We start from the raw sequence: 230,686 nt of genomic DNA on the forward strand, positions 1-230,686 counted from the left end.
CGGCCCACGGCGTGTCCAGCCCGGCGAGCACGTCGGACCGGCACAGCGCCAGCGCGCTGTCGAGCGCCCGGAGCGCGGGCCCGTCGTCCAGCCCCCGCGCCCGCGCCACCAGGCGCCGGAAGCGGTGCAGGTCGACGTCGTCGGGGTCGGCGTCGAGCACGTAGCCGCCGTCGCGGTGGGAGAGCGCCGCGGTGGTGCCGAGCACCTTGCGCAACCGGGACAGGTAGGTCCGCAGCACGCCCCCGGCCCGCAGGGGCGGCCGACCGCCCCACACCCGCTCGACCAGCCGGTCGGGCGGTACGGGCCGGTTCACGTCGACCAGCAGCGCGGCCAGCACGCCGCGCTGCCGCGCGTGCCCCAGGTCCAGGCGCGTGCCGTCCACCCACGCCCCGACACCGCCGAACAAGCGGAACTCCACCCCCATGACACCCCCTCATACCGCACTTGAGCAGCGGGTTCAACGGCGATTAGGCGCCACCTGGACACCCGGCCCGCACCGTTGCCCCCGAACCACCGCGACGAAGGGGGAGCACGTGCACCACACCACCGCCAGGATGATCGTCGACCAGCACCGGCGGGACGCCGAGCGCGCCGCCGAGCAGCACCGCCTGGCACGCCTGGTGCCCCGGCGGGGAAGGCGCCCGCCGTGGGCGGGCCGGCTGCCGTGACCCGCGCCGGCCGACAGGGGTCAGTTCCGGCTGCGGCGGTCGAGCGACGACCGCCGCAGTTCCTCCGTTTCCGCGGGGACGACCGGGCGGTGCTCCATCTCCCGCACCTCGCCGGGCTCCTGGCTCAGGTACCACAGGTCCTCGCGCTCGAAGAACCACTCCGCGTGCAGCAGGCCGTCGTCGCCGCCCCAGGTGCGCGCGAACCGCTTCACCGTGGTGTGCCGGAGACCGAGGAACATCGGCTTCAGGCACTCCCAGTACAGGAACCGACCGTCCTCGGGGCCGCGGTCGAGGTGCTCCAGCACCTCCACGAACTCCGCGGCCCTCGCCTCGTCGACGTCCACCCGCGTGCCCGCGCCCTCCAGGACGCAGTTCTCCCCGTACGACGGCTCGCGCCAGTAGGTCACGAACGACTTCTCGGTGGTGCAACCGTGCTCGTCAGCCGTCACGCGCGCGACGCGCAACGGTTCGCCGGTGTCGTCGAGGAACGCGAAGTGCCTGCTCTCGACCCCTGCCGGGTGCGGCGTCCAGGAGGTGAGCAGGTGGTCGAGCGCCTCCCCGGTGACGGCCCTGCCGTGGCGGGCCCCGTAACCGGCGCGGACCCATTCGCGGTTCTCGTCGTAGCGCTCGCAGAAGTGGCTGCCGTACTGGTCGACGTCGTCGACCCACTCCCGGAGGAGGAGGTAAGGGTCGTCGAGGTCGGGACGCACGTGGTTCACCACGGCGAAGTGGCGGACCCGGACGTCGCCGAACACGCGCCGCGCCTGGACGTCCTTGAACCGTTCGACGTCCTCCTTGGTGATGCTGACGAGCCTGCCCTCGACCGGGCACCGCCGCCAGGCGAGGTCGCGGGTGAACGACAGCACCTCCCGCTCACCGGCCAGGTTCTCCTGCACCACGGTGAGCGGGTCGTCGAACGGGTGCTCCTCGGTCTCGACCGCGAAGTAGAGGTAGGGGTCGCCGTAGCCCTCGATGGCCAGCGCGCGCCGCTCGGTGTTGCGCGGGTCGTGCTCCTCGTCCAGGGGCGGCGGTGGGCCGATGCCCACCACCAGGCGCTCCGCCTCGGCCTCGGAGATCCGCGCGCTCAGGAACCACTCGCGGTACCTCGGGTCGGCGCGCACCCAGCCCTGTCCGACGTCGAAGACCTCCTCGCGGTCGCCGTCGACCCGCATGACCGCCGACGGGGCGTCGAGCGGCTGCCGGGAATAGCGGAGCAGAGCGATGTGGTGCGTCATGCGATCCCCCAGACCGTGCGGCCTCCCCAGACCGCGCGGTCGATGTTACCGACGACCGCGGCTCACCGGGAGCTCGTCGTGACGCTGCTCGTGCGGAGGAGGTCGCGCACGGCGTCGGGGGTGAGCGGGGGACCGAAGTAGGGGCCCTGCGCCGCGGTGATGCCCAGGCGGGTCAGTTCGCGGGCCTCGGCCTCGGTGCGGACGTCCTGGGCGTACAGGTCGCCGTCGAGGTTGCGCACCGCCCAGGACAGCATGCCGACCACGGCGGAGCGGACGAGCGGTTCGGCGGTGTCGTCCAGGCCGCGGACCACCGTGCCGTCCAGCTCGTGACCGCTGATGGGCACGCCGGTGTCGCCGAAGGCGTCGAACCGGCCGCCTCCCCGCTGCTCGCGCAGCACCGACACGCCCGAGGAGGCCAGGATGTCCAGTTCCTCGACCTGGTCGGGGGTCAGGGACACCAGCACGTCGTCCTCGACGACCAGGCGCAACCGGTCGGCGGGCAGGTCGGCGTCGGCGAGGTGGCGGCGCACGACCGCGACCAGCTCGGGTTCGCGGCACTGGTGGGCGGTGAGGTGCACCACCACCGGGGGCGTGCGGTCGCCGAACTCCGCCCGCCACCGGCCCGCGTGCGCGCAGGCGTCGGCCAGGACCTTGCGGCCCAGGCGGACGGCGTTGCCGGTGGGCTCGGCGAGGTCCGGGGGGACGTCGGTCGGACCGTGCCCGGGCCGGTCCCAGCGCAGGGACGCCTCCAGGGCGACCACGTGCCGGTCCACCAGCGAGTGCAGCGGGGTGAAGCGGGTGTCGATCTCGCCGTCCTCCAGGGCGCCGGCGACCGACGAGGCCAGGGTGAGGCGCCGGCGTTCGAGGACGTCGCGCTGCGGGTCGTGCAGCGTCCAGCGGGCGCGGCCGTCCTCCCGGCTCCAGCGGGCCGCCACCTCGGCGGTGCGCATCAGGTCCGCGGCGGTGCGACCGCGGGTGCGCTGGACGCTGATGCCTGCGCTGACCGTCACGCCCACGCCCACGCCGTCGAGGTAGAGCGGTTCGGCGAGCGCCACCTCCACCTCCTCGACGAGCTCGATCAGCGCCAGGGCGTTCACCGGGTTCTCGACCACGACGGTGAACTCGTCGTGACCGGTGCGGGCGACGCGGCCGTGCGGTGCGCAGACCCGGGACAGGCGGGCGGCCAGGGACTTCAGCAGGCGGTCGCCCGCGTCGTGGCCGAGCGCCTCGTTGACCACGTGGAAACCGTCGACGTCGAGGTGCGCCAGGCCGACCACGTCGGGGCAGCGGTCCAGCCACCGCAGGAACTGGGCGCGGTTGGGCAGGCCGGTGACGACGTCGTTGAGGCTCTGCCGGATCAGGGCCGTGCGCAGCGCCGCGGTCTCCTCGGTGTCGACGACCACCACGGTCCGCAGGCCGGCGGACAGCGGCGCCACGTCGAGCACCGCCGTGGTGCTGTCGCCGTCCGGCCGCAGCACGCGGGCGTCGGTGTGCAGGTGGTCCGCGCGCAGGTCGGTGTCGGTGGCGAACAGCAAATCCAGGCGGGTGCCGGTCAGGGCGCCCGCCGGCCGGCCGGTCAGCTCGCGCAGCGCCGCGTTCGCCTCCAGCACGACGCCCTCGGCGTCGACGACGGCGAACCCCAGGGGCGAGCGGTCGAAGTGGGCCCGCACGGCACGTGCCACCGCCGGGTCGCCGGTCGGGGCGCGGTCGGGTGCGCCGGGGAGCCGGGTGTTGTCGCGCACGGTCCTCGTTCCGGTCGTGCCGATGATCGCTGGGACGAAACTAGGACCGCTGCCGGGCGCACGCACGACGGGTGAGGGGCCGCGCCGGTCGAGTGACGACAAATCACTCGACCGGCCCAATCGCGGAGTTTCCGATCAGGACGGTGCCCGGCGCGTCCTCACCGCCGTTCCGCCGGCAGCCGGTAGACCCGCGCGGCCGTGCCGCCGAACACCTCGCCGCGCTCGGCGGCGGTCAGCTTCCCGGTCAGCTCCTCGGCCGCCGCGACGACCTCCCGGTAGGAGCCCGCGAGCAGGCAGACCGGCCAGTCGGAGCCGAACAGCACCCGCGACGGGCCGAACGCGTCCAGCACCACGTCGGCGTACGGGCGCAGGTCCGCCGCGCTCCACCCGGTCCGGTCGGCCTCGGTGACCATGCCCGACAACTTGCAGGTGACGTTCGGCTCGGCGGCCAGCGCGCGGAGGTGGGACGCCCACGGTTCGAGGTCGCCGGAGGCGATCGGGGGCTTCGACAGGTGGTCCAGGACGAACGTCGCCCCGGGCAGCGCGCGCACGGTCTCGATCGCCGCGGGCAGCTGGTGGACGAGGGTGAGCAGGTCGTAGGCCAGCCCCGCCTCCGCGACCGCGCGCAGCCCGCGCCGGACGTCGGGCCGGGCCAGCCACCGGGGGTCCGGCTCGCCCTGCACCAGGTGCCGCACGCCGACGAGCAGCTCGCCGCCGGGGCCCGCGCGCAGTGCGGCGAGCACGTCACCGACGCCCGGGTCGGTGAGGTCGACCCAGCCGACGACGCCCGCCACCAGCCCCCGGCCCTCGTCGGCCGCCAGCGACAGGAAGTCCGCGGTCTCCTCGACCTCCGGGACGACCTGGACGAGGACCGTCCGGTCGATCCCCGACGCCGAGGCGGCGGGCGACAGGTCGTCGAGGGTGAAGTCGCGGCGGATCGGGGCGAGGTCCGCGCCGTTCAGCCAGTCGTGCCCGCGCGGGCTCGGCCCCGGGCGGGCCCGCCCGCCCGGCGGGAGCCGCCAGAGGTGGTGGTGCGCGTCGATCCGGATCGTGTCGGTCGGTGGCATCGGACCCCCGTGCGGCGCAGGTGTGCGGCGGCAGGCTAGCAAGGAACGGACGCCGGAAGCGTTGCTTTAGCGGTGTTTTAGCGCCTAGCGTCGGTCGCGGTCGACGCGGGTCGAACCCCGCCGCCGAGCCCTCCGCCCCGCCCGCGGCCCGCCCGCGTGCGACCGCCGCCGCCCGTCCCCGCCCTCCCACATCGACGTAGGAGTGACGATGCAGTCTTCGCCTGCCCCCTCAACGGGTGCCGTGAAGCGTTGGTGGCGCTCGTCGGGGGCGGTGCGCGCGCGTGCCGCGGTGGCGCTCGCCCTGCTGCCCGCGGCGTTGACGACGTGGCCCGCGCCGGTGACCGCGTCGGCGGCCGGCACGGGACCGTGCGACATCTACGCCGCCGGCGGCACGCCCTGCGTGGCCGCGCACAGCACGACGCGAGCGCTCTACGGCTCGTACGGCGGGAACCTCTACCAGGTCAGGCGTTCGTCGGACAACGCGACGAGGGACGTCGGCGTGCTGACCGCGGGCGGTACCGCCGACGCGGCGGCCCAGGACTCGTTCTGCGCCGGCACCACCTGCGTCGTCACCGTGGTCCGCGACCAGTCCGGCCGGGGCAACGACCTGTGGTACCAGGGGTCGTCGGTGGTCCCCGGGTCGCCCCAGAGCAGGCCCGCGCTCGCGACGTCCGAGTCGCTGGCGGTCGGCGGTGGCAAGGCGTACTCGCTCTACATCAACCCCGGCAACAGCTACTGGCGCGACGGCCACCTGACGGGCGTCCCGACCGGGGCCGCGCCGGAAGGCATGTACATGGTCACCAGCGGCAAGCACGTCAACAACGGGTGCTGCTTCGACTACGGCAACAGCGAGACGACCAGGAAGGCCGACGCGGCCGGGGCGATGGACGCCATCAACTTCAGCACGCAGTGCTGGTTCGGCGGGTGCTCCGGCACCGGCCCCTGGGTCCAGGCGGACCTCGAATGGGGCCTCTTCCCCGGCGGCAGCCAGTCGTGGAACCCGAACCAGCGCGCCTTCACCGGCGACTTCGTCACGGCGGTGCTGAAGAACAACGGGACCACGCGGTTCGCGCTCAAGGGCGGCGACGCGCAGGCCGGCGACCTGACCACGCTGTGGGACGGGCCGTTGCCCACCGGGTACAGCCCGATGAGGAAGCAGGGCGCGATCATCCTGGGCAGCGGCGGCGACTGCTGCAAACCCGACGGCGGCGCGAACCTCAGCGCGGGGACCTTCTACGAGGGGGCCGTGGTCGCGGGCTACCCGTCCGACGCGACCGAGCAGGCCGTGCAGGCCAACGTCGTCGCGGCCGGGTACACCACCGGGGGCGGCACCGCGCCGGGTGGCCCGGTGCGCGCGGTGGGCGCGGGCAAGTGCCTCGACGTGCCGAACGTGACGTCGGGGGCGCAAGCCCGCACCTGGGACTGCCGGGGCGGCACGGGCCAGACCTGGACCCGGACGTCCGCGGGCGAGCTGGCCGTGGGCGCGGGCTCCGGCCGGCTGTGCCTCGACGCCTACGGCCAGGGGACGAGCGCGGGCACGAGGACGGTCCTCTGGTCGTGCAACGGCCAGGCCAACCAGCGCTGGAACGCCAACGCCGACGGCACGGTCACCGGCGCGCAGTCCGGTCTGTGCCTGGACGTGTCCGGGGCGTCCACGGCCAACGGGGCGCAGGTGCAGCTGTGGACCTGCAACGGCGGCGCCAACCAGCGGTGGGCCTTCGGCTGAGCCCGCACCGGGGGTGATCCCGCCCGAGGTGACCCGGCCCGCCCGGCGAGCGGAACCCACCTCGCGGAACCCACCTCGCGGAACCCACCTCGCCGAACCCTTCTCCGGCGCGCACACCCGACCGGAACCGAGCGCAAGGGAGAACAAGGTGGAACCAGCCAGTACCGTCGCGAGGTCGTTGGTGGCGGTCGCGGTGTTCGCGTCCGCCCTGCTGCTGCCGGCCGCGGGGGACGGCCCCCGGGCCTCGGCCGCCGTCCAGGCGACGTACTACGTCGCCCCCGACGGCGACGACGCCGCACCCGGGACGATCACGGCCCCGTTCCGGACCGTGCAGCGCGCGCGGGACGTCGTCCGCACGGTGAACGGGAACATGTCCGGCGACATCACCGTGCACCTCCGCGGCGGCGAGTACCGGGTGAGCGGCACCGTGGGGTTCACGCCGGCCGACTCGGGCACGAACGGGTACCGGGTCGTCTACGCCGCGTACCAGGACGAGGTACCGGTGCTGAGCGCCGGCGTGCGGGTGACCGGGTGGACGCAGCACAGCGGCAACGTCTGGAAGGCCCCGCTCGACCGCGGCACCAAGCTGCGGGCGCTCTACGTCAACGACAAGCGCGCCTTCATGGCCGCCAAGACGATCACCTCGCAGGGGTGCTACGGCACGTACACCGTCACCGCCGGGCAGGCGCCCTGGGCGCGGGAGTCGGGCTCGCAGTGCGACGGCGCCAAGTACGGCCTGGCCGACCTGCCCGCCATCTCCCGCAACCCGGACGACGTCGAGATCGAGACGGCGACCACCTGGACGACGGCCGTCGCGGGGGTCCGCCAGGTCACCACGAGCGGTGACGGCGCCAACCGGGTGGCGCTGTTCCACCAGCCGGGCGCGGCCATCGCCCAGGGCGCGTTCAACGGCAACCACCAGGTCGGCGGGAGCCACAAGTTCATGAACGCCTACGAGTTCCTCGACTCGCCGGGCGAGTTCTACTTCGACAGGGCGGGCAGGACGCTCTACTACCACAAGGCCGACTCCGAGGACATGGCGACGGCGGTGGTCCACGCGCCGAACAACGTGCCCACCGTGCTCCGGGTCGCCGGCACCTCCACCACCGACCACGTCCGGAACATCACCTTCTCCGGCCTCACGGTGCAGCACTCCGACTGGAACCTGTTCACCGTGGCCGGTTCCGCGTTCAAGCAGGCCCAGCAGGGCAACCTCGGCAACTCCCTGTACGTCAAGGGCAACTTCCACGTCTACCACTACCGCAACGTCGACGTCGCGCCGGGCGCCGTCCAGGTCGAGAACGCCGACGGCGTCCACCTGCTGCGCAACCGGGTCCAGCACACCGGCGCCGACGGGATCACCCTGGTCAACGACGTGCAGGACGCACAGGTCATCGGCAACCGCACCAACGACGTCGCCGGGTCCGCCATCAGCATCGGCCACCCCCAGCACGTCTACATCGGCGACCACACGGCGACCAACGGCGAGAAGTACCCGGCCCGGGTCGAAGGGCTGCCCAGGAACATCCGGGTCGAGAACAACCACCTGTACGACAGCGCCGTGCTGTTCAACGGGCACAGCCCCGTTTCGGCGTACTTCGCCGACGGGCTCTCGGTGCGGCACAACCGGATCGAGAAGGCGCCGTGGTCGGGCATCACGCTCGGCTGGGGCTGGTGGAACTTCGACGGGTCGGCGGGCTCGATCGCGCCCGACCGGCCGACCACCACGGCGCGGAACAACACCGTCAGCCACAACCACGTCATCGACACGGTGCAGCGCCTCGGCGACACGGCGCCCATCTACACGCTGGGCAGCCAGCCGGGGACCACGATCACCGACAACTACCTGCAGGGCGTCCCCGCCGGCCACAGGTACGGGCTCCACCCCGACGAGGGCTCGGCCCACATCGGCTTCCGCGACAACGTCCTGAGCGTGGACAAGGACGTCACGTGGCTGATCAACTCCGACGACTTCGGGCGCAAGCACGACCTGAGCATCACGCAGACCTACGGGCCCATCAACAAGGTCTCCCAGAAGACCCTGCCGAACAGCACCATCCAGGACATCCTGGTCTACCCCGACTACGTGTGGCCGGCACCCGCCCACGGCATCGCGGTGGACTCCGGCCCGGAGGCCGCGTACCGGGACGTCCTCCCGAGGGCGACGCTCGCCCACCCGGACCACGTCCTGCCGGCCGGCACGTTCGTCGGTGCCGGGAGCGCGTCGATCCCCGTCCGGGGCGCCGGCGACGCGACCAGGTCGATCTGGCTGGCACCCGCCGGCACCACCGCCTTCGCCGTCGGCCCGACGATGACCAGGGCGGGCGGCACCGCGACGGCCGTCGACGTGCCGACCGCGTCCGGCGACTACCGGCTCTACGTCGTGGACGCGCAGGGGAACCGGTCACCCGAGTCCAAGTCGGTCGTCCGGCGACAGGGCGGCGGCCGGCAGGGCGTCGCGATCGTCGGCGTTCAGTCCGGCCGGTGCGTCGACGTCCCCGGCACGACCGCGACCAACGGCACCCAGGCCCAGCTGTGGGACTGCCACGGCGGCGCCAACCAGCGCTTCACGCACACCTCGGGCAGGCAGTTGCAGCTGTCCGGGACCAAGTGCCTGGACGCGAGCAACCAGGGCACCGCCAACGGCACCGCGGTGGTGGTCTGGGACTGCAACGGGCAGGCGAACCAGCAGTGGGACGTCAACGCCGACGGCACCGTCAGGGGGGTGCAGTCCGGGCTGTGCCTGGACGCCAACGGCGCCGGCACCGCGAACGGGACCAGGATCATCCTGTGGTCCTGCGGCGGCGGGGCCAACCAGCGGTGGAGCCTGCGCGGCTGAACCGGCACGCCGGGACCGGCCCCGCGGTCGCGGTCGGCGACCGCGGGGCCGGTCCCGGCGGCACGTGCGCGGTCCGTCAGGTGGGGGCGTGCGACTTCTCCAGGACGCGCATGAACGCGCGCGACCAGAGGGGCAGGTCGGGCCAGCCGCGGCAGGAGACCATCGCCCCGTCGACGACGTCGGGCGCGTCCACGAACGTCGCGCCGGCCTGCTCCACGTCGAACCTCAGGGGCGGGAAGGCGGCGGTGGTGCGGCCCCGCAGGAGCCCGAGCGCGGCGGGCACCTGCGGTCCGTGGCAGATCGTGCCCACGGGCAGGTCGCGGTCGAAGAAGTGGCGGACGACCCGGGCCACGTCGGGGTCCGTCCGGATGTACTCCGGCGCCCGCCCGCCCGGGATCACCAGCGCGTCGTACTCCGCGGGGTCGACGTCGCGGAACGCCAGGTCCACCGGCAGCAGGTGGCCCGGCTTCTCCGTGTAGGCGTCGCACCCCGGCTCGAAGTCGTGCACCACCAGCTTGACCGCGCGCGTGGTGGGAGCGGTCACGACCGCGTCGTGACCCCCTTCGCGCAGGCGGAACACGGGGTACATCGAGTCGAGCTCCTCGGCGGCGTCGGCCGTCAGGACCAGTACCCGGGCCATGCTCGCTCCTCATCCCCGCTCGACGCGCCGCCGCGCCCTTCGGGGTGTGCGACCGGCGACCACCACATCGGACGGTACGGGGTCGCCGGTCGCCCGCACAATCGGCCGGGCGGGTCCGACCGCACCGGTCACCCGCCCGCAGAACCGAACCGGTTCGAATCGGTGAACCGACACCCTTCCGGGTCGTTGCCGGGACTTCGGCGACCGGGGGAGCCGTATCATCGGGACCCCGTCGAACCGGTTGAACGGAGTGCGCATGAACATCGGGGAGATCGCCAAGCGGGCGGGAGTGTCGCGCAGCACGGTGTCCTACGCGCTCAGCGGGAAGCGGCCGGTGTCGACGGCCACCGCGCGGCGGATCAACGACGTCATCGCCGAGCTGGGCTACCGGCCCAACGCCAGCGCGCGGGCGCTCGCCGAGGGGCGGACGCGGACGCTGGGCCTGGTGATCCCCCCGGCCGGCCGGCGGCTGACCGACGTGCAGCTCGACTTCGTGGCCGGCGTGGTCGAGGCCGCCGCCACCCAGGACCTCGACGTGCTGCTCTCGCCCAGCGGCGGGGACCACGACCGGTCCTTCGAACGGGTGGTCACCGGTCGGCGGGTCGACGGCGTCATCCTGATGGAGATCCTGCTGGACGACCCGCGGGTGGAGCGGCTGGAGCGGGCCGCCCTGCCCTTCGTCTCGATCGGCCACGTCGAGCGCCCGGGCGCGTCGTGGTGGGTGGACGTGGACTACGCGGCGCTGGTCCGGCGCTGCGTGCACCACCTGGCCGACCTCGGCCACCGGGACCTGGTGCTGATCAACCGGTCCGACGAGCTGGTGGCGTCCGGCTACGGCCCCGCCCTGCGCGCGTCGGCAGGGTTCGCCGAGGCCGCCGAGCAGCGGGGACTGGCCGCCCACGGCGTGTGCTGCGCCGACGAGCCCGCGGCGGGCCTGGCGTGCTTCGAGGAGATCCGCGCCCGCTGGCCGGAGGTCACCGCCGCGGTGACGATCAACGAGGCGGCGCTGCCCGGCCTGCAACGGGCGCTGCACCGCCACGGGCTGGACGTGCCGGGGGCCTTCTCCGTCACGGGCGTCATCGCCAACCGCCTGGCGGAGGACTTCCACCCGCCGCTGACCGCGGCCGACGTGCCGGCCGGCGAGATGGCCCGGTTGGCGGTGGAACTGCTGGTCGAGCGGATCGCCGACCCGGACGCCACACCCCGGCACGCGCTGCTGGAGCCGGTGATCTCCCTGCGGTCCAGCACGGGCGCGCGCCTGCGGTAGCGGCTTCGCGCACGGCCTCACCGCCACGGGTCCGGGGAGGCTCGGCGGCGGCGCACGGCGTCCGCGGCCAGCAGCAGGTAGGCGGAGGCGGTCCAGGTGTAGGCGCGGTCCCGGAGCCCGTCGCCCGTGCGGGCGTCGAAGTTCTCCGCGAAGCCGGACTTCTCGCAGACCTCGCGGAAGGCCCGGCTGACGTCGTCCGCCAGGTCGGGGAAACCGGCACGGCGCAGCCCGTCGTCGACGAGGACGGTGGTCGGCGCCCAGGCCGGACCGCGCCAGTAGCCGTCGGGCTCGTAGCGCGCGGAGGCGGGCAGCTCGGTCGCGAGCCCCGATCGGGTGAGGTGGCGTTCCAGGAGCGCGGTGAGCCGTTGCGCGTGGCCGGGGGGCAGGTGCTCGCCGAGCACGATCGGCATCAGGTCCAGGAGGCTGTCGGAGCGGTGCCGCTCGCCGGTGGCGGCGTCGAGCGAGGTGAAGCGGTGGCCGTCCCACAGCCGGTCGAACAGCGCCGCGCGGATCTCCTCGGCGAGGGCGGCCCACCCGTCCGCCTCGTGCCGGCGGCCGAGCTCGACCGCCAGCCCGGCGAGCTGGTGCAGTTGCAGCACGAGGAAGGCGGCCAGGTCCCCGGTCTCGACCAGGCGTGCGGCGTCGAACGTGGTCGCGTTGTCCCAGCCGCTGTCGTTGCCGTGCTGATAGTGGGGCAGGACGTGGCCGGGCACCCGGCGGTGGTCGAGCCAGAACCGGGTCCAGGCCGACAGCCCCGCGTAGGCGTCGGTGAGCTGGTCGTGGTCCAGCGGCGCGGGCAGGGCGCGGCGCAGCCGGGCGAAGGCCCACCCGTGGACGGGGGGTTTGACGAAGTTGTGCAGGACCTCCGAGTGGGTGACCGAGTCCGGCAACGCCCCGCTGTCGTCCTGGTGGTCGAACGGGAGCAGGAACTGGTGCCACGCCAGGGCGGGCTCGCCGGGCGCCAGCGCGAGGGCGTTGAAGCAGTGGTCCCAACTCCACACCTTGTCCATCCAGTGCTTGGACATCAGCACCGCCGGACGACCGACGAACCCGGCCGGGCGGACGGTGGCCGACCACAGCACGTAGGCGGCGGCCTCGGCGGCCGGGGTGGTGTCGTCGCGCCACGGCGCGACGGCGTCGAGGAACGACCGGAACCCGTCCTCCCGGGCGCGGACGACGGCCCGGAAGTCCTGTCCCGACCGGTACGGGGTGCGGGACGTGCGGTAGGTCTCGACGGCGACCTCCCAGCGCCCGTCCGCGCCGGGGCCGATGACCACGCCGCGCTCGTGGGCACCCAGGGCCTGGTCGCCGACGGCGAGGACCGTCCCGGCGAGGGCGGTGACGCGGTAGCGCATCCCGGTCTCGTACGAGGTGAACACGTGTCCCCCCGACACCGGGTCCCGGTACAGGTAGGTGCCGCTGAACGGGGTCAGGACCCCGTGGGCGGCGCCGAGCCGCAGCTCCAGGCCCGACCCGGTCACGCGGAGGGTGTCCGGGTCCTCGAACGCCAGGTCGATCCCGCCCCGACCGGCGCTCCAGGACAGCACCGCGGGCGTGGCGGTGACCTCGGTGTCGGCGCGCCGCCCGTCGACCAGCGGCGTGAACGCGAGCACGGCGTGCATCCCGTTGTGGTGGGAGACGAGGTGCAGGTCGGGCGCGGTGCGCCTCTCGGCCACGACCGGGGAGACGTCCAGCCAGGACCCGGCGCAGCTGAACGGGATCTCGCCGACCGGGATCTCGCCGACCGGGATCTCGCCGACCGGGATCTCGCCGACCGGGATCTCGCCGACCGGGATCTCGCCGACCGGGATCTCGCCGACCGGGACTTCGCTGCTCGGGATCGCGCTGCTCGGGAACGGCGGTGGCATCGACACGGTGGTCCTTCCGGCGGTGCGTCGGGATCTCAGTCCTTGACCGCGCCCGCGGTGACGCCCTCGGCGACGTAGCGCTGGGCGAGGACGAGGAGGACCGCCGCGGGGATCGAGGCCACGACCGCGGTGGCCATGATGGCGTTCCACTCCTGGTTGTTGTTGCCGATGTACTTGTAGATGCCCAGGGTCACCGGCTGGTGCGCGCCGCCGGCGTCCAGGGTGGAGGCGAACACGAAGTCCGACCACGCCCACAGGAACGCGAAGAGCCCGGCGGTGACCAGGCCGTTGCGGCTGACCGGCAGGACGATCGACCAGAACACCCGCGGCGTGCCCGCGCCGTCGACGCGGGCGGCCTGCGTCAGCTCCTCGGGGATGCCGGACATGAACGCGGTCAGGACGAGCACGGCGAACGGCACGGCGATGGTCGAGTCGGCGATGACGAGCCCCCACGCCTGGTTGACGATGCCGAGCTGGACGTAGGTCCCGTACAATCCGAGGGCCATGACGACGCCGGGGATCATCTGCGCGACCACCAGGGCGAGTTCGAGCGCTCCCCGCCCGCGCAGCCGGAGCGTGGCCAGCGCGAACGCGGCGGGCGCGGCGACCGCCAGGGTGAGCGCGGCGGTGCCGAGGCCGATCGCCAGGCTGGTGCCCAGGTAGGGCAGCTGGTCGGCGAGGAAGCGGCGGTAGCCCTCGAACGTGGGGTGCAGCGGCAGGAGGTCCGGCGGGTCCCGGCGCATCCGCTCGGCGGGCGTGAGCGAGACGTTGACCATCCAGTAGACCGGGAACAGCATCAGCGCGGTGAGGACCACGCCGACCGCGGTCTTCCACAGGCGGGTCCGCCTCATCGGTCCTCCCGGCGGTCGCGTGCGCGGAGGTGCGCGACGGCGGCGACGAGGGTCAGCAGGATCAGCACGGTGCCCACCGCCGCGCCCTGGCCGAACCTCGGCAGCGGACTGCCGAACCCGAGCTGGTAGGACCAGGTGGCCAGCGTGGTGGAGGAGCCGCTGGGACCGCCCTTCGTCATGATCCACACGACGTCGAACGCCTTGAGCGTGTAGACCAGCCCGAGCAGGAGCGTGATCGACGAGACCGGGCGCAGCAGCGGGAAGGTGACGTGCCGGAACCGCTGCCGGCCGGTGGCGCCGTCGAGCGCCGCGGCCTCGTGGACCTCTTTCGGTATCGCCTGCAAGCCGCTGTAGAGGATCGCCAGGTTGAACGGGACGCCGATCCAGGTGTTGGCGACGGTCACCGAGACCAGCGACCAGCCCGGCGAGGTCAGCCAGCCGACCTGGCCGAACCCCAGCGCCTCGACCAGCGCGTTGACCACGCCCGCCTCGCTGTTGAGCATCCACGCCCAGGTCGACGCGGACACGATCAGCGGCAGCAACCACGGCACCAGGAACAAGGCGCGCAACGTCGCCGACAGCGGGAAGTGCCGGTGGAAGAACACCGCCAGGGCGAGCCCGATCCCGTACTGGAGGGCCAGCGACGCGGCCGTGAACAGCACCGTGGTGACCAGCGCCCGCCCGAACGCGGGGTTCGCCAGCACCTCCCCGTAGTTCGCCGTGCCGGCGAACGCCGCCCCGCCCCGGACGAACGACCGGACGGTGTAGGACCGCAGGCTCAGGTCCACGTTGCGCAGCAGCGGGTAGGCGTAGAACAGCGCGAGGTACAGCACGAGCGGGGTGAGGAACGCCCACGCGGTCAGCTGCTCCGGGCGGCGGGGCGGTCGAGCGGGGGGCGCGCCGCCCGGCGGGTCCTGCGCCGCGTCCCGGGCGCCGGGCGGTTCGGGGGCGCGCACGGCGTCAGCCCACCGCCGACTGCGCCCGGGACAGGGCGTCGCGCACGGGCAGCGAGCCGGTCAGCCCCGCCTGCACGGCGTTCCACAGCGGTTCGGAGATGCGGGGGTACTTCGTGCCGAGGCCGTCGGCGGTGCGGCCCCGGGCGGCCTTCACGGCCCGCACCCAGGAGGAGAAGCCGGGCTCGGCGGCCACCTGCTCGGCCTGCACGTCCGGGCGCGCCGAGACGTAGGACAGGGCGGTGTCGACGGCGAGGGCGTTCTCCCCGCTGGTCAGGCAGTCCACGACGGTGCGGGCGGTCGCGTCGCGGGAGCTGTCGGCCTGCACGGGGACGGTCACGAACTCGCCGCCGGTCGGGGCGGGCGCGGTGCCCCCGGTCCGCCCCGGGATGGGCAGCACGCCGATGTCCAGCCCCGACCCGGCGACCCCCGACAGCTGCCAGGTGCCGTTCTCGGCGAAGGCGTACTCCCCGGTCTCGAACTCCTGCCAGCTCGCGGTCTGGGTGTTGCCGACCACCGTGGTGGGCGCGTAGCCCTTGTCGAGCCAGCCCTTCCACAGGTCGAGCGCGGCCGCGGCGTCGGCCGAGGACAGGTCGGTCAGCTCCGCCCCGGCGCCCCAGAACCAGGGCAGGAACTGGAACGTGCCCTCCTCGGTGCCCACCGCCGAGAAGGTGATGCCCTTCTTGCCGGACCGCACGACCTCGTCCAGCGCCGCGGTCAGCGACGCCCAGTCGCGGATCGACGCCACGTCCACGCCCGCCCCGGCCAGGACCGCCTCGTTGTAGTACAGCGCCAAGGTGTTGGCGCCGATCGGGACGCCGTAGGTCCGGCCGTTCAGCTGCCCGGCGGCCACCAGGTTCGGTTCGACGCCGGAGATGTCCGCGCCCAGCTCCTCCGCGGTCCTCAGCACCCCGCCCTCGGCGAGCGTGGACACCACGGGGTTGTCCACGACGAGCACCGTCGGCGGGACGTCCTGCTGCGCGGCCAGCAGCACCTTGGTGGTCAGGTCCGTGGTGTCGTGACCGGTGCGCTCGATCGTGACGCCAGACGCCGCGCCGCAGGACGCGACGGCCTTGGCCCAGGCCGAGTCGGGCCCCTGCTGCGGGTAGGGGTCCCAGAGGGTGAACGGCGCGGACGCGCCGGGGGTGGAGGCGTCCGGCGAGGAGCACGCGGTCACCGAGGCGACCACGGTCAGGGCCAGCACACCGGCTGCGAAGGGGGAGCGGCTCACTGTGCTTCTCCTGGTGATCGGGTTCCGGCCTCCGCCGGTCCGCACTGTCGAACCGGTTCGAGCAGCACCTAGTGTGCAGGGTGGAACCGGCGATGTCCACCGCTCGTCGGAGGCGACCGCAAGGGTGGTCCGGTATGCCCCAGAAGGTCGTGTACAGCGGGAGTCGAATCAATTCGACGGGCGGTATCGTTGCTTCCGCCGGGGCTCGGAGCCTACGCTCACTGGTGAGCGAACCGGTTCGACTCACCGTCCGACTGCGGTCGGGCTCGGCACGGTCCAACGGCGAACCGCCCCCGGCGCACCACGCCGGGCCTGCCCCGGTCGCCGCCCCTTCCCCGCACGAGGAGCCAGGCGTGAGCACCACGACCAGGAGGCGGCGCGTCCGCTCCCGAGGGATCATCCCGTTCCTCACCGCCGCGGTGTCCGTCGCCGCGTCCGTCGTCGTCCCGGGCCCACCGGCGCAGGCGGGGGACGAGTCCTTAACCGTCGACTTCGCCGTGACGGGCGGCGCGCCGACCCACCGGGCGTCGGGCTGGATCTACGGCATGACGGAGAACGCGTCCGCACCCGCGGACGACTTCTTCCGCGACGTGCGGTTCCGGTACATGCGCGCCGGCGGCGCCCAGCTCGACGCCCCGGGCGGCTGGGTGTCGGGCAAGTACGAGCGCCGGTGGAACGCGACCCGCGCCCAGTTGCTGCGCACCCGGTCGCTGGGCGGCGAGTTCGTCCTGCTGCCGCACGACCTGTGGGGCGCGGACGGCTACCCGATCTCCCGGTTCCCCGGCGACAACGGCGACTGGACCGACTACGACAACTTCCTCACCCGCCTGATCGACGACGTGCGGGCGACGGGCGCGCCGGTGCAGTGGGACACCTGGAACGAGCCCAACATCCCGCTGTTCTGGAACCGACCGCAGTCGCAGTACTTCGAACTCGTGCGGCGCACGCACCAGCGCGTCCGGGCCGCGTTGCCGACGCACCTGATCGTCGGCCCGAGCTGCGCGTGCGTCCCGTCGACGTCGGGGTGGTGGACCCAGTACCTCGACTTCGCGCGGGCCAACGGCGTCGTCCCCGACATCATCAGCTGGCACTCGCTGCCGGGCGACCCGGTGGCGAACGCGGCGACGGCCGATGCCACCCTGGGCGCACGCGGCATCCCGCACCCGCGCCCCTACCAGATCAACGAGTACGGGTCCCAGTCGGAGCAGAACCCCGGTGACGGCTCCTGGTACATCGCACGGCTGGAACGGGCCGGCGTGGACGGGTTGCGCGCGAACTGGGCGGGCGGTGGCAACCTGCACAACGACCTCGGCAACCTGCTCGTCCGCGACTCGGCCGGTCGGCACCAGCCCAAGGGCGAGTGGTGGGTCTACCGCTTCTACGGCTCGCAGACCGGGCGGATCGCCGCGGTCACGCCCAGCGCGTCCTACGACGGGTTCGCGACGAAGGCGCCGGGCGAGGCCAAGGTGCTGGTCGGCGGTGGCCGCACGACGGGGAACATCGCGGTCCGGTTGCTGGGCCTCGACACCACCGAGGGCGTCGTGCGCGACAACCGGGTGCGGGTGCTCGCCGAGCGCGTCCCGCACAACGGCGGCGGCGCGGTCCAAGGCCCCGTCACCGTCCTGGACTCGGTCGTGGCCCTGTCCGGCAACGCCACCACCGTGACCCTGCCGCACACCAACGCGGACGACGCGTTCACCATCACCGTCCTGCCGCCCTCGGACACCGGTGGCGCCTTCCGGTCCACCGCGGTCGCGCAGCACTCGCGGCAGTGCCTGACCAACCCCGGCCGCAGCACCGCCGACGGCACCCGCCAGCAGCAGTCGCCGTGCGGCTCCGGTGACGAGCAGCGGTGGGACTTCCGCCCGGTGGCGGGGCTCGCCGGCACCTACGCGGTCGTCAACCAGCAGTCGGGCAAGTGCCTGGACGTCAACGGCGCGTCCACCGCGGAGGGTGCCGCGGTCATCCAGTGGTCCTGCAACGGCGGCGTCAACCAGCAGTTCGCCCTGCGGAGGGTCTCCTACGCCGGCAACGACCCCGACGACCACCAGCTCGTGGCCCGGCACAGCGGGAAGTGCGTCGACGTCAGCGCCGTCTCCACCGTGCCGGGCGCCCCGGTCCACCAGTGGACGTGCAACCCGACCGGTCAGGGCAGCCCGCTCAACCAGACCTGGCGCCTCCCCGGGCACGGCGACCGGTGAGCACCTCCGCCGCTCGACCCGACCCGTCGGTGCGGCGGTCCGCTCACTCCTGCGCCCTGCCCCCGGTGACGCGGGACAGCGCCAGCGCGACGAGGATGATCGCGCCGTTGAGCGCGCCGGTCCACTGCGCGGGGACGCCACCGAGGGTCAGCACGTTCTGGATCACGAAGAGGAGCAGCACGCCGGTGAAGGCGCCGAACACGGTGCCCTTGCCGCCGTTGAGACTGACGCCGCCGATGACGGCCGCGGCGAACACGGTGAAGATGTAGCCGTTGCCCTGGCCTGAGGCGACCGAGGCCAGCCGCCCGGACAGCAGGAGGCCGCTGAGGGCGGCGAGCAGGCCGGCGGTGACGAGGACGACCCACAGCACCCGGTCGGTGCGGATGCCGGCGGCCCTGGCGGCGTCGACGTTGCCGCCGATCGCGTACAGGGAGCGGCCGAAGCCGGTGAAGCCGAGGACCACGACGCCGAGGGCGAACAGGACCAGGCACACCCACACCGAGGCGGGCACGCCGAGCCACTGCGCCGTGCCGAGGTAGAGCATCGACCCGGGGAGCCGGAAGAACGTCTGACCGCCCGAGATGCCGGTGAGGACGCCGCGCAGCACGATCAGCATGCCGAGCGTCACGATGAACCCGTTGAGCCCGAACCGGATGACGAACAGCGCGTTGACGACGCCGACCAGCACGCCGACCGCCAGCGTGATGGGCACCGACCAGCCGCCCGGCACCAGGCCCAGCCCGTGCCCCGCGCCGACCGGCACCGTGAGCCAGGCGGCGACCCCCGGCGCGAGGCCGACGGTGGACTCCAGGGAGAGGTCCATCTTCTTGACGATCAGGACCAGCGCCTGGGCCAGGACGAGGACGGCGATCTCGGACATGGTCTGGAGGATGTTGACGAGGTTGTCGGCCCGCAGGAACACCGGGCTGACCAGGTGGCCGACGATCGCGATCACGACGATCGCGGGGACGAGCGCCAGGTCGCGCAGCCGGGCGAGGGCGATCCGCCGCCCACCCCCGGTCGTGGTCCCACCCACGGTGGTCTCGCGCACCGGGGTCTCACGCACCGAGGTCCACCCCCTCCACCGCGGCCACGAGCTGGTGGTCGTGCCAGCCGCGGGCGAACTCGGCGACCACCCCGCCCCGGAACACCACCAGGACCCGGTCGCACAGGCGCAGGTCGTCGAGTTCGTCGGAGGCGACGAGCACCCCGGTGCCGGACGCGGCGACCTCCTCGACCTTGCCGAGGAGGAACTCCTTCGACCGCACGTCGACGCCGGCGGTCGGGTTGATCAGCACCAGCACCGCGGCGTCGTTGGCCAGCGCGCGGGCCATGACGACCTTCTGCTGGTTGCCGCCGGAGAGACCGCTGACCGGCAGCCGGGGGCCCGGCGCCTTGATGGCCAGCCTCCCGATCACGGACCTGGCGAGGGCGTCGCGGCGGCGACCGTCGATGAACCCCGCGCGGCCGAGCCGTTCCGGGACGGTCAGGGTCACGTTGTCCGCGATGGACATCCCCGGCACGAGGCCCTGGTGGTGCCGGTCCCGCGGCACGAACCCGACCCCGGCCGCCAGGGCGGCGGGCACGCTGCCCGGCCGGGGCCGCGAGCCCGCGATCTCCACGGTGCCGCGCGCGGCGGCCCGCAGCCCGACGACGGTCTCCGCGATCTCGACGCGGCCGCTGCCCGCCGCGCCGGCGAGACCGACGACCTCCCCGGCCCGGACGCGGAACGACACGTCGTGGTAGGCACCGGGCAGCGACGCGCCGTCCACCCTGAGCACGTCGGCGGCCCCCGGCGGCGGGCTGCGGCGCACACCGCCGGCCCGCGCGCCGACCTCGCCGGTCATGGCGGCGACCAGGTCGGCGCGCGGCAGCTCGTCGACCGCGGCGGTCAGGACGTGCCGGGCGTCGCGGAACACCGTCACCACGTCGCAGATCTCGTAGACCTCCCGGAGGTGGTGGCTGATGAACAGGAAGGTGACGCCCTGCCGCTGGAGCTCGCCGATCCGGGCGAACAGCCGGGCGATGGCGGCGGCGTCGAGCTGGGCGGTCGGTTCGTCCAGGACGATGAACCGCGCCCCGAACGACAGGGCACGGGCGATCTCCACGAACTGCCGCTGCTCGACGTCCAGCTCCCCGGCGGGGGCGCGCACGTCCACGTCGACCGACCAGGTGTCCAGCAGCTCCCTCGCCCCGCGGCGCACCGCCCGCCAGCTGATCAGCCCGCCGGGGCCGCGGTCGTGCCGGTTGAGGAACAGGTTCTCGGCGACCGACAGCTCCGGGATGACCGTGGACTTCTGGTAGACGCACGCCACCCGCCGCCGCCAGGCGTGGCGGTCGGCGAGCCGGGGCGCGGGCTCGCCGCCGAACCGCACCTCGCCCTCGTCCGGGGCCTGGAGCCCGGTGAGGATCGACACCAGGGTCGACTTGCCCGCGCCGTTGCGCCCGACGAGGGCGTGCGTCCGCCCCTCCTCGACGCTGATGGCGGCCCCGTGCAGGGCCACCGTGGAGCCGAACCGCTTCGTCAACCCCGTCGCCTCGGCGACGGGCGCAGTCGTGGCCATCGTCGTGCCGCCCTCCCGATCAGCCGCGCGCGTTGCCCCACAGGGACCCGTCGTCGCTCCTGAGGCTGGGAACGCCGTCGTAGGTGCCGCCGTCGGCGGTCACCAGGGGAGCGGGGAGCTGGTCCTCCAGGAGGCCGTCGCGGACCTGGATGATCGTGCTGTCGTGGTCGGTCCTGCCGGGGGTGAGCACCTCGCCGTCGATCGCGGCCTTGAGGTAGTGCAGGGCGTACTTGGCGTAGAGGTCGGCCGGTTGGGAGACGGTGGCGTCGATCCGGCCCTCGGCGATGCTCATCAGCTCCTCGGGGATGCCGTCGTTGGAGACCACGTGCACGTGCCGGGGGTCCTCCGGCCCCACCAGCAGGCCCTTCTGCCTGAGCACCTGGAGGGTGCCGGCGAGCGCGAAGCTCGACTGCATGTAGACGCCCTTGACGTCGGGGTGGGCGGTGAGGTCGGTCTGGAGCTTCTGCGCGGCGACCGCGCCGTCCCAGTTCGTGGCCTCCCCGAGCACGGTGATGCCCGGGTAGTGGGTCTCCATGCAGTCGTTGAACGCCTCGGTGCGGTCGCGCCCGTTGATCGAGGCGAGGTCGCCCTGGAGCATGACGACCTTGCCCCGGCCCCCCAGCTTGGCGCCGAGGAACCGGCAGCTCTTCTCGCCGTACGCGCGGTTGTCCGCCCGGACCACCACGTACGCGCTGCCGCTGTCGGGCCGGGTGTCCACGGTGACCACCGGGATGCCCTTCGCCGCCAGCTGCTCCAGCGCGGGTGCGATGGCGGCGGTGTCCTGCGGGGCCATCGCGACGCCCTCGACGCCCTGGCTGATGAACGCCTGGGCGTTGGCGGTGAGCTTGGCGACGTCGTTCTGGGAGTTGGTCGTCGTGAGCCGGAGACCCAGTTCCTCCGCGAACCCGGGGCTGTACTCGATGTAGGAGTTCCAGAAGTCGGTGTCCGACCGGGGGTAGTCGACACCGACCACCGGCGCGCCCGGGGTCCCCGACCCCGGACCCGGGGCGCCGCAGGCGCCGAGCGCGGTGGTGAGGGCGGCGACGGCGGCGAGGCGGGCGCGGGTCCTGGTCTGCACGGCGGGTCTCCTAGCGCGCGGTGTCGTGCGGTGAGCCGGCGGCCGTGCCGCCCTGGAGCTGCGACCAGCGCTGGTTCGGGCCGGTGTGGCAGTTCCAGGCGATCACCGCGGAGCCGTTGGCGGTGGCGGCGCCGTTGACGTCGAGGCACAGCCCGCTCTGGGCGTTGCGGACCGTGCCGCCGGCGTCGAGGTCCCACTGCTGGTTCGCGCCGCCGGAGCAGTCCCAGATCCGCACCCGCGTGCCGGCGGCGGCGTTGCCCGGCACGTCCAGGCACTTGCCGAGCACCTGGAGCGCCCTGCCGTTGCGGGTGAACTGCTGGTTGGCGCCGTTGCCGCAGTCCCAGACGATCACCTGGGTGCCGTTGGCGGGGTTCGCGCCGCTGACGTCCAGGCACCGGCCGGAGGCCTCGCCGCGCAGCCGGAACGTGGTCGGGGTCGGCGGCTGCTCGCCGGTGAAGAACTTCCACACCTCGGTCTTGACCCAGCTCCGGGCACCGCTCTCGCAGCCCGCGCACCCGTCCACCGGGCCCTGCTGGTGACCGCCGTCGAACGGGGCCCAGACCACCGGGTACCCGGTCCGGCACCCCGCGTAGGCGGTGGTGGTGTGGGTGGCGCTGCCCGCCGCCGGTTCCGGCGGGTTCTGCGCCGCGCAGCCGTTGTTCCGGACGAACCGGTCCCGCAGCGCGCGTCCCGACCCGATGTTGTCCGAGATGCCGTGGATGCCCATGTAGGCGATCGGCTGCGTGCCGCCGGCGCACCCGCTCAGCTCGCGGGGGGCGCCGATGACCGCCACCGCCCGGAACACCGCCGCCCGGGCGCACGCGAGCGCGTAGCTCATGGCGCCGCCGTAGCTGAAGCCGAGGGCGAAGCGCTGCGCGGTGTCGACGCAGAGGTCGTCCTCGATGCGCCTGATCATGTCGTCGGTGAAGGTGACGTCCTCACCGCCGGAGTTGGCCCAGCCGTTGCCGATGCCCTGGGGCGCGACGAAGATCGCGGTGTTGTTCGCCAGCCGGCGGAGCCCGTAGTGGGCGTAGACGTCGCCGTCGCTCCCGCCCGAGGCGACGTCGTTCATCGTGCCGCCCCACCAGTGGAACCCGAAGACCAACCGGTGCGGGCGGGTGTTGTCGTAGTCGTCGGGCACGCTCAGGATGAAGCTGCGGCTCTTGCCACCGCTCTGGATCGTGTGCGTGCCGCTGCGCAGGGTCGGCGCCTTGCCGCAGCCCGCGGTCGCGGCGGCGGTGGTGACGGCCGCGGTGGTGACGGCCGCGGTGGTGGGGGTGGTGTCGGGCGTCGCCGGCGCGGGTGCCGCGGTCGCGACGCCGGTACCGGCCAGGAACACCGCGGCGGCGGCCATCAGCGTTCCGAGCCGGTGTGGACGGTTGTTCTCGAACACGGGTCTTCTCCCGTTCTGCGTGGTGTGGTCCGGGGGAGGTCCGGCGGTCACCCGGTGCCCTCGGGGGCCGTGTCGGCCGGGATCGTGCCGGACCCCGGGGCGGAGGGCAGGTACACGTGCACGTGCCCCTTGCCCGCGTCGACGTTGATCACGTCCAGCTGGAGCGCGGCGACCGACCAGGTCCGCAGCGCCAACGTGCGCTGCGCGCCGGCCAGCGCCAGCAGCTCGCCGGCCAGCGGCTGGGGGGCACCGGCGGCGGCGGCGAAACCGTCGACCGCGGCGGCGAGCTGTTCGACGGCGGTCCGCAGCCCGGTGCGGGCCACGTTCACGCCGTTGCCCGCGGACGGCGTCTCCTCGTACCGCCGCACCTCCGCGGCCACCACGTCGCGCCAGCCGCGCACGTCCTCGGCGGTGGGCGCGACCGGCGACGCCCCGCCCGGCGGGGGAGCGGCCCCCGCCATCGCCGCCAGCACCGGTGCCAGGCGGTCCCGGCCGCCCTTGGCCAGCTCGGTCACCGCGCCGACCTGCTCGACGTCGCGCTGCGCCTCGGCCTGTTCCAGCTCGGCGATCCGGCGCTGCGTCGGGTCCGGTCCCGACATCCACGAGCCGGACGCGAAGGCGACGGCGAACCCGAGCGCGAACGCGGTGACCAGGGCGGTGGCCGAGATCCACGGCGACCGCGGGCCGGCGGGCCGGCGCGGTGGCTGCCCGGGCCGTGCCCGCCCCACCGTCGTGGTCCTGCCCATGACGTCTCTCCTTGCCGTGCGGTGAGGGTGGACCGGTTGGTGGGGCCGCGGCTCCGGCGCGGGCCGGAGCCGCGGCCCCTCCCGCTCAGGGCAGCGTCCACCGCTGGTTGGTGCCGCCGTTGCAGGTCCAGGTGATGAGCTGCGTCCCGTCGGCGGAGCTGCCGCCGTTGGCGTCCAGGCACTTGGTGCCGTTGCGGAGCGTGCCGTCCGACTGCGCCGACCAGTTCTGGGCCGCCGAGCCGTTGCAGCTCCACAGCTGCACCAGCGCGCCGTCCGCGGTGCTGCCGCCGTTGACGGTGAGGCACTTGCCCAGGGCCTGGAGCGTCTGCCCGGCGCGCGTCCACCGCTGGTTGGCGCCGTCGTTGCAGGTCCACAGCTGGACCTTGGTGCCGTCGGCGGTGCCGGCGGCGTTGACGTCGACGCACTTGCCGCCGACGCCGACGACCCGGCCCGTCCCGCCGCCGGTGCCCGGCGTGCCGACCCCCGGCCCGACGAACGTCATCGAGTCGACGTCGTAGGTGGTGCCCGTGCCGGTCTTGAACACCAGGAACAGCTCCGTGGTGCCGCCGGGGTTGGTGACGTTCACCGCGGGCGTGCTCGCGTAGTTGTCCCAGCCGCCGGTGCTCGGGACCGGGACCGTCGCGACCAGCGCCCCCGTCGGCGAACCGGCCCGGAGCTCGATCGACCCGCCACCGCCCGGTGAGGACAGCCGCACGGACACCTGGTTGACGCCGGTGAGGTTGTACGGGGTGAACGAGACCCAGTCGTTGTTGCCGATGTCGCCGACCCGGCCGCCCGACTCCGCGCCGGACTGCGCCACGACCCGCACGCCGGAGGAGCCGGTGAAGTACTCGACCTGCTTGCGCTTGGGTTGCAGCAGCACCTTCCGGCTGCCCTCCAGCGCGGGCACGCCGGTCGCGCCGTTGTCGGTGTACCTGCTCGCCGCCACCCAGAACGAGTTCAGCTCGGCGTGCGCGCTGTCGGTCTCGGCCTTGAACGTGCCCGTGCAGCCGGGGATCGGGGCGAGGTCGTGCCCGTGCTGGTCGTGGCCCAGCGCGGGGGTGGTGGTCACCCTGGCGCAGTCGGCGGTGCCGTCCTCGGGGTCGGTGGCCGTGACGGTGTACGGGATCGTGTCGCCCCAGCCGAACACACCGCCGTCGGGGACGCTCAGGTTGACCGTGGGCGCGGTGTTGCCCGAGGTCACGATCACGTTCGTCACGCCGGACTTCCCGCCCGCGTCGGTGACGGTGAGCTTGGCGTTGAACTGCCCCCTGGCCGTGTAGGTGTGCGCGGGGTTGGCCTCGGTGGACGTGCCGCCGTCGCCGAACTCCCACCGGTAGGTCACCGGGCCGCCCTCGGGGTCACCGGAGCCGGCGCTGGAGAACCGCACCGCCAGGGGGGAGGAACCGGAGGTGGGCGTCGCCGTCGCGGTCGCGACCGGACTGCGGTCGCCGCTCTTGTAGTCGATGCGGTAGAGCCCGGAGTCGGGGTTGTCCCGACCGTAGCCGGAGCCCCATTCGAGCAGGTACATCGCCCCGTCCGGGCCGAACTTCATGTCCAGCGGCGACTTGAAGGGCAGGTTCGGCAGGAAGTCGTTGATCTTCAACAGCTTCCCGTCCTGACCGACCCGGAACTCCCACATCCGGTTGCGCGACCACTCGCCGAAGAACGGCGTCTGGTCGAAGTAGGCCGGGAACTTGGTGGGGGAGGGGTTGTTCGCGTCGTACCGGTAGACCGGGAACGCGCCGGGCGCCTCGCCGCCCGACGGGCTGCCCATCTCCGGGAACTTGTTGCCGTTCGCGCCGTTGCCGTACCAGACGTCGGCCTTGCGCGCGGCGGGCAGCTCGGTGAGCCCGGTGTTGTTGGGCGAGTTGTTCACCGGCCGGTCGCAGTTGAACTTGGCGCCCGACTGGCCGGTGGCGAAGTTGTAGTCGTTGAACGGGATGTTGTCGCCGATGCAGTACGGCCAGCCGTAGAAGCCGGGCGAGGTGATGACGTTCCACTCCACGGTCCCGCCGGGGCCGCGGTTCGCGTTGTCGTTGGCCGCGTCGGGGCCGTAGTCGGCCGCGTAGACCACGCCCGTCGTCGGGTGCACCGAGAACCGGAACGGGTTGCGGAAGCCCATCGCGTAGATCTCGGGCTTCGTCCTGGCCGTGCCGGGAGCGAACATGTTGCCCGCCGGGACGGTGTAGGTCCCGTTCGCCTCCGGGTGGATGCGCAGGATCTTGCCGCGCAGGTCGTTGGTGTTGGCCGAGGTGCCCTGCACGTCGTTGTTCGCCCAGCCCGGCCGCTCGTCGATCGGCGCGTAACCGTCGGAGCGGTGCGGCTGGACGTCGTCGCCGGTGCCGATGTAGAGGTTGCCGCTCGGGCCGAACGCGAGGTACCCGCCGGTGTGACCCGGTTCCGGGGCCTGGCGCGACGACGGGACCTTGAGCACCACCCGCTCGCTGGACAGGTCCAGCGCGTCGCCGTTCACGGTGAACCGGGAGACCCGCGCGATGTCCTCGCCGCCGCCGGCGGGCGAGTACATCAGGTAGACCCACCTGGTGGTGGCGAAGTTGGGATCGAGGGCGAGCCCGGTCAGGCCGTCCTCGCCGCCGGTGTAGACGCTGAGGGTCGCCGCGGTGACCGTGGTGCGGGTGTCCGGCTTGAAGACCTTCACCCGGCCGCCGTACTCCGCGTAGAACACGCGGCCGTCCCCGGCGACGTCGAGCGCCGCCGGTCCCACCGTGTTGTCGTCCAGCGTCACCTTCTCGAAGCTGCTCCACGCGGTGGGGCCGCAGTCGGCCTGGACCTTGCCGCCCGCCGACTCCACCCCGCCCTTGACGTGCTCGCGGAACAGGGGCTCGGAGTAGCTGGACGCCTGGTGCCCCATGGCGGTGGCCCACAGCCGGCCGCCCTCGAAGTTGCGGCACCACGAGATCGGGTGGTCGTACCCCATCCGGCTCGTGCCGGGGTCGTAGGTCGTCTCGTCGGCGGTGACCAGCACGTGCGCGTTGCCGCGGACCGAGCGGGTGAAGTTGTACCACTCCTCGGTGCGCGTCCACCGGTCCGGCAGCGCGGTGCCGGACGGGTGCTTGCGGTCGGCGACCTTGGCGGTGCCGGACACGGTGGCCGAGTGCTGCGTCATGGTGGCGCCGAGGACCTGGTCCCACCACGGGAACTGCTGCTCGACGTTCATGTCCGTCGCGTTGTGGATCGCGACGAAGCCCCCGCCGCCGCGCATGTACCTCTGCGCGGCGGAGCGCTGCGCGTCGTTGTCCCACACCATGCCGGAGGTCTGGAGCATGACGACCACGTCGTACGTGGCGAGGGCGGCGTCGTTGAACACCGACGAGTCCTCGCTCCTGGTCAGCTCCCACTCGTTCTGGGCGGCCAACTGCTCGAACATCGTGATCCCGGCCGGGATCGAGTCGTGCCGGTAGGCCCCGGCGGCGGTCTTGCTGAACAGCAGGACGTGGAACCCCTCGGGGTGCGCGGGAGCGGGCGTCGAGGTCAGCCCGATCATCAGCAGCGCGCACCCCAGGATCGAGAACAGGCGCGTGGATCTGTGTCGCATGGCCACTCCTCTGGGGCACTGGGAAGCGACTGGTCGCATGGCGCGGCGGCGGGGGTGCGGGAGGTCGGTGCCCGGCGGGGTCGCCGGTCGGCCCCGGCGGGCGTCAAGCCCGGCGGGTGTCAGGTGTGGCGGGTGTCAGGCGTGGGGCGCGCGGGACCCGTCGCCGACCCGGGCGGGGGTTCGGCGGCACGGCCGCGGGCACCGGGGAACTGCCCGGCACCGGGGGATCAGCCGAAGAGGCGGCGCTGGATCTCGCTGCGGTAGTCCTGGAGCGTGTTGTCCAGGTGGAGGGCGGCGGCCTGCGCGGCGGCCTCGGGGTCGCCGTCGCGGATCGCGTGGTAGATCGCGATGTGCTCCTCGACCGCCTCCGCCGCGTGACCGCCGACGGTGCCGTGCAGGCCGATGGTGCTCGACTGGTGCTGCAGGCGGCGGGCCTCGCGCACCGCGGCGACGAGGAACTGGTTGTGCGACGCGGCGGCGACCGCGAGGTGGAAGTCCTCGTCGCCCCGGTCGAACAGCGCGGCCTGGTCGGTCAGGTGGCCCTGCCGGCACGTCTCGGCGGCCTCGCCGATGGCGCGCAGCTCCGCCGGGGTCGCGTGGATCGCGGCCAGCCTGCTGGCCGCGGTCTCCTGGACCCGGCGGAACTCGAAGAGCATGTAGACGTGGTCGAGGTTGGTCGGCAGGAAGAAGCCGCCCCAGCGGGAGGAGCCGAGCATGCCCTCGTCGTCGGCCACGTAGAGACCGCGCCCCTTGTGCGCCCGCACCCGCCCGATCGCGGAGAGGATCTTGACCGCTTCCCGGACCACGGTCCGGCTGGTGCCCATCCGCGCGGCCAGCTCGTTCTCGGTCGGCATCCGGTCGCCGGGCCGCAGCTCCAGCTCGGCGATGAGCTGGAGGATCTGCTCGGCCACCAGCTCGTAACCGGGGCGGTACGGCTCGCTCGACCGAGTGGCGCCCTGCTGCCCGGCCGGCGCGCCGGTCGCGGCCCCCGGGACAAGTGCGCCATCCGTCAACGCCGCTCCTTCGTGACGGGTCACCCGAAGAGTGTGGCGGCTCGACACCGCCCGACCAGCTTACATCCTCTCGTGACTCGTCGTAGTCGTGGCGGGACGTGCGGGCGTGGCCGGGCATGGTCACCTCCTCTGCGCGCTACCTGCTGGTCACGGGGGCGTTTCGCCGCGGCGGCGTCGTCGCGCGGTCACCGCGTTCCGGGAAAGGGCAGTGGTCCCCGCCGGTGAATCGGGAGCGGTGATTCGACGCGCGGTGCGCGGCGGGCCGGGGGTGTTCGTCGCACGGGAAGTCCCATCGTCATCGTTGACGGACGGGCTGGTGGGTCGCCGGCCCCTCGTGGAGGCGGGGCGCCCACAGCTCAACCGAAGCCTTCGGGCAAGGTAGCCATCGTTCGACGCGTCCGTCAATCGTCGCCGGCACTTTTCTGTGAGCGATAACAACATCCGGCCGTGTGACCTCGTGGAATCGCCCCAGGTCGAGTACGGAAGCCGTTGGATCAGCGCTCATTCGGCCATTCGGTGCTCAAGTTAGCGCTAACAATTTTAGCAGCGTTGAGCGTTGACTCGTGGTGTTGCCGCTGGCTACGGTGCCGAGGGGCCCGGTTGTGCCGGCCCCCGTGGTGCACGGTCCGGTCACGCCCGTCGACGATGACGAGGGAGACTTCCCAGTGCGGCGAAAACATCGACGTGCTCACGTCCGCCGTTCACCCGGCTTTTAGCACTTTTCCCATTCTCCCCGGTTCTTCACCGGGTCGAACCACGGCACCGCGTCGCGCCCGGCGGAATTCGGCCGCGACCACTTCGCCGCGCCTTGTCGGCACGACCGCCGCGCGACCGTGCCCAACCCGCCAGACGACATCAAGGGGTGTGAGCCAGCCATGAGACACCGAGTCAGGGCGGCGTCGGCCGCCGTCCTCCTCGTGGCCGCCGGCGTGGTGGCGACGGTGGTCGGCTCGTCGGCGCCGGCCGCCGCGCACGCGGTCAACCCGGCCGACTTCCAGCAGGTCGAACTGGCCCGGGGGGTCGCCGAGGTGGGCGAGCCGATGACGCTCGCCGTGCTGCCGGACCGCTCCGTGCTGCACACCTCCCGCAACGGGACGCTGCGCCGCACCACGGCCGACGGCGTCACCGCCGTGGTCGGCACGGTGCCGGTCTACACGCACGACGAGGAAGGGCTCCAGGGCGTCGGGGTGGACCCCGGTTTCGCCTCCAACCGGCACGTCTACCTGTTCTACGCGCCGCCGCTGTCCACCCCCGCCGGTGACGCGCCGGCCACCGGGACGGACTTCTCGGCGTGGAAGGGGGTCAACCGGCTGTCCCGATTCACCCTCAACGCCGACTTCACGCTGAACACCTCCAGCCAGGTGACCGTGCTGGACGTGCCGACCGACCGGGGCATGTGCTGCCACGTCGGCGGTGACATCGACTTCGACGCGGCGGGCAACCTGTACCTGTCCACCGGCGACGACTCGAACCCGTTCGACTCGGCCGGCTACACGCCCATCGACGAGCGGACCAACCGCAACCCCGCCTACGACGCCCAGCGCAGCGCCGGCAACACCAACGACCTGCGCGGCAAGGTGCTCCGGATCAAGGTGAACGCCAACGGGTCGTACTCGATCCCGGCCGGCAACCTCTTCGCACAGGGCACCGCCAACACCCGCCCGGAGATCTACGCGATGGGCCTGCGCAACCCGTTCCGCTTCAACGTGGACAAGCCCACCGGCGCCATCCACCTCGGCGAGTACGGGCCGGACGCGGGCACGAGCACCTCCGCGCGCGGACCGGCCGGCCTGGTGGAGTTCAACCGGATCACCTCGGCGGGCAACTTCGGCTGGCCCTACTGCGTCGGCTCGAACACCACCGCCGAGGCGTACGTGGACTACACCTTCCCCTCCGGGCCGTCCGGGAACCGGTTCAACTGCGCCGCCCCGGTCAACAACTCCCCGCGCAACACCGGGCTGGGCACCCTGCCGGCCGCCCGCGCGGCGTGGATCAAGTACGACAACTGCTCGGTCGCCGCGTTCGGCTGCGGCTCGGAGTCCCCGATGAGCGCGCCGGTGTACCGGTACGACGCGGCGAACCCGTCGTCGGTCAAGTTCCCGGCCTCGCTGGACGGGCACGTGTTCGCCACCGAGTTCGGCCGCCGCTGGATCAAGACCATCGACGTCAACGCCGACGGGTCCGCCGGGCAGATCAGCGAATTCCCGTGGCGCGGCACGCAGGTCATGGACGCGACCTTCGGCCCGGACGGCGCCCTGTACGTGCTGGACTACGGCACCGGCTGGGGCAGCGGCGACGCCAGCTCCGCGCTCTACCGCATCGAGTACAACCCGGCGGGCAACCGCGCGCCGACCGCGCGGGCCGCCGCCGACCGCACGTCCGGCGGCGCGCCGCTGACCGTGAACTTCTCCTCGGCCGGCTCCTCGGACCCCGAGGGCGGCGCGCTGTCCTACTCGTGGGACTTCGGCGACGGCACCCGGTCCACCGCGGCCAACCCCGCCCACACCTACACCGCCAACGGCCAGTACGCGGTGACGCTCACGGTGACCGACCCCGGCGGTCGCTCCGGGGCCGCCACGGTGTCGATCTCGGTGGGCAACACGGCGCCGACGGTCCGGCTCGACACACCGGCCAACGGCACCCTGTTCAGCTTCGGCGACAGCGTCCCGTTCACGGTCACGGCCTCGGACCCGGAGGACGGCACGATCGACTGCGCCAGGGTGAAGGTCAGCTACGTGCTCGGCCACGACAGCCACGGGCACCCGATCACCTCGCGGACCGGCTGCTCCGGCACGTTGCAGATCCCGGTGGACGGCGAGCACGACACGGCGGCGAACCTGTTCGCGGTGTTCGACGCCGAGTACACCGACTCCGGTGCGAACGGCCAGCCGCCGGTGACCACCCACACGCAGCACGTGCTCCAGCTGCGGCACCGCCAGGCCGAGCACTACTCGACCCAGTCCGGCACCGGCCTCTACGACAAGGCGGCGGCCGAGGGCGGGCGCACGGTGGGCGACATCCAGAACGGGGACTGGATCGCGTTCGAGCCGTACGCGCTCGGCGGGACGACCAGGTTCGCCGCCCGGGTGTCGTCCGCCGGGGCGGGCGGCACGATCTCCGTGCGCACCGGGTCGCCCACCGGAGCGGTGCTGGGCACGGTGACCGTGCCGGTGACCGGCGGTTGGGAGACCTTCACCGAGGTGTCCACCGCGCTGTCCGGCGTGCCCACGGGGACGGTCGTGCTGTACCTGACGTTCGCGGGCGGCACGGGCACCTTGTTCGACGTGGACGCCTACACGTTCGGCGCGTCGTCGGGCACCCGGACCGGGCCGGTCACGGGCTCCTCGGGCAAGTGCGCGGACGTCAACGCGGGCAGCACGGCGGACGGCGCGAAGGTGCAGCTGTGGACGTGCAACGGCGGCGCGAACCAGCGCTGGACGGTGAACGGGACGACGTTGCGCGCGCTGGACAAGTGCCTGGACGCGGCCGGCACGGCCGACGGCAGCCTGGTGCGGTTGTGGACCTGCAACGGCGGCGCGGCGCAGAACTGGGCGGCCGGTGCGAACGGCTCGCTGGTGAACCAGCAGTCGGGCCGGTGCCTGGACGCCAACGGCGGCGGGTCGGCGGACGGCACCCAGTTGATCGTCTGGAGCTGCCACGGCGGCGCCAACCAGCGGTGGACCCTGCCGTGACGGACGCCGACCCGAGCACCCGGAGCCAGGGCACCCGGAGCCTGACCGACCCGACCCACGCTCGACGAACCGGCGAGGACAGCCGATGACGAGACACCCGATGACGAGACGCCCGCTGGCCCGGCGCGCGCTCGGCGTGGCCGCCGCGGCCCTGACCGTCGCCGCGCTCAGCTCCACCCCGCCGGCCGCCGCGGCCGACGCGCCGTACGACGTGCTGGTCTTCTCCAAGACCGCGGGCTTCCGCCACGACTCGATCCCGGCCGGCACCCAGCTGGTCCGGGAACTGGGCGCGGCCAACAGCTTCACGGTGACCGCCACCGAGGACTCGGCCCAGTTCACCACCGCCAACCTGGCGCGGTACGAGGCCGTGGTGTTCCTCAACACCACCGGCGACGTGCTCAACGCCACCCAGCAGACCGCGTTCGAGTCCTACGTCCGGGGCGGCGGCGGGTACGTCGGCATCCACTCGGCGTCCGACACGGAGTACGACTGGCCGTTCTACGGCGAGCTGGTCGGCACCTACTTCACCTCGCACCCCGCGGTGCAGCAGGCGACGATCCGGGTGGAGAACCGGGCGCACGCGGCCACCGCGCACCTCGCACCGGCGTGGACCCGCACCGACGAGTGGTACAACTTCCGCGGCAGCGTCCGGTCCACGGCCCGCGTGCTGGCCACCCTGGACGAGTCGACCTACAGCGGCGGCTCGATGGGGGCCGACCACCCGCACACCTGGTGCAAGGCGGTCCAGGGCGGGCGCTCCTTCTACACCGGCAGCGGTCACAGCCAGTCCAGCTACGCCGAGCCCGGGTTCCGCGCGATGGTCCTCGGGGGCATCCGGTACGCGGCCAACCGGACCAGGGCCGACTGCCGACCGGAGAACGGCTACACCCCGCTCTACAACGGTTCCACCGCCGGCTGGTCGCAGGCCGGGCCGGGCGGCTTCACCAACGCCGACAACACGCTGACCTCGTTCGGCGGCCTGGGGATGCTCTGGAACAGCGCGCGCGAGTACCGCTCGTACTCGCTCAAGCTGGACTGGCGGGTGTCCGGCGACGACAACTCCGGCGTCGTCATCGGCTTCCCGCCCGGCACCGACCCGAACTCCGCGCTGGCCAACGGCCACGAGGTGCAGATCGACGCCTCCGACGCCGAGGACCGGACCACCGGCGCGGTCTACGGGTTCAAGGCCGCCGACCAGGCCGCGCGCGACGCCGCGCTCAACCCGCCCGGCGAGTGGAACACCTTCGAGCTGCTGGTCGAGGGCGAGCGCCTCCAGGTGTTCCTCAACGGCGTGCGGGTCAACGACTTCACCAACACCGACCCGGCGCGGTCCCTGGCCTCCGGGCACATCGGCCTCCAGAACCACGGCCCCGACGACGAGGCGTCGTTCCGCAACGTCCGGATCAGGGAGCTGGGCGGGACGACCCCGCGCACCGGGCCGATCACGGGCTCCTCGGGCAAGTGCGCGGACGTCAACGGCGGCAGCACGGCGGACGGCGCGAGGGTGCAGCTGTGGACGTGCAACGGCGGCGCGAACCAGCGCTGGACGGTGAACGGGTCCACGTTGCGCGCGCTGGACAAGTGCCTGGACGCGGCGGGCAGCGCCAACGGCGCGGTCGTGCGCCTGTGGACCTGCAACGGCGGCGCGGCCCAGAACTGGGCGGCCGGCGCGAACGGTTCGCTGGTGAACCAGCAGTCGGGCCGGTGCCTGGACGCCAACGGCGGCGGGTCGGCGGACGGCACCCAGTTGATCGTCTGGAGCTGCCACGGCGGCACCAACCAGCGGTGGACCCTGCCCTGAACCGGGGCCCCGAACCGGAGGAGCGCACGATGACAACCACAGGTGGGGCGTCCGCCTCCCCGACGACCCGCCGGCGGCGACCGCTGCCGGCCACCCTGACGGCGGTGGTCCTCGCGGCCGGCGCGCTCACCGCGGTCGGCGCGACCCCGGCGTCGGCCGCGACGATCGACACGAGCGCGTGGTACGTCCTGGTCAACCGCACCAGCGGCAAGGCGCTGGACCTGTCCGGCTCGGTGACCACCGACGGCGCGCGGATCACGCAGTGGACGCGCCACGACGCGGCCAACCAGCAGTGGCAGTTCGCGGACTCCGGGAGCGGCTACTACCGGATCAGGTCGAAGCACTCCGGCAAGGTCCTGGACGTGCCCGGCTCGTCGACCGCCGACGGCGCCGCGATCCAGCAGTGGACCGACCACGGGGGCACCAACCAGCAGTTCCGGCCGGTCGACTCGGACGGCGGCCACGTGCGGCTGGTCGCGCGGCACAGCGGCAAGGCGGTGGAGGTCCAGGGGGCCTCCACCGCGGACAACGCGAACGTCGTCCAGTACGCCGACACCGGCGGCGGCAACCAGCAGTGGCAGCTGGTCAAGGTGACCGGCGGCGGCGACCCCGGCGGCAGCGGCTGCGGCAAGGCGCCGACGTTGCGCAGCGGCACGCACACGATCCAGAGCGGCGGCAAGAGCCGCAGCTTCGTCCTGCGCGTGCCCGACGGGTACGACAACACCCGCCCGTACCGGTTGGTCTTCGGGTTCCACTGGCGGGGCGGCACCATGAACGACGTCTCCTCCGGCGGCACGAGCGGGACCTCGTGGTCCTACTACGGGATGCAGGAGCAGTCGAACAACAGCGCGATCCTGGTCGCGCCGCAGGGGCTCGGCAACGGCTGGGCCAACTCCGGCGGCGAGGACGTCACCTTCACCGATGACATGATCAGGCGGATCGAGGCGGACCTCTGCGTCGACCCGAAGCTGCGCTTCGCGATGGGCTTCAGCTACGGCGGCGGCATGAGCTACGCGCTCGCGTGCGCCCGGGCGACGGTGTTCCGGGCGGTGGTCGTCTACGCCGGGGCCCAGCTGAGCGGGTGCAGCGGCGGCAGCCAGCCGATCGCGTACTTCGGCCTGCACGGCCTCACGGACAACGTCCTCAACATCTCCGCGGGCCGGCAGCTGCGGGACAGGTTCGTCGCCAACAACGGCTGCGCGCCGCAGAGCCCGCGCGAACCGGCGCAGGGCAGCATGAGCCACGTCACCACGACGTACTCGTGCCGGGCGGGCTACCCCGTCCAGTGGGCCGCGTTCGACAACGGCCACATGCCCGGCCCGGTCGACGGCACCTACGCCGAGAGCGGCGTCCGGACCTGGACCAAGGGCGAGGCGTGGAGGTTCATCTCCCAGTTCTGACCGCGTTCCGACCGGGGTGGGCCGGGTGCCCACCGGAGGCGAAGGGGAGCTGCGCGTGGACGTGCGGCTGGAGGGCATCACCAAGAGCTTCCTCGGCGTGCCCGTGCTGCGCGGCGTGGACCTCGACCTGCGGGCGGGCGAGGTCCACGCGCTGGTCGGGGAGAACGGCGCCGGCAAGTCGACGCTGCTGAAGGTCCTGGCCGGCGTCCACCGACCGGACTCCGGGCGGATCGTGCTGGGGGAGGAGGAGGTCTCGTTCGCCACCCCGCGCGACGCGCACGCGGCGGGCATCTCGATCATCCACCAGGAGTTCGCGCTCCTCGAACACCGCTCGGTCGCCGAGAACGTGTTCCTGGGCCGTGAACCGGTGCGGCGCGGCCGGGTCGACCACCGGGCGATGGAGCGGGAGACGCGGCGGCTGCTGGACGTGCTGGACGCGGGGGCCGTCGACCCGGCGGCCCCCGTCGCCCGGCTCCCCGTCGCGCAGCGGCAGGTGGTGGAGATCGTCAAGGCGCTGTCCGCCGACGCCCGGGTGCTCGCCATGGACGAACCCACCGCCGCGCTGGCCGGCCACGAGGTCGGCCTGCTGCACCGGCTGGTGCGGCGGCTGTGCGACCGGGGCATGGCGGTCCTGTACGTGACCCACCGGATGCGCGAGGTGTTCGACCTCGGCCGGCGGGTCACGGTGCTCAAGGACGGCGCGTTCGTGGCGACCTCGGCCACCGCCGACACCACCTCCGACCAGCTCGTGCGGCTGATGGTCGGCCGCCCGCTCGACGCCCTGTACCCGGCGCGCGGCACCGGGACGGGTGAGGTGCGGCTGGCGCTGCGCGCGGCGGGCAACGACCGGGTGCGGGACCTGACCTTCGAGGTCCGCGCCGGGGAGGTCGTCGGCCTGGCCGGGTTGCAGGGGTCCGGCAGGTCCGCGACGGCGCGGGCGATCTGCGGCGTGGAGCCGTTCACCACGGGCTCGGTGGAGGTGGACGGCGTGCCGGTCCGCGTCGACCGGCCGCGCACCGCCGTCCGCGCCGGCATCGGCTACGTCACCGAGGACCGCAAGGGCGAGGGGCTGGCGCTGCGGCAGTCGGTGCGGGACAACCTCCTGCTCGTGCGGCGGGCCGCGCTCAGCGGGGCGGCGGCCCGCCGGTCGGCCGACGTCGCCCGGCTGCTGGAGGCGGTCGCCGTCACCGCGCGCGGCCCCCACCAGGAGGTGCGCTACCTGTCGGGCGGCAACCAGCAGAAGGTCGTGCTCGGCAAGTGGCTCGCGGTCGAGCCGCGGGTGCTGGTCGTGGACGAGCCGACGCGCGGTGTCGACGTGGGCGCGAAGCAGGCCGTCCACCGGCTGCTGCGCGACCTCGCGAGCAGCGGGATGGCCATCCTGATGATCTCGTCGGAGCTGCCCGAGCTGCTCGGCGCGGGCGACCGGGTCCTGGTGATGCACGAGGGCGCCGTGGCGGGCGAACTGCCCGCGGGCGCGTCGGAGGAGGCCGTGATGAGGCTCGCCACCGGGCTCGGGGCCGGTGGGGCGGCGTGAGCGCGGTACCGGGACGCGGCCCGACCGCGCGCGCCGCGCGACCGGGGAGGTCCGCCCTGAACCCCACCGCGGCGGTGTACGCCGCGCTGGCCGCGCTGCTCGTGGTCGGCAGCGTGCTCGTGGCCCTCGACGGCGGCGTCCTGCTCGACCACGGCGGCGTCCTCAACACCCTCACCCGCGCCACCGCCCTGGGCCTGGTCGCGGTCGGGCAGGCGGTGGTCGTCGTGACCGGCTCGCTCGACCTCTCGGTCGCCCACGTGGTCGGGCTGTGCTCGCTGGTGGCCGCCGAGACCATGGCGGGCAGCGGCGCGATGGTCGTGCCCGGCGTGCTGCTCGCGCTGGCCGTCGCGGCCGTCGTCGGCCTCGTCAACGGGCTCGTGATCACGGTCCTCGGGGCCAACGCGTTCATCGCCACCCTCGGCGTCGCCCTGGTGCTGCGCGGGTACCTGGAGCACAACTACACCGGGCCGGCGGGCAGCGTGCCGCGCTCGTTCCAGCACCTCGGCCACGGCCGGGTCGGGCCGGTCCCGGTGGCGGCGCTGCTGGTGCTGCTCGTCGCGGCGGGCGCGTGGTGGTACCTGAGGCGGACCCGCGGCGGCTACCACTCGTACGCGGTCGGCGGTGACGTCGACACCGCCCGGCTGTCCGGTGTCCGCACCGGGCGGACGATCGTCACCGCGCACGTGCTGTGCTCGCTCGCGGCGGGCCTCGCCGGTGTGTTCCTCGCCGCCAGGCTCGGGTCGGGCGCGCCGTACGTCGGCACCGACGCGGGCTACGACCTGGAGTCCATCGCGGCCGTCGTGCTCGGCGGCACCGCCCTGGCCGGCGGTCGCGGCGGGGTCGTCGGCGCGATCGGCGGCGTGCTCGTCCTGGCGACGCTCGACACCGTGTTCGACGACCTCGGCGTCGACCCGTTCTTCAAGGACGTGGTGCGGGGCGTCGTGCTCATCGCCGCCGTGGCGCTGTACGCCCGCCGCCGGCTGCCCGGGAGGTCGGTGTGACGCGGCGCCCCCGCCTCGCCGAGGGGACCGCCCCGGTGTTCGTCGTGCTCGTCGTCCTGCTGGTGGCGCTGGCCTTCGCCGGTCCCGCGCACACCGGGCCGGCCGGCTACCTGGCGCTGCTCAAGAGCGCCGCGCCGCTGGTGGTCCTGGCGATCGGCCAGTACTTCGTGGTCGTGTCCGGCGGCTACGACCTGTCCGTGGGGTCGCTGGTCACCGCGGGGGTCGTGGTCGCCGCGCGGCTGGGCGCGGGGGACGACGCGACCACGCCCTGGCTGGTCCCGCTGCTGCTCGTCCTCGGCCTCCTCGTCGGCCTGCTCAACGGGCTGATCACCACGAAGCTGCTGGTGCCGTCGTTCATCGTGACGCTCGGGATGCTGCTGGTGCTCGACGGCGCGGTGTTCCTGTGGACCGGTGGCGCGCCGCGCGGCGCGCTGGCGCCGTCGTTCCGGGTCTTCGGCCGGGGCGGGTTCGACCTGCCGCTCCTGGGACGGGTCCCGTGGTCGGTGGTCGTGCTGCTGGTGGTGGCGGTCGCCGCCGCGCTGTTCATGCGCGGCGGCACCGGGCGCACCCTGGTCGCCGTGGGGGACAACGCCGCGGCCGTCCGCCTGGCGGGTGGCCGCGTCGACCGGCTGCGGCTGCTGGCGTTCGCGCTGTCGGGCCTGCTCGCCGCCGTCGCCGCCGTGCTGCTCGCCGGGTTCGCCGGGGTGTCCGCCCAGGCCGGCGAGGGCCTGGAGTTCCGGGCCATCACCGCGGTCGTGCTCGGCGGCGTCGTGCTCGGCGGCGGCCGGGGCTCGGTGGTCGCCGCCTGCGCCGGGGCGCTCTCGCTGGAAGCCCTGTTCACGCTGCTGAACCTGCTCGGCGTCTCGGGCGCGCTCGAATCCGCCGTGCAGGGCCTGATCATCATCGCGGCGGTCGCCTACGCCGCGCGCGGCGCGGACGTGCGCCGCGCGCTCCTGCCCCGCCGAGCACCCCGGCCCCGCCGGGCCGAACCGGTCGACCCTTGAACGCCGTCGAAGGACCAAGGAGCACCACCATGCGCAGGAAGTGGTTCGCCACCGCCCTCGTGGCGACCCTCGCCACCGCCGGCTGTTCGAGCGACCTCCCGGCCGGGGACCCGGGCGCCACCGCCGCCACCGGTCGGGGCGCGGTCGAGTCGGAGTTCTTCGACCGGGCCGAGTACGAGCGACAACTCGGGTTCCGCACCGCCGAGCCGGTCGCCTTCCCGGACCAGGTCGGCGAACCCGGGCCTTGGGAGACGATGCTCGACCCGGAGATGGTCGACACCGCCCGGTACGCCAAGCCCGGTGGCGGCCACCACCTGTGCTTCTCCAACGCCTCGGTCGACAACCCCTGGCGGCAGGTCGGCCTCACGACCATGCGGGAGGAGGTGAAGCTGCACCCGGAGATCGCGGAGTTCACCGTGCTCGACGCGGAGGCCAAGGACGACAAGCAGGTCAGCGACATCCAGTCGTTCGCCTCCCAGGGGTGCGACGCGCTGGTCGTGTCGCCGAACACCACCGCCACGCTGACGCCCGCCGTCGAGGCCGCGTGCCGGACCGGTGTGCCGGTGATCGTGTTCGACCGGGGCGTCGACTCCGACTGCCCGGTCACCTTCATCCACCCGATCGGCGGGTTCGCGTTCGGCGCCGACGGCGCCGAGTTCCTGGCGGAGGAGGTGGCGCCGGGCGGCAAGGTCCTGGCGCTGCGCATCCTGCCCGGCGTGGACGTGCTGGAGCAGCGCTGGGCCGCGGCGAGCGAGATCTTCGCCGGCAGCGACCTGGACGTCGTCGGCGTCGAGTTCACCGACGGCGACGCGGCCAGGACCAAGACCATCGTCGACGACCACCTCCGGCGCGAGGGCCGGATCGACGGCGTGTGGATGGACTCGGGCGCGACCGCCGTCGCCGCGGTCGAGGCGTTCCAGGACGCGGGCGCGCCGATCCCGCCGTTCGTCGGCGAGGACCAGCAGGACTTCCTGCGGACGTGGGTCGCCGAGGGGATGACCGCGGTCGCGCCCACCTACCCCACGTTCCAGTGGCGCACGCCGGTCATCGCAGCGCTGCGGGTCCTGGCGGGCAAGCCGGTGCCCGCCGAGTGGGTGCTGCCCCAGCCGAAGGTGACCGGGGACGACGTCCGGGACTTCGTCGACCAGGACGTGCCACCGCTGCACTACGCCCTGTGCGGCTGCGAGTCGATGCCGGGCTACCCCGGTCCCTGGAAGTAGGGCCGTGGACGAGCTGATCACCTGCCGCACCTCGTCCGCCGGGACGCGGTGGGACATCGGCGTCAGCACCTGGGTCTGGGCGTCGCCGCTCACCGACGAGGTGCTGGCGCGGCTCGCGCCGCGCATCCGCGAGTGGGGTTTCGACGTGGTGGAGCTGCCGGTGGAGCACCCCGGCGACTGGGACCCGCACCGGGCGGCGGCACTGCTGGCGGAGCTGGACCTGGGGGCCTCGGTGTGCCTCGTCATGCCGCCCGGCCGGGACCTGGTCGAATCCACCACCGTCGCCGGGACCCAGGACTACCTGCGGCACGTCGTGGACGTCGCGGCGATCGTGGGCAGCGGCGCGGTGGCCGGTCCGGCGTACAGCTCCGTGGGGCGCACGTGGCGGATCGGGAACCGGCCGGCGGTCTACGCGCAGCTGCGCGAGAACCTCGCCCCCGTGGTCGAGCACGCGGCGTCGAAGGGCGTCCGCGTCGCGGTGGAACCGCTGAACCGCTACGAGACCAGCCTGCTCAACACGGTCGAGCAGGCGTTGGAGGCGCTGGACGGGCTGCCCGACGAGGGGTGCGGGCTGGCGCTGGACACCTACCACATGAACATCGAGGAGTCCGCGCCCGCCGAGGCCGTCCGGGCCGCGGGCGCGCGGATCGCGCACGTCCAGGTGTGCGCCAACGACCGCGGCACGCCGGGGCGGGACCACCAGGACTGGCCCGCGCTGCTGGAGGCGCTGGACGACGCCGGCTACCGGGGTCCGCTGTGCATCGAGTCGTTCACCCCGGACAACGCCGCGATCGCCACGGCCGCCTCCGTCTGGAGGCCGCTCGCCCACTCGCCCGACGCGCTCGCCGCGGACGGGCTGGCGTTCCTGCGCGGCGCGACGGCGCCGTTCGCGGGATGACCGCGGTCAGGGCGGCGGTGCCACCGAACCGCGTTCGCGCACGGGCATGGGGAGGTAGCGGGTGCGGCTCCCGTCCGGGCGGGCCGCGCCGCGCTGCTCGACCTCGGCGAGGAGGAGCTCGACGGCCACCGCGCCGAGGTCGTGGTGCGGCAGGGCGACCGTGGTGAGGCCGGGGCGGAGCCACGAGGCGATCGGGTGGTCGCCGAAGGAGACGACGGAGACGTCGCCGGGCACGGTGAGGCCGGCGTCCTGGAGCGCCTGGTACGCGCCGAGCGCGAGCCGGTCGTCGAGGCAGATCAACGCGCGGGGGCGCTCCTCGCCCAGCAGCGCGCGCGTCGCGTCGAAGCCGTGCTCCGGCAGCCACCACCGGCAGGGGCGCCCGCTGACCGCCTCGACGCCCACCTCGCCCAGCGCCCGGCGGACACCGGTGAGCCGGGCGACCGCCGCGGTCCGCCCCGGGCCGGCGTCGTCCTCCGCGAGGTCGGCGCCGATGACGTGGATGCCTTCGCGGTGGCCCGCGTCGAGGAGCAGGCGCGCGGCGGCCCGGCCGCCCCGGACCTCGTCGGGCAGGACGGAGGGCAGCGGCAGCGGTTCGCGGGGGAGCACGTTGAGCAGGACGGCGGGACCGGCGGCGAGCCCGGCCGGGACGGTGATCTCCCTGGTGTGCACCGCGGCCAGGACGATGCCGTCGACGCAGTGGTCCCGCATGGTCTCGATCAGGGCGCGTTCGAGCCCGGCGTTGCCCTCGGTCTCGCCGAACAGCAGCGTCACGCCGCGCCGGCGGGCGGCGGCGAGCGCGCCCCCGATCATGTCGCCGGCGAGCCGCGAGCTGGCGACCGAGTCGGACACGAAGGCGATGGTCCGCGCGCCCGCCACCCGTCGTCCCGCCGAGACGCGGGTGCGGCGGTACTCCATCTCCGCCGCCGCCTCGCGGACCCGCCGCTGCATCTCCTCGGAGATCCGCAGGTCCCGGCCCCGGCCCGACAGCACCAGGGACACGGTGGTCTGCGAGACACCGACCACCCTGGCCACATCGGCCAACGTGACCCGTCGTGCGCCCAACGTGGACCTCCTGCTCCCCGGGGCGGGTCGGCGGACCCGGCTGCTGGTGGGTGGAGCGCGACCGAGTCGACCTCGCGGATTGGTACGACTCATCAGGCAGCGATCTCCGCTACTCATGACAGTCCCTGGGTTCCCCGGGAGTCAAGAGAACAAGCGTGCTTCTTCGATGATTCTCTTGCCCGGCAGGCGATCCGGCTCTGTCCACTCGAAGAAAGTTGTCGAACGCAGTCGAATGAGTCGTACTCATCGTTCCCTGTCGTGGTCCACATCAGTATGGTGTGGTTCAGCCGCGGGCGGTGGGTGCGGCGACGATGCGGCAGAGCGGCCGCGCGACGGAAGTGAGCAGCGATGAGGCAACGCGCACTGAGGTCGGCCGTCCTGGTCCTGGGTGTGGTGCTGAGCGCCGGCTGCGGCAGCGCCGCGGCGCCGGACCCCCGGACCGGCGGTTCGGGCGACCGGCTCGTGGTCTGGGACTGGAAGTCCGGGGACGCCGACGTCGCCGAGTACGTCGAGGCGGCGAGGACCGACTTCGCGAAGCGCCACCCGGACGTCGAGGTCGAGTTCGTGGCGCAGCCGTTCGACCAGTACTACACGCTGCTCGGGGCGGCGGTCCAGGCCGGCCGGGGACCCGACGTGGTCCTCTTCAACGGCGGCGGTCAGCTCCGCGACCGGGCCGACTCGCTCGTCCCGCTGGACGAGCACGTCGCCGACGACCGGTCGCGGCTGGCCGGCTGGGAGGCGTTCACGCGGGACGGCAAGACCTACGCGTCGCCGGTGACGTTGCAGGGCCACCCCCTCTACTACGACAAGGCGCTGTACGAGCGGGCCGGCCTGGACCGGGACGCCCCCGCCCGGACGTGGGACGAGTTCGTCGAGGACTGCGGCACCATCACCGACCGGACGGGCGCCACGTGCTTCGGCGTGGGCAACAAGGAGGGCATCGGCATCCAGTTCTTCCTGTCCGCCACGGGATCGGCGGTCCTCGCGCCCGCCGAGTACGACGCCTGGGTCGCGGGGGAGCGGGACTGGACCTCGCCCGGCGTGAAGCGGCTCTTCGAGCTGTGGCGGCAGGTCGACGACTCCGGGCTGAACAACGACGGCGTCAACTCCACCGCCACGTTCAACGACGCGTTCGCCCTCTTCCAGTCGGGCAAGGCCGCGCACGTGATCGGCCTGATGTCGGACACCGGGCACTGGAAGGACTTCGCCGAGTTCCTCGACCCCGACGACATCGGCGTCATGGCGGCCCCGCTGGTGAACCCCGGCGCGACGCCGAACCTGCCCTACGACGGCGGCATCGGTTACGGGGTCGCGAAGTGGACCCGGGACCCGGCCGTGGCCGCGGACCTGGTGCGGTCGCTGACGTCGCCCGCCGCGCTGGGCGCGTTCCACGCGGGCGCGGGCGCGATCGTCTCCGACACCACCGTCGACGTCTCCGCCGGCGGACCGGCCGCCACCGCCATCGCCGCGGCGATCAAGACCGGGAAACCGGCCCTGCACGTCGCCCTGTCCAGCAAGACCCTCGACCTGATGGGCCGCCTCTCGCAGCAGCTGCTCAGCGGCTCGACCACCGTCGACGAGGCGGTGGAGCAGCTGGCCGCCTCCGACGCGGCGGGCTGACCCGTGCACCTCCGGAGCGAGCGCCTCGCCCCGTTCGTCCTGGTGGCACCGACCGTCCTGGTCGTCGTCGCGCTGCGCCTGTGGCCGCTGGCCCTCGGGGTCAACTTCTCCTTCACCGGCGACGGCGACCGCAACGGCACGCCGGTCGGCCTGGACAACTACGCGACCCTGTTCGGCGACCCGCTGTTCCGCACCGCGCTGGGCAACGTCGGGCTGCTCGTGCTGCTGCTCCCGGTGGCGGTGGCGATCCCGGGGCTGCTCGCCACGTTCATCTACCTCAAGGTGCCGGGGCACCGGGTCTACCGGGGCGTCTACTTCTTCCCGGCCGTGCTGTCCCCGGTGGTCGTGGGCGCGATCTTCACCCTGCTGCTCGGCTTCGACGGGCCGGTCAACCGGCTCCTCGGGGTGGTCGGCCTCGGGCCGGTGGACTGGCTCGGCGACCCGGACGTCGCGATCTTCGCCGTCGTCGGGGTGCACGTGTGGGCGACGTTCGGCATGGCCCTGGTCGTCTTCCTGGCCGGGTTCGCCGCGCTCGACCCCTCGCTGGTGGACGCGGCCCGGGTGGACGGCGCGTCCCTCGCCCGGACCATCCGGCACGTGATCGTCCCCGGCCTGACCCGCACGATCCAGTTCGTCTTCGTGACCACCATGATCGGCATGCTGACCTCGATGTTCGGCCTGCTGTTCGTGATGACCGGCGGCGGCCCGGAGGGGTCCACCTACCTGCCCGAGTACTACATCTGGGTCCAGCAGGGGCGGTTCGACCAGCCCGCGCTCGCCTCGGCGGCGTCCACGGCGCTGTTCGTGATCATGCTCCTGGTGGGGCTGGCCCAGATCGGCGTCCTGCGGCGCGCGGGCCGGGAGGGCTGATGGCCGGCCGCGGGGTGGGCAGGTGGCTCGTCGCGGTCCCGATGGCCGGGCTCGCGCTGGCGACGGTGTACCCGTTGGTGTTCACCGCCAACGTCGCGGTGAAGACGCGCCGCGAGTACGTCCTCGACCGGTTCTCCCCGGCGTCCGCGCCGCGGTGGGACAACATCACCACGGCGTGGACGAGCGTCGGCACCTCCCGGTACTTCCTGAACTCCGCGGTCGTGGTCACCTGCTCGGTGGCGCTGCTGCTGCTGTTCGGGTCGATGGCCGGGTTCGCGCTCGCCCGGCTGCGGTTCCGCGGCTCGTCGGCGATCCACCTGGGCTGCCTCGCCGCGCTGTTCATCCCCTTCCAGGTGATCATGGTCCCGCTCACCCGGGTCCTGGCCGACACCGGCCTCGTCGACACCTACCCGGGGCTCGTCCTCGCGTACGTGGCGCAGTTCCTCCCGTTCACCGTGTTCCTGATGACGAGCTACTACTCGGCGGTGCCCGCGGAGATCCTGGACGCGGCCCGGGTCGACGGCAGCTCGGTGCTCGGCGCCTACTGGCGGATCATGCTGCCGGTGGGCGTCCCGGCGCTCATCCCGGCCGGTGTCCTCAACGCCCTGTTCTGCTGGAACGACGTCCTCATCTCCCTGGTCGTGATGCCGTCGGCGGAGCACCGCACGCTCATGGTCGGGGTCACCTCGCTGCGCGGCCAGTACTCGGACGACATCCCCGTCTTCGCCTCCGGCGTGCTGATCGCGGCGGTACCCGTCCTCGTCGTCTACCTGCTCCTGCAACGCCGGATCGCCGACGGCGTCACCGCCGGGGCCACGAAGGGCTGACATGCGCATCACCGGTTACCGGGCCCTCACGACCGTCCAGGACTGGGGACGGCCGGTCGGCGACGCCAACGGCGTCTACGCCGACGGCGTCGTCCGGGTGCCGATCGTCGTCGTGGAGACCGACGTCGGCGTCAGCGGCGTCGGGCTCGGGTCGCACGTGGAGATCGAGGCGGTCTTCGCCGCCGTCGAGGGCGAGGACCCCCGGGGCGTCACCTCCCTCTACGACCGGATGCTGCGCCGGGTGTTCAAGGCGGGCCACGCGGGCGCGGTGTTCGGCACCATCGGCGCGGTCGACACCGCGCTGTGGGACATCAAGGCGCAGGTCGCCGGGGAACCGCTGTGGCGGCTGCTCGGCGGGCGCGACCGCCGCGTCCCGGCCTACGCCTCGGGCCTGGACATCGGGCTGGGCGACGACGAGCTCGTGGCGGCGTACGAGACCTACGCCGACCGCGGGCTCCGGGTCGCGAAGATCAAGGGCGGCCTGGACGTCGAGCGGGACCGCGACCGCCTCATCCTGGTCCGCGACGTGCTCACCGCCGCCGGCCGCGGGGCGCGACCGGGGCTGATGCTCGACGTCAACGAGGCCCTGAACCGCAAGCAGGCGGTCCGCCACGTCGGCGAGCTGGAGCGGACGCTCGACCTGATCTGGGTCGAGGAACCCGTCCGGCGGTGGGACGTCGAGGGGCACGCGGTCGTCGGCCGGGGCGTCCGGGCGTCGGTCGCCAGCGGGGAGAACCTCACCGGGCTGGAGCAGTACCGCCCGCTGATCGCGGCGGGAGCGGTCGACGTCGTGCAGGCGGGGGCGGGCTGGGGCGTCACCCACTTCCTGCGGGTCTCGGCCCTCGCCCACGCCCACGACCTGCCGGTGAGCCCCATCGGCACCACCCCGGTCGGGCTGCTGCACGCCGCGACGTCGGTGCCCAACCACCTGGTCAGCGAGTTGCAGGACCTGCGGCCCCCGGTGGGCCTCTCGGTGGACCTGCACGTCGAGGACGGCGCGTTCGTGCTGGGCGACAGCCCGGGGCTGGGCATCCGCGTCGACGAGGAGGCGGTCGCCGCGTCCCGCCGCCTGCTCACCGGACCCGTGTCCGAGGGGCCGCACACCCGGCCGGAACGCGCCGGTCACCGCCTGCTCGCGGTCCCGCCCGACGTCGGCGTCCCGACCCGTGTCGCGGCCCCGCCCGGTGTCGCGGTCCCGCCCGGTGTCGCGGTCCACCCCGGCGTCGCGGTCCCGCCCGACCACCTGAACCCGCTGCCGTCCTGACCCGCCTGTCCCGACCCGCCCGACTCGCCCCCCGACTGACCCGCCCGGCCGCCGCACACCACCCCAACGCCAGGAGGTCCCCTTGTCCACGTCCTCGTCCCCCGCGGTGCGGAGGTCGGCGTCGGCCGGTGCCGCCGCCGCGGTGCTGGCGGCGGTGGTGGTGACCCTCGCCCCTCCCGCGCACGGCGCCACCACGACCCTCCACGCGTCCCCGTCCGGCACCGGCACCGCGTGCTCCGCCACCCAGCCGTGCTCGCTGCCCGCCGCCCAGGCCGCGGTGCGCTCGCAGGCCGGCGCCATGTCCGGTGACGTCGTCGTGCAGCTCGCCGACGGCGTGTACCGGCTGTCCGAGCCGCTGCGGCTGACCGCGGCCGACTCCGGCACCAACGGCTACCGCGTGCTGTGGCAGGCGGCCCCGTCCGCGCGCCCCGTCATCAGCGGCGCCCGGGCCGTCACCGGCTGGTCGCTCGTCGACGCCGGCCGCAACACCTGGCGGGCGACCGTCCCCACCGGCACCGACACCCGGCAGCTGTACGTCGACGGCGCGATCGCCACGCGGGCCCGCACGCAGGTGAACCGGGCCGACTTCACCTTCACCGCCACCGGCATGAGGTTCTCCAGCACCGCGTTGGGCTACCTGAACACCCTGGCGAACCAGAACCGGGTCGAGGTGGAGAGCGTCAACTCGTTCACCGACCGGTACTCACCCGTGCAGAGCATCAGCGGCAACTTCCTCACGATGCAGCAACCCGCGTGGAACAACAACACCTTCGGGTACGACACGCTCTCCGCCCCGCACCGGGCCGGTCCCCTCTACCTGGCCAACGCCCAGGAGTTCCTGGACTCGCCGGGGGAGTGGTACCTCAACCCCGCGACGGGCGCGCTGTCCTACATCCCCCTGGCCGGGCAGAGCATGGGCACCGCGGCCGTGGAGCTGCCGGTGCTCCAGTCCCTGGTGGACGTCGGGGGCACCTACGACGCCCCGGCGCACCACATCTCGTTCAGCGGCATCACGTTCACCGGCACCAGCTGGCTCGGCCCCAGCAGCAACCAGGGGTACGCCGACCAGCAGACCGGCGCGTACATGACGGGCAACTGGAACTGGCCCGCCGACCGGATCACCTCGTGCCAGAACGGCTGCGCCCAGTTCGAGGCCGCGCGACCGCACTGGAACCAGGTGCCCGCCGCCGTGCAGGTGTCCGCCGCCCACGACATCACGTTCAGCGACTCCCGGTTCGTCAACCTGGGGCAGACCGCCATCGGCATCGGCAACGACGCCAACGCCCACGCCAGCGGCGTCGGGCTGGGCGCGAGCAACGTCACCGTGACCCGGTCCGAGATCGCCCGCAGCTCGGCCGGCGGCGTCGTGGTCGGCGGCGTGCGCGCCGACGCGCACCACCCGGCGGACCAGCGGATGGTCAACCGGAACATCACCGTGAGCCACAACCGCATCCACGACCTCGGCGTGGACTACCGCGGCAACGTGTCGGTCCTGAACACCTACGTCAGCACCGCCACCGTGGCCCACAACGAGGTCTACAACATGCCCTACTCCGGCATGTCGATCGGCTACGGCTGGGGCGCCAACGACGCGGGCGGCAGCAACCACTACGCCAACCGCGGCCTCTACAACTACCAGCCGCGCTACACGACGCCCACCACGGCGTCGAACAACCGGCTCCTCAACAACTACGTGCACGACGTCATGCAGCAGATGAACGACGGCGGGTGCATCTACACGCTCGCCTGGAACCCGGGCGCGACGATCAGCGGGAACCACTGCCGGCGGACCAACGGCTACTTCGGCGTCTACTTCGACGAGGGCTCCCGCCACTACTCGGTGACCGGCAACGTGTTCGCCTCCACCGGCACCTGGGCCACCGCCAACTACTGGGGCGGCGAGAACATGGGCAACTGGACCGTCACCGGCAACTGGTCGAACAACAACAGCACCAACGTCACCAACGGCGACCGCGGCAACGTCGTCAACGGCAACACCGCGGTCAGCGGGGACAACTGGCCGTCCGGCGCGCAGGCGGTGATCGCCAACGCCGGTCCCGCCGGCGGCACCGGCGGCCCGCAGAACGCCATGCTCGTGGGGACGCAGTCGGGCCGGTGCGCGGAGATCGCCAACGGGAGCACCGCCAACGGCACCCAGGCCCGGCTCTGGGACTGCCAGGGCGGCACCCACCAGCGGTGGACCCACACCGCCGGCAAGCAGCTCGTGGTGTACGGGAACAAGTGCCTGGACGCCAACGGCCAGGGCACGGCGAACGGCACCGCGGCCATCACCTGGGACTGCCACGGCGGCGTGAACCAGCAGTGGAACGTCAACGCCGACGGCACGATCACCGGCGTGCAGTCCGGGCTGTGCCTGGACGCCAGCGGCAACGGCACCGCCAACGGCACGCCGCTCCACCTCTGGTCCTGCCACGGCGGCGCGAACCAGAAGTGGACCGTGCGCGGCTGAACCGCGACGCGGGGACCGGCCAGGCCGGTCCCCGCGCCACGACCGGCCGCGGGGTGCCGGGGAGCTGGGGTGCCGGGGACGAGGGCTCAGCCGAGGAGCGCCTTGCCGTCCTCGGCGCGGACCAGGGCGATCAGCGCGCGCAGGCCCGCCTCCGTGCGGTCGATCTCCTCGTCGGTGATGTGGATGGACGGTTCGAAGCGCAGGGTGCTGGTGGCGCTGGCGGTGGGGAACACGCGCATGTTGTGCTCGCGCAGGAGGTAGCCGGAGAACATGTAGCCGATCAGGCCGCCCTTGGCCTGCTCGGCGAGGATGTCGGACTCCGACCCGGACAGGTCGTGGAACTCCAGGCCCGTCATCAGCCCCTTGCCGCGCACCTCCTTGACGACGTCGCCGAACTCGTCGCGCAGCGAGCGCAGCATGGCGAGCAGCTTCTCGCCCCGCTCGGCCGCCCGCCGGTACGCCGCGCCGCCGTCGGCCTCCAGCATCTCCACCACGCGCAGCGCGATGAAGGTGGAGAAGCTGTCCTTGGCGTACGTGGAGGTGTGCACCAGCTCGAAGTCGCTGCGGTAGCGCGACGACCGGATCAGCGTGACCGCCGCCTTCGCGACACCGCCGCCCAGGCTCTTGGCCAGGGTGATGTAGTCGCCGCGCAGCCCCAGGTGCGAGGCGGCGAAGAACGCGCCGGAGCGGCCCGTGCCGCTCTGCACCTCGTCCACGACGACCGGGATGTCGGCGGCGTCGAGCAGCTCGCGCACGCGGGCGAGCGCGTCGGCGTCCAGGACGCGGATGCCCGCCTCGCCCTGGATGGGCTCCGTGACGAACGCGCTGATCACCGGCAGCGGGCGCTCGACGACCCGGATGACGTCGCCGTCGACGGCGAGGTCGAGCAGGGTCCGGCTCTCGGCGGCGATCACCTCCGCGATGACGTCGGGCCGGTCGAGCGGCACGAACCGGCACTGCGCGGCCATGGCGCTGAACGGCGTGCGGTAGCTGTGGTTGTGGGTGAGCTGGATGCTGCCCGCGAGCTTGCCGTGGAAGGAGCCCACGGGCGCCAGGTAGACCGGTGACGCGGCGGCGCGCTCGGCGTTGGCGGCGCGCAGGGCGGTGACGAGCCCGTCGAGGTCCGACGCCGCCAGGGGGGACGCGGCCACGGTCGCGCCGGACGCCGCCGCCGCGGTGGCGGCCTCGATGTGGGCCTCGACCTCGGCCAGCGCCTCGGCGATCTTGGCCACGCGGTCCATCTCGGCGTGCTTGATGGCGACCTCGTTGGCCTCCGCCCCGCTGTTGGCGAAGATCACCGCGTAGTTCTCGTCGGTGTCGAACTCGCGGTGCAGGATGGTGTTCAGCCGCCACGCGAGGTCGTTCGCGTAGGGGTGGCGGGAGAACTGCGCGTGGATCGGGGTGTCGCCGTCCAGCAGCGATTTCGCGTACTCGATGATCTCCGGGTTGTTGTGCCCGAGAATGGTCGACCCGTAGCCGCCGACCAGGTCGAGCACCTCGATCTCGGTGCCGTCGGCGTCGCGGTAGTACAAGGAGTCCTTCTTCGACCTGGTGTATTCGACACCGAGCCCCAGGGAGGCCAACCAGGCGAACATGTACGGCTCGGCCAGCTCGGGCTTGTCGACCACTGGGTTCATCTTCTTCGTCCCCTGTCCACGTGAGGTTCTCGGGGAGGACCGTAGCCAACGCCCGGTGAATGCCCGCCTTGATCTGGTCTAGCCCTGGTAATGACCTTCGGGGTGATCGACGGGGAGGATTCTTGCCGGAAATTTACCGGGTGGTTGCGGGATGGTGTGCGCAAAATCCGGTAACCGGCCGATCAATCGTGCCCTTACCGGCGGGAGACCAAAAGTGGGCCGCCGGCCGTCGTGCCGTGGTTAGGGTCGGCGAGGTTTGGGTTGGAAAAACCCGTCCGGTTTCCGGCAAGCGGAGGGCAGCCGATTTCCATGACGACTGGTCAGCATTTCAACGGCACTCAAGAAGAGGACGCGATCGCGGTCGTCGGGATGTCCTGCCTGGTACCAGGGGCACGTGACGTCGCCGAGTTCTGGGAGCTGCTGCGGTCCGGGCGCGACGCGCTGACCGACATGCCCGCGCACCGCTGGGAACAGATCTCCGCCGACGCGGGCGACCCGGTGCGCCGGGGCGGCTTCCTGGACTCGGTAGCCGATTTCGACGCCGCCTTCTTCGGCATCTCGCCCCGTGAGGCGCGGGTCATGGACCCGCAGCAGCGCCTGCTGCTGGAGCTGGCCTGGTCCGCGCTGGAGGACGCCGGGATCGTCGCCGCCGACCTGGAGGGCAGCCCGACCTCGGTCTACGTCGGCACCGCGCGCGAGGACTACGCGGCCCTGGTCTACCGCCAGGGCTCGTCCGCGATCACCCAGCACACCAACGCGGGCGTGCACCGCGGCGTCATCGCCAACCGCATCTCCTACGCCCTCGGCCTGCGCGGCGCGAGCCTCACCGTCGACACCAGCCAGTCGTCGTCGCTGGTCGCGGTGCACCTGGCCTGCGAGTCCCTGCGCTCGGGCGACTCCGCGCTGGCGCTGGCCGCCGGCGTGAACCTCAACATCCTGGCCGAGACCGTGCTCGGCGCCGAGCGGTTCGGCGGGCTGTCCCCGGACGGCCGCTGCCACACCTTCGACGCCAGGGCCAACGGCTACGCGCGCGGCGAGGGTGCCGCCGTGGTCGTGCTCAAGCCGCTGCGCGCGGCCCTCGCCGACGGCGACCGGGTGCACGGCGTGCTGCTGGGCAGCGCGGTGAACAACGACGGCGCGACCTCCGGCCTGACGGTGCCGAGCGCGCTCGCGCAGGAACAGGTGGTGCGGACGGCGCACCAGAGGGCGGGCGTGTCGCCCGACGACGTGCAGTACGTCGAGCTGCACGGGACCGGTACCCCGGTGGGCGACCCGATCGAGGCCGCGGCGCTGGGTGCGTCGATCGGCACGCTCAAGCGGTCCGGCGACCCGCTGGTCGTCGGCTCGGTGAAGACCAACATCGGTCACCTGGAGGCCGCGGCGGGCATCACCGGCCTGGTGAAGACCGTGCTGGCGATCGGCAACCGGGAGCTGCCCGCGAGCCTCAACCACGAGACGCCGAACCCGGCCATCCCGTTCGACGAGCTGAACATCTCCGTCGTCACCAGCCGCTCGCCCTGGCCGCACCCGGACCGCAGGCTCGTCGCGGGGGTCAGCTCCTTCGGCATGGGTGGCACCAACTGCCACGTCGTCGTCGCGGAGGCCCCCACCGCACAGCCCGACGAGACCGCCCGGCCCGACGAGACCGCCCGGCCCGACAGGACCGCACAGGCCGGTGAAGCGACACCGCTGCCGGTGGTCGTCTCCGGCCGCGACCCGCAGGCGCTCCGCGCGCAGGCCGAACGGCTCCTCGCCGCCGCCGAGGCGGGCGACGCCGACGTCGCGTCCCTCGGCTGGTCCTCCCTGACCACGCGCACCCGGTTCCCGCACCGCGCCGCCGTCGTCGCCGCGGACCGCGAGGAGCTGGTCGCCGGCCTGCGCGCGCTCGCGGCGGGCACCCCCGCCGCCGGGCTCGTCACCGGCGTCGCGTCGGCGGGCGCGCTCGCCGCCGTGTTCACCGGCCAGGGCTCCCAGCGGGTCGGCATGGGCCTGGAGCTGCACGCCGCCTCACCGGTCTACGCGCGGTCTTTCGACGAGGTCGTGGCGCACCTCGACCCGCACCTGGACCGCCCGCTGCGCGAGGTGGTCGAGAGCGGCGAGGACCTCGACCAGACCGGCTACACCCAGCCCGCGCTGTTCGCGGTCGAGGTGGCCCTGTTCCGGCTGTTCGAGTCGTGGGGCCTGCGCCCGGACTTCGTGGCGGGCCACTCGGTCGGCGAGATCGCCGCCGCGCACGTCGCGGGCGTGCTGTCCCTGCCCGACGCCGCCGCGCTCGTCACCGCGCGCGGACGCCTCATGCAGGCGCTGCCCGAGGGCGGCGCGATGGTGGCCGTGGGCGCGACGGAGCGGCAGGTCGCCGAGCACCTGTCCGACACCGTCGCGGTCGCCGCCGTCAACGGACCCGAGGCGGTCGTGCTCTCCGGTGACGAGGACGCCGTGCTCCAGGCCGCCGCGCGGCTGCGGCAGGCCGGGCACAAGACCAAGCGGCTCCCGGTGAGCCACGCCTTCCACTCCCACCGCATGGACGCGATGCTGGACGCCTTCCGCGAGGTCGTGTCCGGCCTGGAGTTCCACCCGCCCCGGATCGCGGTGGTCTCCGCGGTGACCGGCCGGGTCGCCCCCGCCGAGCTGCTGGTGTCCCCGGAGTACTGGGTGGAGCAGGTCCGCGCGACCGTCCGCTTCGCCGACGCTGCCCGCGCCCTGGAGGCGGCGGGCGTGCGCACGGTCGTCGAGTTCGGCCCGGACGGCGTGTGCTCGGCCCTGGTCGCCGACAGCGTCGTGGACCGGTCGGCGGTGCGGGCGGAGTCGGTGCTGCGCAAGGACCGGCCCGAGGCGCGCACCGCGATGGCCGCCGTGTCCCGGCTGGTCGTGTCCGGGGTCGAGCTGGACTGGGGCCCGGTGTTCGCGGGCACGGGCGCGCGCCGGGTCGACCTGCCCACCTACGCCTTCCAGCGCGAGCACCACTGGGTCACCGACGGCCCGGCCGGCGGCGCGCCCGACGACGCACCCGCCGCGCCGCGCCGCGAACCCGCCGCACGCCCGGTCACCACCCCCGCCGCCGGCGGGGCGCCCCGCGCCGCGGACCTGGTGACCGCGCACGTCGCCGCCGTCCTGGGCCTGGCCCCCGGCAAGGCGGTCGAGGTCGACCTGCCGTTCCGCGACCTGGGCTTCAGCTCGCTGATGGTCACCGAGCTCAGCGACGCCCTCGCGGAGGCCACCGGGCTGGGCCTGCCGTCGAGCACCCTGTTCGACCACCCCACGCCGGCCGCGCTGGCCGCCCACCTCGACACCCTGCTCGGCGGCGGGGACGCCGAGGCCGACGAGTACGCCGCCGCCGGGTCGGACGACGAGCCGATCGCGATCGTCGGCATGGCGTGCCGCTACCCCGGCGGGGTCGCCTCGCCCGAGGACCTGTGGGGGCTGGTCGCCGCCAACGGCGACGCCGTCTCCGGGTTCCCCACCGACCGGGGCTGGCCCGAGGACCTGGTCGACCCCGACCCCGCCGCGTCCGGCAAGAGCTCCGTGCGCGAGGGCGGTTTCCTGCACGACGCGGGCCGCTTCGACGCCGGGTTCTTCGGCATCTCCCCGCGCGAGGCGCAGGCGATGGACCCGCAGCAGCGGCTGCTGCTGGAGACCGCGTGGGAGGCGCTGGAGCGGGCCGGCCTCGTCCCCCGCGACCTGCGCGGCTCCCGCACCGGGGTCTTCATCGGCGCCACGACGTTCGACTACGGCCCCCGGATGCACGACGCGCCCGCGAGCGTGGAGGGGCACCTGCTGACCGGCGGCACGGCCAGCGTCATGTCCGGCCGCATCGCCTACCAGCTCGGCCTGCTCGGCCCCGCCATCACGGTGGACACCGCCTGCTCGTCGTCCCTGGTGGCGCTGCACCTGGCCGTGCAGTCGCTGCGCCGGGGCGAGACGTCGCTCGCGATCGCGGGCGGCGTGGCGGTGATGTCGACCCCGGGCATGTTCCTGGAGTTCTCCCGCCAGCAGGGCCTCGCCCCCGACGGCCGCTGCAAGTCCTTCGCCGCCGCCGCGGACGGCACCGCGTGGGCCGAGGGCGTGGGCCTGCTCGTGGTCGAGCGGCTGTCCGACGCCCGCCGCAACGGGCACCAGGTGCTCGCCGTGGTGCGCGGCTCGGCGGTCAACTCGGACGGCGCGTCCAACGGCCTGACCGCGCCGAGCGGCCTGGCGCAGCGGCGGGTGATCCGCCAGGCCCTCGCCGACGCCGGGCTGACCGGCGCCGACGTCGACGTGGTCGAGGCGCACGGCACCGGCACCAGCCTGGGCGACCCGATCGAGGCGGCGGCGCTGCTGGCGACCTACGGCGCCGACCGGGGCGACCGCGAGCCGGTGCTGCTCGGGTCGCTCAAGTCCAACATCGGCCACGCCCAGGCGGCGGCCGGCGTCGGCGGGGTGATCAAGCTGGTGCAGGCGATGCGCCACGGCGTCGTCCCGGCCACCCTGCACGTCGACGAGCCGACCCCGCACGTGGACTGGTCGTCGGGCGCGGTCTCGGTGGTCACCGAGAACCGCGCCTGGCCGGAGACCGGGGGACCGCGCCGCGCGGCGGTGTCGTCCTTCGGGATCAGCGGCACCAACGCCCACGCCATCATCGAGGTGGAGCCGGCGGAGGTCCGGCCGGGCGGTGGTGACGCGGCGCGCGCGCCGTGGGTGCTGTCCGCGCCGACCGCGGAGGCGCTGAGCGCCCAGGCCGCGCGGCTGCGCGAGTTCGCGCTCGCCCACCCGGACGCGCACCCGGCCGACATCGGCCTCGCGCTGGCCACCACCCGCACCCCCTTCGCCCACCGCGCGGTGGTGCTCGGCTCGACCGGGCAGGAGCGGCTCGACGGACTGGCCGCCCTCGCGGGCGGGGAGCCCGCACCCACCGTGGTGCGCGGCACGGCGGTGCCCGGCAAGACCCTGCTGATGTTCACCGGCCAGGGCGCCCAGCGGGTCGGCATGGGCCTGGAGCTGCACGCCGCGTTCCCGGTGTTCGCCGAGGCGTTCGACGAGGTCGTGGCGCACCTCGACCCGCACCTGGACCGCCCGCTGCGCGAGGTGATCGGGAGCGGCGAGGACCTCGACCAGACCGGCTGCACCCAGCCCGCGCTGTTCGCGGTCGAGGTGGCGCTGTACCGCCTGGCCGCCCACCACGGCGTGGTGCCGGACCTGGTGGCCGGGCACTCGATCGGCGAGCTGGCCGCCGCGCACGTGGCCGGCGTCCTCTCCGTCGAGGACGCCGCGACGCTGGTCGCCGCCCGGGGCAGGCTGATGCAGGCCGCGCGGTCGGACGGCGCGATGATCGCGATCGAGGCCGAGCCCGACGCCGTCGCCGCCTCGATCGCCGAGCACGCCGGGCTGGTCGACGTCGCCGCGGTGAACGGCCCGCGGGCGGTGGTGATCGCGGGTGACGCGGAGGTCGCCCACCGCGTCGCCCGGGAGTGGAAGGACAAGGGCCACCGGGTGCGCGCGCTGCGGGTCAGCCACGCGTTCCACTCGCCGCACATGGACGGCATCCTCGACGAGTTCCGCGCGGTCGCCGGGGGCGTGGCGTTCCGCGCCCCCGCCATCCCGCTCATCTCCACCGTCACCGGCGAGGTCGTGGCCCCGGAGCGCATCACGACCGCCGACTACTGGGTCGACCAGATCCGCTCGGCGGTGCGGTTCCACGACGCCGTGCTGACGGCGACCGGCCTGGGCGCGACGGTGCTCGTCGAGATCGGCCCCGACGCGGTGCTGACCGCGCTGGCGCGGGAGACCGTCGAGGCCGCCGACGCCACCGCGACCGCCGTGCCGCTGGCGCGCGCGGACAAGCCGGAGGTCGACACCTTCGTCGCCGGGCTGGCGGGCGTGCACGCGGCCGGCCCCGAGCTCGACCTCACGCCGTTCTTCCCGGACGCCGTCCCGGTCGACCTGCCGACGTACGCGTTCCAGCGCGAGCACTTCTGGCTGACCGCGGGCACGCGCCCCGACGCGCGCGGCCTCGGCCTCGACCCGGCCGGGCACCCGCTGCTCGGCGGCGTGGTCGAGGTGGCCGACGACGGGAGCGTCGTGCTGACCGGCGTGCTGTCGACCAGGACGCACCCGTGGCTGGCCGACCACGTCGTCGAGGGCGTGGTCCTGCTGCCCGCGACCGCGTTCCTGGAGCTGGCGTTCGCCGCCGGCGAGCGCACCGGCGCCGGGCGGGTCGAGGAGCTGACGCTGCGGGCCCCGCTGCCCCTGCCCGAGGGCGAGGCGGTGCGGGTCCAGGTCAGGGTGGCCGCCGCGGACGACGCCGGCTCCCGCCGGTTCACCGTCCACTCGCGACCGGGCGGCGACGACCCGACCGCCGCGTGGACCGAGCACACCGCGGGCCTGCTGGGGCCCGCCGGGGACGACCCCGCCGCGACGGGGGGCGCGTGGCCGCCCGCGGGCGCGGTGGCCGAGCCGGTCGAGGACGCCTACCCGGCGCTGGCCGCCCTCGGCTACGACTACGGCCCGGTGTTCCAGGGGGTGCGGTCGCTGTGGCGGTCGGGGCCGGACGTCCTGGCCGAGGTCGCGCTGTCGGACGCCGACCACGACGACCGGTTCGGGCTGCACCCCGCGCTGTTCGACGCGGCGCTGCACCCGCTGCTGCCCGACGCGGCGCGGGACCGCGACGAGATCCGGCTGCCGTTCGCCTGGGAGGGCGTCACCCTGCACACCGCCGGCGCCACCGCGGCCCGGGTGCGGGTCTCGCCGGTCGGCCCGGACGCCGTCCGGCTGGAGCTGACCGACGCCACCGGCGCGCCGGTGGTCACCGTCGAGTCGCTGACCCTGCGCGGGGTCTCCCGCGCCGTGATCGGCAAGGCGGGCAGGGGCACCTCGCTGTTCGGCGTCACCTGGCCCGCGATCGCGACGCCCGGCACCGCGACGCCCGGCACCGCGACGCCGACCCGGACCGACCTGGCCGCCACGCTGGCCGACACCGCGCTCGCCGACGTCGTCGTCGCCGAGCTGACCGGCGGCGGCGACTCCCCGGCCGCCGCCCACGAGGCCACCGCCTCGGCGCTGGCGCTGGTGCGGGACTGGCTGGCCGACCAGCGGTTCGCCGACGCCACGCTGGTGCTGGTGACCCGCGGCGCGGTCGCCGCCCTGCCCGGCGACCGGGTCGACGACCTGGCGCACGCGCCGGTGTGGGGCCTGGTCCGCTCCGCGCAGTCGGAGCACCCCGGCCGCCTGGTGCTGGTCGACTCCGACGGCTCCGAAGGACCGGACGGCGCCCTCGTCCTCGCGGCGGCGGTGAGCGGGGAACCGCAGGTCGCCCTCCGCGCGGGCCGGCTGCACGCCGCCCGCCTGGCCAGGACCGCGGGCACCCCGACCGACCGGTCGATCGACCGCGACGGCACCGTCCTGATCACCGGCGGCACCGGCGGGCTGGGCGCCCTGGTGGCCCGGCACCTGGTCGCCGAGCACGGCGTGCGGAACCTGCTGCTGGTCAGCAGGCGCGGCGAGGACAGCCCCGGCTGCTCCGCGCTGGTCGACGACCTGACCGCGCGGGGCGCGCGGGTCCGGGTCGCCGCCGCCGACGCCGCCGACCGGGACGCGCTCGCCACCGCCCTGGCCCTGGTCCCGGCCGAGCACCCGCTGACCGCCGTCGTGCACACCGCGGGCGTCCTGGACGACGCGACGATCACGGCGCTGACCGACGAGCAGGTCACCACCGTGCTGCGGCCCAAGGTCGACGGCGCGTGGAACCTGCACGCCCTGACCGCCGACGACGACCTGGCCGCGTTCGTCCTGTTCTCGTCGGTCTCCGGCATCACCGGCACGGCCGGGCAGGGCAACTACGCCGCCGCGAACACCTACCTCGACGCGCTGGCCGCGCACCGGGCCGCCGCCGGGCTGGCCGCGACCTCGCTGGCCTGGGGCCTGTGGGGCGCGGACGCGGAGGGCATGGGCGCGACCCTGTCCGACGCGGACGTGCAGCGCTGGACCCGTTCCGGCGTGGTCCCGCTGACCCGGGCGCAGGGCCTGGCGATGTTCGACGAGGCGCTCGGCCTGGCCGACCCCCTGGTTGTGCCCGCCGTGCTGGACCTGGCGGGCGGCGGTGAGCGCCCGCGCCTGTGGCACGGCCTCGTCCGGCCCCGGCGGGTGGAGCGCCGGGCGGTCCAGGACGACTGGGCCGCGCGGATCGCCGCGCTGCCCGAGGCCGAGCGGGCGCCGGCCGTGCTGGACCTGGTGCGCGGCACGGCGGCGCTGGCGCTGGGCCACGCCTCCGGCGCGGCCGTCGAGCCGGGCCGGGCGTTCAAGGACCAGGGCTTCGACTCGCTGACCGTCGTCGAGCTGCGCAACCAGCTCGGCACCGCGACGGGCATGAGGCTGCCGTCCACCATCGTGTTCGACCACCCGAGCCCGGAGGCGCTGACCGCGTACCTGCTCGCCCAGCTGGCCGGCACCGGCGCGACCGGCGCCGCGGTCCGCGCCACCGTCGCCGACGACGACCCGATCGCGATCATCGGCATGGCGTGCCACTACCCCGGCGGGGTCCGCTCGCCGGAGGACCTGTGGCGGCTCGTCGCCGAGGGCACCGACGCCATCAGCGGGTTCCCGACCAACCGCGGCTGGGACCTCGAACGGCTCTACGACCCGGACCCGGAGGCGATCGGCAGCTCCTACATCAGGGAGGGCGGCTTCCTGCACGAGGCCGACCTGTTCGACCGGGACTTCTTCGGCATCTCCCCGCGCGAGGCCACCGCGACCGACCCGCAGCAGCGGTTGCTGCTGGAGACGGCGTGGAACGCCTTCGAGAACGCCGCGATCGACCCGGCGACCCTGCGCGGCAGCAACACCGGCGTGTTCGTCGGCGCGATGTACGACGACTACGCCGCGCACCTGTCGTCCGTGCCGCCCGAGTTCGAGGGCTTCCTGCTGGTGGGCAACACCTCCAGCGTGATCTCCGGCCGCCTGGCCTACACCTACGGGCTCGAAGGCCCCGCGGTCACCGTCGACACGGCGTGCTCGTCGTCGCTGGTGGCCCTGCACCTGGCCGGGCAGGCGCTGCGGTCGGGCGAGTCCGACCTGGTGCTCGCGGGCGGGGTGACGGTGATGGCCGGCCCCGGCTCGTTCGTCGAGTTCAGCCGGCAGCGCGGGCTGTCCCCCTCCGGCCGGTGCAAGTCGTTCTCCGCCGAGGCGGACGGCACGGTGTGGAGCGAGGGCGTCGGCCTGCTGCTCCTGGAGCGGCTGTCCGACGCGCAGCGCAACGGGCACAAGGTGCTGGCGGTGCTGCGCGGTTCGGCGATCAACCAGGACGGCGCGTCCAACGGGCTCACCGCCCCCAACGGGCCGTCGCAGGAGCGCGTGATCCGGCAGGCGCTGGCGAACGCGGACCTGGGTCCGGCCGACGTCGACGTCGTCGAGGCGCACGGCACCGGCACCCCGCTGGGCGACCCGATCGAGGCGCAGGCGCTGCTGGCCACCTACGGCGCCGCGCACGACGCGGACCGCCCGCTGTGGCTGGGCTCGCTCAAGTCCAACATCGGCCACTCCCAGGCGGCGGCCGGCGTCGGCGGCGTCATCAAGGTGGTCGAGGCGATGCGGCACGGCACCCTGCCGCGCACGCTGCACGCCGGCACGCCGTCCCCGCACGTGGACTGGTCGACGGGCGCGCTGGCGCTGCTGACCGAGCCCCGGGCGTGGGACAGCGGGGACCGGCCGCGCCGCGCGGGCGTGTCGTCGTTCGGCATCAGCGGCACCAACGCGCACGTGATCATCGAGCAGGCGCCGCCGGCCCCGGCCGACGCCGGAACGCCGGCCCCCGCGCCCGCGGTCGAGCCGCCGGTGGTGCCGTGGCTGCTCTCCGGCAGCTCCGTCGCGGGCCTGCGCGCCCACGCGGCCCGCATCGGCGAGCTGCTGGCCGAGGGCGACGTGGACCGGCTCGACGTCGCCCTGTCCCTGGCCACCACCCGGTCCGCCCTCGCCCACCGGGGCGTGGTCGTGGCCGCCGACCGCGACGAGCTGCTGCGCGGCCTGTCCGAGCTGGCCGCCGACGGCCCCAACGCGGTGCGCGGGCTCCGCGCCGACGGCCTGACCGCGTTCATGTTCACCGGCGGCGGCGCGCAGCGCGTCGGCATGGCCGCGCAGCTCTGCGCGACGTACCCGGTGTTCCGGGACGCCTTCCACGAGGTGGCCGACGAGCTGGACAAGGGCCTGCCCCGGCCGCTGCGGGAGGTCATCGGGACCGGCGACGAGCTGGACCGGATCGACTACACGCTCGCCGCGCTGTTCACCGTGGGGGTCGCGCTGTTCCGCCAGCTCGCGGCGTGGGGCGTGCACCCGGACTTCGTCGTCGGCCACTCCACGGGCGAGCTGATCGCCGCGCACGTCGCCGGGGTGCTGTCCCTGCCGGACGCGGCCACGCTGGTCACCGCGCGCGGCCGGCTCATGCGCGGCCTGCCCGAGGGCGGCGCCATGATCGCGATCCAGGCCACCGAGGAGGAGGTCGCCGGGACGCTGCCGGAGTCCGGCAGGGCGGTCATCGCCACCATCAACAGCCCGCAGTCGGTCGTCGTCTCCGGTGACGCCGACGCCGCCGAGGCCGTCGCCGCGCTCTGGAAGGAGCGCGGGCGCAGCACCAAGCGGCTGGCCATCAGCCACGCGTCGCACTCGCCCCGGATGGACCCGATGCTCGACGAGTTCCGGGCCGTCGCCGAGGGGCTGACCTTCCACCGCCCGAACACCCGGGTCGTGTCGACGGTGACCGGCGAGGTCGAGACCGGCGACCGGTGGACCACCCCCGACTACTGGGTGGACCAGGTGCGCCTGCCCGTGCGGTTCCTGGACTCCGTGCGCACGCTGGAGGCCAGGGGCGTCACCACGATGCTGGAGCTGGGCCCGGACGGGGTGCTGTCGGCGATGGCCGCCGCCGGGGTGGAGCACGCGGTGGCGCTCCCGGCCATGCGCAACGGCCACGACGAGCCGCGCACCCTGGTCGGGGCGCTCGGCCTGCTGCACACCAGGGGCGTGCGGGTGGACTGGGCGGCGTTCTTCGCCGGGACCGGCGCGCGGGTCGTCGACCTGCCCACGTACCCGTTCCAGCGCGAGCGCTACTGGCTGGAGAGCGCCGGCGTGCCGGCGACGTCCGGCCCGAGGCCGGGCGACCACCCGCTGCTGGGCGGGGCCGTCCCGCTGGCCGACACCGACGAGGTGCTGTTCGCCGGCGAGGTCTCGCAGGCGGCGCACCCGTGGCTGGCCGGGCACACCGTGTCCGACGCCGTGGTGCTGCCCGCGTCCGCGCTGGTGGAGGCCGCCGCCTGGGCCGGTCGCGCGGTCGGCTGCCCGGTCGTGGTGGAGCTGGCGGTGCCGGCCGAGCTGGCGGTGCCCGAGTCGGGCTCCGCGGCGGTGCAGGTCCGCGTCGGCGGCGCGGACGAGGACGGCACGCGCACGGTGTCCGTGCACGCCAGGACCGCCGACGACGAGTGGGTGGCGGTGGCCGCCGGCCTGCTCGCCGCCGACACCGCGGCGGACCCGGGACGGCCCGTCGACACCGCCGCCGCGGTGGAGGTGCGGCTCGCCGACGAGCACACCCGGCAGGCGGGCGCGTTCGGCCTGCACCCGACCCTGCTGCACGAGGCCCTAGCGCTCGCGGGCGTCACCCGGGACCACCTGGCCTCGGCGTGGCGCGGGGTGCGGCTGCACGCCACCGGCGCCGCCGCGGTGCGGGCGCTGGTCACCCCGACCGGGGAGGACGGCGCGTCGGTGGTGCTGACCGACGCCGACGGCGGCCTGGTCGCCACCGTCGACTCGGTCACCTGGCGCGCCCGGACGCCCGCCGACCTGGTCGGCGGCCCCGGTCCGGTCCGGTCGCTGCACCGCCTGGGGTGGACCGCGCTGCCGCTGACCCCCGGCGCGCCGCCGGTCACCTGGGCCGCCGTCGGCGGCACCCGGACCGACCTGCCGGTGTTCGACGACGTCACCGCCGTCGCCGGGTCCGGCCTGGCCGCCGAGGTGCTGCTGCTCGGCGCCGGGGCGGGGACCGGCGGCGACGCCGCGGCGCGGACGCACGAGGCCGCGTCGGGGGTGCTGGCGGAGCTGCGCGCGTGGCTGACCGACCAGCGGCTCGCCGAGACCCGCCTGGTGGTGCTCACCCGGGGCGCCGTGGTCGCCGCCGACGCGGACACCTGCGACCCGGCCGCCGCCGCGCTGTGGGGCCTGGTCCGCTCGGCGCAGCTGGAGAACCGGGACCGGGTCGTCCTGGTGGACACCGACACCGACACCCCCGACCTCGCCCTGCTGGCCGCGCTGCTCGACACCGACGAGCCCGCCGCCGCCCTGCGCGGCGGCGAGCTCCTGGTGCCGAGGCTCGGCCGGGTCGGCGGTGACGCGCCGGACGACGGCCGGGACGCCTGGCCCACCACGGGCACGGTCCTGGTCACCGGCGGCACCGGGGCGCTGGGCGCGGAGGTGGCGCGCCACCTGGTGACCGGGCACGGCGTGCGGCGGCTGCTGCTGGTGAGCCGGTCCGGCCCGGACGCCGCGGCCGCCGAACCGCTGCGCCGCGAGCTGGCCGGGCACGGCGCGACCGCGGAGGTCGTCGCGTGCGACGTCGCCGACCGCGACGCGCTGGCCGCCCTGCTGGCCGACATCCCGGCCGAGCACCCGCTGACCGCCGTGGTGCACGCGGCCGGGGTGCTGGACAGCAACCTGGTGACCGCGCTGGAGCCCGCGCAGCTGGAGCGCGTGCTGCGGTCCAAGGTGGACGGCGCGTGGCACCTGCACGAGCTGACCGAGGGCGTGGAGCTGTCCGCGTTCGTGCTCTTTTCCTCGCTCCTCGGCGTGTTCGGCGGCGCGGGGCAGGCGAACTACGCCGCGGCCAACGCGTTCCTGGACGGCCTGGCCCGGCACCGGGCGTCCCGCGGCCTGCCGGCGACCGCGCTGGGCTGGGGCCTGTGGGAGGTCGACGGCGGCATCGGCGCCGGGGTGACCGACGCCGACCTGGCCCGCTTCCGCCGCGACGGGTTCGTCCCGGTCGGGGTGGCGCACGGGCTGGCCGTGCTCGACGCCGCGCTCGGCCTGCCCGACGCCGCGCTGACCGCGACCCCGTTCGACCTGGACGTGCTGCGCTCCGGCGGCGACGTGGCCCCGCTGCTGCGCGGCCTCGTCCCGCCCGCCGCGCAGGCCCGGCGGGCCGGGGGCGACGGGGTGCCCCTGTCCGAGCTGTTGGCCGGGCTGCCCGCCGAGAAGCACCGGGCGGCCGTCCTGGGGCTCGTCGGCGGCCAGGTGGCGGCGGTGCTCGGCCTCCGCGACGCGGGCGCCGTCGACCCCGACCGGCCGTTCCAGGAACTGGGCTTCGACTCGCTGACCGCCGTCGAGCTGCGCAACCGGCTCAGCGCGGCGGTGGGGGAGCGGCTGCCCGCCACCATCGTGTTCGACCACCCGACGCCCGCCGCGCTCACCGCGTACCTGCTCGACGTGATCGCCCCGGACAGCGCCGCACCGCTCACGTCCCCGGTGCTCGCGGAGCTGGACAGGCTGGAGGACGCGCTGTTCTCCGCGGACGGGGACGACGGGAGCGGGGACGACGGGAGCGGGGACACGATCACCGTGCGCCTCCAGACGATCCTCTCCCGCTGGATGGAGTCGCGGAACGGCCCCGGGACCACCGCCACCGCACCGGACGCCTCCATCGAGGACGCGTCCACCGCGGAGCTGCTGGCGTTCATCGACAACCAACTCGGCCGAGCCGACAGCTGAGAAGTCCTGACGAAAGGCTGGGGAAAGACCATGGCGGATGAGAAGAAGCTCGCCGAGTACCTGAAATGGGTGACGGCGGACCTCCAGAAGGCGCGGCACCGCATCACCGAGCTGGAGTCCGGGCGGCAGGAGCCGGTGGCGATCGTGGGCATGGCCTGCCGCTACCCCGGCGGGGTCGCGTCGGCCGACGACCTGTGGCGGCTCGTGCTCGACGGCGAGGACGCGGTCTCCGACTTCCCGACCGACCGGGGCTGGGACCTGGACCGGCTGTTCGACGAGGACCCGGAGACCCCCGGCACGACCTACGCCCGCCAGGCCGGGTTCCTCGACGGCGCCACCGAGTTCGACGCGGAGTTCTTCGGGATCTCCCCGCGCGAGGCGGTGTCGATGGACCCGCAGCAGCGGGTGGTGCTGGAGGCCGCGTGGGAGACCTTCGAGGCGGCGGGCATCGACCCGACCGGCCTCAAGGGCGACGACGTCGGCGTGTTCGTCGGCGCGGTCGAGCAGACCTACCTCGGCCTGCGCGGACCGGCCGAGCTGGAGGGCTACCTGATCACCGGGAAGCTCACCAGCGTGGTGTCCGGCCGGGTCGCGTACTCGTTCGGCTTCGAGGGACCCGCGGTCACCGTCGACACCGCGTGCTCGTCGTCGCTGGTCGCGCTGCACATCGCCGCGCAGTCCGTGCGCTCCGGCGAGTCGACCCTGGCCCTGGCGGGCGGCGTGACGATCGGCGCGACCCCCGGCGGGTTCGTGGACTTCTCCCGCCAGCGCGGCCTCGCCGCCGACGGCCGGTGCAAGTCGTTCGCCGCGGCGGCCGACGGCACCAGCTGGTCCGAGGGCGTCGGCCTGGTCCTGCTGGAGCGGCTGTCCGACGCGCAGCGCAACGGGCACCAGGTGCTGGCGGTGCTGCGCGGTTCGGCGATCAACCAGGACGGCGCGTCCAACGGGCTCACCGCCCCCAACGGGCCGTCGCAGGAGCGGGTCATCCGCAGGGCGCTGGCCGAGGCCCGGCTGAGCGCCGCCGACGTCGACGCGGTCGAGGCGCACGGCACCGGCACCAGGCTGGGCGACCCGATCGAGGCGCAGGCGCTGCTGGCCACCTACGGCGCCGCGCACGACGCGGACCGGCCGCTGTGGCTGGGCTCGCTCAAGTCCAACATCGGCCACGCGGTCGCCGCGTCCGGCATCGGCGGCGTCATCAAGATGGTGCAGGCGGTCCGGCACGGGGTGCTGCCCAGGACCATCCACGTCGACGAGCCCACCCCGCTGGTCGACTGGTCCCGCGGCGGTGTCGAGCTGCTCACCGAGCAGCGGCCGTGGCCGGAGACGGGCAGGCCGCGCCGGGCGGGCGTGTCGTCCTTCGGGGTCAGCGGCACCAACGCGCACGTGATCATCGAGCAGGCGCCGGACGTCGTCGCGGAGACCGGGCCGGAGACGCCGCTGCCGGTGGTGCCGTGGCCGCTGTCGGCGAAGACCCCGCGCGCGACCAGGGCCCAGGCGCAGCGGCTGCTGTCGTTCGTCGAGCGGAACCCGGCGCTGTCGGCCGAGCGGGTCGCGCGGTCGCTGGCCACCACCCGCGCCGCGCTGGACCACCGCGCGGTCGTGGTCGGCACCGACCGCGAGGGCCTGCTGACCGGGCTGCGCGCGCTGGCCAGGGACGAGGAGACCGTCCCGGTGGTGGCCGTGCGGCGGGGCGGCCTCGGGCTGCTGTTCACCGGCCAGGGGTCGCAGCGCGTCGGCATGGGTCTGGAGCTGCGCGCGGCGTTCCCGGCGTTCGCCGAGGCGTTCGACGCGGTGTGCGCCGCCGTCGACCCGCACCTGGAGCACCCGCTGCGGCAGGTGATCGCCGAGGGCGACCGGCTCGGCGAGACCCGCTACGCCCAACCGGCGCTGTTCGCCTTCGAGGTGGCCACCGCGCGGCTGGTGACCTCGTGGGGGCTGCGACCGGACGTGCTGGTCGGCCACTCCATCGGCGAGCTGGCCGCCGCGCACCTGGCCGGCGTGCTGTCGCTGGACGACGCCGCCGCCGTGGTCACCGCGCGGGGCAGGCTGATGCAGGCGCTGCCGGCCGGCGGGGTCATGGTCGCGCTGCGGGCCACCCCGGCCGAGGTCGCGCCGCTGCTGGAGGGCTACGAGAGCCGCGTCGGCATCGCCGCGGTCAACGGGCCGTCGGCGGTGGTCGTCTCCGGCGACGAGGACGTGGTCACCGGGATCGCTGCCACCGTGGCCTCCTGGGGCCGCTCGACCAAGCGGCTCGCCGTCAGCCACGCCTTCCACTCGCCCCTGATGGAGCCGATGCTCGCCGAGTTCGGCGAGGTCGTGCGCGCGGTCGCCTTCGCCGAGCCGACCACCCCGATCATCTCCACGGTCACCGGCGAGGTGGCGGACGCGGACGTGCTGCGCTCGCCCGAGTACTGGATCGACCAGGTGCGCCGGCCGGTGCGCTTCCTCGACGCCGTGCGCCGCCTCGCCGAGCAGGGCGTCACGGCGACGCTGGAGGTCGGCCCCGGGGCCGCGCTGACCGCGCTGGTCGGCGACGGCCTCGACGGCGCGGCCGGCGTCACGGCGGTCGCGAGCACCCGCACCGGCAGCTACGAGCCGCTGGAGCTGCTCGACGGCGTGAGCCGGCTGTGGACGGCGGGGGTCGCGGTCGACTGGGACGCCTACCTGGCGCCGTCCGGCGCGGTGGCGGGCCCGCTGCCCAGCTACGCCTTCCAGCGCCAGCGCTACTGGCTGGAGCCCGCCGCGATGCGCGGCGACGACCCGACCGGGCCGGTGTCGGACCACCCGCTGCTGCTGGCCCCCGTCGAGGTCGCCGGCCGGGACGAGGTGCTGCTCCCCGGCGCGCTGTCGACGTCCGCCGCGCCGTGGCTCGGGGAGCACCGCCTGTTCGGCGTCCGGCTCGTCCCGTCCTCGGTGCTGCTGGAGATGGCGGTGCGGGCCGGGGACGAGGTCGGCTGCCCGCACGTCGACGAGCTGGTGGTGCGCGAGCAGGTGGTGCTGCCGGAGCGGGCCGGGCTGCGCGTGCAGCTCACCGTGGACGCCCCGGACGGCGAGGGCAGGCGGCGGATCGGCGTGCACACCGGCGCGGACGAGGACCGTCCCGTGTGGACGTTGGCGGCGACCGGGGTGCTCAGCCCCCGCTGGAACGCCGCGGAGGACCTGGGCGAGTGGCCGCCGACCGGCGCCGAGCCGCTGGACGTCGACCTGCTGCTCCAGCACCGGGCCGACGCCGGGTTCGCCCTCGGCCCCACCTTCTCCGGCCTGACCGCCGCGTGGCGGCGCGACGGCGAGGTGTTCGCGGAGGTGCGGCTGCCCGCCGACGCCGAGGCGGACGGGTTCAGCGTGCACCCCGCGCTGCTCGACGCCGCGCTGCACCCCGCCGCGCTGCTCACCGGGCACCCCGGCGTCGTCGCGGAGTGGCGCGGGGTGACCGTGCACGCCGTGGGCGCCACCGCCGCCAGGGTGCGGCTCACCCCCGGCGAGGACGGCGCGGTCTCGGTGCTGCTGGCCGACGCGTCGGGCGCCCCGCTGGCCCGCGCGGCGGGCGTGGTCACCCGGCCCGCGAGCGAGGACGAGGTCGGCGCCGCGCTGGCCCGCCCCGGCGACGCGCTGTTCCGGGTGGCCTGGACCCCCGTCATCCCGGCCGGGCTGCCCGGCCCGGCGGGGCTGGCCGTGCTGGAGACCGGCGGCGGCAGCCTGCCGTGGCCGCTGCGGTTCGCCGGTCTCGACGAGGCGCTGTCCGCCGCCGGGACGTTCACCGGCCTGGTCGCGCCGATGATGTCCACCGAGGACGACGCGGCGGGCACGGTCGCCGACCGGGCCCAGGCCGCCGTCCTGCGGGCGCTGGAGCTGGTGCGCGCCTGGAACGACGACGAGCGCTCCGCCGACGTCCCGCTGGTCCTGCTGACCCGGCGCGCGATCGACGCCGACGACACCCCGCTCGACCTGGCCGCGGCCCCGGTGTGGGGCCTGCTGCGCTCCGCCCAGTCCGAGATGCCCGGCCGGTTCCGGCTGGTCGACGTCGACGACGACCCGGCGTCGCTGTCGGCGCTGCCCGCCGCGATCGCCACGGGCGAGGCGCAACTGGCCGTGCGCGCGGGTTCGGTGGTCGCGCCCAGGCTCGCCCGGCTCGCACCGGGCCGCGCGGCGTCCCCGTGGCGACCGGGCGGCACCGTCCTGGTCACCGGCGGCACCGGCGCGCTCGGCGCGCTGTTCGCGAGGCACCTCGTGCGCGCCCACGGCGTCACCGACCTGCTCCTGGTCAGCCGCAGCGGACCGGCCGCGCCGGGCGCGGGGGAGCTGGCCGACGAGCTGGCCGCGCTCGGCGCGCGGGTGACGATCACCGCGTGCGACACCGCCGACCGGGAGGCGCTCGCCTCGGTGCTGGCCTCCGTCCCCGCCGCGCACCCGCTCACCGGCGTCGTGCACACGGCGGGCGTCCTGGACGACGGCATGATCGACTCCCTGGACGCCGACCACGTCGCGAGGGTGCTGCGGCCCAAGGTGCACGCCGCGTGGAACCTGCACGAGCTGACCCGGGACGCGGACCTGTCGGCGTTCGTGCTGTTCTCCTCCGTCGCCGGGGTCATCGGCGGTTCCGGCCAGGGCGCCTACGCCGCGGCGAACACCTTCCTCGACGCGCTGGCCGCGCACCGGGCGGGCGCCGGGCTCGCGGCGACCTCGCTGGTGTGGGGCCTGTGGTCGCACGCGGGCGGCATGGGCGGCAACCTCGGCGAGGCCGACCTCAAGCGCATCGCCCGCACCGGGCTGCTGCCCATCACCCCCGAGGACGGCCCCGGCCTGTTCGACGCCGCGCTGCGGGCCGGCCGCCCGGCCCCGGTGGTGACGCCGCTGGACGTGCGCGCGCTGGCCGCCCGGCCCACCGCCGTGCCGCTGCTGTTCACCGCCCTGGCCAGGGTCACGTCCCGCCGCGCCACGCGGGGCGCGGCCGAGGTCGAGTCGCTGGAACGGCGGCTGGCCGGGCAGTCCGAGCAGCGGCAGCGGGAGATCGTGGGCGAACTGGTCCGCGCCGAGGTCGCCTCGGTCCTGGGCCACGCCGACGCCTCCGCGATCCGCGACGACCAGCCGTTCGCCGAACTCGGCTTCGACTCGCTGATCTCGGTGGAGCTGCGCAACCGGCTGACCGCGCACGTCGGCGTGCGGCTGTCCGCCTCGCTGGTGTTCGAGCACCCGACGCCCGCCGCGCTGGCCGACTTCCTCCGCACCACGGCGCGCGCCGCGGTCACCGGCGAGGGCGACGCCGCCGCGGGCGTGGACTTCCCGGGCGAGGTGGTGCTCGCCGACGACGTGGTCGCCGCCGACACCGTGGTCACCGTCGCCACCGACCCCCGGGAGGTCCTGCTGACCGGGGCCAGCGGGTTCCTCGGGGCGTTCCTGCTGCGCGACCTCGTCCGCGGCACCGACGCGGTCGTGCACTGCCTGGTGCGCGGCGCCGACCAGGCCGACGCGGAGCGCAGGCTGCGGGAGAACCTGGAGTGGTACGAGGTGGCGGGCGAGGTCGACCCGGCCAGGGTCGTCGTCCACGTCGGCGACCTCACCTCCCCCCGGCTCGGCCTGGGCGAGGAGGTGTTCGACGACCTCGCCCGCCGGGTCGACGTCGTCTTCCACGCCGGGGCGACGGTGAGCTGGCTCCGCCCGTACACCGACCTGAAGGCGTCCAACGTGACCGGCACCGTCGAGGTGCTGCGGCTGGCCGCGCGCCACCGCACGGTCCCGGTGCACTACGTGTCGACCACGGGCGTGTTCGCCGCGTCGGAGGACAACGAGCCGGTGGGCACCACCGCCCCGACCGGTCCCGCGCACCTGCTGTGGAACGGCTACCTGCAGAGCAAGTGGGTGGCGGAGGGCGTGCTCGACATCGCCCGCTCGCGCGGCATCCCGGTGTCGGTCTACCGGGTCGACGTGGTGTGCGGCGACCGCGACAGCGGCGCGTGCCAGACCAAGGACTTCGTCTGGCTCAGCCTCAAGGGCCTGCTCCAGGCCGGTGTGGTCCCGGACCGGCTGACCGGCCGGGTGCACCTGGTCCCGGTGGACTACGTCAGCGGCGCCATCACCGCGCTGGCCACCCGCGACACCTCCGTGAACGGCACCTTCCACCTGTTCAACGAGCAGTCGCAGTCGTTCGGCAACCTCGTCGACCACCTGCGGGCCTTCGGCTACGACCTGCCGGAGACCGACTGGGACAGCTGGCGCTCGACCATCGCCGCCGACCGGGAGAACGCGGTCACCCCGCTCTTCGACTCGTTCGAGGGGCTCAACTCGGTGGGCGCGGGGCCGACCTACCCGCCGATGGACGTCTCGGACACGGAGAAGGCGTTGGCGGGCAGCGGGATCACGTGCCCGCCCATCGACCGGGCGCTGTTCGGCAGGTACGTGGACTTCTTCGTCCGCAGCGGTTACTTCCCCGCCCCCACCGGCCCGGCGTCCGCCGGCTGAAAAAGGCGGGAACCGAACTCTCGACGTGGTGTCAACCGGGTAATCGCCGCCGTCGCACGCGAGGGCCGGCGGCGATTACCTGACTGCGGCCGACCTGTGTTCCACGGGCGGTAGCGTTCACCTCGGCGTTGCCCGACACCGCGCCGAGCACATCCGGTCACCGATAACCCGAGTATTGGAGTGGATTCACCATGGCCTCCGAAAAACACGTCCTGGCCACCGACATCGACACGCACCAGGAAATGTTCAACGTGGCGTTCAACGCGGGCGACGTGGAGGCCGTCAACGCCTTGTACTTCGACGACGCCGTGGGTCTGTGGGAGCCCGGCGTGCCGGTCGCCGGCCAGGCGCGCCGGGACTACGTCGCCAACTTCATCAAGACCCGCAACGCGACCGTCGAGGCGACCGTGCTCCAGCAGCTGGTCAACGGCGACACCGCCATGGTGGTGGTCGAGTGGGAGATGGACACCACCAGGGACGGCAAGCCGGAGAAGCTCAGCGGCCTCGCGGTCGACGTGCTCAAGCGCGGCGAGGACGGCGGCTGGCGGTACCTGATCGACAACGCCTACGCGGGCAACGGCCCCTGGCCGTCGGAGAGCTCCTGGCCCGTGCCCCCGAAGCCCTGACGGAGCGCGGGCGCCGACCACCGCGTCAGCGGGTCGGCGCCCGCTCTGCGGCCCTGCGGGCGCGGGCGCCGATGCCGAGCGCGTGCCGGTAGTCGGTGGGCGTGACGCCGACGTGGGTGGTGAAGTGCCTGCGCAGGTTCGCCGCGGTGCCCAGGCCGCTGGCCTCGCTGACCCGCTCGATGGGCAGGTCGGTGGTCTCCAGCAGGCTCTGCGCGCGGGAGAGGCGCTGGTTGAGCAGCCACTTCAGCGGGGTGAGCCCGGTGGTCGCCTGGAACCTGCGGAAGAACGTGCGGTTGCTCATGCCCGCCCGCTTGGCCATCGCGTCGACGGTGAGCGGCTGGTCGAGGTTGCCGGAGGCCCAGTCCATCGCCATCGCCAGGGTGTCGTCGTCGTCCTCGGGCACGGACAGGTCGACGAACTGCGCCTGCCCGCCGGGGCGGTGGCCGGCCACGACCATCCGGCGGGCCAGCTGGCCCGCCACGTACGCGCCCAGGTCGCGGCGGACCAGGTGCAGGCACAGGTCCAGGCCCGCGGTCATGCCGGCGCTGGTGAGGACGTCGCCGTCGTCGACGTAGATCACGGTGTCCTCGACCTGGACCTCCGGGTAGCGCTTGGCCAGGTCGGAGGTGTGCATCCAGTGCGTGGTGGCCCTGCGGCCGTCGAGCAGCCCCGCCTCGGCGAGGGCGAACGCGCCGGTGCACAGCGACACCACGCGCGCGCCCGCGCGGGCCGCCTCGCGCAACGCCTCCAGCAGTTCCGGCGGCAGCGGGGCGCGGCCGTGCAGCACGTCGTCCGGGACCGAGGGGACGAGGACGGTGTCGGCGACGACCAGGTCGTCGAGCCCGTGCTCGGTGCGCAACGAGAAACCGCGGGGCGCGGGCTGGTCCGCCGTCACCGCGCAGAGCTTCAGGTCGTACCAGGGATCGGCCAGGTCGTGCTGCGGGTCCCCGAAGACCGCGTTCGCGATCGCGGTCTCGTACACCTCGCAGACCTGCATGTCGGTGCTGTTGACCACGGCCATCGCGACCACACCCGGACCCATGATCGCGAGTGTACGGCAGGAATCGTTCGAAGATGGTCAGTCCCGCCGCTGGTCAGGCCCTCTGGACTGATGAAAGCGTTGGAGTACGTCAAACACCGCGCCGCGTCGCCTGAACCGACGCGGACCGAACAGGAGTGAATGTGATGTCCAACCCCAATGCCGCCCAAGCGCCGGTCACCGTCGTCGGTCTGGGCCTGATGGGTCAGGCATTGGCCGCCGCGTTCCTCAAGAACGGGCACCCGACCACCGTGTGGAACCGCTCGGCCAACAAGGCCGAGGAACTGGTCTCCAACGGCGCCGTGCTGGCCCCCTCGCTGAAGGACGCCGTCGAGGCGAGCCCGCTGGTCGTCATCTGCGTCTCGGACTACGACGCCGTGCACCAGCTGCTCGACCCGCTGGAGGACTCGCTGGAGGGCCGCACGCTGGTCAACATGACCAGTGCCAGCTCGCAGCAGGCCCGCGACACGTCGAAGTGGGCGGTGGACCGCAAGGTCGGCGCCTACGTCGACAGCGCGATCATGGCCATCCCGCCGGCGATCGGCACCGACGAGGCCATCATGCTGTACTCCGGCCCGAAGCCGGCGTTCGACGAGCACGAGGAGACCCTCAAGGCGATCGCCCCCGCGGCGACCCTGTACCTCGACGAGGACCCGGGTGTCGCCAGCCTCTACGACGTCTCGCTGCTCGGCGTCATGTGGAGCGTCGAGAACAGCTTCCTCCACGGCGCCGCGCTGCTGGGCACCGCCGGCGTGAAGGCCACCGCCTTCCTGCCGCTGGCCAAGTCGCTCGCCGTCATGACGCTCGGCTTCCTCGACGCCTACGCCCAGCAGATCGACGACGGCGAGTACCCGGCCGACGACGCCACCATCACCACGCACATCCTGGCGATGGAGCACCTGGTCGACGAGAGCAAGGCGCTGGGCGTCAACACCGACCTGCCCCAGCTCATCAAGGTGTTCGGCCAGCGCGCGATGGACGCCGGCCACGCGGACAACAGCTACGCCGCGATGATCGAGCAGTTCCGCAAGCCCTCGGCCTGATCCCCCCTCGCGGCGCGCCCGGTCCCGGGCGCGCCGCGGGAGCACGTCCCGCCTCCGCAGGGGGCGGCGCCCCACCCGGCGGTTCACCGGAAACGCCATTTCCCGCGCGATACGGGAAATGGTCGGTGAACCGCTATTCGGCGTTGGTCGAAAAAGTGTCGCGGGCGCTGCCCGGGAACGTCGCGCGCAACGTGCCGGTAGTCGTCGGCCGCCTGCCGTCAATCGAATAACCGAATCTTTCATCGGATATCCGAAGTGCAGTTCAATGCGTGTAACGGTTAGATTACGGCCAAGTCGGGCCGGTCGTTGATTGCGCTCTGTCCGCTACTGTTGGCCGCAATCACTCGAATGCAGGACGGCGTCACCCGAGGCCGCTCCAGGTGAGTCACCGAGGGTGACGACACCCGCCGACGATGGACGCCGAAGCAGAACGCGCGCCCATCGCGGTTCGGCGTCGGCGCACGGCTCGACAATCGGCGACACCGTGGTCGCACTACGCCCTGTATCCGGTCGATTACACCAACTATGGCACACGCGGCATCGCCGAGTCCACAGCCGGCGGCCGACCATGCGCTCATTTCCGGTACCAGTTCTCGGAAGGAAACGAGGAACAGTGACGAACGAGGTGGAGCCCGGTCAAGCCGAGCACCGGGACCTGTCGCGGCGCGGTCTGATCAAGGCCGGTGTCGCGGGTGGTCTCGCGATCACCGGTGTGGCCGCGGCGGGTGCGGCGACCACCGCCGTCGCCGTCGCCGACGACCAGGACAAGGGGCCGAGGCAGAACTACGACGTGATCATCGTCGGCGCCGGGCTGGCCGGGGTCACCGCCGCGCGCGAGCTGCGCGCCAAGGGCAAGCGCGTCCTGCTGCTCGAAGCGCGCAACCGGGTCGGCGGCCGCACCTGGACCGACACCTGGCAGGGCCACCAGATCGAGCGCGGCGGCACCTGGGTCGACCGGTTGCAGCCCCACATCTGGCGCGAGCTCAACCGCTACCAGCTGCCGATCATGGCCGACTCCGGCGTGGACCGGGCGTACATGCCCACCATCGGCGGGTTCGGCGAGTACGACCCGACCGTGGCCTTCGTCCGGCAGGAGCAGCTGTTCAACTCCTTCTTCGAGGGGTCGACCACGATCTTCCCGGCGCCCTACGAGCCGCTCAAGCGGGCCGACCTGGTCGCCCAGTACGACGGGCTCTCGCTGCGCGACCGGCTCGACCAGCTGGCCTTCGCGCCGGAGGACGAGATCCTGGTGACCAGCTGGACCTCGCTGTACGGCGGGTCCAGCAAGCGCGGCGCGCTGACCCACATCCAGCAGTGGTGGGCGCTGGCCGGCGGCACGTTCGAGGGCTTCCACGGCGTCAACACCTACCGCCCGGCGCTGGGCACGGTGTCGCTGCTGAACGCCATGCTCGCCGAGTCCAAGCCGGTCCTCAAGCTCAACTCGCCGGTCAAGTCGATCACGCAGACCGCCCGGGAAGCCCGGGTCACCACGCGCGCGGGCGAGGTCTACACCGCGCCGGAGGTGATCCTGGCCGTGCCGGTGAACGTCTGGCGCACGATCTCCTTCAGCCCGGCACTCCCCGCCGCCCACCGCGAGGCGTCGAAGGCGGGCATCGGCGTGCCGCACGAGAAGAAGCTGTGGATCGACCTGTCCAACCCCTCCGACCGGTTCGTGGCGGAGGCGCCGGAGGGCCTGGGCTACCCGATCTGCTTCATGGGCCGGTTCAACGAGGGCCAGCCGGTGGTCGCGTTCAGCGTCGACAGCACCTTCGACGTCACCGACGCGGGCGCCGTGGAGCGGGCCGTGCAGAGGGTGATCCCCGAGGCCACGATGCGCGGCTACACCGCGACCGACTGGCACGTGGACGAGTTCGCCCTGGGCGTCGGCGCGTACCGCCAGCCGAACCAGCTCATCAGGCTGCACAAGAAGATCCAGCAGCCGCACGGCCGGATCAAGTTCGCGGGCGGCGACATCGCCGACGGCTGGAGCGGCTACATGGACGGCGCGATCGAGTCCGGCCTCAAGGTCGCGGGCTCGCCGACCCTGTCCGGCCCGGCCGCCGCGGCGGCCAGCGCCGAGGAGCGGATCTTCGTGCCGAAGGTGAAGCGGGGGGTGTACCGCGGCCTCGGCGGGAGGTGACCTCCGCGCGCCCTGAGGCCACCCGCTCTCCGGGGGGTCTCAGGGCGGTCTACGCGGGGTCTGCGGGACAGCGGTGACCGGAATACGCGGTCACCGCTGTTCACCATTTCACCTCGACAATCTCAACAAAGGAAAACGCGTGCCCGGACAAGGCATTCCGGAGCTAGGCTCCTGGCCATGAGCGCGTCCATCGGCAGCACCACCATGGAACCAGTCGAGTCGCTGTTCTCGTGGTTCCGCGAAATGCTTGATTCACGGCCGGTCACCCACGGCGGCGACCACGGGGTGGAGGTGTTCGGTTATGCGGACATCACCAGGATCCTCGCGGACACCAAGACGTTCTCCTCGGAGACGGCGCGGCTCTTCAACGCGCCGCACGTGGAACTCGACCGATTCGACGAGGGCAACCTGGTCACCACGGACCCGCCCCGGCACCGCAAACTGCGCACCGTCATCAGCCAGGTCTTCACCCCCCGCGCCGTCGCGAACCTCTCCGAGCGCATCGAACTGATCACCGCCCGCCTGCTGGACCAGGTCGCCGACCGGGACTCGTTCGACCTCGTCGACGCGCTCGCCTTCCCGCTGCCGATCACGGTGATCGCCGACGTGCTCGGCCTGCCCATCGAGGACGAGCCGCTGTTCCGCGTGTGGGGCGACGCGATCGGCGCGCTCGACGCCGCCACCGTCCCCCCGGACCTGCTCGACAGCGAGGTGGGGCCCGCGCTCCACGAGATGGGCGAGTACTTCCTGCGGCACGTGCGCGACCGCCGGGAGAACCCGCGCGACGACGTCATGAGCAGGCTGGCGAACGCCACCATCGACGGCGAGCCGCTGACCGACGGCGAGATGATCGGCGTCACCGGCCTGACCATGTTCGCCGGGCACGCCACCACGATGTCGTTGATCTGCACCGCGGTCATCCTCCTCGACCAGAACCCCGGGGCGCTGGCCGAGATCCGCGCGAACCGGGACCTGGTGCCCGGCGCGCTGGAGGAGGTGCTGCGCATGTACCCGCCGTTCCCGCGCCTGGTGCGGGTCACCACCACTGACACCGAGATCGGCGGGCACCCGGTCGCCGCGGGCCAGCTCGTGACGCCGTGGATCGGCGCCGCCAACCGCGACGCCGTCAAGTTCCCCGACCCCGACCGCTTCGACATCCACCGCAACACCGGTGGGCACCTGGTGTTCGGCCAGGGCATCCACTTCTGCCTCGGCGCGCCGCTGGCGCGGCTGGAGGGCAGGATCGCGCTGAACATGCTGCTGGACCGCTACTCGAAGATCAGCGTCGACCCCGCCCTCGGCGTGGAGTGGGAGAACCCCCACCAGATCATCTGCCCCCGCCGGCTGCCGGTGCGGGCATCTCGGTGATCTCGCAGTACACCACGCGGGCGGCGGTGGCCTGATCACAGGCGCCGGCGCCCGCGTGCCGCTCCCGGCGCAGGAACGCCGAGCCGGACGCCAGGACCCGCCTCACGTGCCTGCGCCGCGCGTCCGAGTCGTCGCCCACGTCGGCGAGCATGCTCCCGGCCGGACCCCTGACGCCGCTGTCCCTCGTGGACCGCAGGAACTCCAGCAGCCGGTCGATCGCGTTGTCCGAGATGGGTTCCAGGTTCATCACCAGCGCGTGCCGCAGCCGTGAACCCCACACCGGGCGGCGCTTGACCAGCTCCGGCCGCGCGGTGACGACCACCAGCACCGGCAGGCCCGCGAGCGACCTCGGCAGGTCCTCGACGAAGTCGACCAGGTGGTCGTCCGCGACGTGCAGGTCCTCGACGACCACGACGACGGGGCCGCACAGGGCGATCCGGCCGAGGAGGTACCGCCACGCGCGCAGCACCTCGGCGACCGGCACGTCCGGGGTGTCCCGCGCCGGGTCGACCAGACCGGTGAGGCAGGTCAACAACCTGCGCCGCTCGTCCTCCGACTGGACGAGCCGCTCCACCGCGCCGGCCAGCTCGGCCCGCACCGACTCGGCGGGGCCGTCCGGGTCCACGCCGCAGTACGAGCACAGCAGGTCGTTGAGCACGTCGGTGACGGTGTCCTCGACGAACCTCCGCGCGCGGCCGACCAGCACCCGCACCGGTTCGGCGGCGGCGGCGACCCTGCGCTCGAACTCCAGGGCGAACCGGGTCTTGCCGACGCCGGGGTCGCCGAGGACGGTCACCAGGTGCGGCGCCCCGAGGTGCCGGGTGCGGTGCAGGAGCCCGCGCAGCACCTCCAGGTCGTGCTCCCGGTCGACCACCGGCATGTCGTGCAGCGCCACGTACTCCTGCCGGAGCCCGCCGACCTGCCAGCCGAAGGACGAGTCGGCCCTGAAGTAGGTGACGGCGCACTCGGTGGCGCGCCTGGTGTTCTCGCACACCCGGATCTCGCCGACCGGGGTCTGCGAGAGCAGCCCGTGGCACTCGTCGAGCAGGACGCCGCTCACCGACGGCGCGCTGTCGTTGTCGGGGTGGTAGCGCACCAGCGCCTCGCCGGTGGCCACCGCGACGTGGACGGCGATGGGCGGCTCGTCGCAGGCGGCGTCCGGGAAACCGAGGCGGTCGCGGATGGTCAGCGCGGCGAGGACGGCGCGCTCGGCGTCGTCCTCGGCGGTGTCGGGCACGCCGAACAACGCCAACCAGATCGACCCGATGGAGGCCGCGACGGTGCCGCCCAGCGACTCCACCTCGGTGCGGATCGCGACCGCGGCCGTCTCCAGCGCCGTGTTGCCCATGCCCTGGCAGCGCACGATGAGCGTGCTGACGTCCTTGCGCTCGGCCACCATGCTGCGCAGCACGTGCACGGTGGGCGCCGGGACGAGCCCGGTGTCCTCGTGCCGGTCCGGTTCCGGCCCCGGGACGGGTCTTCGCGCCGGCGCCGGCGGCGCGGGGCGGACGTCGGCGGGCCTCGGCTGCTCGTCGGCCGGGTCGCGGGGGAGACCGGTCATCCTCTGCTTGATCTGCTGCTGCATCCCGACCGGGATCAGCCCCGGGTCGTGGGTGAGGATCGCCTGCTGCAGCGAGCGCAGCGCCGGGCTCGGCTCCAGGCCGACCTTCTCCACCAGGGTGGTGCGCACGGTGTAGTAGGCGTTGAGGGCGTCGGTCTGCCTGCCGCTGCGGTACAGCGCCAGCATCAGCTGCCCGCACAGGCGCTCGCGCAGCGGCTCGGTGGCGACCGTGCGCTGGAGCTCCGACAGGACCTGCTGGTGGTGCCCCCTGGCGAGCTCGACCTCGAAGTAGTCCTCCAGGGCGTCGAGCCTGGCGTTCTGCACCGGGGTCAGCTCGGGCCAGTGGATGCCGGACTCGACCAGGTCGGCCAGCGCGGGTCCGCGCCACAGCTCCAACGCCTGCCGCAGCAGCAGGGACGCCGCCGCCAGGTCGCCCTCGGCGAACCTGGCGCGCCCCGCCTCGACCTTGTGGTGGAAGTCCTGCACGTCGGTCTGCTCGGGCTCGACGCGCAGCATGTAGCCGGGCGGCTGGCTGAGCAGCACGGCGGAGCCGCCGCCGTTGGCCGACAGCGCCCGGCGCAGCCGCCAGACCGAGTTCTGCACGATCTTCCTGGCCGACAGCGGGACCTTGTCCTTGGGCCAGAGCGAGTCCACCAGCTGGCTGCTGGCCACGACGCGGTTCCGGTTGAGCAGCAGGAGCCCGAGGGTGGCCCGCTGTCGGGTGCCGCCGAGGTCGACCAACTCGTCGCCGTGCACGACCTCTAAAGGGCCCAGCATCTTGAAGTAGGTCACTTTCTCTTTCCCCCAGAGATTCCGTCGCGTCCCACGGGGACGGCGTCGAGCCCGCCCCCACCGCAGCGTCTTGTCACCTGTACGTGAGCGTCGCACATCTACGGTGCGAACGCAGCAGCCCAAGCCGTCCCGCGTACGGCCCGAAGGTGTGAACGGCCCCGGAAACTTGACCCCCTGGTGGCGGTTGAAAACCGACCCCCGTCTTGCTTTTTATCGGGTTGTCTCGGCAATCGGGCGATTGCCGAGACGGCCGGCGTGTGGTGCGGGCGAATGTGAACGGCACTCCTGATCCTTCGGAATGCCCAAGTCCCGAAGGTGGGAAGGGTCACGGAACCCCCCCGGGGCCGGTCCGGGAACCGGTCGGCGGCCGTGGGCGCCGGGCTCGACGGCCTGGTCAGTGGTCTGGTCGGGCGACGGCGCAGGGGCGGGAGCGGGTGCGCCCGGTCGCGGGGGAGCCGTACGCCCGGAAGGGCCGGCGGTCGAGGGCGACCGACCGCCGGCCCCCTTTCCGCGAGGCGTCCGCTCACGCGGGTCGAGCGGTTCTGTCGGAGGACGACCAATCGTGCGATCGGCCGCGAAGAGGGGCGCGGACCCCGTGCGGCGCGTCGGTATGTGGCCGCAGTCACAATGGGGTCGTGCCCTCGTCCCGCGCATCACCCGCAACGGGCGGCGGGGCGGGTATTACTCGATTGAACGCCTTCTTCGCCACATGCGCCTAAAGGCGTCCGGGTGGTCCCGGGAAGGGTGCGGGAGTGCCTCGGGAAGGGTGCGGGAGTGCGCCGGGAAGGGTGCGGGAGTGCGCCGGGAAGGGTGCGGGAAAAGGGCCGTGCCCGTCCGCGGTGAACACGGCACCTCGCGTCCGGTCGTCCCCGGCCCCGTTCGCGGGACCCCGCGAACGGGGCCGGCCGAACGGGGTCAGCCGACCTTCGCGCCGTAGACGCGGTCGACCTTGAGCGTGATCAGGACCCGGCGCTCGGCGACCATGACCGCCCGGTACTCGTCCCAGTTCGGGTGGTCGCCCGCGGCGGCGCGGTAGTAGTCGACCAGCGCCTGGACCTCGGGGCCGTTCGGGTCGGTCCCCGGACCGGTCACGGTCACGGTGCCCTCCGCGGTCGCCCACGACCAGCCGTCGGGGCTGGTGACCTCCAGCGCGGCGCGCGGGTCCCGGCGCAGGTTCGCGACCTTGGCCGTCCCGGCGCTCGTCGACACGTGGACGACGCCCGCGTCCCGGTCGTAGAAGGGCATCACGGGGGACAGCTGGGGGAGCCCGTCCTGCTTGATCGTCGCGAGGACGCCGAGACGGCTCCCCGCGAGCAGGTCGCGTGGGTTGAAGGACGAAGCAGTCATGGGGGGATTATGGCGGTTCGCGCCCGTCTTCCGGTTCCCGGGGTGGCGCCCGCCACGTCAGTCCACAGTGGACGCGAAAAGCCCCTCGGCACGTCCCCGGGTGATCACCCCGGCACGGGCGCCGAGTGCACGCGGAGCGCGTGGTGGAGGTCGTACCGGACCGACGGGCCGATCAGCAGCGACCGGCCGAGGAGCTCCTCCACCCGGATCAGGCGCTTGCGCAGGCCGTGCGCGGAGATGCCCAGCTCGGTGGCGGCGGGGGCCGTCCGCAGGTCGTGCCGGAACCAGGTCCGCACGGTGGTCAGCAGCGTCCGCCGGTCGGCCGCCAGCAGCGGGGACAACCGGTCCTCGGCCCACTGCCGGACCTCCGGGCGGTCGAACAGCGCGTCGAACCCGACCACCTCGTCCGCCGCGCCGGGATGGGGCCGCTCGTCGAGCAGCTGCACCGCCAGGTGCAGCTCCGCCTGGACCGCGAACCCGGTGAGGTCGCGGTCCAGCTCGGCGCCGATGCGGTGCAGGCGCGAGGACAGCGTGTTGCGGTGGACCTTCAGCTGCGACGCCGCCCGGGGCCCGAACTCCAGCCACGACAGCAGCGTCGCCAGCAGCTCGAAGGCGTCGGGGTCCCGGGGGCGGGAGGGCCGGTACGCCAGCAGCGGTGCCAGCGTGCCCGCCGCCCAGGCGTGCCCGGCGCGGCCCAGCAGCTCGCCCAGCTCGCCCCGGGCCGAGAACCGGGCGTACCGCTCGGGCCGGTGGCGGGCCACCGACAACGCGTGGAACGCCTGCTTGTACCCGACCGGGACGTCCCGCAGCGCCACCGGCAGCCCGACGCCCACCCGCGTTCCGGGCACCGCCTCGACCAGCTCCCGGACCAGGCGGTCCGGCGGTGCGTCCGGGGGTTCCCCACCCGCGCCGTCGGACCCGGCCGGTGCGATCACGATGACGTGCCCGCTGTGGACCGGGCACGGCACGACCCAGGCGGTCCCGCCGAACGCGTCCCGGCACCGCGGGGAGAGCCGGACGCGCGAGTCCGGGGCGTTCGCGACGACGTAGACCCGCGCGAGGTCGGGCAGCGGCGGGCGGAGGACCGCCGCGGTCCGGCGGGCACCGGACACGTCCCCGACCATGAGCAGGTGCAGCACCGCTTCGCGCACCGCCGCGTCGGCGGCGTCGAGGCGCTCGGCGCGCTGCTCGGCGACCGCCGCGCGCCAGCACAGCCGCAGCGGGTTCACCGCGGCGGCGAGGAAGCGCCGGTGCTCCGCGCTCAGCGGACCCCGGCGCGCGACGACGAGCACCGGCCGCGCGGGCGGAGGACCCATCGGCAGCACCGCCACGTCGTGCCCGCCCGCGTGCACCGAGGCGGCGTCGACGTGCCCGGCGCGCACCCGGGCGACCTCCTCGGCGACGACGTGGAGCAGCCGCCCGGCGTCCGGGGGGACCGCGGCCTGCTCCCCGCCCGGCCCCGCGAGCACGACCTCCGCGGCCAACCGGCGGGCGAGCAGCTCCAGCACGCGCCGCACGCCGTCCGGACCGGTCGCCTCCCGGCACAACAGCCGCAGGTCGTCGGCGTGGTGGCTCGTGTTCTTCCGCGCGGGCAGGCTCGGCACTCCGGGCAGCTCCCTGTAGGTGGTCCCGTCCGCCCCGGACGGGGGTGGCACGGGCGGCCGGCGCAGCGGTGGGTGACCGAACGCCGGGCGCACTGTGCAGATCAATACTGGGGCGGCCCGGCCCGGCGGTCTAGCGTTCCCGGTGACCGCGACCGACCGGGGGAGGTCGGTCCGGGTGCCCGGCAGCGGGGAGCCGCGGGGGAACGGCGCTCCGCGGGGCACGGCGGTGGGGCGCCTCGGGCACCGTGGGGAGTGCCCGGGGCGTCCCACGCCCGTCCCACGCCCGCCCCGCCGCGCACAGCGGGCGTATCGCGGGCGTATCCGGAACCGCATACGCCACCGCAACGGCTCCCCGGCTCCACTGGGGGCATGAACCGGAGCGCGTCCCCGTCAGCACCGCCCCGCCGCGCGCGCCGGACCGCGCTCGTCGTCCTGGCGGTCCTCGGCCTGGCCGGCGTGGTGTTCGCCCTGCGGAAGCCGCTCGCGATGTCCGCCCCGGCGTGCGCGGCCGGGCGGTGGCGCGGCTGCCTCGACACGGAGAACGGCGTGGTGCTCGTGACGCTGGTCGGGCTGCCGCTCGCCGTGCTGGTGGCTTGGGTGCCGACCCTGGTGCGCCGCAGGCGCGCGGGCGGCGACACGGCGGCGTGGCGGACGTCGCTGGCCGAGGTCGGCCTGGTCTACGGGACGGTGCCGTTCGTCTGGTTGACCATGATGCCGGGCGAGGGGGCCGGCGCCGTCCCCGGCCGGGTGAGCCTGGTCCCGCTGCGCGACCTGGTCACGATGGGGCCGCTCGGGATCGTCGGCAACCTGCTGGTGTTCGCGGCGCTCGGGTTCTTCGCCCCCGTGCGGTTCGCGGCACTGGCCTCCCCGCTCCGGGTCCTGGCGCTCGGGGCGGGCTGCTCGGTCCTGGTCGAGGTCGCGCAGTACGCGCTGGAGCTGGACCGGGTCTCGTCCGTGGACGACGTGCTGGTCAACGCCACCGGCGCCGCCCTGGCCGCCCTGGCGTCGCGCCGCTGGTGGCGCACCCCGGCGGAGGTGCCGGCGGACCGTGCCCGATCGGCGGTGCGGCGATCGGGGAGCGGGGGCTGACAGCCGGCGCGTCGTGGCGGGAGGCCGGCCGGCACGTGGGGTGCCGCTGTGCGGCCGACCGGGACCGCCCGCGTCGCCGCCGGGAAGAAGAACGGCTTCCGCGTGGCCGACACCGAGCCGGCTAGGTGGGACCGGAAGGGCACCGCGCCGCAGACCTGTCCCGCGCCCCGCTGCCCGGACCCCGCGGCTGACCACCGGACCACGCCGTCACCCGGGGCTACCATGACCCGCCCCCTGCCGCCCCGGGAAGGTGAACCGATGACCGCGCTCGACCGCCGAGCCCTGATCGCCCTCGTCGAGCGGTTCCAGCGCGGGGAGGTCGCCGAGGAGGAGGACGACGTGGCCGTGGCGGCGTTGGTCGCGGCCACGGGGAACCCGCACGTGCTCCAGCTCATCTTCTACCCCGAGGACGACGACGTGACCGCCGGGCAGATCGTCGAGCAGGCGCTCGCGTACCGGCCGATCGCGCTGTAGCGCCGTCGCCGCGCGGTCCGGGGGCCGGCCCGGCGCGCGGTCCTTTCGGGCAGACTTCGCCTTCCTGTCGTGATCGACAGCTCCCGCGCCGGTGAACGCCAGCAGAGTGGTCGGGACCGCCGCCGTCACCCTGCCGGGAAGGACCCGATGACACGACACCGATCACGGCTCGCCCCGCTGTTCGCCGTCGCCGCGCTCGTGGCGACCGCTCCGGCGATGACGACCCCGGACGACCGGGCCCACCTCTACCAGGTGCGCGCCCCGCTCGGCACCGAGCAGGCCCTGTTCGCCGGCGGCTTCGACGTCGTGGAGCACCGCGAGGGCGACGACCTCTTCGTGCTGGGCGACTCGACCACCGGCGCCGCGCTCCGCCGGGCCGGGTTCCCCGCCACCGCCGACCGGGTGCTGCCCGAGCCCGAGCGGTTCGCGGCCACCGCCGACACGTTCCACGGCGGGTACCGCACCGTCGACGCCCACCACCGGCACCTGGACCAGGTCGCCCGCGAGCACCCCGACCTCGCCACCGTCGTCGACTACGGCGACTCCTGGCTGAAGACCCGGGGCCGCGGCGGGCACGACCTGCGCGCCGTCTGCGTCACCCGCAGGCAACCCGGCGACTGCGCCCTCTCCCCGGACGCGCCCAAACCCCGCTTCTTCGTCTTGGGCCAGCTCCACTCCCGCGAGCTGACCACCGGCGAGATCGCCTGGCGCTGGATCGACCACCTCGTCGGCAGCACCGACCCGGAGGTCGCCCGCCTGCTGGACACCACCGAGTTCTGGGTCGTGCCCGTCGCCAACCCCGACGGCGTGGACAACGTCGCGCGGGGCGCCGGTTCCCCGGTCCCGCACCGCAAGAACGGCAACGACACCGACCACCAGGGCGTCACCTGCGGCACGGCGTCCCACGACCACCACGGGGTGGACCTCAACCGCAACACCGGCGCCAACTGGGGCCTCCAGAACGCCTCCGAGCGGCAGTGCGACCAGGACTACCGGGGCACCGGGCCCGACTCGGAACCGGAGACCCGGGCGCTGCAAGCGCTGTGGCGCTCCCTGTACCGCGACCGCCGCGCCGCCGACCCCGCCCAGCCCGCGCCCACCGACACCGCGGGCCTGGTGCTGTCCCTGCACAGCTACGGCAACTACGTGCTGTTCCCGTGGAGCGGCGGCCCGGTCGCCCGGCGCACCGGCAACGACGCGGCGCTGCGGGACCTCGCCCAGGAGCTGGCCGGGCTGGCGGGCCCCGACTGGCGGTACGGGCAGTCCGGCCAGGTGCTCTACTCCGCGTCGGGCACCACCGACGACTGGGTCTACGACGACCTCGGCGTCGCCTCCTTCGTGTGGGAGGTGGGCTCGCCACCCGAGCAGGCGTGCGGCGGGTTCTTCCCCGCCCACTCGTGCCAGGACGGGTTCTTCTGGCCGAAAACGCTGCCCATGCTGCTGCACGCGGCACGCCACGCCGCGGCCCCCTACGCGCCGGTGCCCGAACCGCCGACCCCGTGCGCCGCGCGGGTCGACGACACCGACGTCCCGGCGATCACCCGCACGCCGCCGGTGGTCGTGGCCATGACCGTCACCGGCTGCGCCGGCGGCGCCCGGTCCGCCTCCCGCGTCGAGGTGCGGTTCAAGAACCTGAAGAACTCCGTCATCACCCTGGACCTGGTCGCCCCGGACGGCACGGCCTACCGCCTCCAGCACCAGGTCGTGAGCACCCTGCCGGACCCCGGCGGCGCCTTCACCGTCGACCTGTCCCGCGAGACCCGCGACGGCACCTGGCAGCTGCGGGTGCACAACGTGGTCTGGGCGGGCACGGGCGACCTCGACCGGTGGAGCCTGGAGCTGTAGCCGGACCGGGGATCGTCGCCCGCGGCGATCCCCGGTCCCGTGAGCGGGCGCGGGTCAGAGCAGTTCGACGGTCACCGGGACGGCGTTGCCGAGGGTGTGGCCCACCGGGGAGGACCTGAGCACCTTCGCGTGCAGCGCTTCGACGTCCTCGCGCGGGGCGGTGGTGTCGATCCGGACCGAGGCGGTGATGGTGTCGAACCCCGCGTGCCCCTCGGCGAGACCGAGGAACACCCGCAGGTCGATGGTGCCCCTGAGGTCGACGGTCAGGCCGTCGACCTCGATCCCGGCGACGCTCGCGTTGGCCGCGTAGCCGACGGCGAGGCAGTTGCCCAGCGCGCTCAGGAGCTGTTCGACGGGGTTCGGCGCGGTGTCCGTGCCACCCAGCGCGGGCGGCTCGTCCGACGGCGTGGGGTCGAACCCGCGCACCCGCGCCTCCGACCGGAACCCGCCTTTCCACGCCACGCGCGCGGCCCACGTGGTCGCCGCCGCGGTCGCATCCGCCCGGATCGCCTCGACGAGGTTCCCGATCGACTCGACGTCGACCTCGTTCAGGGGGTGCTGCACTTCGGCGGTCATCGTTCGCCTCCCGGCTCGGCCGACACCAACGCCGGTCAGGATGCCGCGCGCGGGGGCCGCGCCGCGCCCCGTGCCGCACAGTGGGAAGCCCTGACAGCGGCGGCGGGTTCTGCTACCGGTCGCGCGCCGGTGCCGGGGCCCGGTCGTCAGTCGGCGAACGGCGCCGCGAGCACCACGTCCTCGACGGTGGGCACCGCGAAGCCCGGGAGGTGGCGGCGGCCCACCTCGGCGAAGGGGTGCATGAAGTACGCCGCGGGCTTGCGGCGGCAGTGGTCGAGGATCGTGTCGACGGTGTCGCGCTTGAACCCCGTGCGCGGGTGGGCGGCGAGCACCTCGGCCACGTCGTCGGGGTCCAGCGACTCCAGCCCGCTCCCGCCGACGTCCACCCCGGCGCCGGCGGCCACCGCGGCGATCTCCGGGCGCTTGCGCGCCGCGATGGAGTGGTTGGTGTGCAGCGCGATCGCGTCCCAGACCACCTCGGCGCGGTCGTCGGGCATCCCCCGCTCCCGCAGGAAGCGGCGGGCGGCGTCGGCGCCGTCCAGTTCGAAGCGCTCCGCCGGGCTCGTGAAGCGCTCGACGAGGCCGATGTCGTGCAGCACGCTGCCGATGAACAGCAGTTCGCGGTCGTAGCGCACGCCGGCGCGGTCCAGCAGCAGGGCACCGAAGTGGTAGGAACGCATGACGTGGTTGAACAGGGTCTCGGAGGACTCGTCGCGCGCGAACCGCATCGCCTGGAGGGCCAGGAGCGTGTCCGGTAGCCGGAGCCCGGTGAGGTGGTGGTCCGTGCCGTCCTCGGTGGAGGTGTTGTCCATGACTCGATGCTAGGGACGCCGCGCCGGCCGCAGGAGTGGCTGGATCGCCACATGTCAACGGGTTCGCGCCACCGCTTTCCCGGCCCCACGGCGCAGTATCGCTATTTCACGCGGCATTACAAGCGACCCGAAGGTCGTGGCTGCGGAGGGTCGGCGGGGCGGGGGAGGTCGTCCGCCGACCCCGGCGAAGGTCGCCCGCGGCGAAAGCGACGGCACGCCCCCGATCGCCCCGGTGCCGCCGGAACCTGGTCGCCGCAGGTCGGCGGTCCGGTGAATCGGTGCGGAACACCCGTCACCCCGCCGGTCCGCCGGTGACGACCGGCACGTCGTGGGCGGTGCGCGAGCCGGCACCGACGAGCGGTGACGTTCACCGTTGACCGGCGCGCGTGCTGACCGGACATTGCGTCCGAATGGCGGATATTCGGTGTCCCGACCTCGGGTAATCATTGTTGCTGGCCGCAGGACCTATCGCTTGGAATTGACTCTTCCGTGCGGTCGAACTCGCGTCGATTGAGTCGGGAACATGTCGTCGACAGACTAATCTGAGCAAGGTGGAGCCGGTGGTGCGTGATCGGGGAGCGCTCGTCGAGGAAATATCATCATGGCTTCGGTTGTCCGCAGAAGAACTCGACGCCAAGATCGTCGGGGAGGAAGCTCTCCGGGTCTCCGTCGAGGTGGATGCGCTCAACGCGGCCGCCGCAGCGGGCGACCAGGGAGCTTTTCGCCTCCAGCAGTTGCTGCTGGCGCGCATCTACGACCTCGTCATGAAGATTCCCGACCAGCCGACCGCCGAGGGGTCGCTGGTGATCAACGGAATCCTCACCGCGCTGGAACGCGCGACCATCGCCGCGGAGGATTCCGCGGTCGACTGGGCGGTTGTCGACGCGGCGCCGACCACGCCGGCGGAGTACCTGTCCTGGCTCAAGCGGAGTGCGCGCGGGCACCGGGTGTTCAAGCACCCCTACTACATGAATTTCATCCGCCGGCACGCCACGGCGGAGCACTTGCGCAAATACGTCATCCAGGAATCCGTGGTCGACGGGCGGTTCGACGACCTGCTCGCGCTCATGCAGGTGGGCACCGCGGGCCCGGCGAAGATGGAGATCGCCAACAACTTCTGGGACGAGATGGGCAACGGCAAGCCCGCCGAGGTCCACACCACCCTGTTCAACCAGCTCTACGAGGTCTTCGACATCAGCCAGCAGGAGCTGGAGGACTCGCTCACCGCGACCGCGCTGCTGTCGGGCAACCTCGCCGTGCTGCTGTGCCGCTACCGCCGGTTCTACCCCGAGGCCGTCGGCTTCCTGGGCATGACCGAGTGGCTGGTGCCGGACCGCTTCGTGCAGGTCGTCGGGGCGTGGGAGAGGCTCGGGCTGCCCGAGGTGGGCATCGTCTACCACCGCCTGCACATCACCGTCGACTCGCAGCACGCGGCGGGCTGGTTCCACAACATCGTCCTCCCGTCCGCCGACTCGGCCTACATGCGGCGCGGCATCGCCCGCGGCACCCTCTGGCGGCTGAACTCCTCGGCCCGCTACCTCGACGAGCGGCTCGACGAGGTCTCCGAGCTGATCACCGCGGACAGCTGACCCCGGCACACACCGCAGATCCGGTGGACCGGCCACCCGTCGTCGAGCACGGAAGGACCTGAGAATGCCCTTGAACGACAAGCGGTTCGCGATCGTGGACCTGCCCGAGGTCCCGCAGGAGATCCTGGACAGCTACGACCGCTGCCCCGTCGACGAGTACATGGGCAACGGCACCCGCTTCAAGCGGTTCAGCCAGTACCGGCTGCACCACGACGAGGTGGAGGGGTGGCGGTTCCAGCTGCTGGAGCACCGCGACTACACGACGTTCACCAAGTTCAACCCGGTCGCGGGCGGCATCAAGCGCAAGTACCTGCCGATCGAGGTCGACTTCACCCCGCTGATCCGCGCGGGCATGGACGGCTTCGAGCTCGACAAGAGCGAGGACTGGCAGATCAACGTCCACCAGAACCGCACCCGCGCCGAGGGCGGGCGGGTGGGGCCGCTGACCCCCGAGGGCGTGCACCACGACGGCCACGAGTTCGTCATGATCGCCGTCCTGCGGCGCAACAACGTCGGCGGCGGCACGACCCGGCTGTGGGAGCCGGGCGCGGACGCCCCGTTCTGGGACGGCACGCTGGAGCCCGGCCAGGCCGTCCTGCTCGACGACCGCGCGCTCCAGCACGACGTCACCGACGTCACCTCCGCCGACGGCGGTCCCGGCCACCGCGACATCGTCATCGTGGCGTTCTCGCGGTGGAAGGAGAAGTGGTACGGCGACGACCACGACCAGGCCGCCCTCACCACGGACGCGATGTAGCCCTCCGGTGGCCGATTTCGTCAAGTACCAGGCGCTGGGCAACGACTACCTGTTGATCGACCCCGCCGAGACCGACCTGCCGGTCGCGCCCGCCGCCGTGAGGCTGCTGTGCGACCGGCGGTTCGGCGTCGGGGCGGACGGGGTGCTGCGCCTGCCGGACGGACCCGTCCGCGCCGACCGGCCCGTCGCGCTGCACGCGGTGAACGCCGACGGCAGCGCGTGCGCGCGCAGCGCCAACGGCGTCCGGATGGTGGGCCTGCACCTGGCGCGGCGGCACCCCGGCGCGGACCGGTTCGTCGTGCTCACGCCCGCCGGCGAGTCCGTCGTGGACGTCCGCGACGAGGCGGCCGGGCTCGTCGAGGTCGACCTCGGCCCCGCCCGCGTCGACGCCCCGGGGCACCTGACCGCGGCGGGCGAGCGGTTCGACGTCAGCGTCGTGGACAACGGCAACCCGCACGCGGTGCTGTTCCTCGACGAGGTGGACGCCGGGGTCGCCCACGCCTTCGGCGAGGCCGTCGCCGGGCACGAGCGCTTCCCCGACCGGACCAACGTCCAGTTCACGACGGTGCCGGGGCCGGACGTGCTGCGGATCGAGGTCTACGAGCGCGGCGCGGGCTACACCCCGGCCTCCGGGGCGAGCGCGTGCGCCGCCGCGTCCGCCGCGCACGCGCGCGGGCTGACCGGCCGCCGGGTGCGGGTGGAGATGGCGGGCGGCGTGGTCGAGGTCGCCATCGGCGACGACGGCGCGGTGCGGCTGTGCGGAGAGGTCGAGCAGGTGTGCGCGGGTGACGTGTCGCCCGCCCTGAGGCGCAGGCTGGAGGGGGTCGCGTGACCGCGGCGCTGTACCCGATGAGGCAGTGGGCGTTCGAGGACACCCCCGGCCGCTACGAGATCGACCTGGGCAACAGCTACGTCCCGGTGCGCGACCTCTCGGACCTCGCCGTGCCCTCGTCCCTGGCCCTGGGCTACGGCTCCGACACCGGCACGCCGAGGCTGCGCGAGGCCGTCGCGGCGCGCTACGGCGAGGCCGCCGACCCGGACCGCGTGCTGGTCACCCACGGCGCCGCGGAGGCGCTGTACCTGCTGTTCACCACCCTGCTCCGGCCGGGCGACCGGGTGGTGACGTTCCTGCCGGGGTGGCTGCCGTCGGTGGACGTACCCGTGCACCGGGGGTGCCGGGTGGAGACCGTGGCCCGCACCGACGACATGGGTGTCGACCTCGACGCGGTGCGCGCCGCCGCCGGTCCGGACCTGCGGCTGGTCTACCTGGACTCGCCGGGCAACCCGGGCGGCCGGGTGGCGACCGACGAGCAGGTCACCGCCCTGGCCGACCTGCTGGCGGAGACCGACGGCTACCTCGTGCTCGACGAGGAGTACCGCATCCACCTGGCGGGCTCGGCGTCCACCCGGCACCCGCGCGTGGTGTCGGTGTCCGGGCTGGCCAAGGTCTACGGGCTGCCGGGCCTGCGGATCGGGTGGCTGCACGGCCCGGCCGACGTGGTGGCCGGGTGCGCCCGGCACAAGCACTACACCTCCATCGCCAACTCCGTGCTGTGCGAGGAGCTGGCGGCCGGGGTGCTGGACCGGCACGAGGAGTTCGCGGCGGCCTACGACGCCGCCGTCGCGCCGGGCCTGGAGGTGGTGGCCGAGTGGGCCGCCCGGCACACCGACCTCGTCCGCGTGGTCCTGCCGGAGGGCACGCCGTTCGCCTGGGCGTCGCCCACCTCCGGCGAGCCGTCGCTGGCGCTGTGCCGGCGCGCCCTCGACGCCGGGGTGCTGCTGATGCCGGGGGAGACCCTCGGCAGCGATCGCGGGTTCCGCCTGGGCTTCGCCCGCGACCCGGCCACCGTCGCCGAGGGCCTGCGCCGGATCACCCCGCTGCTTCGCCCTTGACCGCGCCGCCGGCGGTCGTCGTGCCCACCGGGGGCGCTTCCCCGACCACCGGGGGCACCTCGGCCACCGGCGGCGGCTCGGCCACCGGCTCCCGCTTGGGCGGCCGGGTCAGCAGCACGCCGCTGATGATGAGCAGCGCGCCGAGGACCGTGTTCCAGTGCAGCGCCTCGCTGAGGAACAGCACGCCGATCAGCGCCGCCCACATCGGCGTCAGGAACGCCACCGTGGACGCCACGGTCGAGCCGACCGCGCGGATCACCGTCAGGTTCCACATGTAGGCGATGCCGGTGCCGATCGCGCCCAGCACGACCATCGCGATCATCGGCCCCGCGCCCGGCCAGCCCGGCAGGCTCGGCGAGCCCGAGGCGAACGGGGCCACCAGCGCCAGTTCCAGCGCGGCCAGGCCGATCTGGATCGCGGTCAGCGTCAGCGCCGGCGAGTCCACGTCGGACAGGTACTTGCGGGTGTAGGTGTAGCCCAGGCCGTAGGAGGCCACCGCGAGCAGGCAGGCGATGCTGCCCGCGAGCATCGAGGCGTCCACGCCGTCCCACACGCCGAGCACGACGAGCGCGCCGGTGAACCCGGTGACCAGACCCGCCAGCCGGCGCGGGGTCGGCTTCTCCGACGGCAGCATGACCAGCACCCACAGCAGGGTGAACAGCGGGATCATCGCGTTCCACACGCCCGCCTGGAGCGAGCTGATGTTCTGCTCCCCGAGGGCGAACAGGGCGAACGGCAGCGCGTTGAGCACGGTGCCCACCACCAGCGCGTGGCCCCAGACCTTCGCGCTGCGCGGCACGGCGAGCCTGCGCCCGAGCACCAGCAGCCACAGCACGGCCGCGCCGAAGAAGCAGCGCCAGAACGCCACCCAGGCGGGTTCGATGCCCGCCTCCACACCGATCTTGATCAGGGCGAAGCCCGACCCCCAGATCAGCGAGCAGGCCAGGAAGTACGGCAGCCACTTGGGGGGCTGCGCGCGCGGAGCGGTCGTCATGGGACGTCCTCGGGGAGCGGGGGGACGGGGAACGGTGGGGATCAGGCGGCGGCCGCGACGGCTGCTTCGGCGAACGCGGTCACGACCGGGTGCGGTGCGGCGGAGTCGGCGGTCAGCTCGGGCTGGAACGCCGTGGCGAGGAAGAAGCGGTGCCCCGGCAGCTCGGCGACGCGGGCCACGCCGTCGTCGTCGTGGCCGGTGAGCCGCAGCCCGCCGGCCTCCAGCAGGGGCGCGTAGGCCGGGGCCAGCTCGTGGCCGCTGTGGTGGCGCTCGGTGGTGGTGCCCGCGCCGAGGACCCGTTCGGCCAGCGACCCGGGGCGCAGCCGGATGCGGCGCTCGTGCCCCGCCAGCGGCCTGGCGGAGGGCACGATCAGGTGGTCGCGGGCGTCCGGCGCGTTCTCCGCGTGCGCGGCGCCGACCAGCCCGCACACCGACCGCGCGTACTCCAGCAGGGTGTGCGGGAAGCCACCGCAGGTCGCCAGGAACGGCAGGTCGCGCTCGCGCGCGGTGCGCACGGCGGCCAGCGCGCCGTCCTCGCTGAGGTAGGGGCTGCCGGGCACCAGCCACACGCCGTCGAAGGCGGCCAGCCCGGACACGTCGGTGGTGGGGGTCCAGTAGGCGTCGACGGCGATCCCGGCACGTCGCCACAGCGCGTCGAACAGGGTCGCGTAGCGGCCGTGCGCGCGCACGGCGGCGGAGCGCTCGCCCACCAGCGCCACCCGCGCGATCCACGGCCCGTCGTCCACGCCGCCATCATCGGCGCGAGGTCGAGTGCAGGTCAATCGATCATTGGCCATGTCCACATCAGCTACGCTTATCGACCGTGGACACCCGGCTGCTGCGGACGTTCTGCACGATCGCCCGGCTGAGGTCGTTCTCCGCCGCCGCGCGGGAGCTGGGCTACACGCAGTCCGCGGTCTCGCAGCACGTCGTGGCCCTGGAGTCGGACCTGGGGACGGCCCTGCTGCACCGCCGCCCGGTCGTCCTCACCGAAGCGGGCGAACGGCTGCTGGAGCACGCCGCCCCGATCCTGATGCGCCTGGACGCCGCGCGCGCCGACGTGGTCCGCGTGGCCGCCCAGCCGACGTCGCGGCTGGAGGTCGGCATCGCCCCCGCCGCGTCCGCCGTCGCGCCCGCCGTGGCCCGCCACGCGCGCCGCGCGGGCGTGCGCGACCTGACCCTGCGCGTCCTCCCGCCCGTCGCGGTGGCCGAGGCGGTCGCCGTGGGCGACCTGGACGTGGGCGTCGTCGCGGCGCCGGCCGTGCGGGCCGACCCGCTGCGCCTGCCCGCCGTCAGCTCCCTGAGCGCCACGCCGTCGACCGAGTCCCCGGCCCTGGTCGCGGTGGCCCGGGACCACCCGATCGCGGGTCGGGCGGGCGTCTCCCTGCCCGAGCTGGCCGACGCGCGCTGGATCGACGCGCCCGAGGCCCTGGGGAGCCTGGACGACCTGTGCGCCACCACCGGCCTCCCGCCGCTGCGCACCGCCGTCCGCTGCCTGGGCGCGGACCTCGACGTGCTGCGCCGGCTGCTCGCGGCCGGCGAGGGACTGGCCCTGCTGCCCGCCGAGGCGATCACGCCGGACCTGGTGGGCGTGCCGCTGACCGGGCTCGACCTGGTCTACCGGTCCGAGGTGCTGCACCGGCGCGAGGAGGACGGCGTCGTCGCCGCGCTGGTCGCCGCCCTGACGGCCTGAACCCCGTCCGGGAGGTCCCCGGCCCCGGTGGTCACCGGCGGGCGCGACGCGCCGACGACCGGGACACGTCCAGGTGATTCGACCGGCGCGGCGGTTGTCGGGAACCGCGCTGGGCAGCCCTGGACCACGGGAGTGGGAGGTGCTCGGTGACGTCGTTCCTGCGCGGTGCCGCGCTGCTGGCCGTGCTGGTCGCCACGGCCCCGCTGACGGCCCTGGTGTGCGGGGTGGCGCACCTGCTGACGCCGCGCCGGCCGTGCCGGGACCGCACGACGGTGCTCATCACCACCACGCACATGACCAAGAGCCTCCTGCTGGCCAGGAAGTTCCACGAGGCGGGCCACCGCGTGGTGACCGCGTCGGTCCCCCGGCACCGCTGGGGCCCGCTGCGGTTCTCCCGGGCCTCCTGCGCGTTCCACCTGGTCGCCGACCCCGGCGCGGACCCCGCCGGCTACGTCCGCGACCTCGTCGCGGTGATCCGGGCCGAGGGCGTGGACACGGTCGTGCCGGTCATCGACGAACCGGGCCTCGCGCAGCCCACCTCCGACGCCGTGCCGGTGCTGGCCGGGCACTGCGCGGTGCTGGCCAACGACCCCCGCACGCACCGCCTGCTCAACGACAAGGCGGGGTTCGCCGAACTCGTGCGGGCCGCGGGGCTGCCGTGCCTGGAGACGCGGCGGATCACCGACGTGCGGCAGGTGCGCGACGCCGTGCTCGCGGGGCGCGAGTACGTGCTCAAGCCGCCGGAGTGGACGTCGATGGCGGCCGACCACCGCGTGGTCGTGGTGTCCGACCGGGCGGCCCCGCCGGACGGGCTGCCGATCGGGCCGGACCGGCCGTGGGTGCTGCAGCGGCGCGCCACCGGCCGCGAGTACTGCGCGCACACGACGTGCCGCGCGGGCCGGGTCACCGCCTACACCTGCTCCGAGTCCTCGCCGCTCCAGCTGAACTACCGCCACGTCGAGGTGCCCGCGATCTGGCGGTGGGTGCGCGACTTCGCGGCGGCGCACCGGCTGGACGGCCAGGTGTCGTTCGACTTCATCGTCGACGAGGACGGCGTGCCCCGCCCCATCGAGTGCAACCCGCGACCCCACTCGGCGCTGGTGGCCTTCCACGACAGCCCGGACCTGGCGGCGGCCTACCTCGACCCCGACCACGAGGGCGTCACCCGCCCCCGGCCCGGCGCGCGGCCGGTGCACTGGCTGGGCGCGGAGCTGGGCCGGCTGGGGGAGGTGCTGCGGCACCGGCGGCTCGGGCCGTGGCTGCGCGACCTCGTGGGCGGCAAGGACGCGGTGTTCGACTGGCGCGACCCCCTGCCGTTCCTGGTGCTGCACCACGTGCAGCTGCCCCTGCTGGTGCTGCGCGCGCTGGCCGCGCGCAAGCGCTGGGAGCGCGTCAACTGGGCCACCGGGAAGCTCGTGTGACACCGAGAGGACATTCGATGACGGACTCGTGGGACGCCGACAAGTACGCCACCTCCGCCCACTACGACGGGTCGGGGCACATCCGGTGCGACCCCGGGGGGCGCTCGTTCACCGTCGACGCGACCTTCGACCTGCGCAGCGAGGTGCGGCTGGTGGACGGCGTGTTCGACGCCGCGACGCCCGACCTGGCCGAGGTGTACCGACCCGCGGGGCGGTGCGTCGCCGTCGTGGACGCCACCGTCGACCGCCTGCACGGCGACGCGCTGCGGGCGTACTTCGCCGCGCACGACATCCCCCTGGCGACGATGGTGTGCCGGGCGCTGGAGGAGGACAAGACCCTCGACACCGTGTGCCGCATCGCGGCGTTCCTGGGCACCGACGGGCACGACGTCGCGCGCGGCGAACCGGTGCTGGTCATCGGCGGCGGCGTGCTCACCGACACGGCCGGCCTGGCGTGCGCCCTGCTCAACCGGCGCACCCCGTACGTCATGGTCGGCACGAGCATCGTCTCGGCGGTCGACGCCGGACCGTCCCCGCGCACGTGCGTCAACGGCACCCTGATGAAGAACGCCCTGGGCGCCTACCACCCGCCGGTGCTCACCCTGGTGGACCGGTCCCTGTTCCGCACCCTGGCGCCCGAGCACCTGCGGCACGGCGTGGCCGAGATCGTGAAGATGGCCGCCGTGGACGACGAGGCGCTGTTCGAGCTGCTCCGGGAGCACGGCCGCGCCCTGCTCGACACCCGGTTCGCCGCCACCGGCGACGACCCGGAGCTCGCGGCCGTCGCCGACGAGGTCCTGTTCCGCTCCCTGCACGCGTACATGCGGCACGAGGGGACGAACATGTTCGAGACGCGGCAGGACCGCCCGCACGCCTTCGGCCACACGTGGAGCGCGAAGTTCGAGCCGGTCGCGGGGCTGCTGCACGGCCACGCCGTCGCGGTGGAGATGGCGTTCACCGCGACGCTGGCCACCCTGGTGGGCTGGCTGGACGAGGACGCCCGCGACGCGCTGCTGGCGGTGTGCCGCGACCTCGGCCTGGCCGTGCACCACCCGGTGATCGAGGACCTGGAGCTGATGAGGTTCGCGCAGGAGACGATGCGGCGCAAGCGCGGCGGCTCCGCGCTGTGGGCGGTGGCCCCGCGCGGCGGCCTGGGCAAGTGCGACTACCTGGCCGAGGTCGAGGACGGGCTGCTGGTCGAGGCGGTGGACCGGCACCGGGCGCGCTGCGAACGGTTCCCCGACGGCGGCGCCGGGCGGGGCATGTACCTGAGCGACGCGAGGTGGGCGTGATGCGACCGGTGACCCCGCTGTCGATCCTGGCCCGCGAACTGGACCTGCTGGACCCGCTCGACCGCGACCGCTCGTCCGCGCGCCTGGACCGCGCACGGGCGCTGGCCTCGGGGCTGGACGACTACCTGTCGGCGATGACCACACCCGAGTCCGACCGCCTCGCGGCGCTGAACCGGCGGACCACCGGGCACGCGTGGACCGACCACGGCGGCCCGGTGGCGACCCTGGAACCGGAGATGCTGTCCGGCCACGTCGAGGGGCAGCTGCTGAGGCTCCTGGTCGCGGTGACCGGCGCCCGCCGGGTGCTGGAGATCGGCACGTTCACCGGCTACTCGGCGCTGGCGATGGCCGAAGCGCTGCCGCCCGGCGGCCGGGTGGTCACCTGCGAGGCCGACCCGCGCGCGGCGGCCGTCGCCCGCGAGGCGTTCGCCGGGTGCGACCGCGTGGTGCTGGCGGAGGGGCCCGCCCTGGCGACGCTGGACCGGCTCGCCGACGCGGGCGAGGCGTTCGACTTCGCCTTCGTCGACGCGGACAAGACCCAGTACTGGGACTACCTCGACGTGGCCCACCGCCGCGGGCTGCTCGTCCCCGGGGCCCTGGTGGTGGTGGACAACACCCTGTACCAGGGCGAGACCTACCTCGACCCGGCGCACCGGTCGCCGCAGGGCGCGGCCATCGCCGAGTTCAACGCGCGGGTGGCCGCGCACCCGGCGTTCGAGCAGGTGCTGCTGCCGCTGCGCGACGGCGTGACGCTCATCCGCGTGCTGCCCTGACCGGGGGCGGCGGTCCGCGGCCCCCGGTCGGTGGCCCCGGCGGACCTGGTGGTGCCGCCGGGACCACCGGCCGGGAGCCGGTGGTGGTTCGCTACGGGGTGGTCAGGTCGAACTTGCGGACGGTCACCGCGCCGCCCAGGGACTGGGTGGCGAAGTTGAAGATGCCGAAGCGGTAGCCCATGAAGAACTGCCAGGCGTTGTTCAGCGTGAACGCCGGGCCGAGCGGGGTGAAGGTGACGCCGTCGGTGCTGTAGGAGAACCTGGCGACGCGGGTGGAGCCGGGTTGGATGTCGGCGTTGACGCGCAACCAGATCCGGCCGCCGCTCACGGCCGCGCTCGCGGCCTCGGTGCCGGTGCTGGTGGTGCGCCAACTGCTGTCCATGGTCAGGCCGTTGGTCATGACCACGCGGGTCTGGCCGCCGTCGCGCCGGACGCCGATCCAGGCCGAGGACTGGCGCAGCATCGCCAGACCGGTGCGGTCGCCGTCGCGCATGGTGCTGTAGTCCAGTTCCACCGTGGCGGTGGAGGTCGGTCCCTGGATGCGGTGGGTGAGGGTGTTGCGGGCCGCGTACAGGTCGTTGGTGACGGTGGCCGTCTGCAACCTCAGCCCGTTGTCCACCGAGTAGCGGGACGTGTCGGGGTCGTGGTTCCACTCCCACTGCGGGCCGAGCGCGGTGCCGGTGAAGGTGTCGGTCCCGGTCAGGGGTTTGACCGGGCGGGTCGGCAGCGGCGAGGGGTAGTTCACGCCCCACCTGCCGTTGACCGTCTGGAGGGTCGGCCACCCGTCCGCGGTCCAGGTGATCGGGGCGAGGGCCGGCACGCGCCCGCCGGGGTAGGCGTCGACGAACGACATGTAGTACCAGGACCCGGTCTGCGTCTGGACCAGGCCGCCCTGGTGGGGCACGCCGCCGCCGGGGATCGGCCCGGGCAGGTCGAGCAGCACCTGCCGCACGGTGTACGGGCCGAACGGCCCGTTGTCCGACTTGAGCACGTACTGGCCGTTCGCCGGTCGGGTCAGCCAGATGTAGTAGCTGCCGTTGCGCTTGTAGAAGCGCGCGCCCTCCAGCGTCCCGATGTTCGACGGGGTCTGGAACACCTGCTGCGCGCGGACCTGGCTGCGCCCGTCCGCGGACAGCTGGGCGACGCTGATGGTGCCGTTGCCGTAGGCGACGTACATGGTGTCGTTGTCGTCGACGAGCATGCCCGCGTCGTAGTAGCAGTTGTCGATCTGGGCGTGCCGGTTCCACGGGCCCTCGACGCTGCTCGCGGTGTAGACGTAGGTGTCGTTGAAGTCGATGCAGCCGGCCCAGTAGTAGGTCCGGTTGCTCGGCCGGTACTGGAGCGTCGACGCCCAGATGCCGTTGACGTAGGCCCGCTGCCCGTTGGTCAGGTCGTACTTCGACCCGAAGTCCAGGGACGGCACCGAGTGCCCGGCGAACTCCCAGTTGACCAGGTCGTAGGAGCGCAGGATCGGCGCGCCGGGGGAGTAGTGCATCGTCGACGCGGTCATGTAGTACGCGTCCCCGACCCGGATGACCTCGACGTCGGCGAAGTCCTGCCACACCACCGGGTTGGTGAGCTGACCGGGTGGCTGCTGGGTGGTGGTCGTGGTGGTGGTCGGGCCGCCGCCGCCGATGCGGACGAGCTGCCACTGCTGGTTGGCGCCGCCCCAGTCGCTGTACTGGACGATGTTGGCGCCGTCGGCGGTGGAGGCGCCCTGGACTTCGACGGCCTTGTTGCTGTTGCGGTTGATGAGGCGGACGTGGCCGTTGTCGGAGTCGGCGAGGCGGAACTGCTGGTTGGTGCCGTTGCCGTCGGCCCACTGGACGATGTTGCCGCCGTCTGCGGTGGAGAAGTTGTGGACGTCGAGGACCTTGCCGGAGTGGCGTGACTTGAGGCGGTAGTAGCCGCCGCCGGAGTCGACGAACTGCCACTGCTGCTGGTTGCCGTCGTTGCGGGTCCACTGGGTGATGCGGGCGCCGTCGTTGGTGGCGAGGTTGTAGACGTCGAGCGCCTTGCCGCTGGTGCGGTTGACCAGCACGTACCACGCGGTCGTGTCCACCGTGGCGGCCGATGCCGTCCTCGTCGTGCCGAGCGCCACCGTGATGCCTCCCAGGAGGACGACGAGCGCGGCGGCGGCTCCCGCCCACCGGCGTCGTCCGGGCCGGGGCCCGCGCGCGGCTGACCGCCGCGCCGGTGGCGGGGGTTGGCTTGTCCCGTACATGGTTCGCACGCTTTCGTCGGGGGTCGGGGAGTGGGCGCGCGTCAGCCGACGCGGAGGAGCTGCCACTGCTGGTTGGCGCCGCCCCAGTCGCTGTACTGGACGATGTTGCCGCCGTCGGCGGTCGCCGCGCCCTGGACCTCGACCGCCTTGCCGCTGTTGCGGTTGACCAGGCGGACGTACCCGCCGGCGTCGACCGCGCGGAACTGCTGGTTGGTGCCGTTGCCGTCGGCCCACTGCACGATCGACGCGCCGTCGGCGGTGGAGAAGTTGTGGACGTCGAGCACCTTGCCCGAGTGCCGCGACTTCACCCGGTAGTAGCCGCCGCCGGAGTCGACGAACTGCCACTGCTGCTGGTTGCCGTCGTTGCGGGTCCACTGGGTGATGCGCGCGCCGTCGTTGGTGGCGAGGTTGTAGACGTCGAGCGCCTTGCCGCTGTTGCGGTTCACCAGCACGTACCAGGCCGTCGGGTCGATGATCCCGGGCTGCGGCGAGCCGCCGTTGAGGGCGTCGAGGACGGCGGTGTAGGCGGCCTTCTTGTTGCCCGCACCGTCGAACAGCAGCGGGTTCTGGCCGGTGCGCCACGAGTCGGTGTCGCGGATGCCCCAGACGGTGATGCCGGTGCAGCGGGCGACGGCCAGGCACGCGCGGGTGACCGTGCCGAACGCGGCGGCCTGGTTGGCCCCGGAGATGTCCAGCTCGGTGATCTGCACGTCGACGCCGAGGTCGGCGAAGCGCTGGATGTTGGCCTGGTAGTCCGAGGGGGCCGAGTTGGTCAGGTGCGACTGGAGGCCGACGCAGTCGATGGGCACGCCGCGCGCCTTGAAGTCGCGGACCATGTTGTAGATGCCGGTGGACTTCGCGTTGATGCCGTCGGTGTTGTAGTCGTTGTAGCAGAGCTTCGCGCCGGGGTCGGCGGCGCGGGCGGTGCGGAAGGCGACCTCGATCCAGTCGTTGCCGGTGCGCTGGAGGTTGGAGTCGCGCCGGCCGCCGCTGCCGCCGTCGGCGAACGCCTCGTTCACCACGTCCCAGGAGTGGATCTTGCCCCGGTAGTAGGTGGCGACCCGGTTGATGTGGTTGACCAGCGCGGAGCGCAGCGCCGAGCCCTCCATGCGCTGCATCCAGCCGGGCTGCTGCGCGTGCCACGCCAGGGTGTGCCCGCGCACCTTCATGCCGCGGCTGAGGGCGTGGTTGACGATCCGGTCGCCGTTGGTGAACGTGAACTGGCCCTGGTTGGGCTCGGTCGCGTCCATCTTCATCTCGTTCTCGGCGGTGACGCTGGAGAACTCCCGGTTCAGGATCGTGGCGTAGGTCGAGTCGCCGAGCCTGCCCGCCGCCACGGCGGTGCCGAAGTACCGGCCCTTCTCCGCCGCCGCCGCGCCCAGCGTCGTGCCCGCCAGGGCCTGACCGCCGAACGCCACCGTCATCGTGGTGGCGACGAGTCCCGCGACGAGCAGCAACGCCGTTGTTCTCGGCCGGCGCGTGGTCGCCGGCCGAATGACCGCTCGTGTCGAATGGTTCATCACGTGTCCTCACGGATCAGAACACCGCGGGTCTCGTTCCCGCGGTGGCAGGGGAATCGGTGGACACCCGCACCCGGCCGACCGGGATGAAGCATATTTGTGAACGCTAACAACAGTGGTGTTGAATCCCTCGGGTCGAAATGGAGGGGTGGTGGGTGCGGCGGTCGTCACCGCGTGCGGGGTCGTGCCCATCAGACTGTGGACGACGGCGGGCGGCCGGTCAAGGCGTAATGAAAAATTTTCGTGCAGGTGGGAGGTGGTGCGGGTGCCTGCCGTCCCGGGACGGTCGCGGGACGGGCCGGCGGCACCCGCGGGTGGCGTGGTCAGGTCGAACGCCATTCGACGGTGAATTCGACCGGCCAGCTAAAGTGAGCGCAAACATATTTAGCTTTGACCGTGTTGCCGGCCCTTCGTTACATTGGCGTGACGATCACGACGGCCGCACCCCGGGCCCGCCGCCGCCCTCGTCGGCCGCTGTCGTGGGCACCACCCGCACCGGTTCGCGACCGATCCGCGCCGGCGGCCCGTTCACCTCGCGCGAAAGGGGCAACGATGCCCGTCCGACCCCGCAGAGCCCTCCACCTCGTGGTCGCCGCGCTGGCGGTGCTCGCGACCGCCACCGCCGCACCCGCCACCACCGCGCCCGCCGCCCAGGCCGCTCCCGGCAGCCCGGCGCTGACCCCGCCGATGGGGTGGAACAGCTGGAACAGCTTCGGCTGCGGGATCACCGAGGCGCAGGTGCGGCAGGCCGCGGACGCCATGGTGTCCTCCGGGATGAGGGACGCCGGCTACCAGTACGTGGTGGTGGACGACTGCTGGTTCGACCCGCAGCGCGACTCGGCGGGCAACCTGCGCAACCACCCGACGAAGTTCCCCAGCGGGATGAAGGCGCTCGGCGACTACATCCACTCGAAGGGGCTGAAGTTCGGCATCTACCAGGCGCCCAACGAGAAGACGTGCGCCCAGGGCACGGGCGCGCACCCCGGTTCGACCGGCAGCAAGGGCCACGAGGCGCAGGACGCGCGGTCGTTCGCCTCGTGGGGCGTGGACTACCTCAAGTACGACTGGTGCTCGGGCGCCGGCACGCGGGACGAGCAGGTGGCGCGGTTCTCGATCATGCGCGACGCCCTGCGGGCGACCGGCCGCCCGATCGTGTACAGCATCAACCCCAACAGCTTCCACGCCATCACCGGCGACAAGTACGACTGGGGCGAGGTCGCCGACCTGTGGCGGACCACGGAGGACCTGCTCGACATCTGGCAGAACGGCAACACCAACAGCTACCCGATGGGCGTGGGCAACGTCCTGGACGTCACCGCCCCGCTGGCCGCGCAGACCGGCCCCGGCAACTGGAACGACCCCGACATGCTGGTCGTCGGCCGCCCCGGGTTGAGCCTGACCGAGTCGCGCGCGCACTTCGCGCTGTGGGCGCTGATGGCCGCGCCGCTGATGGCGGGCAACGACATCCGCACCATGTCGGCCGACGTGAGCGCCGTCCTGCGCAACCCGCGGCTGATCGCGGTGAACCAGGACCAGCTCGGCGCGGGCGGGCGGCGCGTGCGCGACGACGGCAACACCGAGGTCTTCGCCAAGGCGCTGTCCGACGGCTCGGTCGCGGTGGGCCTGGTCAACCGGGGCGGCGCCACCGCCACCGTCACCACCACGGCCGCGCAGGTCGGCCTGAGCGGCGGCTCGTTCACCCTCACGGACCTGTGGACCGGCGGCACGTCGAGCAGCGCGGGTCAGGTCTCGGCGAGCGTGCCGGCGCACGGCGTCGCCGCGTTCCGGGTCTCCGGCGGCACGCCGACCGCCGCCACGACCGCCCGCCTGCGCGGCACCGGCTCGGGCCGCTGCCTGGACGTGGACAACGCCTCCACCGCCGCCGGCTCGACCGTGCTGATCTGGGACTGCCACACCGCCGCCAACCAGCTGTGGACCACCTGGGCGGGCGGCGAGGTCCGCGTGTTCGGCGACAAGTGCCTCGACGCGTACAACCAGGGCACCGCCAACGGCACCCGCGTCATCACCTGGACCTGCAACGGCCAGGACAACCAGAAGTGGACCGCCGGTTCCGACGGCTCCCTCCGCAACACCCGCTCCGGCCTCTGCCTCGACGTCAACCAGGCGGCCACGGCCAACGGCTCCCCGCTGGTGCTGTGGACGTGCAACGGGCAGGCCAACCAGAAGTGGACGCGCGCGTGACCGTGCCCCACCGCCGGCACACCGCGCCGAACGACGGCCAGACCCCGGGAGAACCCATGCGACCGCACCTCCGACGACTCGCCGCGTGCGCCGCGGCACTGGTCACCGCCGCGCTGCTGCCCGCCGCGCTGCCCGCGGGCCCGGCCGCCGCCGAGTCCAACGGCGGCGTGCGGGTGATGCCGCTGGGCGACTCGATCACCGAGGGCACGCAGGTGCCCGGCGGCTACCGGATCGGGCTGTGGCAGCGGCTCGCGGCCGGCGGTTACCGGGTGGACTTCGTCGGGTCCCAGTTCAACGGCCCCGCCTCGCTCTGGGACCACGACCACCAGGGCCACCCGGGCTGGCGCATCGACCAGGTCGACGCGAACGTCGCGACCTGGCTGCGCAACACCACCCCGCGCACGGTGCTGCTGCACATCGGCACCAACGACATCCTCCAGAACCGGGACGTCGCCAACGCGCCCGCCCGACTGTCCGCGCTCGTCGACCGCATCACCGCGACCGCGCCGAACGCGGACGTCCTCGTCGCGACGATCATCCCGCTGGCCAACGCCGGGCAGGCGGCCGCCGCCCGCACCTTCAACGCCGCGCTGCCCGGCATCGTGCAGGCCAAGGTGAACGCGGGCAAGCGCGTGCGCCTGGTGGACATGCACTCCGCGCTGACGACGGCCGACCTGATCGACGGCGTGCACCCCACCGCCACCGGCTACGACAAGATGGCCGCGACCTGGTACGCCGCCCTGCGCGCCGTCCCGGGGAGCATCGGCGACCCCGTCACCGCGCAGGGCAGGCAGGTCGTGGGTGCGGCCTCGGGCCGCTGCCTCGACCTGCCGGGCTCGTCGACCGCCAACGGCACGCAGCTCCAGCTGTGGGACTGCCACACCCAGCCCAACCAGGTGTGGACGCACGACGCCGGGAAGCAACTGGTCGTCCAGGGCACCAAGTGCCTCGACGCCGAGGGCGGCGGCACGTCCCCGGGCACCCGGGTGATCACCTGGGACTGCCACGGCGGCGCCAACCAGCAGTGGAACGCCAACGCCAACGGCACCATCACCAACGCCCGGTCCGGCCTGTGCCTGGACCCGTACAACCTCGGCACCGCCAACGGGACCAAGCTCGTCCTGTGGACCTGCACGGGGCAGGACAACCAGAGGTGGACCCTCCGCGTCCCGGCCTGACCGGGGGACGCCGGGGCCGGACCGCGGGCGCGGTCCGGCCCCGACGTTGACCGGTGAAACGGGGTGTGGCTACATTGACGTGCTGATCACCGCTGATCAGCCTCGGTGCCGGACTCCCGGTGCCGGGGTCACCGTCCGTCGCGGTGGCGTCCCCGGACCGCGGTCGGGGGGCTCCCCGGGCGGCGAGGACCGGCGGTGCGTTCCTCGCTGTTCGGCCTCCGGTGAGCGGGCACGGCGGCGGACACGGGGGCGGTAGTGGTGAACAGGACGTCCGGAGCGCCCGCGATGGCCGACGTCGCGCAACTGGCCGGGGTCTCGCACCAGACGGTGTCGCGGGTGCTCAACGGCTTCCCGTACGTCCAGGAGCAGACGCGCCTGCGGGTCCAGGCGGCGATCGAGGAACTGGGCTACCGGCCGAACCGGGTGGCGCGCGCGCTGGTAACGGGCCGCTCGCAGCTGATCGGCGTGGTGGCCCAGAACACCGTCCTGTGCGGGCCCGCCTCGCTGCTGGCGGCGTTCGAGCAGGTGGCGGCGGAAGCCGGGTTCGCGGTGACCACGCACCGGGCGGACGTGCTGGACCGCCGGTCGATCACCAGCGCCCTGGAGTGGCACCGCGACCGGCAGGTGGCGGGCATCGTCGTCATCGCGCCGACCACCTGGGCGCGCGACGCGGTCGACACCGTCCCGCCCGAGGTGCCCCTGGTGATGGTCGACGGCGACTCGCAGCGCTCCACCCCGACGGTGACCGTCGACCAGGTGGCGGGCGCGTTCGCGGCGACCAACCACCTGCTGGAGGCGGGCCACCGCACGGTGTGGCACGTGTCCGGCCCGCCGGACTGGTTCGACAGCGCGGGCCGGATCGAGGGCTGGCGGTCGGCGCTGGAGGCGGCCGGCCTGGAGGTGCCGCCGGTCGTGCCCGCCGACTGGAGCGCCGCGTCGGGGTACCGGGCGGGGCAGATGCTGGCCCGGATGCCCGAGGTCACCGCGGTCTTCGCGGCGAACGACCACCTGGCGCTGGGCATCCTGCGCGCCATGAGCGAGCGCGGCAGGCGGGTGCCGGACGACGTGAGCGTCGTGGGCTTCGACGACGTGCCCGAGGCCGCGTACTTCACCCCGCCGCTGACCACGGTCAGGCCGGACTTCGACGCCGTCGCCCGCGACGCCCTGGAGATGCTGGTGGCGCAGGTCGAGGGGAGGCCGGTCGGCGAGGTCCGGCGAACCTCGGGCCCGACGCTCGTGCCGCGCGACAGCGTCCGCCCGCCCAGGGGCGCGGTGGCGGTCGCCGCGGCGGGGCGCTGACCACCGCACCGCCCGGCACCCCGGCGGCGACCGGTACTTTGGCCGCATGGCAACCGTTTCCGCGCTGACGACGTACCCGGTCAAGGGGTGTGCCGGGGTCGTCGTGGAGAGCACCGAGGTCACCTGGACCGGGTTGGTCCACGACCGGCTCTTCGCCCCGGTCAAGCCGGACGGGGGGATCATCTGGCAGGGCGAGGCCCCGCTGCTGGCCGCCGTCCGGGTCCGGGTGCTGCACGACGGCGCGAAGCTGGAGCTGAGCGCGCCCGGCGCCGGCGAGCTGGTGCTGGACGTGGTGACGGACGGCGAGGTCCGGCCGGTGGACGTGGAGAAGTGGCCCGGCGCCGGGGTCGACCAGGGCGACGACGCGGCGGAGTGGCTGTCCGGGGCGATCGGCGAGCAGGCCCGGCTGGTGCGCGAACCGGACCGGGCGAGCCGGGCCCGGAACGGGGTCGACCCGACCGCGCTGCTGGTCCTCTCGCCCTCCTCGCTGGACGGCCTGAACGAGCGGATCGCGCGGCGCGGCGCGGTCCCCGTCCCGATGGACCGGTTCCGGCCCAACGTCGTGGTCAGCGGCTGGTCCGAGCCGCACACCGAGGACCGGGTGGGTCGGATGGCGGTCGGCGGCACCGAGATCGGCTTCGGCGAGCCGGCCATCCGCTGCGCGGTCACCCTCGTCGACCAGTCGACGGGCGCGCGCGTCGGCCCCGAGCCGTTGCGCACCCTGGCCGACTACCGCCGCGAACCCGACGGCGTCAGCTTCGGCATGAAGGCGGTCGTGCTCACCCCCGGCCGCATCGCCGTCGGCGACGAGGTCACCGTCACCGAGTGGCGGTGACCCCCACGCTGCGGCCCGCCCGGCGCGGTACGGGGTCCGGGGTGTGCCCGGAGACCAGGTGACCGTGCTGGTGCCGGCGGCCCCGCCGGGTCACTTGTCGCGCGCGTAGACCTTCTGCACCTCGCCCTTCAGGTTCGCCTGGAGGTACGCGCCGCCGTAGCCGTCGATCAGGTACACCCTCATCGACGGGGTCTTGTCGATGAGGTCGGTGTCCACGATCACGTACCGGATGGTGGGCTGCGGGACGCCGAGTTCCTTGTTCGCCCGCTCGAACAGCGCGGGCATCGCGTCCCAGTTCACCTCGTTCAGGTCGAGCACGCCGCGGTCGGCGTCCACGCCGTCCGGGCCCTGCCGGGTGGCCTCGCCGTCCTCGTACTCGAAGTTGTCGAAGCCGTGCGCGACCGCCGCGGTCGGGGCGACCGCCGTCGCGCGGTCCGGCCACAGGGTCAGCTCGGACACCGTGGTGCCGCCCATGGTCCCGGTGAGCGCGCCGACCGCCGTGCGCGCGCCGGCGGGGGTGAGCAGGTCGTCCGTCGCCGCGACGGCCGCCGTGGTGGTCGGCGCGGCGGGCAGGCCGACGTTCAGCCGGTTGCTGGTCGGCGTCCCCGACGGGCTCGCGGTGGAGTCCGAGCCCTTCAGGTGGACCACGAGCAGCGTGGTCGCGACGACCAGCGCCACGCCGACCAGCGAGAGCACCACGACACCCGCCCGCCCGCGCCGCCCGCCCGTCGCGGGGAGCGGGGTCGGGTGGGACCGCGGGTGGCCGGGTGGGTGCGGCCCGCCGACCTGCGCCGGCGTCGGGCCGGACGGCCAGTGGGGGTACGGCGCCTGCGCCTGAGGACCGCTCGGCGGCCCCGGGACGGCGAACCCCGGCGGGGTGGGGGGACCGGGGAAGGGGGCCGGGTCGCGCTCGGCGACGGCGAACATCCGGTCCAGCACCTCCCCGGTGGGCCGGTCGGCCGGGTCGTTGCGGAGGGCTGCGGTGAGGGCGGGCGCGAGGGCGCCCGCGCGCCGCGGCGGCGGGACCGGCTCGGTCATCACCGCGGCGAGGGTCGCCATCGTGCTCGCCCGGCGCATCGGGTGGTGCCCCTCGACGGCCACGTACAGCAGCATCGCGAGCGACCAGAGGTCCGACGCGGTGTGCGTCTCGTCGCCGCGCAGCCGCTCCGGGGCGATGTACTCCGGGGACCCGATGACGTCACCGGTCGCGGTGAGCTGGGTCGAGCCCTGGAGGGCGGCGATGCCGAAGTCGGTGAGCACGGCGCTGCCGTCCGTCCGCAGCAGCACGTTGCCCGGCTTGACGTCGCGGTGCATCACGCCCGCGGAGTGGGCCGAGCGCAGCGCCGCCAGCACGTCCCGCCCGACCCGCGCGGCCTCGCCCGGCGTGAGCACGCCGCCGTCCAGCCGCGCGTCCAACGACGTGCCGCGGACCAGTTCCATGACGATCCACGGGTACGGCGAGTCGGTCGACTCGATGATCTGGTAGATCGACACGACGTTCGGGTGCTGCAACCGGGCCAGCGCGCGCGACTCGCGCAGCACGCGCTCCCGCAGCTGGGCCGCCACCGCGGGGTTGCCCTCGACCTGGTCGGCGTCGGCCGGGCGGACCTCCTTGATGGCCACCTCGCGGTGCAGCCCCAGGTCGAGGGCGCGCCAGACCGTCCCCATCCCGCCGCTGCCCAGCCTCTCCAGCAGCTCGAACCGGCCGTCGAGGATTCGCCCGGTGTGCTCTCGCTCAGACACCGCGTCACGCTAGCAACCGGCCACCGGGGGCCGGGGAACCGGCGGTGCCCCGGGCCGGCCGGGCACGCCGGGAGGGACGTCCCGGGCAGCACCCGGAACGCCCCTCCCGCCCCCTTAGTTCGCGCAGATCACGTACACCTGGAGCCGCCAGTTGCCGGCGACCGCCCCGTTCTCCGCGGCTCCCGCGCTGCCCGCCGTGGTGAACAGGTTCGCCATCGTGGTCAACGCGATCCTGCCGTCGACCGCGGTGCCGGGGTTCTCACCCAGCGCCTGCGCGCCCACGCCCTGCGCCGCCGTCCCCGCCGGGCAGGTCTGGCTGAGCCCCTTGGACGAGGTCGAGGTGAACGTCGTCTGCGCCTGCACGACCTGCATGGTGGGCGCCGGGTTGGCGCAGACGCCGAACGACTCCAGCCGCCAGGTCGGCGCGGTGCCGGTCTGGGCGGTGGCCCGGGTGGTGCTGCCCCTCGGGGCGAGGGAGGTGCCCGGGATGACGTCGTGGACGAGCACGTCGGCCGTGCCGCCGGTGACCCGGAAGCCGGTGCCGTACAGCCCCAGGCCGTTCGGGCACGAGGCGTGCGCCTCCTTGGGCGACACCGCGTTCGAGGCGGTCGCCGTGACGACGACCTGGAGGTTCGTGGTGAACGACGCGCAGCTCGCCCACGCCGACGCGTTCCAGTTCCCGGCGAAGGCGGTCACCTCGGTCGCCGTCACCCTGGCCCGGAACGGCGGTGCGCCCTCGGGCACGACCGCGGTCAGCGCCACGTTGCCGCTCCCCCCGTTGGTGCCCCCGCCCGCGCCGTAGAGGAACGTGCCGGTCGGGCAGTCGACGGTGACGGTCTTGGTCGCCGTGGAGTTCGACGCCGAGTTCGCCGACACCGCCGTGACCGGCACGCTCGCGTGCGCCGGCGCCACCGACAGCACGACGGCCTGCGCGGCCACCAGCCCGGCCACCAGGGCGACTCCCCGCAGCAGTCTGCTCGGGCGCATGTCGTACCTCCTGTTCGATCGGGACCCGCCTGTGCCGGTCCGCGGTGAGGACTGTGCCGCCGACCGGCCCCGGACGGCCGGAACCCGGACGGCGAAGTGAGACGACGGCTGGTCGGCGCAGCGTGCGGCGGTAGGTTGGGCCCCGTGTCCGGGCCGTCCGGGGATCGGCCCGCCCGGCCGAACGGGGAGGCGCGCGGGGGATGACCGATGCCGGGCGCACGGCGATCACCCGGCTCGTCGGCGGGTTGAAGCGGTTGCGCCGCGAGGCCGGCGAGCCCTCGCTCAACCGGCTGGCGGCGCTGACCGCCGGGCTGCCGCACCCGCTGCCCCGCTCCACGATCAGCGACAAGCTCAACGCCCGGTCGTTGCCGGAGTGGGAGTTCGTCGCCGCGTTCGTGACGGCCTGCGCCGCGCACGCCGAGCGCTCCGGCGCGCCGCTGCCGCCGGACGCGGTCGACCTGGACCGGTGGGCCGCCCGGCACCTGGCGATGCTGCGCGCGGTCGACGGGGCGCGGGCGGCGGGGCGGCTGGTGGCGTCCGCGCGGGCCGACGTCGACCGGCACCCCGCCGTCGTGCCGAGGCAGCTGCCCGCGCCGCCGCGCCACTTCGCCGGGCGGGAGGCCGAGCTGGCGGCGCTGGACCGGCTCGCGGACGAGGCCGCCGACACCGCCGCGGTGTGCGCGATCGGCGGGACGGCGGGCATCGGCAAGACCGCGCTCGCCGTGCACTGGGCCCGGCTGGCGGCGGACCGGTTCCCGGACGGGCACCTCTACGTCAACCTGCGCGGCTACGGCCCGGGCGCGCCCCTGTCACCGGCCGAGGCGGTGCGCGGTTTCCTGGACGCCCTCGCGGTGCCGCCGCCGGAGGTCCCGACGACCCCCGACGGGCAGACCGGCCTGTACCGCAGCCTGCTCGCCGGCAAGCGGGTGCTGGTGCTGCTGGACAACGCGCGCGACGCCGAGCAGGTCCGGCCGCTGCTGCCCGGCTCGCCCGGCTGCCTGGCCCTGGTGACCAGCCGCGACCGGCTGGCCGGCCTGATCGCGGTGGAGGACGCCCACCCGCTGCGCCTGGACCCGTTGACCCCGCCCGAGGCGCGCACCGTCCTCGCGGACCGCGTCGGCGCGCACCGCGTCCTGGCCGAGCCGGCCGCGGCGGACCGGATCGCCACCGCCTGCGCCGGGCTGCCCTTGGTGCTCGCCGTGGTCGCCGCGCGGGCCGCGACCCACCCGGACTTCCCGCTGGCCGCGCTGGCCGACGAACTGGCCGGGGCGCGGGGCCTCGACGCGTTCGCCGGCGGTGACCGGGCGGTCGACGTGCGGACGGTGTTCTCCTGGTCCTACCGCGGTCTCCCGCCCGCCGCCGCCCGGCTGTTCCGGCTGCTGGCCCTGCACCCCGGACCGGACGTCGGCACCGCCGCCGCGGCGAGCCTGGCCGGGGTGGACGTCCGCGAGGCGCGCCGGCTGCTGCGGGACCTGGCCGACGCGCACCTGCTGAACGAGCACCTGCCCGGCCGGTTCACCCGCCACGACCTGCTCCGCGCCTACGCCGGGGAGCTGACCGGGGAGGAGGACCGCGCCGAGGACCGGCGGGCCGCCGTGCACCGGGTGCTCGACCACTACCTGCGCACCGCGGACCGGGCCGCCCACCTGCTCGACCCGCACCGGGTGCCGGCCGAACCGCCCGCACCGGCGGTCGGCGCGGCCCCCGAGGAGCCCGCCGACACCGCGCGGGCGCTGGCCTGGTTCACCGCCGAGCACCGGGTGCTGCTGGCCGTCACCGCCCAGCGGGACCCCGGTTTCGACGCGCACGTGCACGGGTTGGCCCGGACGCTGTCGACCTACCTTTACCGCGCCGGGTACTGGCACGACTGGGTGTTCGCGGAGCAGGCCGCGCTGCGGGCCGCCCGGCGCGCCGGTGACCTCGCGGGCCAGGCCGCCGCCCACCGCGGCCTGGCCCGCGCCCACCTGAGGCTGGACCGCGAGCAGGCGGCGCTGGCCCAGCTGCGGCTGGCGCTGGAGCGGTACGCGGACCTGGACGACCGGGTCGGCGCGGCGCACACCCAGCTCAACCTCGCGGAGGTCCACGACCGGTTCGGCCGGTACCCGTTGGTGCTGCGGCACGCCGGGCTCGCCCTGGAGGGCTACCGGGCCGCCGGGCACCCGGCCGGGCAGGCCAAGGCCCTCAACAGCATCGGCTGGAGCCTCAGCCGCCTGGGACGGCACCGGGAGGCGGTCGAGCACTGCCGCGGGGCCCTGGACATCCAGCTGGGCCTGGGCGACCGGGACGGCGCGGCCGACACGCTGGACAGCCTCGGCCACGCCCACCACCGGCTGCGCGACCACGACCGGGCCCGCGACTGCTACCGGCGGGCGGCGGAGGTGTTCCGGGAGACCGGCAACCGCCCGGAGGAGGGGATCACGCTCGACCACCTCGGTGACGTGGAGGCGGACGCCGGCGACCTCGACGCGGCCCGGGACGCCTGGCACCGCGCGGCGCGGCTGCTCGACCGGGTCGACCCGGCCGGGCGGGTGGACGCCGTCCGCGCCAAGCTGGACCGGCTGGACCGGGAGTCGGCCACCGGCCGGCGCGACTGACCTCCCGGGGATCGTCGGCCCGGCGGGTCGACGCAGCGGGTCACCAGTGCCTCGGCGGTGGCCTGCGACGTCGTGCCCCGCTACGGCACCGCTCGTCCTGCCACCGCCCGGGACGAGCGGGATTCGGGCTCTCGGCCGGTGTCGGTCCGGAGGGGGTGTGGGCCCACCCGGTTACAGTCGGCGCAGGGCGTGATGGGCACTGCCGCGCAGCGCCCCTGCGGTTGGAGGTGGCGCCTCGGTGAGCGGGTGGCGGTTCGCGGTGAGCACGCTCGGGGCTCCCGGTGTGCCGGTGCGGGACACGGCGCGGGTGGCGGTCGGGCACGGGTGCCACGGGCTGGAGGTCCGCGCGCACCCGGACGAGGAGGTCCACCCGGGGATGCCGCCCGCGCGTGCGGCGGAGGTGCGCGGGCAGGTCGCCGACGCCGGCCTGGAGATCGCCTGCCTCGCCGGGTACCCGCGGGTGTGCCGGCCGGGGCCGGACGGACCGGTGGTGGACGAGCTGCGCGCGTTGGTGGAGCTGGCCGTCCTGGTGGGTGCCCCCTCGGTCCGGGTGTTCCCGGGCGGCGGCAACGGCGGTGGCGGTGACGGGCGGGCGGTGGAGCGGATCGCCGCGGTGCTGCCCGACCTGCGCGCCGCCGGGGTGCGGTTGCTGGTGGAGACGCACGACTCGCACGCGACGGGCGAGGCGGCGGTGCGGCTGGTGGAGCCGTTCGGCGAGCCGGAGCGGGTTTCCGTGCTGTGGGACGCGGTGCACCCGTGGCGGGCGGGCGAGCCGCCGGCCCGCACCTCCGGCGCACTGGGGGAGTACCTGGGGTACTTCCAGGTGAAGGACGTGGCCGCCGACTCGCCGACCCCGGTGCCGCCGGGTGAGGGCGCGGTGCCGCTGGAGGAGTGCGGGCGGCTGCTGGCCGGCTGGTCGGGCTGGGTGTCGCTGGAGTGGGAACGCGCCTGGTACCCCGACCTCGCCCCGCTGCCGGTGCCGCTGCGCGCCGCCGCCGACTGGTACGACCGGTGGCGGCCGGGGCCGCTCGGGTCCTCCGGCGAGCGGCGACGACCGCCCACCGGCCCGCCGGGTCAGCCCGCCTGCCGTTCCCCGAGGTCCTCGGGCACCAGGTAGTCGTACGTGCCGGTGCGCTGCAACAGGCGGTCCAGCCAGGCCGGTCTGTTGTCCAGGACCAGCGCCGTCGCGGCCCCCTCGGCGGTCCGGCGCGCGTCGAGCAGCACGCTCAGCCCGAACGAGTCGCAGAACGTCAGCGCCGCGCAGTCCACGTGCAGGCGCGCCGGGCGGTGGCCGGCGAGCAGGTCGGCCACCGCGTCGCGCAGCAGGTCGCCGTTGTCGTAGGTGAGATCACCCGACGCCACCACGCGGGCGGTCGTGCCGTCGACGAGCGCGGTGGTGCAGATCAGGTGCTGCGGTGCGGCCACGAGCCCGCCTCCTCGTTCACTTCCGAGATCATCCGGTGCTGACTACCCGGTCCGCACCCCTCGCCAATCCCGCAATGGTGCGGTGCACCACAGCCGGATGTCGCCCGGTCGTGGCCCGACACCGCCGCGGCCGCCCGCCGCGGCGGGGGACGAGCAGGACATCTTAACCGGTGGGACGGGGTGGTCGGGTGGACGAACGATCACCGCTCACCGGCCGCGCGGGTTCCCCCCTTCCGGTGAGACCTGCGTGCCGCGCCTCCGGTCGCCCCGCCGCGACCCGCCGGGCTCGCTACCCTGGTCGGCTCGACGCGGCGACCGTCGCGCGTGTCGCGGGGGGTCGCGGGGGAGCCATGACGCGCAACGACCGAACGGTCAACCGGATCAGCGGGGTCGTGCACGGCCCGGTCGTGCAGGCCGGGCACGTCACGCTCCACGCCCCCGAACCGGACGTGCTCACCCGGGCGGCCGACCGGTTGGCGCTGGCCGTCGGGGTGCAGTGGCGGCGCGAGGAGGAGCAGCGGCGGCTGCACGACCCGTTCCCGCTGCCGGTCCACTGGAACACCGCGCCCGAGGGCACCGCCGACTGCTGGGAGAACGTCCTCGGGCTCCCGCCCGGCGAGGTGGCCGAACCGCTCGTCCTGTCCGACCGGCTGGGCGGGATCGCGGACGCCCACGGGGCCACCGCGTCGCGGCGGCTCGTGGTGCTGGGCGGTGCCGGGTCGGGGAAGACCGTGCTCGCGCTGCGGTTCGTGCTCGACCTGCTCGCGCGGCGCGGGCCCGACGACCCGGTGCCGGTGGTCTTCAGCCTCGGCTCGTGGAACCCCACCGGCACGCCGCTGCGCGAGTGGCTCGTCGCCCGGCTCGTCCGCGACCACCCCGGCCTGGCCGTGCGCGGACCCGACCGGCGCACCCTCGCCGCCGGCCTCGTCGACACCGACCGCGTGCTGCCCGTGCTGGACGGGTTCGACGAGATCTCCTACGGCCTGCACCGCGCCGCGCTGGAAGCGCTCAACGGCACCTCGCTGCCGCTGCTGCTGACCAGCCGCCCCGAGGAGTACGCCGACGCGGTGGCCGCGACGGACGTCCTGACCGCCGCCGCCTGCGTCGTGCTGGCGGACCTGACGCCCGACGACCTGGCGGCGTACCTGCGGCGCGCCACCGCGACCGGCGCGTGGGAGCCCGTCCTGGCCGAGGTGCGGCGCGATCCCGGCTCGGACCTGGCGTCGGTGCTGACCACCCCGCTGATGGTCACCCTGGCCCGTGCCGCCTACAGCGACGCCCCGGACCGCGACCCGGCCGAACTCCTCGACCGCGACCGCTTCCCCGACGAGGAGGCGATCGAGGAGCACCTGCTCGACGGCTTCGTCCCCTCGGTCTACCGGGCCCCGACCCGGTGGACCCCGGACCAGGCGCGGCACCGCCTCCACCACCTCGCCCGGCAGTGCGGCGACACCCGCGACCTGGCCTGGTGGCGGATCGGCACGGCCATGGGCCGACCCGCCAGGGCGCTCGTGGTCGGGACCGCCTGCGGCGTGGGCGTGGCGCTGCTGAACGCGGTGCTGAACCTCCTCGGCTACCTCGCGCTGTCGGGCTCCGGCGTCCCGCTGCCGATCGGCCCGGCCCTGGCGGAGGCGCTGGTCAACGGCCTGGTGGTCGGCACCGGCGTCGGGATCGCCCACCTGGTCCTGGTCCGGGACGAGGGCGTGCGGCCGACGCACACGCGGATGCGGCTCGCCCGGCCGCGCGACGCGGGGGGCGGGCTGACGCGGTCGGGGACCGGGCTGCGGCTCCTGGTCGGCACCGCGGTCGGCGGCGCGTTCGGGATCGCCGGCGGTGTGGTGCTGAACCTGCTGAGGCACGTCATCTCGGGCGCGTGGACCGGCCTGGGCACCGACGTGGTCAACACGGTCGTGCTGGGGCTCGTGTTCGCCGTCGCCACGGGCTTGGCGCTCGTCGCCGTCACGGTGTTCGAGGCCCCGCTGGAGATCGCGTCGGCGGCCGGCCCCACCGACCTGCGCAACGCCGGCCGCGCGAACGTCCTCGGCAGGTCCCTGCTGTTCGGGGTCGTCTACGGCGTCGCGATCACCGCCGGGGCCTGGTCCCTCGTCCGGCTCCCCGACGGCGCGTCCGAACCGCTGTTCTTCGGCCCGGTGGCCGTCCTGCGGATGGTGCTGCTGAGCGGGCTGAGCTGCGGCCTCTGCTACTGCCTGGCCCTGACCGCGTGGGGGCAGTGGGTGCTGTTCGCGCGGACCTGCCTGCCCCTGGCCGGTCGCCTGCCGCGCTCGCTGCCCGCGTTCCTCGACGACGCCACCCGCCGGGGCGTGCTGCGCCAGGCCGGGGCGGTGCACCAGTTCCGCCACGCCCGCCTCCAGGACCGGCTGCTCCGCACCGCGCCGTGACCCCCGGGTCGTGCGACACCCGCCGTCACGCGATCGCGCCGGAGCGCAACGGCGTCCTCCTGGTGGGAGTGGTCGACAGGGCGGTACCGCGGTTCGATAATTTTCCCCGGTTCCGAGTCGGGGGAGGTGGGGAAGTGGGCGCCGAGCTGGATCGCCGGTCGTTCCTCGTGGTGGCCGGGTTGCTGGGGCTGACCGCGTGCGGGTCGAACACCGGGCGCGGGGGTTCCGCCGAGGGGACGTTGCGGCACTGGTACCACGCCTACGGCGAGGACGGCGTGCAGGACGCGGTCCGCCGGTACGCGGCCGAGTACCCGGACGCGCGGGTCGAGGTGCAGTGGAACCCCGGCGACTACGACTCCAAGATCGTCACCGCGTTGCAGAACAGCGCGGTGCCCGACGTGTTCGAGGCGCAGGTCAAGGTCGACTGGGTGCGGCAGCAGCAGGTCGTGCCCCTCGACGACCTGCTGGGCGACGCCCGGGGCGACTTCGTGCAGTCGCTGCTGGAGTCGCAGACGGTCGACGGGAAGCTCTACGGCATCCCCCAGGCCATCGACACCCAGGTCCTGTACTACCGGCCCAGCCTGCTGGCGCGGGCGGGCGTCACCCCGCCGAGGACCGTCGACGAACTGGTGGACGCCGCCGGCCGGCTCACCACCGGCGGCGTGCGCGGCCTGTTCGCCGGCAACGACGGCGGCGTCGGCGTGCTCACCGGGCCGCTGCTGTGGTCGGCCGGTCTCGACTTCCTCTCCGAGGACGGCAAGGCGCCCGGCTTCGACGACCCGCGCGCCGCCGCCGTCTTCGGCAAGCTCCGCGCGCTGCACGAGGGCGGCGGCCTGCTGCTCGGCGCGCCGACCGACTGGGCCGACCCCGGCGCGTTCGTCGACGGGCTCGCCGCCATGCAGTGGACCGGCCTGTGGAACCTGCCGAAGATCACCGAGGCGCACGGCGACGACGTCGGCGTGCTGCCGTTCCCGCGCCTGGACGCCGACGGCGCGGAGTCGGTGCCGGTGGGCGCGTTCAGCGCGATGGTGAACGCGCGCAGCGCCGACGTGGACGCGGCCAAGGCGTACGTCAAGTGGCTGTGGGTCGAGCAGACCGCCCACCAGACCGAGTTCGCCACCGCGTTCGGCGCGCACCTGCCCGCCCGGGAGAGCCTGGCCGCCCAGGCCGAGCCGCTGCGCGACGGGCCGGGCCGGGACGTCGTCGGGTTCGTCACCGACAGCGGCCGCATCGCGAGCCCCGCCCGCTGGTCGGCGCGCGCCAACACCGCGCTGTCGGACGCGGTGTCCCGGATCGCGCGCGAGGGCGCCGACCCGGCCGGCGAGCTGCGCGCGGCGCTCGACGTGGCGCGCGACGAGATCGCCCGGCAGGACCGGTGAGCGGTCGGCGCACCGGGCTCGCGTTCTGGCTGTTCGTCGGCCCGTTCGCGCTGGGGCTGCTGGTCTTCACGCTCGTGCCGATCGGGTGGAGCACCTACCTCAGCTTCTTCGACGCGCGCAACACGGTGGCGCCGACCCGGTTCGTCGGGTTCGACAACTACGCGGACGTCCTCACCGACCGGGCGTTCCTCGACAGCATCGGCACGTTCACCGCGTTCGCCGCGTTCGTCATCCCCACCACGGTGGCGGCGGCGCTCGTCCTCGCCCTGCTCGTCAACCAGGTCCGCGTCGCGCGGGCGTTCTTCCGGTCGGTGTTCTTCCTGCCCTTCGCCTGCTCCTACGTCGTCGCCTCGCTGGTGTGGAAGACGTCGCTGTTCTCCGGCGTGGACAGCGGCGTGGCGAACACCGTCCTCGGCTGGTTCGGCGGCGAGCCGCAGGCGTGGATCGGCACGGTCGACCCGCCGCTGTACTGGGTCGTCCTCGTCACCGCCCGGCTGTGGCTCCAGCTCGGCTTCTACGTGATCCTGTTCATCGCCGCGCTCCAGCGCATCCCGACCCACCTGTACGAGGCGGCGTGGACCGACGGCGCCTCACCCCGGTGGCAGACCTTCCGGCACGTCACGCTGCCCGGCCTGCGCGGCGCGCTGGCCGCCGTGCTCACCCTGAACCTGATCAACGCCTACCAGGCGTTCGACGAGTTCTACAACATCCTCGGCGACTCCCGCGGCTACCCGCCGTTCGCGCGTCCGCCGCTGGTCTACCTCTACTACACCTCGCTCGGCTCCGGCGGGCAGGACCTCGGGCGGGGGAGCGCGGGCGCGGTCGTCCTCGCCCTGGTGATCGCGCTCGCGACCCTGCTGTCCGGCCGGGTGCTGAGGAGGGCAGCCTGATGCGCCCCGTCGGGCACCACCGCACCCCGGCCGGGCGCGTGGGCACCGCCGCCCGGGGGCTGGCGCTCGTGGTCGCGTCGGTGCTGTTCCTGCTGCCGTTCGCCGTGCTGCTCCGCGAGGGCCTGTTCCACGGCGGGGTGGCCACCGGCTGGTCCACCGCCGAGGCGGTGTTCTCCGACGACGAGGTGCCGTTCGCGCGCAGCCTGCTCAACTCGACGGTGGTGGCCGTGCTCCAGACCGCCGGTCAGGTGCTGCTGTGCTCGCTCGCGGGCTACGGGCTGGCGCGCGTCCCGTACCGGCACGCGCCCGCCGTGCTGCGCGTGGTCGTGGCGACGCTGATGGTGCCGACCGCGGTCACGTTCGTGCCGGGCTTCGTGGTGGTGTCGAGCCTCGGGTGGCTGTCCGACCTGCGCGGGCTGGTGGTGCCCGGCCTGTTCAGCGCCCTGAACGTCTTCCTGTTCCGCCAGTACTTCCTGGACTTCCCGGCGGCGCTGGAGGAGGCCGGGCGACTGGACGGCCTGTCCCGGTGGGGCGTGTTCCGGCGCGTGGTCGTCCCGAACTCGACGGGGTTCCTCGCCGCCATCGCGGTCATCGACTTCATCGGCAGCTGGAACCAGTTCCTGTGGCCGCTGGTCATCGCCCAGGACTCGTCCACCTGGACCGTGCAGGTCGCCCTGTCCAGCCTGCTCACCGCCCAGAACCCGAAGATCACCCTGCTGTTCGCGGCGGCGGCGGTGTCCGTCCTGCCGATCGTGCTGGTGTTCGTCCTGCTGCAGCGCTACCTGGTCCGGGGCGTCACCGAGACCGGCCTCAACGGGTGATCCCCGGGGTGCCGGTGGGGCGCGCCCGGCCTCCCCCCGGGTGGTCGGGCGCGCCCCGGTCAGCGGGCCCCGGTCGAGGGACCCCGGTCAAGGGACCCCGGTCAGGGGATCTCGGTCAGCGGGTCGTCGCGGCGCGCGGGTCGTGCAGCGAGGTCATGGCCTCCAGCAGGCTGGCGTGGACGTACTCCAGCTCCGGTGTGGCCGCCGTCGTCCAGTCCTCGTCCCCGCCCTCGTCGACCACGTCGCCCGAGCCCCACGGCGCGGCTTCCGGGCGGTGCTGCCAGACCCACCACAGGTTGCCGAACGGGTCGAGGAAGCGGGCGAGGGTGTCGCCGAAGAACCCGGTCGGCCGGGTGACCAGGCGTGCGCCGCGCTCGGTGGCGCGCCGCACGGTCTCCTCCGCGTCGTCGACGTAGAGCAGGGTGAACGCGGGCGTGTGCGGCCAGTCGGGCTTGCGGTCGACGATGTTGATCACCGAGTCGCCGACCCGCAGTTCGGCGTGCAGGACGAGCCCGTCGCCGTCGAGCGTGCGGGCCTCGGGCACCTCGGTCGCGCCCAGCACCTCGGTGCAGAACCGGACCAGGCCCGGCGCGTCGTCGGTGATGACGAACGGGCTCAGCGTGTTCGACCCGGCGGGTCGGAGCGGACCGGAGCGGTCCGGGGCGGTTGCCATCCTGGTGTCCTCTCGTGTCGGGAGGCCCACCCTGCCGCCCATCGCGGTCAACCGCGGTCCGCGATCGGCTCCGGCGGCACCTGCGCCGCACACGACGGGACGACGGCCACTGACCCCGCCGGCCGTTCCGCGCCAAGCTGGGGGGGTGAGACCCGAGGAGGAACCATGAGCACCGCCCCGATCGTCGTCGGCATCGACGGGAGCCCTGTCAGCGAGCACGCCCTGAGGTGGGCGGCCGACGAGGCCCTCCAGCGCGGCGCGCCGCTGCACGTCGTGCACGCCTACGCCTACGAGCCGCTGGCCGACTGGACCATGGTGGCCGAGCAGGAGGCCCGCGCCCGGTCGGAGGCCCTGGTCGAGGCGGCGGTGCGCGTGGCCGCCGAGGGCCGGTCGGAGTTCCCCGAGGTCGTGCGGCACTGCGTGCGCGGGCCGGCCGCCGCGGCGCTGGAGGCGCTGTCCCTCGGCGCGGCGATGCTGGTCGTCGCCGCCCACGGCGGCAGCCGGTTCCGCCAGGCGCTGCTCGGCAGCACCACCGCGCACTGCGTCCGGCACGCCACCGTGCCCGTCGTGGTGCTGCCCGCCGCGACCGGGGGTCCGGGGGCGACGCGGTGAAGGACCGGTCACCGGTCGTCCCGCGCCCACCGGGCGTCAGCCGAGCCGGCCGACCACCTTGGCGGCCAGCTCGACGAACCGGGCGCGCTCCTGCTCGGTCAGGCCCCGGGTCGAGGTGTCCTCCAGCTGCGTCCAGACGTCCCTGACGCGCTCCTCCAGGGCGCGGCCCCGTGCGGTCAGGGAGACCACCTTGACCCTGGCGTCCGCCTCGTCGGCGGCACGGGTCACCAGGCCCGCGTTCTCCAGCCGCCGCACCGACTTGGCGATCGTCGAGTGGTCCAGCTTCAGCGCCTCGACCAGCTGCTTCTGCGACCGGCCGCCCTTGTCCCACAGCTGCATCAGGATCAGCTCCTGGCCGGGGAACAGGCCGAGGTCGGCCAGCAGCGCGCTCGCGAGGCCGCGGTGCTGCCGCGCCAGCGCGAAGATCGAGAAGCTCACCGGGTACTGGCGCGCGAGGAGGTCCGGTTCGCCCGCGCGCGCCGGGGTGGACGCCGTCATACCGCGACGGTACGCGTTCCCGCGCGTCGGCCCTCATCCCCTTCCCCATCGGGTGCCGCGGGGGGAGAGCTGCGCCACGACAACTTGTGTGGCCGACCACCTAATGCTTTTATGTGGTCAGCCACATAAATCGACGCGCAGGAGGAACCCCATGTCCGCCGTGTTCCTGGCCCGACCCGAGCAGCAGCAGAAGCTGGAGTGGATCGGCGGCAGCACGTTCTCCGTCCTGCTCGACAGCGAGGCGACCGCGGGGCAGCTCACCCTCGGCCGGTTCGACGTGGCGCGCGGCGACGCGCCGCCCTTCCACGTGCACACCCGCGAGGACGAGGTCTTCATGCTCATCGCGGGCACCGCCCTGGTGTGGTCGGGCGAGGAGGAGGCCAGGGAGTTGGAGGAGGGCGGCGCCGTCTTCCTCCCGCGCGGCGTCCCGCACGGCTACCGGATCACCTCGGAGCGCGCTGACCTGCTGCTGATCACCACGCCCGGCGGCATCGAGGGCATGTTCCGGCACGCGGGCCGCGACCTGTCCACCCCGCGCCCGGACGACTTCGAGATCCCCGGGGCGCTGCTCTTGGAGGCCGCCGAGAAGTACGGCAACGTGGTCCTGGGACCGCCGCGCTGACCGGGTCGGCGCCCCGGTTCACCCGCCCGCGTCCCGGTTCACCCGCCCGCGTCCCGGTTCACCCGCCCGCCCCCGGTTCACCCGCCCGCCCCCGGTTCACCCGGCCGTGCGCCGGGCGGCCGTCGTGATGGCGTCGGCCACGAACGCCAGGGTCCTGGTGATGCTGTACGGGTCGCGGTCGAGGTCGTCCAGCACCCCGCGCACCCTGGTGAACGACCGGTCGCCCCAGGCCGCGGCGTCCAGGGCGGCCTGCAGCACCGGGCACACCCGCTCCGCCGCCGCGGCCATCCGGTCGGCGAGGGTGATGTGCCCGGCGTCCGGCACGGCCGCGCCGTCGGCGCGGGCCCACTCCGACGAGGCGAGCAGCACCGTGATCGCGTCCTCGCGGGTGTCGACCAGGGCGGCCAGGTCCACCCCGCCCGCCGGGGTGCGCGCCAGGCCCGGGTAGGACAGGTGCAGGTGCCCCAGCAGCAGCGCCACCAGGTCGACCAGCCCATCGGGCCCGTGCGCGTCCCCCACGGCGCGCACCCGCTCCTCGTCGTCCCGGCCGCCTTCGTGGAGCGCCGCGACGAAGTCGGCCGCCGCCCTGTCCATCGCCGCCCAGTAAACGTCGGTGCCGCGCACCGGTGCCGTCATGATCGCTCCTGCTCTCGGTGGAGATCGTCCGGGACGATCGAGTGCCCCGGGAACCTCGGGGGTCAAACCACCCGGCCGCGACGAGGAGCGTCGACACGGCACGGGTCACCCGGACGAGTGGTGGCGGAACGGCCGCCGCGGACGGCGTCAGGAGCGCCGGGCCACCCCGGCGGCGAAGGGGATGCCGGCGGGCTCGGCGCTCTCCGGCGGCGCGCTCGGGTGGTGCCACAGGCCCTTGGCGCGCAGCAGGGGCAGCACGCCCTCCCCGAACCAGTACGCCTCCTCCAGGTGCGGGTGGCCGGACAGCACGAACTCGTCGATGCCGAGCGCGTGGTACTCCTCGATCCGCTCGGCGACCTCGACGTGGCTGCCCACCAGCGCCGTGCCCGCCCCGCCGCGCACCAGGCCGACGCCCGCCCACAGGTTGGGGGACACCTCCAGGCCGTCGGTGCGCCCGCCGTGCAGGTCACGCATCCGCTGCTGGCCGACGGACGCGCTGCGCGCCAGGCCGTCCTGGACGGAGGCGATGACGTCCGGGTCGAGGGCGGCCAGCAGGCGCTCCGCCTCCGCCCACGCCTGCCGCGCCGTGTCGCGGCTGATCACGTGCAACCGGATGCCGAACCTCAGGGGCCGGGTGGCGGCGGCCCGCACCCGGGCGATCTTCTCGGCCACCTGGGCGGGCGGTTCGCCCCACGTCAGGTACACGTCGACCTGGCGGGCGGCGACGTCGATCGCGGCGGGGGAGGAGCCGCCGAAGTACACGTCGGGCACCGGGTCGGGCACCCGGGACAGGGCGGCGTCCACGACCCGCACGTGCTTGCCGTCCAGGGTGACCCGCTCGCCGCGCCACAGCGCCCGGGTCACCGTCAGGAACTCGTCGGTGCGCTCGTAGCGCTCGTCCTTGCCGAGGTGGTCGCCGTACGCGCGCTGCTCGTGGTCCTCGCCGCCGGTCACCACGTTGAGCAGCAGCCTGCCCCCGGAGTGCCGCTGGAACGTGGCCGCCATCTGCGCGGCCAGCGTGGGGGAGACCAGGCCGGGCCGGAACGCCACCAGGAACTTGAGGCGCTCCGACTCGCGCGCCACCATCGCCGTGGTCAGCCAGGCGTCCTCGCACCACGCCCCGGTGGGGGTGAGCGCGCCCTCGAAGCCCAGCTGCTCGGCCGCGCGGGCGATCTGGGCCAGGTAGGCGATGGTGGCCGGGCGGTCGCCGCCCGCCGCGGTGATGTCCGTGCCGTGGCCGCCGCCGACGAGGTAGCGGCTGTCCCCGTACGTCGGCAGGAACCAGTGGAACGTCAGGGTCATGACGACCTCTCGGGGTCAGGAGACGGGCGCGAGCGGGCGGGCGCGCACGGCGGACGAGAACGTATCCACGATCGGGTGAAGCTGGTCCGCGGCGTCCGCGTGCAGCCGGACCTCGCCGGGCAGCGCCTCGACGTGCCGGTCGAGCACGAACCAGCCGGGCACCACGTGGTGGGCGCCGAGCGCGGACAGCACCGGGCGCAGCGCGTAGTCGATCGCCAGCACGTGCGCGGTGGAACCGCCGGTGACGACCGGCAGCACGACCTTCCCGGCCAGCGCGAACTGCGGCAGCAGGTCCAGCAGGAGCTTGAGCAGCCCGCTGTAGGCGGCCTTGAACACCGGTGACGCCACGACCACCCCGTCCGCCTCGGCGATCGCCGTCACCACGGCGGCGATGGCGGGGTCGGTGGGGTCGCCGAGCTGGAGCGGTCGCGCGGGCAGGTCGCGCACCCGGACGGAGGTGACGGCGTGGCCGTCGGCGGTCAACCGGGCGGCGACGTGGTCGGCCAGCGCCGCGGTGCGCGAGGTGGCGGACGGGCTGCCGGAGAGGACGAGGATCGAGGGCATGACGGGCCTCCGGTTCAGATCAGGCCGTGCCGGGGCGGCGGCGTCCCGGTCAACGTGTGCCGGCCGATGTGCTGGACCTTCCAGCGCACCGGGTCGTGCAGGGTGTGGGTGCGGGCGTTGCGCCAGTGGCGGTGCAGGTTGAGCGGGTCCAGCGCGGACCGGGTGCCCGCCACCTCGAACAGGGCGCTGGTCACCTCGACGGCCGACCGGTCGGCGAACGCCTTCGCCACGGCCACCGCGACGGACGCGGCGGCGACCCGCTCCTCCCGCGACGGGTCCGCGGGGTCCGTCCCGGCGAGGTGCGCCGCCGCGTCGTCCACCGCCCGCCCGGCCTCGGCCAGCAGCGCCTCCGCCGCGCGCACGGAGATCTCCAGCTCGCCGAACCGCTGCGCGGTCAGCACGTCCTCGTCGGCCCGGTCGACGCCGCTCTCGAACCACGGCCGGCTCTTCGTGCGGACGAAGTCCACCGCCTCGGTCAGCGCGCCGCGCGCGATGCCCGCGTCGATGGCGGCGTGCAGGACCTGCGCCTGCGCGCCGTACAGCTGGGGGCCGGTGAACGTCAGGTGGTGCGGCACGACCCGGTCGGCGGGCACCCGCACGCCGTCGAGCCGCACCGACCCGCTGGCCGTGGTGCGCTGGCCCATGCCGTCCCAGTCGTCGACGACGGTCAGTCCCGGCGCGTCGGCCGGCACGTACGCGACCACGGCCCGGTCCTCCGCGTCCTTCGCCAGCACCGGTACCCAGTGCGCGAACAACGCGCCCGTCGCGTAGTGCTTGAGCCCGTCGAGCACGAACCCGCCGTCGGGGTGGGGCAGCAGCCGCGTGCGGTGGTCCTGCACGTGCTTGGTGCCGGCCTCGGACTGGGCGTTGCCGAACCGCTTGCCCGCCAGCACCTCGGTGAAGAAGAACGCGCGCTGCGCGGGCGTGCCCTGGTGCCGCAGCGCGTTGACGTACACGACGTGGCTCTGCGGGATCTGCGCGATGTTCGGGTCGGCGGTCGCGAGCCGCCGGAACACCTCGGTGACGACGGCGGTGCCGACGTCCGCGCCGCCGTGCTCGCGCGGCACGGTGATGCCGAGCAGGCCGCTCGCCGACAGCTCGGCCAGCTCCCCGGCGGGCAGCAGCCGCCGGGCGTCGCGTTCCGCGGCCCCCTCGGCGAACCGGGCGGCCAGCCGGTCGGCGACCTCCAGGGCCTCGGCCCCGTCACCGATGACGGCCGCGCGGGGTGCCTCGACCAGTCCGGTCACGGCGTCCTCCAGTGTGGTGACGGGGGCCGGGCCCCGGGATCGGTCAGGTGTACCAGGTGGGCTCGGGCACTTCCCCGAGCAGCGCGTACCGCCCGACCTCGACCCGCTTGTACGCCACCGGGTCGTGCAGGCTGTGCGTGCGGATGTTGCGCCAGAAGATGTCCAGGCCGACCGAGTTCGCGCTCGCCCGCGCGCCGGTCACCTCGAACACCCTCGTGCCGATCTCCAACCCGGCGTCGACGGCGCGCAGCTTGGCCGCCGCGACGAGCACCGCGGCCTCGCCGCGCTCCTCCGGCGACACGGTGTCGGCGTGGGCGTTGATCCGCTCGATCGCCGCCGCCGCGCGCTCGGCCAGGGCCTCGGCGGCCCACAGCTTGGACTGGAGGTCGCCGTAGGCGTCGAGGACGTAGAACTCCTCGGCGGCGGACTCCTTGTTGTCCCCGCCGTAGGGCCACGGCCGGGTCTTCTCCCGGGTGTAGGCGGTCGCGGTGCTCAGCGCGCCGCGGGCGATGCCGAGGTAGAAGTTGGTGAACACCAACTGGATCAGCGGCACGTTGAGCGTGTTGTAGACCCGCGGCCGGAACTCCTTGTCCACGTACCCCGCGGCGTCCGACCAGGGGACGCGCACACCCCGGATCTCGACGCTGCCGCTCTCGGTGAGCCGCTGGCCGAGGTTGTCCCAGTCGTCGTTGAAGACGATCCCCTCCTGCGCGGACGGCACGATCGCGAAGACGTGCTTGTCCGTCCCGGCGAGGACGCCCTCCAGCACGGTGACGTCGGAGACCTTGCCGCCGGTGGAGAACGACTTGCGGCCGGTGAACACCAGCTCGTCGCCGTCCTCGGTGATGGTGAGGTCGTTGTCCCTCGGGTTGACCGCGCCGCCGTAGAACCAGCGCTCGCGCGTCGCCCGCTCCTCCACGGCCGCGACCTGCTCGGGCGTGCCGACCAGCCGCGCGGCCCACGCCCACAGGTAGTGGTAGCCGATGAGCTGGCCGATGGAGCCGTCGCCGCTCGCCACCTCGCGGATCACCCGGTAGGCGGTGGTCCAGCCCTGCCCGCCGCCGCCGTGCTCGACCGGGCCGAGCAGCGTCACCAGCCCGGCGGCCTTGAGCAGGGCGACCTCCGCGTGCGGGGTCTTGCCCGCGCGGTCGCGCTCGACGGCGTCGGACGCCAGGACCGCGGCGACCTCGGCCGCGCGGGCGACCCACTCCTCGGAGGTGGTCGGGGTCGGCTTCCCGGCCCAGTCGGTGCTGTTCTCGGTGTCGGTCATCGTTCCACTCCCACGGGTTCCGGGGTGCCGGCGCCGGTGGCCAGGTCGGCCTCCAGCTCGCGCACGATCGGCAGGACGCGGCGGCCGAAGTACTCGACCTCCTCCAGGTAGTGCAGGAAACCGAGCAGCAGCAGGTCCACGCCCCGCCGCTTGTACTCGACGATCCGGTGGGCGACCTGCTCCGGCGTGCCGATGAGCTTGCTGCGGAACCCGTCGTTGTACTGCACGAGGTCCTCGAAGCCCGAGTCCGCCCACATGCCCTTCTTGTCCGGGGCGGAGCCGCCCGCCTGCCGGACCGCGTCGCGGAAGCCGTGCACGGCCTCGACGTTCGCCTTCGCCACGATCTCGCGCAGCGTGTCGCGCGCCTCCGCCTCGGTGTCGCGGGCGATGAGGAACGCGTTGAGCCCGAACCGGACCCTGCGCCCGTGCTGCGCCGCGGTGGCGTTCACCTCGCCGATCTGCTCGCTGATCCCGTCGAAGTCCTTGCCGTTGCTGAAGTACCAGTCGGAGACGCGGCCCGCCATCGCCCGCGCCGCGGTGGAGTTGCCGCCCTGGAAGATCTCCGGGTGCGGCCGGTCCGGCGCGGAGAGCGGCTTGGGCTTGAGGTCGTAGCCGCGCAACCGGTAGAAGTCGCCCGCGAAGCGGGCGTCGTCCTCCGTCCAGCTCTTGCGCAGCACGCGGATGAACTCCTCCGAGCGCCGGTAGCGCTCGTCGTGCTCCAGCCAGGGTTCGCCCAGGGCGGTGAACTCGCCCTTGAACCACCCGCTGACCACGTTGACGGCGGCGCGGCCGTTCGACAGGTGGTCGGCGGTGGCGATCAGCTTGGCCAGCACCGCGGGGTGCCACAGGCCGGGGTGCACGGCGGCGATCACCTTGAGCCGCCGGGTGGCGAGCAGCAGCGCGAGGCTGAAGCTCGTGGACTCCTGCTGGTAGGCGGCGCCGTAGCTGGCCATGTACCGCACCTGGGACAGGGCGTACTCGAACCCGTTGTCCTCGGCGAGCACCGCCAGTTCGCGGTTGTAGTCGTAGCTCCAGTCGGTGCGCTGCTCGATGTCGCTGGTGACGAGACCGCCGCTGACGTTCGGCACCCAGTAGGCGAACTTCAGCGGCTCGTGGCCGGCTTCCGCGCTGCTTGCTGAGGACACGGTGAAGACTCCCGTCGTGGGAAGGAGGGGGGCGGCTGGACCGGGAACCCGATCAGCGCGGACAGCCCTGCCCGGCGATGCGGGCGAAGTCCACGTGCCGCCGCCGGGTCAGGTCCCGGCGATCGGTCGTCACGGCGAGCGCACCGGGCACGGCCACCCCCTTTCCCGAGGCCCACCCCATCGGACCGGGTCGCCGGAGCGCTGTCAACGACGTCGTGCGGGCTCCCACCATCCGGTCGCGGTGGCGCGGGTCGCGCTCGTCGGTCATCGGGTGCGCCGGTGACGTGGTCAGAGCGCGGAGAAGTGGGTCGGGTCGCCGACCAGCGTCGTGCTCGCGACGCCGTCCACGCTGACCGGGACGTCACCCGCCAGGGTGATCCGGTGCAGGCACCGGCGCGCGTCGTCGTAGTCGGCGACGCCGTAGTGCTGGGTGGCCCGGTTGTCCCAGACCGCCACGTCGCCGTCCGCCCACTGCCAGCGCACCGTGTTCTCCAACCGGGTCACCCGGTCCTGGAGCAGCCGGAACACCGCCTGCGACTCCGCGGTGGTCAACCCGACGATCCGCGTGGCGAAGTGGCCGAGCAGCAGCGCCCGCTCACCGGTCTCCGGGTGCACCCGGACCAGCGGGTGCTCGGTCTCGTGGCGCTGCGACCGGAACTCCTCGCGGTAGGTCTCCTCCTTGACGTCCACCCCGCCGACGCGGGCGGGGTCGACGTGCCCGGCGTAGTCGTGGAGGTTGGTGTGCACCGCCCACAGCCGGTCCGCCAACGCCTTCAGCGCGGGCGGCAGGTCCTCGTAGGCGCGTGCGGTGTTCGCCCACACCGTGCTGCCGCCGTAGGGCGGGAGCTCGACGGCGCGCAGGACGCTGATCGCCGGCACCCGGTCCACGAACGTGACGTCGGTGTGCCAGCTGTTGGCCTTGCCCTGCTCGGAGTCGATCGGCAGCACGTTGGCGTGCTCGCGACCCCTGACCGTGGGGTGCGCCAGGGTCGGCTCGCCGAGCAGCCGGGCGAACGCGAGCTGGCCCGCGTCGTCGAGGTGGTGCTGGTCGCGGAAGAACACCACCTTGTTCGCCAGCAGGGCCTCCCGGACGGTGGCGACGACGTGCTCGGGCAGGTCGCCGCCGAGCCGGACGCCGTCGACCCGCGCGCCGACGTCCGCGCCCAGTTTGTGAACGGTGGTGGTGCCGGAGAGCTGTGCGGTCATCGTCGGTCGTCCTCTCGCGGGGAAGCGGTTCCGGTCCCACCCTGGGCAGCGCCGGCCCGGCCGCACAACAGTGCGCGGCCGGAAAATAAGTCTTCCCAGCACGCGGACGCGATTGACACCGGGAACGGCCCGGAACTCGACGGCGACTTTTTTTGCAGTGCGGAAGAAAGTGTTCGCTGTCCAGTCCCGCGAGACCTCCGCCCCATGATGTGGGACGGTGTCCGAGGCCGTTGACCGGGGCGGACACGGGTGTGACGCTCGCTCCGTGAGTCAAGCCCGCTGAACCCGTCCTCACATTCCCTCCGGGTCCGACATGCCCGATCCCTCGGGCATCGATATTTCGGCCTGCCCATTTTTTCCAGCAAAGGACTCGCCGTGACCACCACGCGACGGAACTTCCTCGGCCTCACCTTCCTCGGCCTGACGGCGGCCGCGGTCGGCTGCTCCACCGCCGACGGCGCGGGCGGCGCCGGCACGAAGGTGCTCCGCTACCAGGGCTGGGCCGGCGACGTGTCGCTGCCCGAGCTGGCCGCCGACCTCGGCTACCTCGGCGACGTGCGGCTGGAGTGGGTCGGCAACACCACCAGCGGCCCGCAGGACATCCAGTCCGCCGCCACCGGCCAGGTCGACTTCGGCGGCGCCTTCAACGGCGCGGTGGTCAAGCTCAAGGCCGCGGGCGCGCCCATCAGGTCGGTGATCGGCTACTACGGCGCGGACGAGGCCGCCTACAGCGGCTTCTACGTCCCCGAGGACAGCCCGATCACAACGGCCCGCGACCTGGTCGGCAAGAAGGTCGGCATGAACACCCTCGGCGCGCACCACGAGGCCATGCTCGGCATCTACCTCAAGCGCAACGGCGTGTCCCCGGAGGAGGCCAAGGGCGTCGAGCCGATCGCGGTGCCGCCGGTGAACATCGAGCAGTCCCTGCGCCAGGGGCAGCTCGACGTCGGCGTGCTCGGCGGCATCCTGCGCGACAAGGCGCTGGAGAAGGGCGGCCTCCGCAAGCTGTTCTCCGACTTCGACCTGCTCGGCGCGTTCACCGCGGGCACGTACGTGTTCACCGAGAAGTTCATCGCGCAGAACCCGGAGACCGTCCGCACCTTCGTCACCGGCGTGGCCCGCGCCATCGAGTGGAGCCGCACGACGCCGCGCGACGAGGTGGTGGCGCGCAAGGTCGCCGTCCTCACCGGGCGCGGCCGCAACGAGGACCCGGCCGCCCTCGGGTACTGGCGGTCCACCGGCGTCGCCCACGAGGGCGGCCGGATCGTGGACGAGGAGCTGGCCATCTGGGTCGACTGGCTCGCCGAGCGCGGTGAGATCACCAAGGACCAGGTGACGCTCTCCGCCCTCTACACCAACGAGTTCAACGGGCTCGCCGCGTGAGCGCCCGCATCAGCTTCCGCGGCGTCACCAAGCGGTTCCCGGTCAAGGACCCGGCGACCGGGCAGCGGACCGCGTTCACCGCCGTGCAGGACATCGACCTCGACGTGCGGCCCGGCGAGTTCCTGGTCCTCGTCGGCCCCAGCGGCTGCGGCAAGTCCACCCTGCTCGACCTGCTCGGCGGGCTGACCGAGCCGAGCGAGGGCGAGGTCCTGCTCGACGGCCGGCCCATCACCGGCCCCGGCCTCGACCGCGGCGTCGTCTTCCAGCAGTACGCGCTGCTGCCGTGGCGCACCGCGCAGGGCAACGTCGAGTTCGGCCTGGAGGCGGCCGGGGTGCCGCGCCGGCAGCGCGCGGCGCGGGCCCGCGAGTTCCTCGACCTGGTGGGGCTCGGCGGTTTCGAGGACCGGCACCCGCACCAGCTGTCCGGCGGGATGCGGCAGCGGGTCGCGATCGCCCGCAGCCTCGCCTACGACCCGACCGTGCTGCTGATGGACGAGCCGTTCGCCGCGCTCGACGCGCAGACCCGCGAGTCGCTCCAGGACGAGCTGCTGCGCATCTGGCGGCGCACCGGCAAGACCGTCGTGTTCATCACGCACGCCATCGACGAGGCCGTGTACCTCGGCCGGCGGGTCGCCGTGCTGACCTCGCGGCCCGGCCGCGTCAAGGAGGTCGTCCCGATCGACCTGGGCGACCGCACCGGGCAGGACGACCCGCGCTCCAGCGTCGAGTTCGCCCGCTACCGGCACCGGATCTGGGACCTGCTGCACGACGAGGTGTCCCGGGCACAGCAACAGGAGAAGGAGGTGGCGGTGCGATGACCGCGATCCTGGAGGCACGACCGGCGGCGGGGCGGGACCCGGCGACCGACCGGCGACCGCGGCGCGTCCCGACCGCGCGGAGGGTCGCCCGGGCGCTGCTCACGGCGTCCGGCAAGGTGGCGGCCATCGCGCTGCTGCTGGCGACCTGGGAGGCCGCGCCCCGGCTCGGCCTGGTGGACGCCACCTTCCTGCCGCCGTTCTCCACCGTGCTCGGCGCGTGGTGGGACCTCGTCCTCAACGGGCAGCTGCTGGACAACACGCGCGCCAGCCTCGCCCGGTCGCTGTCCGGCTTCGGCCTCGCGGTGGCGGTCGCCGTCCCGCTCGGCCTGGTCATCGGCTGGTACAAACCGGTGGCGAACCTGCTCGGGCCGCTGCTGGAGGTCTTCCGCAACACCGCCGCGCTCGCGCTGCTGCCGGTGTTCGTGCTGCTGCTCGGCATCGGCGAGACGTCGAAGATCGCCATCGTCTTCTACGCCTGCACCTGGCCGGTCCTGCTCAACACCATCAGCGCGGTGCGCGGCGTCGACCCGACCCTGCTGCGGCTGGCCAGGTCCGTCGACCTGTCGGGGTTCCGGCTGTTCCAGAAGGTCATCCTGCCCGCCGCCGTGCCGACCGTGTTCACCGGCGTGCGGCTGGCGGGCGCGGTGTCGATCCTCGTGCTGGTGGCCGCCGAGATGGTGGGCGCCAAGGCCGGCCTCGGCTACCTGATCAACGCCTCGCAGTTCAACTTCGCCATTCCCCAGATGTACGCGGGCATCATCACGATCTCCGCCATCGGCGTCGTGTTCAACCAGCTCCTGGTCGCCCTGGAACGCAGGTTCACGTCCTGGCGCGTCCCCGTCGGGGCCTGAGCCCCCTGCCCGGAAGGAGACTCCCGTGACGCTCGAACTGACCACCGACGTGCTGGTCGTGGGCGGCGGCCCGGCCGCCACCTGGGCCGCGTTGAAGGCCGTCGAGGAGGGTGCGTCGGTGGTGCTGGCCGACAAGGGCCACTGCGGCACCAGCGGCGCGACCGCGTCCGGCGGCACCGGCGTGTGGTACGTGCCGCCGGAGCCGGCGGCCCGCGAGGCGGCCATGGCGAGCCGCGAGGCGCTGGGCGGCTACCTGGCCGACCGGCGCTGGATGGCCAGGGTGCTCGACGAGACCTACGAACGGGTGAACGAACTGGCCGAGGTCGGCCGCTACCCGTTCCCGGTCGGCCCGGACGGGCGGCAGCTGCGCACCGGCCTCCAGGGGCCGGAGTACATGCGCCGCCAACGGGTCCGGGTGCGCCGCGCGGGCGTCACCGTCCTCGACCACAGCCCGGTCACCGAGCTGCTCACCGCCGACGACGGCGCGGTGGCCGCCGCGCGGGGCCACCAGCGGCAGGCCGGCCGGTCGTTCCTGGTCCGCTCGGGCGCGGTGGTCCTCGCCACCGGCGGCTGCGCGTTCCTGAGCAAGGCGCTCGGGTGCGACGTCAACACCGGCGACGGCGCCCTGTTCGCCGCCGAGGTGGGCGCGGAGCTGTCCGGGATGGAGTTCTCCAACGCCTACGGCATCGCCCCCGCGCAGACCTCCGTCACCAAGACCGCGTTCTACGACTACGCCACGTTCCACCACGCCGACGGGCGGGTGCTCGACGGCGCGGGCAGCCAACGGGGGAGGTCGGTGATCGCGCGGACCCTGTTGTCCGAGAAGGTGTTCTGCACGCTCGACCGCGCCGACGAGGCCGCCCGCGCCGCGATGCGGCTCGCGCAGCCCAACTTCTTCCTCACCTTCGACCGGCTGGGCATCGACCCGTTCACCCAGCCGTTCGAGGTCACCCTGCTGGCCGAGGGCACGGTGCGCGGCACCGGCGGCATCCGGATCGCCGACGACGGCTGCGCCACCACCGTGCCCGGCCTCTACGCGGCGGGCGACGCGGCCACCCGCGAGCTGATCTGCGGCGGGTTCACCGGCGGCGGCAGCCACAACGCGGCGTGGGCGATCTCCTCCGGCTCCTGGGCCGGCCGCGCCGCCGCCCGGTCCGCCCGCGCGCTCGGCCCCGCCGCCACCCGCCGCCGCACGACCCCCGCGGGCGGCGCGGGACTGCGCCCCACCGGCACGACGACGTCCGTGTCCGCCGCCGAGGTGGTCGCCGCCGTGCAGGCCGAGGTGCTGCCGTACGACAAGAACTACCTGCGGCGCGGTGACGTGCTGCGGACCGCGCTGGGGGTGCTCGACGGCACCTGGGACGCGATCCGCTCGGGCCTGCGCGCCGAGGGCGCCGACGCGGTGCGCGCCCGCCGGGCCGCGGCGATGGTCGCGCACGCGAGGTGGATGTACACCTCCGCGCTCGCCCGCGGCGAGAGCCGGGGCATGGCCAAGCGGCTCGACTTCCCCGACCTCGACCCCGCCCAGCAGCACCGGATCACCTCCGGCGGCCTGGACCGGGTGTGGGCCCGACCGGAGGAGGTGGCGGTGTGATCGAACTCGTGTCCGCCGCGCGGTGCGTCGCCTGCGACAAGTGCGTCGTGGTCTGCCCCACCGACGTGTTCGACCGAGGACCGGACGGGGTGCCGGTGGTCAGCAGGCAGCAGGACTGCCAGACCTGCTTCCAGTGCGAGGCGAACTGCCCGACCGACGCGCTGTTCGTCGCCCCGCACACGCACCCGCTGCCCGCGGGGTCGCCCGAGCACGACGAGGAGCACCTGCGGCGGACCGGCCTGCTCGGCAGCTACCGCCGCGACATCGGGTGGGGTCGCGGCCGCACACCGGGCGCGGCGAGGGCCATCGGGCCCGCGCTGTCGCCGTCCGGCCCGCCGCTGACCTCGTGAGCACCGCCACCACCGGGCACCGGCGCGGCCCGACCGCCTCGACGCTGCTGGGCGCGGTGCTGCGGCACGGTCCCGTCGCCCGCAGCACCATCGCCCGGCTGACCGGCCTCAGCCCCGCCGCGGTGACCCGCACCTGCGCGGCGCTCGCCGACCGGGGCCTGCTCACCGAGGTGACCTGGCCGGTGCGCGACCGGGGCATCGGCCGCCCGCACGTCCCGGTGGACATCGAGACCGGCCGGCACGTGGTGGCCGGGCTGCACGTCGCGCACGACCACTGCACGCTCGCGCTGCTCGACCTGCGCGGGCGGGTCCGGGCCCGGCTGCGCGTGCCGCACCGCGACCCGGACGACCCGGAGCGGGTGCTGACCGCCGCCGCCGACCGCCTGGTGCGGCTGCACGCCGAACGGCTGCCCGGGCACGTCCCGCTCGGCCTGGGCGTCGCCGCGGGCGGCTGGGTCGACACCGCGCGGGGCGTGCTGGTCGAGCACGCCTCCCTCGGCTGGCGCGACGTCCCCGTGCGCGACCTGCTCACCGCCCGCACCGGGCTGCCGGTGCTGGTCGACAGCCACGCCCGGGCGCTGGCGCAGGCCGAGCAGCTCTTCGGGGCCGCCGGCCGCCGGGAGTCCCTGGTCCACCTCTTCGTCGGCAACGTGGTGGACGCGGCGATCGTCACCGGCGGCACCGCCCACCGCGGGGCCCGCTCGGCGGCCGGCGACGTCGCCCACCTGGCCCTGGGCGACCCGGCGATCCGCTGCCCGTGCGGCCGTCGGGGCTGCCTGGAGGCCACCGTGTCCGACCGCGCCTGGGCGCGGCGGGCGCACCGCGCGGGCGTGGTCGACCGGCCGTCCATCGCCGACCTGGTCGCCGCCGCCGTGCGCGGTGGCGCGGCGGCCACCGCGCTGCTGGTCGAGCGCGCCAGGCTGGCCGGCCGCGCCGCCGCGCTGCTGTTCGACATCGTCAACCCGGACGTGCTCGTGGTCACCGAGCTGGGCGTGATCCACCTGCCCGAGTGCGCCGCCGCGCTGCGCGCCGAGGTGGCCGCGACGTCGCGGGCGTGCCCGTCGACCGCGGCCGTGCTGGCCAGCAGCTTCGGCGAGGACGTGCTGGGCGTGGCGGCGGGCGCCGTGCAGCTCGACGCGCTCTACGCCGACCCCCTGAACACCCGCAACCCCACCCGACCGGGAGTCTGAGTTGTCCGCACGCACGCTCCACCTCAACGCGTTCCTCATGGGCGTCGGCCACCACGAGGCGGCCTGGCGGCACCCGCGCACCGACCCGGGCGCGCTCGACGACGTGGCCCACTTCCAGCACCTGGCCCGCACCGCGGAGCGCGGCGCGTTCGACTCGGTGTTCCTCGCCGACGGCGTGCAGGTCTGGGGCGACGTCCGGCACACCGCCGCCAACCGGTTCGAGCCGATCACGCTGCTCACCGCGCTCGCCCAGGTCACCGAGCGCATCGGGCTGATCGCGACCGCGTCCACCGGGTTCAGCGAGCCCTACAACCTGGCCAGGCTGTTCTCCTCGCTCGACCACATCAGCGGCGGCCGGGCCGGGTGGAACGTGGTGACCACCGCGGGCGACCGGGCGGCGCAGAACTTCAACCGCGACGTCAACACCGAGCACGCCGAGCGCTACCGGCGCGCCGACGAGTTCCTGGAGGTCACCACCGCCCTGTGGGACTCGTGGGAGGACGACGCGCTCGTCCGGGACCAGGCGTCCGGCGTGTTCGCCGACGAGACCAAGGTGCACGAGGTCAACCACCGGGGGCGGTTCTTCTCGGTGCGCGGCCCGCTCAACGCCGTGCGCAGCCCGCAGGGCCGCCCGCTGCTGGTGCAGGCCGGGTCCAGCGAGGACGGCAGGGCGTTCGCGGCGGCGTGGGCGGAGGCCGTGTTCACCGCCCACCAGACCCACGGCGACGCGACCGCGTTCTACGGCGACCTCAAGCGCCGCGTGACGGCCGCCGGGCGGTCCGCCGACCAGGTCAAGGTGCTGCCCGGCATCGTCCCGGTGCTCGGCGGCACCGAGGCGGAGGCGCGGGCGCTGGCCGACGAGCTGGACGCCCTGATCATCCCCACCCGCGCGGTGCGGCAGCTCACCGAGCTGATCGGCGTGGACCTGACCGACCACCCCCTCGACCAGCGCCTGCCCCCGTTCCCGCCGGTCAGCCACGTCAACGGGGCCAAGAGCCGGTTCGAGCTGGTCCGCGACCTGGCCGAGCGGGAGCGGCTGACCCTGCGCCAGCTGCTGGGCCGGCTCGGCGGCGGACGGGGGCACCAGGTCGTGGTCGGCACCCCCGAGCAGGTGGCCGACCACGTCGAGCTGTGGTTCACCACCGGCGCGGCGGACGGCTTCAACGTCATGGCGCCCCTGCTGCCGTCCGGCCTGGAGGACTTCGTCGACCACGTGGTGCCCCTCCTGCGCGCCCGCGGCCTCTTCCGCACCGAGTACACCGGCCGCACGCTGCGCGAGCACTACGGCCTGCCCCGACCGGCCGGCCGCTACACCGGGGCCGCCCGGCGCGGCGGCGTCGCGGTCGCGGCACACCCCTGACGCGCCCCCGTGCGCCGGCGACCCCCACCGCGCGGTGGGGGTCGCCGCCGAACCCGACCGCCCCGGGGAGGTTCGACCGGTTTTCCGGGGGTACTCGCGGTGGGCGTCAAGCAGGCGGCGCACACCTGCGGCGATGGCGAGGCGCGATGGGGCTGGACTTCGACGACACCGTGACGCGCGCCCTGAGGCGGTACGCGAGGTCGGTCACCTCGGCGCTGGGCCTGGGCGGCGACTGCTGGTGCGTGCAGGACGAGCACCAGGTCGGCATCTACCTGGCGCTGGACGGCCGGTTGGGCTCGCACCCCGGCCACGACGTGGCGCTGCTGTGGGACGAGCGGCACGGCTGGTCGGCCGTCGTGGAGACCGACGGCGGCGAGGACGTCGTCGTGGGCCGCCTCGACGGCCTGGCGGTGCCGCGCGCCGGCGCGGTGGCCGCCTGGGTCGCCGACCTCTTCCGCCGCTCGGCGGCCGACGCCCGGCGCGACGACCAGGTCACCCCCGACGCGCTCCCCAGGGCCTCCTGAGGCACCCGCAGTCGACCGCGTTTCACCGCCCTCCTCCCGGGAAGCCGTCCCACGAGACGGCGAGGAGACGGCATGAAGGCAGTGGTGTGGCACGGGACCGGGGACATCCGGCTGGACGAGGTGCCCGACCCGAAGGTCCTGGAACCGGGTGACGCGATCGTGCGCATCACGCGCAGCGCGATCTGCGGCACCGACCTGCACCTCGTGCGCGGCACGATGCCCGGCATGGTGGAGGGCACCGTCCTGGGGCACGAGGCCGTGGGCGTGGTGGAGGAGGTCGGACCGGCGGTGCGCGGGTTCACCCCCGGCGACCGCGTGGTGGTGACCTCCACGATCGGGTGCGGCACCTGCTCGTACTGCCGGGCCGGGTACTACGCGCAGTGCGACACGGCGAACCCGAACGGACCGACCGCGGGCACGTCGTTCTTCGGCGGGCCGGAGTCGACGGGGCCGGTGGACGGGTTGCAGGCCGAGTACGCCCGCGTGCCGTTCGCCATGACGAGCCTGGTGCGCATCCCCGACGCGGTCGACGACGACCAGGCGATCCTGCTCTCCGACATCTTCCCCACGGCCTGGTTCGGCGCGAAGCTCGCCGAGGTCGGGAAGGGCGACAGCGTGCTCGTGCTCGGCGCGGGCGTGGTGGGGCAGTTCGCCATCGCCTCGGCCAAGCGGCAGGGGGCCGGGCGGGTGTTCGTCGTCGACGGCATCGGGTCGCGCCTGGACAAGGCCCGCGAGCAGAACGCCGAGACGGTGGACTTCAACCGCGAGGACCCCGTCGCCCTGGTCCAGGAGCTGACCGGCGGCATCGGCGTCGACCGCGTCATCGAGTGCGTCGGCGTGGACGCCCAGCGCCCGAAGACCGGACCCGCCGCCGAGGGGGCCGCGCGGATGGTCGACCGGTTCGAGCGGGAACGGCGGCAGGCCGCGCCCGAGGCGAACCCGACCGGCGAGCAGTGGGTGCCCGGCGACGCGCCGAGCCTGGCCCTGAGGTGGGCCGTGCAGGCGGTCGCCAAGGCGGGTACCATCGGGGTCGTCGGCGTCTACCCGCCCGGCTTCGACGGCTTCCCGATGGGCGAGGCGATGAACAAGAACCTCACCGTGCGGATGGGCAACTGCAACCACCGCCGCTACCTGCCCGAGCTGCTCGACCTCGTGGTCAGCGGCGTCGTGGACCCCACCGCGTTCATCACGCGGCACGAACCCCCGGTGAACGCGATCGAGGCGTACGAGACGTTCGACCGCCGCGAAGAGGGCTGGCTCAAGACCGTCCTGGACGTCGCGTGAGCGCCGGCACCGTCGCGGACGCGCTCGTCCGACGACTGCGGACCTGGGGCGTGCCCAGGGTGTTCGGCTACGCGGGCGACGGCATCGACCCGATCCTCGCCGCCCTGCACCGCGCCGGCGGGGACCCGGAGTTCGTGCCCGTGCGGCACGAGGAGATGGCCGCCTTCATGGCCACCGGCCACGCCAAGTACACCGGCGAGGTGGGCGTGTGCCTGTCCACCCAGGGACCGGGGGCGATCCACCTGCTCAACGGCCTCTACGACGCCAAGCTGGACCGCCGGCCGGTGGTGGCGCTCGTCGGGCAGGTCGTGACGACCGCGCTGGGCACCGGCTACCTCCAGGAGGTGGACCTGCACTCGCTGTTCAAGGACGTCTGCGGCCAGTACCTCCAGACGGTGTCCGCCCCCGAGCAGCTGCCGGTGCTCCTGGACAACGCGATGCGCACCGCGATCTCCGAGCGCGTGCCGACCTGCCTGATCGTGCCGCACGACGTGCAGCGCGCCGACGCCGTGGAGGAGCTGCCGCACACCCACGGCGTCGTGCCGTCCTCGGCGGTCCTCGCCCGCCCGCGCGTGCTGCCGCGCGAGGACGACCTGCGCCGGGCCGCCGACGTGCTCAACGCGGGCGAACGGGTCGCGCTGCTGCTCGGGCGCGGTGCCGCCGGCACGGGGCGCGAGGTCGCCGAGGTGGTCGAGGTGCTGGGCGCGGGGGCGACGGCGTCGCTGGTGGGCAAACCGGTCGTGCCGGAGGACGCGCCGTGGCACACCGGCGTCATGGGCCACCTGGGCACCACCGCCTCGGCGGAGCTGATGTCGGGCTGCGACACGCTGCTGATCGTGGGCAGCAACGACCCGTGGACCGAGTTCTACCCGGAGCCGGGGCAGGCCCGCGCCGTGCAGGTCGACGTCGAGGCGCGGGTGGTGGGCAGCAAGTACCCGGTCGAGGCGGCGCTCGTCGGCGACGCGCGCGAGACGCTGCGGGCCCTGCTGCCGCTGCTGCACCGCAAACCCGACCGCGGGTGGGAGCAGCGGGTGTTCACGTCGGTGTCCCGGTGGCGGCGGATCGCCGGGGAACGCGCCCGCACCCCCGCCGACCCGCTCAACCCGGAGCTGGTGGTGCACGAGCTGTCCGGCCACCTGCCGCTCGACGTGCAGGTCGCCGTGGACGTCGGCTCGGCCACCTACTGGTTCGCCCGCCACCTCGCCCTGCCGGTCGGCGCGCCCGCGCACACCTCCAGCTACCTGGCGTCCATGGGCTGCGCCCTGCCCTACGGCCTGGCGGCCAAGCTGCACGCGCCGGACCGGCCGGTGGTGGCGCTGGTCGGCGACGGCGCGATGCAGATGAACGGCCTGCTGGAGCTGATCACCGTCGCCGACCGGTGGCGCGGCTGGGCCGACCCGAGGTTCGTCGTGCTGGTGCTGCACAACCGCGACCTCAACGAGGTCACCTGGGAGCAGCGCGAGATGGAGGGCGACCCGCGCTTCCCGACCTCGCAGCGCGTCCCGGACTTCCCCTACGCCGCCTACGCCGAGCTGATCGGCCTGCGCGGCATCCGCGTCGACTCGCCCGACCAGGTCGGCAAGGCGTGGCACGAGGCGTTCCACGCCGACCGGCCCGTGGTCGTGGAGGCCGTCGTGGACCCCGCCGTGCCGCTGCTCGCCCCGCACCTGCCGGGGGAGAAGGTGGACGCGATCCTCAAGGGGCTGGACCAGGAACCCGGCGGTGACCCGGAGCGGGAGCACCTGCGGCGGCAACGCGCCGCCGAGGGGCACGGGTAGCGGGCCCGCCCGGTCGGGGGTCCGCCGCTCCGGGCCCCGGGAGTGCTCGCCGCTCTCAGCGGGTGCTGTCGTCCGGTGCCGGGGGAGTGTCCGTGCCCTGCCTGACCAGGAGGACGAGTCGTTCCGCCCGGTCGGCGTCGGTGGTGGTCAGGGCGATCCCGTTGGCCAGGGCGAGGAGTTCCGACGCGGTGAGGTCGGCGCGGACGGCACCGGCGGTCTGCGCCCGGGTCAGCAGTGCGGACGCGGCTGCGTGCATCGAGTGGTGCCAGCGGTCGAACAACGCGGAGTGCCGACCGGTGCGGTCGTCGGTGATCGACAGCGCCAGTTCCCGCTTGGCCGTCACGTGCGCGATGAAGTCCCGGAGCCAGTCGAAGAGGGCGTCGTCGGGAGGGTCCTCGGTCAGGAGGGACCGGCTCCGGGCGTGGAGTTCGGCCACTTCTCCGGAGTAGACGGCGATGATCAATTCGCGACGCGTCGGGAAGTGCCGGTACATCGTGGCGTTGCCGACGCCGGCCCGGCGGGCGACGTCGTCGAGCGGGGCGTCGACACCGCGGTCGTGGAAGACGTCCCTGGCCGCGGCCACCAGCAGGTCGTAGTTGCGCTGGGCGTCCGCGCGCCGACGCCGGGGTCCCGAACGCGGCGCGGGTCCGGCGCTCTGCGGTGGCATGACCCTCCTTGCCAATCGGGGACTTCCCCGGTTACGGTAGCCGACCAGCGCAAACGGGGAGTTCCCCACTTGCGGCCTCGTGCAGTCCCACCGGAGGAGGTCCCGCATGCCGCAGGGAGCGGAAGGCACCGCGCACCCGGGACCGGGGGAGGTCCACCGGCGCTGCGTCGAGAGCTACGCGCAGGTCCTGGAGGGCCGGCTCGAAGACGCGCTGGAGCTGATCGACCCCGAGGTCGTCGACCACCGGGGAGGCACCCGGGGCGATCACCGGGGACGCGAGGCCTGGCGGCGGAAGTGGGAGCAGGCGAGCACGGGCAGCGCGTTCCGCGACGTCTCGGTGACGATCGAGCAGAACGTCGTCTCCGGCGACACCTCCGTCAACCGGTACACCGTCCGGGGCGCCCACGCGGACTCCGGCCGGCGCTACGAAGTCCTCGGCCTGGACATGGTCCGAGTCCGCGACGGCCGGATCGTCGAGCACTGGGCCCTGCTGGACGAAGAGGCGATGCGCGACCAGTTGGGCCCGTGAAAGGACCTCCCGCCCCGGCGGCGAACGGCCTCAGGGGGTCACCGGGGGAGCGGTGACGACCTCGGTGGCCGGGTCGTGGCGGAGCGCGGTCGTGCCGGCCACGACGACGGTCGCCCTCCGCCACGGCTGTTCGCGGAGCAGGAACGGCAGTTCCTCGGCCGACCACGCGGCGACGTGCCGGCGCTGGGCGTCGGAGTCGCCGTCGCGCGCCACCAGGCGGCGGTGCTGCTCGTCCAGGTCGCCCTGCACCCGGATCGAGGCGTCGACCCACGGGGCGAGCTCCTCGCGGACCACCCCGGTGCCCTCGACCCGCACGACGTCCGCCCCGGTCGGGACGCGGATCGCCCCCGGCCTGCCGTGCTCCACCCACGCGGCGGGGCGGTACTCCACCGCCCCGCCGCGGTGGAGGGGGCGCAGGACGTTCCCGACCAGCAGGTGCCCCCCAGTCGAAGCACGCGTGGTTCCAGGCGACGTCGGGCAGTCGCTCGACGCGCCACCCCTCGGCCGGGACCTCGCCCGGGTGCAGGCGCATCCACGACCTCCTCGGGAGCCGCGACCGGTCGGACGAGGGTACGGCTCGCGGCGGTGCCCGGGTCGGGGTCGGGCGGTCCGGGCTGCGGTGTGACGTAAGTAATTTGGAATTATTCCAGATAACCGCATAAGGTTGTCCCCGTGACGTCCGACTTCGAGGCCCAGCTGCGGTCGGTCTCGTTGCGCGTGACCCGTCCCCGGTTGGCGGTGCTCACGGCGCTGCGCGACCACCCCCACGTCGACACCGAGACGGTGATCTCGCTGGTGCGCGTGGACCACCCGACGGTGTCCCACCAGGCGATCTACGACGTGCTGCGCGCCCTGACCGACACCGGTCTGGTGCGGCGCATCCAGCCCGCCGGCGCGATCGCCCGCTACGAGTCCCGGGTGGGGGACAACCACCACCACGTCGTGTGCCGCTCCTGCGGCGCGATCTCGGACGTCGACTGCGCCGTCGGCCACAGCCCCTGCCTCACCGCCTCGAACGACAACGGCTACGCGATCGACGAGGCGGAGGTCGTCTTCTGGGGCACCTGCCCCGACTGCTCGGCCGAGAACACCGCCAAATGAACCGCCTGTTGGAAGGAAGTAGATGAGCGACCCCAAGGGAACGCCCCCGTCGAGCGCGCAGGGCGTGGACCAGAAGGCCGCGGTCGGCTGCCCGGTCGCGCACGACTCGGTGACCTCGCACGGCAGCGAGAGCGAGAACCCCGCGATCGACTCGCCGACCCCGAAGACGGGTGGCCGTCCCCGCGGCAACCGCGACTGGTGGCCCAACCAGCTCGACCTGTCGGTGCTGCACGCCCACTCGACGAAGAGCAACCCCCTGGGCGAGGCGTTCGACTACGCCCGGGAGTTCGCCAAGCTCGACGTCGAGGCCCTCAAGCGCGACATCACCGAGGTGCTCACCACCTCGCAGGACTGGTGGCCGGCCGACTTCGGCCACTACGGCGGCCTGATGATCCGCATGAGCTGGCACGCCGCGGGCACCTACCGCATCCACGACGGCCGCGGTGGCGCGGGCGACGGCGGCCAGCGGTTCGCCCCGCTCAACAGCTGGCCCGACAACGCCAACCTGGACAAGGCGCGCCGCCTGCTGTGGCCGGTCAAGCAGAAGTACGGCCAGAAGGTCTCCTGGGCCGACCTGCTCGTGCTCGCCGGCAACGTCGCCCTGGAGTCCATGGGCTTCAAGACCTTCGGCTTCGGCTTCGGCCGCGTGGACGTCTGGGAGCCGGAGGAGATCTTCTGGGGCCCCGAGGACGCCTGGCTGGGTGACGAGCGCTACGTCAGCGAGTCGGAGATGGCGCCCGAGGTCGGCGCGACCGAGATGGGCCTCATCTACGTCAACCCCGAGGGCCCCCGCGGCAACGCGGACCCGCTGGCGGCGGCGCACTTCATCCGCGAGACCTTCGGCCGGATGGCGATGAACGACGAGGAGACCGTCGCCCTCATCGCCGGTGGCCACACCTTCGGCAAGACGCACGGCGCGGGCGTCGCGGACGGCCACGTGGGCGCGGAGCCCGAGGGCGCCCCGCTGGAGGCGCAGGGCCTGGGCTGGCTGAGCACCCACGGCAGCGGCAAGGGCGCGGACACGATCACCAGCGGCCTCGAGGTGACGTGGACCGACAAGCCGACGCAGTGGAGCAACCGCTTCTTCGAGATCCTCTTCGGCTACGAGTGGGAGCTCACCACGAGCCCCGGCGGGGCCAAGCAGTGGGTCGCCAAGGACGCCGAGGAGATCATCCCCGACGCCTACGACCCGGCCAGGAAGCACAAGCCGACCATGCTCACGACCGACCTGTCGCTGCGCGTGGACCCGGCGTACGAGAAGATCTCCCGCCGCTTCCTGGAGAACCCCGACGACTTCGCGCTGGCGTTCGCCAAGGCGTGGTACAAGCTGCTGCACCGCGACATGGGTCCGGTCAGCCGCTTCCTGGGCCCGTGGGTCGCCGAGCCCCAGCTGTGGCAGGACCCGGTGCCGGCCGTCGACCACGAGCTGGTGGGCGACGCCGACGTCGCCGCCCTCAAGGCGAAGGTCCTCGACTCCGGCCTCACCACCGCCCAGCTGGTCAGCACGGCCTGGGCCTCGGCCGCGAGCTTCCGCTCCACCGACAAGCGCGGTGGCGCCAACGGCGCCCGCATCCGCCTGGAGCCGCAGCGCAACTGGGAGGTCAACCAGCCGGAGCAGCTCAAGGCCGTCCTGGAGACCCTGGAGGGCGTCCAGCGGGAGTTCAACGCGGCGGGCGGCGCGAAGATCTCGCTGGCCGACCTGATCGTGCTGGCCGGTTCGGCCGCCGTCGAGAAGGCGGCGCGCGACGCCGGCGTCGAGGTGACCGTGCCGTTCCGCCCGGGGCGCACCGACGCCTCGCAGGAGCAGACCGACGTCGAGTCGTTCAAGGTCCTGGAGCCGCAGGCCGACGGTTTCCGCAACTACCTGCGTTCCGGTGAGAAGCGCCAGCCGGAGGTGCTGCTCGTCGACCGCGCCTACCTGCTCGACCTGACCGCGCCGGAGATGACCGTCCTGGTCGGCGGCCTGCGCTCGCTCGGCGCCAACCACGGCGGCAGCGCGCACGGCGTGCTCACCGACCGGCCCGGCGTGCTCACCAACGACTTCTTCGCCAACCTGCTCTCGCCGGGGACCCGGTGGAAGGCGTCGGAGTCCGAGGAGAACGTGTACGAGATCCGCGACTCGGCCACCGACGAGCTGAAGTGGACGGCGACCCCGGTCGACCTCGTCTTCGGCTCCAACTCCCAGCTGCGCGCCCTCTCCGAGGTCTACGCCAGCGAGGACGCCCGCGAGAAGTTCGTGACCGACTTCGTCGCGGCGTGGACCAAGGTGATGGAGCTCGACCGGTTCGACCTCGTCTGACCCGGTGACACCGACGAGCCCGGCCGGTCCAGCGCGGACCGGCCGGGCTCGTCGCGCACCCCGGGTGAACGGGGCGGCCCGCTCGACGCGAGCGAGGCCGTTGCCGGGGGTCAGCCGGCGTAGGGGGCCTTCGCCGCCTTCGCCGCCGTCAGGAACGCGCCCTTGTTCCTCGGCCAGAACAGGCTGTCCACGCACGAGTACTGCGGGAAGAACCCGCCGCAGCTGCCGCTGCCGCTGCCGATCTCGAACGTGTAGCTCGCGATGCCCAGGGTGCCGTAGGTGAAGTCGTCGGTCGTGCCCGTCGTGTCACCCTCGGCGACCACGGTGTACCCGTTGAACGCCGCCATCTTCCTGCCCAGCGCCGAGAGCTGCGCCGCGTTCGGGTTGGCGTTCCACGTCCAGCCCCACGGCGGCATGATCAGGTTGCCGTAGCTGTGGACGGTGATCATCACGCCCTTGGTCGTCACCGGTGCCGGCTCGGTGTCGCCCGGGCCCCGCTGGTCGGGGAACAGCTGCCGGAACCACGCCTCGATCGCCCGGGTCTCCGGCTCCGACCCGGCCGCCGTGCCCTGGTAGGTCTCGCCGCACCGGCTCGTGCCCGCCCCGCCCCACTTGAACGTGGAGTTGCGGTTGAGGTCCACTCCGTAGCTCGGCGCCGAGCACGACGCGCTGGTGTTGTTGGCGTTCTTGCGCTGCATCAGCGGCTGGTTGCCGCCGGACGCGACGATGTCCACGCCGTCCGGGTTGACGATCGGCACCACCCACAGCTCCGTGGTGTCCAGGATGGACGTCACCTCGGCGTCCGTGCCGTACCCCTTGGTGACGTGGTCGATCCACCGCCACGCCAGCTCGCCCGTGGCCAGCTCCCGCGCGTGGAGCTGCGCGATCAGCGCGAACCGCGGCTTGGCCGAGGCGGGGTTCAGCGCGCAGTCGCCGGCCTGCTTCCTGGTGATGCAGATGGCCTTGATGTCGTGCCCGCCCTGGCCGCGCGTCTTGCGCCAGCTGTCGCCGATGTCGTGCACCTGCGTCAGCGCCGGGTAGGCCGCCGCCACGTCGGTCAGGTGCTTCTCGTGCTCGGCCGCGGTCCGGTAGCCGCCGTAGAACGTCTGGACGCCGACGTCCGCGCTCCGCCCGGCCGGCACCGGCTTGTAGACCGCGTCGAACTTGCGCGGCCGGTAGCCCAGGGCGACCAGCCGGTCGGCCACGCGCTGGTCGCCGACCACCTGCACGCCGCCGTCGACGCCGTGCTCGACGTCGAACCCGGCCGCCTGCAACGTGCGCTCGGCCGCGCCCGGGACCTGCCAGTAGTACGGCGCGTCGTCCGGCCGTGCGGTCGCCGCGCTGCTCCCGACGAGCACCAGCGCCGCCGCGACAAGACCTGTCCACACCTTCATCGACGGACCTCCCAACGGGTCGGCGGCCGGGCAGGGTAACGGGGGCCGCCGTGCCGAAGGCGAGTATGGGGCACCGCGCACGCGGTCAAGTACCTACTAACGGTGATCATGTGTACCCATAACGTCACATCGGGTGAAAAATGTGTTAACCGGGTGCCCTCCGCGTTCACGGCGGCGCTCGGCGCGGGAACCGGACCGGGTCCGCCCGGACGGGGGTCAGAAGCGGATCACGACCCGTCCGCGCAGCCCGCCCGCGTCCATCACCCGGTGCGCCTCGGCGGCCCGCTCGGGCGGGTACTCGCCCGCCACGCGCAGCCGCAGCACACCCGCCGAGGCCAGCTCGCGCAGCTCCTCCAGCCAGTCGGTGCGCTCCAGCGCCTCGCCGACCACGACCCGGTGCACGGTGATGCCGCGCTCGGTGCTCGCGGGCCGCCAGCCCCGCACGACGACCACGCCGCCGCCGTCGCGGACCGCGCCGAACACCCGCTCGTGCAGCAGCGCGGTGTCGTACACGCCGTCCACGCCGGCGGGGAAGCGCTCGCGCACCGCGTCGGCGAACCCGTCACCGCGCGGCACGACGTGGTCGGCGCCGAACCCGAGGACCAGCTCCCGGTCCTCGGGCTTGGCGTCGGCGACGACCACCAGGCCCGCCCGCTTGGCGAGCGGCACCACGTACGAGGCGAGCAGGCCCGCGCCGCCGGTCACCGCGAGCGCCCCGCCCGGGGGCAGGCCGAGCAGCTCCAGGCCGAGCCTGGCGGTGAGCCCGTTCATCGGCAGCGTCGACGCCTCGGCGGCGGAGGCGCCGTCCGGGACCGGCACGGCGGACGCCTCCGGCACGACCAGCAGCTCCGCCTGCGCCCCGCCCTCGGGGCGCCGGGGCGTGACGGCGGCCATCACCTCGTCGCCGACCCGCAGCCGCCGGACACCGGGGCCGACGGCCTCCACCGTCCCCGCCGCGTCCATGCCGGGCACCCACGGGGGCGGCACGTCGTCGACGCCCCTCTCCCGCACCCCGATGTCGGTCGGGTTGACGGCGGCGGCGCGCACGGCGATCCGCACCTCGCCCTCGCCCGGCTCCCGCACCTCGCGGTCGACGACGGCCAGCACCTCCGGACCGCCCCGCTCGGTGACGCCCACTGCCCGTGCCATCGCGCTCTCCTCCCGTGCGGCACCCCCACCTGCCTACCGCGGATCGCCCGCGGGCGCGCGGCGGGTCAGCGCCAGCCGAGGGCGGGCGCGACGTGGGTGAGGATGTCGTCGAGCACGTGCACGTTGTAGTCCACGCCGAGCTGGTTGGGCACGGTGAGCAGCAGCGTGTCGGCCTCGGCGATGGCCTCGTCCTCGGCCAGCTGCTCGACCAGGGCGTCGGGTTCGGCGGCGTAGCTGCGGCCGAAGACGGCCCTGGTGCCGGCGTCGATGTACCCGATCTTGTCGGTGCTCCCGCCGTCGTCGCCGAAGTAGGCGCGGTCGAGGTCGGAGGTGAGGGCGAAGACGCTGCGCGAGACGGAGACGCGGGGCTGGTGCTGCCACCCGGCTTCCGCCCACGCCTTGCGGAACGCCCGGATCTGCTCGGCCTGCTGGACGTGGAACGGCGCGCCGCCCTCGTCGTTCTTCAGCGTCGAGCTCATCAGGTGCATGCCCTGCCGGGCGGCCCAGGCGGCGGTGGCGTTGGAGCCCGCGCCCCACCAGATCCGGTCCCGCAGGCCGGGCGAGTGCGGTTCGACGCGGAGCAGGCCGGGCGGGTTGGGGAACATCGGGCGCGGGTTGGGCGGCGCGAAGCCCTCGCCCTTCAGCACGGTCAGCAGCACCTCGGTGTGCTTGCGGGCCATGTCGGCGTCCGTGTCGCCCTCACCCGGCTGGTAGCCGAAGTAGCGCCAGCCGTCGACCACCTGCTCGGGCGACCCCCGGGAGAGGCCGAGCTGGAGCCTGCCGCCGGAGATGAGGTCGGCGGCGCCGGCGTCCTCGGCCATGTACATCGGGTTCTCGTAGCGCATGTCGATCACGCCGGTGCCGATCTCGATGCGCTCGGTCCGGGCGCCGATCGCGGCCAGCAGCGGGAACGGGGAGGCCAGCTGCCTGGCGAAGTGGTGCACCCGGAAGTAGGCGCCGTCCGCGCCCAGCTCCTCCGCGGCCACGGCCAGGTCGATGGCCTGCGACAGCACGTCCGCCGCCGACCTCGCCCGCGAGTGCGGGCTGTCGGACCAGTGCCCGAAGGACAGGAAACCGATTTTCTTCACGCCCGTGGAACGCCACGCGACGCTGGTTGATTCCTCAACTACCTCGTCCGACGGCCCAGGCCGGCCGGCGGCCGTCGGCAGCCCGCGCCGTCGTCGAACGGGGGTGGCCGACCGGCCACCCGGGTGAAGGTCACCCGGCGGGGCGGCGACGTCCCGATCACCGCCGGGTGCGGGGCGCCGCCGCGTAAGGGCAGGTCGGGGCCGGGTCGGCGGCGGTCGTTCACACCGGTGGAAAAGAGGCCGTAACCATCACTCAATGTTTCGTTGAAGTTTCGCTGCGTGACGTATAGGCTCCTGATTGCTTCTGGGAGCGCTCCCAGATTGATCACCGCCGCCCACCATCCGAAGAGTGGAGGCTCAACCATGCGTCTGCGCAGTACCTCCGGGTCCCCTGCCCGACGACGAGGCGCCATCGCGCTGGCCGTCGCCATGATCGCCGGCATGTTCGTCTGGACCCCGACGGCCTCGGCGCACGGCACGATCGTCGGCCCCGCCACCCGTGCCTACCAGTGTTGGCAAGCCTGGGGCAGTCAGCACACGAACCCTGCGATGCAGCAGCAGGACCCCATGTGCTACCAGGCTTTCCAGGCCAACGCCGACACCATGTGGAACTGGATGAGCGCGCTGCGGGACGGCCTCGGCGGCAACTTCCAGGGTGCGACCCCCAACGGGCAGCTCTGCAGCAACAACCTCTCGCGCAACAACGCCCTGAACACGCCCGGCAGGTGGCGGACCACCAGCGTCGGCAGCAGCTTCCAGATGCACCTGTACGACCAGGCCAGCCACGGCGCGGACTACTTCCGGGTCTACGTCAGCAAGCAGGGCTTCGACCCGGCCACCCAGAGCCTCGGTTGGGGCAACCTGGACCTCGTCACGACGACCGGCAGGTTCGCCCCGGCCAAGGACATCAAGTTCAACGTCCAGACCAACGGCTCCTACCGGGGGCACCACGTCGTGTTCACGATCTGGCAGGCTTCGCACCTCGACCAGGCGTACATGTGGTGCAGTGACGTGAACTTCGGGTAGTTCACGACCGGGACCCACGAGCGCCCGGCCCGACGTCGGCACCACCGGCGTCGGGTCGGGCGCTTCCCGTGCGCGCGCGTCCGCCGGCCGCTCCGCCGCGCCCCACCGCCTGCCGCGCCCCGGTCCCGCCGGGGCTCAGCGCAACGGGTGGTTGCCGGTCTCCGCCACCGAGCGCACGACGAGCTTGAGCCGGTCGAGGAAGCGGCCCACGTTCTCGCGGGCGGTCGCCGTGTCGGGGTAGCGGGCCGTGACGTGCAGGTCCTCCCGGGTGCGGTTCACCCAGAAGCTCGCCTTGCTGTTGTGGGACCTCCCGACCAGGGTCCGGGCGTTCCACTCGGTCCACCGCTCGGCGCCCGGGACGTGGCGCAGGTCCAGGAACGAGACGAACGAGAACATGTCGTGGGAGTGGCGCAGCCGCACGCCGAGGACTTCGAGCACCTTCACCAGCGGTGTCTGGGCGACGCGGTTGGCGGTCCTGGCGGACCTCTGCGCACGGGGGAGGAGGTCGCGGAAGTCGGCCGCGCCGTGCAGCGGGATCTCCACCGGGCCCGCGCCGACGTACCAGCCCATGGACGTCGACCACTCCGGCGTCGCCCGCGTGTGCAGCGGTGTGATGAACCGGTGGACCGGCTGCGGCCGGAACCGGTCGAACGCGATGGCCGCCGCGGTGAGCACGCCCGCGAGGACGCTGCTGCGCCCGGCCCGGCACGCCGCCTCGAACGCCGCCGCGCCCGGCGCGTCCAGCAGGTGCTCGGTCGTCAGGCCCTGCGGCACGCACGCGCCGTCCTCGACGCCGAGGTCGAGGGGCAGCGCCGGCAGCCCGCCGCCGCAGGCGTCGAGGAACGCCGCCCACCGCACCGCGGCCGGGTGGTCCCGGTCGACCCGGTGCGCGGCGATCCGCTCCGCGCGGCTGAAGTCCACGTAGCTGCCGGTGTCGTCCGGCACGTCCGCCCGCCCGTGCACGGCCGCGTCGTAGAGGTCGTGCAGCTCCCGGATGACCGCGAAGATCGAGTAGCCGTCCGCGTTGGAGTGGTCGAGCGCCGCGATGACCGTGGTCGAGTCCGCCCGCTCGACGGTCTCCACGACGTAGCTGGGCCAGCGGGTCGCGTCGGTGGCGCGCGTGAGCCGGTCCGCGAGGCGGTCCGCGACGCCGTCGCCCGCCGTGAAGTCGCCCAGCACGGTGTCGACGACCGACACCGCGTCGCGGTCCAGGGTGAACCGGTGGAATTCACCGCCCGCCGCGAGGAAACCGCTGCGCAGCGTCTCGTGCCGGCCGATCCACTTCCGCAGCGCGCCGCGGAACGCCTCGACGTCCAGCGGTCGCGCTATTTCGAACGCGATGCCGATCCAGGTCGGGAAACCGGTGTCGCGGTCGCGTAAAGCGGTGACCACCCGCAGGTGTCGCTCCTGGTTGTAGGACGGCGGTGTCGGGTCGTGGGCCAGCGCCGACGCCGCCGGCAGGTCCGGCACGTGCGGCCTCCACTCCCGGAGGCGGCCGGCGCGGACGGGGTAGTCGGACAGTTCAGTCGTCTTCACGTGGTGTCACCGGTGCCCTGGTCAGGGGATCGGCGCGGGTCTCAGGCCCGCCCGCTCCGGTCCGCCACGAGCTCGGCGATGGCGCCCACGGTGGGCAGTTCCTTCAGCTCCCGCTCGGTGATCGCGACGCCCAGCTTCTCCTCCAGCGCCACGGACAGCTCGACGAGGGCCAGCGAGTCCAGGTCGACCTGGTCCGGCGTCGTGTCCGGGCCGATGTCCCGGGTGGGCACGCCGATCGTGTCGGTGAGGATCACGATCACTTCGTCGAGCATGGGTACTCCTCGCGCCGAGGTGCGCGTCAACGCACCGCGATTCCGTTCTGGTGGGGTCTTCGAGCGCGGAACGGTACCACCGAGCGGTTCACTTTCCGGCAGGTGTGTTGAAGGAAGGAAAAATCCACACGAATGAGTGATTTATAGGGTGTCGGCGCGATCGGGGAATTGTTATTTTGGTATATCGCCGCCGGTCTGGTCCTCGGCGTCCGCCCCGAGGTGCGCGGCGAGGTTCGCCAACGAGGAGGCGATCCCGGCGGCGTGGTCCTCGGCGGAGATGCCGTCGGGGACGTCGTCGGCGCGGACGTCCACGCGCGTGCCGGTGCCGACCGCGGTGACCTCCCACGTCATCGTCATCGTGCCGGCGAAGGCGGGGTCGTCGGAGACGAAGTCGACCGCCTGCACGACGCGCCGCCCGGGGACGAGGTCCACGAACCGCGCTTCGACGACGTCGGAGTCGGCGGTGGCCTTGCCGGGCGAGCCCGACGCGTCCGCGTAGGTCAGGACCAACCGGTACGACCCGCCCGGGCGGGCGTCGAAGCGGTCGAACCCGCCGCTCATCCCGGTGGGCGGCAACCAGGCCGCGAGCGCGTCCCGGTCGACGAGCGCCGCGTACACGCGCTCCGGCGGGGCGGCGATCACCCGCGATCCCGTGTCGGTCCTCGGCACGGTGCCATCCTAGGCGTCCGCCCGCCGCGGGTCACTCGCCGCGCACGGCACGCCGTCCCGTGCGCCACTTCCTCGCGTACGGCAACGAGAACAGGTAGAGACCGGTGAGCAGCAGCACGAGGAGCGGCGGCAGCGGGAGGTAGAACACCCAGGGCGCGGACCCCGCCTGACCGAGCGCGGCGAAGCAGGCGATCACGGTCACCGTGAAGGCGATGGACACCCAGCGGTGCAGTCGGCGGACGCGCTTGTCGCCGTTCATCGGGAACTCCTCGGGATCGGTGGGGCGCGTCCGGCGCGCCCCCGTGCCGAAGACGCTAGATATCGCACACCGCCCCGTGCTTCTCGATTCCTGACCGCTTCGGCGCGTGCGGTCCCGGCCCGGCGCGCTCAGGGGAGCGCGGCGGGGTCCTCGCCCCGCTCGTCGAAGTCGCGGCCGAGGTACCGCGCCCAGCCCTCCGGGTAGTGCGCGCCCCGCGCCCGGGTGCGGCTGTGGTGCTCGACCCACGTCGCCAGCTCCGCCAGGCCGCGGCGCAGGGGTTCGCCCTCGTCGCGCGCGATCGCCCGGTCCCACCACAGGGCGTGGACGCCGATCAGCTCGTGCAGGAACGGGAGGTCGGCGATGCCCGCGACCCGTGCCGCGTTGACGCGCTCGAAGTAGCGCAGCACCACGTTGGCGTCCCGGAGCGGCCTGCCCGACGCCGGGTCGGCGTAGGTGGCGATCCCGTCGTCGGCGCGCAGGCGGGCGAGCGCGACCGGCCGGACCTTCCCGTTCTCCCGGGCACCCTGGAGGTGGACGAGCAGGCGGACGCGGGCGGTCTGGACGTCACCCGCCGTCAGCTCGGCGTGCAGGCCCAGGGCCCGGTCGACCTTGCGGTTGTGGTTGTCGGACAGGAGCGAACCGGCGCCGAAGACCAGCGCGACGGTCACGCCCAGCGCCTGCACGCCCGTGGCCAGCGCCTGGTACTGGTCCGCGTTCAGGAACCAGATCGGCACGACGAGCAGGACCGCGGTGGCGCCGGTGAGGACGGCTGCCGCCCACAAGAGGCTGCGTTGCATGGTTCTCGCTCCCGGACGGGTGATCGGCTCCTCGGGCGGACCGAGTATCGGGGATCACCGCTCCCGCCGGGGGCGGAACGCGCGCGGGAGGGGCGCGGGAGGGGCAGCCCCTCCCGCGCGCTGTTCGATCAGACGACCTTCGGGTGAACCTGGGTCTCACGCCCGGTGACGGCGTCGATCGCGAACACCCGCTCGACGCGGGGGTTCGCCTGGAGCGTCGGGAAGTCCGCCAGCGCGACCGGGCCGCCGTCGGCGCGGTTGGGGCCGACCACGAGGTACACGTCACCGCTCGCGCTGCGGGCCGGGCTGGCCGCGACGGTGTCCGAGGTGTCCCGCGCCTCCCGGTCCGGCCGGCCGGGCTCGTCGCGCACGTCCAGGTTGGTCATGAACTCGGCGAGGTCCATGAGCGAGTGCCGCCGGCCCTGGGCGTCGATGGTGTCGCCGGCCCAGAAGAAGGACCCCTCGCCCCTGGTGGCGAGGATGTCGCGGATCTTCTCCTGCCAGCGCTCGCCCTCCTCGGTAGGGAGGTCGCGCAGGTCGAGGCAGGGCTCGCCGTCCACCGAGGTGACGGGGAACCCGTGCAGCTCCCGCTCCGACCGCCCCTCGTGCCCACCCGCGCCGCCGCCACCACCCGCGCCGCTGCCGCTGCCGTCTTCGTGCTCGCCGTCGCCGCGCTCCCGGCCTTCACGACCCTCGCGGCCTTCACGGTCGCGACCGTCCTGGTCACGTCCCTCGCGGTCACGACCCCCGTGCTCACGGTCGTGCTGGTCGCGGTCGCCGCGCCCACCCTGCTCCCCGGGCGACTGCTCGCCCGGACGGGGACCAGGGTTGTCCGAGCCACCGGTCGAGCCGCTGCCGGTGCCGCTGCCGCTGCCGAGGTCGGGAATTGTGGGCTGTGTGAACAAGTCCTTCGGCACCACGGGGATGGGCGGCGTCGGAGGCGGCGTCATGCCGCCGGCCGGCGAAGTCCCACCACCGCCCGAACCTGCGGAGCCGCCACCGATCGAGCCGCTGCCGCTGCCGAGGTCGGGGATCGTGGGTTGTGTGAACAAGTCCTTCGGCACCTCCGGAATCGGAGGCGTCGGAGGGGGCATCATGCCGCCTGCCGGTGAGGTCGTACTACCGCCCAACGGGCCGGAGCCGCCGCCGGTCGAGCCCGAGCCGCCGCCAGTCGAGGCCGAACCGCCGCCGGTGCCGAGGTCGGGGATTGTGGGCTGTGTGAACAATTCCTTCGGGACTTCGGGGATCGGAGGCGTCGGCGGTGGCGTCATGCCGCCTGCCGGTGAGGTCGCGCTGCCGCCCAATGGGCCCGAGCCGGAGTTGCCCGTGGCGAGGTCGGGGATCGTGGGCTGTGTGAACAAGTCCTTCGGCACCTCCGGGATGGGAGGCGTCGGCGGCGGTGTGGTGCCTGCCGAGGGGGTGGTGCCGCCGGTCGTGGGGGTGGGCTTGAGGGCGTCCGCCAGGGCCGCGCCGCCACCGCCGCCGGTGTTGCTGCCGCCGTTGCCGGTGGGGACGGCGGGCGGGTCGGGGATTTCCGGGAAGGCGGGGACCGGTGCCGGAGTGGGGGATGTGGCGGTCTGCGCGGGCGTGGCGGCGGTTCGGGCCTCTCCCGCCGTGCTGCCGCCGGGGGTGGTGGGTGTGTTGCCGGGGACGGACGGCTTCGTCGGGGCTGCGGCGGTGGGCGCGCCCGGCGTGTTCGGGATCGTCGGCGTCGGCGTCGGGGGCATCTGACCGGTGGGGAGCGTGGCCGCCTGGCCGGTCGGCGCACCGCCGCCCTGGCCCGTGGGCAGGGTGCCCTGCGCGGTCTGGGCCTCCGGGCCGGTGGACTTCGAGGCGTGCGTGGTGCCGTCCGCGCCCGGGACCTGACCCGTCGGCGAGACCGGCGGGCCTTCGGGAGTCGGGACGCCGCCGCCTCCTCCGGAACCGGCGGGACCGCCGGGCACGTCCTGGACCGGCGTGACCGGCGGGCCCTGGGGAGCCGCGGTGCCGCCGGGGCTGTCGGCGGGCGCGCCCTGCGGCTTCTCGGCGATCTGGGCGGGTTCGAGCTTGGCGAACTGCTCGCCGCCGGCGTGGTCGGCCTGCTGCTGGGTCTGCGCGGTGGCCCTCAGGCCCTCGCCGATGAGGCCCAGCGCCGAGGCGGCCCTGCCCGTCAGCTCGATCGACCTGCCGTTGGAGGCGTTGAACGCCTCGACGGCGAACGCCCCGGCGGTGCCGAACGCGTTGCCCGCCAGCGACTGGCCGGACAGCTTCGACGACACCTCTTCATACCCGGTGCGCAGCTGGTCGGCCTGCTGCTGGAGCGCGTCCATGCCGGACTGCTCCATCGTGAAGCCCGACTCGCCGCCAGGGCCGGGAGGGGGCGTGACGATCGTGGTGGGGGACAGGTCGGTGACCATGGCGTTGCCTCCGTGGAACGCAGGGAAGTGGAAGGGCGGGGAGCTTCTCGGCCGGGCGGTCGCGAGGACCGCCTTCGCCTACTCGGTCTCCGCGACCCTGCGGACCGTCGCCTCACGCGCCTCCACGTACTCGGCGGCGCGGTAGTGGGTGACGGGTTCGACGGGGCGCGTCGCCTGCACCATCGGCTGCGCCTCGTGCTGGACGGTGGCCTCCACGGCCTCCACGCGCGTCGCCTGCATCATCGGCTGCGCCTCGCGGTAGACGGGTGCTTCCACTCGGCTCGCCTGGAGCTGTTCGCCCTGCACGGCGTAGCCCCGCATCATCGGCTCCGCCTGGACGGCTTGCACGGCCTGGCGCGCCTGCATCATCGGCTCGGCCTGGACGGCCTGGACGGCCTGGACGGCCTGGACGGCCTGGACGGCCTGGACGGCCTGACGGGCTTGCATCATCGGCTCTGCCTGCACCGCCTGGCGTGCCTGGAGCGGTTCCGCCGCCGTGTAAGCGGTGGGGCGCAGTGCCTCGTACTGCTGGGCGGCGACCACGCGCTGGGCTTCCGCTGGGCGTTCCGCCGCCGTGTAGGCCGTGGGACGCAGTGCTTCGGACTCCTCGACCGCGACCATCCGCTGGGCCTGCACGGGCCGCAGGGCCTGTGCGGTGGCCTGGGGTTCCTCGCCCGCGCTCGCCAACCGCACGGACGCGGTGCGGGCCACCGTCGTGCCCGTCTCCCCGCCCGCGGCGGCCGCGAAGCGCTCCCAGTTCCGGCCGACCTCGTCGGCGATGTCGTCAAGCTGCTTGATGCGGTCGACCTGGCGGGTCAGGGCCGCGTTCAGGTCGTCCATCTTGGCCGCGATGCTCGCGCCGAGCTGGCTCGCGCTGGTCACCACCGAACCCAGGAACACCGCGAGGGACGCGCCGAAGGTGGCCGGGGCGAAGGTGTAGGCGGTGATCGCGCCCGGCACCAGCGAGTCGGAGTACTGGCCGATGCTGTAGAGCAGGGCCTCGCGCAGCGCCTGCACCATCGCGCCGGTGTGCTCGACGACCACGCCCTTCGCGGCGACCGCGCCGGCCACCGAACCCAGCTCCTCGCCGAGGGTGTCCATGCTGCCCTGGTAGGCGTCCGCGGCCTTGCCGGTCCACCCCTGGGGCTTGGCCAGCGTCTCGCGCTGGGTGCCGGCCAGGTCGCGCATCCGCTCGGCGGCGGCGCGGATCGCGTCCGCCGTGGCCCGCACGCCCTGCGGGTCGCCCTGCAACTGGTCGACCGGTTCCCGCAGGAAGGCCACGTAGTCGACCGCCCAGCCGGCGACGCCCCGCAGGGTCGCGAACGGGTCGTCGGCGACCTGGGCACCGGTGGGCATGCCCACCACGGACTGCGGCTCGGCTTCCGCCGCCTTGCCGATCGCCTCGATCCGCTGGTCGACGTCGCCCGGGGCCGCCCTCCTCTTGAGCGCGTGCACGGGAGTCATCGCGGCGGTGCCTGTTGCCATGGAGCCGGACCTTCCTCAGAGCGCTGGGTGTCGAGCCGGGACGGGTCTCCGGGGGTGGACGCCTGACCCGGGGAGTCAAGTGATCGTCGCCAACGCCGCGCCAACGCCGATCCAACGACCGGTGACCGACGACCGGCTCGCGTCGCGGGTCAGCCGGTCAGGAGCGCGGACCGGGGAAGGTGACCCCGGTCAGGTCCTCGGAGACCTGCCACAGCCGGCGCGCCACCTCGACGTCCCGCGTCGGGGTGCGCGGCGGTGGCGATCACCGGTGAGCGCGAAGTGCGCCGGGTGGTCGGTCCCGAACTGGAGTTCGAAATTGTTGATCACCACGTTGACGGGCCCACCGGAGCGGATCGGGATCGTGCTGTTCACGACGTTCCAGGGCATCGCCTCGATCGCAACGGCGGCATCGTCGGTCAGGCGTTCGCCAGGCGGAGGCGTTCGGCGGCCTGCGCGCGGACGGCGTCGCAGGACACCGGGGCGTTGCGGTGCACGGCCTCCCAACGGGCGTTGTGCGCGGCGAGCCAGAGACCGGCCGCCCACGCGACCTCCTGCTCCTCGGCGCTGAACCGGCGCCCGCGGAAGTCCTGGTAGGCGGCCAGGAACGCGGCGGAGCTGTCGACCGGGGCCAGGGTCGGCGGCGAGGCGCCGGCGAACGTCCCGGCCGCCGCGCCCACCAGGGCCGCCTCCGGCTGCCACGCCAGGCTGTCCCAGTCGTGCACGGCCCACACCTCACCGCCGCGCCGGCGGAGGTTCTGCGCCTCGAAGTCGGCGTGCCCCAGCACGCACGGCAGGTCGGCGGCCCGCAACCGCGCGCGGACCCGGGCGGCGGTGTCGACGACGTACCCGGGCACGGCGTCCTGGTCCCGTTCGTCCAGCTCGCGGATCGCGGGCCACAGGTCAGGCCCGGTGTGGTCCCACCGCACCCAGCGCGGGTTCGGCAGCGGCGGCGGGACGGTCACGTCGGCCAGCCCGCCCACCAGCCGGGCGAACACCTCCGCGCAGCGGGCCGCGACGTCCGGCGAGTCACCGCGCAGCAGGTCGCCGCCGGGCCGGAACTCCTCGGCGTGCACGGCCAACGCGCCCACGCGCACCGCCGGTGTGAGCGGCCGGGGGCACGGGAAGCCCCGTTCCGCCAACCGCGCCTGCGCGGCGACGCACGACGCGGCCCGACCACCGTCCTCCCGCGCCTTCACCACGACCTCGTGCCCGCCTGCCAGCCGCAGCCCGAACACCGCCGACATCTGCCGCAGCTCGAACAGCACAGCGACCGGCTCGTTCCCCAACCGGTCGGCGCACCAGCCCGGCAGCCAGGGTGGGAGGTCGTCCAAGGGCACCGTGAGGACTCTGCCAGGACGAGTCGGGCCGGGCCTCCGGGCGGATCGGGTGGCCTCAGGCCATGACGGGCGGGTGTGCCGGTTTCGCGCCCAGTCGTTCGAGGAGGCCGATGATCATGTCGACCTTGGCGGTGATGGTGTCCGGGTCGATGCGCTTGGCCGATGTGGCGTAGGCGAAGCCGGCTTCGAAGGTCAGCAGGATGGGCATCGGACCTTGGAAGGGGCTGAGGCCGGCTTCGTCGACCAGCCATTCGGCGACTTCGGGTGTGAAGGCGCGGGACGCGGCGGCCGGGTCTGTGGAGAACACGGTGAACTCGTGGTTCGCCGGTTCCGGCAGCCTGACCGGCAGCCAGTCCAGTTGGTCACGCGCGACTGTCGATGGTGCTTCGCCGGCCGGTCCGGTGGCCTGGGCTTGGGCGGGGGTGAGCGGTCGGCCGCCAAAGCCGACGTGGAGTCGTCGGCAGATCTTCATCGCCGGCAGGAGCGAGGTCGCCACCTCGATCCGGTGTTCGTAGATGATGGTGCTGCTGGCGGTGACCACGTGTTTTTCGATGGATGCTTCGCTGACGCGTACGGACCAGTCGCCTCGTTGGAAGTCGAGTGCGGTTTCGAAGCGGGCGCGTCGCACGGTGCCCATCAGGTTGATCAGGCCGCCGGTCTCGCTCTCCATCGGCCGCCGGAGTTCGGTCGTCCAGGCGCGAGCCCGGTCCCGACCGACCACCGTTCCGCCGAGGGTCGTTGCGAGTGCGGCCAGTGCGTCGGCGTGCTCCCGTTGCTTTCGGCGGTTCCGACGCCAACCCCACCAGTAGATGAGGGCGAACAGGGCCAGGAGGGTCGCGATGAGCAGTGTGACGCGCGCGGCGAAGTCCATCAGGTGTCCCTAGGTCTGCTGCTTCGACCGGTCGTCGCCGTAGTGCTGGGGTGCGTGGGCCGGTTTTACGCCCAGTCGTTCGAGCAGGCCGATGATCGTGTCGACCTTGGCGATGATCGTGTCCGGGTCGATCCGCTCCGCTTCCGTGGCGTAGGCGAAGCCCGACTCGAAAGTCAGCAAGGTGGGCATGGGGCCCTGGAACAGGTCGGGGCCGGCTTCGTCGACCAGCCATTCGGCTACCTGGGGTGTGAAGGCGCGGGACACGGCGGCCGGGTCCGTGGAGAACACGGTGAACTCGTGGTTCATCGGCTCCGGCAGCCTGACCGGGAACCAGTCCAGTTGGTCGCGAACGGCCGTCGCCGGTGGTTCGCCGGCGGGTCCGGCGGCCTGGGCTTGGGCGGGGGTGAGCGGTCGGCCGCCAAAGCCGACGTGGAGTCGTCGGCAGATCTTCATCGCCGGCAGGAGCGAGGTCGCCACCTCGATCCGGTGTTCGTAGATGATGGTGCTGCTGGCGGTGACCACGTGTTTTTCGATGGATGCTTCGCTGACGCGTACGGACCAGTCGCCTCGTTGGAAGTCGAGTGCGGTTTCGAAGCGGGCGCGTCGCACGGTGCCCATCAGGTTGATCAGGCCGCCGGTCTCGCTCTCCATCGGCCGCCGGAGTTCGGTCGTCCAGGCGCGAGCCCGGTCCCGACCGACCACCGTTCCGCCGAGGGTCGTTGCGAGTGCGGCCAGTGCGTCGGCGTGCTCCCGTTGCTTTCGGCGGTTCCGACGCCAACCCCACCAGTAGATGAGGGCGAACAGGATCAGAAGGATCGCGATGAGCAGTGTGACGCGTGCGGCGAAGTCCATCAGGTGTCCCAGGTCGGTTACTTCGACCGGTCGTCGCCGTAGTGCTGGGGCGGGTGGGCCGGTTTCGCGCCCATCCGTTCCAGCAGACCGATGATCATGTCGACCTTGGCGGTGATGGTGTCCGGGTCGATGCGCTTGGCCGACGTGGCGTAGGCGAAACCGGCCTCGAAGGTCAGCAGGATGGGCATGGGGCCCTCGAAAGGGCTGAGGCCGGCTTCGTCGACCAGCCATTCGGCTACCTGGGGTGTGAAGGCGCGGGACACGGCGGCCGGGTCCGTGGAGAACACGGTGAACTCGTGGTTCGCCGGTTCCGGCAGCCTGACCTGCGACCAGTCCAGTTGGTCGCGCACGACCGTAACCGGTGGTTCGCCGGCCGGTCCGGCGGCTTGGGCCTGGGCGGGGCTGAGTGGTCGGCCGCCGAAGCCGACGTGGAGTCGTCGGCAGATCTTCATCGCCGGCAGGAGCGAGGTCGCCACCTCGACCCGGTGCTCGTAGAACGTGTTGGAGCTGTCCGAGGTGGCCTTCTCCATCGACGCCTCGCTCACGCGCACGGACCAGCCACCCCGCTGGAAGTCCAGCGCCGTTTCGAAGCGGGGCCGCCGGACCGTGCCCAACCAACCGATGAAGCCCTCGGTGTCCGACTGCATCGGCGGCAGCAGTTCGGCCGACCACGGGCGGGCTTCGTCGGGACCGACCACCCTCCCGCCGAGGGTGGTCGCGAGCGCGGTCAGTGCGTCGGCGTGCTCCCGCTGCTCCTTGCGGTTGCTGCGCCAACGCCACCAGAACACGAGGCCGAGCAGTCCGAGGATGATCGCGATGAGCGGTGCGAGATCGAGGACGTATTCCATCAGATGTCCAGGTACCCCTCGGTCTGCTGCTTCGACTGGTCGGTGCCCGTGTCGTCGTAGTCGGCGGCCTTCTGGCCGGAACCGTAGTTCCGGATCGGCTTGTCGATCCCGGCGTTGGTGCCCCTGCCGACCCCCAGCTGTGAAGCCGCCGCGTCGGTGACCGCACCCACCATGGACTTGCCGAACCCGTCCTGCATCCGCTCGCCGAGCATGCCGTCCTTGCCCCAGATCTTCACCATCGGCGAGTTGCTGCCCGGGAGCCTCCCCTCCCGCATGCCGACCGCGACGGCGTGGCTGATCTGCTTGTTGGCCATCGAGCGCTGGAAGGCGGTCTTCACGTTCCCGACCCGCTTGCTCAGGTTCCGCAGGAAGTCGAGGATCTTGGTCAGGAACTGCTTCAGCCTGGCCACGATCCGGGCGACCCGGCTGCCGGTGGCGGCGACCCGCACGCCGGTCGCCGCGCCCGCGGCGGCGGTCGAGGCCCCGAAACTGGGCACGGCCGCCGCCAGCGCGGGTATCCAGATCATGACCAGCCAGGTGATCAGCTCGGTGAGGATCGCCTTGATGAAGTCCTCGACGATCGTCATGATCATGCTGGAGATCTGGAGCACCTGGGCCAGCTCGCCGGCCTGACCGGCGACGCCGTCGATGCCGCTCGCGAACTCGCCGAGCTTCGTGCCGGCCGCCTCCGAAGCGGACCCGCCCCAGCTGGTCACCGAGTTCTGGAGGTCCTCGTCGAACTTCTTGCGCAGCTCGGCCACGCCCTTGGCGATGGCGTCGAAGTTCTCCGCCGCCTGGGCCAGCGCGGGACCGTCACCGCTGACGAAGTGGATCGCGTCCTCCAGCGGCTGCACGACGCTGATCAGGAAGTTCAGCCCTTGTCCGACGAGCCAGCCGATCGGGTCCAGCGCGATACCGAGCGCTGACGTGCCGATCGACCCGATCAGGCCGGTCGCCTCGGAGGCCAGGCCGGTCACCTCCGCGCCGCCGTTCTCCTGGGCCTTGCCCAGCGCCTCCGCGGTCTTGAGGTAGTTGCCGTAGAAGGGGGCGGCCTCCGCCATCTTCTGGCCGGTGTCCTTCTCGCCGACGGTGATCTCGACGCCGCCGGCCGTGGTCTTCACTTCCGCCATGGTGGATTCGTCCCCGCCCTACTGGTTGTCCAGCTCGACCTGGAGGCCGTTCAGCAGCTGCTTGACCGCCTCCTCCTGGTCGTCGTAGTCCTGCGCCGCGCCCGTGAACTTGTCCGAACCGGACTGGAGGCCCTCCTGCATGGCGGTGAACAGGTCATTCAGGTCGTTCAGCATCTCCGTGTAGCTGTCCTTCACGAACAGGCCGACGACGCCCCACGACTTGTTCGACACGTCCGCCTTGGCCACCAGGCCGGCGATCTCGCCGGCGGTGGCGCGGTGGCCGTCGAGCTTGCCGGCGAACGTCCGCAGCTCCTGGGGGCTGACGTCGAAACCGCCGCTCACCGTGCACTCCTCCGCTGGTCGTTGAAATCGGGCACCGTCACCGGTCCTCGTCGTCGTAGAGGTTCAGGAACCGGCCGTCCTGGTCGCGCGCGGGGGGCGGGGGCGGCGCGGAGCGGTCGTCGTCCCGCAGGAAACGGCGCTGCGAGAAGTCGTCCGGCTCCTCGACCGGCGCGGGGCGGCGCGGCGGGGTCGGGCGGGTCGGCGGTGCGGGCGGCACCCGGTGCGGTCCGGGGCCGGCCACGGGCGGGCCGGACGGGCCGGGCGGCGGGCCGAGGGGGCCGGGCGGCGGACCGGGGGGACCGGGCGGCGGGGGAGCCACCGGCGGCGGGCCGGTGGGGGGTTGCTCGGTCATGGCGCGCAGTTCCTGCGGCGTCACGCCGAACAGCTCGGCCTGCGTCTCCAGCACCTGGTCGGTGAGGTGCATGTCGTCGCCGAGCGCGTTCTCCACGATCCCCGCCTGACGGCGCGCGGCCTCGGCGACGGCCTGGCGCAGGGTCGCCATCAGCGCGGCGGCCAGCGCCTGGGGTGGGCGGCGCATCGCGTGGTCGGCCAGCCGGATGTCCTTGATCGCCCCGGACGGGCCCGCCACCACGGTCACCGCGCGGTCCGGCGACGTGGCCACCACCTCCATCGCGGCCAGTTCCCGCTGCATGTCACCGATGCCGGCCACCTGCTGGTCGACCCGGTGCAGCTTGGCCTGGAACTGCTCGAACTGGGCGACGAGCTGGTCGAACTCGGCCGACACGACAAGACCTCCGGGGGGCTTCCGACGTGGCGACGCGCGTGGTCGCCGATGAGCGGCACCCATAGTGGCAAGGCCGCGCCCTCTTCCGTGCCCGAATGGGCAGAAAGAGACGAACGCCGCTCGTAAGCGTGAACGGCTCGTCAGCGCGAACGGGACCGGCGCGGCGCCGACGCCTACTTCCGGCCGTGGCCGGCGCACCTCCCGTGCCCTAGCGTCGAGCGCCTGGTGGGACGATCGAACGGAGTTCGACTATGAGGTCAAGGCACAGATCCACCGCGGCGGTCGTGCGAGCGGGCGTCGCGGTCGGCGTGGTCGGGCTCGCGTTCGCCGGTGTCGCGGTCCCCGCGGCGTCGGCGCAGGACAGGGAGGTGCGGGCCGACCAGGCGGTGACGAGGGCGTGCCACGCGGCCCTGCTGCCGCCCGGCACGGCCGGGGTGGACCGGCGCGAGGTCACCTCGAACGTCGTCGGCCTGGTCCAGGCGCGCCTGACGCCGGCCGCGGGCCGCGAGGGCGACTGGGACCTCGCCGTGTTCGACCGGGCCACCGGCGCGGTCGTGGCCGCGTCCGCCGCGCTGCGCAGCCGCGAGCTGGCCGAGAGCTTCGTGACCGCCGGGCAGCAGCTCGTCGTGCAGGCGTGCCGGTACGGCGGCCCGGCCCGGACGGCCACCCTGGGCGTGGACTTCCTCGCCCTCACCCCGCAGGGCACGCCGACCGCCGCGGAACGCGCCGAGGTCGTGCGCGTGGAGACGCCGCGCCAGGAGGACAAGGACACCCTGCTCGGCCTCGACCTGGACCTCACCGAGAAGGGCGACGCCACCGGCGTCGAGGTCGTGCTCGCCGGGGACGCGGACCGCGAGACCCTGCGCGCCAGCGGCCTGGCCCACACCACGGTGGACCCCGACCTGTCCAGGACCTCGCGCGACGCCGCCGCGCAGGACCGGGCGTACGCCTCCCGGGGCCGCGCGTCGGGCCTGCCCTCCGGCCGCACCTCCTACCGGCACCTCTACGACTACGAGTACGAGCTGAAGGAGCTGGCCCGCGGCAACCCCCGGCTGGTGCGGGCGTTCACGCTGCCCGAGCCGACCGTCGAGGGCCGTGACGTGGTGGCCGTCGAGATCGCCAAGGACGTGGACAACGCCGCCGACGGCAAGCCCGTCAACCTGCTCATGGGCGTGCACCACGCCCGCGAGTGGCCGGCCGGCGAGCACGCGATGGAGTGGGCCCACGAGCTGGTCAACGGCTACCACCGGGACCAGGCGATCCGCTCGCAGGTGGTCAAGACCCGCAACGTCGTCGTGCCGATCGTCAACGCGGACGGCTTCTCCGTCTCCCGCGAGGCCGAGCCGAAGGGCGACTTCACCCGGTTCGACTACGAGATGAAGCGCAAGAACTGCCGCGCGGACGACTCGCCGCCGCAGCTGCGCACGGGCGTCTGCAAGGCCAACCCCGGCGGTGCCGCGCGCGGCACCGACCCGAACCGCAACTACGCCGGCTTCTGGGGCGGCGCGGGCGCGGGCCTCACGTGGAGCAGCGAGACGTTCCGCGGTTCCGCGCCGTTCTCCGAGCCGGAGACCCGCAACGTCCGCGCGCTGGTCTCCTCGCGGGCGGTCACCAACCTGATCACCCTGCACACCTACGGCAACCTGGTGCTGCGCCCGCCGGGCGTGGCCGCGGTGCGCGCCCCGCTGGAGGAGCCGGTCGTCCAGGCGCTGGGTGACCGGATGGCCTCGCGCAACGGCTACGACAGCATCCCGTCGTGGGGCCTGTACGACACGAGCGGCACCACCGAGGACTGGTCGTACTGGGCCACCGGCGGTTTCGGGTTCACCTTCGAGATCAATCCCGGCGGCTTCCACCCGCCGTTCGAGAACGCGGTCGTCGCCGAGTACGTCGGCGCGGCGCCCGCGGCGGGCGCGGGCAAGGGCGGCAACCGGGGCGCGTTCCTGGAGATGCTGGCCAACGCCGCCGACCCGGCCGCGCACTCCACGCTGGTCGGCAGCGCGCCCGCCGGCCACCGGCTGAAGGTGCACAAGACGTTCCGGACGCCGACCTCGCCGGTGCGGCAGCCGGACGGCACCACCGCGCCGCCGATCCAGGTCACCGACACCGTCGAGTCGAACTACGCGTCCACCGGCGGCCGGTTCACCTGGTCGGTCAACCCCTCGACGCGCCCGTACGTGGCCGGTCGCTACGGCCGCGACCCGCAGGCACCGCCGCAGGCCGCGGTCGCGCTGGCGAACCCGCCCGGCGTGCCCGCGGAGAACACCTCGTTCCCCGGCAACCCGGTGGCCGAGAGCATCCCGTTCACCGTCGAGGCGCTGCCCGCGGCGGACAACGGCCGGTTCGACGTGTCGGTGTCGTGGACGTCCACCCGCACCGACTGGGACCTGTTCGTCCTCGACGCCTCGGGCCAGGTGGTCACGCAGTCGGCGCAGGGCGGCACGAACTCCGAGCGCGCCACCCTGCTCGACCCGCCCGCCGGCCGGTACACCGCGGTCCTGGTGAACTACGACCAGGTCGACCCGGCCAACCCGGACGACTGGGCCGCGGGCAAGGTCGAGTTCTCCTCCCCGGTGCCCCCGACCTACGGCGTGCAGGAGGCGTACACCCTCACCTGCACCGACCGCGACGGGCGGCTGGTCGGCCTGACCGACGTCTTCGTCGACCGGGGCCAGACGGTCGACGTGGGCGAGGTCTGCACCGACTCCGCGCGCGGCACCAAGCAGCGGCGGCGCTGACCGGACGGCGCTGACCGCACGGCCCGGTGGCCCCCGCGCGTGCGGGGGCCACCGGGGCGGTCAGCCGATCGCCCTCGTCCACTCGACGACCGCCCGGTGGTAGTCCGGGGCGTTCGCGGAGAAGTTGAGCGAGTGGCCGTAACCGGGCACGACGTGCGTGCGCAGCCGCGCCTCGGGCGCGTAGAACCGCCCCTCCGACGCGCGCAGCGCTTCGGCCGACGAGCAGTCCGCGCCGAGCGGCGGGCCGCAGAAGTTGCCGTCACCGCTCCCCATCACGAGCATGACCGGCACGGTGATCAGCCTCGACAGCGGGACGAGGCTGCCGACCAGGACGGTGTCCACGGTCTCCGTCGGCGTGACGACGTCCTTGGTGGCCTCGTCGAAGGCGATGGCGCCCGGGTCCACCGCGCCCGGCGTGTGGAACGACGAGTAGCGGCTGCCGGCGGTGGTGGTGAGGTAGCCGGGTTCCAGGCCGCGCCAGGCGAACTTCGGGTCCAGCAGGGTCGGGACCAGGGTGGTGAAGACCGGCACCGCGCCCGGCAGGTTGATCCGGTGGGTGAGGCCGGTGATCACCACGCCGTCCACGTCGCGGTACGCGACCGCCACCGTCGTGGCGATCGCCGAGCCGATCGAGTGACCGACGAGCACCACCCGGTCGAACCGCGGCCGCAGCGACCGGACGACCTCGTGCACGGCCTTCGCCTGCGACGACACGGTGACCAGCGCGCTCAGCGGCCTCGAACTGCGCCCGCTGCCGAGCCGGTCGACGGCGACGGTGGCGATGCCGGCCCGGTTCACCGCCTGCCGGTACGACCTGCTGTCCGGGGCGTAGCCGATGTCCCAGTACGCGCCGGTGTACGTGCCGCCGGGCACCAGGACCTGCACCGTCGTCGCGCCGGGCGGTACGCACAGCCTGCCGTGCACCGAGTGCGCCAGCAGGCCGATCCGCACCGGCACCCGCACGTCCTCGCACGTGGTCTGCGCCGCGCCGGCCGTGCCGGGTGCGAGGCCGACCCCGGCGACGAGCAGCAGGACGGTGCCGAACCGGCGGAAACGCGACCAACCCACGGGGGACTACCTCCAACTCGGATCACGGGGGACCGCCGTCATCAACATCCCGCTGGGGTAGGCGGCGGACGTGAACTTGACGCGCACGGGCCTGCCCGGCACGGGGACCAGCCGCCACCGGGCCGCGACGGTGGCGGCGGTGACGAGGATCTCGGCGCGGGCGAACAGGTTCCCGACGCACTGGCGCGAGCCCGCGCCGAACGGGACGAACGCGCCCTTGGGGACGGTCGCGGCGCGCTCGGGCGACCAGCGGTCGGGGTCGAAGCGGTACGGGTCCTCGAAGGACGCCGGGTCGTGGTGCAGGGCGTGCGGGCTGTAGATCACCTCGGCGCCCTCGGGCAGCCGCACGCCGCCCAGCTCGACCGGCACGAGGGTGCGCCGCATCAGGAACCAGACCGGGTACAGGCGCAGCACCTCGTTGACGACCCGGTTGAGGTAGGTGAGCCGGCCGGTGTCGGCGAAGGTGGGTGCGCGCCCGCCCAGCACCTCGTCGACCTCGGCGTGGACGCGGCGCTCGACCTCCGGGTGCCGGCCGAGTTCGTGGAACGTCCAGGCCAGCGCCAGCGCGGTGGTCTCGATGCCGCCGACGAGCAGCGTCATGACCTCGTCGTGCACCTGCTCGTCGGACATGCCCGCGCCGCTGTCCGCGTCCCGGGCCAGGAGCAGCACCGACAGCAGGTCGCCGCGGTCGGTGCCCGCCTCCCGCCACCCGCGCACGACGTCGAGCACGATCGAGCGCAGCCGCCCGGTGGCGGCGTCGAACTCCCGGTTGCCGCGCAGGGGCAGCTTCTCGACGAACGAGGGCGCGACGGCGCGGACCATGCCGTGCTTGAGCACGGTGAAGATGGACCGGCGCACCTCCTCGACCGCGCGCTGCCCCATCTCGGTGGAGAACAGCGCCTCGCCCACCACGGTGACGGCGAGCGCCTGGGTGTCCTCCTCGACCGCGCGCACCTGGCCGGGCCGCCACGCCGCCGTCAGGTCGGCCGCCGCGCGGGCCATGACCTCGGCGTGGCGGACGAGGCGCTCGCCGTGGAACGCGGGCCGCACCATCCGGCGCTGGCGGCGGTGGAAAGCACCGTCGGACGTGGCCAGGCCGTTGCCGAAGATCGGTCGGAACTTGTCGTACAACGCGCCTTTCCGGAACGACGAACCCTTCGAGACCAGCAGTTCGTGAACAAGTCGAGGACTTGTCACGAAATAGGCCGGCGTCGTTCCGAGGTCAATCCGCACGATGTCGCCGCTTTTCCGCAAAGATGCGGTGAACTCATGGCGGCGACGCAACATCGATAAGCTGTGGCCGAGCAGGGGGAGACGGCCCGGGGCCACCGGGACAGGCATGTCCGCTCCTCGCCGAATTCAAGTGGATGCGCCACGATAGAAGCCGTTCAGGTGAGGGGGACAGCGCCTGAACGGGTGGTCTCGTCCACTCCGACGGGGTAATGGGGGCCACCGGTCGGCGGCTAGGATGATGCACTCGATGATGAAATGGGGTGTTCGCGGTGACCCAGCGCGAGTGGATTCCGCAGGGCGTCGACGTTTCCGTGCCGAGCATGGCCCGCACCTACGACTACCTGCTCGGCGGCGCCCACAACTTCGCGGTGGACCGCGAACTGGCCGCCCACGTCGAGCGCGTCATGCCGGACGCGCGTTCCGCCGCGCGCGTGAACAGGGCATTCCTCGGCAGGGTGATCCGGTACATGGTGGGCCAGGGGATCACGCAGTTCCTCGACATCGGTTCCGGTATCCCGACCGTGGCCAACGTGCACGAGGTCGCCCAGACCGAGGACCCGTCGTGCCGGGTCGTGTACGTCGACAAGGACCCGATCGCGGTGGCGCACAGCGAGCTGCTGCTGGCGGACAACGACCGCGCCACCGTCGTGCAGGGCGACATGCGCGACCCCGACTCGGTCCTGCACCACCCGGAGACCCGCGGGACGCTCGACTTCGACCGGCCCATCGGCCTGCTGGTGCTGATGATGCTGCACTGGGTGCCGGACGAGGACGACCCGTGGAAGCTGATGGGGCGGTACCGCGACGCACTGGTCCCCGGCAGCCACCTGGCGATCACCCACGTCACCGCGGACGGCCAGGACCGGCGCCTGGCGGAGGTGACGGACCTGATCCAGGAGAGCCGCAGCGCCGACCGGCTCACCGAGCGCCCGCACGAGCAGGTGCTGCGGCTGTTCGGCGACTTCGAGGTGGTCGAGCCCGGCCTGGTCGGGTGCGCGGCGTGGCGGCCCACCCGGCGCGGCGACGTCTCCGACACCCCGGAGATGAACACGGTGATCTACGGCGGCGTCGGCCGGAAGCGCTGACCCCCGCCCCACCCGCGTCCGACCTCGACGGACCCCACCGACCGCGACGGACCTCGACGACCGCGACCTACCCCGACGACCGCGACCGACCCCGACGAAGCAGGTCAGGACCCGATGCCGCAGCCAGGCCCCGCCCACGAACCCCGGCCGGTCGACCCGGGCGGCGCACGCGCGCGGGAACTCCTCGCGCGCAAGTGGGCGTACCTGCTCGGCGGCGTCGAGGTGATCCCGCTGAGCACGGAGGAGCTGGACCGGGAACTGCGCGACCAGCTCGACGCCGTGTGCTCCGCCGTGGCCCGCGACCCGTTCGACGCCGCCGCGGTCGAGCGGGTCGGCGAACGCGTCGTCGCCCTGGGGTACGTCGGCGAGGAAGGGCTGCGCTGCACCGCCGAGGTTCTCGGCAAGGGGCTCCCGGCGCTGCCCGAGTTCCAGCCGGTCGCCGCCCGCGCGGACCGGATCGCGCTCGCGATCGGCGCGCTGGCCACCGGGTTCCTGGTGGCGAACCGGCGCACGGTGTTCGAGCAGCAGGAACGGATGCAGCTGTCGCTGCTCAAGGCCGTGCGCGACGCCAAGTGGAACCTGCGGGAGAGCCAGGCCCGCTTCGACGAGGTGGCCACGTCGTCGTCGAGCGGCATCGCGATCGTCGCCCCGGACGGGCGGATCGTGCGCGCCAACGGCGCGATCTGCGACATCCTCGACCGCACCGCCGCCGAACTGGCCGACCTGACCCTGTTCGACCTCGTGCACCCGGAGGTGGTCGGGATGCTGCGCGCCGCGATGCGGGCCGTCGAGGAGGGCGGGCAGGACCGCGTCCGGCAGTCGCAGCGGTTGCTGCGCAGGAACGGCGACGTCGCCCGGATCTCGCTGACCGCCTCCCTGCTGCGCGACGCCGACGGCGGTCCGGGCCACTTCGTGGTGGTCGTCGAGGACGGCACCGAGCTGGCGCTGCTCCAGGGCGAGCTGAACCGGCAGGCGCTGCACGACGTGCTCACCGGCCTGCCGAACCGGCAGTTCTTCAGCAGCCACCTGGAGAGCGCGGTGCGCCGCGCCGACCCGGTGCACGGCGTGACGCTGCTGCACCTCGACCTGGACGCGTTCGGCATGGTGTGCGACAGCCTCGGGTGGCGCGCCGGCGAGCGGCTGCTGGTGCACGTCGCGCAGCGGTTGCAGTCCCTGCTGGCGCTGGAGAAGGCGATGGTCGCCCGGTTCGACGGCGACGAGTTCGGCGTCCTCGTGGAGAACACGGCGAGCACCCCGGACATCGCCAGCACCGTGGCCGCCGTCAACCGGGAGCTGGCCGAACCCGTGTACGTCGACGGGCACGGCCTGGCGGTGTCCGCGTCGATCGGCGTGGCGCGCGGCTCGTCGCGCGACCAGGACCACACCGAGCTGCTGCGCGCGGCCGACCAGGCGCTGCGCCGGGCCAAGAGCGGGCGGCGCGGGCAGTGGACGCTGTTCGACCCGGAGCAGGACATGGCCGACCGGTCCGCGCACGCGCTGGCCGTCGGCATGCCCGGCGCCTGGGAGCAGGGCGAGATCGACGTCCGGTACCGGCCGGTGGCGCGGCTGGCCGACGGTGTCGTCGCGGGTGCGGAAGCGGTGCTGCACTGGGCGCGGCCGGAAGGGCACGTCCCGCACGAGCGGTGCGTGGGCCTCGCCGAGGGGACGGGCCTCATCCTGCCGCTGGGCGAGTGGCTGCTCGCCACCGCCGCCGGTCAGGTCCGGTGGTGGGGGCGGCGCGACGGCTCCGCGCCGCCGCTGACCGTCGCCCTGACCGCGCACCAGGCGTCCGACGCGGACCTCGTGTCCCGGGTGGTGCGGGTCCTGGACGGCACCGGCCTGCCGGCGGACCGGCTGGTGGTCGGCGTGCCGGTGGGCGTGGTCGCGGTGCCCGAGGTGGCGGACAACCTCGGCGTGCTGGCCGAGATGGGCGTGCGGACGGCGCTGGAGGACTTCGGCCTGGGGCCGGACGACCTGGCCGCCGCGCAGGACTTCGGCGTCCGCTCGGTCCGGGTGGCCGCGCGCCTGGTGGACCTGCGGGACAGGGACGGCGCCGGTTACGCGCGCGCCGTGGTGCCCGTGCTGCGCGACGCCGGGGTCACCGTCGTCGTCGACGGCGTCGGCACGGCGGAGCAGGCGGACTGGTGGCGGGAGGCCGGTGCGGAGCTGGGCACCGGCCCGCACTTCGGCCCGGCCCGACCCGCCGCCGGGTTCCGCGAGGGCCTGGAGGGCCCCGCCTGAGCCGGGCGCGCACCGCGACGGGGGCGGCCGTTCTCCCCGCGCTCCGTCGCGCGCTGGTGATCACCCGCTCGGTAGGATGCGCCTCCTCGACGACCGACAGGGGGCACCGGTGGCGGATCTCGCGGACTCGACCGAGTCGGTGGAGCAGCTCGCGCTGGTCTGGCGCGGCATGGTCCTCGACCGCGATCCCGACGCCGACGTGCGGGACCTCCCCGGCATCGCCGTCCGCTGGGCCGACAGCCGGTTCGCGTTCTGGAACTGCGCCACGCTGACCGAGGTCGGCGCGGACGCGGAACTCGCGGCGCGCCGCCTGGCCGAGGCGGCGGAGGTCATGCGCTCGAAGCGGCGCCCCGGTTTCCTGTGGCTCTTCGAGGACCTCCTGACCGACGACGCGCGCGCCGGGCTGGACGCGGCGGCCGACCGGGCCGGTCTCGCCTTCGCCTTCGCCGGCACCGGCATGGCGGGCGACCTGGTGTTCGGCGCCGAGCCGGAGCACCCCGACCTGACGTTCGCGCGCGTGACCTCGGACGAGCAGCTGCGCGACTACGCCGACCTCAACTCGCGCGCCTACGGCTTCCCGCTGGAGGACGGCCGTGACGGGCTGCTCGGCTCCGCGTTGTGGAAGGACCGCGTCCACGCCTACCTGGGTCTGAAGGAGGGCGTACCGGTGACGTGCGCCGCGGCCGTCGAGGCGGAGGGGCGCCTGTTCGTCGCGCTCGTCGCCACCGACCCGGACCACCAGCGCGAGGGGTACGGCGAGGCGGTGACGCGCAAGGCGCTGCACGAGGGCCACCGGGCCACCGGGCTGACCCGCGCCACCCTGCACGCGACCGCGGCCGGCGCGCCCGTGTACCGGCGGATCGGCCTGGCGCCGAACTCGGCGGTGCGCTTCTACGGCCTCAAGGGCTGACGGGACCCGCCCCGAGCACGGGCGGAGCACGACCACGCTCTGCGCACCTTGCTGTGCACGTTCACAACCGCTGAGCAGTTCGAACGGCGTTCGCCGGCCCAGCAGCGCCGAAGTGCTAAAGTTAGCGCTCACAATTTCCGTGCTCCCAGCGTTGACTGCCCGTCCGGGCCGTGGCTAGGTTGGAGCGCACCAGAGGCCGCTCCACCGAACGTCGACGATGACGATGGGGACGCTGTGCGACGAGTGCGCGAGAACGTGCCACGCCGAACCCGGGCGGCGGGACTCGGCGGCTCACCCTCGATCACCGTGCTGGAACCCCGCGTTCGACGCGGTCTCCCGACGCAGCAGACCACGGGAGCCCCATGTCGTCCTCATCCTTCAGCCGCCGCCGCTTGTTGCAGGCCGCGGGTGTCGCCGCCGTCGCGACCACCGCGCCCGGCCTGGTCCCGGGAACCGCGGGGGCGGCGACCGTCCCCCCGGTCCGGGCCGACATCGGCGTGTCGGCGTCCGCCTTCGACCTCGGCCAGGTCCGCCTGACCGCGGGCCGCTGGATGGACAACCAGAGCCGCACGCTGTCCTACCTGAAGTTCATCGACGTCAACCGCCTGCTCTACAACTTCCGCGCCAACCACCGCCTCCCCACCAACGGCGCGGCGGCGCTCGGCGGCTGGGAGGCGCCGAACTTCCCGTTCCGCACGCACAGCCAGGGGCACTTCCTCAGCGCGTGGGCCCAGGCGTGGGCGGTGCTGGGCGACACCACGTGCCGCGACCGGGCCAACCTCGTGGTCGCGGAGCTGGCCAAGTGCCAGGCGAACAACGCCGCGGCCGGGTTCACCGCCGGCTACCTGTCCGGCTTCCCCGAGTCCGACTTCGACGCGATGGAGGCGGGCAGCCCGAAGTCGGTGTCGTACTACTCGCTGCACAAGACGCTGGCCGGCCTGCTCGACGTGTGGCGGTACGTCGGCAACACGCAGGCCCGCGACGTGCTGCTGCGGTTCGCCGGCTGGGTGGACTGGCGCACCGCCCGGCTGTCCTACAGCCAGATGCAGCGCGTGCTGGGCACCGAGTTCGGCGGCATGAACGCGGTGCTCGCCGACCTCTACCAGCAGACCGGTGACGCGCGGTGGCTGGCGACGGCGCAGCGGTTCGACCACGCCGCCGTGTTCGACCCGCTGGCTGCCAACCAGGACCGGCTCAACGGCCTGCACGCGAACACGCAGGTGCCCAAGTGGATCGGGGCGGCGCGCGAGTACAAGGCCACCGGCACCACCCGCTACCGCGACATCGCCACCAACGCGTGGAACATCACCGTCGGCGCGCACACCTACGTCATCGGCGGCAACAGCCAGGCCGAGCACTTCCGCGCGCCCAACGCCATCGCGGCCTACCTCAACACCGACACGGCCGAGGCGTGCAACACCTACAACATGCTCAAGCTGACCCGCGAGCTGTGGCTGCTCGACCCGAACCGGTCGGCCTACTTCGACTTCTACGAGCGCGCCCTGCTCAACCACCTGATCGGGCAGCAGAACCCGGCCGACCCGCACGGGCACATCTGCTACTTCACCGGTCTCAACCCCGGCCACCGGCGCGGCAACACCGGCCCGGCGTGGGGCGGCGGCAACTGGAGCACCGACTACGGCACGTTCTGGTGCTGCCAGGGCACCGCCCTGGAGGTCAACACGGCGCTGGCGAACTCGGTCTACTTCCGCGACGGCACCACGCTCACGGTCAACCTGTTCACGCCGTCCGTGCTGAACTGGTCGGAGCGCGGCATCACGGTCACCCAGAGCACGACCTTCCCGGTGTCGGACACCACGACGCTGACCGTCACCGGCAACGCGGGCGGGTCGTGGACGATGCGCGTGCGCGTCCCGGCGTGGACGAGCGGGGCGACGATCAGCGTCAACGGCGTCGCGCAGGGCATCGCCACCACGCCCGGCAGCTACGCGAGCCTCACCCGGTCGTGGACCTCCGGTGACGTGGTGACGGTCCGGCTGCCGATGCGGGTGGTCGTGCAGCCCGCCAACGACAACCCGAACGTCGTCGCGCTCCTGTACGGCCCGGTCGTGCTGTCGGGCAACTACGGCGCCGCGGCGCTGTCCCGGCTGCCGTCGCTGAACACCGCGTCCGTCACCCGCACCGGCACCTCGACGCTCGCGTTCACCGCGCAGGCGGACGGTGCGAGCGTGAACCTCGGCCCGTTCTACGACGCGCACGGCCACAACTACACCGTCTACTGGAACACCGGCGGCGGCGGTGGTGGCACCGGGAGCGGCTACCGGCTGTTCAACGCGGCCAGCGGCCTCGTGCTGGGCGTGCAGGACATGTCCACCGCCGACGGCGGCCTGGCCGTGCAGTGGGGCGACACCGGCACCGCCGACCACGACTGGTCGGTGGTCGTCGACGGCTCCTACGTCCGGCTGCGCAACGCGAACAGCGGCAAGGTGCTCGGCGTGCAGGACATGTCCACCGCCGACAACGCCCGCGTCCTCCAGTGGTCCGACACGGGCACCGCCGACCACCGCTGGACCGTCGTCGACAACGGCGACGGCACGCACAGGCTGCGCAACGCGAACAGCGGCAAGCTGCTCGGCATCCTGAACGGCTCCACCGCGCAGGGCGCGCAGGCCGTGCAGGACCCGGACAACGGCAGCGCCGACAACCGGTGGCGGTTCGTGCCCACGGGCGCCCGCCGCGTGCAGAACCGCGCCAGCGGGCTGGTGCTGGGCGTGCAGGACATGTCCACCGCCGACGGCGGCGCGGTCGTGCAGTGGGACGACAGCGGCACGGCCGACCACCTGTGGACCGCCGTGCTGGACCCCGACGGTTACTTCCGGCTGCGCAACTCCCACAGCGGCAAGGTGCTGGGCGTGGAGAACGGGGCCAACGCCAACGGCGCGCGGGTCCTCCAGTGGGCGGACAACGGCACCGCCGACCACCGCTGGCGGTTGCGCTACGGCGCCGACGGGTACTTCCGCGTCCAGTGCGCCAACGGCGGCCGGGTGCTCGGCGTGACCGGCGCGTCCACGGCGCGCGGCGCGCAGGTCGTGCTGTGGGACGACAACGGCACCGCCGACCACCTCTGGCGGTTCGTGTAGCCGGCACGGGGGCGTCCCGCGCGGTCGTGCGGGACGCCTCCCGGGGGCGTCACGATGGTGCTCGCCCTGGTCGCGAGGACCGGCGGGTGCCCGCCACCCGCACCGCCGACACCGGCCGCACGCTCCTCGCGCCCGGTGGGCCGTGGTGGCCGTAAATCGGTTGGGCCCGTCCGGCGGGCGGACTAGCCTGGTCGCCATGTGCTCCTGCTCCGGCTACGCCGCCATGCGCGCGGCGATGAGGCCCCGCTCCGCCCGCTGACGGCGGCGCACCGAGGACCCCTCCCTGCCCGCCGTTCCGGCCACTCGCCGGGCGGCGCCGCTGCGTGCTGCCCGGCTCCACCGAGAGCTGCGGAGCATTCGCTTGTCCACCTCACCACACCTGCGCGCCGACTCCGTGTCCGTCACCCTGGGCGGTCGGGCGCTGTTCACCGACGTCTCCGTCACCGTGTCCGCCCGGTCCCGCCTGGCGATCGTCGGCGAGAACGGGCGCGGCAAGACCACGTTGCTGCACGTCCTCGCCGGGCTGCGCGTCCCCGACCGCGGCTCCGTGCACCGCGCGGGCACGATCGGCCTCGCCCGGCAGGTCCTGCACGCCGGCCCCGGCGAGACGGTCGGCTCGCTGACCGACGAGGCCCTGCACGCCGCCCGCGCCGCCCTGCGCGCGCTCGACGCGGCCACCGACGACCTCGCCCGGGGCGCCCACGACGCCGACGAGCGGTACGGCCGCGCGCTGGACCGGGCCACCCGCCTGGACGCCTGGGACGCCGAGCGCCGCCTCGACGTGGCCCTGGCCGGGCTGAACGCGTGCGCCGACCGGGACCGCGAGCTGCGCACCCTGTCGGTCGGGCAGCGCTACCGCGTGCGCCTGGCCTGCCTGCTCGGCGCGGCGCACGACCTCCTGCTGCTCGACGAGCCCGGCAACCACCTCGACGCCGACGGCCTCGCCTTCCTCACCGACCGGCTGCGCGCCCACCGGGGCGGGGTGGCCCTCGTCAGCCACGACCGCGCGCTGCTGGGCGACGTGGCCCGCGAGTTCCTCGACCTGGACCCCAGCCAGGACGGCCGACCGCGCCGGTACGCGGGCGGTTACCCCGCCTGGCGGGAGGGCCGCCGCCGCGACCGCGCGCGGTGGGTGCAGGAGTACGAGGAGCAGCAGGCCGAGCAGCACGACCTGGCCGGCGCGCTGGACCGGGCCAGGTCCCGCCTCGACACCGGGTGGCGGCCGGACAAGGGCACCGGCAGGCACCAGCGGCAGTCCCGCGCGCCGGGCGTCGTGCAGGCGCTCAACCGGGCGCGGGAGGCGTTGGACGCGCACCGGGTCACCGTGCCCGAGCCGCCGCTGTCGCTGCGCTGGCCCGAGTCGGGCACCCGTCCCGGCGCGGGGCTGCTCCGGGCGGAGGGGGTGACGGTGCCCGGTCGCCTCGACCGGCCGGTCAGCCTCACCCTGGACGGCGGCGACCGGCTGCTCGTCACCGGCGGTAACGGCACCGGCAAGTCCACGCTGCTGGCCGTGCTCGCCGGGGTGCTGCCGCCCGGCGGCGGCGCGGTCCGGCACCTGCCGGGCGCACGGGTCGAACTGGTCGCCCAGGAGGTCCCGGACCGGCCCGGTGAGCTGACCGCCCACCAGCTGTTCGAGCGGCAGGGCGCGCCCGGCTCGCCGACCGCCTCCGGCCTGCTCGACGCGGAGGCCGCGCGCACCCCGGTGGCCAGGCTGTCGTCCGGGCAGCAGCGGCGGCTGGACCTGGCGCTGTGCCTGGCGACCCGCCCGGACCTGGTGATCTTCGACGAGCCGACCAACCACCTGTCGCCCGCCCTCGTCGACGAGCTGACCGGGGCGGTGGCCACCACCGCGGCGGCCGTGGTCGTGGCCACCCACGACCGGGCGCTGCTGGCGGAGTTCGCGCACTGGCCCCGGCTGGTGCTCGGCTGACCGCTCCCGCGCCGGCCGGGGAGGCCGCAGCGGCGCGGGTGCGAGGCTCCTCCTCACGCCCGGCGCAGCACCTCGGCGGCCCTCCCCGGCCGGCTCCCCACCACGATCACGTCGGGCGGGGCCGGGTGCGGTGGATCACGGTCGGCCCCGTCGGGCAGCCCGGCACGTCCGTCCTGCCGGCCACGCCGGACCTCGACGAGACGTTCGAGAAGGTGCGGGCCGGCGACGCCGAGGTCGTGCGGGAGCCGACCGAGCAGCCGTGCGGCGTCCGCGACTGCGCCTTCCGCGACCCTGCGGGCAACCTGGTCCGCATCCAGGAACTGCGCTGAGCCGCGCGGTGCCGGAGTCGTGCCCCGGTGCCGGTCACCGTGTGGCGTCAGGCACAATGGATCACCCGGCACCGGCGCGACCAGTGCTCCGGTGGGCGGGGTGACGCACCTCATCGTTTGCCACGAGCCGTTCCCGAGTACCAATTCGGGTGCGTGATGTTGTCACTTGGAGGACCTATGCACGAAGCACACACCGGTCAGGAAGTCGCCAACCCCCGCCGCACCAGGCTGGGTGCGGACTGGGTCGCGGGCTCCGGCGCCGCGGGCGACCGGGCGCGGCCGGTCCCCGGCCCCGAGTCCGGCGCGGTCGCGGGGGAACGCCCCGTCGGCTGAGCCGGCGCCGGTGAGCCGTTGGGGGCGAGGCCGGGACCGGGTGCATGGGATTCGCCCGTGCGGGGAAGACCACCCGGGTGGCGGGTCGTCCGGACCCGCCCGGCCGTCCCCGGCGCGGTTCGTGAGGGAGGCGATGTCGTGACCCACGGAGAACACCACCACGAACAGCTGCGGGTGTCCCGCGAGCGCCGCGACGACGCGGTCGTCGTGCACGTGTCCGGCGAGGTGGACAGCACCACCGTCGCCCTGCTCCGCGAGCACTCGACCGCGGCCCTCGCCGAGGCCGCGACCGCCGCCGTGCCCGTCGTGGTGGACCTGACCGACGTCGGTTTCTGCGCCTCGATCGGCATGGCGCTGCTGGTGGAGCACCACCAGCTCGGCGAGCGCCGGCACACCCCGCTGCGCGTGGTCGCCCCGGCGCGCAGCCCCCTGAGGGCCCTGCGCGCCGCGCGCCTGGACCATGTCCTCGACCTCTACCCGGACCTGCCCGCGGCCCTCGCCGCCGATTCCTGACCCGCCGATTCCTGACCCGCCGGCTCCCGACCCGCCGGGGGGTTCCCGGAGGACAGCAGCAGGCGCTTGTCCGGTTTGCCGCTCGGCGCCACCGGCGGCTCGGCGATCACGGTCAGCCGCGCCGGGGCGCACGCCGCGCCCAGGCGGGCGGTGACCAGGGCGCGCAGCGAGTCCAGGTCGGGCGTCCGGCCCGCCGTCGGCACGACGAACGCGTGCACCGCCTCGCCGGTGCCCTCGTCGGGCACGGCGACCACGTACGCCTCGGCCACGTCCGGGTGCTCGGCGACGACCCGTTCGATCGGGCCCGCGTAGTGCAGGTTCGCGTTGACGATCACCACGTCCCGGGTCCGGCCGGTCAGGTGCAGCCGGCCCCGCGCGTCCAGCCGGCCGAGGTCGCGGGTGCGGACCCAGCCGTCCACGAAGACCTCGGCCGACTGCTCCGGGTCCGCCCAGTAGGCGCCGGCCTGCGCGGGGGCGCGCACGAACAGCTCGCCGTCCACCCCCGCCGGGAGGACCGAGCCGTCCGGGGCGCGCACCTCGACCTCCACCGCGGGCGTGCCCACCGAACCCGGTTCGTCGTCCGGGGTGGCCATCGCGATCGTGCCGGTCTCGCTCTGGCCGTAGCCGTGGAACACGACCGGGCCCAGCACGTCCAGCGCCTCGCGGTGGCGGTCGGGGGTCAGCGGTGACCCGGACACCATCAGGGCGCGCACCGTCGACAGGTCGGCCGGGGCGCGGCGCTGGGCCGCCACCAGCCCGGTCAGGCGCGGCACGGTGATCACGCTCGACGAGGCGCGGTGGCGGGTGATCGCGTCGGGCAGCACGGGTCGGTCGGCGACGACGACCGTGCCGCCGGCGGTGACGGTCAGCACCGCGTACTCGAACATCACCTGGCTCGACAGCGTCCCGAACACCAGGTGGCGGTCCAGCCGGGACGCCAGCTCGCGGATCGCGGGCGGCCACGCCGCCGGGCGCGCGGTCCACGCGGCCGTCATCGCGGCGTAGGTCTGCGCGCACGCCTTGGGCGTCCCCGTGCTGCCGCTGGTGTGGATCAGCCGGGCCACGTCCGCCGGCCGGCCGCCGAGCCGCAGCGGGCCGTCGTCGGCGCGGGCCGCGCACAGCTCGTCGACGGTGAGCGTGCGCGGCGCGTACCTCGCACCCGAGTCGGTGACCGCGGCGGCGATGTCCAGGCCGAGCAGGTGGCGCACCTGCTCGTCGGTCAGGCCCGGCCGCACGCCCACCACCCTGGCGCCCACCGCGTGGGCGGCGAGGATCACCGCGAACGCCTCCGGGGTGACACCGAGCAGGAGGGCGACGCCGTCACCCGGGCCCACGTCCCGCGCCCGCAGCCCGGCCGCGACCCGCGCGACGAGGTCGAGCAGCTCCCCGCCGGTGACCGCGCGGTCGCCGTGCTCGAACACCGGCCGGTCCGCGCCGGCGGCCAGGGCGTCGAGCACCGCGCGCGGGAACGGCCCGGCGTCCCGGTGTCCCCCCGGGCCCTCCGCGTCGTCCGCCACCGCGGACCGCTGCCGCGACCCGGTCGGTCCCGCTCCGGTGATCAGCTGGTCGTGCGCCATGTGCCGGGAAGCTACCCACGCGATCTCAGAACACGCTGAGATCGACTGCCTACGGTCGGTGGCGTGACGACGACCACCACCGGCACCGCGACCGGCACCCCCGTGGACCTCGGCGCGCCGCTGAGCGCCGACGACCTCCGCCGCGCGGCGGCACCGCTCCCGGTGCTCGTCGGCCCGGGCGTGCGGGCGCGGCTCGACCGGGGCCGCGAGTTCCTGCGCACGGTGCTGGCCGACGACGAGCGGCCCGTCTACGGCGCCAAGACCGGGTTCGGCGCGCTCATCGGGTTCGCCGGCCGCGCCGACGAGGCCGACCAGTGCGACAACACCCTGGCGCACCTCGGCGCGGGGCAGGGGCCGGACCTCCCGGCCGGCACCGCCCGCGCCGCGCTGCTGGTGCGGGCGTGGTCGCTCGCCCAGGGCGTGTCCGGGGTGTCCGCGCACGTCGTCGACGGCCTCGCCGCGATGTTCGCGACCACGTTCACCCCGGCGATCCCGAGGTACGGGTCGGTCGGCGCGAGCGGCGACCTCATCCCGCTCGCCTACGCCACCCAGGCCCTGCGCGGCCGGGGCCACGCCTACGTCGACGGCGAGCGGCTGCCCGCGGACGAGGCCCTGCGCCGCACCGGCCTCACACCGCTCACCCTCGACGGCCGCGACGCGCTGGCGCTGGTCAACGGCACCTCCGTCACCACCGCGGCCACCGCCCTCGCGCTCGCCGACGTCCGGGCCGCGCACCTCGCGCTCCAGGACCTCACCTGCCTGCTGGTGGACGTCCTGGGCGCCGACCCGGCGTTCCTCGAACCGCGCCTGGTCGCCGCGTACGGCCACCCCGGTGCGGTCACCGCCGCCGACCGGATGCGCGCCACCCTCGCCGGCACCACGCCGACGGGCAACCGCGCGCTCCAGGAGCCCTACAGCATCCGCTGCTCCCCGCAGCTGCTCGGCGCGGCGGAGGACGCGCTGCGCTACGTCGACGGCGTCGTCGCCGCCGACCTGGCCGGGGTCAGCGACAACCCGCTGTTCTTCCCGGAAGACGACCTCGTCGCGCACGGCGGCAACTTCTTCGGCCAGCCGGCCGCGTTCGCCGCCGACGTGCTGGCCATGGTCACCGCGTCGCTGGGCAACCTCGCGGAGCGCCAGCTCGACCTGCTCGTCGACCCGGTCCGCAACACCGGCCTGCCGCCGATGCTGGCCGCGGGACCGGGGCAGCAGCACGGGTTGCAGGGCGTGCAGCTCGCCACCACCGCCTTCGTCGCCGAGATCCGCCGCGCCGCCGTGCCCGCGAGCACCCAGAGCCTGCCCACCAACCTGCACAACCAGGACGTGGTGCCGTTCGGCACCCAGGCCGCGCTGCGCGCCCAGGACCTCGCCGAGCTGCTCCGGCTGCTGTGCGGCTCGCTCGCGCTCGGCCTGCGGCAGGCCGTGCACGTGGGCGGCAGGCGGCCCACCGCGCCCGCCTGCGCCGCGCTGTTCGACACCCTCGCCGACGCGATCCCGCCCGTCGACCCCGACCGGCCGCTGGACGCCGACGTCCGCCTCGCCGCCGACCTGGTCACCGGTTCCCGGCGTTGACCCCCGGCGCGGCGCCCGGGGTGGGCGCGGTGTCGGGCCCGGTGCCGATCGAGGTGTCGGTCGGGGTGTCGCGCGCGGCCGGCAGGCGCAGCGTGAAGCGGGCGCCCCGGCCGGGGTCGCCGGACGCCTCGACCGTGCCGCCGTGGCCGGTGACCACCTCGCGGAGCAGCGCGAGGCCCAGCCCGGAGCGCCGCTCCGTCCCGCCCGTCCCGCCCGGCCCGCGGTGGAACCGGTCGAAGATCCGGTCGGCCTCCACCGGGTCGAACCCCTCGCCGGTGTCCGCCACGGTCAGCTCCACGCACCCGCCGCGGCCCCGCCCGAGGCGCACGTCGATCCGCCCGCCCGCCGGGGTGTGGCGCACCGCGTTCGCCAGCAGCTCGGCGACCGCGCGCCGCAGCGCGGTCTCGACACCGGTCACGACCAGCGGCCCGGCGGGGCGTTCGACGGCCAGCGCGATCCGCCGTTCGCCCGCCCGGTCGCCCTCCGCCGCCACCGCGGACTCCGCCAGCGCGGCCAGGTCGACCGCCCGCCCGCCGGGGCCGGCGGACTGCTCGCTCAGCAGCGCCGACAGCAGCAGGTCGTCCACCACGTCCCCGAGCCCGCGGATCGAGCCGACGAGCTTGTCCAGGCCGTCGCGGTGGTCGTCGGGCAGGTCCGCCGCCGCGGCCCGGCGCGCGAGCAGCTGCGCCCGCGTGTACGCCCGCGCGATCGGGGTCCGCAGCTCGTGGCTCGCGTCGGTGACGAACCGCCGCTGCCTGGTCAGCGCCTCCGCCAGGGGCGCGACCGCGCGCCTGCCCACCAGCAGCCCCGTGAGGGCCGCCGCGAGCAGGCCGCCCAGCTCCGCGACCGCCAGCGCCAGCAGCAGGTGCCGCCGGTCGGCGACCTGGTAGCGGGTGTCGAACACCGCCTGCACCGCGCCGCCCCCGCGGCCCGGCTGGGTGAGCACCAGGTACTCGGTGCCGTTGCGCTCGACGGCGCGCTCCACCACGCCGCCCGACGCCAGCACCGCGTCGAGGTCGTCGCGCAGCGGGAAGCCCGGCGGCACGGGCGGCAGGCCGGTCTCGACCGCGCCGCCGTCCGAGGTGAACAGCCACGTGCAGCCCGGCGGGGCCTGCGGTGTCGTGTGCTCGGCGCTGTACCGCAGCTCGCGCCGCACCTGCGCGTCCTGGGCGTGCGCCACGACGGCGTAGGCGATGCCGCCGACGCACGCGACCAGCACCGTGATCGCCAGCGCCACCAGCACGCTGACCCGCAGGCGCGCCCGCAGGACGACCGCGCGTTCGGCCTCGTCCCACGACCGGCTCACAACACCCCCAAGCGGTAGCCGAGCCCTTTCACCGTGTGCACCGCCGAACGGCCGACCTTGGCCCGCAGGTAGTGCACGTACGTGTCCACAATGGAGGGGGAGGGGGCGTCCCGGAAGACGGTCCGCCGAAGCGCCGCCCGCGTGTGCACGGTGTCCGGGCGCGCCGCGAGCACCCGCAGCAGCGCGAACTCCCGCGCCGTCAGCGGCACCCGGTCGCCGTCGGCCAGCACCACCTCCCGCTCCACGAGGTCGAGGCGCGCGGCGCCGATCCGCAGCGAGTCGTTCGGCTCCAGCCCCCGCCGGCACAGCGCCCGCAGCCGCGCGCTCAGCTCGTCCAGGTCGAACGGCTTCACCAGGTAGTCGTCGGCGCCCGCGTCGAGCCCGTCGATCCGGTCGTGCACGGTGCCCAGCGCGCTGAGCACCAGCGCGCGGGCCCGCACGGACCTCGACCGCAGCCGCACCAGGAGGTCGAGCCCGTCGAGGGCGGGCAGGCCGCGGTCGATGACCACCACGTCGTAGGGGCGGGTGAGCCCGAGGTGCAGCCCGCGGTGCCCGTCCGCGGCCACGTCCACGGCGTATCCCTCGCCCCGCAGCGAGTCGGAGAGCAGCTCCAGCAGTTCGCGGTCGTCCTCGACCAGGAGCAGGCGGAAGCGGTGGGCGGACCTGGGGTCGGGGACGCCGTGCACGCCCACCAGCGTCCCACTTCCGGGCGGTTCGTCAACGTGAGGACGATCTTACGGCGCGTGGTCGGGTGCGTTCGGGCAACGAACGCCCCCGACCACGCGGGAGGTCACCCCACCCGGGTGGAGGGGGCCGGCCGGTTCCGGTTGCCGCCGTGCTGGACGGTAGGCCGAACGCGTTGCCGTTGCCGTCGGGGCGGGCGGTCATGACCAGGCCGCTGGAGCCCCGGCTCGCGGATGCCCCGGGGCGGTGATGCCGGTGCAGCGGGTCACGGCCAGGCACGCCTGCGTCACCCGGCGGAAGTCGTCCGCCCGGGCGGGGTCAGCCGCCCAGGGCCGCCCGCACCTTCTCGATCACGGCGGTCTCCACCTCGGCCACCTGGCCGTCGGCCTCGGCCACCTCGTGGCAGATCGCCTCCACGGCCCGCGGGAACGAGGCGGCGTCGGCGGGGGACTTCGCGGCGAGGACCTCCGCCGACGTGCGCAGCGCCGCCAGGACCCGCCCCTCCAGCTCCGCCTCGGCGATCGTCGAGAGGTCCACGCGGGAGGCGTGCAGGACGGTGCGCAGCTCCGGCGAGAGGTTCTTCAGGGCGCGCAGGCCCGCGTAGCGCTCCTCGATCACCGGGCCGGGGTCGGCGTGGGACACCAGGATCATCACGCCGAACACGGCCTCCCGCAGGGCCCGGCTCTCGGCGTCCGTGTAGTGGATCATGTGGTCAGCCTAGGTGTCGGTGGTCGGGGTGCCGCTCCCGGGACGGGCGCTCAGGCGGGCGGCCAGTTGCGGAGGGCGGCGTCCGCGACCCGGTGGAGTTCGTCGCGGGTGGCGCCCGTGGCCGCCTGGACCGCGATGCCGTTCGCCAGGGTCATGAGGTAGCGGGCGAGGGTGTCCGGGTCGGTGCCGGCGGGCAGGTCGCCCTCGTCGACGGCGCGTCGGAAGCGGTCGCGGAGGTGGGCGCGGTTGTCGTCGCGCCACGCGGCGAGCGCGTCGGCGGCGCTCTGCCCGAGGTGCCCGGCGGCCAGGAAGCCCTGGACGCCGAGGCACCCGGCCGGGCAGCCGTCCCGGGTGGAGGACTCGACCGAGCCCGCGAGGTAGGCGGCGGCCACCTCCCGGGCGGTGGGCTCCCGCAGCGCGCGGGCGCTGTAGGAGCCGGGGCCTTCGGCGTAGCGCTCCAGGGCCTTCCGGAAGAGGTCCTCCTTGTTGCCGAAGGCCGCGTACATGCTGGTCTTGGTGATGCCCATGGCGCGGGTCAGGTCGGTGAGGCTGACGCCGTCGTAGCCGTGCTCCCAGAAGACGACCATGGCCCGGTGCAGGGCCTCGTCGGTGTCGAACCCGCGCGGCCTGCCCACCGGTGCCCTGCTCGTGGCGTCCACGCCCGCCATCATACCCCTTCTGTACCGATCGGAACTGAAGTGCTACGGTCGTGTTCTGTTCCGATCGGAACAAAAATACGAAGAGGTCGCATCATGGGAACGCTCGAAGGCAAGACGGCCGTCATCACGGGTGGCGGGACGCGGGGGATCGGCCGCGCGACCGCCGCACGGCTCGTGGCCGAGGGGGCGCACGTGTTCATCACCGGCCGGCGGGAAGCCGAGCTGGCGGAGGCGGTCGACTCCATCGGCCACGGGGTCACCGCGGTGCCGGGCGACATCACGGACCCGGCCGACCTGGACCGGCTCTACGACGCGGTGCGCGAGCGGGGTCGGGGGCTGGACGTGCTGTTCGCCAACGCGGCCACCGCCTCGTTCGCGACGCTGGAGCAGACCACCGACGAGGACTTCGACCGCATCTTCGAGGTCAACGTGAAGGGGACGTTCCTGACCGTGCGGAAGGCGTTGCCGTTCCTCAACGACGGCGCCTCGGTGATCCTGAACGCCTCCACGGCCGCCGACCGCGGCACACCGGCGTTCGGCGCGTACGCGGCGTCCAAGGCCGCCGTCCGGTCCTTCGCGCGGACGTGGGCCAAGGAGCTCACCGGCCGGGGTGTCCGCGTCAACGCGGTCTCGCCCGGACCGATCGACACCTCCGGCATCACCGAACTCGTCGGCGAGGAGAACTCGGCCGCCTTCAAGGCGAACCTCGGCGACGAGGTCGTCGTCGGCCGGATCGGTCGCCCGGAGGAGGTCGCCGCCGCGGTGGCCTTCCTCGCGTCCGCGGACAGCAGCTACGTGGTGGGCGCCAACCTGTACGTCGACGGCGGCGCGAACCAGGTCTGAACCAGGTCTGAACCAGGTCCGGCGCCGCCGCGCGCCCCGGTGACGCGGTCCGCCCGGCACCGCCGCGCCGGGCGGACCGACCGGGTCTTCACCCGCCCGGGTGAAGACCCGGTCTCACGCGGTGCGGGCGGCGAGGGTCTCCAGCTGCTTGCGGTCGGGCTTGCCGTTGCGGTTGAGCGGGAAGCGGTCCAGCACCACGACCCGGTTGGGCTGCTGGTAGGGCGGCAGCACCGCGCAGACCCGCTCGCGCCAGTGCTCCTGGTCCTGCTGCCGCTCGTCCTCGACGAAGAACACCAGCGTCGAGCCCCGGCGGTCGTCGGGCAGCGCCACGATCTTCGTCACGCACCCGTGCCCGGCCAGCTCGTGCTCGATGACCTCGGGGTGCAGGGTGTGGCCGTTGCGGTGCACGGCCGTCTTGCGGCCCGCGATGAACAGGTTGCCCAGCGCGTCGAGGTAGCCGAAGTCGTTGGTGCGGTACCAGCCGCGCTCCACCGGCTCGACCAGCCCGTCCGGGCCGAGGTAGCCCTCCATCAGGTCCGGGTCGAGCACCTCGATCTCGCCCAGCTCGCCCGCGGCCAGCTCGGTGCCCTCGTCGTCGGTGATGCGGATCTTGAGGCCGTCGACGGTCTGGCCCGCGCCGACCGGGTTGTCGTTCGTGGCGAACGCGACGTTGCCCATCTCGGTGCTGCCGTAGCTGTCCAGCAGCGGCAGGCCGAACGTGGTCTCCGCGGCCTGCACGAGACCCGGGTCCAGCGGCGCGGCCCCGCTGCACAGCATCCGCGCCTTGCGCAGGTCGCCCGCCGCCTCGGGGCGCCGGGACACGATGTTGAGGATGCTGCGGTACGTGGAGGGGGTGGCGTCCACGACGGTCGCGCCGCTGACCCCGGCGATGCGCAGCGCGCGGTCCAGCCGCCGGTACGGGGCGACCACCAGCGAGCAGCCGACCAGGTACGAGATCAGCACCATGGACAGGCCGTACTGGTGGTTGAACGGCAGCAGCGGCAGCAGGACGTCCGAGGGCTCGTGCCCGACCAGGGCGGCGTTGCGCCGCAGGTTCTCCAGGAACCGGCCGCCGTTCTTCACCACGCCCTTGGGCACGCCGGTCGACCCCGAGGACCACATGACGAGGCCGTCGGGCAGTTCGGTCCACGCGGTGAAGTCCAGCCCGTGGTCGCGCGGCACCAGGCCGGCCGCCGCGGTGCTGATCGAGTAGAGGGGCACGACCCGCTCGTCGTCGCGCTCGACGGGCGCGTCGTCGTCGACGACCGCGAACCGGACGCGGGCCTGGTCGCACACCTGCCGGGTCTGGGCCGCCTTCTCCTGGTGGTCCACCAGGACGACGGAGGCGCCCACGTGCATCAGCGCGTACAGCGTCGACACCCAGGTGACCGAGTTGTCGGCCTTGAGCAGCACGCGGTCGCCGAGGCCGACGCCGAGGTCGCGCAACGCCTCCGCCGTCCGGAGCGCGTGCTGCTCGAACTCCGCCGAGGTCATCACCGAATCGGCGCCGAACATTTTCGCGGACATCAGTGCCGCACTCCTTCCCGTCGGACGGGCTGTGCGCCGGTCGAACGACGTCCGGCCATTCGTGGCGCACTCCCAGGTTATGGGCGGGAACGGCGACCGACGTCGGATCAGTTCCACGCGCCGGCCACCTCCGGGTAATTCCCGTCCGAATGGCCGCGTTCGGCTGATAACGTCCGGTCCGTCGCGCCGCGCGGAAAGGGATTCGTCATGAGGATCGCCTGTTGGCAGGCACCCACGCGCCCGGAGCGGGCCGCGACCGCCGTCCTGGCGGAGCTGCGCGAGCGGGCGGAGCGCGCGGCGGCGGCCGGGGCGCGCCTGCTCGTCACGCCGGAGATGTCGCTGTCCGGCTACCACCTGGGCAGGCGGGCGCTGCGGCGGCTCGCCGAACCCGCGGACGGGCCGCTGTGCGCCGGGGTCTCGGCGATCGCGGCCGAGGTCGGCATCGCCATCGCGCACGGGTGGCCGGAGGCCGAGGGCGGGCACGTCTACAACGCGGTGCGGCTGGTCGGCGCGGACGGCGCGGAGCTGGCCCGCTACCGCAAGACCCACCTGTTCGGGGACATCGACCGGTCGGTGTTCACCGCGGGGGACACCGGGGTCGTGCAGGCCGAGCTGGACGGGGTCACCGTCGGCCTGGTCATCTGCTACGACGTGGAGTTCCCCGAGCTGGTGCGGGCGCACGCGGTGCGCGGCACCCGGCTGCTGCTGGTGCCCACCGCGCTGATGGCGCCCTGGCACTTCGTCGCCGAGGTGCTGGTGCCCGCCCGCGCCTTCGAGAGCCAGCTGTTCATCGCCTACACCAACTGGACCGGCCGGGAGCGCGAGCTGGAGTACTGCGGGCGGACCAGGCTGGTCGGCCCGGACGGGGCGGTCGTCGCCGCGCTGGACGACGGTGCCGGCGAGGGCCTGCTCGTGGCCGACGTGGACCTGCCGCTCGTCGACCGCGCCCGCGCGGAGACGACCTACCTGGCCGACCTGCGCCCCGAGCTGTACTGAGCGGGGCGCGGGCCGGCCGCGGCGGGACCGGGGCTACAGGCGGATCGGGGCCAGCTCGTCGAACAGGTCGCCCGGACCGGGGTTGTCCGGGTGGGTGGCGCCGCCGAGGTGGTCGACCACGCCCCACACGGCGTTCAGCGCCGTGCCGACCGCGTTCTCCGCGAAGCCCGCCAGCCACGACACGTCGTCGCCCGCCATGAAGAAGCCGCGGTGCTCCTCGGCCAGCCCGCCCTGCATGAAGTGGGTGAACAGCTCGCGCTGGTAGCGGTACTGGCCGGGCAGGCACGCCTTGAACGCGCCCATGAAGTGCGGCTCGGTCTCCCAGGTCACGGCCACCGGCGGCGCGATGACGTGGGAGCGGATGTCCACGTCCGGGTAGATCTGGCCCAGCGACGCCAGCACGACCTCCAGCCGCTCCTCCGCGCTGAGCGTGGCGACCTTCAGCGAGTCGTCGTTCCAGGTGTAGGACAGGCACATCACGCCGGGCCGGTCGGGGCCGTCGTCGAACAGGTAGACCCCGCGCGGCATCCGGTCGGTCAGCGTCATGCCCATGACCTCGCGGCCGGTCTCCGGGTCGAGGTCGTGCCAGAACGGGCGGTCGGTGAGGACGAACAGCTTCGACGAGCCCATGTAGTGCGTGCGCTCCACCGCGATCCACAGCTCCGGCGGCAGCAGCTCGGTGTCGCACTTGATGCGGGAGAGCAGGTTCCAGCTCTGCGCGGTGAACACCGCGACCGGGAACTCGCGCACGTCGCCCGCCGCGTCCTCGACCCGGTAGCCGCCGTCGGTGCGGCCGATCCGGGTCGCGCCGGGCAGCGGCCGACCGCCGTGCAGCGAGGCCAGCGACGTGCCGGCGGGCCAGTGCGCGGCGCCCTCGGGCGCGTGCTCCCACAACCCCTCGGGGACCTGCTGGCTGCCGCCGACGATGAGGTACTGCTCGTCGCCCGCCTCGGTGTAGATGACCCGCAGGATGTCGAGCACCGAGTTGGTGAAGTCGGTGTCCCACCCGCCGCAGCCGAAGCCGACCTGGCCGAACACCTCGCGCTGCTCGAAGGAGGTGAACGCGGCGGTGGCGGCCAGGAAGCCGTAGAACGACTGGTTGTCCATCTCGCGCACCATGCGGTTCCACAGCGCCTTGACGGTGGTGATGTCCCGGCGCGCGATGGCGCCGGCCATGACCGGCAGGTCCGCCTTCTCGTGCAGCGCCTTGGCCCACGCGTCGGAGACCTGGCGCAGCGACAGGGGCAGGTCCTCGGCGGTGCGCGCCCAGTGGGTCTCGCCGCGCAGGTTGACCACGGTGCGCGGGGTCGCCGGGGACAGCGGGTTGGGGAACGGCCTGGCCCGCAGGCCGAGCTTGTCGACGTAGTGGAACAGCGTGCCGGAGGGGGAGAAGCGCATCGCGCCCAGCTCGGCCCTCGGTTCGGGGTGGCCCTCGAACCCGACGGTCCGCATCCGGCCGCCGAGCCGGTCGGCCTCGTACACGACCGGTCGCAGACCGAGCTTCATCAGCTCGTAGGCGGTCACGACCCCCGCGATGCCGGCGCCGATGACGGCCACCTCGGTGCCGTGCCGGTGCGCCGGGACCGAGCCCAGCCCGGCCGGGTGGTTCAGCCAGTCGTCGTAGGCGAAGGGGAAGTCGGGGCACAGCACCGTGATCGGCTTCGGGTGCCCGTCCTCGTATTCCTCGTTGGAGCCCATATCGTGTTACCTCGGTGATCTCGTCGTACCTCGGCAGGGGCGCTGAGCGGAATTGTTGAGAATGAACGCGACAAGCGCAGGACGAAGCTCGGGAGCTGTTCCCGAAAAGGCGCGGGAATTCAGACGCCCGCGGCGTCGTCCTCGTGCACGGGGTCCTCGATGACCTTGGGCACGGTGCGCAGCGAGACCAGGGCGACCAGGGCCAGGACGACCATCACCGCAGCGCTGAAGACCATGCTGACCCGGATGCCGCCGACGAACGCCGCCGCGGCGGCGTCGCGCACCGCCTGGGCGACCGGTTCGGGCAGCCCGGCCGCCGCCGCGGCCGTGGCGTTGAACGACTCGCTGACCTGCGAGGCCAGCGGTTCGGGCACGCCGGGCGGCAGCACGAACTCCGCCCGGTACACCCCGGCGATCATGCTGCCCATCACGGCGATGCCCAGCGACCCGCCCAGCTCGTACGCGGTCGCGGACACCGCGGCGGCGGCACCGGCCCGGTTGCGCGGCACGGTGCCCAGGATGGTGTCGCCGGTGACGGTCAGGGTCAGCCCGGCACCCGCGCCGAAGGCCACCTGCGCGACCAGCACCAGCACGTAGGACGAACCCGGCTCGACGAACGCGAACACCGCGAACCCGGCCGCGGCGAACCCCAGCCCGAGCGCGACCGACCGCGCCCGCCCGACGCGGTTGATCAGCTTCGTGGCCAGCACGCCCGCCGACATCGCGGCCACCGCGCCGGGCACGAAGGCCAGCCCGGACCGCAGCGGCGTCCACTCGCGCACCAGCTGGAAGTACTGGCTGATGATCAGCGCGAACGCGGACATGGTGAACACCGAGATCAGGTTCGACCCGACCGAGGCGCTGAACCCCCGGTTGGCGAACAGGCCCAGGTCGATCAGCGGCACCTCCAGCCGCCGCTGCCGCCGCCCGAACAGCCCGAGCGCGCCGACGCCCAGCAGCAGCCCGCCCAGCACGTCCACCGAGCCGAGGCCCAGGTAGAAGGCGCTCTTGATGGCGTAGACCACCGCGATCACGCCGACCACCGAGAGCAGGACGCTGAGCAGGTCCAGCCGCAGCCGCACCGACGTCCGCGACTCCGGCACGTGCCGCGCGGCGAGCAGCACCAGCGCGGTGACCGGGAGGTTGGCCAGGAACACCGACCCCCACCAGAAGTGGTCCAGCAGCACCCCGCCGACGATCGGCCCCACCGCGAACCCGGCCGCCGCGACGCCCGCGCTGGCCCCGACCGCGGCCGTGCGCGCCCGCGGCGTGGTGAACACCGCGCGCAGCAACGACGTCGTGGACGGCAGCACCGCCGCCCCCGCCACGCCGAGCAGCGCCCGCGCGGCGATCAGCAGCTCGGTGGTCGGCGCGTACGCGGCCAGCAGCGAGCCCACCGCGAACGCGGACATGCCCCACACCAGCACGCGCCGCCGCCCGAACCGGTCACCCAGGTTGCCCATGGTGACCAGCAGCCCGCCCATGGTGAAGCCGTAGATGTCCGCGATCCACAGCAGCTCCTCGGGCGAGGCGGACAGCTGCCCGGTCAGCGCCGGCACGGCCAGGTGCAGCACGGTCATGTCGACCGAGATCATCAGCTGCGCCAGGCACGCCGCGAACAGCGTGGCGGTGCGCGCCGGTACGGCGGTCACGCGGCGACCGCCGCGGTGCGTCGCGGCCGGAGCACGGGTTTGAGCGCCCCCTTCACGTCGGCGCGCAGCAGCGTGAAACCCCGGGCCAGGGAGGGCAGCCGGTGCAGCAGGTGGTCGGGGCCGGACACGAGGACGCGGCCCACGCCGAGCCCGCCCAGCCGGTCCACCAGCGCGGGCAGCCGCACGGCGTTGACCGTCGACTCCAGCAGCACGGAGGCGACGCCCGCGCCGGTGCGGACCAGCTCGCCGTCCTGGGCGGAGACCAGCGGCAGCACCGGGTCCCGGAAGTCGACCCCGGCGAAGACCTCCTCGGCCATCCGGTCCCGCAGCGCGCCCAGCAGCCGGGAGTGCGCGGCCGGGCGCATGGTCGTCAGCGCGTAGCCGCCCGCCGCGCGGACCCGGCCGGTGAACCCGGCGAGGTCGTCCTCCGCCAGGGTGACCAGGTGCACCTCGGTGTCGAAGCGGCCCGACACGTCGTGCTCGATGCCCTGCAACGCCGCCTCCAGCGCGTCCGGCGGCGTGCGCACCACGATCTGGGTGACCAGGTCCCGGTGGTGGGCGGTGAAGTAGTCCTGCTCGACGCGGGCCGCGGCGGCGACCAGCCGGACCAGCTCGCCCAGCGGCAGCGCGCCGCAGCGGACCACCGCCGCGCGCTCGCCGAAGCTGGACCCGCCGCAGACCACCGGCCGCAGCCCGTGCTCGGCCTCCGCGCGCTCGGCCAGCGCCAGCGACGCCAGCACGAAGGCGACCTGCGTGTGCTCGCCGTACTCGTCGCCCGCCTCGTGCAGCCCGTCCAGCAGCGGCGACCCGAGCGCGTCGTCGGCGGCGGCCAGCAGCGGCCGGGCGTACGGGTCGATGACCAGGAACCGCCCCAGTTCCCCGGCACGGGACGGACCCATGCCCGGGAACAGAACGGCGTCTGCGGTGTTGTCCACTGTGCACACCCTGCTTCCGGGTTCCTCTCGGGACGGCACCACGGACGCTAACCGCCCCGCGCCGCCCGGCACGTGCGTCTTCTCCACCCGCCGCCCACCGGGCGAGAAGTCGTCCTCCCGGCGTTCCGGCCGGGTTACCCGGGGGTGGAACTGTTCCGCACCGACCCGGCCGCGCCGCCGGCTAGCGTGACGACGAGTTGCCTGCCCACGGACGTCTGAGGTGTGCGGAGTGCGCGGATGAGCGAGGCGGATTACCTGCGGCGGCTCGACGGCCTGCCGCCGTCCGAGCAGCACCGGACGCTGCTGGGCGCGGTGCGCCGGGCCACCGCGGCGGTGCTGGACGACCCGGCCGTCCCGGTGGCGCCCGGTCAGAACTTCACCGAGCTGGGCTTCGACTCCCTGCTGGCGGTGCGGCTGCACGCGCTGCTGGTCGCGGAGACCGGCCTGGAGCTGCCGGTGACGCTGGTCTACGACCACCCGACGCCGGACGCGCTGGCGTCGTTCCTGCGCGCCGAGCTGCTCGGCCTGCACGACGCGCCGCCGCCCGAGCGGGTGGGTTCGGCGACCGACGACCCGGTGGTCGTGGTCGGCGTCGGCTGCCGCTTCCCCGGCGGCATCGACTCGCCCGAACGGCTGTGGGAGGTCGTGGACGGCGGCCTGGACGTCATCTCCGGCTTCCCGGGCGACCGCGGCTGGGACGTCGACGGCATCTACGACCCCCGGCCCGGCACGCCCGGCAAGACCTACGTGCGCGAGGGCGGGTTCCTGCACGACGCGGCCTGGTTCGACGCCGGGTTCTTCGGCATCAGCCCGCGCGAGGCGCTCACCATGGACCCGCAGCAGCGGCTGGTGCTGGAGACCTCGTGGGAGGCGCTGGAGCGCGCGGGCATCGACCCGACCGGCCTGCGCGGCAGCACGACCGGCGTGTTCCTCGGCGCCGAGCCCCAGGAGTACGGCCCGAAGCTCGCCGACGCGCCGGAGGGCCTGGACGGCCACCTGCTGACCGGCACCGCGCCGAGCGTGATCTCCGGCCGCGTCGCCTACGCCCTCGGCCTCCAGGGCCCGGTGTTCACCGTGGACACCGCCTGCTCGGGTTCCCTGGTCGCCCTGCACCTCGCGGCCCGCGCGCTGCGCTCCGGTGACTGCTCGCTGGCGCTGGCCGGCGGGGTCGCGGTGCTGGGCACGCCGGGCGCGTTCGTCGCGTTCTCCAGCCAGCGCGGCCTGGCCCCGGACGGGCGCTGCAAGGCGTTCTCCGACGACGCCGACGGCACCGCCTGGGCCGAGGGCGCGGGCGTGTTCGTGCTGGAGCGGCTGTCCGACGCGCGGCGCAACGGGCACCCGGTGCTGGCCGTCCTCAGGGGTTCGGCGATCAACTCCGACGGCGCGTCCAACGGCCTGACCGCGCCGAACGGCCCGTCGCAGCAGCGGGTCATCCGCGCCGCGCTGGCCGACGCCGGCCTGCGGCCGTCCGATGTGGACGCCGTCGAGGCGCACGGCACCGGCACCCGGCTGGGTGACCCGATCGAGGCGCAGGCGATCCTGGCCGCCTACGGCCGCGACCGCGCCGAACCGCTCAGGCTGGGCTCGATCAAGTCCAACATCGGGCACGCCCAGGCCGCCGCGGGCGCGGCCGGCGTGATCAAGGTGATCATGGCGATGCGGCACGACCGCCTGCCGCGCACCCTGCACGTCGGGCAGCCCGCCACCGCGGTCGACTGGTCCGCCGGCGCGGTCGAGCTGCTCACCGAACCCGTGCCCTGGCCGCGCCGGGACGCGCCCCGCCGCGCCGGGGTGTCGTCGTTCGGCATCAGCGGCACCAACGCCCACGTCATCGTGGAGGAACCCGAGCCGGTTGAGGCCGACGCCCCCGGGCCGGTCCCCGTCCCGCCGCTCATCCCGTTCGCCTTCTCCGCCGCCGACGAGCCCGCGCTGCTCGCGCAGGCCGAGCGGCTGCACGACTTCCTCGACACCGACCCCGACCCGGCCGACCTGGCGTTCACCCTGGCCGGGCACCGCGCCGCCCTCCCGGAGCGCGCGGTCGCCCTGGCCGCCGACCGCGCCGGGCTCGCGACGGCGCTGGCCGACTTCCGCGTCGTGCGCGGCACCGCCTCGGCGGCGCCGGTGGCGTTCCTGTTCACCGGCCAGGGCGCCCAGCGCCTCGGCATGGGCGTCGAGCTGTACGACGCGTTCGACGCCTACGCGGACGCCTTCGACGAGGTCTGCGCGCACGTGGACCTCCAACTGGCGACCCCGCTGCGGGACGTGGTGCTCGGCGACGACGCCGCCCTGCTCGACCGCACCGAGTACGCCCAGCCCGCGCTGTTCGCCGTCGAGGTCGCGCTGTACCGGCTGCTGGAGCACTGGGGCCTGCGCCCCGACTACCTCTGCGGCCACTCCATCGGCGAGTTCGCCGCCGCGCACGTCGCCGGCGTGCTCGACCTGGCCGACGCGGCGATGCTGGTCACCGCGCGCGGCCGGCTGATGCAGGCGCTGCCGCCCGGCGGCGCGATGGTGTCCCTGCGCACCTCCGAGGAGCACGCCCGCTCGCTGGTCGCCGGGTACGACGACCTCGGCGTCGCCGCCGTCAACGGCCCGGACGCCGTGGTGCTCTCCGGCGCGGCGACGAGCCTCGACCGCGTCCTGGCGGACTTCACCGGCAAGGCCAAGCGGCTCACCGTCAGCCACGCGTTCCACTCGCCGCTGATGCGCGGCGCGCTGGCCGAGTTCGGCCGCATCGCACGGCTCGCGGACCACCACCCGGCCCGTCTGCCGATCGTCTCCACGGTCACCGGCCGGATCGGCGGCCACGACGACCCGGACTACTGGGTCCGGCACGTCGAGGCCACCGTCCGGTTCGCCGACGCCGCGCGCACCCTGGCCGACGCGGGCGTGGGCACCTACCTCGAACTCGGCCCGGACGCCGTGCTGTCGGCCCTGGTCGGGGACGCGCCCGCCGGGGACGGGACGGGCGCGGTCGCCAGGCCCCTGCTGCGCCGCGACCGCCCCGAGGTGCCCGAACTGCTCACCGCGGTCGCCACCGCCCACGTGCGCGGCGCGGACGTCGACCTCACCGCGCTGGTCCCCGGCGGCCGGCGCGTCGACCTGCCCACCTACCCGTTCCGGCGCGAGCACCACTGGCTCGCCGCGCGCCCGGCGGCGGACGCGGTCGGCCTCGGCCTCCGCGGCGCCGGGCACCCGCTGCTCGGCGCGGTGGTCGCGGTCGCCGGCGGGGACACCGTCTTCACCGCGAGCCTGTCCACCGCCGACCAGCCGTGGCTGGCCGGGCACACCGTGCTCGGCGACGTCCTGCTGCCCGGCACCGCGTTCCTCGAACTGGCCCTGCACGCGGGCGGCGAGACCGGCGCGCCGTGCGTCGAGGAGCTGACCCTGGGCGCGCCGCTGGTGCTGTCCGGGCCGGTGGAGCTGCAGGTCGTGGTCGGCGCGCCGGACGAAGACGACCGCCGCCCGGTGTCCGTCCACTCCCGCCCGCGCGGCGACGACGGCCCGTGGACCCGGCACGCGACCGGCACCCTGGCCCGCGAGGTCACCGCCGACGCCGCCCCGGTCACCTGGCCGCCCACCGGGCGGGCCCACCCGCTGGAGGGCTTCTACGACGACCTGGTCGCCGGCGGCTTCGACTACACCGGCTCGTTCCGGGGCCTGCGGGCCGCCTGGGTGGACGGCGACGACGTGTACGCCGAGGTCGCCCTGCCCGAGGGGGAGGCCGACGGCTTCGGCATCCACCCGGCCCTGCTCGACGCCGCCCTGCACGCGATGTTCCTGCGCGAGACCGACGAGTCGCGCGGCGGCCTGCCGTTCTCCTGGAACGGCGTCCGGCTCTCCGCCACCGGGGCGACCAGCCTGCGGCTGCGCGTGTCGTTCCGCTCCGGCGACACCGTGTCGCTGCTCGCGGTGGACCCGACCGGCGCGCCGGTGGTCGTGGTGGACGCGCTGGTCGTGCGCCCGCCCGAGGCCGTCCGGCCCGCCACCGCGCTGCCGCCCGGCCTGCTCGCGGTCCGCTGGACCCCGGCGGCGACCCGGGACGAGCCGCTGCCCCCGCACACCGTGCTGGAGGTCGCCCCGGCGGGCGACGTCCTCGCGGCCACCCACGAGGTGACCGCCCGCGTGCTGCGCGCGCTCCAGGACCGCGACGAGTCGACCACGCTGGTGGTGCGCACCCGCGGTGCCGTGGTCGCCGGGGACGGCGACCCGGTCGACCCGGCCGCGGCCGCGGTGTGGGGCCTGGTCCGCTCGGCGCAGTCCGAGCACCCCGACCGCTTCGTCCTGGTCGACGGGGACGCCGACGCGGTCCCGGTGGCGCTGGCGACCGGTGAGCCGCAGGTGGCCGTGCGCGACGGCGTCCCGCTGGTGCCGCGCGCCGCCCACCCGGCCGACCGGGTGCTGCCGCCGCCGCCGGGGAACTGGCGGCTGGACAAGACCGGCGGCGACACGGTGGACGACCTCGCCCTCGTCCCGGTGGCGCACGAGCCGCTGGGGCCGAACGGGGTGCGGGTGTCGGTGCGGGCGGCGGGCCTGAACTTCCGCGACGTGCTCAACGCGCTCGGCATGTACCCCGGTGAGGCGGGGCCGCTTGGCTGCGAGGTGGCCGGCGTCGTCACGGAGGTCGGTGACGCGGTCGTGGACCTCGTGCCCGGCGACGAGGTCATGGGGGTCGCGCACGGCGCGATCGGCCCCGAGGCGGTGGCCGATCGGCCGATGATCACCCGCAAGCCCGGGGGCTGGTCGTTCGAGCAGGCGGCGACGGTGCCGCTGGTGTTCCTGACGGCGTACTACGCCCTGTGCGACCTGGGCGGGCTGAAGGCGGGCGAGTCGATCCTGATCCACTCCGCCGCCGGCGGTGTGGGCATGGCGGCGACGCAGTTGGCCCGGCACCTGGGTGCGGAGGTCTACGGCACGGCGAGTGAGGGCAAGCGGCACGTGTTGCGTGCGGCGGGGTTGGACGACGGGCACATCGCGTCGTCGCGGACCCTGGAGTTCGCGGACCGGTTCGCGGGGATCGACGTGGTGCTCAACGCGTTGGCGGGCGAGTTCGTGGACGCCTCGCTGCGCACGATGGCCCCGGGTGGTCGGTTCCTGGAGATGGGCAAGACCGACGTCCGCGAGGACGTGCCGGGTGTCGCCTATCAGGCGTTCGACCTGATCGAGGCGGGGCCGCGGCGCACCGCCGAGATGTGGGAGGCACTGGTTGGATTGTTCAACAATGGAGCATTGGAACCATTGCCGGTGCGGGCGTGGGACGTGCGCGAGGCGCGGGAGGCGTTCCGGTTCGTCAGCCAGGCCCGGCACATCGGCAAGGTCGCGCTGACCGTCCCCGCGCCGCTCGACCCGGACAAGACCGTCCTGGTGACCGGCGGCACGGGCGGCCTGGGCGCGTTGGTCGCCCGGCACCTGATCGTGAACCACGGGGTGCGCAAGCTGCTGCTGACCAGCCGCCGCGGTCTCGACGCGCCCGGCGCGGACGAGCTGCGGCGGGAACTGGTCGAGCTGGGCGCCCAGGTCGAGGTGGCGGCGTGCGACGTGTCCGACCGCGCCGCCGTGGCCGCCCTGCTCGACGGGGTGGCCCTGACCGGGGTGGTGCACGCCGCCGGCGTGCTGGACGACGGCGTGCTGGACTCCCTCACCCCGGAGCGGCTGGCCGGCGTGCTGCGCCCGAAGGCCGACGCCGCCTGGCACCTGCACGAGCTGACCGAGGGGCACGACCTGGCGCTGTTCGTGCTGTACTCGTCGGTCTCCGGCGTCGTCGGCGGGGCGGGCCAGGGTTCCTACGCCGCCGCGAACGCCTTCCTCGACGCGCTCGCCGAGCACCGCCGCGCCCGCGGCCTGCCCGGCCAGTCGCTCGCCTGGGGCCTGTGGCGCGAGGGCATGGGCAGCGGGCTGGCCGAGGCCGACGTCGACCGGATGAGCCGGGAGGGGCTGCCGCCGCTGACCGCCGCGGACGGCCTCGCCCTGTTCGACGCCGCCCTCGCCTGCGGCCTGCCCACCGTGCTGCCCGTCGAGCTGGACCGGGTCGCGCTGCGCGAGCACGCCCGCACCGCGCCCCTCCCGGCCGTGCTGCGGTCCCTCGTGGCGGCACCCGCGCGCCGCGCGGCGCGCGGCGAGGCGGCCGAGGTCGGGCTGACCGAGCGGCTCGCCCCGCTGCCCGACCACGAGCGCACCGAACTGGTGCGGGACCTGGTGCGGCACCACGCCGCCGCCGCCCTCGGGCACGGCGGCGACACCGCGATCGACGCGGGCCGGGCGTTCAAGGACCTCGGCTTCGACTCGCTGACCTCCGTCGAGCTGCGCAACCGGGTCAACGCCGCCACCGGGCTGCGCCTGTCCTCGACCGCGGTGTTCGACCACCCGACGGTGGCCGCGCTGGCCGAGCACGTGCTGACCGAGCTCGCGCCGCCGGTGGTCAGCCCGGCCGACGCCGTGCTGGCCGAGCTGGACCGGCTGGAACGCGGCCTGGCCGCGGTGAACGGCGGCGACGACGGCGGGCGGGCGGCGGTCGCCGGCCGGCTGCGCGCGCTGCTCGACCAGGTGACCGCGGTGGACGCGGTGGAGGCGGCGGCCGACCGGCTGGAAGCCGCCACCGCGGACGAACTCGTCGACTTCCTCGCCACCGAGCTCGGCATCTCCTGACCCGGGCGACGCCCGGCCTCCCCGACAGGCCCCGACAGGCCCTACGACTGCATCACCTACGCGAGGTTGTGATGGTGGACCAAGACAAGCTCCTCGACCTGCTCAAGCGAGTGACCGGCGACCTCCACGAGACGCGCCGCCGCTTGCGCGAGGTCAAGGCCGAGAGCCACGAGCCCATCGCGATCGTCGGCATGGCCTGCCGGTTCCCCGGCGACGCCGACTCGCCCGAACAGCTGTGGGACCTCGTGGTCAACGGCCGCGACGCCATCGGCGGGTTCCCCGACGACCGGGGCTGGGACCTCGGCGGCCTGTTCGACGACGACCCCGACCACCGCGGCACCACCTACGTGCGCACCGGCGGGTTCCTGCCCGGCGCGGGCGGGTTCGACGCCGAGTTCTTCGGCATCTCGCCGCGCGAGGCGCTGGCGATGGAACCCCAGCAGCGGCTGCTGCTGGAGGTGACCTGGGAGGCGCTGGAGCGCACCGGCATCGACCCGACCTCGCTCAAGGGCAGCCAGACCGGCGTCTACGTCGGCGTCTCCGCGCAGGAGTACGGGCCGCCGCTGCACAACCCCGGCGACACCGTCGACGGCTACCTGCTCACCGGCACCACGTGCAGCGTCCACTCCGGGCGGTTGGCCTACACGCTCGGCCTGGAGGGCCCGGCGCTGTCGATCGACACGGCGTGCTCGTCGTCGCTGGTCGCGGTGCACTCGGCGGTGCAGGGGCTGCGCTCGGGCGAGTGCACGCTCGCTCTGGCGGGCGGCGTGAACCTGATGGCCTCGCCGGGCATCTTCGTCGACTTCGCCCGCCAGCGCGGGCTGGCCCCGGACGGCCGCTGCAAGTCGTTCTCCTCCGACGCGGACGGCACCGCGTGGGCCGAGGGCGTGGGCATGCTGCTGCTGGAGCGGCTGTCCGACGCGCAGCGCAACGGGCACCGCGTGCTCGCGGTGATCCGGGGTTCCGCGGTGAACTCCGACGGCGCGTCCAACGGCCTGACCGCGCCCAACGGGCCGTCGCAGCAGCGCGTCATCCGCGCCGCCCTGGCCAACGCGGAGCTGACCACGGCGGACGTGGACGCGGTGGAGGCGCACGGCACCGGCACCCGGCTCGGTGACCCGATCGAGGCCGAGGCCCTGATCGCCACCTACGGCCAGGACCGGACCGAGCCGCTGCGGCTGGGCTCGATCAAGTCCAACTTCGGGCACGCCCAGGCCGCCGCCGGTGTCGCCGGGATCATCAAGATGGTCGAGGCCATGCGGCACGGCACGCTGCCGCCGACCCTGCACGTCGACGAGCCCTCGCCCGAGGTCGACTGGTCGGCGGGCACGGTAGAATTGTTGAACAATCCTCTCCCGTGGCCCGAGCTGGACCGGCCGCGGCGGTCGGCGGTGTCGTCGTTCGGCATCAGCGGCACCAACGCGCACGTGATCCTGGAGCAGGCGCCCGAGGTCGCCGTCGAGGAGCCCGCGGCGCGCACGCCGTTGGCGGCGGTGCCGTGGTTGGTGAGCGCGGCGACCGCCGAAGCCCTGCCCGCGCAGGCCGCCCGGCTGGTGGCGTTCCTCGACCCGACCGGTTCTGCCGGCCCTGCGGGCTCTGCCGACTCGGCGGGCCTGGCTGGCTCTGCCGACTCGGCGGGCGCGGCGGGCCTGGCTGACCCGGTGGATGTCGGTTACTCGCTGGCCACCGCCCGTGCCGCGCTGCCGCACCGGGCCGTGGTGGTCGGCGCGGACCGGGGGGCGTTGCTGGAGAACCTGACCGCCTTGGCCGAGGGCCGGGGCGTGGTGGGGCGTGCGGCTGAGGGCAAGTTGGCCCTGCTGTTCACCGGTCAGGGTTCGCAGCGGGTCGGCATGGGGGAGGGCCTGTACGAGGCGTTCCCGGCCTTCGCTCGCGCTTATGACGAGGTGTGCGCCCATCTTCCGGGTGTTCGTTCCGGGGTGGACCTGGATCAGACTGGTAACGCGCAGCCGGCGATCTTCGCGTTGGAAGTGGCGTTGTTCCGGTTGGTGGAGTCGTTCGGTGTGCGCCCGGATTTCGTGGCGGGTCATTCGATCGGTGAGATCGCGGCGGCGCACGTCGCGGGTGTGTTGTCGCTGGCGGACGCCGCGACGCTGGTGGAGGCTCGTGGTCGTTTGATGCAGGCGTTGCCCGCCGGTGGTGCGATGGTGGCGGTGCAGGCGTCGGAGGAGGAGGTGCGCGAGCACCTGTCCGATGCGGTGTCGCTGGCCGCGGTCAACGGGCCGAACGCGGTGGTGCTGTCGGGTGTGGAGGGTCCGACGCTGGCGGTGGCGGCGCGGTTCGCCGAGCTGGGGCGCAAGACGAAGCGTTTGACGGTGTCGCACGCGTTCCACTCGGTGTTGATGGAGCCGATGCTGGACGAGTTCCGCCAGGTCGTGCGCGAGCTGACCTTCTCGGAGCCGTCGATCGCGGTGAACGACCGGTGGACCGACCCGGAGTACTGGGTCGAGCACGTCCGTGCCACGGTCCGGTTCGCCGACACCGTGACGGGGTTGGAGGAGTCGGGGGCGACCTGGTTCCTGGAGTTGGGTCCGGACGCTGTGCTGTCCGCGCTGGTCGAGTCCGGCACCGCGGTGCCGGCGCTGCGCAGGGACCGCGACGAGGCCACCACCCTGGTCACCGCTCTCGCGACGTTGCACGCCCACGGCGCGGCAGTGGACTGGGAGAAGTACTTCGAGGGCAGCGGGGCTTCGGTCGTCGACCTGCCCACCTACGCCTTCCAGCACGAGCACTTCTGGCTCGACCACGGGCAGGCCACCGACGTCACCTCCGTGGGCCTCACCGCGACCGACCACCCGCTGCTCGGCGCGACCGTCTCGGTCGCCGACCACGACGGCCTGCTGCTCACCGGCAGGCTGTCCCTGGCCACGCACCCGTGGCTCGCCGACCACGTCGTCCAGGGGGCCGTGCTGGTCCCCGGCACCGCGTTCGCCGAGCTGGCCGTGCGCGCCGCCGACGAGGTGGGCTGCACGGGCGTGGAGGAGCTGGTCCTCCAGGCGCCGCTGGTGCTGACCCACGGCGCGGTGCTCGACGTCCAGGTCGTCGTCGGCGCGGCCGACGAGGCCGGTCGCCGCCCGGTGTCGATCCACTCGCGCGTGCCGGACCACCCCTGGACCCCGCACGCCACCGGTGTCCTCGGCAACCCCGTCGCGCGGCCGACCGCGCTGCCGTGGCCGCCGGAGCACGCCGAGCCGCTGTCGCTCGACGACGCCTACGAGAAGCTGGCCGAGGCCGGGTTGCGCTACGGGCCGCTGTTCCAGGGCCTGCGCGCGGTGTGGCGGCGCGGTGACGAGGTCTTCGCCGAGGTGGCCCTGCCCGACACCGCCGACGCCGAGCGGTTCGGCATCCACCCCGCCCTGCTCGACGCCGCGCTCCAGGCCACCGCGATCCCGGAGACCGCCGAACGCGGTGCGGTGCCGTTCGCGTGGAGCGACGTCACCCTGCACGCCCGCGGCGCCACCGAACTGCGCGTCCACGCGTCCCCGGCGGGTGACGGCGGGATCGCGCTCGCCCTGGCCGACGCCACCGGCGAGCCGGTGCTGACGGTCGGTTCGCTGGGCGTCCGCACGCCGGGTGCGCCGGTCGCCACCGGGCACGAGCACCTGTTCCGCGTCGAGCCGGTGCGGGTGGCGCCGGGTCGGGTCGACGTGGCGCACGAGGTCTTCGAGGTGCCGGCGACCGACCCGCTCGACGCGGCCACCGCCACCGTCCACGCGCTCCAGGACGCGGTGGGGGGCGACGGCGTGCTCGTCGTCGTGACCGCCGGGTCGCTCGCGCACGCACCCGCCGAGGGCGTGGTGCGGGCCGCGCAGGCCGAGCACCCGGACCGGTTCGTCCTGGTCCGCGGTGACCGTGAGGACGTGCCGGCGGCGGTGTCGACCGGCGAGCCGGAGGTCCACGTCCGCGACGGCGCGCTGTTCGCGCCGCGCCTGGTCCGGGCCGTGGCCGGTGAGGCGTCCGCGCTCGACCTCGACGGCACCGTCGTGGTCACCGGCGGCACCGGCGGGCTCGGCGCGCTGCTGGCCCGCCACCTCGTGACCCGGCACGGCGCGCGGTCGCTGCTGCTGCTCAGCAGGCGCGGTGCGGAGGCACCCGGCGCGGCGGAGCTGGTCGCGGAGCTGACCGAGGCCGGCGCATCCGTCGTGGTGGCCGCGTGCGACGTGGCCGACCGCGAGGCCCTGGCCGCGTCCCTCGCGCTCGCCGAACGGCCGGTCGTCGGCGTGGTGCACGCCGCGGGCGTCCTGGACGACGGCGTGCTGACCGCGCTGACCCCCGAGCGGGTGGAGCGCGTGTTCCACCCGAAGGCCACCGCGGCACGGCACCTGCACGAGCTGACCGAGGGCCTGTCGTTCTTCATCACCTTCTCCTCGGTGGCCGGGCTGTTCGGCTCGGCGGGCCAGGCCAACTACGCCGCGGCCAACGCCTACCTGGACGCGCTGGCCGAGCACCGCCGTGCCGGGGGCGAACCGGCCCAGTCGCTGGTCTGGGGTCCGTGGGCCGAGGGCATGGGCGGCGCGCTGACCGCCGCCGACCGCGACCGCACCGCCCGGGACGGCTTCGGCGCGCTGAGCGCCGAGGAAGGGCTCGCGCTGTTCGACGCGGCCGTCGCGGACGGGTCGGCGGTCGTCGTCCCGGTCGGCCTGGACCTCGGCGCGGTGCGCGGGAGCGCCGCCGTGCCCGCGCTGCTGCGCGGCCTGGTGCGCGCCCCCGCCCGGCGCACCGCGCGGGCCGCCGGGACCACCGGCCTGGCGCAGCGGTTGGCCGCGCTGCCGGACGCCGAGCGCGCCCGTGCGCTGGTGGACCTGGTCCGCATGCAGGTCGCGGTCGTCCTCGGCCGCGCCGGCGCGGACACCGTCGAGCCGGACCGGGCGTTCACCGAGCTGGGCTTCGACTCGCTGACCGCCGTCGAGCTGCGCAACCGGCTCGGCGAGGTGACCGGCCTGCGGCTGCCCACCACCCTCGTCTTCGACCACCCCACGCCGCAGGCGTTGGCGCGCTTCCTCGGCGAGGAGCTGGTGGGCGAGCCGGAACCGGTGCGCGCCGCCGTGAGCGCGGTCGCCGCCGCCGACGAGCCCATCGCGATCGTGGCGATGGCGTGCCGCTACCCGGGCGGGGTGCGGTCGCCGGAGGACCTGTGGGACCTGGTCGCCACCGGTGGCGACGCGATCTCGCCGTTCCCGACGCGCCCCGGCTGGGACGTGGACGGCATCTACGACCCCGAACCGGGCCTGCCGGGCCGGACCTACACCCGCGAGGGCGGGTTCCTGCACGACGCGGGCGAGTTCGACCCCGAGTTCTTCGGGATCTCGCCGCGCGAGGCGCTGGCGATGGACCCGCAGCAGCGGCTGCTGCTGGAGACGTCGTGGGAGGCGCTGGAACGCGCCAGGCTCGACCCCGCGTCCCTGAAGGGCAGCGCCACGGGCGTGTTCGCCGGGATCATGTACTACGACTACGCCGCGAGGCTCGGCACCGTGCCGGACAGCGTGGCCGGGTTCCTCGGCACGGGCACCTCGGGCAGCGTGCTGTCCGGTCGGGTCGCCTACACGCTGGGCCTGGAGGGCCCGGCGGTGTCGGTGGACACGGCGTGCTCGTCGTCGCTGGTCGCCCTGCACCTGGCGGCGCAGGCGCTGCGCTCGGGCGAGTGCACGCTCGCCCTCGCGGGCGGCGTCACGGTGATGGCCACGCCGGAGACGTTCCTGGACTTCTCCCGGCAGCGCGGCCTGGCCGCGGACGGCCGCTGCAAGTCGTTCTCCGCCGACGCCGACGGCACCGGCTGGTCCGAGGGCGCGGGCGTGCTGGTGCTGGAGAAGCTGTCCGACGCGCGCCGCAACGGGCACCCGGTGCTCGCGGTCGTGAAGGGCTCCGCCGTCAACCAGGACGGCGCGTCCAACGGCCTCACCGCCCCCAACGGCCCGTCGCAGCAGCGCGTCATCCGGCAGGCGCTGGCCAACGCCGGCCTGTCCACGCAGGACGTGGACCTGGTCGAGGCGCACGGCACCGGCACGCGGCTGGGCGACCCGATCGAGGCGCAGGCGCTGCTGGCGACCTACGGCCGCGACCGGGAGGAGCCGCTGTACCTGGGCTCGATCAAGTCCAACATCGGCCACACCCAGGCCGCCGCGGGCGTCGCCGGCGTGATCAAGGTCGTCATGGCCATGCGCAACGGCGTGCTGCCGCGCACGCTGCACGTCACCGAGCCGTCGGCGGAGGTCGACTGGGACTCCGGGCTGGTGTCGCTGCTCGGCGAACCCCGCCCGTGGCCCGAGCTGGACCGGCCGCGCCGGGCCGGCGTGTCCTCGTTCGGCATCAGCGGCACCAACGCGCACGTCGTGCTGGAGCAGGTCGAGCAGCCCGAGGTCGCCGGGACCGGCACGCCGGTCGCGGTGCCGCTGCTGCTGTCCGCCAAGAGCGACGGCGCGCTGAGCGCCCAGGCCACCGCGCTCGCGTCCCTGCTCGACTCGGCCTCCCCGGCCGACGTCGGCTACTCGCTGGCCACCACCCGGACCGCGCACGAGCGGCGCGCCGTCGTCGTCGGCTCCACCGCCGACGAGCTGCGCGCCGGGCTGGCGGCGGTCGCCGCCGGTCGCGGCGTGACGGGCCGCGCGTCCAGCGGGAAGCTGGCGGTGCTGTTCCCCGGCCAGGGCACGCAGCGGGTCGGCATGGGGGCGCAGCTGCACGCGGCGTTCCCCGCGTTCGCCGCCGCGTTCGACGAGGTCTGCGAGCACCTGCCGGTCATCCGCGACATCGACACCCCCGAGACGATGAACCGGATGGGCTACGCCCAGCCCGCGATCTTCGCGCTGGAGGTGGCGCTGTTCCGGCTGGTCGAGTCGTTCGGCGTCCGCCCGGACTTCCTCACCGGCCACTCCGTCAGCGAGATCGCCGCCGCGCACGTCGCGGGCGTGCTGTCGCTGGCGGACGCGGCCACGCTGGTCGAGGCGCGCGGTCGCCTGATGGAGGGGCTGCCGCCCGGCGGCGTGATGGTCGCCGTCCAGGCGAGCGAGGACGAGGTGCGCGGGCACCTGTCCGACGAGGTGTCCCTGGCCGTGGTCAACAGCACGTCCTCGGTGGTGCTCTCGGGCGTCGAGGGGCCGACGACGGCGGTGGCCGACCACTTCCGGTCGCTGGGCCGCAAGGTCAAGCTGCTGCCCATCTCGCACGCGTCCCACTCGGTGCTGGTCGAGCCGATGCTCGACGAGTTCCGCCGGATCGCCCGGACCCTCACCTACCGCGAACCGGCCATCCCGATCGTGTCCACGGTGACCGGCCTGGTCGCCGACGGCATGACCGACCCCGAGTACTGGGTCCGCAACGTCCGCGAGCCGGTGCGGTTCGCCGCCGCGGCCGAGGTGCTGGCCGACCTCGGGGTGACCCGCTTCCTGGAGGTGGGCCCGGACGCGATGCTGTCCACGGTGGTGGAGTCCGGCCCGGCGGTGCCCGCGATGCGCAAGGACCGCGACGAGGTCGTCACGCTGGTCACCGCCCTGGGCACCCTGCACGTGCACGGCGTCGAGGTGGACTGGCCCGCGTTCTTCCGGGGCGCGCGCGCGATCGACCTGCCGACCTACCCGTTCCAGCGCAAGCACTTCTGGCTGGAGGCGACCGGCGGGGCCGACGTCGCCGCCGCCGGCCTCACCTCGCCGGACCACCCGCTGCTGGCCGCCGGGCTGTCGCTGGCGGAGGGCGACGGCACCGTGCTGACCGGCAGGCTGTCCCTGGCCACCCACCCGTGGCTGGCCGAGCACGCGGTGCTGGACACCGTGCTGCTGCCCGGCGCGGCCCTCGCCGAACTGGCCGTCCGCGCCGGTGACGAGGTCGGCTGCGCCCGCCTGGCCGAGCTGACCCTGCGCGCCCCGCTGGTGGTGCCCCCGTCGGGCGCGGTGGAGGTGCAGGTGGCCGTGTCCGGCGACCGCACCGTGTCGGTGCACTCGCGGCTGCCCGGCGACGAGTGGCAGCTCAACGCGTCCGGCTCGCTCGCCGAGGACGCCGGCGCGCCCGCCCGGTTCGACTGGCCGGCCGACGCGGAGGAGGTCGACGTCAGCGCGTTCTACGACGACCTGGCCGGCAAGGGCTTCGCCTACGGGCCGCTGTTCCAGGGCCTGCGCCGCGCCTGGCGACGCGGTGACGAGCTGTTCGCGGAGATCTCGGTGCCGGAGGAGGCGCACGACGCCGCCGCCCGGTTCGGCATCCACCCGGCGCTGTTCGACGCCGCCCTGCACGGCATGTTCCTCGGCGCGGGGGAGGAGTCGGGCGCGCTGCCGTTCGGCTGGACCGACGTCACCCTGCACGCCCGGGGCGCCACCGCGGCCCGTGCCCGGCTCACGTTCACCGGGCCCGGCGAGGTCGCCGTGGAGATCACCGACCCCGCCGGCGCGCCCGTGCTGTCGGTCGGCTCGATGGTGGTGCGGCCGGTGACGGCCGACCAGCTCAGCGGTGGCGCGGAACGCTCGCTCTACCGGGTCGAGCACGTCCCCGTCGAGGTGCCCGCGGTCGCCCGCACCACGTGGCTGGCCTGGGAGGACGTCGCCGACGCCGTGCCGCCGGTCGTGGTGCTGCCGCCGGTGGCGGGCGAGCTGCGGCCGGTGCTCGACACCGTGCTCGACGTGCTGCGCCGGTTCCTCACCGAGGAGCGCTTCGCCGGTTCGCGGCTGCTCGTGGTGGTCGGCGACGGGCTCGTGGACGCCGCGGTGGGCGGCCTGGTCCGCTCCGCGCAGAGCGAGAACCCCGGCCGGATCGCCCTGCTCGACGGGGCACCGCACGACGGCTGGGTGTCCGGTGTGGACAGCGCGCTGGCGGTGGGCGAGCAGTGGGTGAGCCTGCGCGGCGGCGCGGTGGAGGTGCCGAGGCTGGTGCGCGCCGAGCCGGGGGACAAGCCCCGCTGGGAGCCGTCCGGCACGGTGCTGATCACCGGCGGCACCACCGGGTTGGGCGCGCTGATGGCCGAGCGCCTGGTCCGCGAGCACGGCGTCCGCAAGCTGGTGCTGACCAGCCGCCGGGGTCCGGACGCGCCGGGCGCGGCCGAACTGGTGGCCTCCCTGGCGGAGCTGGGCGCGGAGGCCGTGGCCGCCGCCTGCGACGTGTCCGACCGGGACGCGGTGGCCGCCCTGCTGGCCGGCGTGCCCGACCTGACGGGCGTGGTGCACGCGGCGGCGGTGCTCGACGACGGCGTCGTCACGGCGCTCACCCCCGAGCGGCTCGACCGGGTGCTCGCGCCCAAGGTCGACGGCGCGCGCCACCTGCACGAGCTGACGCGGCACCTGCCGCTGACCGAGTTCGTGCTCGTCTCCTCGGTGTCCGGCGTGGTCGGCGGACCCGGCCAGGGCAACTACGCGGCGGGCAACGCCTACGTGGACGCGCTGGCCCGCGCCCGGCACGCCGAGGGGCTGCCCGCCCGCTCGCTCGCCTACGGCCTGTGGGACCCGGAGCACGGCCTGGGCGGCAGCCAGGACCCGGCCTCGGTGGAGCGGATGCGCCGCGACGGCTTCGGGATGCTGGAGGTCGACGAGGGCCTCGCCCTGTTCGACCTGGCGGGCGGACCGGTGTCGGTGCCGGTGAAGCTGAACCTGGCCGGGCTGCGCGAGAAGGCCGCGGCGGGCCTGCTGCCCGACCTGCTGAGCGGTCTGGTGCGGGTCGCCGCCCGGCGGACCGCGGGTCCCGCCCAGGACGCCCCGGTGAGCGGGTTCGCGGCGCTGGCCGCGCTGTCCCCGGCCGAGCGCGCCGAGGCGGTGGTGGACCTGGTCCGCGAGCACACCGCCGAGGTGCTCGGCTTCGGCGAGGCCGAGGACATCGAACCGGACCGCGCGTTCACCGAGCTGGGCTTCGACTCGCTGACGTCGGTGGAGCTGCGCAACCGCCTGGCCGCCGCGGCCGGGCTCCAGCTGGGCGCGACCGTCGTGTTCGACCACCCGACGCCGGCCGCGCTCGCGGCGCACCTGCGGGGCCTGGTCTTCCCCGCCGACGACCGGCCCGCGCCGGACGAGGACCGGCTGCGCCGCGCGCTGGCGACCGCCACGGTGGACCGGTTCCGCGAGCTGGGCATCCTGGACGCCCTGCTGGCGCTGGCCGCCGAGCTGCCCGACGACGCGGTCACCGCGCCCGTCGGGGACGCGGTCGACGAGGACGACATCGACGCGCTGGACGTGAGCGACCTCGTCTCGCGCGCCCTGTCCACCGCCCGCGACTAGGGACCGGTGAGCCGAAGGGGACCCCCGCCGCGCACCCGGCGGGGGTCCCCTTCCGTGTTGTCGGACCAGTGGGTGCGCGGTTACCGGTGGGTGGTGAAGGGCCTGCGGCGACCGGCCCCGATCCGGTCAGGATGAAGTCACGTCCGAGCCCCGAGGCTCCTTCCCCCGGTCCGGAGAAACCCATGTCGTCATCGCAAGAACTGGTTGCCGCGCTGCGCGAGTCGGTCAAGGAGAACAGCAGGCTTCTCGCCCGCAACCGGGAACTGGTCGAGGCGGCCCGCGAGCCCGTCGCGATCATCGGCATGGGCTGCCGCTTCCCCGGTGGCGTCGACTCGCCCGAGGGGCTCTGGCAGCTCGTCGCGTCCGGCGCGGACGTGGTGTCCGGCTTCCCGACCGACCGCGGCTGGAACCTCGACGAGCTGTTCCACCCCGACCCCGACCACGAGGGCACCTCCTACGCCCGCGAGGGCGGTTTCCTCCACGACGCGGGCGAGTTCGACCCGGAGTTCTTCGGGATCTCGCCGCGCGAGGCGCTCGCGATGGACCCGCAGCAGCGGCTGATGCTCCAGGTGAGCTGGGAGGCCGTGGAACGCGCTGGCATCGACCCGTCCGGGCTCAAGGGCAGCGCGACCGGCGTGTTCGCCGGCGTGATGTACCACGACTACGGCAGCAGCGCCTCGGAGCCGCCCGAGGGCGTCGAGGGCTTCCTCGGCATCGGCAGCGCGGGCAGCGTGCTGTCCGGCCGGGTCGCCTACGCCCTGGGGCTGGAGGGTCCCGCCGTCTCGATCGACACGGCGTGCTCGTCCTCGCTGGTCGCCGTCCACCTCGCCGCGCAGGCCCTGCGCTCCGGCGACTGCTCGCTGGCGCTGGCCGGCGGCGTCACCGTGATGGCCATCCCGCACACCTTCGTCGAGTTCTCCCGCCAGCGCGGCCTGTCCCCGGACGGCCGCTGCAAGTCGTTCTCCGCCGACGCCGACGGCACCGGCTGGTCCGAGGGCGCGGGCGTGCTGCTGCTGGAGAAGCTCTCCGACGCCCGCCGCAACGGCCACCGCGTGCTGGCCGTCGTGCAGGGTTCGGCGGTCAACCAGGACGGCGCGTCCAACGGCCTCACCGCCCCCAACGGCCCGTCGCAGCAGCGCGTCATCCGCGCGGCGCTGGCCAACGCCGGACTGTCCACGACGGACGTCGACGTGGTCGAGGCGCACGGCACCGGCACCACCCTCGGCGACCCCATCGAGGCCGACGCCCTGCTCGCCACCTACGGCCAGGGCCGGACCGAGCCGCTGTGGCTGGGCTCGGTCAAGTCCAACCTCGGGCACACCCAGGCCGCCGCCGGCGTCGCCGGGATCATCAAGGTGGTCGAGGCGGTCCGCCGCGCCGAGCTGCCCCGCACGCTGCACGTCACCGAGCCCTCCCCGCACGTCGCCTGGTCCTCCGGCGCGGTCTCGCTGCTCACCGACCACCGGCCGTGGCCGGCCGTCGACCGCCCGCGCACCGGCGCCGTGTCCTCGTTCGGCATCAGCGGCACCAACGCCCACGTCGTGATCCGGCAGGCCCCCGAGGAACCGCCGCGCGAACCCGGCACGCCGCCCGTCAGCGTGCCGTGGGTGCTGTCCGGCCGCAGCGAGCAGGCGGTGCGCAGGCAGGCCGCGCGCCTCGCCCGGGTCGTGCCCGACCTGGACCCGGTGGACGTCGCCCACACCCTCGCCACCGGCCGCGCCGCGCTGCCGCACCGCGCCGTCGTGTTCGGCCCGGACGACCTGGCCGCGCTGGCGGCCGGCGAGCCCGCGCCGGGCGTGGTCACCGGCGAGCGGACCGCCGGCAAGCTCGCGTTCCTGTGCACCGGGCAGGGCTCCCAGCGGCTCGGCATGGGCCACGAGCTGTCCGCCCACCCCGTGTTCGCCGAGAAGTTCGCCGAGGTCGCCGACCACCTGGACCGGCACACCGGGTTCGCGCTGCTGGACGTGCTGCACGGCAAGGTGGCCGAGGCGGTCCACCAGACCTCGGTGACGCAGCCCGCGCTGTTCGCGTTCGAGGTCGCCCTGGCCGAACTGGTCCGCTCCTGGGGCGTGGTGCCCGACTTCCTGCTGGGCCACTCCATCGGCGAGCTGACCGCCGCGCACCTGGCCGGCGTGTGGTCGCTGGAGGACGCGGCGAGGCTCGTGGCCGCCCGCGGCAAGCTGATGCAGGCGCTGCCGCCCGGCGGCGCGATGATCGCGGTCGAGGCCACCGAGGACGAGGTCGTGCTCGGGCCCGGCGTCGGCGTCGCGGCGGTCAACGGCCCGAGGGCGGTCGTGCTGTCCGGCGACGAGGCCGCCGTCACCGCCGCCGCGGCCCCGTTCGCCCGGACGAAGCGGCTCCCGGTCAGCCACGCCTTCCACTCGCACCTCGTCGACGGGATGCTGGACGCGTTCCGCGAGGTCGCCCGGGGCGTCCGCTACTCCGCGCCGCGCATCCCGCTGGTCTCCAACGTCACCGGCGCGCTCGCCACCGCCGAGCAGGTCACCGACCCCGAGTACTGGGTGCGGCACGTCCGCGAGGCGGTCCGGTTCGCCGACGGCGTGGCGACCCTGCACGCCAAGGGCGTCCGCAAGTTCGTCGAGATCGGCCCGGACGGCGCGCTGTCCGCGCTGGGGGCCGCGTGCGCGCCGGGCGCGGTGTTCGTGCCCGTGCAGCGCAAGGACCGCGACGAGGTCACCGCCGCCGCCCTCGCCCAGGCCGCGCTGTTCGCGCACGGCGTCGAGATCGACTGGCGACGCGTCTTCGAGGGCTCCGGCGCGACGGCGGTCGACCTGCCGACCTACCCGTTCGAACGGGAGCGGTTCTGGCTGGCCGCCCGGTCCCGCAACCGCTCGGACGACTGGCGCTACCACGTCCGCTGGGCGTCCGCGCACACCACCGCCGCCCCGCTGGGCGAGTGGAGCGTCGTGGGCCGGCCCGGCGACGCCTGGGCCGAGGCCGCCGCACGGGCCCTGGGCACCCGGGTCGTCACCGAGGCCCGCGCGGGCGACGTGCTCGCCTTCCCCGAGGACGGCGCCGCCGCGGCGGCCCTGCTGCGGGAGGGCACGAGGCTCTGGTGCGCCACCACGGGCGCGGTCGCGGTCGGCCCGCAGGAACGGGTCGCCTCGCCCGCCAGGGCGGAGGTGTGGGGCGTCGGCCGGGTGGCCGCCATCGAGCAGCCCCGCGCCTGGGGCGGCTGCGTGGACCTGCCCGACACCCCCGACGACCGGTCGGTCGCCCGACTGCTGGAGGTGCTCGCGGGCACCGAGGACGAGGTGGCGATCCGTCCCTCCGGCGTGCACGCCCGCCGGTTCGTCGAGGCGGGGACGGGCACCCGGTCGGCCGGCGGGTGGGAGACCGGCGGCACGACCGCCGGGTGGACCACCACCGGCACGGCGCTGATCACCGGCGGCACCGGCGCGCTCGGCGCCGTGGTGGCCCGGCGGCTGGTCGAGGCCGGCTCCCGGCACCTGGTGCTGCTGTCCCGGCGCGGCCCGGACGCGCCCGGCGCGGCCGAGCTGGCGGACGAGCTGACCGCGCTCGGCGCGCGGGTCGACGTCCGCGCCTGCGACGCCACCGACCGCGACGCGCTGGCCGCCGTCGTGGCCGGGCTGGACGACCTGCGGGTCGTCGTGCACACCGCCGGGGTCCTGGACGACGCGCTGATCGCCGACCTGACCCCCGAGCGGTTCGCCGCCGTCACCCGGCCCAAGGTCGCCACCGCGCACCACCTGCACGAGCTGACCGCCGACCGCGAACTGGACGCCTTCGTGCTGTTCTCCTCGCTCGCCGGCGTCCTCGGCAACGGCGGGCAGGCCGCCTACGCCGCCGCCAACGCCCACCTCGACGCCCTGGCCGAGCAGCGCCGCGCCGACGGCCTGCCCGCCACCGCCGTCGCCTGGGGCCCGTGGGCCGGCGGCGGCATGGCCGAGGCCGTCGACGGCGGCCTGCGCCGCGCCGGTCTGCGGCCGATGGACCCGCGCGCCGCGGCCGACGCGCTGATCCGCGCGCTGGCCGCCGACGACACCGCGGTGACCGTGGCCGACATCGACTGGCCCGTCTTCCTCGACGGCCACCGCCGCTCGCCGCTGCTGGACGAGATCCCGCGCCCGCAGGCGGCGACGCCCGCCGAACCGCCCCGCGACGACGTCCGCGACCGGCTGGCCGGCCTGATCGAACCCGAGCAGCGCCGCCTGCTGCTCGACCTGGTCCGCCAGGTCGTCGCCGCCGTGCTGGGCCACCAGGGCACCGCCGCGATCACCCCGGACCGCGCGTTCACCGAACTGGGCTTCGACTCGCTGACCGCGGTCGAGCTGCGCAACCGCCTGGACGCGCTGACCGGCCTGACCGTGCCGCCCACGCTCGTGTTCGACCACCCGACCCCGCAGGCCCTCGCGGACCACCTGTGGGCGGAGCTGGTCGGGGACGCCGGCGCGGACACCGGCGCGGGCACCACCGGGGACGCGCTGCTGCGCGACCTCGACGCCATCGAGGCGGTGCTCGGCGGGCTCGACCCCGCCGACGAGGCCCTCGCCACCGCCACCGCGCGCCTGCGCGCGCTCGCCGCCAAGTTCGGCACCACGCCGGACGGCCTCGGCACCTCGTCCGACGACGAGCTCTTCGCCTTCATCGACCAGCAGCTCGGCGCCTGAGCCGGTGCACACGACCACGACGATTGAGTGGGGACACCGTGGGTGAGAACGACAAGCTCCGCGATTACCTGACCCGGGTCACGGGTGAGCTGCAGCGCACGCGCAGCCGCCTGGCCGAGGTGGAGGCGCGGGACGCCGAGCCGGTCGCGATCGTCGGCCTGGGCTGCCGGTTCCCCGGCGGCGTGCGCACGCCCGAGCAGTTCTGGGACCTGCTGGTCGGCGGGCGGCACGGCATCACCGGCTTCCCGGACAACCGGGGGTGGGACGTCGAGGGCCTGTTCGACCCCGACCCCGACCACCTGGGCACCAGCTACGTCCGGCACGGCGGCTTCCTGCACGACGCCGACGCGTTCGACCCGGAGTTCTTCGGCATCTCGCCGCGCGAGGCGGTGTCGATGGACCCGCAGCAGCGCCTGCTGCTGGAGACGTCGTGGGAGGCGCTGGAGCGCGCGGGCATCGACCCGACCTCGCTCAAGGGCAGCCGCACCGCCGTCTTCGCGGGCACCAACGGCCAGGACTACGGCCGCGAGCTGCCCAAGGGCGTCGAGGGCGTCGAGGGCTACCTGGGCACCGGCATCTCCGGCAGCGTCCTGTCCGGCCGCATCTCCTACGTGCTCGGCCTGGAGGGGCCGTCGGTCACCGTGGACACCGCCTGCTCGGCGTCCCTGGTGACGCTGCACCTGGCGGTGCGCGCGCTGCGCGCGGGCGAGTGCGACCTGGCGCTGTCCGGCGGCGCGACCGTCATGGCCGGCCCGGACGCCTTCGTCGAGTTCTCCCGGCAGCGCGGCCTGGCCCGCGACGGCCTGGTCAAGGCGTTCGCCGCCGCCTCGGACGGCACCGCGTGGGGCGAGGGCGCGGGCGTGCTCGTGCTGGAGCGGCTCTCCGACGCGCAGCGCAACGGCCACCGCGTGCTGGCCGTGGTCCGCGGCACCGCCGTCAACTCCGACGGCGCGTCCAACGGCCTCACCGCCCCCAACGGCCCGTCGCAGCAGCGCGTCATCCGCGCCGCCCTGGCCGACGCCCGGCTGTCCACCTCGGACGTCGACGCGGTCGAGGCGCACGGCACCGGCACCACCCTCGGCGACCCCATCGAGGTCCAGGCGCTCCAGGCCACCTACGGCCGGGGCCGCGACCGGGACCGCCCGCTGCTGCTGGGCTCGGTCAAGTCGAACATCGGCCACACCCAGGCCGCCGCCGGTGTCGCGGGCGTCATCAAGGTGGTGCTCGCCCTGAACAACGGCGTGCTGCCCGCCACCCTGCACGTCGACGCGCCCACCCCGCAGGCCGACTGGTCCTCCGGCAGCGTCGAGCTGCTGACCGGCAACCGCCCGTGGCCCGCCGACCACGTCCGCCGCGCCGCCGTGTCCTCGTTCGGCATCAGCGGCACCAACTCGCACGTCGTGCTGGAGCAGGCGCCCGAACCCGCGCCGGACGCCGACGCGCCCGCCGACCGCGGCCCCGCGCCCGCGCTGGTGCCGTGGGTGCTCTCCGGCCGCACCGCGGACGCCCTGCGCGCCCAGGCCGAAGCCCTGCTGGAGGTCGCGGGCGACCCGGCCGACGTCGGCTGGTCGCTGGCCGCCACCCGCGCCACCCACGAGCACCGCGCCGTGGTCACCGGGGCCGACCCGGACGCGCTGCGCGCCGGCCTGCGCGCCGTGGCCGACGACGTGCCCGCGCCCGGCGTCACCACCGGCGAGGCCACCGGCGGCCTGCTCGCCGTCATGTTCACCGGCCAGGGCTCCCAGCGCCTCGGCATGGGCCGCGAGCTGCACGCCGCGTTCCCCGTCTTCGCCGAGGCGTACGACGCGGTCGCCGACCTGCTGCCCGGCATCCGCGACGTCGACGACGCCGACGAGCTCAACCGCACCGGCAACGCCCAGCCCGCGCTGTTCGCGCTGGAGGTCGCGCTGTACCGGCTGGTCGAGTCGTGGGGCGTGCGCCCCGACTTCCTGATCGGCCACTCCGTGGGCGAGATCGCCGCCGCGCACGTCGCCGGCGTGTGGTCCCTGGCCGACGCCGTCGCGCTGGTCGAGGCGCGCGGCAGGCTCATGCAGGCGCTGCCCGAGGGCGGCGCGATGTGCGCCGTGCAGGCCACCGAGGACGAGGTGCGCGCCGAGCTGCGCGCGGGCGTGGACGTCGCCGCCGTCAACGGCCCCACCTCCGTCGTCGTCTCCGGCGAGGCCGGGCCCGTCGCGGAGGTGGCCGCCGCGTTCGCCACCCGCGGCCGCAAGACCAAGGCCCTGTCCGTCTCGCACGCCTTCCACTCGGCGCTGATGGACGACATGCTCGCCGACTTCGCCGAGGTCGTGCGCGGGCTGACCTTCCACACCCCGAAGATCGCCCTGGTCTCCAACGTCACCGGCCGCCTCGCCCGCACCGAGGAGGTGTGCGACCCGGCGTACTGGGTGCGGCACGTGCGCGAGGCCGTCCGGTTCGCCGACGGCGTCGCGACCCTGGCCGACGCGGGCGTCACGCGCTACTTCGAGCTGGGCCCCGACGGCGTGCTGTCCGCCGCGGGCCAGGACTGCGCCGAGGGACTGTTCGTGCCCGCCCTGCGCAAGGGCCGCGACGAGGTGCCCGCGCTGCTCGACGGCCTCGCCGCCCTGCACGCCCACGGCGCCCGCGTCGACTGGGCGGCGTTCTTCCCCGGCGCGCGCCGGGTCGACCTGCCCACCTACCCGTTCCAGCGCGCCCGCTACTGGCTGCCCGCGACCGCCCAGGCCGGCGACGCCGCCGGGCTGGGCCTCAGCTCGCTGGACCACCCGCTGCTCGGCGCGGCCGTCTCGGTCGCCGACGCCGACGGCTTCCTGTTCACCGGCACCCTCTCCACGCGCACCCACCCGTGGCTGGCCGACCACGTCGTGATGGGCGCGGTCGTCGTGCCCGGCACCGCGCTGGTCGAGCTGGCCGTGCGCGCCGCCGACGAGACCGGCCTGACCGCGGTGGAGGAGCTGACCCTCCAGACCCCGCTGGTGCTGCCCGAGACCGGCGGCGTGCAGGTCCAGCTGTGGGCCGGCGCGCCCGACGACTCCGGCCGCCGCCCGCTGACCCTGCACTCCCGCCCGCACGGCGCGGCGTCCGACGACCCGTGGACGCTGCACGCCACCGGCTCGCTGACCGCCGCGCGCACCGACGCGCCCTGGGACCTGGCCGAGTGGCCGCCGCCCGGCGCGCGGTCCGTCGCGCTGGACGGCCTGTACCCCGAGCTGACCGCGCTGGGCCTGGACTACGGCGACGCGTTCCGGGGCCTGCGGGCCGCCTGGAAGCTCGACGGCACCACCTACGCCGAGGTCGCGCTGCCCGAGCAGGTGAGCGACCAGGCGGGCCGGTTCGGCCTGCACCCGGCGCTGCTCGACGCCGCCCTGCACGCCCTGGCCCTCGACGACGGCGGCCAGGCCCGGCTGCCGTTCAGCTGGACCGACGTCGCCCTGCACGCCTCCGGCGCGGCCGAGCTGCGGGTCGAGCTGTCCCCGGCCGGCACCGACGCCGTCTCCCTGCGCGTCGCCGACGGCACCGGCGCGCCGGTCGCCGAGGTCGGCTCGCTGGTCGTGCGGCCGGTGTCGGCCGAGCAGATCCGCACCGCCCCCGGGCGGGACGGCCTGTACGAACTGGCCTGGCAGCCGGTGCCCGCCGCGTCCGGCACGGCCCCCGCCTGGCGCGACCGGACCGAGGTGGGCGAGGACGTCCCGCCGGTCGTGGTGCACCGGGTGACCGGCGCGGACGTCCACGCCGCGGTCGCCGACACGCTCGACGTGCTCCAGGAGTGGCTCACCGACGAGCGGTTCGCCGACGCGCGGCTGGTCGTGCAGACCGCCGGCGCGGTCTCCACCGGCGCGGGCGACCCGGTCGACCCCGCCCTCGCGGCGGTGTGGGGCCTGGTGCGCAGCGCCCAGTCCGAGCACCCCGAGCGGTTCACCCTCGTGGACGCCGACGAGATCACCGACGCCGTGCTCACCAGCGGTGAGCCGCAGCTGGCCGTGCGCGGCGGGGAGCTGCTGGCCCCGCGCCTGGTCCCGGTCGAGTCCGGCGAACGCCTGGTGCCGCCCGCCGGCGACTGGCGGCTCGGCCTGTCCGGCAAGGGCACCCTCGACCACCTGACCCTGGAGCCGGTGGCGCACGAGCCGCTGGGCCCGAACGGGGTGCGGGTGTCGGTGCGGGCGGCGGGCCTGAACTTCCGCGACGTGCTCAACGCGCTCGGCATGTACCCCGGCGAGGCCGGGCTGCTCGGCAGCGAGTTCGCCGGTGTCGTCACCGAGGTGGGCGACGCCGTCACCGACCTCGCGCCGGGCGACGAGGTCATGGGCCTGGTGTCCGGCGGTGCCGGACCGGTGGCGGTGGCCGATCGGCCGATGATCACCCGCAAGCCCGGGGGCTGGTCGTTCGAGCAGGCGGCGACGGTGCCGCTGGTGTTCCTGACGGCGTACTACGCCCTGTGCGACCTGGGCGGGGTGAAGGCGGGCGAGTCGGTCCTGATCCACTCGGCGGCCGGTGGTGTGGGCATGGCGGCGACGCAGTTGGCCCGGCACCTGGGTGCGGAGGTCTACGGCACGGCGAGTGAGGGCAAGCGGCACGTGTTGCGTGCGGCGGGGTTGGACGACGGGCACATCGCGTCGTCGCGGACCCTGGAGTTCGCGGACCGGTTCGCGGGGATCGACGTGGTGCTCAACGCGTTGGCGGGCGAGTTCGTGGACGCCTCGCTGCGCACGATGGCCCCGGGTGGTCGGTTCCTGGAGATGGGCAAGACCGACGTCCGCGAGGACGTGCCGGGTGTCGCCTACCAGGCGTTCGACCTGATCGAGGCGGGGCCGCGGCGCACCGCCGAGATGTGGGAGGCGTTGATCGAGCTGTTCGACGCCGGCGTGCTGGAACCGCTGCCGGTGCGGGCGTGGGACGTGCGCGAGGCGCGGGAGGCGTTCCGGTTCGTCAGCCAGGCCCGGCACATCGGCAAGGTCGCGCTGACCATGCCGCCGGTGCTCGACCCCGCCAAGTGGGTGCTGGTGACCGGCGGCACGGGTGGCCTGGGCGCGTTGGTCGCCCGGCACCTGATCATGCGGTACGGGGTGCGCAAGCTGCTGCTGACCAGCCGTCGCGGTCTCGACGCGCCCGGCGCGGAGGAGCTGCGGCGGGAACTGGTCGAGCTGGGCGCGCAGGTCGAGGTCGTGGCGTGCGACGTGTCCGACCGCGGCTCCGTGGGCGCACTGCTCGACGGGCTGGAGATCACCGGCGTGGTGCACGCCGCCGGCGTCCTCGACGACGGCACGATCGACTCGCTGACCCCCGACCGCGTGGACCGCGTGCTCGGCCCCAAGGCCGATGCCGCCCACCACCTGCACGAACTGGCGCAGGACCCGGCCCTGTTCGTCACCTTCTCCTCGGCCGCGGGCGTGCTGGGCGCGCCCGGCCAGGGCAACTACGCCGCCGCGAACGCCTACCTCGACGCGCTCGCCGAGCACCGCCGCGCCCGCGGCCTGCCCGGCCAGTCCCTCGCCTGGGGCCTGTGGGCCGCCGGCATGGGCGACGCGCTCGGCGAGGCCGACCTCGCCCGGCTGCGCAACGGCGGCACCCCCGCGCTGACCGTCGAGGAGGGCCTCGCCCTGTTCGACGCCGCCCTCGCGGCGGGCACGCCGGTCGCCGTCCCGGTCAAGCTCGACCTGCCCGTGCTGCGCGCGGCGGCCCGGACCTCCCCGCTGCCGTCGGTGCTCGGCGCGCTCGTGCGCACACCCGCCCGGCGGACCGCCAAGTCCGGTGCCGAACAGGGGTCCTCGCTGGCCCGCAAGCTGGCCGCGCTGACCGAGGCGGAGCAGGACCGCGAACTGCTGGACCTGGTGCGCACCCAGGTCGCGCTGGTGCTCGGCCACGTCACGGCGGGCACCGTCGAACCCTCCCGCGGCTTCCTCGACCTCGGCTTCGACTCGCTGACCGCCGTCGAGCTGCGCAACCGCCTCGGCGCGGCCACCGGCCTGCGCCTGCCCGCCACGGTCATCTTCGACCACCCGAGCCCGGTCGCCCTGGCCGGGTACCTGCGCACCGAACTGCTCGGCGGGCTCGGCGGACCGGCCGGCCCGCAGGTCCGGGCGCACACCGGCACCACCGACGAACCCATCGCGATCGTGGCGATGGCCTGCCGCTTCCCCGGCGGCGTCCGCTCGCCGGAGGACCTGTGGCGGCTGGTCGCCGAGGGCGGCGAGGGCATCACGGAGTTCCCGACCGACCGCGGCTGGGACCTGGCCTCGCTGTTCGACACCACGCCGGGCCGCAACGGCGTCTCGCACGCCCGCACCGGCGGGTTCCTGCACGACGCGGGCGAGTTCGACGCCGAGTTCTTCGGCATCTCGCCCCGCGAGGCGCTGGCGATGGACCCGCAGCAGCGGCTGCTGCTGGAGACGTCCTGGGAGGTGCTGGAACGCGCCGGGCTGCGCCCGCAGGAGCTGCGCGGCAGCGCGACCGGCGTCTTCACCGGCGCGATCTACCACGAGTACGCCTCGCGCCTGACCGCCATCCCGGAGGACGTCGAGGGCCTGCTCGGCACCGGCACGTCCGGCTCGATGATGGCCGGCCGCATCTCCTACACCTTCGGCTTCGAGGGCCCGGCCGTCCTGGTCGACACGGCCTGCTCGTCGTCGCTGGTCGCCATGCACCTCGCGGCACAGGCACTGCGCTCGGGCGAGTGCACGCTCGCCCTCGCGGGCGGCGTCACCGTGATGGCCAACCCGGACCCGTTCGTCGACTTCAGCCGGCAGCGCGCGATGGCGGTCGACGGCCGCTGCAAGGCGTTCGCCGACGGCGCGGACGGCGTCAGCTGGGGCGAGGGCGTGGGCGTGCTCCTGCTGGAGCGGCTGTCCGACGCGCAGCGCAACGGCCACCGCGTGCTCGCGGTGATCCGGGGTTCGGCGGTCAACCAGGACGGCGCGTCCAGCGGCCTCACCGCCCCCAACGGCCCGTCGCAGCAGCGCGTCATCCAGCAGGCGCTGGTCAACGCCGGGCTGACCCCGGCGGACGTGGACGCGGTGGAGGCGCACGGCACCGGCACGAGGCTCGGTGACCCGATCGAGGCGCAGGCCATCCTGGCCACCTACGGCCAGGAGCGCGACGAGCCCCTGTACCTGGGGTCGATCAAGTCCAACATCGGGCACACCCAGGCCGCCGCCGGCGTGGCCGGCGTGATCAAGATGGTGGAGGCCATGCGCCGGGGCGTGCTCCCGCGCACCCTGCACGTCGACGCGCCGTCCGGCCAGGTCGACTGGGAGGCGGGCGCGGTCAGGCTGCTCACCGAGGACACCGGGTGGCCGGGCGCCGACCGCCCGCGCCGCGCCGGCGTGTCCTCGTTCGGCTTCAGCGGCACCAACGCGCACGTGGTGCTGGAGCACGTCCCCGAGCCCGCCCCCGAACCGGTCGCGGGCACCACGCCCGCGGTCGTGCCGTGGGTGCTCTCGGCCCGGGACGACGACGCCCTGCGCGCCCAGGCGGCGCGGCTGGGCGCGGCGGTGGGCGACGCGTCCCCGGTGGACGTCGGCCACTCCCTGGTGACCACCCGCGCCGCGCACGAGCGGCGGGCCGTGGTCGTCGGCTCCGACCGGGACGCCCTGCTCGCCGGGCTGTCCGCGTTCGCCGAGACCGGCCGGGCGCACAACGCGGTGACCGGTCGGGCACGTCCCGGTCGGCTGGCCGTGCTGTTCACCGGTCAGGGTTCGCAGCGGGCGGGGATGGGGGAGGGCCTGTACGAGGCGTTCCCGGCTTTCGCCCGTGCCTATGACGAGGTGTGCGCCCATCTTCCGGGTGTTCGTTCCGGGGTGGACCTGGATCAGACTGGTAACGCGCAGCCGGCGATCTTCGCGTTGGAAGTGGCGTTGTTCCGGTTGGTGGAGTCGTTCGGTGTGCGCCCGGATTTCGTGGCGGGTCATTCGATCGGTGAGATCGCGGCGGCGCACGTCGCGGGTGTGTTGTCGCTGGCGGACGCCGCGACGCTGGTGGAGGCTCGTGGTCGTTTGATGCAGGCGTTGCCCGCCGGTGGTGCGATGGTGGCGGTGCAGGCGTCGGAGGAGGAGGTGCGCGAGCACCTGTCCGATGCGGTGTCGTTGGCGGCGGTCAACGGGCCGAACGCGGTCGTCCTGTCGGGTGTGGAGGAGTCCACCCTGGCGGTGGCGGCGCGGTTCGCCGAGCTGGGGCGCAAGACGAAGCGTTTGACGGTGTCGCACGCGTTCCACTCGGTGTTGATGGAGCCGATGCTGGACGAGTTCCGCCAGGTCGTGCGCGAGCTGACCTTCTCGGAGCCGTCGATCGCGGTGAACGACCGGTGGACCGACCCGGAGTACTGGGTCGAGCACGTCCGTGCCACGGTCCGGTTCGCCGACACCGTGACGGGGTTGGAGGAATCGGGTGCGACCTGGTTCCTGGAGCTGGGTCCGGACGCGGTGCTGTCCGCCCTGGTCGAGCCCGGCACCGCCGTGCCCGCACTGCGCAGGGACCGCGACGAGGCCACCACCCTGGTCACCGCTCTCGCGACGTTGCACGCCCACGGCGCGGCAGTGGACTGGGAGAAGTACTTCGAGGGCAGCGGCGCCACGACCGTCGACCTGCCCACCTACGCCTTCCACCACAGGCACTTCTGGTTGGTCCAGGCGCAGACGGCGGGTGACGCGGCCGGGCTCGGCCTCGGGTCGCTGGACCACCCGCTGCTCGGCGCGGCCGTCGCGCTGCCAGACAGCGGCGGACTGGTGTTGACCGGACGGCTGTCGCTCGACGCCCAGCCGTGGCTGGCCGGGCACCGGGTCGCCGACGCGGTCCTGCTGCCCGGCACCGCCTTCGCCGAGCTGGTCGTCCGCGCGGGCGACGAGGTCGGCTGCGGCACCGTCGAGGAGCTGACCATCCACACGCCCCTGGTGCTGGAGGAGGCCGCGGTCCAGCTGCGGGTCTCCGTCTCGGCCCCGGAGGCGGGCGGGCGGCGCGCGGTGGCGGTGCACTCCCGCCGCCAGGACGCCGACCCGGACGAGGAGTGGACGGCGCACGCCACCAGCACCCTGGTGCCGGGCGACGCGGAGCCGGCCGGCGACCTGACCGAGTGGCCGCCGGCCGGTGCCGAACCGCTCGGCCTGGACGGCTTCTACGTCGAGCTGGCCGAGGCGGGCCTCGACTACGGCGAGCCGTTCCGCGGCCTGCGCGCGGCCTGGCGGCGGGGTGAGGAGACCTTCGCCGAGGTCGCGCTGCCCGAGGGCACCGACGTCAGCCGCTTCGGCCTGCACCCGGCCCTGCTGGACGCCGCGCTGCACGCGATCGGCCTCTCCGGCGGTCGGGCCGGCCTGCCCTTCTCGTGGGCCGGGGTGACGCTGCACGCCTCCGGCGCGTCCGCGCTGCGCGTCCGGCTCACGCCCACCGGTCCCGGCACGGTGTCGCTCCAGGTCGCCGACGGCACGGGCACCCCGGTGCTCTCCGTCGCCTCGCTCGCCCTGCGGGCGATCAGCGAGGGCCTGCTGCGCCCGATCAGCGAGGTCGAGCGGGACGCGCTGTTCACCGTGGACTGGGTGCCCGTCGCGGCGGGCGCGCCGGTCACCGTGCTGCCGCACGGGGAGGACGGCGACGCCGACGCGGTCGTCTTCACCGTGCCCGACGGCGAGGTCCGCGACGTGACCGACCGCGTCCTGGGCGTGCTGCACGCCTGGCTGGCCGAGGACCGGGCGGCACGCCTGGTCGTGCGGACCGCGCCGGGCGTCCCCGCGCACACCGCGGTGGCCGGGCTCGTCCGCAGCGCCCAGGCCGAGCACCCCGACCGCCTGGTCCTGGTGCACGGCACCGGTGACGTGGCCACCGCGGTGGGCACCGGCGAGCCGGAGGTGCTGCTCGTCGGTGGCGAGCTGCGCGTGCCGAGGTTGGTCCGCGCCCAGGCGACGAGCGACACGGACTGGGCCCTGGAGGGCACCGTCCTGGTCACCGGCGGCACCGGCGGCCTCGGCGCGCTGGTCGCCCGGCACCTGGTGGAGCGCCACGGCGTCCGTCACCTGCTGCTCACCAGCCGCCGGGGCGGCGACGCGCCCGGCGCGGCGGACCTGGAGCGCGAGCTGACCGACCTGGGCGCGGAGGTGACGATCGCGGCCTGCGACGTCGCCGACCGCGAGCAGCTGGTGGCCGCGCTCGCCCTGGTCGCGCCCGACCAGCCGCTCAGCGGCGTCGTGCACGCCGCGGGCGTCCTCGACGACGGCGTGCTGGAGACGATGACGCCCGAGCGCGTCGCCGCCGTCCTCGCGCCCAAGGCCGAGGCCGCCTGGAACCTGCACGAGCTGACCAGCGGCCTGGACCTGTTCGTCCTGTTCTCGTCGGTCGCGGGCACGCTCGGGGCACCGGGCCAGGCCAACTACGCGGCGGCCAACGGCTTCCTCGACGGGCTGGCCACCTACCGGCGCGACCGGGGCCTGGTCGCCACCTCCATCGCCTTCGGCCTGTGGCGCAGCGGCATGGGCAGCGGCCGGTCCGGCGGCCCGGCCGGGTTCGGCGCCCTGTCGGACGAGGCCGGTCTTGCGCTGTTCGACCTGGTCGCGCTCGGCGACGACGCCAACCCGGTCGCGCTGCGGCTGGACGTGGCCGCGCTGCGCGAGGACGCCCGCGCCACCGGGGCCGTCCCGCACGTGCTGCGCAGCCTGGTCAAGCTGCGCCCGCGCCGCGCCGCGCACGCCGGTGAGGCAGCCGGTCTGCGGCAGCGGCTCGGCGGCCTGCCGCAGCCCGAGCGGCTCCGGGTGCTCGTCGAGCTGATCCGCACCGAGGTCGCGCTCGTGCTGGGCCACGAGGGCCCGCACGCGGTGGAGGCCGACCGGGCGTTCGGCGAGCTGGGCTTCGACTCGCTCACCTCGGTCGAGTTCCGCAACCGCGTGGACGCGGCCACCGGGCTGCGCCTGCCCGCCACGCTCACCTTCGACCACCCGACGCCGCTGGCGCTGGCCGAGTTCATCCGGTCGGAGTTCCTCGACGAGCAGGACGGTCCGGCCGCGCCCGTGCACGCCCCGGCGGCGGTCAGCGGCGACCCGGTCGTCATCGTCGGCATGGCCTGCCGCTACCCGGGCGGGGTGCGGTCGCCGGAGGACCTGTGGGACCTGGTCGCACAGGGCCGCGACGGCGTCTCGCGCTTCCCGGAGGACCGCGGCTGGGACGTGGACGGCATCTACCACCCCGACCCCGACCAGCCCGGCAAGACCTACACCCGCGAGGGCGGGTTCCTGCACGACGCGGGCGACTTCGACCCCGAGTTCTTCGGGATCAGCCCGCGCGAGGCGCTGGCGATGGACCCGCAGCAGCGCCTGCTGCTGGAGACCTCGTGGGAGGCCGTCGAACGCGCCGGGATCGACCCGACCACCCTCAAGGGCAGCCCGACCGGCGTGTTCGCCGGCGTGATGTACCACGACTACGGCACCAAGCTGGGATCGGTGCCGGACGGCGTCGAGGGCTTCCTCGGCACGGGCACCTCGGGCAGCGTGCTGTCCGGTCGGGTCGCCTACACGCTGGGCCTGGAGGGCCCGGCGGTGTCGGTGGACACGGCGTGCTCGTCGTCGCTGGTCGCCCTGCACCTGGCCGCGCAGGCGCTGCGCACCGGTGAGTGCTCGCTGGCGCTGGCCGGCGGCGTGACCGTGATGGCCACGCCCGACACGTTCATCGGCTTCTCGCGGCAGCGCGGCCTGGCCGCGGACGGCCGCTGCAAGTCGTTCTCCGCCGACGCCGACGGCACCGGCTGGTCCGAGGGCGTCGGCGTGCTGGTGCTGGAGCGGCTGTCCGACGCGCGCCGCAACGGCCACCGCGTGCTGGCCGTCGTGAAGGGCTCGGCGATCAACCAGGACGGCGCGTCCAACGGCCTCACCGCCCCCAACGGGCCGTCGCAGCAGCGGGTCATCCGCGCCGCGCTGGCCGGCGCGGGCATCCCGTCGTCCGGGGTGGACCTGGTGGAGGCGCACGGCACCGGCACCTCGCTCGGCGACCCGATCGAGGCGCAGGCGCTGCTGACCACCTACGGCCGCGAGCGCGAGGACGAGCCGCTGTACCTGGGCTCGATCAAGTCCAACATCGGCCACACCCAGGCCGCCGCCGGCGTCGCCGGGATCATCAAGGTGGTCCAGGCGATGCGCCACGGCGTGCTGCCCAGGAGCCTGCACCTGGACGAGCCGTCCCCGCACGTGGACTGGTCGGCGGGCGACGTCAGCCTGCTGGCCGAGCCGCGGCCGTGGCCCGAGGTGGACCGGCCGCGCCGCGCGGCGGTGTCGTCGTTCGGCATCAGCGGCACCAACGCGCACGTCATCCTGGAGCAGCCGGCCGAACCGGAGCCGGCGCGCGAGGTCGTGCCGCCCGCGGTCGTGCCGTGGGTGCTGTCGGCCCGCGCCGAGGAGGCCGTGCGCGAGCAGGCGTCCCGGCTGCTGGCCGTCGAGGGCGAGCCCGTGGACCTCGGCCTGTCGCTGGCCACCTCCCGCACCGCGCAGGAGCACCGCGCCGTCGTGCTCGGGACGACCGCCGACGAGCTGCGCGCCGGCCTGGCCGCGCTCGCGGCGGGGGAGACCGGCGCGGGCGTCGTGACCGGTCGCGCGACGACCGGCCGGACGGCGGTGCTGTTCACCGGTCAGGGTTCGCAGCGGGTCGGCATGGGGGAGGGCCTGTACGCGGCCTTCCCGGTGTTCGCCCGCGCCTACGACGAGGTGTGCGGGTACCTGCCCGGTGTCCGCTCCGCCGCGGACCTGGACCGGACGGGTAGTGCGCAGCCGGCGATCTTCGCGCTGGAGGTGGCGCTGTTCCGGCTCGTGGAGTCGTGGGGCGTCCGCCCCGACTTCCTGGCCGGCCACTCGATCGGCGAGATCGCGGCGGCGCACGTGTCCGGCGTGCTGTCGCTGGCGGACGCCGCGACCCTGGTGGAGGCGCGCGGTCGCCTGATGCAGGCGCTGCCCGCCGGTGGCGCGATGGTCGCCGTGCAGGCGAGCGAGGACGAGGTGCGCGAGCACCTGTCGGCGAAGGTGTCGCTGGCCGCCGTCAACGGCCCCGACGCGGTCGTGCTCTCCGGCGCGGCCTCGCCGACGCTCAAGGTGGCCAAGAAGTTCGAGCGGCTCGGGCGCAAGACCAAGCGCCTGAGCGTGTCGCACGCGTTCCACTCGGCCCTGATGGAGCCGATGCTCGACGAGTTCCGCGAGGTCGTGCGCGGGCTGTCGTTCGGCGAGCCGTCGATCCCCGTGGTGTCCACGGTGAGCGGCGCGCCGGCCGACCGGCTCGCCGACCCGGAGTACTGGGTCGAGCACGTCCGCGCCACGGTCCGCTTCGGCGACGGCCTGTCCTGGCTGCGCGGCGCGGGCGTCACCCGGTTCCTGGAGGTCGGCCCGGACGGCGTGCTGTCCGCGATGGGCGGCGGCGACGGCCTGTTCACCCCGTTCCTGCGCCGGGACCGCGACGAGGCCGTGACCGCGCTGACCGCGCTGGCCACCGCCCACGTCCACGGCGTCCCGGTCGACTGGTCGGCCGTGTTCGCCGGCTCCGGCGCCCGCGTCGTGGACCTGCCGACCTCGGTGTTCCGGCACCAGCGGTTCTGGCTGGTCTCGGTCGGCGCGGACGCCGACGTCACCGCCGCGGGCCTGGAGCCCGCCGAGCACCCGCTGCTCGGCGCGGCCGTGCCGCTCGCGGACGGCGACGGCTGGCTGTTCACCGGCAGGCTGTCCCGGGGCACCCACCCGTGGCTGGCCGACCACGAGGCGCTGGGCGCCACCCTGGTGCCGGGCACCGCGCTGCTGGAGCTGGCCGTCCGGGCCGGTGACGAGGCGGGCTGCGGCGCGGTGGAGGAGCTGACCCTCCAGGCGCCGCTGGTGCTGCCCGGTTCGGGCGCGCTGGACGTCCAGGTGATCGTCGGCCAGGCCGACGACGCCGGCCGGCGCCCCGTGTCGGTGCACTCGCGCAGCCCGCACGAGCCGTGGACCGAGCACGCCGTCGGCACCCTGTCGCCCGCGGCCACCGCTCCCACCGCGGACCTCGCGGCCTGGCCGCCGCCCGGCGAGGCGGTCGACGTCACCGACCTGTACGACGACCTGGCCGCCGCCGGCCTGGCCTACGGACCGGTGTTCCGCGGTCTCAAGGCCGCCTGGCGCGACGGCGACGACGTCTACGCCGAGGTCGCGCTGCCCGAGGACGAGCACGACCGGGCCGGTCGCTTCGGCGTCCACCCGGCGCTGCTGGACGCCGCCCTGCACGCCATCGGGCTCACCCCCGGCGAGGGCGGGCGGCTGCCGTTCGTGTTCGGCTCCGCCGTCCTGCACGCGGCCGGCGCGACCGCCCTGCGCGTCCGGATCACGCCGACCGGGACCGACTCGGTCTCCCTGCTGGCGGCGGACAACTCCGGCGCGCCGGTGGCGAGCATCGGCTCGGTGGTCGTCCGCCGGGTCGAGGCCGGGCAGCCGCGCACCGGGGACTCGCTCTACGAGCTGACCAGGGTGCCCATGCCCGCCGTCGCCGAGGCGGTCGACACCGCCCCGCTGCACGAGGTCGGCGACGAGGTCCCGCCCGCGCTGGTGCTGGACGTCCCGGCCGGCGAGCCGCGCGACGCGCTGCGCGCCGCCCTGGCGGGCATCCAGGCGTTCCTGGCCGAGGAGCGGTTCGCCGACGCCCGGCTGGTCGTGCGCACCGACGGCTCCCCGTCCGGCGCGGCCGTCCGCGGCCTGGTCCGCAGCGCGGGGTCCGAGCACCCCGGCCGGTTCGTGTCGGTCGAGGGCGACGACGTCGCCGCCGCGCTGGCCACCGGCGAACCCGAGGTCCGCGTCCACGACGGCGAGGCCCTGGCGCCCCGCCTGGTCCGCGCCCGCACCGGCGGCGACGCCGACACCGGGTGGGGCGACGGCGCGGTGCTCGTCACCGGCGGCACCGGCGGCATCGGCGCGGCGCTGGCCCGGCACCTGGTGACCGCGCACGGCGTGCGCGAGCTGGTGCTGACCAGCCGTCGCGGCCTCGCCGCCCCCGGCGCGGCCGAGCTGGCCGAGGAGCTGGCGGGGCTGGGCGCGTCCGTCCGGGTCGAGGCGTGCGACGTCGCCGACCGGGCCGCGCTGGCCGCGCTGCTGGACGCGGTCCCCGGGCTGACCGGGGTCGTGCACGCGGCGGGCGTGCTGGACGACGGCGTGGTCACCGCGCTGACGCCCGAGCGGCTCGACACCGTGCTGCGGCCCAAGGCGGACGCGGCGGTCGCGCTGCACGAGCTGACCCTCGACCGGCCGCTGAGCCAGTTCGTCCTGCTGTCGTCGGTCTCCGGCGTGCTGGGCGGCCCCGGCCAGGGCAACTACGCGGCGGCCAACGCCCTGCTCGACGCGCTCGCCGAGCAGCGGGTCGCCGACGGCCTGCCCGCCCGCTCGCTGGCCTACGGCCTGTGGGCCGGCGGCATGGGCGGCGCGGCCGAGGCGGAGCGGCTGGCCCGCGACGGCTTCGGCGCGCTGTCCGAGGAGGAGGGCCTCGCGCTGTTCGACGCGGCCCTCGCGAGCGGGACGGCCGTGCCGGTGCCGGTGAAGCTCGACCTGGCGGCCCTGCGGGTCCGCGCCCGCACCGCGCCGCTGCCGTCCGCGCTGCACGGCCTGGTCCGGGTGCCCAAGCGCCGTGCCGCGGCCAACGACCGGGCGGTGTCCGGCCTGCTGGACACCCTGTCCCGGCTGTCCGCCGCGGAGCAGGAGGCGCACCTGATCGGCCTGGTGCGCACGCAGGTCGCGGCCGTGCTGGGCCACGGCGGTGCCGGCGCGGTCGACCCCGACCGGGCGTTCACCGAGCTGGGCTTCGACTCGCTGACCGCCGTCGAGCTGCGCAACCGGCTCGGCGAGACCACCGGGCTGCGGCTGCCCGCGACGCTGGTCTTCGACCACCCGACGCCGCTGCTGCTGGCCGGGCACGTCCGCACCGAGCTGGTCGGCGCCGCCCCCGAGGCGGCGGTCACCCGCACCCGGTCGGCCGAACCCGACGAGCCGATCGCGATCATCGCCATGAGCTGCCGGTTCCCCGGCGGCGTGCGGTCGCCCGAGGACCTGTGGCGGCTGGTCTCCGACGGCGTGGACGCCATCACGCCGTTCCCGACCGACCGCGGCTGGGACCTCGACGGGCTGTACGACCCGGACCCGGACCGCACCGGCAAGAGCTACGCCCGCGAGGGCGGGTTCCTGCACGACGCGGCCGACTTCGACGCCGAGTTCTTCGGCATCTCGCCGCGCGAGGCGATCACCGTCGACCCGCAACAGCGGCTGCTGCTGGAGACCGCGGTGGAGGCGTTCGAGCGCGCCGGGATGGACCCGACGTCGCTCAAGGGCAGCACCACCGGCGTGTTCGCGGGCGTGATGTACAACGACTACGCGTCCCGCCTGGCCACCACCCCCGAGGGCGTGGAGGGCCTGCTCGGCACCGGCAGCGCGAGCAGCGTGCTGTCCGGCCGGGTCGCCTACACCTTCGGCCTCCAGGGCCCGGCGGTGTCGGTGGACACGGCGTGCTCGTCGTCGCTGGTCGCCCTGCACCTGGCGGCGCAGGCGCTGCGCTCGGGCGAGTGCGA

General features: G+C 74.3%; 144 protein-coding genes and 4 pseudogenes (2 of these 148 running past the window's edge). 78 read left to right on the forward strand and 70 right to left on the reverse strand.

What is annotated here, in order from left to right:
- Nucleotides 1-424, reverse strand: partial view of a BTAD domain-containing putative transcriptional regulator gene (locus ACRAKJ_RS14830; protein WP_438926239.1) — the 5' portion only. Its footprint begins 2,357 nt before the window's first position; the window shows 424 of its 2,781 coding nt (coding positions 1-424); it begins with the start codon at nucleotides 422-424; its stop codon lies off the left edge, out of view.
- Nucleotides 425-533: 109 nt separating this feature from the next.
- Here ACRAKJ_RS14830 and ACRAKJ_RS14835 point away from each other — a divergent pair, with 109 nt between their 5' ends.
- Complete coding sequence (locus tag ACRAKJ_RS14835; protein ID WP_438926240.1) at nucleotides 534-668, forward strand: hypothetical protein; 135 nt, start codon at nucleotides 534-536, stop codon at nucleotides 666-668.
- A 20-nt stretch (nucleotides 669-688) separates the two neighbouring features.
- Here the strand turns inward: ACRAKJ_RS14835 and ACRAKJ_RS14840 are convergent, their stop codons facing one another.
- The 3 genes from ACRAKJ_RS14840 to ACRAKJ_RS14850 form a co-directional block, all read right to left on the reverse strand.
- A complete protein-coding gene (locus ACRAKJ_RS14840) occupies nucleotides 689-1,903 on the reverse strand; it encodes a hypothetical protein (protein ID WP_438926241.1) in 1,215 nt (404 codons plus the stop codon).
- A 62-nt stretch (nucleotides 1,904-1,965) separates the two neighbouring features.
- Nucleotides 1,966-3,645: a diguanylate cyclase domain-containing protein gene (locus ACRAKJ_RS14845; RefSeq protein WP_438926242.1), complete on the reverse strand. Its 1,680-nt coding sequence runs from the start codon at nucleotides 3,643-3,645 to the stop codon at nucleotides 1,966-1,968.
- A 158-nt stretch (nucleotides 3,646-3,803) separates the two neighbouring features.
- On the reverse strand, nucleotides 3,804-4,712 hold the full coding sequence (locus ACRAKJ_RS14850; RefSeq protein ID WP_438926243.1) for an amidohydrolase family protein: 909 nt from the start codon (nucleotides 4,710-4,712) through the stop codon (nucleotides 3,804-3,806).
- A 241-nt stretch (nucleotides 4,713-4,953) separates the two neighbouring features.
- On the opposite strand from ACRAKJ_RS14850, the gene ACRAKJ_RS14855 reads away from it, so the two are divergent.
- Together ACRAKJ_RS14855 and ACRAKJ_RS14860 are read left to right on the forward strand one after the other, a co-directional pair.
- Complete coding sequence (locus ACRAKJ_RS14855) at nucleotides 4,954-6,438, forward strand: arabinofuranosidase catalytic domain-containing protein (protein ID WP_438926244.1); 1,485 nt, start codon at nucleotides 4,954-4,956, stop codon at nucleotides 6,436-6,438.
- A gap of 148 nt (nucleotides 6,439-6,586) precedes the next feature.
- Entirely contained in the window at nucleotides 6,587-9,277 is a 2,691-nt protein-coding gene (locus tag ACRAKJ_RS14860; RefSeq protein WP_447008986.1) for an RICIN domain-containing protein, read from the forward strand.
- A 76-nt stretch (nucleotides 9,278-9,353) separates the two neighbouring features.
- On the opposite strand, the gene ACRAKJ_RS14865 is transcribed toward ACRAKJ_RS14860, so the two are convergent.
- Complete coding sequence (locus ACRAKJ_RS14865) at nucleotides 9,354-9,917, reverse strand: DJ-1/PfpI family protein (protein WP_447008987.1); 564 nt, start codon at nucleotides 9,915-9,917, stop codon at nucleotides 9,354-9,356.
- 256 nt (nucleotides 9,918-10,173) lie between these two features.
- Between ACRAKJ_RS14865 and ACRAKJ_RS14870 the strand changes: the two genes are divergently transcribed.
- On the forward strand, nucleotides 10,174-11,184 hold the full coding sequence (locus ACRAKJ_RS14870) for a substrate-binding domain-containing protein (protein WP_438926119.1): 1,011 nt from the start codon (nucleotides 10,174-10,176) through the stop codon (nucleotides 11,182-11,184).
- Nucleotides 11,185-11,201: 17 nt separating this feature from the next.
- Here the strand turns inward: ACRAKJ_RS14870 and ACRAKJ_RS14875 are convergent, their stop codons facing one another.
- From ACRAKJ_RS14875 to ACRAKJ_RS14890, 4 genes are read right to left on the reverse strand one after another with little or no spacing between them, the layout of a single operon-like run.
- Complete coding sequence (locus ACRAKJ_RS14875; RefSeq protein WP_438926129.1) at nucleotides 11,202-13,052, reverse strand: amylo-alpha-1,6-glucosidase; 1,851 nt, start codon at nucleotides 13,050-13,052, stop codon at nucleotides 11,202-11,204.
- 35 nt (nucleotides 13,053-13,087) lie between these two features.
- Nucleotides 13,088-13,903, reverse strand: coding sequence for an ABC transporter permease subunit (locus tag ACRAKJ_RS14880; RefSeq protein WP_438926120.1), 816 nt, complete (start codon nucleotides 13,901-13,903; stop codon nucleotides 13,088-13,090).
- A complete protein-coding gene (locus tag ACRAKJ_RS14885; protein WP_438926121.1) occupies nucleotides 13,900-14,859 on the reverse strand; it encodes an ABC transporter permease subunit in 960 nt (319 codons plus the stop codon). The genes ACRAKJ_RS14880 and ACRAKJ_RS14885 overlap by 4 nt, the downstream gene beginning before the upstream one ends.
- Nucleotides 14,860-14,863: 4 nt before the next feature.
- Entirely contained in the window at nucleotides 14,864-16,087 is a 1,224-nt protein-coding gene (locus ACRAKJ_RS14890; protein WP_438926122.1) for an extracellular solute-binding protein, read from the reverse strand.
- 353 nt (nucleotides 16,088-16,440) lie between these two features.
- Here ACRAKJ_RS14890 and ACRAKJ_RS14895 point away from each other — a divergent pair, with 353 nt between their 5' ends.
- Nucleotides 16,441-18,288 (forward strand): RICIN domain-containing protein, encoded by a 1,848-nt coding sequence (locus ACRAKJ_RS14895; RefSeq protein ID WP_438926123.1) that lies wholly within the window; start codon nucleotides 16,441-16,443, stop codon nucleotides 18,286-18,288.
- Between the two features lie 43 nt (nucleotides 18,289-18,331).
- Here ACRAKJ_RS14895 and ACRAKJ_RS14900 read toward each other — a convergent pair whose 3' ends face one another.
- From ACRAKJ_RS14900 to ACRAKJ_RS14930, 7 genes are all read right to left on the reverse strand, one after another.
- Nucleotides 18,332-19,354, reverse strand: coding sequence for an ABC transporter permease subunit (locus ACRAKJ_RS14900; protein WP_438926124.1), 1,023 nt, complete (start codon nucleotides 19,352-19,354; stop codon nucleotides 18,332-18,334).
- Nucleotides 19,347-20,852 carry an ATP-binding cassette domain-containing protein gene (locus ACRAKJ_RS14905; RefSeq protein WP_438926125.1) on the reverse strand — a complete coding sequence of 502 codons (1,506 nt, stop codon included), beginning with the start codon at nucleotides 20,850-20,852 and terminating at the stop codon, nucleotides 19,347-19,349. Before ACRAKJ_RS14905 ends, ACRAKJ_RS14900 begins: the two co-directional genes overlap by 8 nt.
- A 19-nt stretch (nucleotides 20,853-20,871) precedes the next feature.
- Nucleotides 20,872-21,930, reverse strand: a complete 1,059-nt coding sequence (locus tag ACRAKJ_RS14910; protein WP_438926126.1) for a substrate-binding domain-containing protein — start codon at nucleotides 21,928-21,930, stop codon at nucleotides 20,872-20,874.
- A 10-nt stretch (nucleotides 21,931-21,940) separates the two neighbouring features.
- The gene (locus ACRAKJ_RS14915) at nucleotides 21,941-23,323 is read right to left on the reverse strand and encodes a ricin-type beta-trefoil lectin domain protein (protein ID WP_438926127.1); all 1,383 of its coding nucleotides are present in this window, start codon (nucleotides 23,321-23,323) and stop codon (nucleotides 21,941-21,943) included.
- 47 nt (nucleotides 23,324-23,370) lie between these two features.
- Nucleotides 23,371-24,069, reverse strand: coding sequence for a hypothetical protein (locus tag ACRAKJ_RS14920; RefSeq protein WP_438926128.1), 699 nt, complete (start codon nucleotides 24,067-24,069; stop codon nucleotides 23,371-23,373).
- 85 nt (nucleotides 24,070-24,154) lie between these two features.
- The gene (locus tag ACRAKJ_RS14925; RefSeq protein WP_447008988.1) at nucleotides 24,155-27,628 is read right to left on the reverse strand and encodes a ThuA domain-containing protein; all 3,474 of its coding nucleotides are present in this window, start codon (nucleotides 27,626-27,628) and stop codon (nucleotides 24,155-24,157) included.
- A 227-nt stretch (nucleotides 27,629-27,855) separates the two neighbouring features.
- Nucleotides 27,856-28,641, reverse strand: a complete 786-nt coding sequence (locus ACRAKJ_RS14930) for an FCD domain-containing protein (protein WP_438926209.1) — start codon at nucleotides 28,639-28,641, stop codon at nucleotides 27,856-27,858.
- A gap of 875 nt (nucleotides 28,642-29,516) precedes the next feature.
- Between ACRAKJ_RS14930 and ACRAKJ_RS14935 the strand changes: the two genes are divergently transcribed.
- From ACRAKJ_RS14935 to ACRAKJ_RS14970, 8 genes and pseudogenes are all read left to right on the forward strand, one after another.
- Nucleotides 29,517-32,333, forward strand: a complete 2,817-nt coding sequence (locus tag ACRAKJ_RS14935) for a PQQ-dependent sugar dehydrogenase (protein WP_438926210.1) — start codon at nucleotides 29,517-29,519, stop codon at nucleotides 32,331-32,333.
- Nucleotides 32,334-32,433: 100 nt separating this feature from the next.
- Complete coding sequence (locus tag ACRAKJ_RS14940; protein ID WP_438926211.1) at nucleotides 32,434-34,134, forward strand: ThuA domain-containing protein; 1,701 nt, start codon at nucleotides 32,434-32,436, stop codon at nucleotides 34,132-34,134.
- A 95-nt stretch (nucleotides 34,135-34,229) separates the two neighbouring features.
- Nucleotides 34,230-35,531: pseudogene (locus ACRAKJ_RS14945) on the forward strand (RICIN domain-containing protein); the annotation flags it as partial.
- 28 nt (nucleotides 35,532-35,559) lie between these two features.
- Entirely contained in the window at nucleotides 35,560-37,068 is a 1,509-nt protein-coding gene (locus tag ACRAKJ_RS14950) for an ATP-binding cassette domain-containing protein (protein ID WP_438926212.1), read from the forward strand.
- 56 nt (nucleotides 37,069-37,124) lie between these two features.
- A complete protein-coding gene (locus ACRAKJ_RS14955; protein ID WP_438926214.1) occupies nucleotides 37,125-38,069 on the forward strand; it encodes an ABC transporter permease subunit in 945 nt (314 codons plus the stop codon).
- Complete coding sequence (locus ACRAKJ_RS14960) at nucleotides 38,066-39,073, forward strand: ABC transporter permease (RefSeq protein ID WP_447008989.1); 1,008 nt, start codon at nucleotides 38,066-38,068, stop codon at nucleotides 39,071-39,073. Before ACRAKJ_RS14955 ends, ACRAKJ_RS14960 begins: the two co-directional genes overlap by 4 nt.
- Nucleotides 39,074-39,102: 29 nt before the next feature.
- Entirely contained in the window at nucleotides 39,103-40,293 is a 1,191-nt protein-coding gene (locus ACRAKJ_RS14965) for a substrate-binding domain-containing protein (protein WP_438923999.1), read from the forward strand.
- A gap of 4 nt (nucleotides 40,294-40,297) precedes the next feature.
- Entirely contained in the window at nucleotides 40,298-41,191 is an 894-nt protein-coding gene (locus ACRAKJ_RS14970; RefSeq protein WP_438923998.1) for a TIM barrel protein, read from the forward strand.
- Nucleotides 41,192-41,197: 6 nt separating this feature from the next.
- On the opposite strand, the gene ACRAKJ_RS14975 is transcribed toward ACRAKJ_RS14970, so the two are convergent.
- Nucleotides 41,198-42,223, reverse strand: coding sequence for a LacI family DNA-binding transcriptional regulator (locus ACRAKJ_RS14975; RefSeq protein ID WP_438923997.1), 1,026 nt, complete (start codon nucleotides 42,221-42,223; stop codon nucleotides 41,198-41,200).
- A gap of 378 nt (nucleotides 42,224-42,601) precedes the next feature.
- Between ACRAKJ_RS14975 and ACRAKJ_RS14980 the strand changes: the two genes are divergently transcribed.
- The 5 genes from ACRAKJ_RS14980 to ACRAKJ_RS15000 all read left to right on the forward strand — a co-directional run bounded on the left by ACRAKJ_RS14980 (nucleotide 42,602) and on the right by ACRAKJ_RS15000 (nucleotide 49,304).
- On the forward strand, nucleotides 42,602-43,873 hold the full coding sequence (locus tag ACRAKJ_RS14980; RefSeq protein ID WP_438923996.1) for an extracellular solute-binding protein: 1,272 nt from the start codon (nucleotides 42,602-42,604) through the stop codon (nucleotides 43,871-43,873).
- A 3-nt stretch (nucleotides 43,874-43,876) separates the two neighbouring features.
- Nucleotides 43,877-44,743 (forward strand): ABC transporter permease subunit, encoded by an 867-nt coding sequence (locus ACRAKJ_RS14985; RefSeq protein WP_438923995.1) that lies wholly within the window; start codon nucleotides 43,877-43,879, stop codon nucleotides 44,741-44,743.
- Complete coding sequence (locus tag ACRAKJ_RS14990) at nucleotides 44,743-45,570, forward strand: ABC transporter permease subunit (protein ID WP_438923994.1); 828 nt, start codon at nucleotides 44,743-44,745, stop codon at nucleotides 45,568-45,570. The genes ACRAKJ_RS14985 and ACRAKJ_RS14990 overlap by 1 nt, the downstream gene beginning before the upstream one ends.
- 1 nt (nucleotide 45,571) lies before the next feature.
- Nucleotides 45,572-46,834, forward strand: coding sequence for an enolase C-terminal domain-like protein (locus tag ACRAKJ_RS14995; RefSeq protein WP_438923993.1), 1,263 nt, complete (start codon nucleotides 45,572-45,574; stop codon nucleotides 46,832-46,834).
- An 82-nt stretch (nucleotides 46,835-46,916) separates the two neighbouring features.
- Complete coding sequence (locus tag ACRAKJ_RS15000; protein WP_438923992.1) at nucleotides 46,917-49,304, forward strand: RICIN domain-containing protein; 2,388 nt, start codon at nucleotides 46,917-46,919, stop codon at nucleotides 49,302-49,304.
- Nucleotides 49,305-49,390: 86 nt separating this feature from the next.
- Here the strand turns inward: ACRAKJ_RS15000 and ACRAKJ_RS15005 are convergent, their stop codons facing one another.
- On the reverse strand, nucleotides 49,391-50,941 hold the full coding sequence (locus ACRAKJ_RS15005) for an aminotransferase class III-fold pyridoxal phosphate-dependent enzyme (RefSeq protein WP_438923991.1): 1,551 nt from the start codon (nucleotides 50,939-50,941) through the stop codon (nucleotides 49,391-49,393).
- A gap of 309 nt (nucleotides 50,942-51,250) precedes the next feature.
- Between ACRAKJ_RS15005 and ACRAKJ_RS15010 the strand changes: the two genes are divergently transcribed.
- From ACRAKJ_RS15010 to ACRAKJ_RS15025, 4 genes and pseudogenes are all read left to right on the forward strand, one after another.
- A complete protein-coding gene (locus tag ACRAKJ_RS15010) occupies nucleotides 51,251-64,654 on the forward strand; it encodes an SDR family NAD(P)-dependent oxidoreductase (protein ID WP_438923990.1) in 13,404 nt (4,467 codons plus the stop codon).
- Nucleotides 64,655-64,723: 69 nt separating this feature from the next.
- Nucleotides 64,724-69,370, forward strand: a pseudogene (locus ACRAKJ_RS15015) (SDR family NAD(P)-dependent oxidoreductase); the annotation flags it as partial.
- Between the two features lie 318 nt (nucleotides 69,371-69,688).
- Nucleotides 69,689-71,113 (forward strand): annotated as a pseudogene (locus tag ACRAKJ_RS15020) (thioester reductase domain-containing protein); the annotation flags it as partial.
- A 191-nt stretch (nucleotides 71,114-71,304) separates the two neighbouring features.
- The gene (locus ACRAKJ_RS15025) at nucleotides 71,305-71,739 is read left to right on the forward strand and encodes a YybH family protein (RefSeq protein WP_438923989.1); all 435 of its coding nucleotides are present in this window, start codon (nucleotides 71,305-71,307) and stop codon (nucleotides 71,737-71,739) included.
- A gap of 25 nt (nucleotides 71,740-71,764) precedes the next feature.
- Here ACRAKJ_RS15025 and ACRAKJ_RS15030 read toward each other — a convergent pair whose 3' ends face one another.
- Nucleotides 71,765-72,760 carry a helix-turn-helix domain-containing protein gene (locus ACRAKJ_RS15030; protein WP_438924001.1) on the reverse strand — a complete coding sequence of 332 codons (996 nt, stop codon included), beginning with the start codon at nucleotides 72,758-72,760 and terminating at the stop codon, nucleotides 71,765-71,767.
- A gap of 164 nt (nucleotides 72,761-72,924) precedes the next feature.
- Between ACRAKJ_RS15030 and ACRAKJ_RS15035 the strand changes: the two genes are divergently transcribed.
- From ACRAKJ_RS15035 to ACRAKJ_RS15045, 3 genes are all read left to right on the forward strand, one after another.
- The gene (locus ACRAKJ_RS15035) at nucleotides 72,925-73,821 is read left to right on the forward strand and encodes an NAD(P)-dependent oxidoreductase (protein ID WP_447008990.1); all 897 of its coding nucleotides are present in this window, start codon (nucleotides 72,925-72,927) and stop codon (nucleotides 73,819-73,821) included.
- A 613-nt stretch (nucleotides 73,822-74,434) separates the two neighbouring features.
- On the forward strand, nucleotides 74,435-75,961 hold the full coding sequence (locus ACRAKJ_RS15040) for a flavin monoamine oxidase family protein (protein ID WP_447008991.1): 1,527 nt from the start codon (nucleotides 74,435-74,437) through the stop codon (nucleotides 75,959-75,961).
- Between the two features lie 177 nt (nucleotides 75,962-76,138).
- Complete coding sequence (locus ACRAKJ_RS15045) at nucleotides 76,139-77,329, forward strand: cytochrome P450 (RefSeq protein ID WP_438926982.1); 1,191 nt, start codon at nucleotides 76,139-76,141, stop codon at nucleotides 77,327-77,329.
- On the opposite strand, the gene ACRAKJ_RS15050 is transcribed toward ACRAKJ_RS15045, so the two are convergent.
- The 3 genes from ACRAKJ_RS15050 to ACRAKJ_RS15060 form a co-directional block, all read right to left on the reverse strand.
- Entirely contained in the window at nucleotides 77,289-79,682 is a 2,394-nt protein-coding gene (locus ACRAKJ_RS15050) for a BTAD domain-containing putative transcriptional regulator (RefSeq protein ID WP_438926983.1), read from the reverse strand. The two genes, ACRAKJ_RS15045 and ACRAKJ_RS15050, sit on opposite strands and share 41 nt — an antisense overlap.
- Before the next feature lie 915 nt (nucleotides 79,683-80,597).
- Nucleotides 80,598-81,029 (reverse strand): PPOX class F420-dependent oxidoreductase, encoded by a 432-nt coding sequence (locus tag ACRAKJ_RS15055; RefSeq protein WP_447008992.1) that lies wholly within the window; start codon nucleotides 81,027-81,029, stop codon nucleotides 80,598-80,600.
- Nucleotides 81,030-81,133: 104 nt separating this feature from the next.
- The gene (locus tag ACRAKJ_RS15060) at nucleotides 81,134-82,633 is read right to left on the reverse strand and encodes a helix-turn-helix domain-containing protein (protein WP_438925717.1); all 1,500 of its coding nucleotides are present in this window, start codon (nucleotides 82,631-82,633) and stop codon (nucleotides 81,134-81,136) included.
- Nucleotides 82,634-83,002: 369 nt separating this feature from the next.
- Between ACRAKJ_RS15060 and ACRAKJ_RS15065 the strand changes: the two genes are divergently transcribed.
- From ACRAKJ_RS15065 to ACRAKJ_RS15075, 3 genes are all read left to right on the forward strand, one after another.
- On the forward strand, nucleotides 83,003-83,722 hold the full coding sequence (locus ACRAKJ_RS15065; protein ID WP_438925718.1) for a VanZ family protein: 720 nt from the start codon (nucleotides 83,003-83,005) through the stop codon (nucleotides 83,720-83,722).
- 258 nt (nucleotides 83,723-83,980) lie between these two features.
- Nucleotides 83,981-84,196: a hypothetical protein gene (locus tag ACRAKJ_RS15070; RefSeq protein ID WP_438925719.1), complete on the forward strand. Its 216-nt coding sequence runs from the start codon at nucleotides 83,981-83,983 to the stop codon at nucleotides 84,194-84,196.
- A 147-nt stretch (nucleotides 84,197-84,343) separates the two neighbouring features.
- A complete protein-coding gene (locus ACRAKJ_RS15075) occupies nucleotides 84,344-86,041 on the forward strand; it encodes a M14 family zinc carboxypeptidase (RefSeq protein WP_438925720.1) in 1,698 nt (565 codons plus the stop codon).
- Nucleotides 86,042-86,095: 54 nt separating this feature from the next.
- Here ACRAKJ_RS15075 and ACRAKJ_RS15080 read toward each other — a convergent pair whose 3' ends face one another.
- Both ACRAKJ_RS15080 and ACRAKJ_RS15085 read right to left on the reverse strand, forming a co-directional pair.
- Entirely contained in the window at nucleotides 86,096-86,617 is a 522-nt protein-coding gene (locus tag ACRAKJ_RS15080; protein WP_438925721.1) for an OsmC family protein, read from the reverse strand.
- Nucleotides 86,618-86,763: 146 nt separating this feature from the next.
- Nucleotides 86,764-87,429, reverse strand: coding sequence for an HD domain-containing protein (locus ACRAKJ_RS15085; RefSeq protein ID WP_438925722.1), 666 nt, complete (start codon nucleotides 87,427-87,429; stop codon nucleotides 86,764-86,766).
- A 611-nt stretch (nucleotides 87,430-88,040) separates the two neighbouring features.
- Between ACRAKJ_RS15085 and ACRAKJ_RS15090 the strand changes: the two genes are divergently transcribed.
- The 4 genes from ACRAKJ_RS15090 to ACRAKJ_RS15105 all read left to right on the forward strand — a co-directional run bounded on the left by ACRAKJ_RS15090 (nucleotide 88,041) and on the right by ACRAKJ_RS15105 (nucleotide 91,668).
- Nucleotides 88,041-89,018, forward strand: a complete 978-nt coding sequence (locus tag ACRAKJ_RS15090; RefSeq protein ID WP_438925723.1) for an iron-containing redox enzyme family protein — start codon at nucleotides 88,041-88,043, stop codon at nucleotides 89,016-89,018.
- A 64-nt stretch (nucleotides 89,019-89,082) separates the two neighbouring features.
- The gene (locus ACRAKJ_RS15095; protein ID WP_438925724.1) at nucleotides 89,083-89,775 is read left to right on the forward strand and encodes a 2OG-Fe dioxygenase family protein; all 693 of its coding nucleotides are present in this window, start codon (nucleotides 89,083-89,085) and stop codon (nucleotides 89,773-89,775) included.
- A gap of 7 nt (nucleotides 89,776-89,782) precedes the next feature.
- Entirely contained in the window at nucleotides 89,783-90,607 is an 825-nt protein-coding gene (gene dapF, locus ACRAKJ_RS15100) for a diaminopimelate epimerase (RefSeq protein ID WP_438925725.1), read from the forward strand.
- Nucleotides 90,604-91,668: an aminotransferase class I/II-fold pyridoxal phosphate-dependent enzyme gene (locus tag ACRAKJ_RS15105; protein ID WP_438925726.1), complete on the forward strand. Its 1,065-nt coding sequence runs from the start codon at nucleotides 90,604-90,606 to the stop codon at nucleotides 91,666-91,668. The genes dapF and ACRAKJ_RS15105 overlap by 4 nt, the downstream gene beginning before the upstream one ends.
- On the opposite strand, the gene ACRAKJ_RS15110 is transcribed toward ACRAKJ_RS15105, so the two are convergent.
- Both ACRAKJ_RS15110 and ACRAKJ_RS15115 read right to left on the reverse strand, forming a co-directional pair.
- Nucleotides 91,646-92,662 carry an EamA family transporter gene (locus tag ACRAKJ_RS15110; protein WP_438925727.1) on the reverse strand — a complete coding sequence of 339 codons (1,017 nt, stop codon included), beginning with the start codon at nucleotides 92,660-92,662 and terminating at the stop codon, nucleotides 91,646-91,648. The two genes, ACRAKJ_RS15105 and ACRAKJ_RS15110, sit on opposite strands and share 23 nt — an antisense overlap.
- A 41-nt stretch (nucleotides 92,663-92,703) precedes the next feature.
- On the reverse strand, nucleotides 92,704-93,408 hold the full coding sequence (locus ACRAKJ_RS15115) for a hypothetical protein (RefSeq protein WP_438925728.1): 705 nt from the start codon (nucleotides 93,406-93,408) through the stop codon (nucleotides 92,704-92,706).
- A gap of 77 nt (nucleotides 93,409-93,485) precedes the next feature.
- On the opposite strand from ACRAKJ_RS15115, the gene ACRAKJ_RS15120 reads away from it, so the two are divergent.
- The 4 genes from ACRAKJ_RS15120 to ACRAKJ_RS15135 all read left to right on the forward strand — a co-directional run bounded on the left by ACRAKJ_RS15120 (nucleotide 93,486) and on the right by ACRAKJ_RS15135 (nucleotide 97,841).
- Complete coding sequence (locus ACRAKJ_RS15120; RefSeq protein WP_438925729.1) at nucleotides 93,486-94,355, forward strand: LysR family transcriptional regulator; 870 nt, start codon at nucleotides 93,486-93,488, stop codon at nucleotides 94,353-94,355.
- Nucleotides 94,356-94,501: 146 nt separating this feature from the next.
- A complete protein-coding gene (locus tag ACRAKJ_RS15125) occupies nucleotides 94,502-95,776 on the forward strand; it encodes an ATP-grasp enzyme (protein ID WP_438925730.1) in 1,275 nt (424 codons plus the stop codon).
- A 17-nt stretch (nucleotides 95,777-95,793) separates the two neighbouring features.
- Nucleotides 95,794-97,068, forward strand: coding sequence for a 3-dehydroquinate synthase family protein (locus ACRAKJ_RS15130; RefSeq protein ID WP_438925731.1), 1,275 nt, complete (start codon nucleotides 95,794-95,796; stop codon nucleotides 97,066-97,068).
- Complete coding sequence (locus tag ACRAKJ_RS15135) at nucleotides 97,068-97,841, forward strand: class I SAM-dependent methyltransferase (protein WP_438925732.1); 774 nt, start codon at nucleotides 97,068-97,070, stop codon at nucleotides 97,839-97,841. The genes ACRAKJ_RS15130 and ACRAKJ_RS15135 overlap by 1 nt, the downstream gene beginning before the upstream one ends.
- Before the next feature lie 91 nt (nucleotides 97,842-97,932).
- Here ACRAKJ_RS15135 and ACRAKJ_RS15140 read toward each other — a convergent pair whose 3' ends face one another.
- Nucleotides 97,933-99,942, reverse strand: a complete 2,010-nt coding sequence (locus ACRAKJ_RS15140) for a family 43 glycosylhydrolase (RefSeq protein WP_447008993.1) — start codon at nucleotides 99,940-99,942, stop codon at nucleotides 97,933-97,935.
- 164 nt (nucleotides 99,943-100,106) lie between these two features.
- Nucleotides 100,107-101,585 carry an endo-1,4-beta-xylanase gene (locus ACRAKJ_RS15145; protein WP_438926958.1) on the reverse strand — a complete coding sequence of 493 codons (1,479 nt, stop codon included), beginning with the start codon at nucleotides 101,583-101,585 and terminating at the stop codon, nucleotides 100,107-100,109.
- Nucleotides 101,586-102,137: 552 nt separating this feature from the next.
- Here ACRAKJ_RS15145 and ACRAKJ_RS15150 point away from each other — a divergent pair.
- The 4 genes from ACRAKJ_RS15150 (at nucleotide 102,138) to ACRAKJ_RS15165 (ending at nucleotide 107,099) form a co-directional block, all read left to right on the forward strand.
- On the forward strand, nucleotides 102,138-103,787 hold the full coding sequence (locus tag ACRAKJ_RS15150) for a ricin-type beta-trefoil lectin domain protein (RefSeq protein ID WP_438926959.1): 1,650 nt from the start codon (nucleotides 102,138-102,140) through the stop codon (nucleotides 103,785-103,787).
- A 56-nt stretch (nucleotides 103,788-103,843) separates the two neighbouring features.
- Complete coding sequence (locus tag ACRAKJ_RS15155) at nucleotides 103,844-104,965, forward strand: RICIN domain-containing protein (protein WP_447008994.1); 1,122 nt, start codon at nucleotides 103,844-103,846, stop codon at nucleotides 104,963-104,965.
- A gap of 255 nt (nucleotides 104,966-105,220) precedes the next feature.
- Nucleotides 105,221-106,264, forward strand: a complete 1,044-nt coding sequence (locus tag ACRAKJ_RS15160; RefSeq protein WP_447008995.1) for a LacI family DNA-binding transcriptional regulator — start codon at nucleotides 105,221-105,223, stop codon at nucleotides 106,262-106,264.
- A 46-nt stretch (nucleotides 106,265-106,310) separates the two neighbouring features.
- Complete coding sequence (locus ACRAKJ_RS15165) at nucleotides 106,311-107,099, forward strand: MOSC N-terminal beta barrel domain-containing protein (protein WP_438924359.1); 789 nt, start codon at nucleotides 106,311-106,313, stop codon at nucleotides 107,097-107,099.
- 90 nt (nucleotides 107,100-107,189) lie between these two features.
- Here the strand turns inward: ACRAKJ_RS15165 and ACRAKJ_RS15170 are convergent, their stop codons facing one another.
- Together ACRAKJ_RS15170 and ACRAKJ_RS15175 are read right to left on the reverse strand one after the other, a co-directional pair.
- On the reverse strand, nucleotides 107,190-108,842 hold the full coding sequence (locus ACRAKJ_RS15170; protein ID WP_438924360.1) for a protein kinase domain-containing protein: 1,653 nt from the start codon (nucleotides 108,840-108,842) through the stop codon (nucleotides 107,190-107,192).
- Nucleotides 108,843-108,956: 114 nt separating this feature from the next.
- Complete coding sequence (locus ACRAKJ_RS15175) at nucleotides 108,957-109,829, reverse strand: hypothetical protein (protein ID WP_438924361.1); 873 nt, start codon at nucleotides 109,827-109,829, stop codon at nucleotides 108,957-108,959.
- Between the two features lie 200 nt (nucleotides 109,830-110,029).
- On the opposite strand from ACRAKJ_RS15175, the gene ACRAKJ_RS15180 reads away from it, so the two are divergent.
- On the forward strand, nucleotides 110,030-112,423 hold the full coding sequence (locus ACRAKJ_RS15180) for an ATP-binding protein (RefSeq protein ID WP_447008996.1): 2,394 nt from the start codon (nucleotides 110,030-110,032) through the stop codon (nucleotides 112,421-112,423).
- A gap of 238 nt (nucleotides 112,424-112,661) precedes the next feature.
- Entirely contained in the window at nucleotides 112,662-113,540 is an 879-nt protein-coding gene (locus tag ACRAKJ_RS15185; protein ID WP_438924364.1) for a TIM barrel protein, read from the forward strand.
- On the opposite strand, the gene ACRAKJ_RS15190 is transcribed toward ACRAKJ_RS15185, so the two are convergent.
- On the reverse strand, nucleotides 113,498-113,848 hold the full coding sequence (locus ACRAKJ_RS15190) for an STAS domain-containing protein (protein ID WP_438924365.1): 351 nt from the start codon (nucleotides 113,846-113,848) through the stop codon (nucleotides 113,498-113,500). The genes ACRAKJ_RS15185 and ACRAKJ_RS15190 overlap by 43 nt on opposite strands.
- Nucleotides 113,849-114,198: 350 nt before the next feature.
- Between ACRAKJ_RS15190 and ACRAKJ_RS15195 the strand changes: the two genes are divergently transcribed.
- From ACRAKJ_RS15195 to ACRAKJ_RS15210, 4 genes are all read left to right on the forward strand, one after another.
- Nucleotides 114,199-116,247 (forward strand): NACHT domain-containing protein, encoded by a 2,049-nt coding sequence (locus ACRAKJ_RS15195; RefSeq protein WP_438924366.1) that lies wholly within the window; start codon nucleotides 114,199-114,201, stop codon nucleotides 116,245-116,247.
- A gap of 134 nt (nucleotides 116,248-116,381) precedes the next feature.
- A complete protein-coding gene (locus ACRAKJ_RS15200) occupies nucleotides 116,382-117,626 on the forward strand; it encodes an extracellular solute-binding protein (protein WP_438924367.1) in 1,245 nt (414 codons plus the stop codon).
- Nucleotides 117,623-118,516 carry an ABC transporter permease subunit gene (locus ACRAKJ_RS15205; RefSeq protein WP_438924368.1) on the forward strand — a complete coding sequence of 298 codons (894 nt, stop codon included), beginning with the start codon at nucleotides 117,623-117,625 and terminating at the stop codon, nucleotides 118,514-118,516. The genes ACRAKJ_RS15200 and ACRAKJ_RS15205 overlap by 4 nt, the downstream gene beginning before the upstream one ends.
- On the forward strand, nucleotides 118,516-119,337 hold the full coding sequence (locus ACRAKJ_RS15210; RefSeq protein ID WP_438924369.1) for an ABC transporter permease subunit: 822 nt from the start codon (nucleotides 118,516-118,518) through the stop codon (nucleotides 119,335-119,337). The genes ACRAKJ_RS15205 and ACRAKJ_RS15210 overlap by 1 nt, the downstream gene beginning before the upstream one ends.
- 115 nt (nucleotides 119,338-119,452) lie before the next feature.
- Here the strand turns inward: ACRAKJ_RS15210 and ACRAKJ_RS15215 are convergent, their stop codons facing one another.
- Nucleotides 119,453-120,010, reverse strand: a complete 558-nt coding sequence (locus tag ACRAKJ_RS15215; RefSeq protein WP_438924370.1) for a VOC family protein — start codon at nucleotides 120,008-120,010, stop codon at nucleotides 119,453-119,455.
- Nucleotides 120,011-120,175: 165 nt separating this feature from the next.
- Here ACRAKJ_RS15215 and ACRAKJ_RS15220 point away from each other — a divergent pair, with 165 nt between their 5' ends.
- A complete protein-coding gene (locus ACRAKJ_RS15220) occupies nucleotides 120,176-120,622 on the forward strand; it encodes a universal stress protein (RefSeq protein WP_438924371.1) in 447 nt (148 codons plus the stop codon).
- A 36-nt stretch (nucleotides 120,623-120,658) separates the two neighbouring features.
- Here the strand turns inward: ACRAKJ_RS15220 and ACRAKJ_RS15225 are convergent, their stop codons facing one another.
- Nucleotides 120,659-121,120 carry a MarR family transcriptional regulator gene (locus ACRAKJ_RS15225; RefSeq protein ID WP_438924372.1) on the reverse strand — a complete coding sequence of 154 codons (462 nt, stop codon included), beginning with the start codon at nucleotides 121,118-121,120 and terminating at the stop codon, nucleotides 120,659-120,661.
- 151 nt (nucleotides 121,121-121,271) lie between these two features.
- Between ACRAKJ_RS15225 and ACRAKJ_RS15230 the strand changes: the two genes are divergently transcribed.
- The gene (locus ACRAKJ_RS15230) at nucleotides 121,272-121,742 is read left to right on the forward strand and encodes a cupin domain-containing protein (protein ID WP_438924373.1); all 471 of its coding nucleotides are present in this window, start codon (nucleotides 121,272-121,274) and stop codon (nucleotides 121,740-121,742) included.
- Nucleotides 121,743-121,838: 96 nt separating this feature from the next.
- Here the strand turns inward: ACRAKJ_RS15230 and ACRAKJ_RS15235 are convergent, their stop codons facing one another.
- The 7 genes from ACRAKJ_RS15235 to ACRAKJ_RS15265 form a co-directional block, all read right to left on the reverse strand.
- Nucleotides 121,839-122,378 carry a hypothetical protein gene (locus ACRAKJ_RS15235; protein WP_438924374.1) on the reverse strand — a complete coding sequence of 180 codons (540 nt, stop codon included), beginning with the start codon at nucleotides 122,376-122,378 and terminating at the stop codon, nucleotides 121,839-121,841.
- 147 nt (nucleotides 122,379-122,525) lie between these two features.
- Nucleotides 122,526-123,680 carry an LLM class flavin-dependent oxidoreductase gene (locus ACRAKJ_RS15240; RefSeq protein ID WP_438924375.1) on the reverse strand — a complete coding sequence of 385 codons (1,155 nt, stop codon included), beginning with the start codon at nucleotides 123,678-123,680 and terminating at the stop codon, nucleotides 122,526-122,528.
- 15 nt (nucleotides 123,681-123,695) lie between these two features.
- The gene (gene ssuE / locus ACRAKJ_RS15245; protein ID WP_438924376.1) at nucleotides 123,696-124,244 is read right to left on the reverse strand and encodes an NADPH-dependent FMN reductase; all 549 of its coding nucleotides are present in this window, start codon (nucleotides 124,242-124,244) and stop codon (nucleotides 123,696-123,698) included.
- 14 nt (nucleotides 124,245-124,258) lie between these two features.
- Nucleotides 124,259-125,491, reverse strand: a complete 1,233-nt coding sequence (locus tag ACRAKJ_RS15250) for an SfnB family sulfur acquisition oxidoreductase (protein WP_438924377.1) — start codon at nucleotides 125,489-125,491, stop codon at nucleotides 124,259-124,261.
- 43 nt (nucleotides 125,492-125,534) lie between these two features.
- Nucleotides 125,535-126,761 carry an acyl-CoA dehydrogenase family protein gene (locus ACRAKJ_RS15255; RefSeq protein ID WP_438924378.1) on the reverse strand — a complete coding sequence of 409 codons (1,227 nt, stop codon included), beginning with the start codon at nucleotides 126,759-126,761 and terminating at the stop codon, nucleotides 125,535-125,537.
- Nucleotides 126,758-127,906: a dimethylsulfone monooxygenase SfnG gene (gene sfnG, locus ACRAKJ_RS15260; RefSeq protein ID WP_438924379.1), complete on the reverse strand. Its 1,149-nt coding sequence runs from the start codon at nucleotides 127,904-127,906 to the stop codon at nucleotides 126,758-126,760. The genes ACRAKJ_RS15255 and sfnG overlap by 4 nt, the downstream gene beginning before the upstream one ends.
- 288 nt (nucleotides 127,907-128,194) lie before the next feature.
- On the reverse strand, nucleotides 128,195-129,112 hold the full coding sequence (locus ACRAKJ_RS15265) for a TauD/TfdA family dioxygenase (RefSeq protein ID WP_438924380.1): 918 nt from the start codon (nucleotides 129,110-129,112) through the stop codon (nucleotides 128,195-128,197).
- 375 nt (nucleotides 129,113-129,487) lie between these two features.
- Between ACRAKJ_RS15265 and ACRAKJ_RS15270 the strand changes: the two genes are divergently transcribed.
- From ACRAKJ_RS15270 to ACRAKJ_RS15315, 10 genes are all read left to right on the forward strand, one after another.
- Nucleotides 129,488-130,495 carry an ABC transporter substrate-binding protein gene (locus ACRAKJ_RS15270; protein WP_438924381.1) on the forward strand — a complete coding sequence of 336 codons (1,008 nt, stop codon included), beginning with the start codon at nucleotides 129,488-129,490 and terminating at the stop codon, nucleotides 130,493-130,495.
- A complete protein-coding gene (locus ACRAKJ_RS15275; protein WP_438924382.1) occupies nucleotides 130,492-131,313 on the forward strand; it encodes an ATP-binding cassette domain-containing protein in 822 nt (273 codons plus the stop codon). The genes ACRAKJ_RS15270 and ACRAKJ_RS15275 overlap by 4 nt, the downstream gene beginning before the upstream one ends.
- Nucleotides 131,310-132,164 carry an ABC transporter permease subunit gene (locus ACRAKJ_RS15280; RefSeq protein ID WP_438924383.1) on the forward strand — a complete coding sequence of 285 codons (855 nt, stop codon included), beginning with the start codon at nucleotides 131,310-131,312 and terminating at the stop codon, nucleotides 132,162-132,164. The genes ACRAKJ_RS15275 and ACRAKJ_RS15280 overlap by 4 nt, the downstream gene beginning before the upstream one ends.
- 25 nt (nucleotides 132,165-132,189) lie before the next feature.
- Entirely contained in the window at nucleotides 132,190-133,758 is a 1,569-nt protein-coding gene (locus tag ACRAKJ_RS15285; RefSeq protein ID WP_438924384.1) for an FAD-binding protein, read from the forward strand.
- On the forward strand, nucleotides 133,755-134,108 hold the full coding sequence (locus tag ACRAKJ_RS15290; protein ID WP_438924385.1) for a 4Fe-4S dicluster domain-containing protein: 354 nt from the start codon (nucleotides 133,755-133,757) through the stop codon (nucleotides 134,106-134,108). Before ACRAKJ_RS15285 ends, ACRAKJ_RS15290 begins: the two co-directional genes overlap by 4 nt.
- On the forward strand, nucleotides 134,105-135,298 hold the full coding sequence (locus ACRAKJ_RS15295; RefSeq protein WP_438924386.1) for an ROK family protein: 1,194 nt from the start codon (nucleotides 134,105-134,107) through the stop codon (nucleotides 135,296-135,298). The genes ACRAKJ_RS15290 and ACRAKJ_RS15295 overlap by 4 nt, the downstream gene beginning before the upstream one ends.
- A gap of 1 nt (nucleotide 135,299) precedes the next feature.
- Nucleotides 135,300-136,658 (forward strand): LLM class flavin-dependent oxidoreductase, encoded by a 1,359-nt coding sequence (locus ACRAKJ_RS15300; protein ID WP_447008997.1) that lies wholly within the window; start codon nucleotides 135,300-135,302, stop codon nucleotides 136,656-136,658.
- A gap of 146 nt (nucleotides 136,659-136,804) precedes the next feature.
- On the forward strand, nucleotides 136,805-137,182 hold the full coding sequence (locus tag ACRAKJ_RS15305) for a DUF6292 family protein (RefSeq protein WP_447008998.1): 378 nt from the start codon (nucleotides 136,805-136,807) through the stop codon (nucleotides 137,180-137,182).
- A gap of 72 nt (nucleotides 137,183-137,254) precedes the next feature.
- On the forward strand, nucleotides 137,255-138,466 hold the full coding sequence (locus tag ACRAKJ_RS15310) for an alcohol dehydrogenase catalytic domain-containing protein (RefSeq protein WP_438926739.1): 1,212 nt from the start codon (nucleotides 137,255-137,257) through the stop codon (nucleotides 138,464-138,466).
- The gene (locus tag ACRAKJ_RS15315) at nucleotides 138,463-140,244 is read left to right on the forward strand and encodes a thiamine pyrophosphate-requiring protein (protein WP_438926738.1); all 1,782 of its coding nucleotides are present in this window, start codon (nucleotides 138,463-138,465) and stop codon (nucleotides 140,242-140,244) included. The genes ACRAKJ_RS15310 and ACRAKJ_RS15315 overlap by 4 nt, the downstream gene beginning before the upstream one ends.
- Before the next feature lie 55 nt (nucleotides 140,245-140,299).
- On the opposite strand, the gene ACRAKJ_RS15320 is transcribed toward ACRAKJ_RS15315, so the two are convergent.
- A complete protein-coding gene (locus ACRAKJ_RS15320) occupies nucleotides 140,300-140,911 on the reverse strand; it encodes an SbtR family transcriptional regulator (RefSeq protein ID WP_438926737.1) in 612 nt (203 codons plus the stop codon).
- A 106-nt stretch (nucleotides 140,912-141,017) separates the two neighbouring features.
- On the opposite strand from ACRAKJ_RS15320, the gene ACRAKJ_RS15325 reads away from it, so the two are divergent.
- Nucleotides 141,018-141,440 (forward strand): ester cyclase, encoded by a 423-nt coding sequence (locus ACRAKJ_RS15325; protein WP_438926736.1) that lies wholly within the window; start codon nucleotides 141,018-141,020, stop codon nucleotides 141,438-141,440.
- Nucleotides 141,441-141,470: 30 nt separating this feature from the next.
- On the opposite strand, the gene ACRAKJ_RS15330 is transcribed toward ACRAKJ_RS15325, so the two are convergent.
- A complete protein-coding gene (locus tag ACRAKJ_RS15330; protein ID WP_438926735.1) occupies nucleotides 141,471-141,830 on the reverse strand; it encodes a hypothetical protein in 360 nt (119 codons plus the stop codon).
- Between the two features lie 282 nt (nucleotides 141,831-142,112).
- Here ACRAKJ_RS15330 and ACRAKJ_RS15335 point away from each other — a divergent pair, with 282 nt between their 5' ends.
- Both ACRAKJ_RS15335 and katG read left to right on the forward strand, forming a co-directional pair.
- The gene (locus tag ACRAKJ_RS15335; protein WP_438926734.1) at nucleotides 142,113-142,541 is read left to right on the forward strand and encodes a transcriptional repressor; all 429 of its coding nucleotides are present in this window, start codon (nucleotides 142,113-142,115) and stop codon (nucleotides 142,539-142,541) included.
- Between the two features lie 22 nt (nucleotides 142,542-142,563).
- Nucleotides 142,564-144,840, forward strand: coding sequence for a catalase/peroxidase HPI (katG, locus tag ACRAKJ_RS15340; RefSeq protein ID WP_447008999.1), 2,277 nt, complete (start codon nucleotides 142,564-142,566; stop codon nucleotides 144,838-144,840).
- A gap of 110 nt (nucleotides 144,841-144,950) precedes the next feature.
- On the opposite strand, the gene ACRAKJ_RS15345 is transcribed toward katG, so the two are convergent.
- The 3 genes from ACRAKJ_RS15345 to ACRAKJ_RS15355 all read right to left on the reverse strand — a co-directional run bounded on the left by ACRAKJ_RS15345 (nucleotide 144,951) and on the right by ACRAKJ_RS15355 (nucleotide 148,471).
- Nucleotides 144,951-146,234 (reverse strand): M14 family zinc carboxypeptidase, encoded by a 1,284-nt coding sequence (locus ACRAKJ_RS15345; RefSeq protein WP_438926724.1) that lies wholly within the window; start codon nucleotides 146,232-146,234, stop codon nucleotides 144,951-144,953.
- 216 nt (nucleotides 146,235-146,450) lie between these two features.
- On the reverse strand, nucleotides 146,451-147,383 hold the full coding sequence (locus ACRAKJ_RS15350) for an alcohol dehydrogenase catalytic domain-containing protein (RefSeq protein ID WP_438926725.1): 933 nt from the start codon (nucleotides 147,381-147,383) through the stop codon (nucleotides 146,451-146,453).
- Nucleotides 147,384-147,448: 65 nt separating this feature from the next.
- A complete protein-coding gene (locus ACRAKJ_RS15355) occupies nucleotides 147,449-148,471 on the reverse strand; it encodes an LLM class flavin-dependent oxidoreductase (RefSeq protein ID WP_438926726.1) in 1,023 nt (340 codons plus the stop codon).
- A gap of 363 nt (nucleotides 148,472-148,834) precedes the next feature.
- Between ACRAKJ_RS15355 and ACRAKJ_RS15360 the strand changes: the two genes are divergently transcribed.
- Nucleotides 148,835-149,497, forward strand: coding sequence for a lytic polysaccharide monooxygenase (locus ACRAKJ_RS15360; protein ID WP_438926727.1), 663 nt, complete (start codon nucleotides 148,835-148,837; stop codon nucleotides 149,495-149,497).
- 135 nt (nucleotides 149,498-149,632) lie between these two features.
- Here ACRAKJ_RS15360 and ACRAKJ_RS15365 read toward each other — a convergent pair whose 3' ends face one another.
- The 14 genes from ACRAKJ_RS15365 to ACRAKJ_RS15430 form a co-directional block, all read right to left on the reverse strand.
- On the reverse strand, nucleotides 149,633-151,033 hold the full coding sequence (locus ACRAKJ_RS15365) for a condensation domain-containing protein (RefSeq protein ID WP_438926728.1): 1,401 nt from the start codon (nucleotides 151,031-151,033) through the stop codon (nucleotides 149,633-149,635).
- A gap of 41 nt (nucleotides 151,034-151,074) precedes the next feature.
- Nucleotides 151,075-151,305, reverse strand: coding sequence for a phosphopantetheine-binding protein (locus ACRAKJ_RS15370; protein WP_438926729.1), 231 nt, complete (start codon nucleotides 151,303-151,305; stop codon nucleotides 151,075-151,077).
- Nucleotides 151,306-151,476: 171 nt separating this feature from the next.
- Nucleotides 151,477-151,974 (reverse strand): SRPBCC family protein, encoded by a 498-nt coding sequence (locus ACRAKJ_RS15375; RefSeq protein ID WP_438926730.1) that lies wholly within the window; start codon nucleotides 151,972-151,974, stop codon nucleotides 151,477-151,479.
- A gap of 31 nt (nucleotides 151,975-152,005) precedes the next feature.
- Nucleotides 152,006-152,233 (reverse strand): hypothetical protein, encoded by a 228-nt coding sequence (locus tag ACRAKJ_RS15380; RefSeq protein ID WP_438926731.1) that lies wholly within the window; start codon nucleotides 152,231-152,233, stop codon nucleotides 152,006-152,008.
- Between the two features lie 128 nt (nucleotides 152,234-152,361).
- The gene (locus ACRAKJ_RS15385; protein WP_438926732.1) at nucleotides 152,362-153,030 is read right to left on the reverse strand and encodes a hypothetical protein; all 669 of its coding nucleotides are present in this window, start codon (nucleotides 153,028-153,030) and stop codon (nucleotides 152,362-152,364) included.
- Nucleotides 153,031-153,158: 128 nt separating this feature from the next.
- Nucleotides 153,159-155,426 carry a hypothetical protein gene (locus tag ACRAKJ_RS15390; RefSeq protein WP_447009000.1) on the reverse strand — a complete coding sequence of 756 codons (2,268 nt, stop codon included), beginning with the start codon at nucleotides 155,424-155,426 and terminating at the stop codon, nucleotides 153,159-153,161.
- Nucleotides 155,427-155,504: 78 nt separating this feature from the next.
- Entirely contained in the window at nucleotides 155,505-156,911 is a 1,407-nt protein-coding gene (locus ACRAKJ_RS15395) for a hypothetical protein (RefSeq protein ID WP_438920596.1), read from the reverse strand.
- Nucleotides 156,912-157,327: 416 nt separating this feature from the next.
- Nucleotides 157,328-158,248, reverse strand: a complete 921-nt coding sequence (locus ACRAKJ_RS15400) for a hypothetical protein (protein ID WP_438920597.1) — start codon at nucleotides 158,246-158,248, stop codon at nucleotides 157,328-157,330.
- Nucleotides 158,249-158,303: 55 nt separating this feature from the next.
- Nucleotides 158,304-159,119 carry a hypothetical protein gene (locus tag ACRAKJ_RS15405; protein WP_438920598.1) on the reverse strand — a complete coding sequence of 272 codons (816 nt, stop codon included), beginning with the start codon at nucleotides 159,117-159,119 and terminating at the stop codon, nucleotides 158,304-158,306.
- Between the two features lie 9 nt (nucleotides 159,120-159,128).
- Nucleotides 159,129-159,971 carry a hypothetical protein gene (locus ACRAKJ_RS15410; RefSeq protein ID WP_438920600.1) on the reverse strand — a complete coding sequence of 281 codons (843 nt, stop codon included), beginning with the start codon at nucleotides 159,969-159,971 and terminating at the stop codon, nucleotides 159,129-159,131.
- Nucleotides 159,972-159,988: 17 nt separating this feature from the next.
- On the reverse strand, nucleotides 159,989-160,819 hold the full coding sequence (locus ACRAKJ_RS15415; RefSeq protein WP_438920601.1) for a hypothetical protein: 831 nt from the start codon (nucleotides 160,817-160,819) through the stop codon (nucleotides 159,989-159,991).
- Nucleotides 160,819-161,949 carry a hypothetical protein gene (locus ACRAKJ_RS15420; RefSeq protein WP_438920602.1) on the reverse strand — a complete coding sequence of 377 codons (1,131 nt, stop codon included), beginning with the start codon at nucleotides 161,947-161,949 and terminating at the stop codon, nucleotides 160,819-160,821. Before ACRAKJ_RS15420 ends, ACRAKJ_RS15415 begins: the two co-directional genes overlap by 1 nt.
- A gap of 18 nt (nucleotides 161,950-161,967) precedes the next feature.
- Nucleotides 161,968-162,291: a type VII secretion target gene (locus ACRAKJ_RS15425; protein ID WP_438920603.1), complete on the reverse strand. Its 324-nt coding sequence runs from the start codon at nucleotides 162,289-162,291 to the stop codon at nucleotides 161,968-161,970.
- A gap of 37 nt (nucleotides 162,292-162,328) precedes the next feature.
- Nucleotides 162,329-163,036, reverse strand: a complete 708-nt coding sequence (locus tag ACRAKJ_RS15430; RefSeq protein ID WP_438920604.1) for a YbaB/EbfC family nucleoid-associated protein — start codon at nucleotides 163,034-163,036, stop codon at nucleotides 162,329-162,331.
- A gap of 251 nt (nucleotides 163,037-163,287) precedes the next feature.
- Here ACRAKJ_RS15430 and ACRAKJ_RS15435 point away from each other — a divergent pair, with 251 nt between their 5' ends.
- Nucleotides 163,288-165,774 carry a M14 family zinc carboxypeptidase gene (locus ACRAKJ_RS15435; RefSeq protein WP_438920605.1) on the forward strand — a complete coding sequence of 829 codons (2,487 nt, stop codon included), beginning with the start codon at nucleotides 163,288-163,290 and terminating at the stop codon, nucleotides 165,772-165,774.
- A gap of 60 nt (nucleotides 165,775-165,834) precedes the next feature.
- Here ACRAKJ_RS15435 and ACRAKJ_RS15440 read toward each other — a convergent pair whose 3' ends face one another.
- Both ACRAKJ_RS15440 and ACRAKJ_RS15445 read right to left on the reverse strand, forming a co-directional pair.
- Nucleotides 165,835-166,842, reverse strand: a complete 1,008-nt coding sequence (locus ACRAKJ_RS15440; protein WP_438920606.1) for an alpha/beta fold hydrolase — start codon at nucleotides 166,840-166,842, stop codon at nucleotides 165,835-165,837.
- Nucleotides 166,843-166,848: 6 nt separating this feature from the next.
- On the reverse strand, nucleotides 166,849-168,183 hold the full coding sequence (locus ACRAKJ_RS15445) for a cytochrome P450 (RefSeq protein WP_438920607.1): 1,335 nt from the start codon (nucleotides 168,181-168,183) through the stop codon (nucleotides 166,849-166,851).
- 161 nt (nucleotides 168,184-168,344) lie between these two features.
- Between ACRAKJ_RS15445 and ACRAKJ_RS15450 the strand changes: the two genes are divergently transcribed.
- The 8 genes and pseudogenes from ACRAKJ_RS15450 to ACRAKJ_RS15485 all read left to right on the forward strand — a co-directional run bounded on the left by ACRAKJ_RS15450 (nucleotide 168,345) and on the right by ACRAKJ_RS15485 (nucleotide 178,517).
- Entirely contained in the window at nucleotides 168,345-169,160 is an 816-nt protein-coding gene (locus ACRAKJ_RS15450) for an SAM-dependent methyltransferase (RefSeq protein WP_438920608.1), read from the forward strand.
- Nucleotides 169,161-169,274: 114 nt separating this feature from the next.
- Nucleotides 169,275-171,401 (forward strand): diguanylate cyclase domain-containing protein, encoded by a 2,127-nt coding sequence (locus ACRAKJ_RS15455; protein WP_438920609.1) that lies wholly within the window; start codon nucleotides 169,275-169,277, stop codon nucleotides 171,399-171,401.
- 109 nt (nucleotides 171,402-171,510) lie between these two features.
- Complete coding sequence (locus ACRAKJ_RS15460; protein WP_438920610.1) at nucleotides 171,511-172,311, forward strand: GNAT family N-acetyltransferase; 801 nt, start codon at nucleotides 171,511-171,513, stop codon at nucleotides 172,309-172,311.
- Nucleotides 172,312-172,673: 362 nt separating this feature from the next.
- A complete protein-coding gene (locus ACRAKJ_RS15465; protein WP_438920611.1) occupies nucleotides 172,674-175,412 on the forward strand; it encodes a beta-L-arabinofuranosidase domain-containing protein in 2,739 nt (912 codons plus the stop codon).
- Between the two features lie 355 nt (nucleotides 175,413-175,767).
- Complete coding sequence (locus ACRAKJ_RS15470) at nucleotides 175,768-177,342, forward strand: ATP-binding cassette domain-containing protein (protein ID WP_438920629.1); 1,575 nt, start codon at nucleotides 175,768-175,770, stop codon at nucleotides 177,340-177,342.
- A gap of 107 nt (nucleotides 177,343-177,449) precedes the next feature.
- Nucleotides 177,450-177,671 (forward strand): annotated as a pseudogene (locus ACRAKJ_RS15475) (VOC family protein); the annotation flags it as partial.
- A gap of 177 nt (nucleotides 177,672-177,848) precedes the next feature.
- On the forward strand, nucleotides 177,849-178,004 hold the full coding sequence (locus ACRAKJ_RS15480; protein WP_438920612.1) for a hypothetical protein: 156 nt from the start codon (nucleotides 177,849-177,851) through the stop codon (nucleotides 178,002-178,004).
- 138 nt (nucleotides 178,005-178,142) lie between these two features.
- The gene (locus ACRAKJ_RS15485) at nucleotides 178,143-178,517 is read left to right on the forward strand and encodes an anti-sigma factor antagonist (RefSeq protein ID WP_438920613.1); all 375 of its coding nucleotides are present in this window, start codon (nucleotides 178,143-178,145) and stop codon (nucleotides 178,515-178,517) included.
- Here the strand turns inward: ACRAKJ_RS15485 and ACRAKJ_RS15490 are convergent.
- Complete coding sequence (locus ACRAKJ_RS15490; RefSeq protein WP_438920614.1) at nucleotides 178,478-180,094, reverse strand: AMP-binding protein; 1,617 nt, start codon at nucleotides 180,092-180,094, stop codon at nucleotides 178,478-178,480. The two genes, ACRAKJ_RS15485 and ACRAKJ_RS15490, sit on opposite strands and share 40 nt — an antisense overlap.
- A gap of 63 nt (nucleotides 180,095-180,157) precedes the next feature.
- On the opposite strand from ACRAKJ_RS15490, the gene ACRAKJ_RS15495 reads away from it, so the two are divergent.
- Complete coding sequence (locus ACRAKJ_RS15495; RefSeq protein ID WP_438920615.1) at nucleotides 180,158-181,666, forward strand: aromatic amino acid lyase; 1,509 nt, start codon at nucleotides 180,158-180,160, stop codon at nucleotides 181,664-181,666.
- Here the strand turns inward: ACRAKJ_RS15495 and ACRAKJ_RS15500 are convergent.
- The 4 genes from ACRAKJ_RS15500 to ACRAKJ_RS15515 all read right to left on the reverse strand — a co-directional run bounded on the left by ACRAKJ_RS15500 (nucleotide 181,647) and on the right by ACRAKJ_RS15515 (nucleotide 185,023).
- Nucleotides 181,647-182,972: an ATP-binding protein gene (locus ACRAKJ_RS15500; protein ID WP_438920616.1), complete on the reverse strand. Its 1,326-nt coding sequence runs from the start codon at nucleotides 182,970-182,972 to the stop codon at nucleotides 181,647-181,649. The two genes, ACRAKJ_RS15495 and ACRAKJ_RS15500, sit on opposite strands and share 20 nt — an antisense overlap.
- On the reverse strand, nucleotides 182,969-183,616 hold the full coding sequence (locus ACRAKJ_RS15505; RefSeq protein ID WP_438920630.1) for a response regulator: 648 nt from the start codon (nucleotides 183,614-183,616) through the stop codon (nucleotides 182,969-182,971). Before ACRAKJ_RS15505 ends, ACRAKJ_RS15500 begins: the two co-directional genes overlap by 4 nt.
- A 358-nt stretch (nucleotides 183,617-183,974) precedes the next feature.
- A complete protein-coding gene (locus ACRAKJ_RS15510) occupies nucleotides 183,975-184,364 on the reverse strand; it encodes a hypothetical protein (RefSeq protein ID WP_438920617.1) in 390 nt (129 codons plus the stop codon).
- A 50-nt stretch (nucleotides 184,365-184,414) separates the two neighbouring features.
- Nucleotides 184,415-185,023: a TetR family transcriptional regulator gene (locus ACRAKJ_RS15515; protein WP_438920618.1), complete on the reverse strand. Its 609-nt coding sequence runs from the start codon at nucleotides 185,021-185,023 to the stop codon at nucleotides 184,415-184,417.
- A gap of 93 nt (nucleotides 185,024-185,116) precedes the next feature.
- Here ACRAKJ_RS15515 and ACRAKJ_RS15520 point away from each other — a divergent pair, with 93 nt between their 5' ends.
- On the forward strand, nucleotides 185,117-185,866 hold the full coding sequence (locus tag ACRAKJ_RS15520) for an SDR family oxidoreductase (RefSeq protein WP_438920619.1): 750 nt from the start codon (nucleotides 185,117-185,119) through the stop codon (nucleotides 185,864-185,866).
- Between the two features lie 114 nt (nucleotides 185,867-185,980).
- On the opposite strand, the gene ACRAKJ_RS15525 is transcribed toward ACRAKJ_RS15520, so the two are convergent.
- The gene (locus ACRAKJ_RS15525) at nucleotides 185,981-187,510 is read right to left on the reverse strand and encodes an AMP-binding protein (protein WP_438920620.1); all 1,530 of its coding nucleotides are present in this window, start codon (nucleotides 187,508-187,510) and stop codon (nucleotides 185,981-185,983) included.
- A gap of 90 nt (nucleotides 187,511-187,600) precedes the next feature.
- Here ACRAKJ_RS15525 and ACRAKJ_RS15530 point away from each other — a divergent pair, with 90 nt between their 5' ends.
- Nucleotides 187,601-188,389, forward strand: a complete 789-nt coding sequence (locus ACRAKJ_RS15530) for a carbon-nitrogen hydrolase family protein (protein WP_438920621.1) — start codon at nucleotides 187,601-187,603, stop codon at nucleotides 188,387-188,389.
- 33 nt (nucleotides 188,390-188,422) lie between these two features.
- Here the strand turns inward: ACRAKJ_RS15530 and ACRAKJ_RS15535 are convergent, their stop codons facing one another.
- From ACRAKJ_RS15535 to ACRAKJ_RS15545, 3 genes are all read right to left on the reverse strand, one after another.
- Nucleotides 188,423-190,087: an FAD-dependent oxidoreductase gene (locus tag ACRAKJ_RS15535; protein ID WP_438920622.1), complete on the reverse strand. Its 1,665-nt coding sequence runs from the start codon at nucleotides 190,085-190,087 to the stop codon at nucleotides 188,423-188,425.
- A 119-nt stretch (nucleotides 190,088-190,206) separates the two neighbouring features.
- The gene (locus ACRAKJ_RS15540) at nucleotides 190,207-191,739 is read right to left on the reverse strand and encodes an MFS transporter (RefSeq protein WP_438920623.1); all 1,533 of its coding nucleotides are present in this window, start codon (nucleotides 191,737-191,739) and stop codon (nucleotides 190,207-190,209) included.
- Entirely contained in the window at nucleotides 191,736-192,674 is a 939-nt protein-coding gene (locus ACRAKJ_RS15545) for an ACP S-malonyltransferase (protein WP_438920624.1), read from the reverse strand. The genes ACRAKJ_RS15540 and ACRAKJ_RS15545 overlap by 4 nt, the downstream gene beginning before the upstream one ends.
- 237 nt (nucleotides 192,675-192,911) lie before the next feature.
- Between ACRAKJ_RS15545 and ACRAKJ_RS15550 the strand changes: the two genes are divergently transcribed.
- The 4 genes from ACRAKJ_RS15550 to ACRAKJ_RS15565 all read left to right on the forward strand — a co-directional run.
- Nucleotides 192,912-199,319, forward strand: a complete 6,408-nt coding sequence (locus ACRAKJ_RS15550) for an SDR family NAD(P)-dependent oxidoreductase (protein ID WP_447009001.1) — start codon at nucleotides 192,912-192,914, stop codon at nucleotides 199,317-199,319.
- Nucleotides 199,320-199,390: 71 nt separating this feature from the next.
- Nucleotides 199,391-209,521 carry an SDR family NAD(P)-dependent oxidoreductase gene (locus ACRAKJ_RS15555; protein ID WP_438920626.1) on the forward strand — a complete coding sequence of 3,377 codons (10,131 nt, stop codon included), beginning with the start codon at nucleotides 199,391-199,393 and terminating at the stop codon, nucleotides 209,519-209,521.
- Nucleotides 209,522-209,703: 182 nt separating this feature from the next.
- Entirely contained in the window at nucleotides 209,704-214,173 is a 4,470-nt protein-coding gene (locus tag ACRAKJ_RS15560) for an SDR family NAD(P)-dependent oxidoreductase (RefSeq protein ID WP_438920627.1), read from the forward strand.
- A 38-nt stretch (nucleotides 214,174-214,211) separates the two neighbouring features.
- On the forward strand, nucleotides 214,212-230,686 hold the 5' portion of the coding sequence (locus ACRAKJ_RS15565; RefSeq protein ID WP_447009002.1) for an SDR family NAD(P)-dependent oxidoreductase. 5,416 nt of this gene lie beyond the right edge of the window; only the first 16,475 of its 21,891 coding nucleotides appear in the window; the start codon lies at nucleotides 214,212-214,214; its stop codon lies beyond the right edge, outside the window.

It is taken from the genome of Saccharothrix sp. DSM 118769 (assembly GCF_052936295.1).

Excerpts from the sequence above, each read along its gene's own strand:
- ACRAKJ_RS15535 (WP_438920622.1), bottom strand. The coding sequence starts at position 190,087 with ATGGGCTCCAACGAGGAATACGAGGACGGGCACCCGAAGCCGATCACG.
- ACRAKJ_RS15395 (WP_438920596.1), bottom strand. The coding sequence starts at position 156,911 with ATGGCAACAGGCACCGCCGCGATGACTCCCGTGCACGCGCTCAAGAGG.
- ACRAKJ_RS15385 (WP_438926732.1), bottom strand. The coding sequence starts at position 153,030 with ATGCAACGCAGCCTCTTGTGGGCGGCAGCCGTCCTCACCGGCGCCACC.
- ACRAKJ_RS15195 (WP_438924366.1), top strand. The coding sequence starts at position 114,199 with ATGACGCGCAACGACCGAACGGTCAACCGGATCAGCGGGGTCGTGCAC.
- ACRAKJ_RS15070 (WP_438925719.1), top strand. The coding sequence starts at position 83,981 with ATGACCGCGCTCGACCGCCGAGCCCTGATCGCCCTCGTCGAGCGGTTC.
- ACRAKJ_RS15435 (WP_438920605.1), top strand. The coding sequence starts at position 163,288 with ATGAGGTCAAGGCACAGATCCACCGCGGCGGTCGTGCGAGCGGGCGTC.
- ACRAKJ_RS14880 (WP_438926120.1), bottom strand. The coding sequence starts at position 13,903 with ATGAGGCGGACCCGCCTGTGGAAGACCGCGGTCGGCGTGGTCCTCACC.
- ACRAKJ_RS15110 (WP_438925727.1), bottom strand. The coding sequence starts at position 92,662 with ATGACGACCGCTCCGCGCGCGCAGCCCCCCAAGTGGCTGCCGTACTTC.
- ACRAKJ_RS14865 (WP_447008987.1), bottom strand. The coding sequence starts at position 9,917 with ATGGCCCGGGTACTGGTCCTGACGGCCGACGCCGCCGAGGAGCTCGAC.
- ACRAKJ_RS15305 (WP_447008998.1), top strand. The coding sequence starts at position 136,805 with ATGGGGCTGGACTTCGACGACACCGTGACGCGCGCCCTGAGGCGGTAC.
- ACRAKJ_RS14965 (WP_438923999.1), top strand. The coding sequence starts at position 39,103 with ATGCGCAGGAAGTGGTTCGCCACCGCCCTCGTGGCGACCCTCGCCACC.
- ACRAKJ_RS15480 (WP_438920612.1), top strand. The coding sequence starts at position 177,849 with ATGCACGAAGCACACACCGGTCAGGAAGTCGCCAACCCCCGCCGCACC.
- ssuE (WP_438924376.1), bottom strand. The coding sequence starts at position 124,244 with ATGCCCTCGATCCTCGTCCTCTCCGGCAGCCCGTCCGCCACCTCGCGC.
- ACRAKJ_RS15490 (WP_438920614.1), bottom strand. The coding sequence starts at position 180,094 with ATGGCGCACGACCAGCTGATCACCGGAGCGGGACCGACCGGGTCGCGG.
- ACRAKJ_RS15035 (WP_447008990.1), top strand. The coding sequence starts at position 72,925 with ATGTCCAACCCCAATGCCGCCCAAGCGCCGGTCACCGTCGTCGGTCTG.
- ACRAKJ_RS15025 (WP_438923989.1), top strand. The coding sequence starts at position 71,305 with ATGGCCTCCGAAAAACACGTCCTGGCCACCGACATCGACACGCACCAG.
- ACRAKJ_RS15085 (WP_438925722.1), bottom strand. The coding sequence starts at position 87,429 with ATGGACAACACCTCCACCGAGGACGGCACGGACCACCACCTCACCGGG.
- ACRAKJ_RS14995 (WP_438923993.1), top strand. The coding sequence starts at position 45,572 with ATGCGCATCACCGGTTACCGGGCCCTCACGACCGTCCAGGACTGGGGA.
- ACRAKJ_RS15230 (WP_438924373.1), top strand. The coding sequence starts at position 121,272 with ATGTCCGCCGTGTTCCTGGCCCGACCCGAGCAGCAGCAGAAGCTGGAG.
- ACRAKJ_RS15350 (WP_438926725.1), bottom strand. The coding sequence starts at position 147,383 with ATGGCACGGGCAGTGGGCGTCACCGAGCGGGGCGGTCCGGAGGTGCTG.
- ACRAKJ_RS15410 (WP_438920600.1), bottom strand. The coding sequence starts at position 159,971 with ATGGACTTCGCCGCACGCGTCACACTGCTCATCGCGATCCTTCTGATC.
- ACRAKJ_RS15520 (WP_438920619.1), top strand. The coding sequence starts at position 185,117 with ATGGGAACGCTCGAAGGCAAGACGGCCGTCATCACGGGTGGCGGGACG.
- ACRAKJ_RS15255 (WP_438924378.1), bottom strand. The coding sequence starts at position 126,761 with ATGACCGACACCGAGAACAGCACCGACTGGGCCGGGAAGCCGACCCCG.
- ACRAKJ_RS15360 (WP_438926727.1), top strand. The coding sequence starts at position 148,835 with ATGCGTCTGCGCAGTACCTCCGGGTCCCCTGCCCGACGACGAGGCGCC.
- ACRAKJ_RS15405 (WP_438920598.1), bottom strand. The coding sequence starts at position 159,119 with ATGGACTTCGCCGCGCGCGTCACACTGCTCATCGCGACCCTCCTGGCC.
- ACRAKJ_RS15010 (WP_438923990.1), top strand. The coding sequence starts at position 51,251 with ATGACGACTGGTCAGCATTTCAACGGCACTCAAGAAGAGGACGCGATC.
- ACRAKJ_RS14940 (WP_438926211.1), top strand. The coding sequence starts at position 32,434 with ATGACGAGACGCCCGCTGGCCCGGCGCGCGCTCGGCGTGGCCGCCGCG.
- ACRAKJ_RS14875 (WP_438926129.1), bottom strand. The coding sequence starts at position 13,052 with ATGCCACCGCCGTTCCCGAGCAGCGCGATCCCGAGCAGCGAAGTCCCG.
- ACRAKJ_RS15380 (WP_438926731.1), bottom strand. The coding sequence starts at position 152,233 with ATGAACGGCGACAAGCGCGTCCGCCGACTGCACCGCTGGGTGTCCATC.
- ACRAKJ_RS15445 (WP_438920607.1), bottom strand. The coding sequence starts at position 168,183 with ATGCCTGTCCCGGTGGCCCCGGGCCGTCTCCCCCTGCTCGGCCACAGC.
- ACRAKJ_RS15415 (WP_438920601.1), bottom strand. The coding sequence starts at position 160,819 with ATGGAATACGTCCTCGATCTCGCACCGCTCATCGCGATCATCCTCGGA.
- ACRAKJ_RS15240 (WP_438924375.1), bottom strand. The coding sequence starts at position 123,680 with ATGACCCTGACGTTCCACTGGTTCCTGCCGACGTACGGGGACAGCCGC.
- ACRAKJ_RS15550 (WP_447009001.1), top strand. The coding sequence starts at position 192,912 with ATGAGCGAGGCGGATTACCTGCGGCGGCTCGACGGCCTGCCGCCGTCC.
- ACRAKJ_RS15510 (WP_438920617.1), bottom strand. The coding sequence starts at position 184,364 with ATGATCCACTACACGGACGCCGAGAGCCGGGCCCTGCGGGAGGCCGTG.
- ACRAKJ_RS14840 (WP_438926241.1), bottom strand. The coding sequence starts at position 1,903 with ATGACGCACCACATCGCTCTGCTCCGCTATTCCCGGCAGCCGCTCGAC.
- ACRAKJ_RS15075 (WP_438925720.1), top strand. The coding sequence starts at position 84,344 with ATGACACGACACCGATCACGGCTCGCCCCGCTGTTCGCCGTCGCCGCG.
- ACRAKJ_RS14905 (WP_438926125.1), bottom strand. The coding sequence starts at position 20,852 with ATGGCCACGACTGCGCCCGTCGCCGAGGCGACGGGGTTGACGAAGCGG.
- ACRAKJ_RS15080 (WP_438925721.1), bottom strand. The coding sequence starts at position 86,617 with ATGACCGCCGAAGTGCAGCACCCCCTGAACGAGGTCGACGTCGAGTCG.
- ACRAKJ_RS15465 (WP_438920611.1), top strand. The coding sequence starts at position 172,674 with ATGTCGTCCTCATCCTTCAGCCGCCGCCGCTTGTTGCAGGCCGCGGGT.
- ACRAKJ_RS15265 (WP_438924380.1), bottom strand. The coding sequence starts at position 129,112 with ATGACCGCACAGCTCTCCGGCACCACCACCGTTCACAAACTGGGCGCG.
- ACRAKJ_RS15135 (WP_438925732.1), top strand. The coding sequence starts at position 97,068 with ATGCGACCGGTGACCCCGCTGTCGATCCTGGCCCGCGAACTGGACCTG.
- ACRAKJ_RS14925 (WP_447008988.1), bottom strand. The coding sequence starts at position 27,628 with ATGCGACACAGATCCACGCGCCTGTTCTCGATCCTGGGGTGCGCGCTG.
- ACRAKJ_RS14850 (WP_438926243.1), bottom strand. The coding sequence starts at position 4,712 with ATGCCACCGACCGACACGATCCGGATCGACGCGCACCACCACCTCTGG.
- ACRAKJ_RS15555 (WP_438920626.1), top strand. The coding sequence starts at position 199,391 with ATGGTGGACCAAGACAAGCTCCTCGACCTGCTCAAGCGAGTGACCGGC.
- ACRAKJ_RS15150 (WP_438926959.1), top strand. The coding sequence starts at position 102,138 with ATGCCCGTCCGACCCCGCAGAGCCCTCCACCTCGTGGTCGCCGCGCTG.
- ACRAKJ_RS15370 (WP_438926729.1), bottom strand. The coding sequence starts at position 151,305 with ATGCTCGACGAAGTGATCGTGATCCTCACCGACACGATCGGCGTGCCC.
- ACRAKJ_RS15225 (WP_438924372.1), bottom strand. The coding sequence starts at position 121,120 with ATGACGGCGTCCACCCCGGCGCGCGCGGGCGAACCGGACCTCCTCGCG.
- ACRAKJ_RS15560 (WP_438920627.1), top strand. The coding sequence starts at position 209,704 with ATGTCGTCATCGCAAGAACTGGTTGCCGCGCTGCGCGAGTCGGTCAAG.
- ACRAKJ_RS15210 (WP_438924369.1), top strand. The coding sequence starts at position 118,516 with ATGCGCCCCGTCGGGCACCACCGCACCCCGGCCGGGCGCGTGGGCACC.
- ACRAKJ_RS15030 (WP_438924001.1), bottom strand. The coding sequence starts at position 72,760 with ATGGCCGTGGTCAACAGCACCGACATGCAGGTCTGCGAGGTGTACGAG.
- ACRAKJ_RS15345 (WP_438926724.1), bottom strand. The coding sequence starts at position 146,234 with ATGAAGGTGTGGACAGGTCTTGTCGCGGCGGCGCTGGTGCTCGTCGGG.
- ACRAKJ_RS15220 (WP_438924371.1), top strand. The coding sequence starts at position 120,176 with ATGAGCACCGCCCCGATCGTCGTCGGCATCGACGGGAGCCCTGTCAGC.
- ACRAKJ_RS15455 (WP_438920609.1), top strand. The coding sequence starts at position 169,275 with ATGCCGCAGCCAGGCCCCGCCCACGAACCCCGGCCGGTCGACCCGGGC.
- ACRAKJ_RS15145 (WP_438926958.1), bottom strand. The coding sequence starts at position 101,585 with ATGAACCATTCGACACGAGCGGTCATTCGGCCGGCGACCACGCGCCGG.
- ACRAKJ_RS15530 (WP_438920621.1), top strand. The coding sequence starts at position 187,601 with ATGAGGATCGCCTGTTGGCAGGCACCCACGCGCCCGGAGCGGGCCGCG.
- ACRAKJ_RS15155 (WP_447008994.1), top strand. The coding sequence starts at position 103,844 with ATGCGACCGCACCTCCGACGACTCGCCGCGTGCGCCGCGGCACTGGTC.
- ACRAKJ_RS15055 (WP_447008992.1), bottom strand. The coding sequence starts at position 81,029 with ATGACTGCTTCGTCCTTCAACCCACGCGACCTGCTCGCGGGGAGCCGT.
- ACRAKJ_RS15175 (WP_438924361.1), bottom strand. The coding sequence starts at position 109,829 with ATGCGCCCGAGCAGACTGCTGCGGGGAGTCGCCCTGGTGGCCGGGCTG.
- ACRAKJ_RS15390 (WP_447009000.1), bottom strand. The coding sequence starts at position 155,426 with ATGGTCACCGACCTGTCCCCCACCACGATCGTCACGCCCCCTCCCGGC.
- ACRAKJ_RS15325 (WP_438926736.1), top strand. The coding sequence starts at position 141,018 with ATGCCGCAGGGAGCGGAAGGCACCGCGCACCCGGGACCGGGGGAGGTC.
- ACRAKJ_RS14990 (WP_438923994.1), top strand. The coding sequence starts at position 44,743 with ATGGCCGGCCGCGGGGTGGGCAGGTGGCTCGTCGCGGTCCCGATGGCC.
- katG (WP_447008999.1), top strand. The coding sequence starts at position 142,564 with ATGAGCGACCCCAAGGGAACGCCCCCGTCGAGCGCGCAGGGCGTGGAC.
- ACRAKJ_RS15095 (WP_438925724.1), top strand. The coding sequence starts at position 89,083 with ATGCCCTTGAACGACAAGCGGTTCGCGATCGTGGACCTGCCCGAGGTC.
- ACRAKJ_RS14920 (WP_438926128.1), bottom strand. The coding sequence starts at position 24,069 with ATGGGCAGGACCACGACGGTGGGGCGGGCACGGCCCGGGCAGCCACCG.
- ACRAKJ_RS15065 (WP_438925718.1), top strand. The coding sequence starts at position 83,003 with ATGAACCGGAGCGCGTCCCCGTCAGCACCGCCCCGCCGCGCGCGCCGG.
- ACRAKJ_RS14870 (WP_438926119.1), top strand. The coding sequence starts at position 10,174 with ATGAACATCGGGGAGATCGCCAAGCGGGCGGGAGTGTCGCGCAGCACG.
- ACRAKJ_RS15005 (WP_438923991.1), bottom strand. The coding sequence starts at position 50,941 with ATGAACCCAGTGGTCGACAAGCCCGAGCTGGCCGAGCCGTACATGTTC.
- ACRAKJ_RS14980 (WP_438923996.1), top strand. The coding sequence starts at position 42,602 with ATGAGGCAACGCGCACTGAGGTCGGCCGTCCTGGTCCTGGGTGTGGTG.
- ACRAKJ_RS15165 (WP_438924359.1), top strand. The coding sequence starts at position 106,311 with ATGGCAACCGTTTCCGCGCTGACGACGTACCCGGTCAAGGGGTGTGCC.
- ACRAKJ_RS15045 (WP_438926982.1), top strand. The coding sequence starts at position 76,139 with ATGAGCGCGTCCATCGGCAGCACCACCATGGAACCAGTCGAGTCGCTG.
- ACRAKJ_RS15420 (WP_438920602.1), bottom strand. The coding sequence starts at position 161,949 with ATGGCGGAAGTGAAGACCACGGCCGGCGGCGTCGAGATCACCGTCGGC.
- ACRAKJ_RS14935 (WP_438926210.1), top strand. The coding sequence starts at position 29,517 with ATGAGACACCGAGTCAGGGCGGCGTCGGCCGCCGTCCTCCTCGTGGCC.
- ACRAKJ_RS15130 (WP_438925731.1), top strand. The coding sequence starts at position 95,794 with ATGACGGACTCGTGGGACGCCGACAAGTACGCCACCTCCGCCCACTAC.
- ACRAKJ_RS15320 (WP_438926737.1), bottom strand. The coding sequence starts at position 140,911 with ATGCCACCGCAGAGCGCCGGACCCGCGCCGCGTTCGGGACCCCGGCGT.
- ACRAKJ_RS15180 (WP_447008996.1), top strand. The coding sequence starts at position 110,030 with ATGACCGATGCCGGGCGCACGGCGATCACCCGGCTCGTCGGCGGGTTG.
- ACRAKJ_RS15310 (WP_438926739.1), top strand. The coding sequence starts at position 137,255 with ATGAAGGCAGTGGTGTGGCACGGGACCGGGGACATCCGGCTGGACGAG.
- ACRAKJ_RS15215 (WP_438924370.1), bottom strand. The coding sequence starts at position 120,010 with ATGGCAACCGCCCCGGACCGCTCCGGTCCGCTCCGACCCGCCGGGTCG.
- ACRAKJ_RS15280 (WP_438924383.1), top strand. The coding sequence starts at position 131,310 with ATGACCGCGATCCTGGAGGCACGACCGGCGGCGGGGCGGGACCCGGCG.
- ACRAKJ_RS15235 (WP_438924374.1), bottom strand. The coding sequence starts at position 122,378 with ATGACGGCACCGGTGCGCGGCACCGACGTTTACTGGGCGGCGATGGAC.